Raw genomic sequence first — 230,686 nt, 5'->3', positions numbered from 1 at the left:
ACATTTATGAATAAAGTATTTCAAAAATCAGGTGTAGATTTTGTTTTGTGGAATCAAAATGAGAACTACGCTTCAAATGGTTTTGTACTTGGGTTTATTAGCAATTTAGATACAACAGTTATGGAAAAACCAAAAAATTATTCTAAAGAAAATATGCTTCAAATAGCAAACGATATAAAAAAACAATATAGTGGAAATATAGGGAATCAAAAGAAAAAAGAGAAACCGAATATTATTTTTGTAATGAGTGAATCGTTTTGGGATCCGACGAAAGTAACCAACCTTTCTTTTAGTGAAGATCCTGTACCAAATTTGCATCATTATATAGAAAACTTTCCTGGGGGACAAACTATTTCTCCTACATTTGGGGGAAATACAGCGAACGTTGAATTTGAAGCATTAACAAGTTATTCAATGAGTTTGTTAAAGCCAGGTTCTATACCATATCAGCAGGTTATTACAAATAAGAAAGAAGTTCCATCAATCCCTACGGCGTTGAAAAAAGAAGGTTATTATACAAGTGCAATTCATTCATTTGGTCGCACATTCTTTAAACGTGACGATGTATATAAGGTGTTAGGATTTGATAAGTTTAATGCAGAGGACACGATGGAAAATGTAGATATTGATGGAGATTATATTAGTGATTTAGCGATGAGTAAAGAGATAATTGCTGAGTTAGAGGAACAAAAACAGCCAACATTTATTCATGCAGTTACGATGCAAAATCATTTTCCATTTACAGAAGGCCGATTTGGTGAAAACCTAATAGAAATTAGCGGTCTAGAAAATGAAGAATCAAAAGGAGAATTAGAGACGTATACAGAAGGATTAAGACGTTCAGATGAGGCACTTCAATATTTAATAGAGCAACTAGATAATTTAGATAGACCTACATTATTAGTATTCTTTGGAGATCATCTTCCATCATTAGGAACAAATAAATCTTTTTATAAAGAAAACGGGTATATAACGAATGAAAAAATACCGAGTGAACGTTTAGCGATGGCGCAAACGCCGCTATTAATGTATGCAAACTTTGATATGCCAAATGATAATATAGGTTTAGTAAGCCCAATTCATTTTTCTAATCTTATTTTTGATTATGCAGGATTAAATAAATCCTTATTTTATCAATTTTTATCGGAACTTTACAAGGAAATACCAGTGCTTAGAGATGAATTAAAAGTTGATAAAAATGGAGAAGTAATCAATGATTTAACAAAGAAACAAAACGAAATGTTAGAGCAATATAAAATGCTTCAATATGATTTACTCGTTGGAAATCAATATAGTAAAGATATCCTCTTTAAATAAAAGAAACAAAAAGAACTTGTATAACGATACAAGTTCTTTTTTCATAGTATTTAACGGGGTAACCAGACAAGCTGGGTTTAGGGAGTATTACTTGTACATTTAGTATATATGAAAATGTAATCGTTTTATTCGTGTATTTGTGAGAAATGTGTGAATTTTATGTTTTATAAAAACGATTATGTTAACTTTCATTCTTATATTGCAGTTGTTATGTTTGTAAAAATTTTATCAGTTCTTTATTTAATTCATCCGCTTGATCGATTGGTGAACCATGACCACTATTTGTAAGAGCATGTAACTGAGAATTTTTAATTCGTTGTTGTGTAAGTTCAGCACTTTTGTAAGGAATTAGTTGGTCGTGAACGCCGTGGAAGATTTTTGTTGGGACGTTAATTTTATTTAAATCTTTCGTTACATCTTCATTTGCAGCTGCTTGTAAAATTTTGATAAGGGCATAAGAAGCGGACTGCATACCGAGATAAGAAAACCATTCAAGGGTTGCAGCCCCTAAGTTTCTATTGAAAAAGGATAAAGATACGTCATTTAAAAATTTTGGTAAATTAGCATACATTTGATTAATGAGAGCATCTGCTTGTTCTTTCGGTACACCGTAAGGGGACTCTTGATTTTTAACGAAAGAGGGGGAGACAGCGTCAATTAATGCGAGCTTAGAAATGCGGCGCCCATTATAGCGAGACATATAGCGAATAGAAAGAGCACCACCAACTGAGAAACCGACTAATGTAGCGTTCTCTACTTGAAGTGCTTCCAGAACAATTGCGATATCATCGGCTAATCGATCATACGTGTAACCAGTCCATGGCTTATCAGATTGCCCATTCCCTCGTATATCCATGGCAATACAGCGAAAGCCATGCTCTGGTAAAACATTGAGTTGATATTGATACATTTGATGATTTAAAGGCCATCCGTGAACGAAGAAAACAGTCTTACTACCTGGACCAGGATTAACGTCTTGCACAAAAATATGCACATCTTTCTCGACAGTAACAAACATAAATGTCCCCCTATTCTATGAATATGTTCTATCCCAAAAGCGTTGTTTTGTTATAGCTTTAATAAATTCATTTGCTAGTCGCGTAGGGTCTTATTCTATTAAAAAACCAGGTTTTCCTTCGATATTTAAAGATTGAATAATAGAAGAGCAGTTTTGGAAGGAGCCAATCGGCTTAAAGCGATTATATGATTCTACGAAAAATGAACTTGCTTTGTTAAGAGAATGATCCTCCATCTTTCCGCCGATAAGAAGTAATCCATCATAAAGGAGTGGTGAGCCTGTTAAGAAAGTATCATTTCCCTGCACTATGCCTAATCGTTCGGAAACGATCACTGGCAGTTAAAGAGTTTTCATCTCTTTTCCTTCATTTTCACGCATGAAAGATTGGAGTTGTTCGGTCTTTTTATTTTTTTGCCATCCATAAAAAACACCTCCCATAATATACGTATTATTGTTTACATTTTTTATGCTTGTATATAGCATGAAGGTATTGCATCGTTGGGATGATTTTCCTCAAATGTTCGATTTATCTTTGTTTGTCTATGAAAATCATTTATTATAATAAATGGTATTCTTTGAGATGTTATTTTGAAGGGGTGTTGAAGTGAAAGAAAGTTTTCTATCATATAAAGAAGAAGAAAGGAATGCAAAAATCCTTTTATGGGTGTTATATGTCATTGTTATTGTATATCAAATTTTCTATGCAATCGTATTAGAAGATAAATCAATAATGGATAAGGGATACAACATAATATGGCAAGTTATTTGCGGAGTAGCAATACTATGCGTGAATATATATTTACTGAAAAAAGAGAAGGCAAACCTTGTTAAATATGCATGGATATTTGCATACATAGGGATAGAAATCGCTAATATAGTTTCGTATATTTTTTATAATAAGGCGGCGTTTGATGCGACAAATATAATAGAAATTATTCTCATTTTCTTTGTACCCATATTTTTAAATAAAAAATTTTATGTGTTTTTGCTTTCCTCTATTTTAGGAAAATATTTAATTTATTTATTTGTATTAGAGGAAATAAAAGCATTTATGTTCCTTATTATGTGTACGCTTATGTTAATAGCTGCATATATCATTTTAAATCGATTTTTACAATATCTTTCAGCTGTAAAGGAAAGTATTGCGATTGCTAGTGAATCACAAAAATTAGCAGTAATCGGAAAAATGGCAGCGACTGTTGGACATGAAATTAAAAATCCACTGGCTTCATTAAAAGGATTTACGCAATTACAACGAGAGAAGCATGAAGAGGATCCTATTTATAAACGTATGATTTTTGAAATAGAAAATATGAATAATATGATAAGTGAGTTGATGGAAGTTGCTACATGCAAACCTTCTATTTATAAGAAACATGATGTAGGAAAAATTGTATTACAAGTAATAACAAGTCTTCGCGGAAAAATGAATGAATTAAACGTGCAGTTTATTTCTAATGTGGAAGAAAAAACAATAGAAGTTGAATGTGATGAACGAAAAATAAGAGGAGTCTTTTTATATACGATAAAAAATGCTTTAGAGGCAATGGAACAAGGTGGCATATTACATTTACAATTAGAGAATAAAGGGAAAGAATATGTAATAATCAGCGTAATCGATAATGGTCATGGTATTAAGCAAGAAAACTTAACCCGTGTTACAGAAGCCTTTTATACAACGAAACAAGATAAAATTGGTCTGGGACTTACGGTAGCGAATCGAATTGTCGCCGAGCACCTTGGTGAGCTGCATATTTCAAGTGAAAGAGATACTGGAACGAGAATAGACATCATTCTCCCAAGGAAGTGTGGAAATACTGAAATCCAAGTGGAAGAAAAGCTAGGAGTTACCATATGAATAAAGGCTATATATTTAAAAATGAAGAAATAAAGGCATTGAAAGTATTTTTAAGTTTATTTTTTATTATATTTTTTGTGTATGATCTTGCCTATGAATTTATCGTACCTTTAATCGCGGGAGAGCAAGAAGGCGTAGGAAAGTTTGAAGATGGTTTAGGTTTATGGCTTTACCTTTTGACGGTAGTATTGTTTTGCATTGGAATATACTTTATGAAATGGAAGAATGTTTTTGTGGTAAAGTATATTATTCTAATTGGCTATAATGTATTAGATTGTATCCATAACATTATGATTTATTATGGTAGCGATGCGGAATTTGACGGTGGAAATATAGTAGAAGTATTTTTTATTTTGTTCGCACCAATCTTTGTGAACAAAAGATATTTCTGGTTAGTTCCAGCGATACTTGTCGGGAAGTACGCTCTTACAGGAATCATTATTCAATCTTCTCTCGTTTTAATCCCAATGGCATTATATAGTGTATTTACTATTATATGTTGGATTATATTTTTGAGGGTTCAGTCTTACGTTCGTACGCTTGAGATGATGGACAAAGAAATAAAACAGACAGAAAAACTAGCAGCTGTTGGAAAAATGGCAACGGTTATTGGTTATAAGATTAGAAGACCTTTAGCAAACTTAAAAAAACTTGTGAATAAACAGGCAGACAAGCATCCAGAGGATAAAATTTATAGTGATATTATGAAACAAGAAGTAGATCGGATTCATATAATTGCTACAGAACTTAGTGGATTTGAGAAATCTAAATCACTAGAATCAGAAACTCATAACATACAAGAAATTATCTCTTATGTTATTCGAGTTATGGAAAAGCCTGCTTTAAAACAAGGAGTCCACATACAAGGTATTTACAGTAAAGACTTACCGTCCATTACATGTGATGAAAAACGATTAAAACAGGTCTTTTTTAATTTAATCAAAAATGCAATTGAAGCAATGTCAGTTGGGGGAACAATTACGATTAAAGTTACTGTAAAAGATGGAATCATCGTTCAAGTGAAAGATGAGGGATGTGGTATTCCGAAAGATAAAATTCCAAAGTTAAATGAAGCCTTTTATACAACGAAAGAAACAGGAACTGGTCTAGGTTTAGTAGTTACAGAAAAAATTATTAAAGACCACAATGGTAAAATGAGTTTTGAAAGTGAAGTTGGGGTTGGAACAACGGTTGAGGTTATGTTACCACTGCATTAAATAGAAAAAACATCACTTATTTGGAAGTAATGTTTTTGTGTTCTTCTTAGGTAGACGTTCTAAAAAAGAGGACTATAACGAAAAATAATATATTGATAGTGTAAAAAGAAAATAATGGATGTTTTACTATGAAAAATATATAATGGCTTTGTCTGTTATTTGTTGTAGTTCATTTATATTTCTATTTGTTGACCCGAATCTCGGGTCTTTTTTTATGAAATGAATTGCTATATGTCAGTGATTAGAAAAATAGAATATATATTCATGCTGTAATACTGGTAGCACCAGTAAACTCGGTGCTACCAGTAGGTTCGTTTTCCGGCACAACGAAAGCATTTACGTTGGTACAGGTGGTGCTTTCACATTTCTCTATTTTTCTGTGGGCGATTGTATTGTGTATATAAATTTAAAAAATGATAGCGTTAGAGCCACCATTTCTCCTGCGGAAGCAAAATAACATCCACATCAAAATTTTCTTTAAACCAATCATACATCAATGTCTCTTTCACTAAATATTCAGAGGCAGAGTGTGACACACCAATTAGAGACATATTCGTTTCTTTTACATAATCCATAATGAGCGAGTATTTATGTCGGCCGTAATCATTGTCGATATGGCAATGGATTTCTCCTGTAATATATGCTTCAGCACCTTTTTCTTCTGCTTCCTTCATTAAAGATACAACATCGCCACACCCAGCGATAATTGCGATTTTTTTAATGGAATCATGTCGTTTACCTTCGAAGTCTGTGTAAGGAATCTGGAAGAGTTGTTTTAGATGTTTTTGGAGTGCTTCTGTTGATGTTTCATCTATTTCACAAATAAGGCCAATTGGTTCTTGTTCTGGACCTCCATATGCAAAGTCGTCCACTACAGTAGCGTTTAATGCTTTTGCAATTGAAATACTCGTTCCATGCGTTTGATGAAAATCCATTGGTACGTGACATGTATATATAGAAAGTTGTTTTTCTTTTATTCCTTGCAAATATTTTTCAGGAATTGGTATGAAACCGCGACCTGATCTTCCAAGCGGATCACCACACTCCATTACAAGGGGATGGTGCATAAAGAGTAAATCACCAGATGTGGATTGTGAAATGAATGTTTCAAGAACGTCATCTGTAGGGAATACAGCTAAAAATACTTTGTTTACATTTTCAGATCCGTGCATCATAAGGCCGTTAAATAAATCTACAAAATTTGCGTCGAAAAATTGTTGCCAAGGAAATTTGATAGGATCATATACGGCTGGGATAAATCGACTAAAGGCACTATCTTTTCCGTATTTTTCAATTTGGAATAAGTGATTGAGTGATTGCTCTATTTTTTTTAAGGCTGGCATGTTTGATAATCCTCCTTAAGATGATTCTTGCTTTATGAGTTGTTTGTATTCTTCGTAGTAAAATAAGAAGCGGATAGGTAACAAATAAAACCTAGAATCCAGCCGATAGAATGAGAATAGGGAAGTACATGCTGTAACAGTATTCCGCTAGAAATGAAGAAACTACCCAATAGACCCTAATAACATAGGATATCGTTGTAGTTTGAACACGGATAGTAAACCTCCTTTCTTCTGCATGAACTATTCATAAAAGCTCGATTGCTGAAACTTTATCACATACATTTTATATTAGTCTTAATTTTCTGTATATAACTTTTAAGAAAAATGGTGATACAATATATGAATGATAAGAGAAGAGAGGATGAAGATTAACGTATGTACGTTACTGTAACAGAAGCAGCATATAAAAAGATTATGGATACGATTCCAAGTGAAGCGAAATATATAAAGTTATTTTACGATAATGAAGGTTGCGGTTGTGTTATGAGCGGAATTATCGATTTAGTAGCTGTAGCAGAGAAAGATGAGCGCGATGTGGATATTGAATCAAGCACAATGAACTTTATCGCTGATCGTACAAAGCTTGTATTTATGGATGATAAGTTAACTGTTGATTGGCATGAAGGTGGAGGAACTTTTCAGTTAAAGAGCCCAAGCCAGTTTTATAATCCAAATATGAAGTTACACGTTCGAATATAGTAAAGGAAAGGTGATTCCAAAATGTATTTTGGAATCACCTTTTTTATTTTATAAGTCGCTATTATTGTCGATTTTTGTCGATAAGTCGATATATTTGGGAAATCGCCGATATAAATGGAGTTGCGCTGATATATTCAGAAAATCGCCGATATAAATGGAGTTGCGCCGATATATTCAGAAAATCGTCGATATAATTTCATTTACCAAAACGTTTCATATAATAAAAAGATTTTTTCACATAATGAAATGTACATATGATTGAATTTTCTGTATAATCTTCTTTGCGGAGGGGATACGCATGAGAAGATGGGGAATTGAGTTGTTAATTTTGAGTGTTGTTATTATTTGGGGGATTAACTATACAATTGCGAAGTATGGACTTTTAGAATTTACAGCAATTGAGTTTACTGCACTTCGCATGATGGCGGCGGCACCGCTTCTGTTACTCCTTACCTTTTTTATTGAGAAGTCGGTTTATATGGAGCGAAAGGATATACCTAGATTAATTATCGTTAGCATTGTAGGTATTGTACTGTATCAAACGTTATTTATGGAAACTGTCAAATATACATCTGCTACAAATGCCTCTTTACTCATTTCTATTTCACCTATTTTTACAACTGCATTTGCGATTTTCTTGAAACAAGAAAAGTTTTCTTCTCGAAAGTTAATCGGTTCTATGACTGCCTTTGTTGGTGCAGCATTAGTTTTAGTAGCAGGACATTCGCTTACTAGTTCTTTTTATGGCAATGGAATTGGACTTATTACATCAATATGCTGGGGACTTTATCCTGTTTTAGCAGGACCATTAATTAAAAAATATTCAGCATTACGTGTTACAGCATGGTCTGCATTAGTCGGTGCGATTCCGCTATTATTGTTAAGTGGTCCACATGTGTTTGTCATGCCATTTCACATTACTCACGAAATGACACTATTTGCTTTACTATATTCTATTTTCTTTGTAACAGTATTTGGTCTAGTAATGTGGTATGTTGGTGTTCAAAAAATTGGGGCGTCACATACGATGGTATATATGTATATAACGCCGCTTGTAGCGGTTCTATTTGCAGCTGTCTGGGCAAATGAATATGTATCGTTTCAACAAATCATCGGTGGAATTATCATTTTTGTTGGTCTATGGTTTGTGAAATCGGAGAAAGTAAAAGTTCATTCTATTGCAGGGGAACCTATATCAAAATAGGAAAACAGATCACCTATGATCTGCTTTCCTATTTTTTTATTTTTGGTAAGAAGATGAGAAATAAGATAGCAGTAATAAGTGGAATTAAGTTTAAAAATGGAATACGGAAGAGTGTAATAAGAATAATACCTGGAAGAAGAACACCGAGGACAGCGTAAAAAATGCTATGGTTTTTCGTGTACCAATACAATGAAAGTCCAATAAGTGCAGGGATAATGATGTGAATGAGAGCCATTAAAAAATAAATCATTAGACGCCCCCTTTATTTGTGTGCTTATTACATCATATCCGTATGTTCATAGATTGATATCATTTTTTTCATAAATGGACGAAAAAAGTTTGAAAAACCGTCACAAAATATGAGGATATGATGTTTGAAATCTTGTATAATATTATTTCCTAAAAATATTTAAACAACATAAACATACTGTTTATGTTGTTTTTAATTTGAGTGAAATAGATGTAAGGAATATGAATTTGAAAGAAATTTTTTGTTGGATAGATAAGAACGAATGAAGAGAGGTACAGCATGATTAGTATGTCACTAAGATCATTTAAAATCCAATCGTATTATATACTAGGTATTTTGTTACTAGGATGGATGTTAACACCGTTTTCAGCACACTTTTTAGGTGCTGGAATTGGGCTTATTGTAAGTATGTATTGCGTTTGGCTTTTAGGGAGAAGAATTGAGAAGCTTGGAGATAGTATTGTAAAGAAGACGAAAGCACCGACACTCGGTATGTTTAACCGTTTTGCAGCTGCCATTTTGGGTGCTATTATTATGTACGAAATTGAGCACCACATGGTTATGTGGGCATTTGCAGTAGGGATTATGGGTGGTTATTTCTTAATCGTTGTTAATTTAGGATACTATAGCATGAAAGATGAGAAAGAACTAACAAAGAGCTAAAAAAGATAAAAGACTTCTTTTTAGATGGAATAGATGACCCAGCCACGGATAGAAGCGGACGGGGACTTTTTTGGCCCCATGTGGTGTGAAAACAGAGAGATGTAGCGAGTAGGGATATAATTTATATATCCGAATCCATAATTTGGCTATGTGAAAATCGGTTTATTCTGGGATAAGTGATGATATTACAACAGGAAGTGTAACTTTGCATAAAATGCAGGTTTCCGCTTCCATTAAGTTAACATGAAATTACGTATTAGTATGACTTTGAGGTTCTTTAAAAAAGTTGGATATAATACAACAAATTATTCCGGTAATTAGAATAATATATTTTATCGTTTCACTTGTATGTTGAAATAAATTAACGTTAAGCATCACAAGTCCCCAAAATAGTTGGATCGCTCCGTAACCGAATAAAACTTTTCCTGTACGAGAAAAATTTTTCATAAGTCTCACCCTTTCCTGTATATGTAAATTGTATCATAAAAAAAATGAAAACGAATGATTATAAAATGAATTTTCTGTAATTTATCGAGGTAAGTCATAGATAAAGAGAGAAGATATAGAAAGAAGCTTACGTTTTCACGTAAGCTTCTTTTTTATGTAAGTGTGTATAAACCGTTAAGCCGCATTGGGTTTTGTCGGTGAGTACGCGAAACTTTACGGTTACACGACACTTATTCATATGAGTAAAGGGTTATTTCAACAGAAAGTTTTAATTTAAGCGATTGGACCGCCTAAGTTAATAATGTCTTCAGATACGCTGTCGAACTTTTTGAAGTTAGCTTTGAATTCATTTGCAAGTTCGATTGCTTTTGCTTTGTAAGCAGCTTTATCAGCCCAAGTTTGTTCAGGCATTAACACTTCGTCAGGTACACCTGGTACGTGAAGTGGAACTTCAAGACCGAAGATGTCATGTTTAGCTGTTTCAGTTTTCGCAAGTTCACCGTTTAATGCAGCTTGAATCATTGCACGAGTGTAACCTAAGTTCATACGTTTACCAACGCCGTATTCGCCACCAGTCCAGCCAGTGTTTACTAAGAATACTTTCGCATCGTGTTTCTCAATTTTTTCACCAAGCATTTCAGCATAGCGAGATGCATCAAGTGGTAAGAATGGTGAACCGAAGCAAGTTGAGAATGTTGCTTGCGGAGATGTAACACCGCGCTCTGTTCCTGCTAGTTTACTAGTGTAACCACTTAAGAAATGATACATAGCTTGTTCTTTTGATAACTTACTGATTGGAGGCAATACGCCAGATGCATCAGCAGTTAAGAAAATGATTGTATTTGGGTGTCCAGCAACACTTGGCAGTACGATATTGTCGATCGCATGCATAGGGTATGCAGCACGAGTATTTTCTGTTAAAGTAGTATCGTTATAGTCTGCGATACGCGTTTGGTCATTAATGATAACGTTTTCTAAAACAGATCCAAATGTGATTGCATCGAAAATTTGTGGTTCTTTCTCGTGAGAAAGGTTTACACATTTCGCGTAGCAACCGCCTTCAATATTGAATACACCGTTATCAGACCAACCGTGCTCATCATCACCAATTAATTTACGGTTTGGATCAGCAGATAATGTTGTTTTACCTGTTCCAGATAAACCGAAGAATAATGCTACATCGCCTTCTTCACCTACGTTTGCAGAACAATGCATAGAAAGAATATCTTGTTCAGGTAATAAGAAGTTCATAATAGAGAAGATTGATTTTTTCATTTCTCCAGCGTATTCTGTACCACCAATTAATACGATGCGTTTTTCGAATGAAACCATAATGAATGCTTCGGAGTTTGTACCGTCAACAGCTGGATCAGCTTTGAAATTCGGTGCAGAAACAATTGTGAACTCTGATTCATGAGTCGTTAATTCTTCTTCAGTTGGACGAATGAATAATTGATGTACAAATAAATTGTGCCATGCATATTCGTTAATAACTTGAATTGGTAGGCGGTAATTGCGGTCAGCGCCTGCAAATCCTTTGAAGACGAATAACTCTTCTTTTTCTTTTAAGTATTCTAAAACTTTAGTATATAATTTATTAAAATGTTCTTCAGAAATCGGTTGGTTCACAGCCCCCCAAGCAATTTTGTCAGCAACCGATGCTTCTTTCACAATAAATTTATCTTTAGGAGAACGTCCTGTATATTTTCCTGTTGAAGCAGAAACGGCACCAGTAGAAGTTAATTTCCCTTCATTTCGCATTAATACTTTTTCCACTAATTGCGGAACACTTAGTTGAATCTGTGCATTGCTTCCGTTCAATAATTCGTGTAAACCAATTTGGACATTCACAGTACTCATATTTATATACCATCCTTTTCATTTAATGAAATATTTCTCGTAATCCCCAACAAGAGTATAACACAATTATATAAATAATGTATACTATTTATTTCTTTTTGTTTGTGTGAATGCATTATTTCCCTATTAATATTTCATTTCAGGCGTATTGAGAAAAACTTTCAGGAAAATGTGAATATTAATTGACAAATGAATATCATTTCTTTAGTATAGGTTGGGACGGATACTCTCTTATCCCGAGCTGGCGGAGGGACAGGCCCGATGAAGCCCAGCAACCTCACTTGTATTGATAAATGCAGGTGAATAGGTGCTAAAACCTGTGCGAGGCTACAGGTCTCGAACGATAAGAGCGAAGGGCAAAAAGCAGTATGCAAGTAGCAAATTAAACCTTTCCTCTATGTAAAGTAGGAAAGGTTTTTCTGTATGCTTGTGTGGGAGAATAAATGTATGTCGCAGTTTGTGGCAAATTAAGGATGAGTTCCGTACAATATATACAATTACTGTAGGGAGGTTTACCACATGACAAAAAAACGTCATCTGTTCACATCTGAGTCTGTAACTGAAGGACATCCAGATAAAATTTGTGACCAAATTTCTGATTCAATTTTAGATGCGATCTTATCAAAAGACGCAAATGCACGTGTAGCTTGTGAAACAACTGTAACAACTGGTTTAGTATTGGTAGCGGGGGAAATTACGACTTCTACTTACGTAGATATTCCGAAAATCGTTCGTGAAACAATTCAAGGCATTGGTTACACACGCGCAAAATACGGATTCGATGCAGAAACTTGTGCTGTTTTAACATCTATCGATGAGCAGTCCGCTGACATCGCTATGGGTGTTGACCAAGCGCTAGAAGCACGCGAAGGTCAAATGACTGACGCTGAGATTGAGGCGATTGGTGCAGGAGACCAAGGTTTAATGTTTGGTTTTGCATGTAATGAAACACAAGAATTAATGCCACTTCCAATCTCGCTTGCTCACAAATTAGCTCGCCGTTTAACTGAAGTACGTAAAGATGATACATTATCATACTTACGTCCAGATGGAAAAACGCAAGTTACAGTTGAGTATGATGAAAATGGTAAACCAGTACGTGTTGATACTATCGTAATTTCTACACAACATCACCCAGATGTTACATGGGAAGAAATCGATCGCGATTTAAAAGAGCACGTAATTAAAGCTGTAGTACCAGCAGAATTAATGGATGGAGAAACGAAATTCTTCATTAATCCAACTGGCCGCTTCGTAATTGGTGGACCACAAGGTGATGCTGGTTTAACAGGACGTAAAATCATCGTTGATACTTATGGTGGATACGCTCGCCACGGTGGCGGTGCATTCTCTGGTAAAGATGCAACGAAAGTTGACCGTTCTGCAGCATATGCAGCTCGTTATGTTGCGAAAAACATCGTAGCAGCTGGTCTTGCTGAAAAAGCAGAAGTACAACTTGCATACGCAATCGGTGTAGCACAACCAGTATCAATTTCAGTTGATACATTCGGCACTGGTAAAGTATCTGAAGACGTACTAGTAGAACTAGTTCGTAACAACTTCGATCTTCGCCCAGCTGGTATTATTAAAATGCTAGACTTACGTCGCCCAATTTACAAACAAACAGCAGCTTACGGCCACTTCGGACGTACTGATGTAGATCTATCATGGGAACGTACAGACAAAGCTGCAGCTTTAAAAGAGCAAGCTGGTCTATAATATATGAAAAAAAGCTTTGCGCGGTGAGCGCAAAGCTTTTTTTATTTATAATTACGTTGGAATAAAGCGAAGAGTTCAATGTCATGCCAAGTGCCGTTGCGGAATATAGCTTCTTTACAAGTTCCTTCATGTTGAAAACCAAGTGATTTATATAATTTAACTGCTCTATCGTTAAAAGAAAATACTCGTAAAGAAAGGCGATGTAAATTTAATTCTAAAAATGCATAATCCAATAATAGGGTTAAAGCTTCCTGCCCATAACCTTGCCCCCAGTAATCCTTTTTACCAATATCAATAATGCATTCAGCGTTTCGATTATACGAATCAATATGAATTAAAGAAGTAATACCAATTGGAAGATGCGTAGCTTTTTCTTCAATGATATAGCTCTTAGAGTTCGAAGAATGAATAAATTGCTGGCAAAGTTTTTCTGTGTCTTGAAAGGAATATTTATCAAGAGTGAGTGTAGTTGAACTCATAACGTCTACATCATTATGCCATTTATAATATGTTAGAATATCATCTTCGGAAAACTTTCGTAACTGGATACGGTTTGATTCAAACAATGTAAACACCCCTTTTGTATTTATTGGTTTTTGTTCATTATCTCAACACACGAACTACAATAAATTTGTCCTTCTAATTCAATATACTTTTTCATATTCGTCATGCCATTCGCCGGAATGGGCATATGAATCCACGCTTTTTCATACGTTTGTATTTCTGTTTTACATGATTTACAAAAGATTGATTTCTTTTTGAACATATGTAATCAACCTTTCATTTGACGTGCTTTACTTGCGCAAAAGGCACTACTTAGTAAAAATAGTGTCGCGAATATAATACTTACTAATGTAGCGTATGGAATTGCACCTTTTAAGGAAAAGCCGACAGTGATTGAAGCGATGAATAAGAGGATAAATGTTGTTGTTAATTTTTTATAAAGTTCCATACTATGTAGACCTCCAATTTATTTTTTAGTACAAGTTTTAAAATTGAATTCTATTATGTAGAAAATATAAAGAGTAGCTAAAGATGTGTAGTCTAGGAGTATAAGAAAGTGCACTTTCCTTTTTGTGGGTTAGCATACTTATATTGTATCATGGCGCATGATTGGTTTCATGCATAATTGTGTAAAGGTATGTATGATAAAATGAAGAAAAGTCTTTAAGAAAGGAAAGATAAAAAATGAGTGTAACTGAACATAAAAAACAAGCTCCAAAAGAAGTGCGTTGCAAGATTGTTACGATTTCCGATACACGTACGGAAGAAACAGATAAGAGCGGACAACTATTACATGAATTGTTAAAAGAAGCAGGACATAAAGTAACTTCTTATGAAATTGTAAAAGATGATAAAGAAAGTATTCAGCAAGCAGTGTTAGCTGGTTATCATAAGGAAGATGTAGATGTTGTATTAACAAATGGCGGTACTGGTATTACGAAACGCGATGTCACAATTGAAGCAGTATCAGCGTTATTAGATAAAGAAATTGTTGGATTTGGTGAGCTGTTCCGTATGATTAGTTATTTAGAAGATATCGGAAGCAGCGCAATGTTAAGTAGAGCGATTGGTGGTACAATTGGGCGCAAAGTAGTCTTCTCGATGCCAGGGTCTAGCGGAGCGGTTCGACTTGCGATGAATAAATTAATTTTACCGGAATTAGGCCATATTACATTTGAGCTGCATCGCCAATGAGTAAGTGTGCTGGGATTGTATTAGCGGGTGGTATGTCGAGTAGGTTTGGTGAGCCGAAAGCGTTAGCAATTTGGAAGGGAACTACTTTTGTTGAGCATATTGTGAAAGTGATGGGAAATACTTTGCAAGACATTGTAGTAATTAGCCGTACTGATATAAAAGAGCGAGTAGAGCAATTCGTACAAGTTCCTGTTATAGAGGATATCCCGCACTATAAAGGGAATGGACCGCTGGCCGGCATTGTATCAGGTATGGAATACATAGAAGCAGATTGGTACGCTATTATGCCTTGCGATGCGCCAAATGTTTCGCATGAATGGTTTACCATTTTATTAGAGCAAACGAGCAATGAATATGATGCGGTTGTACCTATTATTAATGGAAGAAAACAACCGTTACTTGCAGCGTATCACAACCGCGTGAAAGAAAAGATTTATGCTTTACTTCAGGAAGAAAAAAGAAGTGTGGGCCAGCTTTTATCACAATGTAATGTGAAATATGTTTCTGGAGAAGATGTACAAGCGAATGCGGATTGGTTTATAAATGTAAATACGAAAGAAGAATATGTGCAGGCTCAAAAAGACCTTTCAAATGAATGAAAGGTTTTTTGATATACAGAATTGGGGAACAATTGCTGTATAAAGGTATGTGAGTAAGTTGATTTTAAAGGGAATTTTTAAAATCATTATACAGTTAAAATACTGTATAACCATATATTAATTTTTATGGGTTTTTATTACAAGTCTGTTTAGTTATGTTTATTTTTGGTATAATTAATATAGAAATAAAACAATGCTTAACCTTATGTATCATTTATTAAACTAAAATTTATGACCATGTAATAAACTCCCTTCGTTTTTTGAAGGGAGTTTTTCTATTTAAGCAAGCAACTCTGATGCGTTATGCTGAAGGACTTCTTCATATTGGTTAAGCAAGCCACGAAAGATCTCATCCCAGCTCTTTGATTTCGCAAAAGATGAAGCTGCTATTCCCATCTGCTCAAGTTTTTCTGCATTTTGTAATAAAAAATAAATGGATGATAGAAATGCATCTTCATTTTTAGGCGGACAAAGAACTCCCGTTTTTCCATCTGTAATAATATTTTTAACCCCGCCACTATTTGCACCAATGACAGGTGTACCGCATGCGAGTGATTCAAGTACGACATTTCCGAATGTTTCAGTAGCTGATGGAAACACCATTATGTTAGAACAAGCATATGCTTCAGCTAAATCTGCACTTTGTAAATAGCCAGTAAAAGTGATATTTGTTTTCGGAACAGCTTCACGTAAACTTGTTGCTAGAGGACCATCTCCTGCAATGAGCCAATGAATATCGTTTCGAGTATGTGCTGTTTTAACGATAAGGTGTTGCAGCGTATCAATATCTTTTTCAGGAGCAATTCGTCCAACATAGGAAAGGACATACTTCGCTGTAATATTATATTTTTTTCGGAATAGGTCTGTATTGTAAGCAGGATGAAAGAGTGTGCAATCTACACCACGTCCCCATATAGAGAGGGTCTGAAAGCCTTTGTTTTTTAATTGATGTAATGTTTCAAAGGAAGGTACAAAATTTTTTTGCATATGACTATGAAACCATTTTAAATAGTTCCACAGCATATTGGAGAGGAATTCGATTTTGTAATAACGTAAATAGGCATCGAAATCAGTATGATAAGAACCGACAACTGGGATGTTTAACTTTTTTGCATAATACAATCCACAAAGTCCCATGTTGAAAGGTGTGGCAATGTGAATAATGTCAGGTTTAAAGGAAAGTAGTTCCCGTTTAATGCGCGGAGTAGGAAAAGAAAAACGACATTCTGGATATAATATTGTTAACGGGATACTTCTCATCTTATTCACATTCGCTACAAAATTATCTTCAGCTGTATGCTGAGGGGCGAAAACAGAATAGGCGATCTGTTCTTTCTGAAAATATTGTGTTAATCGCTCTAACGTTTTCGCAACCCCGTTAACTTGTGGCGTAAAAGTATCGGTAAAAATGGCGACTCTCATCATATCACTCCTTTATGTGAAAAGTGGGATGAATTGATAAAAAGAGATGATGCCAGAGCAAGTGCCAAGGCACATACCGACGAATACATCTGACGGATAGTGAAGTCCTAAATAAATACGTGAAATACCGACGCATAATGCTAACGGTAATAGGAAAGCAAGTAAGCTTGGATTATAGCAAATAAATGGAATGAAGACAGAGAAAACGGCTGTTGTATGACCAGACGGGAAAGAGTGGTCTTTTAATGGATGGACTGGATATTTTGCATCCTGAATTGTTAAATAAGGACGTTTTCGCGGATACCACCTTTTTAATATTTGCACAGGAATATGGCTAATTGCTAACGAAATAGCAGTTGCAATTGCAGCTTGATGCAAAGTTCCCTTTGCGAAAATTAAAAAGAAAAGTGTGAGTGCGATGGAGAAAGTCGCGCCACCGATATGAGTAATATTGCTGAAAAAGATATTTAATGTTTTTTGATCAAAGTAGCGGTTAATTCCTCTGAAAATGTAACATTCTATTTTATATAATCCACTGACCTTCATGAAAATTCTCCTCCCTCATCTACATATATATGGAGATATTAGCTTTTATTTTAATAAGATTTTGTTGAGGGAGTAATAATGTTTTGTAAAGAAAAAGTTAGATTTTATATAAAAAAAGCTGCCAATCTTATGGCAGCGGAAATTTACTTCTGTAATGATTTATAATATTGACCTTTTTCAACGTATTGCGTGCGAATACGCTCCATATCTTTACGGTCTTCTTCTGTTAATTCACGAATGACTTTCGCGGGACGACCGAAAGCTAACGTGTTTGGTGGAATTTTCTTTCCTTGTGAAACGAGGCTTCCAGCGCCGATAAAAGCTCCTTCGCCAATTTCAGCACCATCTAATATAATAGATCCCATTCCAATTAAAGCATCTTTCTTAATATGGCAACTATGTAAAATGACTTGATGCCCAATTGTTACGTCGTCTTCTAAAATAAGAGGATACTGCGGGCTTTGGTGAAGTGTACATTGGTCTTGTACATTTACTCGGTCTCCAATGATTGTCGGTGATACATCACCACGGATGACTGTATTAAACCAAATACTTGATTCCTCGCCAACGGAAACATCGCCTGTAATCGTAACATAGTCAGCGATAAAAGCACTACTCGCAATTTTCGGATTTTTTTCTTTGTAAGGATATATCATGTAAAGTCTTCCTTTCCTAGAGACTAGTTTTAGTGTATCAAATTATGAGAAAGAGTGAAATGGAGGAGAGCCGTATGTGGAATTATGAAGCGGAGGAAGCAAAGGCTGTCATTGTTATTGTGCACGGCGCAATGGAATATCACGGACGTTACGAAGCCGTTGCGGAAATGTGGAATCATATCGGCTACCACGTCGTGATGGGGGATCTTCCGTCACATGGAACGACTTCAAGAAATAGAGGACATATTGATTCATTTGATGAATACATAGAGGAAGTTAAATTATGGGTGAAAGAAGCAAGAAAGTATAGGTTACCTATTTTTCTATTCGGTCATAGTATGGGTGGTCTTATTGTCATTCGTATGATGCAAGAAACGAAGAGAGAAGATGTAGAGGGTATTATTTTGAGTTCGCCTTGTTTAGGGGTAGTGACTGGACCCTCTGCTCCGCTTCAATTTGCTTCAAAAATATTAAATGTTGTGGCTCCAAAATTGCAATTTGCAACGAATCTTACGGTGGAAATGTCAACACGTAACCATGAAGTGAGAGATGCAATGGAGAATGATTCTTTGTTCTTGCGCAAAGTATCAGTACGTTGGTATAGTGAATTGATTAAGTCTATCGAAATTGCTCATAAAAAAATAGATGATTTTCCAGATGTTCCGCTCTTGCTAATGCAAGCTTGTGAGGATAAACTTGTAGATAAAACACGTGTCCGCACTTGGTTTGATAATGTTAAAATAAGTGATAAGGCTTTTAAAGAATGGCCGAATTGTTATCACGAGCTATTAAATGAGTATGAGCGTGATGAAATTTTGAGTTATATTCAGTCATTTACTGAAATGCATGTCAATAATATAGTAAAAACAAACAAATAAATCATTATTTGTACATTTAATAGAGGAGATGAAGGAAGAAGTGAACGTACCGAGTAATCCCATAACGCTCATGGCGAAAGTATACCGTGATGTGTTTCCGGTTGTACACCATGAGCTAGCGATGTGGAAAGAGCGTGCCTACCATATTCCGAACGATGAGCTTCATAGTCAGGCAATCGCAAGTATTGAGCATAAAACGTTTCATTGTGAGGGCGGTGGCATTTTAGCTCTGCTAGCAAATGAACACCGAGAAGAATGTATTCGTTTTATCGTAGCGTATCAAACGATCAGCGACTATTTAGATAATTTATGTGATCGCAGTACATCACTTGATCCAAATGATTTTGCCGCACTGCATGAATCGATGTTAATGGCATTATCACCTGAAGTAGAAGGCGGCGGTAATTATTATCGTTATCGTGATGATCAAGATGATGGTGGTTATTTAGATGAACTTGTTGAAACATGCCAAGATGTTTTAAAGAAAACGAAGCACTATGACAAAATTGCTCCTGTTCTTCATGAACTTGCTTGTTATTATTGTGATTTGCAAATTCATAAACACGTGAAATTAGAAGAAAGAGAGCCGCGCCTGAAAAATTGGTTTGAAGCACATAAAGAAAACTTACCTGAGATGAGTTGGTTTGAATTTTCAGCATGTGCCGGTTCTACACTTGGGATTTTCTGTCTTGTCGCATATGCATTTCATGATGAATTACATGATGAAGATATTGCGAAAATTAGACAAGGATACTTCCCTTACGTACAAGGACTTCATATTTTGCTGGATTATTTCATTGATCAAGAAGAAGACCGTATAGGCGGAGATTTGAATTTCTGTAGTTATTACGAAAACGAGCAAGCGATATTAGATCGTATGAAACATTTTGTAGAAGAAGCAGAGAAGAGCATTGGTGATTTGCCTCATGCGAAGTTTCATCGTCTCATAAGCCGAGGGTTACTTGGTATTTATTTATCAGATCAAAAAGTATCAGCACAAAAGAATATGCACAAAATGGCACGGCGCATTGTAAAGTACGGAGGCCTCACTTCACGATTCTTCTATTGGAATGGGAAGATGTACCGAAAGAAAACAGCGCAGTGATGAAGAAAACCACTCTGTAGAGTGGTTTTTTTTCATTATGATCGTATTTTTAAAAATACATATATAAGAAGTTCAATCGCAAAAATCACTAATACAGATAGTCCGAATAAAGGCATGATAGCGCCTAGTATAACCATCATGATAAAGAAAACGATTATGCTCTTCTTATCTCTTTGTTTTGGAGGTGCTGCTAATTTTCCTTTCGGCTTTCTTGCTAACCACATTTTTACTCCGTAATAAATAAGAAGTAGTAGAGATAATGTCGTTAGTAAGCATAATATTTTATTTGGCCATCCAAATAAATGTCCTTCATGAAGCGGGATGCCGTAAGTGAACCATTGTGCAAGTAATCCATAATCACGATAGTCCGTTTTGGAAATAAGCTTTCCGCTATATTGGTCAAAGTAAGCTGTTATCTCTTCATTTGGTGCAACATGCATACCTGTAATACCAGAACCGCTCGATTTCGAAACAGTGAATACACCTTTCGGATCAGCTGGTAGTGAGATAACGTATGGCTTCTTTATTTCAATTCCTTTTTGTAATTCATCGACAGAAATTGTTTTTGGCTTACTCGAATTCGATTCAGGAGGAGCTTCTTTTCTTGTTGCCCATGGCAATTCTTTTACCTTTGATTCAGGCGGTGCCATATACAACTTTGGATATCCAATCGATTCATTCGACGATGCAATTTTATAAATTTGGTTACCCATAAATCCTGACCATGGCAATCCAGATGCGACTAACAAAACGAGTGGAATTGTAAATATAATACCGATAATAGAATGACGTCTTTTTGCTTTTTCTCGCTTATTGGATGATGGTGTGTTTTTGAACTGTCGTATACTCATGTACAATCCGGTTACGATTAAAAAGATTGTCCAGCATGCCGCGAGTTCTACAGTATAGTTGACGACAGTGCCACCGATTAAAAGAGAACTATGTAATTCCCTCATTATATTCGCAAACGTTTCACTTGCGTTTTGATCTCCGACAATTTGATTATTGCTATCTAAATATACATACTTTTGTTGCCCCGTATATTCATTTGCAATCGTAAGCCTCGTATTATAATCCCCATTAAACTCACTAATTTTCGCCACACTATAATGTGGATATTTTTTCTCGGTTAAGGAAATAGAATCAGACATCGAAATAGATTCTGTTTGGGCGCTCTTCCCAAAATATAAATCTTTATAGATGAAATCTTCAACCTCTTCCCGAAATAAATACCCAATTCCGCTCAGTGACAACGTAATAAGAAGCGGTGTAATAAAAAGTCCAGCATAAAAATGCCAACGCCAAAAAATGTAATGAAGCGAACGATTTACTTTCATACTTTCAGTTCCCCTAACCTTCCCTATATGAATAACTACGTATTTAATATAGCGAGATTAAGTGTGATTACTTTGAAAGAATTGTGAAGAAAGTTAAAAGTTTGTGGGATTTTTATTAAACAGAAAACACATTTTAGAAGGAGTGTTTTTTATGTTTATGAAGATCTCTTTATATTTGATAAGTACATCCTAACAACCGCTTTCGCAAGACATTGAGAAGAATCAACAAAATCCTCACTAGCCACAACATTCAAATCAGTACATGCGATAATTGCGTTATCTACTTCATCCTTCAATTGCACAACGAGTGCGCTCCATAATTTGTGAGCTTCTTCAACTTTTCCGCTTTTAATATACGTAATAATTTGATTAATCATCGTTTGCCATTTTTCATAATGAATGTATTCTATATTCCGCTTTGCAATCCCGTCTTGATAAATACCAGCTTGAACTGTCGCTTCCGTTGCAAGAAGAGCGACTCTTTTTGCAGTTTCAGGAATTGCTTTTAACGTTTCGTCAACTATATTTAAAATCGGGATAGAAAGAGAACGCTGTAATTCTTTAAAATAAAGATGTGCCGTATTGCACGGCATAGCGATAAAGCTTGCGCCAGTACTTTCAAGTTTTTGTGCTCCTTCAATAATCGCTTTTTTCATCGCTTCGTGATCAATAGGGCGATCTATGTAAAACGGTGTTGGGCACGAATAGATCATCATATGAGGAATGTCCATATCATGCTTTGCTCCGTATATTGTTTGGCATTCTGCTACAACTGTATCGACGAATGGTCCGGTTGATTTTGGCCCCATTCCTGCTAGTATTCCGATCATTGTCTCGTCTCCTTTAATATGTAATTAAAAACGTTTTTTGCGAACGATAAAAAGAAATAAGGTAAATAATAAAAATGAATATACGATAGCCCAAGCTGTGAGCCATAGTGTGTGAGTCAGTATATTATATTTGTATTGGCCAAGCATTAGAAAGCTTTCGACAGGTGGTAAAAACCATAATAACTCTTTTTTAAACCGGATAGATGCGATCGTTATAAGCAATATAAAGGTAAGGCTAAGCCAAGCAGTGCCTGCTTTTTGAATCATATTTCTAGTAAATAATGTTGCGATTGAAATTCCTAGTATAGAGAAAGACATGTGAGAGAGAAATCCGACTAGAAATAAAGAAACTGTCATTTTTTCATTAAACATTTGCAAAATAATTGGATAGATTACGGATATAAAAGATAATACAGTACAAATGAGAAGAGCCGTAATATATTTACCCACATATAGTGCGGAAATATTATTTGTGTGAGAAATAGTAATTTGTTCTTGTACAGGGTCTTCAGTATGAAAAATTGTGACCGTAATCCAGGCAGATAATAAATAAAGTGCGAGTGCTGTTTCTAAATATGTCGGTACAATAGGAGTCGGTTTATATGTATATACAAAAAGCAAGCTCACAAAGTACATCGCAATAGGAGGGATGTACTTATACGATTTTGTATAGTCGAGAAAATGGTAACGAATAAGCGCGAACATAATAAACCTTCTTTCGATTTAAAAGTTAGGTTGTAGCAGTGTGATAGATGCTTTTTTATGTAATAAAAACTGAAGCATTTCGTTTGTATATTCTTTTTCGATTTGTAATTGAATAAGATTTTGATTTGCATTGTGTGCAACGTGTATAAAACCGGATTGCTTTTGTAGTTCTATCGCTGAGAATGTTTCGTGAACGATTGCCTCAATATAGACTTGTTCTGCTCCTTTTTGTGCAGAGATATTTTCTGCAATTGTATGATTTGTTAACGTCACAATTCTATCGGCGAAGTTTTCTAATAGTTGTTTTTCATGACATGTGAAGAGTATAGATATACCTTGTTGTTTTAATGATAGTAAAATATGTTCTAGTTCTTGTTGAGAGTTCGGATCGAGCCCAGAAAGAGGTTCGTCTAAAATTAATAAATGTACGTCCGTAAGTAATGCTTGCATAATGCCTGTTTTTTGTTTCATGCCTTTTGAAAAGTTTCGTACAACGGAATGCCTTGCATGATGTAGGTGAAAAGATTGAAGAAGCAGCGGAATTTTATCTTTTACATATTTTGTTGATAAACCGTGAATGTGGCCGAGATGAAATAGATAATCCTCTAATGTAAAACGAATTCCTTCAGGAAAATGTTCAGGTACATAACCGATTTGTATATGTTCTTTCCTTTGAATTGTCCCTGCCGTAGGTGAAATAAAGCCTGCAATTATTTTGAGTAGAGTACTTTTTCCAGTCCCGTTCCCGCCAACAATAGCGAGTGCTTCTCCTTCTGGAATGGATAAATCAATGTTGTCTAGTATAAGCGATTTTCCATACTTCTTTTGAATTCCCCTTAGTTCTACTAGCAAAGTTCTATCCTTCTTTCTTTAAATAGTGTATATATCCATTATATAGGAGAATAACAAAAAGACGTGCAATGAGTGCACGTCTTTTTTTGTTATGTTTTGTCGAATCGTCGATATATCGAAAAAATCGTTGATATATTACCCCGCATTAACGGGCAGTAAAACTCCCACCTTAAAATTCAGTTGGAGCAAAGAAGTTAGGTGGGGGATAAACTGCCCATAAATGCCCGATTGGTTCAACTAATAATCAGTAGGGGATTCCCCCCATTGATTAAAGTTTCACTTTATCGTTTCTCAATCGCCACAATAAATGGCGGGTTATTTTGCTGGTTAATGAAGCCATATCGCAGTACGTGAGCTTGTTTTTGGTCTAGCTCTTCTGCAAATTTGAGAACAGCGTCGCGTTCTACTTGTCCTTCTGGGTGTCCGTGGTAAATGACGAGGACGATGATTCCTTCAGGTGCCATTACTTCTAGTAATTGTTCAATTGCCGAAATTGTTGAGTTCGGTTTTGTAACGATATGCTTGTCACCGCCAGGAAGGTAACCTAAGTTGAAGATAGCGCCTGTTACTTTTCCTTTTGCGTCTTCTGGTAGTACGGATAGAAGTGTATCGTGACTATCGTGAACTAAAACAGTACGTTCAAAAAGTTCTTTTTCTTTTAGACGAGTTGTTGAGCTTTCAATTGCTTCTTTTTGAATATCAAATCCAAATACTTTTCCGCTATCCCCAACAATTTCAGCTAGGAAGCAAGTGTCATGACCATTTCCAAGTGTTGCATCTACAGCGTAGTCGCCTTCTTTAACAGCCGTTTGCAGCAGTGTGCGAGCAAACGGTAATACACGTTCTAATTTCATTGTTGTTTCTCCTCATTTGCATATTTTCCTTGCCAGCTTCCGCGGCGTACAAATTCTGCATCGATGGAATTTAATACTTCCCATTTATTTAAGCTCCACATTGGACCAATCATTAAATCAGGTGGGCCGTCACCTGTGATACGGTGCACAATTACGTCTTCTGGAATAATTTCAAGTTGGTCAACAACGAGACTTACGTAATCCTCAAGAGAAAGGAATTCGAGTTGTCCTTTTTCATATTGCTTCACCATTGGCGTTCCTTTTAATAAGTGAAGTAAGTGGATTTTAATTCCTTGTACATCAAGTTTCGCTACTTCACGAGCTGTTTCCATCATCATGTCGTAATCTTCAAGTGGAAGACCGTTAATAATATGAGAGCAAACTTTAATGCCGTGCTTACGTAATTTATTTACGCCTTCCACGTAAGACGGATAATCGTGAGCGCGATTAATAAGGTTTGCAGTTCGTTCGTGAACAGTTTGTAAACCGAGTTCAACCCAAAGGTATGTGCGTTTATTTAAGTCCGCTAAATATTCAACAACATCATCTGGTAAACAATCTGGACGAGTTGCGATAGAAAGACCGACAACGTCTTTTTCTGCTAGAAGCGGTTCGAATTTTTCTTTTAACACTTCAAGTGGTGCATGTGTATTTGTGTACGCTTGGAAATAAGCGATACATTTTCCATCTTTCCACTTAGAGCGCATTTTTTCTTTCATTTCATGATATTGCGTTATAACATCATCGCGGCGATCACCGGCGAAGTCACCAGATCCAGCGGCACTGCAAAATGTACAACCGCCGTAAGCAACTGTACCGTCACGATTCGGACAATCGAAGCCAGCATCTAATGAGACTTTAAAGATTTTTTCACCAAATTCATTTCGTAAATGGTAATTCCATGTATGATAACGTTTATTGTCGTTTGTATATGGAAAAGGGTTTTGAACCTTCATTACTTTCCCTCCTAAGCCGAGTCAAAATGAAACAAAATCCATTATAACATACTCATAAGGTGGAGATGGAAGGGACACACTAAAGGGGAATTGAAGCAAGGAGGGACAATTATGGCAGAGCGTCAATCACTTGAATCGTATATTACACAAGCGGAACAAGCTGTGGAATATGCGAAAGAACAATTAGACCAAGGCATGAGACAAGAGCATTACAATACGATGGAGTATTCAGATGCGCAGTTACAATTAGAACAAGCATATAACGATTTACAAACGATGCAACAACATGCGAATGATGAGCAACGTGAGCAGCTAAATAGAGCACGCATGGCAATTCGCCAATTGCAACATCAAATGATTATTACACCGCACTAAGAAGGAGTGAATGTAATGGCGAAACGTTCAGATCAAAATAATCCAGAGCAAAAAACACAAAATGGACATAACGCTGAGTTTTCGAATGAACTTGATCCCATTGTTCAAGTAAAACAGCGTAATAGTAAAAAAGGACAACCTCAAAAATCAAAACAATCAGAGTAAACCAGGTCGAAATATGACCTGGTTTTATTTTGCTATATGACAATAATGTAAGATTTCTGTAAGGTTTGCCGATAGTTGTAATTGTCCTTTTCCAGTAGAGTAAGGGAGGATTAAATTTTGGACAAGGAGTTGCTTATGGGGAACAATATTACAAACAAACGAATTGATGAGTTAGATTACATTCGTAGCTTCGCATTACTGGGGATTATTTTAGTAAATATTCTAGCGCTACTTAATATTAAAACTCCAGATCCTAATACAGTAGATGCTAGCTATCAAAGGTTTCTATACTTATTTGTAGAAGGTCGTTTCTTCTCAATTTTCTCATTCTTATTTGGAGTGGGATTCTATATCTTCATTACAAGAGCGATTGCGAAAGGGAAAAATGGATATGTTCTAATTTTCCGCCGCGTAGTTGCATTATTTATTTTTGGTTTGATTCATTACATGTTTCAGCCTGGAGAAGCGTTAACGTTATATGCAATTTGCGGATTAATCGTTTTACCGTTTTATAAAGCGAAAAAACAAGCGAACTTAGTAATTGGTCTTATTTTGACAATAGCCTTTAGTATAATGGGTGTTAAAGAACTATTACCACTTGGTTTAATTTTATTAGGTCTTGCTGCAGGACAATATCGTGTATTTGAAAATCTTTCAAAAAACATAAAGCAAGTCGCTATTTTTACAGGCATTATGTTTGTTTTAAGTGTGGCAGCTGTATGGTATCAATATGGACACGTGCCTGCTGGCCCATTTGTAAATATGATATTGATGAATGAAGATGGAACAATGGATGCTGCAAGCCATTTTCTAAAAATTGGTATTACTGTTGGACCAATTATTTCAGCTTTCTATGTAGGAGCATTAATTTTATTACTTCAGTTAAAACCAGTTCAAACATTATTAGCACCATTGAAATACTACGGTCGTATGGCTTTAACAAATTATATCGGACAAACGGCAATGATTTTAATCGCTGGTAGTGTATTTAACTTTGCAGGTAACTTAACATACATGCAGACGCTATATGTATGTATCGCAATTTATGCAATTCAAATTGTGTTTAGTGTAATTTGGATGAAAATCTTTAAAATGGGTCCATTAGAATGGGTTTGGCGTGTTATTACGTACTGGACGGTAACACCTTTAAAGAAATAAAGTGAAACTTTAATCAGTGGGCTGTTCCTTTCGCGGAACAGCCTATTTTTATTGTCATCTTTTGTCGATAAGTCGATATATTTTGGTAATCGCTGATAAAAGTGTAAGAATCGCCGATATATTTGAAAAATCGCTGATAAAAGTGTAAGAACCGCTGATATATTTGAAAAATCGCCGATATAATTTCATTTACCGATTTACTATGCCGAAATGCGAACTAGTATGAAAAGCCAAACTTACACGCCCACCTTCTTTATATTACAAAAGTGTAAGGTAATTGTAATGTTAACAAATAGCAGTTCACCTCCAAAAGGCGCAAAATAGGTAATGGAAAAACAAGCGTAGGAGGATATATATGACGAAACCAGTTGTAGACGTGAAAAACGTTCAAAAAGTGTACGGTAAAAAAGGTGAGAACCAATCACACGCGTTAAAAGGTGTTTCATTCTCAATTCAAGAGGGTGAGTTTGTTGGGATTATGGGACCATCTGGTTCTGGTAAAACGACATTATTAAATGTAATTTCAACGCTTGATAAAGCAACGGGCGGCGTTGTTGAAATTGCGGGTACAGATATTACGAAAATGAAACAAGGTGAGCTTTCTGATTTCCGTTCACAAAAGTTAGGATTCATCTTCCAAGACTTTAACTTATTAGAGAACTTATCTATTTATGAAAACATTGCACTTCCACTTTCTCTTCAAGGTGTCGCATCACGTAATATTGGACCGAAAGTAGAAAAAGTAGCGGGTATGTTAGGGATTACAGAAATTCTTCAAAAGTATCCATCTGAAGTATCTGGTGGACAGAAACAACGTTCAGCAGCAGCGCGTGCACTTGTGCATGAGCCGGCAATTATTTTAGGGGACGAGCCAACAGGAGCGCTTGATTCTAAAAATGCAACGAGTTTACTTGATGCGATGACAAACTTAAATAAAGATCAAGGCGTATCGATTATGATGGTTACGCATGATCCATATAGTGCAAGTTACTGTCAGCGTATTTTATTCATTCAAGATGGTGAGCTATATAAAGAAATTCATCGCGGTGGTACGCGTGAAGAGTTCTACAAAGAAATTTTAGATGTACTTGCAGATTTAGGTACACAAAAGGCGTAAGAAAGGAGGTTCCAGTATGTTATTTAAACTTTCCATGTCGGGGCTGAAAAGTAAGCTGAAAGATTATATCGTCTTACTTGTCGGTCTTGTCATGTCGATTTCAATTTTTTACATGTTCCAAACGTTAGCACTGAATAAAGCATTTTTAGAATCTAATTCAGTGATTAAATCTATTGGATTCGTATTCCAAGCAGGATCATTTTTATTAGCAATTATAACGTTCTTCTACATTTTATATGCAAACTCTTTCTTATTATCTCTTCGTCAAAAAGAGTTCGGTATGTATATGATGTTAGGTGCGAAAAAACATAAAGTTACATTACTTATGTTTATTGAAACAATCGTATTAGGTGCTGCGTCTCTTGCAATCGGGATTGCAGTTGGAGTAGGACTTGCAGAAGGTATTGGACAGTTATTAATGAAACAGCTTGAATTTGCTGGTGAAGGGTATAAAGCATTTTATCTACCATCTATGACTGTTACTTGCATCTTCTTCTTTGCACTATTTGTATTATCAGCAATTATGAACAGTATTAAATTGTCACGTATTTCTGTATTGCAATTAGTACATGCAGATGCGCAAACAGAGCGTGTTGCAGTAAAAGGTAAAAAGACAGTTGTAGTGGCATTCCTTGCTGTTCTTTTATTAGGTATAGGTTATGCATCTATGATCTATATGGAAAAACTAAAAGAGATGGGAATCCTTATTGCATTAATTACGACAACAACTGGTACTTATATGCTATTTAGTTCACTTCTCCCGGTTATTATTAAAAAATTAAAGAGTAATAAAAAGCGTAGTGAAAAAGGACTTAACGCTTTTACATTTGCACAATTAAACTTCCGAATTAATAGTTTAACGAAAGTGCTTGCAACAGTGGCAATGTTAGTTGCGCTTGGAGCTGGTGCAATTTCGGGCGGTATGGCGTTTAAAAATAACGTTATAAAAATGGTAGATGGTTTAGTAATATATGATTCAGTAGTTCATAATCCAACAGCTGAAGAAAAGAAAGTTTTAGACGGTATTACATTTAAAGAGAAAAGCGAATATCGTTACAAAGTTGATGATAAATACGTTTACTATGTAAAAGAAGATTTAGAGAAAAATCGTCCTTTAGTAAAAGATATGGCAAAGATGAAGTCTATGAAGGATTTAGTAAATACGAAAAAAGTTTCAGAGGAACTACCGGTAGGTGCAGTTTCTAGAGAGATGAATCAAAAAGATGCGAACACTAAAGAACTTTCAGTGGAATGGATAGATGCTTTTAGTACAATCCATCCATATTATTTATACAATGATCATGCAATTAAAATTGTAGATCAAAAAATGTACGATGGGATAAATGGTAAAGATGGTATAGCATTTATCGGAAAAACAGATGATTTTTTAACATATAAAAAAGAATGGAAAAAACTTGACGAGTTGCAGCTAGATAAATATAAAAATGTAAAAGCTGAACAAATGGATAGTAAATATCAAGCTTATAGTGGGTTCTATGGCATTGCGAGTGGAACAGTATTTATGGGATTCTTCCTTGGAATTGCGTTCTTAGCAATGATGGCAAGCTGCCTTATGTTTAAAATTCTTTCTGGTGCATCAAAAGATATTACGCGTTATCAAATGCTTCGTAAAATCGGTGTGCGCCGTGAGTTATTAACGAAATCAATTTATAAAGAGTTATTCTTAGTATTCTTATTCCCAGCAATTGTGGGTATCGCTCACGTATTAGTTGGTATGAATATTTTCGGATTTATTTTAATCGATCCGTACTTCCGTATTTGGGTACCAATCGTAATTTTCGTAGTTATTTATGCGATTTATTACTTCATTACAGTTCAATTGTATAAAGGAATTGTTCTTCCGAAAGAAGATTAATAATAAAAACCGAGCAAAAACGCTCGGTTTTTATTATTTTCAGAAAAAACACTTTAATGTTACTGAAATGTATAATATAATGTAAATAAGTAACGTAATATAAAAGTAGGAGCAGCTGGATAAGGAAAGGAGGAATCCAATCTGTAGAAAAAAGCTGAACTTTTACCCCCACATTTTTTTACCGCAACGTATTTATACAATCGTAAGTTTCCACATTGAAAGTTTTCAGAACCACCTGAGTATATTGTGAAAATAATGGATAACACATGGAAATCTCATAGCATGATAAGGTAAAATGGACAACATAATGAGAAAATTACCGTTCATAAGATGAGGAGAATACATGTATGGAAGTTGTAGAGGCATTAAAAGATATAAGCCAAATTGAGGCTATGAAAAAATATTTAAAAGAGCACTCCCAGCGAGATTATCTTTTATTTGTTATTGGAATTAACACAGGATTAAAAATTACAGAATTACTTAGCATGAAATTTGAAGATGTATTAAATGAAGACGGGACTGTTAAAGAGTTTTATGCTCTTCCTGTGAAAGATGAAAAATTTAAACAAGATATTTATTTAAATACAAAAGTAAAAGAAGCGCTTTTAGATTACGTACAATCTATTGGCGTTAAAAGAGAAAATTACGTATTTCAATCTAATAAAACGCCAAATTCAATTACGCGCCAACAAGCGTATCGTGTAATTCATAATGCTGCAGAAGCAGTTGGAGTTGTTGGTAAAATCGGAACGAATTCAATGCGAAAAACGTTCGGATTTCATGCTTACAAAAGAGGGATAGCGATTGCGCTATTGCAAAAACATTTTCATCACGCGACTCCATCAGAGACACTAAAGTATTTAGGGATCTCAAAGGATGAGAGCTTTAAAACGGAGATTGATGTCGATTTATAAAAGCCGTAACTAAAAAATTAGGAGGCGGAAAATATGAATATTAGAGAGAGTGAACTGCCGGGTATTGGATGTAAGTTTGAAGTGATTACAAAAGGTAATGAAAAGATGGTTATCGTTATTCATGATGATGGCCGAAGAGAAATGTACCATTTTGATACTGATCATGAAGAGAGTATTTCAAGCGTCTCTCTTCGTGATTCTGAAGCGAGACAAATTGCAGCTATATTGGGCGGAATGGTATATAGACCACAAGCTTTAGATACGATTGAAATGGCTTTTGAGGGATTATCAATTGAGTGGTTTAAGGTGGAAAATAATGCACCAGTTGTACAAAAAACAATTGGTAGTTTACATGTTCGAAACACATATAACGTAACGATTATTGCCATTTTGAAAAAGAATATGAAGAAGTTCTTTAATCCAGGCCCAGATTCTATCATTGAAGCTGGCGATATGCTCGTATTATCAGGTGAAAGACATGAAGTGAAAAGAATTATTAATGAGTTGCTTTCAGTAGGAGGGGATTCATAATCGATGGATACTTTAATCTTTGAAGTTGGAACTGCGTTAGTATTAGTCGCTTTTGCAGCTATTCTTGCTGCAAAGTTAAAGTTCTCGATTATCCCGTTTCTTATTATACTCGGTATGCTAGTGGGGCCTCATGCCCCAGATTTAGGGCTTATCGATTTAAGATTTATTGAAAGTGGAGAAGTTATTTCCTTCCTCGGCCGTGTTGGCGTCATATTCCTCCTATTTTACTTAGGTTTAGAATTCTCAATTAAAAAATTAATTAAATCAGGAAAATCAATTGCTTTTGGGGGAACTGTTCATATATCGCTTAATTTTATATTAGGTTTACTTTACGGATATATAATGGGTTTCCCCTTATTAGAAACATTAATTATTGCTGGGATTATAACAATTTCATCGAGTGCAATTGTTGCGAAAGTAATTGTTGATTTAAGAAGATCTGGTAATAAAGAGACGGAGCTAATTTTAGGAATCATTATGTTTGATGATATCTTTTTAGCGGTATATTTATCAGTCGTTTCAGGATTAGTACTCGGAGGGGCAACGTCATTTGTAGGTGCTCTTACATCTATTTTAATCGCAGTAGGGTATATGCTACTATTCTTTGTAGTTGCTAGAAAAGCTACACGATTTTTAAATAAAATGTTAGATATTTCGTCCAATGAAATTTTTATTATCGTAATATTTGCTATTTTGTTCTTTGTAGCAGGATTTTCAGAAACGATTCATGTTGCGGAGGCGATTGGAGCATTATTATTGGGGCTCGTCTTTTCTGAAACAGAGCATAGTGATCGAATTGAACAGCTTGTTGTTCCGTTTCGTGATTTCTTTGGAGCTATATTCTTTTTCAGCTTCGGTTTAAGTATAGACCCATTTTCACTTGGCGGAGCAGTGTGGTTGGCATTAGGAGCAGTTTTCATTACTCTTATCGGTAATTTTACTGCTGGAATGGTTGCGGGGCGTAAAGCTGGGTTATCGCATAAGGCTTCTACGAATATCGGTTTAACGCTTGTATCACGCGGAGAATTTTCTATTATCGTCGCGAATATTGGAATTGCGGGTGGCTTAATGGCAGCGATTAAACCGTTCTCAGCTTTGTATGTTTTAATATTAGCATCGTTAGGACCTTTGTTAACGAAAGAATCTGGGAGAATATACTCGCTACTAGATAAGGTGTTTAAATGGAGTGCTAAAGAACGTGTGAAGCGAGAAAAGGAAGTTGGATAGTACAAATAAGGGTAGACTGCATGAAAATTTCATGCAGTCTACCCTTTTATATATTGTTACTGTTGTCGTTTTTTGTCGGTAAGTCGATATATTTTAATAATCGCTGATATATTTGTAGTTGCGCCGATATATTCTAATAATCGCTGATATAATCCAAGAAGCAACCAATATAAATTCATTTACCGACGAACTATTATCTGAATTTCATCAACTATTAATCAGTTGCCTTCCTATTTAAAAACGACTACAATTTTACTGTTATATATGAACGAAAAAAATAGAATAGGAGGGGAAGCTATGCCAAGGAAAGTATGGCTATTAGTAGCTGGGATGATTATTAATGTCACGGGTGCTTCTTTTTTATGGCCTTTTAATACAATTTATTTGCATGATCACCTAGGAAAATCTTTATCTGTGGCCGGAATGGTATTAATGATCAACTCGCTTACCGGTGTAATCGGAAACTTGCTCGGCGGTGTTTTATTTGATAAATGGGGCGGTTATAAATCAACTTTAGTAGGGATTGTGATTACACTTGTATCAATTTTAGGTCTTGTGTTCTTCCACGGTTGGCCGTTATACGTTGTGTGGCTAGCGTTAATCGGCTTCGGTTCTGGAATGGTCTTCCCATCGATGTATGCGATGGTCGGTACAGTTTGGCCAGAGGGCGGAAGACGAGCATTTAATGCGATGTATGTTGGACAAAACGTTGGTATTGCGATTGGAACAGCGTGTGGTGGATTAGTTGCTTCGTATCGTTTTGATTATATTTTCTTAGCGAACTTTATTTTATACTTTGTTTTCTTCTTAATTGCTTTTATTGGATTCCGTGGTATGGAGGACAAGAAGGAGCCAGGAGTACAAAAAGAAGTCGAAATGAAAAAAGGTTGGTCACTTACACCTGGATTTAAAGCACTTCTTATCGTGTGTGTAGCATATGCTTTATGCTGGGTTACATACGTACAGTGGCAAGGTGCAATTGCAACACATATGCAGGAATTAAACATTAGTCTTCGTCATTATAGTTTATTATGGACGATAAACGGAGCAATGATCGTTTGTGCGCAGCCACTTGTTAGTATGTTAATTCGCTGGATGAAGCGTTCCTTAAAACAGCAAATTATGATTGGAATTTTCATTTTTGCGGCGTCATTCATTGTGTTAAGTCAAGCGCAGCAATTTACGATGTTCCTCGTTGCGATGGTAACATTAACAATTGGTGAGTTATTTGTATGGCCTGCGGTTCCAACGATTGCAAATATACTTGCACCAAAAGATAAATTAGGATTTTATCAAGGGGTCGTAAATAGTGCGGCGACTGTAGGGAAAATGTTCGGACCGGTCGTTGGCGGAGCAATTGTTGATTTATACAATATGGAAGTATTGTTTATAGCAATCATGGTAATGCTTGTAGTAGCGCTTGTAGCAACAAGTATTTATGATAAACGAGTAAAAGTAGAAGAAACAGTTGAAGAAAAAATTGCAGTTTAGTTTGACGGAACATGTTCACATGTTTTAGAATATATTTAAATAAAACAACCTTTAGAACAAGGGAGATAGCTCGGCTGTCTTAAGATGAATTCGTTAGTTATGAAGAGTAACGATTAACCGAGAAGTCCTCGCTTTAGTAAGCTCTTAAGAGATACTAGGTGAAGGATAGTTCACGTAACTTATATGTGTAATAACAGTGAGAAGGAGTAGTAGTAATAGAAGCTGGTTTAGAGAGTTGACGGTCGGTGCAAGTCAATCCACGTTTCGTTATGAACTCGCCTTTGAGTTGCAGTTGTGAAATTAATAGTAGCAATTGCCGTTAATCCACGTTACGGATCTAAGCGAATGTACATTTGTACATTAATTTAGGGTGGTACCGCGGGAATCTACAACCTCTCGTCCCTTTCTAGGGATGAGAGGTTTTTTGTATTTTGGGCGGTGAAAATAAATATAATTTCAAGGAGGGTATCTCATGAGCTTTAATCATCAAGAAATTGAGAAGAAGTGGCAAGGGTACTGGGAAGAAAATAAAACATTCCGTACGCCAGATGAGACAGAAAAACCAAAATTTTATGCACTAGATATGTTCCCATATCCATCAGGTGCAGGCCTACACGTAGGACATCCAGAAGGTTATACAGCGACAGATATTTTATCTCGTATGAAGCGTATGCAAGGATATAACGTTCTTCATCCAATGGGATGGGATGCATTCGGTCTTCCAGCAGAGCAATATGCACTTGATACTGGAAACAGCCCAGCTGAATTTACAGAGCATAATATTAATACGTTCCGTAACCAAATTAAATCATTAGGTTTCTCTTACGATTGGGATCGTGAAGTAAATACAACAGATCCAAATTACTATAAGTGGACGCAATGGATCTTCCTAAAACTATTTGAAAAAGGCTTAGCTTACGTTGATGAAGTACCTGTAAACTGGTGCCCAGCACTTGGTACAGTACTTGCAAACGAAGAAATCATTGACGGTAAGAGTGAGCGTGGTGGACATCCAGTTGAGCGTCGTCCGATGAGACAGTGGATGTTAAAAATTACAGCTTACGGAGATCGTCTATTAGAAGATCTAGATGAGCTTGATTGGCCTGAAAGCTTAAAAGATATGCAACGTAACTGGATCGGTCGTTCTGAAGGTGCAGAAGTACACTTCAACATCGATGGTACAGACGAGAAATTCACAGTTTTCACAACACGCCCTGATACATTATTTGGTGCAACATACTGTGTACTAGCTCCAGAACATGCACTTGTTGCAGAAATCACAACAGCAGAACAAAAAGAAGCGGTAGAAGCTTACATTAACGCTGTAAAAATGAAGAGTGATCTAGAGCGTACAGAACTTGCGAAAGAAAAAACTGGTGTATTCACTGGTGCTTACGCAGTTAACCCAGTAAACGGTGAGAAATTACCAATCTGGATTGCTGACTATGTTCTTGCAACTTACGGAACAGGTGCTGTAATGGCAGTTCCAGCTCACGATGAGCGTGACTATGAATTCGCATCAGTATTTAATCTTCCAATGAAGGAAGTTGTAAAAGGCGGAGATATTACGAAAGAAGTGTACACAGGTGATGGTGCACACGTAAACTCAGCATTCCTTGATGGTTTAAATAAAGAAGAAGCAATCGCAAAAATGATTGAATGGCTTGAAGTAACGAGCGCAGGAAATCAAAAAGTAACGTACCGTCTACGTGACTGGTTATTCAGCCGTCAACGTTACTGGGGTGAGCCAATTCCAGTAATTCACTGGGAAGATGGTACAATGACAGCTGTGAAAGAAGAGGAATTACCATTAGTTCTTCCGAAAACAGAAAACATCCGTCCTTCAGGTACAGGTGAATCACCACTTGCCAACATTGACGAGTGGGTAAATGTTGTTGATCCTGAGACTGGTAAAAAAGGTCGTCGTGAAACAAATACAATGCCGCAATGGGCTGGTAGCTGTTGGTATTACCTACGTTACATCGATCCAAACAATAGCGAAGCACTTGTAGATCCTGAAAAAGTAAAACAATGGCTTCCAGTTGATATTTATATCGGCGGAGCGGAGCACGCTGTACTTCACTTACTATATGCTCGTTTCTGGCATAAAGTATTATACGATATCGGTGTAGTTCCAACGAAAGAACCGTTCCAACAATTATTCAACCAAGGTATGATTCTAGGTGAAAACAACGAGAAAATGAGTAAATCAAAAGGTAACGTTGTAAATCCTGATGATATCGTAGCAAGCCACGGTGCAGATACACTTCGTCTATACGAAATGTTCATGGGTCCATTAGATGCTTCAATTGCTTGGTCTGAAAATGGTCTTGACGGAGCTCGTCGTTTCCTAGACCGCGTATGGCGTCTATTCGTTCAAGATAACGGTGAATTAAGTGAGAAAATTACTGACGCACCAAATAAAGAGCTTGAAAAAGCTTACCACCAAACAGTGAAGAAAGTAACAGAAGACTATGCAGAGCTTCGCTTCAACACAGCGATTTCTCAAATGATGGTATTCATCAACGATGCATACAAAGCTGAAACACTTCCAAGAGAATATGTAGAAGGTTTCGTAAAAATGATTGCACCAGTTGCACCTCATATCGGGGAAGAGCTATGGAGCAAGCTTGGATACAATGAAACAATCACATATGCAAGCTGGCCAACATTTGATGAGTCTAAACTTGTAGAAGATGAAGTTGAAATCGTTGTTCAAGTTATGGGTAAAGTTCGCGCAAAACTAACAATGAGTAAAGACGCATCAAAAGAAGAAATGGAACAACTTGCACTTGAAGCAATTCAAGACCAAATTGAAGGGAAAACGGTTCGTAAAGTAATTGTTGTTCCTGGAAAACTTGTTAACGTTGTTGCAAACTAATTCATTCTAAATAAAAGCTCAGAGCGTTTATGCTCTGAGCTTTTTTGTATAGAAAATAATCTCAGGGTCACCTTCATCTAAGTTTTCAACTATTCCGCTATGTATAAAACCATTCGAGTTAAATACTTTCTGCATACTTTCATTCGATTCGTTCGTTGAAGAAAATATTTTTTGAGTAGGAGAATGACTTAACATATATGAGATTAACGAGCTTGCATAGCCTTGCCTTCTTTTAGTTGGTGAAACAATGATTAATGAGAGGAAAGTACAACCAAAGAAATTTGTATCGTATGTTAGAAAGCCAGAGATAGAATTTTCTTCTTTTACAATGATGCATCTGCCTTCACGGATAGTGTGCTTAATATAATTTCGTCTACTATCGTTTCCAATTACGTCAATATCTATATGGACGATTGAATCTAAATCATTGATAGAAGCCTTTGTTACATTCTTCAATATACATACCTCCTAGAAAAAATATTCAGTTAATTAATTTTATCATGAATGAAGAAAAAGAAGCGGAATTCTAGTGCAGACAAACACCTATTCTTCTATAGGAAATATGATAAAAAAGGTAGGCTAAATTGAGTAGAAGAGGTGAAAGGAATGAAAGGGATGGACAATAATGCACCACATGGTTTCGTCGGGGGTGGATCGGATAGTTATGAACAAATGATGTTAATGGGAGGAGGACAACAAGGATACGGTGGAATTCCGAGCTGGATGGGTGGAGGCGCGGGTGGATTTCCAACATCGGTAGCTGGCATGCAAACTGAAATGCCTACATCAATGGGAGGCTTTTCGACATCAGGGGCTGGAATGCCTACAATAACAGGTGGATTTCCAACATCAGTAGCTGGTGTACAGACAGGAATTCCAGTAGGAGCACCAACTACATTTCCTTCTTTCGTTGGAGGAGTGCAGACAGGATTTCCGGTACCAGGAATAGGTGTTGTAGCTGGAGGAATAGGTGCGTATCCGCAAGTTGTTCACGGTCATCATGGACATCACCACCATCAAGGTCAACATGGCCATCATGGACACCATCATCACCAAGGTCAACACGGCCATCATGGACATCACCACCACCAAGGTCAACACGGCCATCATGGACATCACCACCATCAAGGTCAACACGGCCATCATGGTCATCACCACCATCAAGGTCAACACGGCCATCATGGTCATCACCAACAACAAGTACATCACCATGGACACCACCACATTCATCCGCAAGCTGTTCTTTATCAAACGCACCAAGGTCATCATGGACATCATCACCACCAAGGCCAACAAGGTCATCATGGACATCATCACCATCAAGGCCAACAAGGTCACCACGGTCATCAAGGACAGCATAGTCAACAGCACCAACACCAACAATATCAGCAATATCAACAACAACAATCTTCTCCTTGGACAGGTGGAATTGGAGCGGGAGCAGCAGGAGCAGCGGCAGGAGCGGCTAGCATTAGTGGAGCAGCAGGGCACGCGGGACACGTGGGTCATTAACAAGCCAACAGAAAAAAGACATAATAAAAAACTGCTAGGAAATCCTAGCAGTTTTTTTCAGCTTCTTGGCGCTGACGTTCAATTTCAGCACGAAGTTGTGGTTCCGGTGCTTGCCAGCCTTCTGGCTTTAGAATCTTACCGTCGCCTTCACGGAATCGAGGCTTCCCATCAGGGAATAGTTTTGCCATGTTGGCGTTGTTTACAATTTCGAATCCTTTATCTGGACGTACGCCCATTTCTGCAAACGTTCCGAATGCAAAGTAAATAAGGTCAATCAGTGCATCGTATTGATCTTCAACAGTCGTTGCCTCAAGAAATTCTTCTAGTTCTTCCTGCATAAAACTTGCACGGATTTTTGCACGCTCTTCTGTTAATTTTGTTGGAGTATTTGTTACAGGATGTCCGAATACTTCATGCATTTTTGCAACAAGTTCATATCCTTTATCTAAACCTTTTTCGTTTGTCATGTTGTTTCATCCTTTCTTACGTTATGCCGAAGTTTATTGTAACATAAGGTGATTATGAAATGAAAAGAACATCTTATAGAAATAAGATGTTCGCTCGTTATTCTTCTTTCTTAATTAAAATAGATAAAATAAGATCAATACCGAATATACCAACGAGTAACATTGGTATAACGACAAGTAAATAACGTGTGAAGGAAACATTTTTTAAGTATGTATGAGCAAATAAAAAGACGGCGAGAAATAAAATACCATTTAAAATAGGCTTTACTAATTTTTTAGACATAAGCTCCCCCATAAATATCTTCTCTCTCTATCTAAAATAAAAACTCCTCTCTCCGTTGTATCATGCTGGAGAGAGGAGTTCAATCATTTCTCATTCAATTACACCAGAATTTGTAATGTCTACGGTATATTTTATAGTAACGGGAACATCTTTGTAAATTTGTTTCCACTCTTCTAATTTGAATGGGCGATAATGTTGCTTATATTTAGCTCCTAGCCCAAGAGGGTCGACATCTAGAGATTTAAAATGCTTAATTAATTTCTTACCTTGTGTCTCCAATTGTTTTTGAACGACCTTCTCAATCTTTTTTGTATTCTTAGCATTCTCTAAGTTAATCTGTTTCGATACTTCTTGAATACGAGCCTCAAGTTTAACATGAATGGAAAAGGAAGGCTTACCATTTTTTATTTTTATATCGTATGTTGGAATAGAACGAATATTATTAATCATTACGTACCCAGGATCTGCTTTAAATTCATGTGAATCTAACTTATGTTTTTCTAAAAGTCCTTTGAATATAAACATATCTTTTTCTGCAATTTTACCAACATATTTATCCTTTTTAAAAAGACCAATTCCCGTTATTTTTATTTTATCACCATGTTTCTTTAAAATTGGAATATAGTAGTCTTGCCCTTCTTGATAATAACGGAATGCTCCTATATGCAGATTATCTGTTGGTAAAGGACCGGTCTCCATATTATGTTCTAGCATTTTTTTTATATAAATTGCAACGTTGGATGAAGTCGTGTACTTTCCTTTTAAAAGTTCAGTACCATTACCTTCAAGTAAAGCAACATATAAGGCATTCCCGATGTTTACATCACGAATTAATGTATCGAAGGAAGCAACCATTCCTTTCTTAGCAATTCGGGTGGTAAATAGAGCAACCCGCATTTGCCCGCTAGCAAATGGTTGAGAAGACTCTAAAGATGTGTCAGCTTTTACTTGTTTTACCGCATTTGCTGTTCCTTCAAAAACTTGAACTTTGTTTCCTTTTTGCTGAATAGGACAAACAAATGTTACCTTTATTTTATTATCTTTTGCTACATCGAAGACAGTTCCTTGGATAAGGTGTACGTCATCGATAATATTTTTTTGTAAACATCCAGTTAGACTAAAGAGTGCTATACAAGAGATAAGTATTAATTTTCTTTTGATTTTTTCCATTTTCTTTTCACCCACACAATAATAAATAGAATTGGGATGTATACATAAATGAGCCAAAAGCTTCCTTTTGATGCATTACTAATAAAATTATTAATATCGTGTCTGTTTGTTAGAAGTTGTGAAACAATGAGGGTGATAAACATAAAAGCGATTAAAACACCTCTTTGTTTTACACGGAATATTTCGTGCGTTGCTCTCGTTGCCGCCCACAAAGGTAGAATAAAACTTGTAATGATAACGAGGGCATAAGCTGAAATTGCGATATATTCTAGCCTTTCTATGAATGGTAATTGAACAACTTGGGTCATAGAAAGTTGGGCCCATATCGTTTTTAACAATTGTTTTTCACTAAAAAACGAAAAGGCTAAAAGAGTGCTAAATAAATATAGAAGGTTTGAAAATAGTGCCCCATATTGAGCAAATTTATGAGATTGTTTAGGGTTTTTCACAAATGGATAAACCATGAGGTAAATCTCAAAACCAGTCATACTGTAGATTGACAGTTGAGCGGATTTTAAAATATCTGAAAAAGAATGTGTGAGAATGGGTAATAAATTTTCCCAATGTGAGTATTTCAAAACGAATAAGCTTAGAAATAAATACCCTAGTGTACCACCAACAGAGATGACGCAAATGCCTGTAATGACACGAAATCCAGAAGAAATGATGTAATAGCTAACTAGGCACAAAAAGAGTGTTAACATAAAGGTGGAGGCAGTTGGGAACATCCATACTTGAATAATTTCAACGTATGTTCGAATAACCGAAATACTGACGATTAAAAAATAAGTTGCAAAGATGATATTAAAGACGTTCCCTATCCACTTTCCAAAGGTTTGTCGTTGTAAATCAATTAAATTCCCGTTTGTTTCCCTTAATAAAAAATACATCATCCACATAAGAACATGGATAACGATGCCTGTGATTACAACGCCTATCCAGCCGTCGTATCCAGCGGCCTTTGCGGTGATTCGAGCAAATCCGAGAACGCCAGCTCCAAACTGTGCACCGTGAATTAAGAAGAAAACAAAGATAGGAGATATTTGATATTTTTCTTGAACTTTACTCATCAATGCACCTCATCTCTTAATCATCAAAGTCTGATCTATGTTTTGTTGAAATTCCTTTAGCAGCTTTTTTTACATGTTGTGGTCTTGCTTGTACATCTCTTGTATCGATCATTGTTAACGGGAAACGAATCCAAGAGTCTTTAACAGATTGTTGTCTTGTCGGATAAAACAAAGCGTACGGTTTACGTAAGGAAGTAAGTCTAAATAGATGGGTAAATAAAAAGATAAACCCAAGAGAGATACCGAAAAGCCCCCCTATTTCCGCGAATGCTAGAAACGGGAAACGTAGTAATCGAACAGCATTACCCATTTTATAAATAGGTGTAATAAAGGAAGCGAGTGCTGATAGTGCAACGATAATTAATAAAATATTACTCGTTAACCCAGCTTGTACAGATGCTTGTCCGATTACGATACCGCCTACAATACCGAGCGTTTGCCCAACTTTCATCGGTAACCTCGCCCCGGCTTCTCTTAATAAATCGATTGCGAGTTCTAGAAAGAGCGCTTCAATTAAAGGTGGGAATGGTACTTGTGCCCTTGATAAAATCAAAGTTTCAAGTAAATCACTTGGAATAAGTTCATAATGATAATTTAAAACTGCAACGTATAACGGTGTAGCGCAAATTGAAAATAGAACGGCAATTAATCTTAAAATCCTTGAAAATGTAGCGTACATCCAGGAGACATTATAGTCTTCTGGTGAAATGAAAAAATCAAAATAGGATACGGGTGTTAGTAAAACACTTGGAGAACCATCAACAAAAATAGCGATTTTTCCATCAATTAGTGCTTTTGTAACTCTATCAGTACGTTCTGTATTGATATAGAGAGGGAAAATCGATTTTTCACCCATTAATTCTTGTAAATAAGCACTATCATTAATTTGATCATATTCAAGAGCGCGTAATGACTCTTCTAGAAAATCTACATTATCTTTTTCAGCAAGGTTGTCTAAATACATCATGACAACTTTTGTTTTGGAAAACTCGCCGATAATCATTTCTTTTGTTTGTAAATCTAAAACAGGAAGACGTTTTCGAACTAAATTAATGTTTGTATCAATATCCTCTACGAAACCTTCTTGCGGACCAATAACAGTTGATTCGTTTAAAGGAGGGGTTGGTGCACGATAATTATCAATTGCAATGTTTGCAAGCATACATTTTTGATCTTGCTGATTCAATTGAATAATCGCATGCCCCTTTAAAACCATATCCTCAATTTTTTGCAAGTCGTTCGTAATTGTAATGCCGCTCATCGGGATATGTTCCTTCAGCTCTTCTAGTGATGCGTTAGGTCGTTCTAAAAGAGTGGGCATTAAATACTTTTGTAATTTTTCTCCATCAAGTGAAGGGCGATAGTAAGAAATCCAATAAGGCATCGTTTCATCGTCGGATGTATGATAATTTACAAAATCACTAGACTTTTTCAGCTTCTCTATTAAATTTTGTAAAGAATGAATACGATCTTTTTCTGGTTTTGTAAAGTCATAAATACTATTACCTCCAGAGCTTTGTTGCTTACTTTGAGAAGGTTCATCTTGCTTAGCGTTTTGTTGTTTATCTTGAGACGAATCACCTTGCTTAGCGTTTTGTTGTTTATCTTGAGACGAATCACCTTGTTTAGCACTTTGTTGTTTATCTTGAGACGAATCACCTTGTTTAGCACTTTGTTGTTTATCTTGAGAGGAATCATCTTGTTTAGCACTTTGTTGCCTATCTTGAGAGGGATCATCCTGTTTAGCGCTTTGTTGCTTATCTTGAGAGGAATCATCTTGTTTAGCACTTTGTTGCCTATCTTGAGAGGAATCATCCTGTTTAGCGCTTTGTTGCTTATCCTGAAACGAATCACCTTGTTTAGCACTTTGTTGCCTATCTTGAGAGGAATCATCCTGTTTAGCGTTTTGTTGCTTATCCTGAGAAGGGTCATTTTGTTTAGCACTTTGCTGCTTATCTTGAGAGGAATCATCCTGTTTAGCGTTTTGTTGCTTATCCTGAGAAGGGTCATCTTGTTTAGCACTTTGCTGCTTATCCTGAGAGGAATCCTCTTGTTTAGCGTTTTGTTGCTTATCCTGAGACGAATCACCTTGTTTAGCGTTTTGTTGCTTATCCTGAGAGGAATCCTCTTGTTTAGCGTTTTGTTGCTTATCCTGAGAGGAATCCTCTTGTTTAGCACTTTGTTGCTTATTCTGAGAAGAATCTTTTTGCTCGTTATTTTTACCTTTATTATGTTTCATACTTCTAGTCTGTTCTTTGTTATCATCCTCTTGATTGTTAGAATGCTGCTCCTGGTTATCTGTTTCGTTTAATTTTGATGTATTTGATTTTTTTTTCTTACGTAACCAATTCCAAATCATATGTACGCCCTCTTTAATCTTGTAATATAGTGCTATTTTGTGGCTAATTTTGTATATTATTCATTTATTTATGAAAAGAAGAAGGAGATTAGTTTGCATAGAAAAAAAACTTTAGTAAGCAGTTCATACTATAACGGGGAGAGGGAGAGTCTGTGCAAATTGTAAAAAAGGAGAAGTTTGTTTTAAAAGGGTTTACGTTTGAAAATGGCAGAGAAATTCCTGTTCAAATGGGATACGAGACATATGGCACTTTAAATAGAGAAAGGTCAAATGTGATTTTGGTTTGTCATTATTTTAGTGCAACAAGTCATGCGGCAGGAAAATATACAGTGCATGATGAGGAGTCTGGTTGGTGGAATGGGCTCATTGGACCTGGAAAAGCAATTGATACAAATAAGTATTTTGTTATATGTACGGATAATCTTTGTAATGTGCAGGTGAGGAATCCATATGTAATTACAACAGGACCGAAATCAATTAATCCAGAAACTGGAGAAGAATATGCTATGGATTTTCCGATTTTTACATTTCTTGATGTAGCTCGTGTACAATATGAGTTAATAAAAGGTATGGGAATTTCAAGGTTACACGCTGTAATCGGACCGTCGGCGGGGGGGATGATTGCACAACAATGGGCGGTTCACTATCCACATATGGTAGAGCGGATGATTGGCGTTATTACGAACCCACAAAACCCAATTATTACGTCAGTAAACGTAGCGCAAAATGCGATTGAGGCAATTCAACTCGATCCAAATTGGAAAGATGGAAAATATGGAGAAGAGCAGCCGATAAAGGGGCTTCATTTAGCAAATAGAATGATGTTTATGAACGCTTTTGATGAGTATTTTTATGAAAGAACATTTTCTCGTAACAGTATAGAGGTAGAACCTTATGAAAAGTTTGCTACACTAACATCATTTGAAAAAGAGATAAATAAAGCGACATATAGAAGTATAGAGCTAGTAGATGCAAATTCATGGATGTATACTGCGAAGGCAGTTTTATTGCATGATATTGCACATGGGTTTTCTTCACTAGAAGAATCTCTTTCTAACATAGAAGCGAATGTACTTATGATTCCGTGTAAACAAGATTTGCTTCAGCCGTCTCGTTATAATTATAAAATGGTAGATATTTTGCAAAAACAAGGGAAGTATGCGGAAGTATATGAGATAGAAAGTATAAATGGGCATATGGCAGGAGTATTGGATATTCATTTATTCGAAAAGAAAGTTTATGAATTTTTGAATCGGAAAGTATCTAGTTTTGTGTAGAAGGAAAATGATGGGGAAAAGGTGCAGTGTTTGAAGTAGGCACCTTTTTTCACATGATTTGTAGACGGAAAATATATGTAGCAATTGCTATACCGAAAAACGCTATGCTAAGCAATAGAAATAAGAATGACATTTCTTGTGGCGATTTTATCTTTTTATTATTTTTCATACTAAGTACAATAATTGCAGCGAGTAAGAACACAATGCCTATAATGAAAAGAAAAAGCGTCATTTTAATCGACTCCTTTCATAAAACAAGTATATTGAGGATACAATGTGCTAGTTATGTTTGTAAAGAATAAGTTTTACGAGAAAATTGAGAAATAGCTTTTCGATTCTTTGCGTTCTTTCTTTTGCATGCTAAAATTGGTAGAGAATGTTTGTGAAAAAGAAACTAAAGGTTTTATTGTATATAAGGAGGAACTACATATGACAGAAGTTAAAACAATCACTACAGAAGAGGTACAAGAGCGTTTAGAAAATGGAGAAACGTTATTTTTAGTAGATGTAAGAGAAGATGAAGAAGTAGCGGCAGGAAAGATTCCAGAAGCTGTACATATTAAAATGGGCGATATCCCACATAAAGTAGATTTCTTTAATAAAGAGAATGAATATATCTTTATTTGTCGTTCAGGAATGCGCAGTGAAAATGTATGTCATTATTTAAATGAACAAGGGTTTAAAACAGTGAACATGGTTGGCGGTATGCTTCAATATGAAGGTGAAACGAAATAGTTAATTGTAAAAAACTTGAAACGAGTCTGTTTCAAGTTTTTTTCTTTTGCATACAGTATAAAAAAGGAGGAGGGGTAAATGGGGATTAATTTGCGTAAAGTAAAAATTATTAATAATACAGGAGCTGTTAATGTCGGTGACTGTTATGATCTCTCACCTTTAGCTGTAGCAAAAGTATATGCAGGTGCTGGAGGATCGAGTGCGGCTATTTTTTTAAATGGAAAAAGGCAGCCAGAAGCGGTCATTAGAACATCAGTATTTCTTCCGCCTTTGGCAACGAGTACACGTACGTTAGGTTCATAGAGGAAAGGTAGAGTGTAATTATGCCTGCTCATATAAAAGAGTTTGTTATTGTGAATAACACTGGAAATATATTTACCGGTGATAATTTGAGCGACACTTCATTTACTGCTTCGAAATCATATAGTGGTTCAATGGGGTGTACTTGGATTGATGTTGTTACAGTAATAGGGACGGAGACGAAGCTTTGTTTACAGCCGGGAGATTCGGTGACGACGACGTATACAAGGGGCACTCCTGCTGGTACTGTAACAGGAGCAAATATGGGGCAAAATGTAAATACATCGAGTATAGCGCAAGCTGTCCCTAATACAGATAATATGGATTCAATTGCAGGACTCCCTTAAGAAATTAAGGGAGTTTTTATTATTTAAAATAAAAATAGTCTTGGAAATTATTTTTGTAAATAGATTAAGAAGAGGCTTATTTATTATGAAAAAGACGGTTTGTAGGCGGTGAAAGTGTGAAGAATCGTGATAATAATCGGAAGCAAAATTCGTTAAGCTCTAAATTTAGAATTCCACCCGAACTTATTGGTCCTACTTTCCCCCCTGTTCCAACTGGGTTTACAGGTATAGGGATTACTGGTCCAACCGGTCCACAAGGCCCAACAGGACCTCAAGGACCAAGAGGATTACAAGGTCCGATGGGGGAGATGGGCCCGACAGGACCTCAAGGTGTGCAAGGGATACAAGGATCAGTTGGGCCAATAGGTGCAACTGGACCAGAAGGACAGCAGGGCCCACAAGGATTGAGAGGACCACAAGGAGAAACTGGAGCGACAGGACCTCAAGGGGTGCAAGGGTTACAAGGTCCGATTGGTCCAACGGGAGCGACTGGGGCACAAGGTATACAAGGGATACAGGGATTACAGGGGCCAATTGGAGCGACGGGACCTGAGGGACCTCAAGGAATTCAAGGTGTCCAAGGGTTGCCGGGTGCAACTGGTCCACAAGGAATACAAGGAGCACAAGGGATACAAGGAACACAAGGACCGAGTGGAAATACAGGTGCAACCGGAGCAACTGGTCAGGGGATAACAGGCCCGACTGGAATAACAGGTCCAACTGGGATAACTGGACCATCTGGAGGACCTCCTGGTCCGACGGGGCCGACTGGTGCGACAGGTCCGGGCGGTGGACCGAGTGGAAGTACAGGTGCGACTGGAGCAACTGGGAATACTGGAGCTACAGGAAGTACAGGGGTAACAGGAGCAACGGGAAGTACAGGTCCGACTGGAAGCACGGGAGCACAGGGCTTGCAAGGAATCCAAGGGATTCAAGGGCCAATTGGGCCAACAGGTCCAGAAGGTCCACAGGGTATTCAAGGTATTCCTGGTCCGACGGGAGTAACTGGTGAACAAGGAATACAAGGAGAGATAGGTCCAACAGGTCCAGAAGGCCCAGAAGGACTTCAGGGCCCGCAAGGAATACAAGGTGTGCCAGGGCCAGTTGGAGCAACGGGTCCAGAGGGTCCTCAGGGGATACAAGGCATTCAAGGACCGGTAGGAGCAACAGGCCTACAAGGTCCACAAGGAATACAGGGAATACAAGGAGTGCAAGGGATAACGGGAGCAACTGGAGCACAAGGAGCAACAGGAATTCAAGGGATACAAGGGGAAATAGGAGCAACGGGTCCAGAGGGCCCCCAAGGAGTGCAAGGTATACAAGGGGCGATTGGTCCAACCGGTCCGATGGGCGCACAAGGAGTGCAAGGTATACAAGGGATTCAAGGAGCAACAGGTGCACAAGGAGTGCAAGGCCCACAAGGGATTCAAGGGATACAAGGTCCGACGGGAGCAACAGGAGATACGGGGGCAACCGGAGCGACGGGAGAAGGAACTACCGGTCCAACAGGAGTAACCGGTCCAACAGGGGTGACTGGCCCGTCAGGAGGACCAGCAGGACCGACCGGCCCAACGGGGCCATCAGGTCCGGCAGGAGTGACAGGTCCATCAGGTGGACCACCTGGTCCGACAGGAGCAACAGGTGCGACAGGAGTAACAGGAGATACCGGGGCGACAGGCTCAACTGGAGTGACAGGAGCGACAGGAGCAACGGGAGCAACCGGAGTGACGGGTTTACAGGGCCCGCAAGGAATCCAAGGTGTTCAAGGAGAGATAGGTCCAACCGGTCCACAGGGTATTCAAGGTCCACAAGGAATCCAAGGAGTAACGGGGGCAACCGGAGCACAAGGTCCACAAGGAATTCAAGGCCCACAAGGCGACATAGGTCCAACCGGCCCCCAAGGAATTCAAGGTCCACAAGGTCCACAAGGAATCCAAGGAGCGACAGGGGCAACCGGGGCACAAGGCCCACAGGGAATCCAAGGTCCGCAAGGTGATATAGGCCCGACTGGCCCACAAGGCCCCCAAGGAATTCAAGGTCCAACGGGAGCGACAGGAGCAACCGGAGCGACAGGTCCCCAAGGAATTCAAGGTCCACAAGGAATCCAAGGCCCGCAAGGAATTCAAGGTCCAACGGGAGTTACAGGAGCAACCGGAGCGACAGGTCCCCAAGGAATTCAAGGCCCGCAAGGAATCCAAGGTCCAACGGGGGCTACAGGAGCAACGGGTTCACAAGGTCCAACTGGAGATACAGGTCCAACCGGAGCTGGAGCCACTGGAGCGACCGGGGCGACTGGAGTTAGTACAACTGCAACGTATGCATTTGCGAATAATACATCAGGAACCGCTATTTCCGTTTTATTAGGTGGTACGAATGTACCATTACCGAACAATCAAAATATTGGTCCAGGAATTACTGTTAGTGGAGGAAATACTGTATTTACAGTTGCGAATGCAGGGAATTATTATATAGCTTATACAATTAATCTAACGGCAGGATTACTTGTAAGTTCTCGTATAACTGTAAATGGCAGTCCGCTTGCGGGAACGATAAATGCTCCGACAGTTGCTACTGGTTCATTTAGTGCAACAATAATTGCTAACTTGCCTGCTGGAGCTGCTGTTAGCTTACAGTTATTTGGAGTAGTTGCAATAGCTACATTATCTACAGCAACGCCAGGGGCTACCTTGACTATTATTAGATTAAGTTAATAAGCAGAGAACCTTGAAGCTTTTATGTTTCAAGGTTTTTTTATCTTTGTATTTGTAAGTAAACCTCGTTAACCAGGGGGAGTGGATCCCCTCTAATTATTTAAAGTTTCACTTTATTCACTTGAGCAAAAACATCGCAGTTCGAAAATATATTATAATAGAATGAAAAGAAAGAAATTTGGCAGAAAGGGAGGGTGGCGATGCAGGAGATGGTTAAAGATTTTTTTGGACGCCCACTTCAAGATTTACGTATATCTGTCATTGATCGTTGCAATTTTAGATGTACATATTGTATGCCAGCGGAAATATTTGGGCCAGAATATGCTTTTTTGAAAGACGAGTTTTTACTAACTTTTGATGAAATTGAGCGTTTGGCAAAATTATTTGTTAGAATCGGTGTACGGAAAATTAGACTTACTGGCGGTGAGCCACTGCTTCGTAAAGATTTAACAAAACTTATTGCACGTCTTGTGAAAATTGATGGGCTAATAGATATAGGGTTAACGACAAATGCTATTCATTTAACGAAACAAGCGAAGGCATTAAAAGAAGCTGGATTACATAGAGTGAATGTTAGTTTAGATGCGATAGATGATGACATATTTAAGAATATTAATGGTCGAAATATTAATACGAAACCGGTAATTAAGGGAATTATAGCAGCTAAAGAGGCGGGCTTGGAAGTAAAGGTAAATATGGTTGTGAAAAAAGGGATGAACGATCATCAAGTACTACCGATGGCTGCGTATTTTAAAGAGCAAGGAATCACCCTTCGGTTTATTGAGTTTATGGATGTTGGTAGTACAAATGGGTGGAATTTTGATCAAGTCGTTACAAAACGAGAATTGATTGAGATGATTCATAAGGTGTATCCGCTTGAGCCAGCTGAAGCCCATTACTTTGGTGAAGTTGCAAAGCGATATCGGTACGTTGGAACAAATGTTGAAGTTGGTTTTATTACATCTGTTTCTGAGTCATTTTGTGCCTCTTGTACGAGGGCGAGAATTTCGGCAGATGGAAAGTTTTATACGTGCTTATTTGCGACAGATGGTTTGGATGTAAGAGAACTTCTTAGAGGAAATCTTTCGGATGAGGAGTTATTAAGTGTTATACAAGATGTATGGATGAATAGAAAAGATAGGTATTCGGATGAACGAACAGAAGAAAGTGCAAAAAATCGTCCGAAAATCGAAATGTCTTATATAGGAGGATAAGAAAGGGGGGTATCGCATGCAGGAGCGATATTCAAGACAAATATTATTTTCTGGTGTTGGAGAAGAAGGACAGAGAAAAATAAGAGAGAAGCATGTGCTTATTATTGGTGCTGGTGCTCTCGGTGCGGCAAATGCAGAAGCGATTGTTAGAGCGGGTGTTGGAAAAGTAACGATTGCTGATCGTGATTATGTAGAATGGAGTAATTTACAAAGACAACAACTATATACAGAAGAAGATGCAAAGCAGTATAAACCGAAGGCGGTAGCGGCAGCAGAGCATTTAAGAGCGATTAATTCTGAGGTGGAAATAACTCCTGTTGTGACGGATGTAACGGTGCAAGAAATGGAAGAATTAGTGAATGATGTAGATTTAATATTAGATGCGACAGATAATTTTGAAACGCGTCTTCTCATTAATGATATTTCACAAAAGTATAATATTCCGTGGATATATGGTGGGTGCGTTGGAAGCTACGGAGTAACGTATACAATTTTACCAGGGAAAACACCGTGTTTTCGCTGTTTAATGGAGCATCCGGCGAGCGGAGCAACATGTGACACAGCTGGTATTATACAACCGGCAGTACAATTAGTAGTTGCGCATCAAACTACGGAAGCGCTGAAAATATTAGTAGAAGACTACGGAGCGCTTCGTGAAACGATGTTATCATTTGATCTTTGGAATAATCAACAGATGGCATTTAAAGTGAATAGGCAGAAAAAAGATACTTGTTTATCTTGCGGAAGGTTACGTACATATCCGAGTTTAACATTTGAAGCACAAACGAAAACAGAAGTGTTATGTGGGCGAAATACAGTGCAAATTCGTCCAGGTGTGCGGAAGAATTTTAATTTGGAAGAAATTAAAAAGCGCTTACAAAGAAGTGTAGAGATAAAGGCGACACCTTATTTATTATCGTTTCCGGTAGAAGAATATCGTTTTGTTTTATTTACAGATGGCAGAGCTTTCATTCATGGGACGAATGATATAAATGTAGCGAAAAGTTTATATGCAAGATATATAGGTTGAACCTAAAGGAAATCCTTTAGGTTCAACGGAGAAAGGATTATGAATTTCTCGTATAATCTCCACTTTTTCCACCTGTTTTTTCAAGTAAGTACGTTTCGCCGATAATCATACCTTTATCGACAGCTTTACACATATCATACACAGTAAGAGCGGTAGCCGAAGCAGCTGTTAAAGCTTCCATTTCAACACCGGTGCTACCTTCTGTTTTAACTTTTACTTCAATGAGTAAACGATATTGTTCTTCTGATTGTTTCCAATCGAAAGAAACGTCAACACCTTTTAATAGTAAAGGATGGCACATTGGGATAATATCAGAAGTTCGTTTCGCAGCCATAATGCCTGCGATTTGCGCAACTGCTAATACGTCACCTTTCCCAATTTCATTGTGAGAGATTTTATCGTAAATTTCTTTCGTAACGACAATGCTAGAGCACGCAATTGCTGTTCGAACGGTTGCTTTTTTGTCACTTATATCAACCATCTTCGCGCGTCCTTGGTCATTAAAGTGTGTAAATGAAGACATGGAATTCCTCCTTGAAGTAATTTCTATTGAATATATAAAGTTTAATCGAGATAAAAAAAATTGCAAATATGAGGTGAGAAACGATGGTAGAAAAACGAATTCCAATTCAAGTTGCTGAGGCAGTAGAACGGGTAATGAAATATGCAAAGCATGGTGAAGTAGAAGAAATTTCTATTACGGAAAGTTACGGGAGAATTCTCGGGGAAGATGTTGTCTCAGATCATGACGTTCCTCATTTTGATCGTTCCCCTTACGATGGTTTCGCCATTCGAGCAGAAGATACGAAAGAAGCAACTCAAGAGAATCCAGTTGAATTTGAAGTAATAGGAGAAATCGGGGCGGGTTCTGTTTTTACAGAAGAAGTAGGATCTTTTCAGGTGGTTCGTATTATGACAGGAGCAGCTATTCCAAAAGATTGCAATGCAGTCGTAATGCTAGAGCTGACAGAAGGGTTTGAGAAGAACGGGAAAACATATATGAAGTTAAAACGCCCTTTTAATAACGGTGACAATGTGTCGTTTAAAGGAGAAGATATAAAACAAAATCAAGTTCTCGTTCAGAAAGGCGTTGCAATTAATCCAGGTGTTGCCGCCTTATTAGCAACGTTTGGATATAGTACTGTGAAAGTTGTAAAACAGCCTGTTGTCGGTATTGTAACGACAGGAAGTGAATTATTAGAAGTACATGAGCCGTTAGAACCGGGGAAAATTAGAAATAGTAACTCTTATATGATTGCTGCTCAAATTATGAAAGCTGGAGGTAAAGTCCGATATTATGGTCAACTCGCGGATGAGTTAGATGCATGTTTTACAGCTGTTCAATCAGCGGTGGATGAGGTCGACATTTTAATTACAACAGGCGGTGTATCAGTAGGAGATTATGACTACTTACCAGCTATTTATGAAAGGTTACAGGCAAATGTACTCTTTAATAAGATAGCCATGAGGCCCGGAAGTGTAACGACAGTAGCTGAAGTTGATGGAAAGTTACTCTTTGGTTTATCAGGAAATCCGTCTGCTTGTTATGTAGGCTTTGAATTATTTGTGCATCCAATTATAAAAACGTATTTGTATGCGAAGGAACCTCACGTATATAGAGCGGATGCTATTTTACAAAAAGATTTTCCAAAGCCAAATCCATTTACTCGTTTCGTAAGAGCGAACGTAACAATTGTGGACGGGGCGTTACAAGCGATGCCAGTTGGTTTAGATAAATCGAGTGCGGTATCTTCACTTGCAGATGCGAATGCTTTTATCGTGTTACCTGGAGGAACGAGAGGATTTGAGACCGGAATGAAAGTATCCGTATTATTGTTAGAGCACTCTGAGGGATGTGATTGGCCATGGGCAAAGCCCCTTCAATCTTACAAATAGTAGGATATCAAAATAGCGGGAAAACAACACTTGTTGAGAAAGTGGTGCATGCATTAGCTGAACGAAAAATGAAAGTTGCTACAATTAAACATCACGGGCACGGAGGCTTTCCAGAAGTAGCGCAAAAAGATAGCGAAAGACACCGTAAAGCTGGTGCTGTCGTAAGTAGTGTAGAAGGTGCTGGATTGCTTTCACTTTCTTCACTAAAAAAGAAATGGTCCTTGCAAGAAATTATTCGCTTATATGAGTTTTTTGAAGTGGATACAATTTTAATAGAAGGCTATAAAAAAGAGAATTACTCGAAAGTAGTGTTACTTTGTTCTGCGGAAGACATTGAGCTTTTACATAAAGTAGAAAATATAGTGGCGGTTATTACGTGGTATGATGTTCCGGCAAATATACGAGAAGAATATAAAGTATTTCATATAACAGAAGAAGAGTTGTACATAGACTGGTTTTTACAAACGGTTAGGAGTGCGAAATGATAAATACATATTATGAAGTAATTGATACAGAAATCTCGATTGAAGAAGTAACGAAGAAAGTAATTCGACGTGAATGCGGTGCTGTTACAACATTTATTGGAACGGTTAGAGAGTTTACGAAAGGGCGTCGTACATTATACTTAGAGTATGTTGCTTATAAGACGATGGCAGAAAAGATGCTAGAGAAAATTGGCTTGGAAGTGAAAGAGAAATGGCCAGGTACATACGTTGCGATTACACATCGCATCGGTACGTTGCAAATTTCTGATATAGCGGTTGTTGTTGTTGTTTCAACACCACACCGTAAAGCGGCTTATGAAGCGAACGAATATATTATGGAACGCATAAAACAAATTGTGCCGATTTGGAAAAAGGAGTTTTGGGAAGATGGTGATTCATGGATTGGTGATCAATTAGAAAAAACAACATATCCGGCGGGAGAGCCTGGGAAGGAGCTATAAGTATGATTAGAGTATTGTTATTTGCGCACTTGCAAGAAGAAGCAGGGACAAGTGAATTACAAATAGAGAAAGAAAATATTACGGTTGCACAGTTAAAAGATGTTGTTGCGAACGAATATAATGTACCAGTTTCAGAGCCAATTATGGTTGCGATTAATGAAGAATACGCAAATGAAGATGACAGGGTCCAATCTGGTGATGTTGTTGCACTAATTCCACCAGTGAGCGGTGGTTAATATTGGATTTATTAAAACGACTTTCCTACATAGGGAAAGTCGTTTTTTTATGGCAGTTTTGAGAACACTAATCTATAGAACAAGGAGGGAACTATGAAAAAAATATGTGTAGTTATCACAATGCTCTGTGTGGCCTTTTTCTCTCCTCCAAGCGATTCTTTCGCGAAAGAATCAAGAGAACAGCTTTTAGAGAGTGCATTATCAAATAGGTACTATTCAGTTATTAGACAAGTGACAGAAGATCAATATGAATGTGCTTCAGTTATAGATATAAAGCGTCTTGGCAAGAAAGATGAATTTGTTCCTAGATACGAAGTGAAGCTACAATTTCTTACATTTCAAGGAGCGCATAATCCGCCGAACGATAAAGTTACGCTTACTTTGGAAGATCATTTAGATCACGTAAAGATAAAGAAAGTGGAGCGAGAAAAGAATGTTTCTGACGTTATTGCAGAAAAAGTTTGTGAGCGGGAAAAAGAAAAAATAAAAGCTCACTCTAACGACTTAGAGTGATAATCTATGGCATTTAGTAAAGAAAGGTAATGAGTGATGGATATATTTTTAGCGATTTTACCAGCTATATTTTGGGGAAGTATTGTGCTATTTAACGTAAAACTGGGCGGGGGCCCGTATAGTCAAACGCTCGGAACAACGTTTGGAGCACTTATTTTCTCAATTGTTGTTTATATTTTTATGAAGCCAGTATTAACACCTACCGTTATCGGAGTTGGAGTTGTGTCAGGTTTATTTTGGGCGCTTGGTCAGGCAAATCAATTGAAAAGTATTGATTTAATGGGTGTTTCGAGGACGATGCCAATTTCAACAGGACTTCAATTAGTCGCGACGACTTTATTTGGCGTTATCGTATTTCATGAATGGTCCACGACAATATCGGTCGTCCTTGGGATTTTAGCGCTCGTTTGTATTATTATCGGTGTTATTTTAACATCGCTTCAAAGTGAAGAAGAAAAGAATGCAGAGCAAGCAGCAAACTTTAAAAGAGGTATCGTAATTTTATTAATTTCAACAGTCGGTTATTTAGTTTACGTAGTAGTAATTAGGTTATTTAACGTAGATGGCTGGTCGGCTTTGTTGCCACAAGCAGTTGGTATGGTGTTAGGTGGGATTTTGCTTACCTTTAAACATCATCCATTTAATAAATATGCAATTCGAAATATTATTCCAGGATTAATTTGGGCAGCTGGAAATATGTTTTTATTCATTTCACAGCCGCGTGTTGGAGTCGCAACAAGTTTCTCGCTATCGCAAATGGGAATTATTATTTCCACGCTTGGTGGGATCCTTATATTAGGTGAAAAGAAAACGAAACGTCAATTAACGGGTATCGTTGTCGGTATCGTTTTTATTATCGCAGCCGGAATTATGTTAGGTATAGCCAAAAGTTAAAGGAGGTATGGAAATGTATAGTGATTTAGCAGGGAAAGTTGTCGTTATTACAGGATCAGCAACTGGTCTCGGAAGAGCGATGGGAGTAAGGTTTGCTAAGGAAAAAGCGAAAGTGGTTATTAATTATCGCTCACGAGAATCAGAAGCGAATGATGTGTTAGAAGAAATTAAAAAGGTAGGCGGCGAAGCGATTGCTGTAAAAGGTGATGTAACCGTCGAATCAGATGTTGTGAATCTTATTCAATCTGCTGTGAAAGAGTTTGGTACGCTTGACGTTATGATTAATAATGCAGGGATAGAAAACGCGGTACCGTCGCATGAAATGCCGCTTGAAGATTGGAATAGGGTAATTAATACAAATTTAACAGGTGCTTTTTTAGGAAGTCGTGAAGCAATTAAATATTTTGTAGAACATGATATTAAAGGGTCTGTCATTAATATGTCTAGTGTTCATGAGAAAATTCCGTGGCCACTATTTGTGCACTATGCAGCAAGTAAGGGTGGTATTAAACTGATGACAGAAACGTTAGCGCTAGAATATGCGCCAAAAGGTATTCGAGTAAATAATATTGGGCCAGGTGCAATTAATACGCCAATTAATGCCGAAAAGTTTGCTGATCCTAAAAAACGGGCTGACGTAGAAAGTATGATACCGATGGGCTACATTGGAAAACCTGAAGAAATCGCAGCAGTAGCAACTTGGCTTGCTTCATCAGAGGCGAGTTACGTAACTGGAATTACGTTATTTGCAGATGGTGGAATGACTTTATACCCATCGTTTCAAGCTGGGCGTGGGTAATATGAAAAGGACAAAGAGTTTTATCTCTTTGTCCTTTTTTACAAAAAAATAGCGTTCAGCTATTTTAAATTTAATGATTAATTGTATCTTGAAGAAATTCTGTTGCTTGATGTTCAGTAACATTTTGTACGAGCGCGACTTCGCTGATCATCATTTTTCGTGCATTATCTAGCATTTGTTTTTCGCTCGCATTTAATGTTCTCTCTTTATTACGGCGAAGTAAATCCCGAACCACTTCTGCGCTATCTTGTAAATTGCCATTTTTCATTTTTTCCATATTCATTGTATATCTTTGTTTCCATGAGAGTGATGGGTCTGACTCCCCGTTTTGAAATTCAAGAAGTATATCATCTAACGTACCTCGATCAACGATATAACGAATACCTGATTTTTTTAATTGTTCCATCGGAAGCATTACTTGCATATCTTTACTAATGATGCGTATCACACAATATTGACGTGAAGTACCTAATATTTCTTTCTCTTCAATTGCTTCGATGATTCCTGCACCGTGCATTGGATAAACGATTTTATCACCAATTTGAAACAAATCATCCACCTCCATATGTGGTAACCACTTTTAATGATAGCATACGTATGTAAAAATGTCAAATTTTATATAATAACATAATATTTATATTCGAGTCAATAAGATAAAGTGCTTTTTTTATGTTTTTTTTGAACTTATTTATCCCGCATTAACGGGCGATAAGACCCCCATCTCAAAATTTAGAGAAAGCAAAGAAGTTAGGTGGGGGTCGGGCTGATTAAAGTTTCACTTTATAGTGATTTTTTTAGAAAAATAGTACAGGTGAGAAAGAAGGCATATCCACTTATTTTTAAGCATAAAATGTAAAAGCGCTAATACAATATACCTAAATCCGTTCTTTGCAAAGGAGGGAGAGAAGGTGGGGCGCACAATAAAAATTGATATTACAAATAAAGTTGTAGCTAAATTTAGACCAAATTATTTGGAATTATATACGAGTAAATTTATGATAGGTAAGTTTTATGTCTATACTGAAGATAAAAAATATGTGTTAGAAGACGGATATATATATGAGAATGGAAAGTTTTATCGCATCATAGATACGCACCGTGGCAATAATCAAGCGGCGGAGGGCTGCGATCTAGGATGGTGTTAACATGATTCGTGTGAAAGTGTTTGATGAAAGTCACGAAAAAGACTTAGAAGACGCTGTGAATGTGTTTTTGAAAAAGATTGATGATAGCAACTTTGTAGATATTAAGTATCAAGTTGGTGTTTCCATTAATGACGATGAAAACCAAATTTATTGTTTTTCAGCAATGATCGTTTATAAAGCATAAAAAAGAGCTGGCTCACCCAGCTCTTTTTTATGTTTTATGTTGGGACAACATGTGTCGGTAATACGTTCATAATAGATTGGGGTGTGCCTAATTTCTTTGTCGTTAAAAGAGGCTCCCCTGTTTCATGATTTTGAGCATCTTTACACATACCAAGGTGATAACGATCACCTAAAAATGGATCAATATAAAAACCGTTTTTGAATACTTTATCATTCGGATGTTTTTCATGATGAATATCAGAGCAGTTAATGCAATAGAACATAGCTTTCATCCCCTTTTTATTTTTATTTGAAAAAAGTGAGTCGGTAGTCATTTCGCTCCTGAGAAAATGTTGAGGAGAAGAGAAATAACTACCTACTCAAATGGTGGGCATATTCCTTCTGATTTGTCATATCTCGCGTATTGTCCCTTGAGGGAAGGAGGAGAGACGAAGTACGCATGATATAAGTAAGGCGCTTCTCTCAAGATAAATGATGGAGTTTCATGTTGAGAGAAGTTTTTATTTTGTATTGCCTTTGTGAGTATATTATGAGGAAATGCTCAGAGGGTGTTTGTCCTGTTGAAAAAATGTTGAGAATTTCTCAACAGTAAAAGAATTGGCGTTGACATGAAACTAAAAGGTGTTATATTATCGAAGTATAACCAAAAGGTGTTATGTTATAACGCCGAGTAAAGGAGAATGAAAATGGAACAACAAAATACATTAAATGATATTAAACAAACAATCGTTTTTAACGCGTCTATTCAAAAGGTATGGAGTGTAGTATCAACTGCAGAAGGGATTGCGTCATGGTTTATGCCAAATGATTTTGTATTAGAGGTAGGACATGAATTTCATGTGCAATCACCATTTGGGCCATCACCATGTAAAGTGTTAGAAATTGATGAGCCAAACCATTTATCTTTCTCATGGGATACAGATGGCTGGGTTGTTTCATTTAATTTGAAAGACTTAGGAGATAACAAAACAGAATTTACGTTAATTCACGGCGGCTGGAAACATCCTGATGAAATTCTTCCGAAAGCAAATGCGAAGAGCTCTATTATTCGCGATAGAATGAGCGGTGGTTGGGTAGCGATTGTAAATGAAAAACTGAAAAAGGTTGTCGAAGGCTAAGTGTCCTCGTCAGCAGCGAAATATGATGTATTTCAAGCAATTGCTGATCCAACCCGCCGAGAAGTAATACGGTTATTAAGTGACAAAGAGTTACCGATTTCCAAAATAACGGATCATTTTCCGATGAGTCGTACTGCGGTTGTAAAGCACCTTCATATTCTTTCGGAAGCGAATTTAGTAAGTGGAAGAAAGAGCGGAAGAGAGAAGATATATCGTTTGCATCCAGAACCATTAGAAGAATTACAACAATGGCTCTCATATTATGAACGTTTTTGGGATAATAAATTATCCATGCTGAAACATATTGTGGAGAATGAAGAATAAAAAAAGGATGACCAAAATGGTCATCCTTTTTATTGTTGCTCACTTGTTTGTGTAGCTGGCTTTAATAAAAGCCAACCGATAATTAATGTACATACTGCTAATACGAAAGTGCTCATATAAATAACGTGTACACTTGCAGCTAATGCGGATTGTGATTCAGTGGCTACACTTGCTGTAGTCCCGCCGTGTCCACCAGATACAAGATCAAGGTTTTTAATGCCGCGTGCATGAATCATCGTATTAAAGATTGTTCCAAAGATTGCAGCACCTAACGTTTGACTGAATGTATTAATAAATGTGTTTAAACCAACAGCTGTTCCGCGTGTATGAGCTGGTACGGCTGCTTGAATTGTTACCATGTAAATCGGTGTCACAAGCCCCATTCCTAAGCCGAATAATCCGACTGCTACATAAATAAGGAACGATGGTGAATTTGTTGATAGTGTAAATAATAAGAACGTAGCGACTGATAAAATGCTAGCTCCAAGTAAAATGATTTGTTTCGTTTTTAATTTGCCTACTAAGTTACCAGAGAAAATAGCGCCAAATGTCCACATAACAGGGATTGGCATTAAAATAAGTCCAGCTTCTGTAGCATTTTTCCCTAATACACCTTGGCTCCAAATTGGAAGGTACATTGTAATACTAATAATCATTGCGCCAGCAATAAGAGTTAATATATTTATCGTAGATAATGTACGGTTAGAGAAAAGTGCTAGCGGAATTAATGGTTCTGGAGATTTTTTCTCGATGAATAAGAAAATAATAAATGAAATAGCGGCAAAGATTAATAGGCCGATAATTGTCATGTCTCCCCAGTTTTGCTTACTGCTACCTGTTAATAATGCATATAGTAGAGCGATTGTACTTAATGAGAAGACTGTTGCACCAAGATAATCGATATGATGCTTAGCAGGTTTAATAGATTCTTTGTAGTAAATTGCAATCATTAAGCAAGCGATAATTCCGAATGGAACGTTTAGGAAGAAAATATAACGCCAAGAAAGAGAATCAACTAAAAATCCACCTACTAACGGTCCGATAACACCGGATACACCCCAAACGGCACTCATCCAACCTTGTGCTTTCGCGCGGTCTTTCGCTTCGCTATATAAGTCTCCAATAATCGTCATTGTGATTGGCATAACAGCACCAGCACCGATACCTTGAAGCGCGCGGAAGAAGATTAATTGTTCCATCGATGTAACGACTCCGCAAAGTGCAGAACCGACTAAAAAGATTGTAGCTCCGATCAGTAAAACTTTTTTACGGCCAAATAAATCAGCGAGCTTTCCGTATATTGGAGTCGAAACAGCTGTTGCAAGCATATAAATTGCATATACCCAACTAACAAGTTCGACGCCTGACAAATCACTCGTTATACGAGGGATTGCTGTACTAACAATCGTTCCTTCTACCGCAGAAAGAAACGTCATTAACATTAAAGACATCATGACTTTTTTTCTCATTTGTTTTCCCCTTACCCTTTTTTAAATATTCAACAATATAAAATATAAAGGTACTAAGGTATATAAAGCAACAAAAAAGCAATGGGAAGTTAAGTGGAGCGTATATTTGTCGTTTCTTGTCGGCGAGTCGGTATATTTGGGAAATCGCTGATATAAGTTGTGGAATCGCTCATATAATTTCATGTACCTATAAAAAAAGAAACAGGAATCCCTGTTTCTTTTTTTAATACTGCATTTTCGCGTTTTCTCCAGCTGCCGTTCCGGCAATTCTACCAGTAACAAGGGCTGATGTAATATTATAGCCACCAGTATAACCATGAATATCAAGAACTTCTCCGCAGAAATATAAGCCGTTCGTAAATTTAGAAGACATTTCTTTCGGGTTAATTTCTTTCACGGATACACCGCCGCCAGTAACGAATGCTTTTTCAATTGACTGCGTACCATTTACATTCACAGTAAACTCTTTAAAGTCTTTCACAAGTGCACGAATCTTTTCGTGAGAAACTTGTCCAGCTTGTTCGCTACCGTCAATTTCATTTTTTTCTAATAAGAATAGGAAGTAACGTTCAGGGACATAACCTTTTAAAACGTTTTTAATTCCTTTTTTTGGATCTTCTTTCATTTGTTTCAGCATGCGCTGGAATAGTTGCTCACTATTTTCCTCTGGCAATGCATCAATACTCATTTGTATTGTATTCGTTTTAAACTTTTTCAGTGCTTTCACGACGAATTGACTACAGCGAAGAGCAGCAGGACCAGATAGGCCAAAATGAGTGAAGAGCATGTCCATTTTGTGAGAAATGATAACTTTTCCTTTCGGGTTTAATACGCTTAAGTTTATATCACGTAAAGCAAGACCTTGTAATGAGCGGTCACGTATAAACGGCTCGTTTGAAAGGATAGGTACTTCTGTTGGGAATAATTCTGTAATTGTATGACCCGCTTTTTCAGCCCAAGCATATCCGTCTCCAGTAGATCCGGTTTGAGGAACTGATTTTCCGCCAACAGCGATAACGACGTGATTTGTTTCTAACACTTCGCCTGTTTGCAGTATAACTGCTTTCGTTTGACCATTTTCATATTCAATCGTTTCAACAGGTGTATTTGTACGAATTTTTACACCTAAGTCTTTTAATCGTGTTAAAAGTGCGTCTACAACAGATTGTGCTTTGTTTGACACAGGGAACATGCGACCGTGGTCTTCTTCTTTCAATTTAACACCGAGATTTTCGAAGAATGTAATAATATCTTCATTATTAAAAATAGAAAAAGCGCTGTATAAGAAGCGACCGTTTCCTGGTATATGTTTAACAATTTCATCAAGTGGTAGACGGTTTGTTACGTTACAGCGTCCACCACCAGAAATTGCAAGTTTACGCCCAAGTTTATTTCCTTTATCAAGAAGTAAGACATTTGCGCCTTCTTCTGCAGCACCAATTGCAGCCATTAGCCCAGAAGGACCGCCGCCGATGACAATAACATCATAATGCATAATATATCGACCTCATTTTCTACATTTCCTGCCTAAAAGAATAGCATGTTTTCCCTTAAAAGAAAAATAGAGTGAAGTACTGCTTAATGAGAGAATTGTGGTACAATACAAAAGTTAGAGTTCAGCACTATCCTGCCATTTGTAGGCGATAAGACTAAGACCTCAAGATTTAGGAGAAGTAAATAGGGAGTCTGTTAGCCTGTAAATGCTCGAATGGTTCAACTAATAAGGAGTAGGAGAGAAGTCTCCAACTAATTATAGTTTCACTTTATGTAGATGTAGGAGGATTTTTGTATGTCCGATTCGAAATTTCTGCGCGGAACGCTTATTGTTACGCTAGGGACATTTTTAGTAAAGTTCTTAGGCATGATTTACGTCTTTCCGTTTCATGCATTAGTAGGAACAGAAGGCGGAACGCTCTATACATATGGATACATTCCATATACGATCTTTTTAAGTATCGCAACGGCAGGTGTGCCACTTGCTGTTTCAAAATTTGTTTCCAAATATAATGCGCTTGGCGATTATAAAACGAGCCGGAGAATGTTCCGCTCGGGAATGGTTATGATGATAGTAACAGGAGTTCTTTCGTTCCTAGTACTGTACATGACGGCGCCATTGTTTGCAGAAGCGATGCTTGGTAAACAAAGTATACACAATAATGTAGGAGAAGTTACGACGATTATTCGTCTTGTAAGTTTCGCACTTATTGTTGTACCAGCAGCGAGTTTAATTCGTGGTTATTTCCAAGGTCACCAGTCTATGGGACCAACTACCGTTTCACAAATTATTGAACAAATTATTCGTATCGTCTTTTTATTAGCAGGTAGTTTTATCGTTATTAAAGTACTTGGCGGTACAGTTGCAACAGCAGTTGGAGTAGCGACATTTGCTGCGTTCGTTTCAGCGGTTGGAGCACTCGGTGTGTTAATTTGGTACTGGTTAAAACGTAAAAAATATTTGGATCAATATCTAATTGAACAAACTGTACCAGAATCAACAGTAAGCACCGTTCAATTGTTTAAAGAGTTATTTGCATATGCGATTCCTTACGTTGTAATTGGGTTAACAATTCCTTTATATCAACAAATTGATACATTGACATTTAACTCAATTATGCAGGCGATTGGTCAAGGTGATATCGCAGAGCGAGCTCTCGGTATTTTCACAATGTGGACGCATAAGTTAATTATGATTCCTGTATCACTTGCAACAGCGTTTAGTTTAACGCTTGTACCAGCAATTACAAAATCATTTACTGAAAAACAATACCGTTATTTGAAATTACAAATTACACAAACATTCCAGGCGAATATGTTTTTAACATTGCCAGCAGTTGTCGGTATTTCTTCACTGGCATATCCAATTTATACTGCGTTTTACGATTCAGATCCACTAGGTGGACAAGTATTAATGTGGTATGCACCAGTTGCGTTGTTATTCGCTTTATTTACAGTAACAGCGGCAATCCTGCAAGGTATTAACCAGCAGAAGCATGCGATTATTGCGCTTATAATGGGCGTTATTTTGAAATTTGTATGTAACGTAATCTTTATTCGTTATTTCGGTACAGTAGGAGCAATTCTAGCAACAGCAGTTGGTTTCTTAGCTTCTGTTTGGTACACAAATCAACAAATTAAAAAATACGCACACTATTCATTCGGTGTTGTATATAAAAGAACATTCCAAATTGCAGTACTAACACTTATAATGGTCGTTGCTGTAAAACTATCACAATGGCTTCTATCCTTCATGATTTCGCCTGATGGCCGTATGGGTGCTCTTATAACAGTTGCAATTTGTGCAGGTATTGGCGGTCTTGTTTACGGATTGTTAGCAATTCGCACAGGAGTACTTGAAAGAGTATTTGGCGGAGAAGCATTAGATAAAATTCAACGTAAACTTGGTAGTAGATTTAAAATAAAGTTGAAATCAAGAGGGGCGTAATTACGTCCCCTTTTCTATGATAAATAAAGAAGGTGAAAAACGTGAGATTAGATAAATTATTAGCAAATATGGGATATGGAAGTAGAAAAGAAGTAAAGAAATTATTGAAAGACGGCGTTGTGAAAATTGATGGAACGCCAGTAAAAGATGCGAAAGTTCATGTAAATGTAGAAGAGCAAGAAGTTATGATTCACGGTGAAGTTGTGGAATACAAAGAATTTGTTTACTTAATGATGCATAAACCACAAGGTGTTATTTCAGCGACGGAAGATGATAATCATGAAACAGTAATAGATTTATTAGAATTAGAAGATGCAATCTTTGATCCGTTCCCAGTTGGACGACTTGATATCGATACGGAAGGTTTCTTATTGATAACAAATGATGGGAAGTTATCACATCAATTATTATCTCCGAAAAAGCATGTGCCGAAAAAATATTATGCACACGTTGCAGGAGTAGTAACAGAAGAGGATGTAAAAGAGTTTGCTAAAGGTGTTATTTTAGATGATGGCTATGAAACAAAGCCAGGTGCACTTACAATATTGAAAAGCGATGATATTTCTGAAATTGAGCTTGTGATTACGGAAGGGAAATTCCATCAAGTGAAGCGTATGTTTGAAGCGGTAGGGAAAAAAGTAGTCTACCTAAAGAGAACAGAGATGGGTCCGTTAGTATTAGATGAAGAACTAGAACTTGGACAATACCGAGAGCTAACAGATGAAGAAGTAGAAATGTTAAAAACATATCAAGTAGATACTGAAAAGTAGTACCTTTATAGGCGCAGAAAAGACCCCTTTCTAATTATTAGAAAGGGGTATGTATTTATTTACATACAATTATTTTTCATTATGAGGTCATTCTCACTTTCTTTCCTGTTGTTGTCCACTTACCGCGGCAAGGGCTATACACGAGTTCATTAAACTGCAACACATTTAGATCACGTTGTATCGTTCGCGGTGTGATCCCGAACTCATCTACAAGGTCTTTCGTCGTTACCGTTCCGTTTTCATTGATGTACATATAAATTGATTTAATGCGTGTTAGCATACGAGTAGTTGTAGGTTTCAAGAGAAAACCACTCCTCTACTAGTTTTTTTGACCCCATTCAGGAAAGAAGGTCGTTACTACCATTGTACTCTACATGATAAAATTCATGCTTTAATCTACTTAAATTTTACAGAAATTTAACAAATATTCATATAGAAAAATATTGGTAGTTGACATTGTATATATGGTCAGTCAACTAACACATAAAATTCTACGTAAAACGCCAAATTCCTGCAAATTTTTTTGAAAAAATAAAAGAAAAACTAATAAGAAATATCTGAAATATTACAATTGTTCGGTATTTAGTTTTCGTGTATGGCATAAGAGATTTCGGTTTGTTATGATGAAAGAAACAATATAGTGAAGGATGGATGCGTGATGTCAGCAATTAATTGGACAGAAGAAGTTGCGAAACGAAAAGATGATTTAATTCGTGATACACAACAATTTTTACAAATTAAAAGTGTATGGGAAGAAGAATCGGCGAAAGAGGGCGCACCATTCGGTGAAGGTGTAGAAAAAGCTTTATCTTTCATGTTACATAAAGGAGAAACTGAAGGTTTTGCTTCTAAAAATTTAGAAGGATATGCAGGTCATCTTGAAATGGGACAAGGAGAAGAGTTAGTAGGCATTCTTTGTCACGTTGACGTTGTACCAGAAGGAGATGGCTGGACGACTCCTGCATATAGTGCGGATATTCGCGATGGAAAGATTTTTGCACGTGGTGCAATTGACGATAAAGGCCCAACGATGGCAGCATATTATGCGATGAAAATTGTGAAGGAATTAGGCTTACCTCTTTCCAAACGTGTTCGTATGATTATAGGAACAGATGAGGAAAGCAATTGGAAATGTGTAGATCACTACTTTAAAAACGAAGAAATGCCAACAATCGGTTTTGCGCCAGACGCGGATTTTCCAATTATTAATGCAGAAAAAGGAATTTCTGATATACAAGTTGTGCAAAATGGTAGTGAAGAGAAAAAAGGTACATATGAACTTGTTTCATTTGATTCAGGGCGCCGTTTAAATATGGTTCCTGATTTTGCAGAAGCGGTTATTACAGGAGAAGATGTAAATGCACTTACAGTAGCATATGAAGAGTATTTACAAACTGCTAAAAAAATAGGGAAATCGACTATAGAAGGAAATACAGTGACGGTGCAAATAGAAGGAATTTCAGCGCACGGATCTACTCCTGAAAAAGGAGAAAATGCAGGTTTATTATTAGCAAACTTCTTAACTACAGTTTCACTTGATGGAAAAGCAACTGCATTTGCGACATTTGCAACAGAAACATTTACTGGTGATATTTTTGGTGAAAAAGCTACTATTGCTTATAAAGATGAAATTAGCGGTCCGTTAACAGTGAATGTCGGTCGCATTTCTTATACGAAAGAAAACGGTGGTAACTTAGGGCTAAACGTACGTTACCCAGTTACAACTAACTTTGAAGAAACAATTGTGAAGTTGAAAGAATATGTTGGTACACATGGTTTTGAAGTGGCTGACTATTCTAATTCTCGCCCACATCACGTCGATAAAGATCACGTATTAATCCGTACGTTACAACGTGTGTATGAAGAACAAACAGGTGAAAAAGCAGAACTATTAGCAATCGGCGGCGGTACTTATGCTCGTTCATTAAAAGCTGGTGTGGCATTTGGCCCGCTATTCCCTGGAAAAGAAGAACTTGCGCATCAAAAAGATGAGTATATCGAAATTGAAGACTTATTAAAAGCAACAGCAATTTACGCGCAAGCAATTCATGAATTAGCGAAGTAATGGATATATAAATAATGTCCGCTCTCTATTTTGGAGAGCGGCTTCTTTTTACCTGAATGAGATAAGAAAGAAAAGCAACAATAGAAAGAAGGAGAAGATGTACATGGAACTGCATTATTTTGTCGCAATTACGTTACCGAATCATATAAAAGAAATGCTGTCTAACTATAAAGAGGACATGCAAGAGGAATTACAATTTCGTTCATGGGTACATAAAGAAGACTATCATATTACCCTTTCATTTTTAGGGAGTGCAACGGAGGAACAGTTAGAGGGAATAAAGAATGGATTACAAACAATTGCAGAAACAAAAGAACTATCCTTCACGTTACAAGGTTTTTCAACGTTTGGTAGGGAAGATCAGCCTCGTATTTTTTGGGCGAAGGTAAGTGAGAATCACGATTTGTTTCAGTTGCAAAAGCAAATACATGCCATTTGTGAAGAAAATGGATTTTCTCTAGAAACACGCCCGTATCACCCGCATATTACCATTGCTCGTAAATGGATAGGAGAAGAAAAGTTTCGTTTAGAAAGTATAAAAGAAGTGCCTGAAATATCATTTCAAGTAGATACAATTACTTTATACGAATCCCACGTGAAAGAAACCCCGAAGTATAAATCGATTGCTGAAATAAAATTACAAAAATAGAATGTTGAAAACGTTTTTTATGCAGGTGAATATACTATAGAGAAGAATGGAGTTACTGTATAGAGTCTTGTTGATAAGAAAAGCCTTATCATTTGCAGCTCATTTTATCTCGCCTAATTGGTGAAGGCTAATAATAAGTGAGGATGGAAAAATTTTCTCGCTCATTAAAGTTTCACTTTATTTTAACTTTGAGAATGATGGTGATTTTTTTATGTTGAAAGTAAAACGTCCATTTGATGCCTATTTAGATGAAATGAATAAAATTACAATTTTGCTCCCACATGCGTATGGAACAAGTCGGACATTTCGTTTGCAAGAAGGAAGTAATGTGAAAGATTTACCGATTGCTCATACTATTGCGCTTCCAGATGCAACGAAGTATGAGTGCTTTATAGAAGAGCCGCTAGATGTGGGGAAGTATTATACAGTACGAGATGAACGGAATGAAGAAACTGATTTACAAATAGGTGCTGTTATTCGAACAAAAATTTTCGATGAAAAGTATTATTACGAAGGTACAGATTTAGGTGCTGTGTATCAAAAACAAGAAACGACATTTAAAGTATGGGCCCCAACTGCAAGGCTTGCGAAAGTAAGAATTTATAAGAGCGATAAAGAATATACCGATCATGAAATGTACAGGGGAGAAAACGGAGTTTGGATTCAAACATTACAAGGTGATTTAGACGGAGCACGCTATACATTTCTTGTTTGTATTAATTTAATATGGAACGAAGCGGTGGATCCTTACGCAAAGTCAGTGACTGTAAATGGAAAGTATGGCATTGTTATCGATTTAGAAAAGACGACTGTAACGAAACGAGAGCAATTACCACCATTACAAGCAATGACAGATGCCATATTGTATGAATTGCATATTCGTGATGCTACTATTCATCCGAACAGTGGAGTGAGTAAAAAAGGGACGTATAAAGGGCTAATGGAAGAAGGAACAACAGGACGAAATGGGACATTGACAGGTTTGTCTCATATAAAAGATTTAGGTGTTACGCATGTTGAATTATTGCCTTTATATTGTTTCGGTGGTGTGGATGAGGCGAATCCTTCTTCTGCCTATAATTGGGGGTACAATCCATTATATTACAATGCACCAACAGGATTTTATGCTACAAACCCCTCTGATCCGTATAACAGGATAGTTGAGTGCAAACAACTAATTGAAACATTTCATGAACAAGGTATTAGGGTGATTATAGATGTTGTATATAATCATGTTTATGAAAGAGAGCTATCATCATTTGAGAAGCTTGTTCCAGGATATTATTTTCGTCATGGTGAAGATGGTATGCCTTCTAATGGGACGGGAGTCGGAAATGATATAGCGTCTGAACGGAAAATGATGAGGAAATTCATTGTAGAGTCTATTTTATATTGGCTTACTGAATACAATGTCGATGGATTCCGATTCGACTTAATGGGAATTTTAGATGTTGATACAATGAATATGATAGAGAAAGAAGTGCGAAACATAAAACGAGATGCTTTGTTATTAGGAGAAGGATGGGATTTACAAACACCGCTTCCTCTTGAGGAAAAAGCAACGTTAAATAATGCGAAGAAAATGCCACATATCGCACAGTTTAATGATCAATTTCGTGATGGGATAAAAGGGAGTACATTTCATATAAATAAGCGTGGTTTTGCATTTGGTGGGCATGTAGACTGTAATCATTTGCAGTATATTGCAGCAGGAAGTCTTTTAAGTATGAAAGAAACAGGGCTGTTTCTAGAGCCAGCGCAAAGCATTAACTATGTAGAATGTCATGATAATATGACGATGTGGGATAAACTAGTGCGCAGTAATGAAGAATCAGAAACGATTTTGAAAAAACGTCACCTGTTAGCGAGCGCAATGGTTATTCTTTCACAAGGCATTCCTTTCTTACACGCAGGGCAAGAGTTTTATCGTACGAAGAAAGGAAATGAAAATAGTTATAATGCAAATGATGAGATCAATCAATTAGATTGGGATCAAAAAGAGAAAGAGATAGAGACCGTTAACTATATAAAAGGTTTAATCGCGATTCGTAAAGAGCATGGGGCATTCCGATTACAAAGTGCAGACCTTATAAAAAAACATATGACTTTTTTACAAACATCTACAGAAGTACTTGCATATCACCTAGAGCATGCAGAATCGTTTGGGCCGTGGAAAGAGATTATCGTCTTATTTAATAGCGGTTTAGAAGCTAAAACTGTGCAACTTCCGAAAGAAGCAACGTGGCATGTGTTAGTAAACGAAAACGAAGCGAAAATAGAGCCAATTTCTTCATTTAGAGGAAAGGAACTTAGGCTCGCTCCAATTAGCACGTATATATTGACGATAATGTGACAAATCGCTACTTGACGATGAGAATGTAATAAATGTAGAATTGACAAAGGTGACGATTTTGATAAGTTGTCATTCTATGACAGGTTTTGTAAAATAAAATAGAGGATTTTTGGCTTAGGCTAATTTTTCTTTTCATTTACAGTAAAATATATGAATCCACAACATGTGTAGAAATGTTGCGGTTTTTCTTTTCATAACTATAAAAGATAAGGATTTGTTAACGGGTAATGAATATGGAATGGTTGGAACAATTATTAGGAAAAGAGTGGAGTCTTGTACCGGCTGGTGGAGTAACGGGCGATGCATATATTGCGCAAAACGGACAACAGAAGTTATTTTTAAAGCGGAATACATCGCCCTTTTTAGCGGTATTGTCAGCAGAAGGAATTGTTCCAAAATTACTTTGGACAAGAAGGGTAACGAATGGTGATGTAATTTCTGCTCAAAAATGGCTTCCGGGACAGAAGCTAGAGCCAGAGGATATGAAACTAGAACGTGTTGCGAAACTTTTGAAGAAAATACACTCCTCTAAAGCGCTTGTACAGATGATTCAAAGACTTGGGAAGCAGCCGCTTCACGCACAAGAGTTATTACAACAACTGCAACTCGTTTTAAGAGGAGATATAAGGGATGATGAAACAATTCAGCAAGGCCTTCAATATTTAATGGATTCATTAAAAGCTATTGAATACAATGAATTCGTTGTATGCCATTGTGATGTAAACCATAACAACTGGCTATTGTCGGATGAAGATGAATTGTTTTTAATTGATTGGGATGGAGCTGTAATTGCTGACCCAGCTCTAGACCTCGGTATGTTATTATATTGGTACATTCCGCGCCAGGAGTGGAGTGAGTGGCTCGGTTATTATGATATTGAAATGGATGAATCGCTGCTTAGGCGTATGAGATGGTATGTGATAGCACAAACGATTTTGTCTATTCAATGGCATACAACAAAAAAACAGCAAGCAGAAGCTGAATATTGGCATCAATATTTACAGCAACTACTTGCTTCAGAATAATACTTAAGAAAAATTGTCCATTCCAGCAATCCACTGAGTAAGTTGTTCTTGATTATTGGAAATGTGGTTGTCCAAATTAGAGGAAGATTTACCCGATTGACTATAAGAATATACATCGTTTAGCATTGCTTTAGCGTCACTACTTACATTATCGTTTGCGAGTAACGATTGAATGAGACGCTCTAATTGCTCGCATTCAGAAACTGTCCCGCAACAATCACTTTGGTGATTGACTAAAATATCTTTCAGCACTTCTAATTGATGTTGTTGATTAATTGGCATGAACGGATCATCCTTTCGATTGTTTTTCTCTTTTTAGAAATGTAAGAGAAAAAGCTGTTTCGTCATGGAATGTTTAATGCTGTATGTAGTTTTTATCAAAATGGTACATCTTATACTTGAAAGAAACGGACCGAGTGCTCGTACGTACTTGGTTTTTTGTTTGGTAGATTGATTAAAAACAGAGAGAAGGAATTATTCCTTTAAAATAGCTATGTAAAGAGAGGGAGACATCTATGCGTTTAAGACATAAACCATATGCAATGGATCGAATTAATGAGTATTCACATATCGTAATTGGAAACCCAGAGGAGCGCGCTGGTAACTGGAAAGAAGTATTTGGAAATGAACAACCAATTCATATTGAAGTAGGTACAGGTCGTGGCCGCTTTATGTATGATATGGCAAAAGCAAATCCACATATTAATTATATTGGAATTGAAAAATTCACAAGTGTTGTTGTAGACGCACTTGATAAATTAATTGAAGAAGAATTACCGAACTTAAAGTTAATTAATAAAGATGCTGAAGATTTAACAGTTTTCTTTGCAAAAGGTGAGATTGATCGCGTTTATTTAAACTTCTCAGATCCATGGCCAAAGAAACGTCATACGAAGCGTCGTTTAACGTATAAAACGTTTTTACGTAATTATGAAGAAGTGTTAGTAGAAGGCGGAGAAATTCATTTCAAAACAGATAACCAAGGTTTATTTGAATATTCTCTTATGAGTATGGCTGAGTATGGTATGTTATTAACTTACCTTAGCCTAGATCTTCATAATAGTGATTATGAAGGAAACATTATGACTGAGTACGAAGAGAAATTCTCTAGTAAAGGTCATCGTATTTACCGAGTGGAAGCAAAATATCGTACAGAACCTATGCAGTAATGCATAGGTTTTTTTGTATCTAAAATAATCAGAATTTTATGTTAGTATTAAAAGAAAAGGGGGATGAAAAATGGAACAGTTACAAATTGGAGATATAAAAGTGACGTGGCTAAAAGGTGGGAACACACATTTAGACGGGGGAGCGATGTTTGGTGTCGTCCCGAAAGTACTTTGGTCACGTAAGTATAAACATAATGATACAAATCATATTTATTTACGAACAGATCCGTTACTTTTGCAAACGAAAGACGGAAATATGCTCATTGATTCCGGAATAGGAAACGGTAAATTGAATGAAAAGATGAAGCGAAATCAAGGTGTAACAGAAGAATCATCGGTTTATGAATCATTAGAAAAACTAGGATTAAAGCCAGAAGATATCGACTACGTCTTAATGACACATCTTCATTTTGATCATGCATCTGGTTTAACAAAATGGGAAGATGATCACCTTGTACCTGCGTTTCCAAATGCGAAAGTTTACGTAAGTGAAACAGAATGGAATGAAATGAGGAACCCAAATATTAGATCCCGTAATACATATTGGAAGGAAAATTGGGAGCCGATTGTAGATCAAGTTGTTACGTTCCAGCAAGAAATAGAAATTACAGATGAAATAAAAATGGTGCATACAGGTGGTCATAGTGATGGACATGCAGTTATTGCTTTAGAAAGCCATGGGGAAACGATGCTTCATTTAGCAGACCTATTACCGACGCACGCACATCAAAATGTATTATGGGTAATGGCATACGACGATTATCCGATGACCTCGATTGAAAATAAACAAAAGTGGATGAAGTATGGTGCTGAAAAAGAGGCATGGTTTACGTTTTACCATGACGCATATTATCGCGCTGTGAAGTGGAATGAGGAAGGGCATATCGTAGAAAAAGTAGAACGGAAAACGAGTATAGAAGCATAAAAATAGGAGGTTGTTCCATCATATTTATTGGAGCAGCCTCTTTTTTATTGTCGGGTTTTGTCGGTAAGTCGATATATTTAAACAAACGCTGATATAAATTGAGTTGCGCCGATATAATTGGGAAATCGCTGATATAATTTTAATCAATACCCGCAATTTCAAAAAAAATAAGAGGTTCACCTAATGGGAACCCTCCTTTTTATGCTGCTATAACCTCTAAAACAGTACCTGTTTTAGCATCAACTAAAAATTCAAATCGTTCTTGTATATCATTTAACATTGTTGTAAGACCGCCGCGATAAACTTCATATGCGACATCATATTTTTCAAATGTCTCTGGAACCATATGTACCCAAGAGCCAGTAATTTCACCTTTATGACTTAATGCTTGTTTCACCATTTTCAATGCTTTTTCTGAAGAAATATGGGATTGTTCTTGTACTTTGTTTGCAACGAGATAACCAGCTGCGAACCCAACGCCAAGACCTGCTACTAAACCTTTCCAGCTCATATATTCACCTCAATTCTATAAAATAAAAATAGTGTACCGATAATAATTATAAAGCAAATACAGCCAAAAAAGAAGAAACTAGAAACATTTCGAAAATTTCGTTACAATAAAAGAGGTATTCTACTAAGGTTTGAAAGAAGGGGACTTCGTGAATAAAGAGACATTACAATTATTTCGTACGTTAACAGAATTACAAGGTGCATCAGGTTTTGAACATGATGTACGCCGTTTTATGAAACAAGAATTAAGCAAATATGCGGATGAAATTGTACAAGACGGTTTAGGTAGCGTATTTGGTCTGAAAAAAGGGGACGAAACTGGCCCGCGTGTTCTTGTAGCAGGTCATATGGATGAAGTAGGTTTCATGATTACGCAAATTACGAAAAACGGAATGCTTCGTTTTCAAACGTTAGGCGGATGGTGGAGTCAAGTTTTATTAGCACAGCGTGTACAAGTTATGACGAAGAATGGTCCTGTTATTGGGGTTGTTGGTTCTATTCCTCCTCATTTATTAAGTGACGCGCAACGTGCAAAACCGATGGATATAAAAAATATGTTAATTGATATAGGTGCAGATAGTTATGAAGATGCGATTGAAATTGGTGTAAAACCAGGACAACAAATCGTGCCGATTTGCCCATTCACACCGATGGCAAATGAGAAGAAAATTATGGCGAAAGCTTGGGACAACCGTTACGGATGTGGTCTTGCAATCGAATTGTTAAAAGAATTAAAAGATGAAACATTACCAAATACATTATATTCTGGTGCTACTGTACAAGAAGAAGTAGGCCTCCGCGGAGCGCAAACAGCTGCAAATATGATTCAACCAGACATTTTTTATGCGCTTGATGCAAGTCCAGCAAACGATGCATCTGGTGACAAAACGCAGTTCGGTCAATTAGGAAAAGGTGCTCTTCTTCGTATTTATGATCGCACGATGGTAACACATAGAGGAATGCGCGAATTCATTTTAGATACAGCAGAAACAAACAACATTCCGTACCAATACTTTATTTCACAAGGTGGTACAGATGCGGGCCGTGTACATACAAGTAACTCTGGTATCCCATCAGCAGTAATTGGTGTTTGTGCACGCTACATTCATACACATGCTTCAATTTTACATGTTGATGATTATGCAGCGGCGAAAGAATTAATTACGAAGCTTGTAAGAACAACAGATAAAACGACGTTAGAGACAATTAAGAATAACGCGTAGAGAAGAAGGGCGAAAAACCCTTCTTTTTTTAGGTTGAATAGATGACCCAGCGATGAGTGGTGGCGGTTAGTGCCTAATGGGTGCTCGAATGATGTATTAAGACCGCGGGTAGGAAGAAAGAAGAAGCCTGTTTTTGTGTTTAGGACCAGTAATATTGTAGAAAGCGACCTTCTTTTATGGGGAGAAGGAATTCCCTGATGGTGTGTGGTAGTGGTTGGTACTTAATTTGTGCCGAAGCGGATATTAGAATAGAATGATGAATTTTTATAGAGGTGAACGAAATGAAAGTAGTGGTTGGATCAAAGAATAAAACGAAGGTTGGGGCTGTGGAGAAGGTTTGGAAAGATGCTGAAATTACATCTCTTTCTGTTCCGTCAGGAGTATCAGCTCAGCCTTTCTCAGATGAAGAGACGATGCAAGGAGCGATTAATAGAGCGAAGCGAGCGCTAGAGGAAGGAGAAGCTCCAATTGGTATTGGGCTAGAAGGCGGCGTAATGAAAACGGAGCACGGTTTATTTATGTGTAACTGGGGCGCGCTAGCAACAAGTGATGGGAAAGTATTTGTGGCCGGAGGAGCGCGTATTACGTTACCAGACGATTTTTTAGCACCTCTTGAAGATGGTAAGGAATTAAGCGAAGTGATGGAAGAGTTTGTGCAGCGAAAAGATATTCGTAGTCACGAAGGTGCGATCGGTATTTTTACAGATGATTATGTCGACCGTACGGAATTATTTGTACACGTTGTTAAGTTGTTAGTTGGGCAATATAAGTATGACAAAAAGCAAGCATAAACCTTGCACCGTGCGCGATGTATGGTAGTATAAAAGAAAGATTATAACATGAAAAATGCACTCGTTAGAGGAGGAAATATAGATGAAGTCATTAGAAAGCATGGAGCAATTCCAACAGTTAAAAAATGAAGAGAATGTAGTCTTTATGTTCTCAGCAGAATGGTGCCCAGACTGCCGCTTTGTAGACCCATTTATGCCAGAAGTAGAAGAGAAATATAGTGATTTCTCATTTTACTATGTAGATCGCGATGAGTTTATTGATCTATGTGTAAAATTAGACGTATTTGGCATTCCGAGCTTTGTAGCGTACAATAAAGGTGAAGAAACTGGTCGCTATGTAAACAAAGATCGTAAAACACAAGAACAAATCGAAGAGTTCATTGAAGGTTTAAAATAAGGCAATTTGCCAATTGAATTGTAAAACAACCTCTACCTTCGCGGGGGAGGTTGTTTTTTTGGAAGGGAGGAAAAAGAGATGAAGATGACAAGTAAAAAGATGAAAGATGAGTTAATAAAGAAATTATCTCGCCCAGAATGGGACTTTCAGTATGATAGTGAGAAAGAAGTTTTACGTATTGAACAAAAAGACTCCAAAAAAGGTATTAACGTATCGCTTCCAGGAGTTGTGGCAAAATGGGAAGTGAACAAAGAAAAGGCAATTGAAGAAGTTGCTTATTACGTACAAGAAGCGCTAATTGCGATGCATAAAGAAGAAAATAGCGGAGCGAAAATTTTACCTGTTATTCGCTCTACTTCTTTCCCGAAACAAGCAGAAGAAGGAAATCCGTTTATTATGACGGATCATACGGCGGAAACACGTATTTACTATGCGTTAGATTCGAATAAAACGTATCGACTAATTGACGAGCGTCTATTACAAAAATTAGAACTTACAGAACAGCAAGTGCGTGAAATGGCATTATTCAACGCACGCTCATTAGGTTATGAATTTAAACAAGACACAGTAGCGGGTAATACATTCTACTTTTTAAACACAAATGATGGGTATGACGCGACTCGTATTTTAAACGAATCGTTACTACAATCGATGCGTGAAAAGATTTCTGGTGACATGGTTGTTGCTGTTCCTCACCAAGATGTATTAATTATTGCTGATATCGTCAACGAAATCGGTTATGATATTATTGCACAAATGACAATGAAATTTTTTGCCGAAGGGCATGTTCCGATTACATCACTTTCATTCGTATATGAAGATGGAGAATTTGAACCAATCTTTATTTTAGCGAAAAATCGGAAGAAGACAGATGGAAAAGAGAAAGGATGAACGAAGTGAACGTTTTTTACAACCTTGAAGGAATTGGTGACACTTTAATTGTTGCCTTACAAGATATTACTTTAGAGAACCGTACTTTTGATCGCAAAGGAGATGTTGCACGCGTATACGATCGTGAAAGCAACGAGACAGCAGGATTCAACATCTTTAATGCATCTTCTTACTTAGAAGTAAAAGAAACAGGCAACCTTACATTAACGAAAGAGCTTGTAGAGAAAATCAACGAAATTTTAGCGAAGAATGGCTTTGAAGAAACAGTAGAAGCAGATCTTTCTCCAAAATTTGTTGTAGGCTATGTAGCTGAAAAAGAAAAGCATCCAAATGCTGATAAGCTAAACATCTGTAAAGTAGAAATCGGTACAGAAACACTACAAATCGTATGTGGTGCACCAAACGTTGATGCAGGACAAAAAGTTGTCGTTGCAAAAATTGGTGCTGTAATGCCAAGCGGTATGTTAATTAAACCAGCAGAACTTCGCGGTGTTCCTTCTTCTGGAATGATCTGCTCTGCACGTGAATTAGAGCTTCCAGACGCTCCACAAGAAAAAGGTATTCTTGTATTAGAAGATAGCTTTGAAGTTGGACAAGAGTTCAAATTTTAATTGATATAAGAAAAGAGAGGTTGTCCTTTTGGACAACCTCTCTTTTTTTGTCATTCTTTGTCGGTAAATCGAAATTTCGTGTTAAATCGTTGATATATTGAGAGTTGTGATAGATATATTCAAAAAATCGTTGATATATTGAGAATAGTGATAGATATATTTAAAAAATCGTTGATATATTGAGAGTAGTGATAGATATATTCAAAAAATTGTTAATATGATAAGGATGTCACCTTTTTTCTTAAAATCTATATTGTATTTTATAAACAAACTAGTTAAAATTTAGAAAAGTAGAAGGGGATAGACGTATGAAACAACAACCAAAAATCGCAGAACTTCTAAAACGAATTGAAACTTCAAAACAGCAAGATATTGAGCTAGGTACTTATGAAATATATGTGTTTAGTGAAAGTGAATTAGAAAAAGGACAAATCGGTTATCGATATGATAAACATAAAAATTCATTAATAAGTGAAGAAAATGGAAAGTGGCAAGAAGGATGGATTACAATTGGATATGAAACGGATATGGGCGATCCAGTTTTCGTAAATATAGATGATGACGCTTATCCGGTTTATACTGCAGAACGTGGTACAGAAAAATGGCAGCCAGTTTATATTGGAAATATGGATGAGATTATAGGGCAATTATAAGAAAAACTTTGAATCCGGTGCAAAGTGATGGGAGAGAAGTATGAAGTATATAAAAATAATGAGCATGATTGCATTCATTGGAATATATATGGCCGGTTGTTCACAAGAGCAGCCGAAAAAAGAAACTACATCTTCTATACAAGAGAAAAACAAAGATACCAAAGAAGATGCACCGGTAGAAAAGCAGCAAGAACAAGAAAAGAACGAAGAATCGCAAGCAATTCAAACGAATGAGCAAGTAGAACATAAGCAAGAGGAAGTATCATCTGATGAAAAGAAAGAAGAAACTACGCCAGTGCAGCCGACTGAGCAACCAGTGCAAAATAATGAACAAAAAGTAGAGAGTAATGAAAAACAAGAGAAGTTTCTCGTCGTTATTGATCCAGGGCATCAACAAAAAGCGAATTTAAATTTAGAGCCGATTGGACCAGGGGCAACAACGCAAAAATATAAAGTGACAGACGGTACAACAGGTGTTGTGACGAAAAAGAGAGAGGCTGTACTTGTATTAGAAATGGCTTTCGTATTAAAAGAAAAGTTAGAAGCAAAGGGAATACAAGTATTAATGACGAGAACATCACAAGACGTTGATATAAGTAATAAAGAAAGGGCGACATTCGCAAATAATCATAAGGCTAATTTATTTTTACGTCTTCATGCAGATGGTTCTGAAAATCCAAACCAAAGTGGATTCGCTGTATTGACGCCGGCAGAAGGAAGTCCATATACGAAAGAGATTTATGCGGAAAGTCTTCAAATCTCTCAAATGATTGTAAATAAAATGAGGGAGAACCAGCAAGTAAAAGTAAATGGAATTAAATTTCGGGATGATCTTTCTGGATTTAATTGGGCAAAGGTTCCTGGTGTGTTATTAGAACTTGGGTTTATGTCAAACCATGAAGAAGATAAAAAATTATCTGACCCGCAGTATGTAAATTCTTTATTGCAAAGTGTAACGGATAGCATAGATGCATATCAGAAGAGTAAAGCTTAAGCGCAGTCTTACATGAAAGACTGCGTTTTTTTTATATGAAAACACTCGTAAATTAGAATATTATGGATAAATATGACATGCTTAATTTTACCTGCACTTTTTGCCGAATGCTGATACAATAAAGGATGTTACTATTTAGTAGAAAGAGTGGTAAGCATGTTAGATTGGATGAAAAAGCTGTTTAACAAAGAGGAAGAACAAACAGCGATGAATAAAGAAGTACCAAAGCAAATTGAAAGTCAGCCGAAAATTCCTCGTGTAAACCACTACACTGAAGCAAGAGAAGCACAAATGGCAAGTAGGAATGCAGGTAAATGCCGTTTTCCTTTAGTACCGGATAATGGGTTCGATGAAGAGGATGAAAGCGAAGTAAATCGCTTCGAAGAACAACCTGTTCAAGGAGTAACATATGAAGAACCGACTGCCCAAAGAGGAATAAAGGTGGAAAGAAGCAGACGACCGTATGTGGAAAAGGTAGTTTCTACATATGAAGAGCCGGAAGTGCAATATGAACCGGTGCGGGAGTCTGTCGTTAAAAAGGCATCTGCACCTTCGCAAGAGAGTAACCGTAGACCATTTCGGCCAACAGAAATGATTTCGCCAATTTATGGATATAATCGTCCTTCAGTAGAGAAAAAGGAAGAAAAGCAGGAGGAAGTAAAGGAAAGAGAAGACCTTGAAATATCTGTAGAGGGTAAATCAGTCGTTGATGCATGGTTAGAGAAAAAAGGATATACATTATCTGATTTCTCAGAAGGACAAGCAACGTCTTCTGCTTCAGGTGAAGTAGTTGAACAGCAAGGTCAACAGAGCAAAAAAGAAGAAAAATCAGTTGTTGATCAATGGCTAGAGAAAAACGGTTATGAAATTGAACGCCAAGTGCCTTTAGTAGAAGAAAAAGAAGTGATTCAAGAAATGAGTACACCGCAGGAAGTTCCAGCGGATGAATTACTTCATAAAACAGTAGCTGAGCAGATGGAAAGTGCTAAGCTAGAAAAAGATGTAGTGGTGTTAAACGAAAACAATCTACAAGAAGAATTAGTAGCTTCTAAAGTAGAGCACGAGGATACAATATTATCAGAAGAAATTAAACGTAATACAGAAATAAAACAACCTACTATTGAAGTAGAAAAGCAAGCTCTAGAAGAATCAGTGATTGTCAAAGCAGAAGAAAAACTTGAAGAAACAATCATTGTGGAAATACCAGAAGAAGTGTCACAAGTAGAAGTGATTGCAGAAACGGAAGAGCTTGAAGAAGTAGTTATGGAAACAGAGGCACCTGAAGAAGTGGAAGTAATTGCGGAAGCAGAAGAGTCAGAAGAAGCTGAAGTAATTGCAGAAACGGAAGAGTCAAAAGAAGTGGAAGTAATTGCAGAAACGGAAGAGCTTGAAGAAGTAGTTATGGAAACAGAGGCACCTGAAGAAGTGGAAGTAATTGCGGAAGCAGAAGAGTCAGAAGAAGCTGAAGTAATTGCAGAAACGGAAGAGTCAAAAGAAGTGGAAGTAATTGCAGAAACGGAAGAGTTAGAAGAAGTGGAAGTAATTGCAGAAACGGAAGAGTCAGAAGAAGTGGAAGTAATTGCGGAAGCAGAAGAGTCAGAAGAAGTGGAAGTAATTGCGGAAGTAGAAGAGTCAGAAGAAGCTGAAGTAATTGCGGAAACGGAAGAGTCAGAAGAAGTAGAAGTGATTGCAGAAATAAACGCGCCTGTAGTAGAGACATTTGTAGCACTTGAGGACATTCAGCAAGAAGCTGAAGCAATTGAACAAAAGAGTGAATTCATACATGTTGCTGAGGCTGATGAACAAACGAAGAAAGATGTTCAAAGCTTTGCGGATGTTTTAATTGCAGAAGAACAACCAGTTGTAGAAGAAGCACCGATTGTAGAAGAACAATCAGTTGTCGAGGAAGCACCGGTCGCAGAAGAGCAACGAGTTGTAGAAGAAGCACCGGTCGTAGAAGAGCAATCAGTTGTAGAAGAAGCACCGGTCGTAGAAGAGCAATCAGTTGTAGAAGAAGCGCCAGTCGCAGAAGAGCAACGAGTTGTAGAAGAAGCACCGGTCGTAGAAGAGCAACGAGTTGTAGAAGAAGCGCCAGTCGCAGAAGAGCAACGAGTTGTAGAAGAAGCACCGGTCGTAGAAGAGCAACGAGTTGTAGAAGAAGCGCCGGTCGTAGAAGAACAACCAGTTGCCGAGGAAACACCAGTCGCAGAAGAACAACCAGTTGTACAAAAAGAAGAACCAAAACGTGAGAAAAAGCGTCATGTACCATTTAATGTTGTTATGTTGAAACAAGATAGAACACGATTAATGGAAAGACATGCAGCTAGAGCAAATGCAATGCAGCCTTCTGCTAATGTACGAGTAGAGAATAAGCCAGTGCAACAAGAGGTAGCAGAACCACAAGTGGAAGAGCACCCAGTGCAGCAAGTAGTAGCAGAACCACAAATGGAAGAGCACCTAGTGCAGCAAGTAGTAGCAGAACCACAAGTGGAAGAACGCCCAGTGCAGCAAGTAGTAGCAGAACCACAAGTGGAAGAGCACCCAGTGCAGCAAGTAGTAGCAGAGCCACAAGTGGAAGAACAACCAGTACAGCAAGTAGTGGTAGAGCAAGTACAAAAGCCAATTTCAAGTACGGAAGTACAAGAGAAAGCATATGTTGTAAATCAAAGAGAGAACGATATGCGAAATGTATTGCACACACCACCGACATACACTGTTCCGCCATTAGCGCTGTTGTCGATTCCACAGCAATCAGCGTTAGATAATACAGAATGGTTAGAGGAGCAGAAAGAATTATTAGATACAACGTTTAATAATTTTCACGTTGGAGCACATGTTATTAATGTATCGCAAGGTCCGGCAGTCACTCGTTTTGAGGTGCAGCCAGACCCAGGTGTGAAAGTAAATAAAATTACAAATTTAAGTGATGATATTAAGTTAAGTTTAGCTGCGAAAGATATTCGTATTGAAGCGCCAATTCCAGGGAAGAGTGCGATTGGAATTGAAGTTCCAAATAAAGAAAGTAAGCCAGTATTTCTTCGCGAAATTTTAAGAAGTCCTGTATTCACAAAGAGTGAATCACCGCTTACTGTTGCGCTGGGGCTTGATATTTCAGGGGATCCAATTGTAACGGATATTCGAAAAATGCCGCACGGACTTATTGCGGGTGCAACGGGTTCAGGTAAAAGTGTGTGTATTAACGCGATTTTAACGAGTATTTTATATAAAGCGAAACCACATGAAGTGAAGTTAATGTTAATCGATCCGAAGATGGTTGAGCTTGCACCATACAATTCTGTTCCACATCTTGTAGCACCTGTTATTACGGATGTAAAAGCAGCAACAGCTGCATTAAAATGGGCAGTTGAGGAAATGGAACGCCGTTATGAATTGTTTGCGCACGCAGGTGCTCGTGATTTAACTCGTTATAATACGATTGTAAGTGAGCGAGAAATTCCGGGAGAAACATTACCTTATATCGTTATTGTCATTGACGAGTTAGCCGACTTAATGATGGTAGCACCTGGTGATGTTGAGGAAGCGATTTGTCGTATTGCGCAAAAAGCACGTGCTTGTGGTATTCATTTATTAGTAGCGACGCAGCGTCCATCTGTAGATGTTATTACAGGTTTAATTAAGTCAAACATTCCAACGCGTATTGCGTTTACTGTATCATCTCAAGTTGATTCGCGTACGATTATCGATATTGGTGGCGCGGAGAAATTACTTGGCCGTGGTGATATGTTATTCTTAGGGAACGGTACATCTAAGCCTGTTCGTGTACAAGGTGTATATGTATCGGATGATGAGATTGAAAAAACAGTTGATCATGTGAAAAAGCAAATGAAGCCGAATTACTTATTTAAGCAAGAGGATTTATTAGCGAAAACAGAACAAGCTGAGTCGGAAGACGAATTGTTCTTCGAAGCATGTCAATTTGTTGTAGAACAAGGGGGAGCGTCCACATCTTCTGTACAGCGAAAATTCCGCATCGGTTATAATCGCGCAGCACGTCTCATTGAAGAGATGCAATCGCAAGGAATTATTTCTGAAGCAAGAGGAACGAAGCCAAGAGATGTCCTTATTTCTGAGGATGAATTCGCTGCTATGCAGGAAACAAATGTATAGTAAACGGTTATGCTGTATACTAAGAGAAAATGTTGGATAGTAAAGTAGGGAGTAAAGCGACATGAAAGAAATTGAATTAAAATTAAAAGGTGAAATAAATAGACTAACAAATAAAACATTTAAATTTGACGAACGTGTTGGAGAAGGGTGGTTCTCTGCCGTTTACTTTTTAAAGACTAGAGAAATCATCGAAGAATTTCGCCCGAAAAGTGTTGTAACGATGCAATTTTTCCAAAAGGAAAATGCAGTTCTTTGCGGAACGGATGAAGTAATTGCATTGCTACAAACATTCGCTAAAAATCCTGAGGAACTTGAGATTAACTCTTTAAAAGATGGCGATAAAATTAGTCCATTTGAAACAGTGTTAACAATTCATGGTCCTTATGAAAATTTCGGATTTTTAGAAGGTGTCATTGATGGGATTTTAGCTCGTCGTACATCGGTTGCGACAAACGTATATAACGTTGTCCAAGCTGCGCGTAGCGTAGATAAAGAAAAACCAGTTATTTTCATGGGAGATCGTGACGATCATTATACACAACAAGCTGGTGACGGTTATGCAGCATACATCGGAGGTATGAGCGCACAAGCGACGCATGCGATGAATGAATGGTGGGGCAAAAGTGGTATGGGGACGATGCCTCACGCATTAATTCAAATGTTTAATGGTGATGTTGTAGAAGCGGCAAAAGCATATCATAAGAAATTCCCAGAAGATGAATTAGTTGTATTAATTGATTACAACAATGATGTCATTACAGATGCACTTCGCGTAGCGCGTGAATTTGGATCAACATTAAAAGGTGTACGTGTAGATACGTCCCGCACGATGATTGATCAATACTTCATTCGCCACCCAGAAGTACTTGGAACATTCGATCCACGTGGTGTAAACCCATCGCTTGTATTCGCACTTCGTAAAGCACTTGATGAAGAAGGATTCCAGCATGTAGACATCGTTGTAACTGGTGGATTTGATGAGAAGCGTATTCGTGAATTTGAAGCTCAAAACGTACCTGTTGACATATACGGGGTAGGAAGTAGCTTATTAAAAATGAATATTGGCTTTACTGGTGATAATGTAGAATTAAATGGGAAACCAGAAGCAAAAGCTGGTCGTAAATATCGTCCAAACCCACGTTTAGAGCGTGTTCAATTAGAAAAAAGAGAAGAGATGTAAAAGAGAGAAAAACTGATAGGTGATTGACCCTATCAGTTTTTCTGTTATCATAGTATAGCGGCTTCTTTTTTGCTATAATGGACTTGTTATGGATATATAAAGAAGTACGTACGAGTTTATCCTGATAAGTGAAGGGAAGAATAACTTCACTACATCAAAAATGTATGATGATTACCAAAATAAGAAAAGATTCATATACTGTCTTATAGATAGGCCGTTGTATTAGTTCGAAATGTTGGAGGTTCTTTAAGATGACAGTTTACCATTTTGTAGGAATTAAAGGAACAGGAATGAGTTCATTAGCGCAAATTCTTCATGATATGAAGCATACTGTTCAAGGGTCTGATTATGAAAAGCGTTTCTTTACACAAACAGCGTTGGAAAAGCGTAGTATCTCGATCCTTCCTTTTGATAAGAATAATGTAGAAGAAGGACAAGTGATTATTGCAGGAAATGCATTTCCTGATACGCATGAAGAAATCGTAGCAGCAAAAGAATTAAACATCCCAGTCCATCGTTACCATCATTTCTTAGGTGACCTGATGAGCCAATACACAAGTGTTGCTGTAACTGGTGCACACGGAAAAACATCAACAACAGGTTTGTTAGCCCATGTAATGCAAGGTGCACACCCAACATCTTACCTTATTGGAGATGGAACAGGGCATGGGGTAGAAAATAGTAAGTATTTTGTATTTGAAGCTTGTGAGTATCGTCGTCATTTCTTGTCTTATAATCCAGACTATGCAATTATGACGAATATTGATTTTGATCATCCAGATTATTTTGCAGACATCAATGATGTATTCAGTGCATTCCAAGAGATGGCATTGCAAGTGAAAAAAGGCATTATTGCATGTGGAGATGATGAAGAACTTCAAAAAATTCAAGCGAAAGTACCTGTTATTTTCTATGGATTTGGAGAAGATAATGATTTCCAAGCACGCAACATCCAAAAGAGAACAGATGGTACTATTTTTGATGTATTCGTTCGTAATACGTACTATGACACGTTCAAAATTACAGGATACGGCAATCACAGCGTATTAAATGCGTTAGCAGTAATTGCACTTTGCCATTATGAAAACGTTGATGTAGAAGCAGTAAAGCATCAGCTAACAACTTTTGAAGGCGTAAAACGTCGCTTTAATGAAAAGCCGATGGGAGAGCAAGTGATTATCGATGACTACGCACACCATCCGACAGAAATTAATGCAACGATTGAAGCAGCTCGTCAAAAACATCCAGAGCGTGAAATTGTCGCTGTATTCCAGCCACACACATTCTCACGTACAGAAAAGTTCTTAGATGAGTTCGCAGAAAGCCTAAGCAAAGCTGATCAAGTATACTTATGTGATATTTTCGGATCAGCACGCGAAAACAAAGGTGAATTAACAATCGAAGATCTGCAAAAGCGTATTGACGGTGCAGAACTAATTACAGATACAACAACGGATGTATTAAAGAAACATAAAAACGGCGTTCTAATTTTCATGGGCGCAGGAGACATCCAAAAATTCGAAGCAGCTTACGTAAAAGAAGTTCAAGTTGCAGAGAAGTAATAGAAAAGACGCATAGCGATGGCTGTGCGTCTTTTTTGTGTGCTATGTTGGCATATATGATTCTTGAGGTTAGTCGATAAGTCGATAAGTCGATATATTAGCGTATATGTCTTTAGTTATAAATGTTAGAATAATAAGAAAAATAAAAAGGGGACTAAAAAACATGTTCACACTCCGAGTAGATGACGAAATCGAACTACAATTACTAGAAAAACATCATAAAGGGGAATTATATCAATTATTAGATCAAAACCGTAATCATTTACGAAAATGGCTCCCTTGGGTAGATGGGACGAAATCAGCTGATGCGTATGATGAGATTTTTCCGATGTGGTTAAAGAAATTTGCAGAGGGAGATGGTTTTGAAAGTGGCATACGTTACAAAGGAAAGCTCGTTGGGATGGTAGGTATTCATCCAGTGAGCTGGGGGAAGAAAGCGACGAGTCTTGGGTATTATCTTGCAGAAGATGCTGGCGGGAAAGGTATTATGACGCGTAGCGTAAAGGCTGTACTTCACTATGCATTTGAAAATTTAAAGTTGAATAAAATTGAAATTCGGTGCGGTGTTGGAAATGCGAAGAGCCGCGCAATTCCAGAACGTTTAGGATTTAAGTTAGATGGTATTTTAAGAGAGGAAGAATGGCTATATGATCATTTTCATGATATCGCTGTATATAGTTTACTAGCTTCAGAATGGAAAGATATTCGATGAACGAGAAGATTCGTATTGTTCCGTATGAAAGTACGTTTCAAGAGGAAGTAGTAGATCTTATCGTTCCTATTCAGCAAAAAGAGTATAATGTTTCAATTACGAAAGAAGAGCAACCTGATTTACTTGAAATAGAAACATTCTATCAAAAGGATTACGGAAACTTTTGGATAGCAATTTATGATGGGAAAGTAGTTGGAACAGTAGCTTTATTAGATATTGAGAATCATCAAGTAGCGTTAAGAAAAATGTTCGTGAAGAAAGAGTTTCGCGGAAAAGAATGGGGCGCATCACATATGTTGCTTCAAACAGCAATTTCATGGGCTGAGGATAAAAAATTGAAAGATATTTACTTAGGAACAACAGTAAAATTTTTAGCGGCACATCGTTTTTATGAAAAGAATGGTTTTGAAAGTGTGAGTATAGACGAGTTGCCGAAAAACTTTCCGGTGCTACAGGTAGATAAGAAATTTTATAGGTACATTGTGTAAAAGGTCATTTAGAAATGGCCTTTTTCTATGAAGCAAAATAGAAATAATGGTATAATTTAGGTTAGGGGGTGTAGGTATGAACTTTCCAATTCAAAGAAGTAAGTCAGTAGTCATTTTCGTTTGTCTTACGTTAGTTTTTATGTTTATATATCCAATTGTCATGCTTTTCACTAATAAAGCGCATTGGATGTCAGCGTTGATTGGGATGGGTTTATGCTTCATTGTAAATGTACCACTCGTTTGGGAAGTATTTATTAAAAAACATAAAGTAGAAAATGGCGTATTAAAGTACGGTATTTTAAATGATGATATTGTATTAAAAGATGTGAGAATTATACGTCAGGTCGGAAAGTTTCTTGAAATTACGACGAATGCATATAAAGTACATATGGTTGCGATGCCGCAAAATATGGATGAATTCTTAAGGCTTATAGAGAAAGAAAATCCACATGTGAAAATAGAAATGGTAGGGAAGAAATAAAAAACGCTCGGCGAAAATTCCGAGCGTTTTTATTATTATTTTAAGTTCTCTGGGTTTAAAGCTTCTAGTTCAGGTACAACGAAGCGTCCGTCTTTACGGATTAGTACGTCGTCGAAGTAAATTTCGCCGCCGCCGTATTCAGGGCGTTGGATGCATACTAAATCCCAGTGGATGTTCGAGTTGTTGCCGTTCCATGCATCGTCGTAAGCTTGTCCAGGAGTGAAGTGGAAGCTGCCATCGATTTTTTCATCGAATAGGATGTCTCCCATTGGATGTAAGATGTATGGGTTTACGCCAATTGCGAACTCACCAACGTAGCGTGCGCCTTCGTCTGTATCGAAGATTTTGTTAATGCGCTCTGTATCGTTTGCAGTTGCTTCAACGATTTGACCGTTCTCAAACTTAAGTTGTACATTTTCAAATGTATAACCGTTGTAAGGAGATGGTGTGTTGTAAGAAACTGTACCGTTAACAGAATCACGAACTGGTGCAGAGTATACTTCACCGTCTGGAATGTTTAAATGACCTGAGCATTTAATAGCTGGAATGTCTTTAATAGAGAATGTTAAGTCAGTTCCAGGACCAGTTAAACGAACTTTATCTGTTTTATTCATTAATGTAACAAGGCTATCCATTGCCTTATCCATTTTGCCGTAGTCTAAGTTACATACTTCGAAGTAGAAGTCTTCGAAAGCTTCTGTACTCATTTTAGCAAGCTGTGCCATAGAAGCATTTGGGTAGCGAAGAACAACCCAGCGTGTTTTTGGAACGCGAATGTCTCTATGAACTTTTTTACCAACTGTTTGGCCATGAACTTTCATACGCTCACTTGGAACGTCAGCTTGTTCATTAATATTATCGCCAGAGCGAAGACCGATATAAGCGTCCATGTCTTTCATTACGCTTGCTTCATATGCAGCGATTTGTTCGAAATGTTCTTCAGTAGCACCCATTAATAAAGAGCGATCTACTTGATGATCTTTTAAAGAGACGAATGGGAAACCACCAGCTGCATATGCTTCTTTTACAAGTGCAGTTACAAGTTCTTTTTGTAAGCCAAAGTTTTCAATTAATACTTTTTCACCTTTTTGTAAGCGGATAGAGTAGTTAATTAAATTGTATGCTAACTTTTCAATACGTGGATCTTTCATATGTAAAGCCTCCCTACTAATTATGTATCCTCTCCTATTGTAACCTACTTAGTGGAATTTGTTGAATGATTTATGTTACAGTTAACGAATAAGTATGAAAATTCTAATGATGAGATAGGGATTAGAATGAAACGGAAAATGATTGTATAATAGGGGAAAGTATGAAAAAGATAAAGGAAGTGATGAAATGCAAGTTCTTTTATATGTAAGTGCGGCTATTATCGCGGTTGCTTTCGCAGTATTAGTAGTGTATGTATGCAGAACGTTGTTATCGGTTCAGAAGACGTTGGAAAACGTTGCAAGCACGTTAGAAGGTTTAGAAAAGCAAATGCAAGGAATTAGCGTAGAGACAGAGCAATTATTACATAAAACGAATGCGTTAGCTGATGATATTCAACAGAAGTCACAGTCATTAAATAAAGTGGTAGCGGGTGTAGATGGGATTGGAACGACAATCCAATCTTTAAATACGAAGCTTCGTAATGTATCAGACTCTGTAACGGACGAAATTGAAAATAACGCTGATAAAGTAGCGCAAGTTGTACAGTGGAGCAGTGCGGCGATTGAAGTATACAATCATTACCGTGCGTCGAGACAAGAGAAGAAGGTTGAAAAAGAAGAGCGTAAATTAGAAAGAATTGAGAAAAAAGCTGAAAAGAAAGAGAAGCGCTCTAGATTTCGTATGAGAGGTGAATCGTGATGAATATGACAAAACTTGAAACAATTGAAGAGCTTGAAGTCTTAGTAGAAAAGAATGAGCCGTATGTTCTTTTTAAACATAGTACGACATGCCCGATTAGTCACGGTGCATACACAGAATTTCAAGCGTATTGCAGTGAAGAAAGAGAAGTGCCAGCGTATTACTTATACGTACAAGATGCGAGAGATGTGTCAAATCGTGTTGCAGAACAATACAGTATTAGACATGAATCACCGCAAGTGCTATACATAAAAGATGGGATGGTAGTATGGAATACATCTCATTGGAATATTAAAAAAGATGCTTTAGAAGAGAATATAAAGTAAAAAGAAGCAAGCTAAAGGTGCTTGCTTCTTTTTTTTTGTTTTTGTTGAAATATATTTAGTGGTACACTATTAATAGTTCAAACTAAATAACTAGATTGTTGAAAGTAGGTTTTAAGTAATGAAGAAAATGGCATTATCCTTCGCAGTCGTAAGTTTATTACTAGGAGCTTGTAGTAACAATAGTAATACGATTAGTAAGAAGGATGAAGTTATACAAAAAGATACAAAAGAAAAAAGTATGATTCCGAGAACTGCTGTTTCTAAAGATTATTATAGAACTGTTATTCCTTTAAAAGAACAAAAGGTTATTAATACAGCTAATATAAAAACAAATTCTAAATTAGATTTAGCAGAGTATGAAAATGGTTTAATAAATATTGCAACGCAGCAATTTGATACAGAGAGTCACGTACTGCAATTAAATCAGTATATTCCAGAGAAACTAGTTGATGAACTAGTTGCGAAAGTAGAAGCGCCAGTTTTGACAAATATTATAGAACAAGACTATTTCGGAAAACAGAATTCAAATGAATTAAGTTTATCTGGTGTTATGATAGGTTTAGCTATGTCTTCAAGTGTATCGAATGAAGAAGCTATGTCTAAAGGGACTGAAGTTGCTAAACAACTTATTGAAGCTATTAACAAAAATGATAAGTATAACAAATCTCCAATTACGTTTGCTATCTTTAAGCAAGAAAGTACTAGTTCTTTAAAAAATGGTACGTATATTGCTAGTGCTACTGTTCAAAAGAATGATACGAACCTTGGAAATTGGAGTACAATTGATGAAAAGTCGTATTCATATCCTTCTGATGAATTTACACAAGCACATGGAGAAGATAATACAAAAATAAATAACTTTGCTAAGGAAATAAAAGGTTTTTCTAATGGAGATTTTATTCCAGTCAACGCTAAAGTTTCTTATAAGAAAGATCAAATGGATACATTAAATATGAATATTGTTATTAAATATAACGGTAAAACAGAATTAATGGCTCTTACCCAATTGGCTGCTCAAGGCATGTTAGACAAATTGCCTAAAGATGCGAAAGTACAATTACAGATTAAGTCCGAGAGTAAAATTGAGGCCGTTATTATAAAAGAGAAAAACAGTGATAAACCGTTTGTTTCCTTCTTGTAAAAAAAGACAGTATGTAAACTGTCTTTTTTTTATTTTAAATGAAAATATACAATGTTTTTTGATAGTAATTCATTGCTGTATATCGTGTGACAATCGTATATGTATCAGCTATAATAAGTTATCTTAAAAAAGTAACATATAGGAATTTGAAAGAGGTGGCTTTCTTATGGCATCACAACAATTAGGTCGTTTACGTTCTGAAATTGATCAACTTAATTTACAAATATTAGAGTTACTAAACGAAAGAGGTCGTCTCGTACAAGAAGTTGGTAATTTAAAAGAAGTACAAGGTGTGAAACGTTTTGATCCTGTACGTGAAAGAAATATGCTGGATTTAATTGCAGAGAATAATAATGGTCCATTTGAAACTTCGACTTTACAACATATTTTCAAACAAATTTTTCAAGCTGGTTTAGAATTACAAGAAGATGATCATCGTAAAGCATTACTTGTTTCTCGTAAGAAAAAAACAGAAGATACGATTGTTGAAATTAATGGTGAAAAAATTGGTGACGGAAATCAGCATTTTATTATGGGACCGTGTGCAGTGGAAAGTTATGAACAAGTACGTCAAGTTGCTGAAGCAATGAAAGAGCAAGGTCTGAAATTAATGCGTGGTGGTGCGTTCAAACCACGTACTTCACCGTATGATTTTCAAGGTCTTGGATTAGAGGGATTACAAATTTTGCGCCAGGTAGCAGATGAATATGATTTGGCTGTTATTAGTGAAATTTTAAATCCGAATGATATTGAGATGTCATTAGATTACGTTGATGTTATTCAAATTGGTGCTCGCAATATGCAAAACTTTGATTTGCTAAGGGCAGCTGGTGCTGTAAATAAACCAGTATTATTAAAACGTGGTCTATCAGCAACGATTGAAGAATTCATTAATGCGGCAGAATATATTATGGCAAAGGGAAATGGGAACATTATTTTATGTGAACGAGGTATTCGCACGTATGAAAGAGCGACGCGTAATACGCTTGATATTTCCGCTGTGCCGATTTTAAAGAAAGAAACACATTTACCTGTCGTTGTCGATGTAACGCATTCTACAGGGCGACGTGACCTTCTCTTACCAACTGCAAAAGCAGCGATGGCAATTGGTGCAGATGCAATTATGGCTGAAGTACATCCAGATCCAGCTGTAGCTTTATCAGATGCGGCGCAGCAAATGAATATACCGCAGTTCAATGATTTTATGAATGAATTAAAATCATTTGGAAGTAAATTATAAAAACTTTTAATGAGCTGTTCCAAAAAGGCATTTTGGAACAGCTTTCTCCTATTGTATAGCGACTGTCATTGTCGATTTTTGTTGGTAAGTTGATATATTTAAAAAATCGCTGATATAATTAGAGTTGCGGTCGATATATTTGGAAAATCGCTGATATAATTAGAGTTACAGTCGATATATTCGAAAAATCGCCGATATAAATTTCATTTACTATCGTACTGCTTAAAATAAGATTTTTACTTAGGAAACATCTATTTTTTTACAAAAAATGCCCTTTTTTCATAAAAAATACGAAAATACGAGAAAAGAAGCGAATTTTTTCGAAACTTTTGCGGGAAAATATTGTATGAGCCTGCGTTTTTATCGTATCATTAGTAAAAGGAAGAACTCGGGACGATTGGTGGCATCTGCAAATAGAGTTGATGTCTTTTTTTCATTCAAGTAACCGATACATAAAAATAGATAACAAAAATAGAAGGAGTGTGCGATGAGATGAACGTAACAATCTATGATGTAGCGCGCGAAGCAAACGTTTCAATGGCTACCGTATCTCGTGTTGTGAACGGTAACCCAAATGTAAAGCCTACAACAAGAAAGAAAGTATTAGAAGCAATTGATCGTTTAGGATACCGCCCGAATGCGGTAGCACGTGGACTAGCAAGTAAGAAGACAACTACAGTAGGTGTTATTATTCCTGATATCTCAAATACGTTTTATGCAGAACTTGCACGTGGAATTGAAGATATCGCAACAATGTACAAATATAACATCATTTTAAGTAACTCTGATCAAAACAAAGAGAAAGAGTTCCATTTATTAAATACGATGCTTGGAAAACAAGTGGACGGAATTGTTTTCATGGGTGAAGATATTACAGACATTCACATTGAAGAATTTAAAAAATCTCCAGTACCAATTGTATTAGCAGCGTCATTTGATGAGCAAAATGAAACGCCATCAGTAAATATTGATTATACACAAGCAGCTTATGATGCAATGAAGCACTTTATCGAGCAAGGACATAAACGTATCGGTTTCGTCTCTGGTCCTTTCATTGATAAAGCGGGAAGCGCGAAGAAGTTACAAGGTTATAAAAAAGCTTTAGAAGAAGCAGGTATTTCATATGATGAAAATCTTGTAATCGATGGAGATTACACATATGACTCAGGTATTGAAGCATTCGAAAAGCTTTGGAGCAATGATGAAAAGCCAACAGCAATCTTCGTGTCTTCTGATGAAATGGCACTAGGTGTAATCCATGCAGCACAAGACGCTGGATTAAACGTACCAACTGACGTAGAAGTACTTGGTTTCGATAATACACGTCTTGCATTAATGGTTCGTCCGCAGCTTTCAACAGTTGTTCAACCGATGTATGATATCGGTGCAGTAGCAATGCGTTTATTAACAAAGTATATGAACAAAGAAAAAGTGGAAGATCACACTGTTATCTTACCTCACCGTATCCAATTTAGAGATTCAACGAAGTAAGTATAAAAAAGCTCACAGCATTTGCTGTGAGCTTTTATTCGGATTCAGGATAGTATTTTTGTACGACTGTATCCACCGCTTTATTTTTCTTAACGTGTAAAAATCTTGCGTACAATTCTTTTCCAGTTTCAAAGGGGGTATCGTCTAATTCAAACACATGCAACACTTTTCGGAACTTCCACGTTATTTGCTCACCGTACACATTATCGTACGTATCTTCAGATTGCATAGCAATTTTTTTACCAAGTTCGTGAGCATCCTCTAAACTGTTTGCTTTAACAAGAATAATGCTTTCTTCAAAAAGTGTATTGTGATTCTCTTCATAATGCCTTCGCTATAGATGGGGCTATTCCTTGTTATATGTCACATAAGTGCAAATTTAACTATTATAGGGCAATGTCATGTATAATAGAAAGAAAAGGCTTGTGAGGGGGGAAAAGAGATGATCGTTCTTTGGATAATTACGCTTTGTATGACTGCTATTTTTGCATATATGACGTTAAAACAAAATGGTTTAAAGCGATTTGTTCCAGGAAGTATTCTTGCAGGAATTGCCCTTATCACGTATGTAATTTCTATTTTTATTGAAAGTGTATCAGTAGATATGAGCACAAGTTTAATGTTTATTGGTATTACACTATTTGCAGGTAGCATTATGGTACTTGTGGTTGCTGGTATTATTTTATTTATTCATATGAATTCGGAAACGTTATAGCATATAGAAAAGGCATGTCCCGAGGGACATGCCTTTTTATCCGTTCAATTATGCTCTATCTTTAGAAGAGTTTTGCTGTTTTAGTAAGTCGCGAATTTCGCCAAGAAGTTCTTCTTCTTTTGTTGGTTCTGGAAGTTCTTCCTCTTTTTCTTCTTCTCTTTTAGATGTTAGTTTGTTGAAAACTTTAACAAACATAAAGATAGCAGCTGCAATAATTAAGAAATCAAAAATAGTTTGGATGAAGTTACCATACATAATAGATGATTTACCGAATGTAATTTTTAAATCTGTAAAGTCAACGCCACCTAATACCATACCAAGTAATGGTGTGATGATATCTTTTACTAAAGAACTAACGATTTTACCGAATGCAGCACCGATTACAACCCCGACAGCTAAATCGATTACATTCCCTTTGAAAGCGAACTTTTTAAACTCGTTCCACATGTGTTAATCCCATCCTTTCCACGATTCATTATGAAATTTATAATTCCTATCAACATATTCTATAGAAATTTATGAGAGAAATAAAGAGGGAATGGGAATGAAAGTAAATTCTGAAAAATGTATCCGTTTTAATTTTTATTTACATCATCTAGTAGAGATTGCAACAGTTGCTGCGTTTTTAATCCTTCTAATCCATCTACAACGGGCTTTGTATCGCCTTGTACACACTCAATAAAATGATGAACAGCATCTTCAAAACCACGTTGTTTTAACGTCGTATCCCATGATGGGGAACCACTTTGTGAAACTGAGTTTTCCTGTTCAATTTCAAATGTATTCATATTTTTTACGCGAATGATTTTTCCTATCGTTACAAGTTCAATTTGTTCTAAATTAGTACCGGCATGGCGATGCATTGCAGTAGAAAGTAATAGTCCACTTGGAGTTGTATATGTATGATGTCCGTAAAGAAGTTCATTCTTTTCATTGATTTGCATCATATTGTGAACGGCGTTAAGGTCATCATTAGCTAACCAGCGAGCAGTATCTACAATGTGTAAATAATCATCTAACATAGTGAAGTCGTACGTATATGGCCCGACTTTATTTGTACGATGCTTTTCAATTCGAATCCATGAAATATCATGAGCCTGTTCTTTGGCAGCGACATACATAGGAACGAATCTGCGATTAAATCCGACCATTAATTTTCGGTTATACTTCTCGCTTAACTCGACTAGTTGCTCAGCTTGTTCCACTGTAGCTGCTAGCGGTTTATCAACATAAACGTCGATCCCTTTTTTTAGAAGTTCAGAAACGATTTCATAATGCGATGCAGTTGAACTATGAACGAAGATTGCATCGCATTCCGAAGCTAACATTTCAATAGAATGAAAGTCTTGAATTCGGTATTGCTGGCAAACTTGTTTTCTTTTCTGTGCGTTAGGTGTAAACGCCCCTACAAAATTCCAATCAGTTTCTTTTGTAAGTGTTGGAAGATAGGCCTTTTGCGCAATACTTCCAAGTCCAATCATCCCAATTTTAGGTTTGTTCATTTTTATTCCCACCCTATTAATAGTAATGTAACGGCTTAAATGTAGCATAGGGTGGGGGAGGAAGGCAAAAATTAGCTTTTTACTTACGGCCTTCTAACAAAATCTTCTCTATCTCTTCAAAGTGATGAGTGCGAGCATGCTCTAACGGGGTAACACCATCATTGTCTGGAATATTTACATCTGCACCGTGCTCAATAAGAAGGCGAATGACTTGTTGCTGTGTTTCGTTTCCGTTACTTAGTACGATGGCTTCCATTAAAGCTGTCCATCCCAGGTTATTTACATGATTTACATCAATATTTGTTCGAGTGAGGAGTTCTTTTATAACGTCAATATAGCCATGTTCTGAGGCTGGGATAAGAGCTGTTCCGCCGTAACGATTTGTAATCGTAGGATCTGCACCAGCATCAATTGTTAGTTTTAAAATGTCTAAGTAACCTTCCGCACCGGCGTATAGAAAGGGATTGTTTTTCATGTCATCTTGGATATTTACGTCAGCACCAGCTTCGATAAGCGCCTTTGCGGTTTTTACATCATTTTTGTATGTAGCAATCATAAGCGGAGTGCGTCCTTGACTATCCGTCGCATTTATATTTGCACCTTGTTTTAGTAAAGATATAACAGTATTCGTTTCATTTTTTTCAGTGGCTGCTAGTAGTGCAGTCTCCATGTTTATCATCTCCTTTTTTATTTCTTGTTCTTGCGAGCATCCTTGTAAAAAAATTACGCAACATATCATACTGAATGTTTTTTTGAACATGGAATTTCAACCTCCTAATTTCAACTGTAAAATAGGAACATTAAATTTTTATAAACTGACGCTAAAATTACTATAAAATCGCTTGAGTAATTGAACATATCTTTTTATGCTTATAAATAATAAGGTTTGATAAAGTGAGGATTTAAGATATGTCTATTAAAACAAGGTTTTTATTTTCTTATATTGCTGTTATCCTCGTTTCCATTACGCTTATATTAGTCGCGGGATTTTTAATCGTTTTTTCGATAACAGGTGACTTGGAAGCAGTGAAAAATTTCTATAAAAGTTCTTACATTCAAAAGCCGCTTACACCAGAAGAAGAGAATACGTATATGGAATTGAAATTAGCGGCAAAGAAAAATCAATCACAACTATTAGATGAATTGTTCGTTTCATCACTTGAAAAAGAAGGTGTGAAAATAGTTGTAAGAAAGGGAGAAACCATTTCTTATGCTACAAAAATATTTGAAAGTATATCTTTAAAAGAAGCCCTTCCGAAATTTGAATCAGCAAATATTAATAGTCGTGGTACAACGGAACTAGGCGATACATTTTATCGATATGTAAAATTTGATTTTTATTTTCCCGGGGATGAAGAAGGAAGTATATTTGTACTAAAAAGACAAAGTTCATTTGTAGATCTTACACAAAAGTTATTTCCGATTTTGTTCGTATCACTTTTACTGTTAGCCATTTTGCTTATTGGATTATTAAGTTACCTCGTCTCAAGAAGTGTAATAAAGCCAATCTTCGTATTGAAAGATGCGACTGAGAAAATAAAAGAAGGGGATTTAAATTTTCAAATTCCAGTTACATCGCATGATGAAATCGGGCAATTAAATCAAGGATTTGAAGAAATGAGGAAGAAGTTAAAAGAATCGATTGAAGTGCAAACACAGTATGAAGAAAATCGAAAAGAGCTTATTTCAAACATCTCTCATGACTTAAAAACACCGATTACATCAATTATCGGATATGTAGAAGGAATAAAGGACGGGATAGCAAATACGCCAGAAAAAATGGATAAGTATTTATCAACTATCCATACGAAGGCAAAACATATGGACACACTCATTGATGAACTATTTTTATTTTCGAAGCTCGATTTGAATCGGGTTCCATTCCAGTTTGAAACAGTTGAATTGAATACGTTTATGCAAGAATTAATAGAAGAGATGCAGATGGATTTAAGTGAAGAAGGTATAGAAGTGCGCCTACAGTTACATTCATCACCACTATATGTAACGGCTGATTGCGAAAAGATCAATAGAGTTATATCAAATTTAATTCATAATAGTGTGAAATACATGGATAAAGAAGAGAAGAAAATTACTGTAACAGTATCGAGTGATAATAATAAAGTTATTGTGAAAGTGATGGACAACGGATCAGGTATAGAATCTGATACATTGCCGTATATCTTTGAACGTTTTTATCGTGCAGAGCAATCGCGGAATTCTAGCACAGGTGGAAGTGGACTTGGTTTAGCGATAGCGAAGCAAATTGTTGAAGAACATGGCGGGGGAATTTGGGCGGAAAGCGAGCTTGGTAAAGGCACAAGCATTTTCTTCTCATTGGAAAAAGTAGAGGAATGTGGTGAGTAAATTGAAAAGAATTTTATTAATAGAAGATGAAGTAAGTATTGCAGAATTACAGAGAGATTATTTAGAAATTAATGATTTCCAAGTTGATGTAGAGCATTCAGGAGAAATAGGTTTACAAACAGCTCTGCAAGAAGACTATGATTTAATTATTTTAGATATTATGCTTCCGAAAATGCACGGATTCGAAATTTGTAAACAAATACGTGCTGTAAAAGATATTCCGATTCTACTTGTTTCAGCAAAAAAAGAAGATATAGATAAAATTCGCGGACTCGGATTAGGAGCGGATGATTATATAACGAAACCGTTTAGCCCGAGTGAATTAGTCGCAAGAGTAAAAGCACATATTGCCCGTTATGAAAGATTATTAGGAAATGTAAGTAAGCAACGTGATACGTTATATATTCACGGAATTTCTATCGATCAACGAGCGAGAAAAGTTTTTATAAACAATGAAGAAGTTGCGTTTACAACGAAGGAATTTGATTTATTAACATTCTTTGTCACACATCCAAACCAAGTATTAAATAAAGAACAGTTATTTGAACGCATTTGGGGATTAGATTCCGCTGGGGATTTAGCCACTGTTGTCGTCCACATTAGAAAGCTACGTGAAAAAATTGAAAGAGATCCTGCTCACCCGCAATATATTGAAACAGTATGGGGAGCTGGTTATCGTTTTAACGTGTAATATACCTGCCGAGTAATTGGCAGGTTTTTTATGTTATTTGCAAAAAGGAAATAATAGGTAATTTGTGTTAAGATATAAAGAGAGATAAAACATAGTAGAGCATGAGAGGGTGTGCTACATTTTGGGAGATACATTACAAGATAATAAATCAAACAAGGTCTTAAGGATTGGAACTAATATTATAATTATTTTATTAATTATTGGTGCAATACAAATGTTTTATGATAAAGATTATACAAATGATCATTTCGGCTGGTTATTTTTAGTATTAGGTTGGATAGTTAGAAGCATTTTTAATATTACGATAGGTTTAAAAGAAGGAGATAAAAAGTCAGTGTTGTTTGATGTAGGTTTGGTGCTCTTTTCCTTTTATCTTTTATTTTTATATAGTACGAAATATTTCTTCTGAAAATTTAGCTCATAGTCTTATAGAGACTGTGAGCTTTCCTTAATAATAACGGTACTGGCGTAACGATTTATAAAATATTTGAGTAGTAGAAGTAAACAGGGTCGCTTCTTCTAAAAAAGGATAATGGTTGCTCTCCTCAAATGTCACAAAAGTAGAATCGCATATACCCTCATGTATCTCGATGGAATATTGAATAGGACACTGCACATCATATCTTCCGCATATAATAAGTGTCTTTGTTTGGATGAAAGGTAAATACTCTCTTAAATCAAATGAAGGATATTCATTGGCGAAAGCATTCATCCGGCTAATGGACATTGTTTTGTTGATTGGTTTACAAAAATAAGAGTTGTAGTTTTCTGGTTTAAACAATGATAATTTTGTTCTCTCAGTAGATAGTTCTTTTCGTTCTTCACTTGTAAGGTGAGGGCTTTTTAAGTTTTCGATGAGTTTTTGCATATAATGAAACTGTGGATGTGCTGGGTGATAAATGCAAAATGGTGTTTCGGTATAGTTACTTGCTGCAGCGCCTGCTATGACTAATGAGTGTAAGGAATTTGGATATGTAATCGCATATAAAAGTCCAAGCATACCACCTGCTGAATGACCGGCGAAATGCCATGTTGGAAGTTGTAATGCTTCTCGTATGGCTTCTAAGTCGTGGATTGTTTCAATCATGCTTAATTCGTTTTCTGACTGGGCGGTTACAGAGCGACCAGTATCTCGTAAATTAATGAGAAATACACGATGCGTAGCAGTAAAAACATCCGCAAAGTAATCACCAGTTTCATTAAATTGTGAATAGTGATGTGTAATACAAAGCGATTCGCCATTTCCTTTTGTAAAGAGTTCAAATGTACCGCGTTTCGTGTTGATTATTTGTTGTGTCCACATAATATCACGACCTTTTCTCATAAAAGTTGGGCCAGACTGTTATGAAATGAAAATATATCAGCGATTATTAGAATATATCGGCGCAACTCGGAATATATCAGCGATTATTAGAATATATCGGCGTAACTCGGAATATATCAGCGATTATTAACATATATCGACTTACCGACAGAAAACGACAATAATAGCAAACTTCAAATAAAAGGAGGCTATTCAAAAACGAGCCTCCTTTTCGTTAGTATAAAGATTTTGTCATATTATTCCGAATAATTTCAAGGGATTTCGCTACAGTTAATGCGTTTTTTTCTTCAATTTCTGGTTTACGGGGGATAGGTTTATACATGTTGTCTGGATCTTCCCATGTGAGGGGAAGTTCTGTTTCTGCTTGTCCTTTCCAAGCTGCAATCCATTCTGGAGGGAGATAACCTGAGATGTTTTGGATGTTGTTCATTTCGAGCCAAATGAGTGCCCAAGCTCTTGGAACGACGCGCCAGTGATCATAGCCACCGCCGCCGACAGCGATCCAGCGACCGTCGCAATATTCATTAGCAATTTCACGAGCGAGCTTCGGTATTTCGCGGTAAATATTCATTGTCGCACAAAGATGTGTAAGTGGGTCATAATAATGTGCGTCAGCACCATTTTGCGTTAAAATAATATCCGGTTTAAAGTACGCTGCAACTTCTTTTACAACAGTTCGATATGCTTCTAAGAACGATTCATCTTCTGTAAAAGCATCGAGTGGAACGTTAAAAGAATAACTATAACCATTACCTTGTCCACGTTCGTTTACAGCGCCAGTTCCAGGGAATAAATAGCGACCAGTTTCATGCAGTGAAATGGTGCATACGTTAGGGTCATCATAAAACGACCACTGTACGCCATCACCGTGATGAGCATCTGTATCAATATATAAGACGCGTAAACCGTATTTCTTTTGAATATATTTCATTGCGATAGAACTGTCGTTATAAATACAAAAGCCAGATGCTTTGCCGCGAAAGCCGTGATGTAAGCCGCCGCCCAAATTAAGTGCGTGTTTTACTTTTCCGGAAAGAACAGCATCGACAGCTGTTAACGTACCGCCAACGAGCAATGCGCTTGCTTCGTGCATATTTGGGAACATCGGTGTATCTTCTGTTCCGAGTCCATATGTCATCGCAATTGATTTTTCTAACTTTCCTTCTCCAGCACGTTTTACCGCATTTATGTACTCCTCTGTATGAACGTAGGCAATCTCTTCATCTGTAGCCATCCGTGGTGAGATGATTTGAGAGGGAGAGATGAAACCGCCCTTTTGTAATAAATCATACGTAAGTGTGACGCGCAGTTGGTTAAAAGGATGATCAGGGCTAAATGAATAGCCCCGAAAGTCATCCGAATAAATAAACGCGCTACTCATGCTTGCATCCCCATGATGTTTGGCCATAATACGCGGTAGCCTTCTGCTTCAAGTGCATCAATCACTTTTAGAGGATTCATCGTTTGAATGCGGAAAACGAGTACTTTATCATTCTCGTCTTTTGCTGGGTAGACGAGAACGCTCACGATATTTATTTGTAAATCACTAAAAATAGCAACGACTTTTCCAAGAATACCAGGTTCGTTTTTTACTTGAATTTCAATTTGCGAACTTGGTTGATGTGCTCCTGTTAATTTTACTAATGTGTGCAGTACTGTAGATTCAGAAATGATTCCAACTAACTTCCCGGCCTTTGTAACAGGAAGACAGCCAATTTTATTTTCAAAAAATAAAGTAGCAATTTCCTCAACAAAATCGAGAGGATGGCAAGTCATAACAGGATGTTTCATAATAAGCTCGAGCGGTTGCTGTAGCATATCGAGTGAAACTTGTTCATCTAGAATAGACGGACTTGCATCTCTTACATCCCGATCAGAAATAATGCCTACGACGTGATTATTTTGATCGACAATTGGAATGTGCCGAATGCCTTTCGTGCGTATCGTTCGGATTGCTGTTTCGATTGTATCGTTTGGATGTAATGTAACTACATTTTGATTCATAATTTCTTCTACAATCATTCCAGTTGCCCCCTTTATTAATACATAAAACGATTGTGAAAACGTAGACGATCAAAAGCTTGAATAGAATCCGTATCAACGCGTTTACCGATGCGGACCATTAAACAGTTGGCAGGATGTGAACAAATTTCAGGATCGTCTGTAGCCATCCATTGTAACCCGCCAGCATTCATCATCTTCTCCATTACTTTTCGGTATTCCCACACATTCAATCCTGTTTGTTTCAAATCCCAGTGCCAATAATATTCAGTCGTCAATATAATGTAATCTTCCATATAATCGTCCATCATAGAAACCTCTAGTAAGTTCTTTCCGACAGAACTCCCGCGGAAGGCTGGGACTACTTCAATTGCCCCAAGCTCAATTAAGTTTTCCATTTTTCCTTCTGACCATCGTTCAAGTGGATCAGGATACAAGTATGTAACATATCCAACAATTGTTTGGTCATGTCTAGCAATAATGAGACGAGCTTCTGGTAATTTAGAAATTTCGACAATTGCTTTATATTGTTGCTCGGCAGGACGAAACGCAATTAAGTCTGGATGAAACTCATACATTTCTAAGTTATGTGTAGAGACAGGACCTTCAATAATTAAAGTGCCTTTCGCTGTTTTTAAGTTTCTAGCATTATATATTTTTTTATGAATCAATGTATTGCTCACCACCTTGAGGGTTTGTGAATCTATTAATATCGTACTTTATAATATATGCGATGTGAATCGAAATTTGTCATTAAAAATTTGTCTAAAAATCAACAAATATACTGAAAATTTTAAATAATGTCATTATAATAGATAATAGAATACATAGGAGGGGGATGTAAAGTATGAAAGTAGAAACGCTTCCTGTCATTAAAGGAGAAAATAATTTGCCGAATTATGATGAGGCATACGCGAATTTTAACTGGGAAGAGGTTAATAAAAACTTTACTTGGAATGAAACAGGCCGAGTAAATATGGCGTATGAGGCAATTGATAAGCATGCGAAATCCGATCGAAAGAATAAAGTAGCTCTTTATTATCAAGATGGATCGCGAAAAGAGAAATATACATTTAAGGAAATGAAGGATTTTTCTAATAAAGCAGGAAACGTCCTTAAGAATTATGGCGATGTAGAAAAAGGCGATCGCGTTTTTATTTTTATGCCACGTTCTCCAGAGTTATATTTCGCACTTTTAGGTGCAGTGAAATTAGGAGCAATTGTTGGACCGCTATTTGAAGCATTTATGGAAGGCGCAGTTCGCGATCGCTTAGAAGATAGCGAAGCAAAGGTGTTAATTACAACGCCTGAATTGTTAGAGCGCGTACCATTAAATGATTTACCGGCTTTAAAAACAGTTTTCCTTGTTGGAGATAATGTAGAAGAAGGCGGTAAAACGGTAGCGTTCAATCCTTTATTTGAACAAGCTTCAAAAGAATTACATATTGAATGGTTAGGCCGTGAAGACGGCTTGATTCTACATTACACGTCTGGTTCTACTGGTAAGCCAAAAGGTGTGCTTCATGCGCAAAACGCAATGGTTCAGCACTATCAAACGGCGAAGTGGGTATTAGATTTAAAAGAAGACGATGTATATTGGTGTACTGCTGACCCGGGCTGGGTAACTGGAACAGCTTACGGTATTTTCGCACCGTGGTTAGTTGGAGCGTCAAACGTTATTTTAGGTGGACGCTTTAGTCCAGAAGCTTGGTATGAAGCACTGCAAGATTACGGTGTGACGGTTTGGTACAGCGCACCAACAGCATTCCGTATGTTAATGGGAGCTGGACAAGACGCAATTAAAAAATATGACTTATCACAAGTTCGTCACGTATTAAGCGTTGGTGAGCCGTTAAATCCAGAAGTAATTCGCTGGGGTATGAACGCATTTGGACTTCGTATTCATGATACGTGGTGGATGACAGAAACAGGTGGACAAGTTATTTGTAACTACCCTTGTATGGAAATCCGTCCAGGTTCAATGGGTAAACCAATTCCAGGTGTGAAAGCAGCGATTGTTGATAATGAAGGAAATGAAGTGCCTCCTTACACAATGGGTAACTTAGCAATTGCGAAAGGTTGGCCATCTATGATGCGTGGGATCTGGAATAACCAGCAAAAATATGAATCTTATTTCATGCCGGGAGATTGGTACGTATCAGGCGACTCTGCCTATATGGATGAAGATGGATACTTCTGGTTCCAAGGACGTATTGACGATGTAATTATGACGTCAGGTGAGCGCGTTGGTCCGTTTGAAGTAGAAAGTAAATTAATCGAGCATGCTGCTGTTGCAGAAGCTGGTGTAATTGGTATTCCTGATCCGGTGCGCGGCGAAATTATTAAAGCATTTATCGCACTTCGAGCAGGATACGAACCATCTGATGAATTAAAAGAAGAAATTCGTCAATTTGTAAAGAAAGGCCTAGCAGCTCATGCAGCGCCGAGACAAATTGAATTTAGAGATAAATTACCGAAAACGAGAAGTGGTAAAATTATGCGCCGCGTATTAAAAGCGTGGGAGTTAAACTTACCAACAGGTGACTTATCAACGATGGAAGATTAAGAGAGAAAGGTCTGAACGAAAAATGTTCAGGCCTTTCTTTTTTATGATATCATGAACTTATATATATAAGTTAAAGGGGGTAGTATGATGAAACCAGAAAAGGAAAAGATGATACTAGGAGAAATGTACATACCGGCTGATCCAGTTTTAGTACAAGAAAGAGAGCAAGCACGTATATTAACGAGAAAATTAAATGATACGCCAGAAGAGCAATTGAAAGAGCGTAGCGAAATCGTAAAAGAATTATTCGGAACGACAGGAGATAATATTCATCTTGAATCTTCTTTTAGATGTGATTACGGCTATAACATTCATGTCGGTGAAAATTTTTACGCGAACTTTGACTGTACGATTTTAGACGTATGCCCGGTAACAATCGGAGTGAACTGTATGTTAGCTCCAGGTGTCCACATTTATACAGCAACGCACCCACTTGATCCAATTGAGCGTATAAGCGGATCAGAATACGGAAAACCAGTTACAATTGGCGATAACGTATGGATTGGCGGAAGAGCAATTATTAATCCAGGTGTAACAATTGGAGACAATGCAGTGATCGCATCTGGTGCTGTCGTAACGAAAGATGTACCTAATAATGTAGTAGTTGGCGGGAATCCTGCAAAGATTATAAAAAAACTAAAATAATATTTGAACGAAGTGCCTTCCTCGTCTGTATACATTTATGAAAGAATAGATGAGGGAGGTTTTTTTATATCTAATAAATTACTCTTTGCGACGTTGTAAAGGATTGGAGAGAAGTGAAATTCCACCTCTATTTGACACGCCTATATAAATGATGGTATAAAGAAAAGTATATGAATAATTGAGCGTGGAAAGGGAGAAGTAGTGATCATTTCCCTGTTTTAGAGAGCTGATGGCCGGTGAAAATCAGCACATAGATGATCGCGAATTACGCCCCTAGAGCATCTTTTTTCGATTGAATTATATTCAAAAGGGAAAAGACGGTGCTAAGCCGTTATGTAAATAAGGTGGTAGGCTTTTTTTGCCTGCAACTAGGGTGGTAACGCGATAATCAAAATCGTCCCTTATTTGAAGGGGCGATTTTTTTATGTTTTCAACTTTCACGCCAGTAATGAACTTAAAGGAGAGTATGTAGGATATGGGTATTTTACAAGATCTTGAATTTCGCGGTCTAATTAATCAGCAAACAGATGCTGAGGGCCTTGAGCAATTATTAGAAAAAGAAAGCGTTAAATTATACTGTGGTTTCGACCCGACAGCAGATAGCTTACACATTGGTCATATGTTACCAGTATTAATGTTACGTCGTTTCCAATTAGCTGGTCACCAACCAATCGCACTTGTTGGCGGTGGTACTGGTATGATCGGTGATCCAAGTGGTAAAAAAGCAGAGCGTACATTAAATACGAAAGATACAGTTGCTTACTACACAGAAAGCATTAAAAACCAACTTTCAAACTTCTTAGAGTTTGAAAACGTGGACAACCCAGCAACGATGGCTAACAACTACGACTGGCTTGGTAACTTAGATGTAATTTCATTCTTACGCGATATCGGTAAAAACTTCGGTTTAAACTATATGTTAGCAAAAGATACAGTAGCATCTCGTTTAGAAACTGGTATTTCATTCACTGAGTTCAGTTACATGATTTTACAATCATACGACTTCTTAAACTTATACCAACAACATAATTGCCGTCTGCAAATCGGTGGTAGTGACCAATGGGGTAACATTACAGCTGGTCTTGAATTAATCCGTAAATCAGAAGAAGATGCGAAAGCATTCGGTTTAACAATTCCACTTGTTACAAAATCTGACGGTACGAAGTTTGGTAAAACAGAAGGCGGCGCAATTTGGTTAGACCCAGAGAAAACAACTCCTTACGAGTTCTACCAATTCTGGATCAACACAGATGACCGCGACGTTGTTAAATACTTAAAATACTTCACATTCTTATCTCACGAAGAAATTCTTGAGCTTGAAAAGCAAGTAGCTGAAGCGCCAGAAAAACGTGCAGCACAAAAAGCATTAGGTTCTGAAATGACAAAACTTGTTCATGGTGAAGAAGCATTAGAGCAAGCGATTAAAATTTCAGCTGCATTATTCAGCGGTTCTGTAGCAGAACTGACTGCAAGCGAAATCGAGCAAGGATTCAAAGACGTACCATCTGTAGAACGTACTGCAGAAGATACAGTATTAATTGACTTACTTGTAGAAAGCAAAATCTCTCCATCAAAACGTCAAGCACGTGAAGATGTAACGAACGGCGCAATCTACGTAAATGGTGAGCGTACACAAGCATTAGACTACGTTGTAACAGAAAACGACCGCATCGAAGGTAAATTCACAATCATTCGCCGCGGTAAAAAGAAATATTTCTTAATTCGTTACTAATAAATAAAAAGCTTTGAGGAATTTCCTCAAAGCTTTTTTGTTTTAATCTCCTTTTCGAGTTCATACGGAAATCACATGTAAGCGGTATGATAAACGTATAACAATTAGAAAGGAGTGGTAAAACGAAATGTCACTAGAAGCGTTGATTATTTTTTCTTTGCTAAACGCGGGTCAACTTGCAGAGAATTCGAAGGTTGATATACATAAAGAGCAGAAAGATGCTTATGTATATGTTCAAAAAGAGGAAAATAAATAACTTTAATATATATAAATAAAAGCTACTCGAAGTAACTGTTTTGGTGTCTTCGGTAGCTTTTTGAATTATGAATAAATAGGAATTAATTCTCGCTTGAAATCTTCGTACATTTCAAAGGCGATTTTCATGATTTCTTTGAGTTCATCGTAACTGTGGAAGCATGGACGAAGTATTTTTTCTGTATCATTTGATAATATTGCTACAAACATAGCCCATGGATCTCCAGCTCTTATTGCACCATTATGTCGTGCAGACCAAATAAACTCAACAAGGCCATGTTTTAAACTAATATTAAATCTAAAAGTATAGATGTTTTTATTCTTGACCTCACCAACAATAAAAAAGTTTTCTTTTTTCATAAAACGAGCTTTATAGCCAAGAGACTCAAATACTGCAATTACTTTTTCGTTTTCATAGTTTTCAAATGTGTTTTCTCTATCTGGAAATTGTTTTGATAATGCTTTATATCTCTGAATAAAATCAATTTTTGTAAGGCTGGCTTGTATTTCAGGTTTTAATGAATACGCCAAAAATTACTCCTCCCTAATTTTTTATATTAGATCAAATAAAGCAGTATACATTTTAGATACATGAAGAAATCCGCCTTTTGTAAGTCGGATTTTTCTTAGTTTAATTCTATTAAAATATTATGATTGTTAATTGAAATGTAGTTATTTTTAGCAAGATTTTGCAGTTAGCTATTTAAAAGTGTAAGTATATCTCCTTTAAATATAGCAGCTATTTCCGCTTCCTCTAATGAATCTCCCCATCTAAAAACTATATCATCTTTTGGGCAGAGATGAATGGAAAGGTTAAAATAATCTATTTCATCTTTCCATTTGTTATATTCATTAAATGCTTTTTTGAAGATTTTTCTAACATTTTCTTCCGCAATTATATCATTATTTTTACTTGCAATGATTGTAAATCTTTTAGGATTACTAGAAACTATTTCAATGGCATCTGGAAGTTTCTCAAGACAAAACTCTGCAATACTTGAGTAGAAAGTTGTTCCTCCAACTTTCATTTCAACTTCTGGCCCCTTATTAAATCCCTCAAGTTTCCATTTGGTTTGAAGAGCTTTCCATACCTTTTGGTATTTTTCAATTTTAGAGTTTTTGTCTTTGATTTCAATAGCTGCAAGCAAGTAGAATTTGTAGACATTAGTCAAATCATGTTTCATAAATACTTGCTTGATTTCAGTGCCACATACTTCTTTGAATTGTTTTTTTTCATCTGAGCTAAATAACATGGAGCCATTAACACTGAATAAACTTAAATTTGGTAAATTACCGACTCTTTTGATTGCTTCATCCTTACTAAACCATTTGTAGTATGAGAATGCATCTTCTTCTACTTCATTCCAACACTTCATTTTACCACCTCAATTTTAATAGTCATAATGATTCCCATGTACATCATTGAAATGTGATCCTCTATTTTGAGATGGATCATCTGGATAAGTATGACCGTCTGAATGCTCTCTTATAATCTTACCATCTTTGAAATGATAGTCTCTTCCAGGAATAGGGTTCCCTCTTTTATCTACAGCTGGTGTCACCTTAGTTGGCTGTTCATTAACAGGAATACCGCTTGCTCTCTTAGCTCCTTTAGGAGTAAAATTTGGCGGTCTTTGTCCTTTTTCTGTTTTTACATAGTCTTTGTAGTATCCTAGTTATAATATTTTCACCAGTAAAATCAAATATTCCTTTTCCATGGTATTTGATTCGAAACAAAGGAAAAGCTAGCGTAAACGTTAGTTTAAATATTAATCAGGTGTTCTTCTTTGTGTGATTTTTATCTCCATCGCCATGCAATCGTGGTATCTTCAATGTGGATTGCTGGAATGTCGATTCCTAAATATTTCCCTTCGTTCTCATCGAAAACGGACCAATTTTCATCGTCTAGAAATTCAGGATCAATAGTTTCAAAGTCAAAAGTACTGTCTTCGTCTACCATTTCACGAAAATATTCTTGATAGGGTTTACTATTATCATTTAAATGTATTGTTCCATACATCCATGGTGTTTCTACAAAAATGTCTCTGATTTCACCTATTTCAGTATCTTTAAAGTATAATTTCATATTTGCACCTTCTTATTCATGAATTTTGAAATAGTCTTTTTGTATTTCGTCTTTTATCAAATACTTATTATCTCTTTTTGTCCACTTTAGAGCAAGTTTTTTCCAATGAGGTGTTGTGTTAGTCTATCTTGCGCAATTAAACGTTAGAAATCGAATAGAACGGTATAAATTTTAGTTAAATGAAGAAATCCGGCTCTTGTGAGTCGGATTTTCTTTTTTTATATTTAAAATAATATTGTTTTTCTTTAATATAAAATTATGAATAGATAGGAATTAATTCTTGTGGCTCCACTTTTACTATTCATGTTAAAAGTCTAAATCTTTTTCATTACCATCATAATCTACTAGTAATGATCCTTCGTCTAAGGTATCCATTAACCATTCCACCAAAACATTCCATGATCTAGAAACGCTGTGAGTCTCCCTATCCCATTGTATTACCGTTGCATCGTATCCATTGCTTGATTCTAAGTCTATACATATCGAGTCACCATAGTTTAAATCTGCGATGATTAAATACGTGTCTGGCATCTTTGTCGGTCTTCGTTCTTTTTTAAACGAATCATTTAGATAAGAGCCACCACGCTGTTTTGGGCCCTGAGCAGCTGTATAAATTTCTGACAGGACTGTTCCAGGTATAAATAATTCTCCGCCATTACACACTTGGAGAAAATCTTTATATATATCAGGAATTTGAATGTTAAGTTCATTTTGAAGGCTTGTTATATCTTCTAAGTTAATTCCATTGTTTAGGGTGTGAATGCCATCTACATATTTATTAACTTCCTCAAAAAATGGTTGTAAATGATTGTTTTTTGAATAATATTTTCTTAGCATAAAACCATCTCCCTTTATTCATGTTTCCAAGGCACAACATCTCAAATCTAGATACATAAAGAAATCCGGCTCTTGTGAGTCGGATTTTCTTTTTATATATATAAGATAAGATTGCCTTTCTTATATATAAAATTATGAATAGATAGGAATTAATTCTTGTTTAAAATCTTCATACATACCTAAAGCAATTTTTAAAATTTTTTCTAAGCTGTCATAATCGCTAAATAGTACGGGCTTAATTCTAGTATCTGGAGAAATTAAAAGTCTTGAATATAGACTCCATGGACTACCTAATCTTAGTTCATCATTATGATAAACTACCCAAGTAAAATCCAGAACGTTTACTTTAATACCAATATTAAAATAAAATAAATTTTCTTTTTTATCACCTAGTTCTCCAACTTTTAAAAAGTTTTCTTTTTTATCATAAACTGATTTATAACCTAGATTTTCAAGTATTTGTTGAATTTCTTCAATATTGGGATTAGGAATGATTTCTTCGGCATCATAATTTTCTCTCGAAAAAGAAGAAAGTTCTGTGTATCTATTAACAAAGTCAATTTTTTTTAGTGCTGTTTCTATTTCAGGTTTTAATTTTAAGTTCATAATTAATTCTCCTAAAACCTTAAGTCTGTCCTTGTTTTTTAGTCATTACTTCATGTATTTTTAAGGTGAAATTATGAATAAATAGGAATTAATTCTCGCTTGAAATCTTCGTACATTTCAAAGGCAATTTTCATGATTTCTTTGAGTTCATCGTAACTGTGGAAGCATACTGCCGGCAATCTTTCAGAACCATTGGATAATACTTTTACAAACATATCCCATGAATTCCCAACTCTAACTTCACCATTATACCTTGCAGACCAAATGAACTCAACAAGCCCATATTTTAAGCTGATATTGAATCTGAAAGTATAGAAATCCTTGTTCTTTACTTCACCAACAATAAAAAAGTTTTCCTTTTTCATAAAACGAGCTTTATAACCAAGGGATTCAAATATTTCAATAGCTTTTTCGTTTTCATAGTTTTCAAACGAACTTTCACTATTTGATGAAAAATTTTCAGATAGCTCTCTATATCTCGTTAAAAAATCAATTTTCTCAAATACTTCTTGTATTTCAGGTTTCAATGCATATGCCATTTTTTATTCCTCCCTAAATCTAATATTAATGTCATATTTGTTTTTCGCCAATTTTATATATTCATCTATTTTTTTGAAATTTTTATTAGATGCTGGAATCTCTAATATTTGTTTTCCTTGTAGTTCAGTGCCGTCTATTTCGTCGTATTTATTTGAACGAATTTTAGTGCCAACTGCATACTTAGTTTTCATTTCTTTCAAATGTTTTTCAAAAGTTTTAATATCGATATCCTCTAAATCTGTTGCTTTTCTAGAAATTATTTCTCTTTCAAATGGGTCATATGAATCTAATCTTTTACCATTACTTAAATGGACCTCATTATTTGGATACCATCTATTTTTTTCTGCAGTTTTATTAAACTTATTTCCTCTTGCCATAGGTGAATCTTTTGTCCAATAATCACTTGCTTCTTTCCAGTTCAATCTATCTTTAGGTATTTTACCGTCTTTTGCTTTTCTAACGCAATATTCCGCATATTTTAATTCTAAATCAGATTCGACAAACTTACCATCTTTTAAAAGATTTTTAGAGGAACCTCCAGAAGAAGACTGAAACCTTTGCAAAGTATCAATACTATTTTGAACGGTATTATACCATACAAATGTACCATGTGTAGCAACACCTGCTCCAGCGGTTGTAAGAGCTAAATCAGCTGGGATAACAATTGGTGATGCTGCCCCGAAAGTTACTCCTTCTAACAATACGGTTCCAACATTTGATCCTGTTACAATAGCTATACCGCCCAAAATTTCAAAAATAGATCCTACCCCTGATACAAAATTACCCACAAGATTTCCGGCTTGAAAGGTTGTTTTGTTTTCTAATTCATTGCCCATTGGTAATTCCACGCCTGTAAAGTTTTCAGCAGCTGAATTACAAATTCCTTGGAAGAGTTCCCAAGCGCCAATAGCTGTTTTTTGGTACCACGGTCTATTAGCTTCTTGTTCCTGCAAAGCCATTTTTTCTTCAATTTCTTTTTTTATTTCGGCTTCTTGAACTCTTTCCTCTGCAATTTTTTGAATAGAGGTTATCCATTCCATATTCAACCCTTGTGTACTAAATGTACCACTGACGGGACTAAAACCTTTTCCGCTTTGTACTTCCGCCAAACCTGTCGCAATGCTAGCGGCTAGTTGGAGTGCAGTATCATAATTATTACTAGAAGTATAATTAAATTCATATAGATGTTCTAATTTTTCTTGCAGTTTTTGCCTCATGACAGTAAAAAGATTTACCATAGCGTCCATACCTGGGATCGACATAGTTTGGTTGAGCGCTTCTGTACTTGCTATCATTCGATCGATTTCTCGAATTTGTTCTATTATCTCCTGTTCGATAACATCTGTAGAAGCTACCTGTGATTGAAAGTCTCTTGGAAAGGCATCATTTTGAAGGATTAATTCTTCGCATAAGTAAATGATTCCTTGTGCTAACGGACGAAAGGTTTGTAAGAAATATGCTTTTGCACTGCTATATGTTTGCCCTTGTAGAACAGTATCCAATGCAAAAGCGTCAATAGAATGAATAATTTGTTCCATACCTTGAATAGTAGCGTTACATAAAGAGTTCATACTTTCTGTTTGAGCTTGTACTTCACCGAGATACATATTTAAAGACATGAACTTTCCCTCCCCTTACAAGAAAATAATACCAATTTAAGGAAGGGGTTGTAAATCGAATATTCTAATAATTTGACAGTTAAAGAGATACTTGTTCATTAAGTTTTTTTAATCTTATTCAGATGCTCGGGTGATGAAGAGGTTTTTAAGTTGAATGTGAATAGAAAAAGGGAAGGTATAGATTATGTACAAATAAATACGTTGTAAAAATAATGTTAACAAAAGGAGAGTACAGCAAAGAAAAATGAATTATGGGGTAGGTTTTTATTAATGTGGATAAAAATGGATGAAATTTTAGAGAGAGGGCTAAGTTTTATTTTGTTACATTGTTCCGTTTTTATACATATACAGGCTATATTTAATAAAAAAAGCCCAGGCCCCTTGATAAACAAGGTTCCTAAGGCTTTTAATACGACTCTTTGCAGAGTACCGAGATTAACGAGAGTAGAACTCTACGATTAATGCTTCGTTGATTTCAGCTGGTAACTCAGAACGCTCAGCGTGACGAGTGTAAGTAGCTTCTAATTTGTCAGCATCGAAAGTTAAGTATTCTGGTACGAAGTTGTTAACTTCGATCGCTTCTTTAACAACAACAAGGCTGTTAGATTTTTCGCGAACGCTGATAGTTTGACCAGGTTTTACACGGTAAGATGGGATATCTACGCGAGCGCCATCAACCATGATGTGACCGTGGTTTACTAATTGGCGAGCTGCACGACGAGTGCGAGCTAAGCCCATACGGTAAACTAAGTTGTCAAGACGAGCTTCAAGAAGGATCATGAAGTTTTCGCCGTGCTTACCAGGCATTTTACCTGCTTGGTCAAATGTGCGACGGAATTGACGCTCAGTCATGCCGTACATGTGACGAAGTTTTTGTTTCTCTTGTAATTGTAAACCGTATTCTGAAAGTTTCTTACGTTGGTTAGGACCGTGAGGACCTGGTGCGTAAGGGCGTTTTTCTAATTCTTTTCCTGTGCCGCTTAGAGAGATTCCAAGACGACGAGACAGTTTCCAAGCTGGACCTGTATAACGAGCCATAGTTGACTCCTCCTTTAAAAATGTTTTTATTTACGTAAAATAAAAACAGACGTAATCGATATTTACGGGCATTTTGTTTTCATGTACCTTCGCTCCAGCAGCAGGGAGTTACGAGATACACCTCCGTAGAGGAACAAAATACAAACGATAAACTCACATTACAAGGCTGCCTTTTTATTTTACACAAACGCTATTATATCTTTTACCCAGAGTTTCGTCAAGCGAGTACGTTTTTGTTTTATGCATAAAAATTTTGGAAATTAATATAAGAAGGAATTTAAAACAATATAGAAGAAGAGATAGAAACACAAATAAAACGCTTACATAAAATGAAGGAAAACGTTCATCAAATTTTTATGGATGAATATGCGGCAATAAAAACATAAGGGGGATGTTTTTATGAAAAAGAAGCATATGGAGACAGCGTTAATTCACCACGGTTATACACCTGAGGAACATAAAGGAAGTTTAACACCACCTTTATTTCAAACTTCTACATTTACATTTGAGACTGCGCAGCAAGGAGAGGCGAGTTTTGCGGGAGTGGATCCATCTTATATTTACTCACGGCTTGGAAATCCAACTGTGAAATTATTTGAAGAACGTATGGCGTTGTTAGAAGGAGGAGAAGAAGCACTTGCCTTCGGATCTGGTATGGCAGCTATTTCAGCAACGTTAATCGGTTTTCTAAAAGCTGGAGATCATATTATTTGTTCAAATGGATTATATGGATGCACGTACGGTTTTTTAGAAGTGTTAGAAGAAAAATTTATGATTACGCATTCGTTTTGTGATATGGAGACAGAGGTTGATATTGAAAATAAAATTCGCCCAAATACAAAGCTTATTTTCGTTGAAACACCGATTAATCCGACAATGAAATTAATTGATTTAAAACAAGTGATTCGGGTTGCAAAGCGAAATGGCTTACTTGTTATTGTTGATAATACATTTTGTTCACCTTATTTACAAAGACCGCTTGAGCTTGGCTGTGACGCTGTTGTGCATAGTGCGACAAAATATATTGGTGGTCACGGTGACGTTGTAGCGGGCGTAACAATTTGTAAAACGAAAGCATTAGCTGAAAAGATTCGCCCGATGCGAAAGGATATCGGCGGTATTATGGCACCGTTTGATGCGTGGTTATTATTACGCGGGTTAAAGACGTTAGCAGTAAGAATGGATCGTCATTGTGATAATGCAGAAAAAATTGTATCGTTCTTAAGAAAACATGATGCGGTAGAAGGTGTTTGGTATCCAGAAGGGGAGTTAGCATCTCGTCAAATGAAACGCGGGGGCGGTGTTATTTCTTTTTCAGTAAAAGGCGGAAAAGAAGAGACGCAAGCGTTTATTAATGATCTTCACTTTATTACAATTGCGGTGAGTTTAGGAGATACAGAAACGTTAATTCAGCATCCAGCAACGATGACGCACGCTGCGATTCCAGCTGAACTAAGAAAAGAAATGGGCATTTTCGATAATTTAATACGCTTATCAGTCGGTTTAGAATCGTGGGAGGATATCGTTTCTGATTTAGAGCAGGCATTAAAGAAAATATCTACTGTTAATCAATAAAAAAGAGTGAGCTATCGGTTTTGTACAGGACGTACTAAATCGATAACTCGCTCTTTTCTTTTTACATATGTTTTAGGAGTGTTTCCACAAACTTTTCTAAATAGCGCTGATCTACTTCATCGAAACGATTCTTTTCAGGACTATCAATGTCAAGTACACCAATGACAGCTCCTTCTTTCACAATCGGTACAACGATTTCTGAATTAGAAGCACTATCGCAAGCGATGTGACCTGGGAATTGGTGAACGTCTGCTACAAGCTGCGTTGTTTTCGTTTCAGCTGCAACGCCGCAAACGCCTCGTCCAAATGGAATGCGCACGCAAGCAGGCATTCCTTGGAATGGTCCAAGAACAAGCTGAGTTCCTTCTGTTACGTAAAAGCCAACCCAATTAACGCGATCTAAAAATTGGTTTAATAATGCGGACGCATTTGATAAGTTTGCGACTACGTTTGATTCGCCAGTTAATAACGCATCCAGTTGTTTAATTACTGTCTCATATTGCTGCACGCGAGATCCTGCATAACTTTCTTTAGTAAACATGGAAACAGCTCCTTTTTTATCGAGATGTGTAAAATATTAGCAAAATACGATGTATTTCACATGACTTTGTCGATAGAAAATTAAAGGAATTTGTCTTAAAAGTCAAGAAATTTAAACTATAGCTGTTCAGTGAAGGGAAGTGAGCGCATGAAGCAGACGAAACAAAAAGTAATTGATGCGGCAATATCGTTGTTTAATACGAAAGGTTATGATGGAACGTCAGTGCGAGACATTGCAAAGCGAGCGGATGTGAATGTAGCGAATATTTCATATTATTTTGCTGGGAAGCAAGGTTTATTAGAACAGCTTATTACTGATTTTTTAGAAGGATATATTCATGTGATTGAAATGTCGTTTGAACAGAGAGAGTATTTGTCGGCTAAAGATGTAATGGTGCAAATGGTGCGCGGGATTTTACGATATCAATTTGAAAATAGAGAACTAACACGTTTCTTCTACCGAGAGCTTTCGCTTGATACGACATTAATTCGTGAAGTGATGACCGTTTATTTTTCTAAAGAAAGATATTATATAGAACAAATGATTAGACAAGGACAAATGAAACAAGAATTTCAGAAAGTATCATTTACAATGTTTATGACGCAATTAAAAGGTATGATAAGTATGCCGTTTTTATATCCACAATATATATCAGAAGTACTCCATTCTTTCCCGTCTGAGACATTTTTCATAGAAATGTATACGAAAGAGATTGAGCAATGGATGGAACAAGCATTATGTAAAGCGAATATGTACCATGAATGGCCAAGAGCTGTTCATATGTGAAGAATCCCCACCTAACGAACTGAGGTGGGGATTTTTATGTTTACTTTTCTTTGCCATAAATTGTTACATAATAGCGCGATAATTGTTAATGCAGCTCCAGCGATTTCAATTTTATCCACTGTATAACCTCGAAAGATAGAACCGATTAGTGCAAGGATAGGAACTAAATTCATAAATAATATGCCGTTAATAGATGAAATATAGCGATTTCCCATATTCCAGCAAAATACAGCGATAACGCCTGCGATAATCGACATATAAAAGAGCTCAAAACGAACGCTCACAACTGTACGCAGTGACGGTATAGTAACTATATTTGTGTACGTTAAGAAAGTAACAATAACGATGAGTGAAATGGAGCCAAATAAACAAGTTAATGTCGTGTACCTAAGTGGTGACCAAGATTGAAAACGAGCACCCCCGTTTGTATAAATGACCCAGCAAGTAACGCCGCATAGCATCAATATATTTGTCGATAAGTGGCTTGCAGCTCCAAATAATAATTCAATATTTCCTTTTGAAATGACAAGCATAACACCAAGTAATGCAACGAACATACAAAGGAATGTATAGTTTTGTGGGCGGCGATTTTTCGTTATCCATTGCAGTGATAAGGCAATCAGTGGCATAAGGGATTGAATCATAGCTGCATGGATTGCTCCGGAAGGTCCAGCAAGTTGTTGTCCGTAGAAAACGAGAAAACCATACCCCGCGAAACCGACTGTCCCGTAAAAGAATAGAGAAAGTGTTCTTTTTTCTAAGCGGAGTGAAGTCTTTCCTTCAGTAATTAATAGCAAAATAAGAAAAATAATAGCTGCTGATCCATAGCGAAGCGTTGTGAAGAAGAATGGATCGATAAATTGCAGAGCATTTGCCATTACAGGAAACATAAATCCCCAGGCAGTGACGGCGAGTAAGCATAGAAAGGATCCGAGTAGCATTTGTTTTTTGTTCAAGAGTATCTTTCCCCTTTACATTTCGTTATAGTAAGTTGATGAAATAAGTATAAAGAGTAATTGTTTATAGGAGGAAATATCGATTTCTTATAACGGTTATAACTTTTTGTTAGAGGTGTGTACAATGGATTTGGAGGCAGTACGATCGTTTATTGAAGTGAAGCATACGCGAAGTTTATCAAAGGCAAGTAAGATTTTACATATATCTCAACCAGCGCTTAGTAAACAAATTCAAAAGTTAGAAGCGGATTTAGAGGTTACTTTACTTAAACGTTCTGCGCAAGGAGTAGAGTTAACGGAGGCAGGAGAGTTATTTATAAAAAGAATGTTACCAATTTTGGAGCAAATAAATGAAGTGAAAACAGAAATGAGGGGGTATCAAGAGAACCGGAAGTTTTCAATTGGTATACTACCGAGTTTAGCGGAGTATTACATATCAGAATGTAAAGATATATTAGGTGATGAGTTCGAAGTGGAATGGCAAATCGGACATACGGAAGTATTAAGAGAGTTATTTAAAGCGCGGGAGATTGACGCGATGTTCATCGATTCAGTAGTAGAAGGTGCTACGTATATAAAAGAAGTGCAACAAGAGAAAATTGTTTGTGCCGTTTCAAATAATCATCCGTACAAAGAGAAGATAGTCATTCAAATAGAAGAGCTGCACAATGAAAAATTAATTGTATATCCAGAAATATGTGATGTAAGGAAAATGATTATGAACATGTTTCATGAAATAGGTGTAAAACCAACTATAGCTGTGGAAACATCTTACGCAGAACCGATGCTTGCAATGGTAAAAGCTGGCCTTGGTATCACGTTACTTCCAGAAAGGGCAGTAGAGCAGTCTGTAAGGCAAGGAAATGTACATGTAATTTCTGTTGAACCACCACTCATGCGGAAAATTTATTTCGTATCCCATACGAAAGATTGTTTGTTATTACAATCATTTGAGGATAGGTAGTGACGTAGGCGGAATATTGAGAAAGATTACAATCACATTGAAAGGAACATGAAATTTTTAAAAAAACTAGGTCAAAAACAAACCATTACATGGTATGATTAGTACATTGTTAGTTGTTAAATATAGGGGAATTCCCTTTTTATACATAATGCCTTCCATTTCATAAACGGAACGGACAAAAAAAGAGATATAACTAGGAGGCTTTTTTGCATGGATTCTATCCTGACGATCGTTATCATTGTAGTAAGCTCTATTCTAGTGCTGCTCATGATAGAGCTTGTGATAAGAAATCGTTCATATAAAGATATTGAAGCACTGGAGCAGTGGAAACAAGAGATAAAAGATAAACCTGTGGCAGATGAACTAAAACGGGTAAAAGATTTAAACATGACGGGTCAAACAGAAGAACTGTTTGGTAAATGGCGTGAAGAATGGGATGAAATTGTATCAACAACCCTTCCGAAAGCTGACAAAGATTTAGCGCAAGCGCGAAAATTCGCCTCGCAATTCTCCTTCCGAAAAGCAAAGCATGCGATGAACGAATCCATAAGTGGTTTAGATGACGCTGATAATCGTATTACGGACATTTTAAATGAATTACAGCAATTGTTAGAAAGCCATGAGAAAAATAGCTCGGAAATTGAAGGGTTACGTGATACATATCGTAGTATGAAAAAGAGTGTTCTTGCTCATAGACATATGTATGGAGCAGCAGAGCAGAAAATCGAAGAGATGCTAGACGCTGAATCTGAGAAATTTAAAACCTTTGAAGAAGCGACAAACAATGGCGACTATTTAAAAGCGAGAGAAATTGTTATTAGTTTGGAAGAAGGTTTAGCAGATTTAGAAATCATTATTCACCAAATTCCAGATTTATTGGTAGAGTGTCAAGCGACGTTACCAGTTCAGCTGGAAGATTTATTACACGGACACAATGATATGGTAAGACAAGGTTATGTATTAGATTATTTGGAAGTCCCTAAAGAAGTTCGTGATATGACGAAACAACTACAAACATGTTTAATGGATATACAGGAGCTTCATATAACAGAAGCGGCTGAAAAAGTAGAAAACTTAAAAACACGTTTAGATGGCTTCTACGATCAACTGGAACAAGAAGTACATGCGAGACATTATGTGGAGCAAAAAACACTTTCTGTTTATGATGATTTAGAAGAAATGCGCATCGAAACGATTGAAACGAAAACAGAAACACAACTTGTGAAACAAAGCTATCAGTTACAAGATAAAGACATTGAGTCTCAAAAAGTAATTGAAAAGCAAATGCACATTTTAACGAAACGTTTTGAAATGCTACAATTACGCGTTGCAGAACAAGATATTGCCTTCTCTATTATTCGCGAGGAACTAGAAGAGGTTTATGAGCAATGTGAAACGTTAAAAGTACTTCATGCAGAATATAAAGAAATGCTGCAAACGATGCGCAAAGAAGAATTTGAAGCACGTGAGAAGTTACAAGAAATGCGAAATACTATTTTCGAAACGAAACGCTTTATGCAAAAGTCGAATTTGCCAGGTCTTCCAGAGAGTATTATGGAAGATTTAAAAAGAGGGCAAATGGCAATGCAAGCTGTATATGAACAATTAGAAGTGAAGCCGTTAAATATGAACGCTGTAAATAGCAGTTTAGAAGAAGCATACACAACTGTGAACGGTGTGGCTGAAATGACAGAAGAGTTAATTGGACAAGCGTATTTAGTGGAAAAATTAATTCAGTACGGTAACCGTTACCGTAGTCATGATGAAAACCTAGCAGAAAGTTTAAATTATGCTGAGAAATTATTCCGTGAATACCAATACGATGCAGCTTTAGAACAAGCGGCTTCAGTGTTAGAGCAACTTGAACCTGGCGTTGTTCAAAAAATAGCTGAATATGTAGACAACGAACAAACCCTTTCATAAAAGGGTTTGTTTTTTTATGTAATTTTGCAGGCGATGTTGCTATAATGAATAGCGGAATACAGCAAGGTTATTCGTTTCAAAATAAAGTGAAACTGTAATCGGTGGGAGGATTCATCCCCACTGATTACTAGCCTTCACCAATCGGACATTTACGGGCAGTTAATCTCCCATCTAACTTCTTTGCTCTAACTGGATTTTGAGGTGAGAGTCTTATTGCCCGTTAACGCGGGATAAAGTGAAACTGTAATGGGAGGGCATCCTCGCCAATTATTAGCCTTCACCAATCGAGATAAAACGGAACCTTTGCGTAGTCTTAGCGTAATGACACGTATTTATGATATGATTATACGATGTGATAGCGCTGAAAGGGGAAGAACGATGATCTATTTTGATAATAGTGCGACGACGAAGCCATATCCAGAAGCTCTTCAATCGTACGTGACGGTTGCTGGGAAATATTTTGGTAATCCTTCTTCTATTCATTCGCTTGGAGGAGAGGCAGAGCGTCTATTAACACAATCAAGAACGATTGCAGCGCAGCTTCTTCGTGTTAAACCTTCTGAAATTATTTTTACATCAGGTGGAACGGAAGGAAATAACCTTGCGATTAAAGGGATAGCGATGAGGAATCGTTCGCGTGGCAAACATATCATTACAACAAATATTGAACACGCGTCTGTGTTTGAAGCATATAAGCAATTAGAAGAACTCGGGTTTGATGTAACATATTTACCGGTTAACGAGCATGGTGTTGTATCGGTAGAAGATGTGAAACGAGCGCTTCGTGAAGATACGATTCTTGTGTCAATTATTCATGTGAACAACGAAACCGGAGCAATTCAACCCGTTGCTGAAATTGGAACGTTATTATCGAATCATCCGAAAATAAGATTCCATGTAGATCATGTACAAGGGATAGGAAAAGTACCGCTTGATTTATATGCTTCTCATATTGATCTTTGCTCAATATCTGGACATAAATTCCACAGTGTAAAAGGAACAGGTCTTCTTTATGTACGCGATGGCGTAAGATTAGATCCGATTTTATCAGGTGGTCAACAAGAGCTTAAGTATCGCTCTGGTACAGAGAATTTACCTGGCATTGTAGCGATGGTGAAAGCACTTCGCATGACAATGGAACAAGTGAAAGAAAAGGTAGCTCATTTGCAAAGTTTACAAGCAGAGCTTGTTCGTTTCTTTAAAGAGATGGAAGATGTAACGATTAACACGTCGCTTGCATATGCAGCACCGCACATTTTAAATGTATCATTTGTTGGTTTAAAACCAGAAGTAGTCGTTCATGCTTTAGAAGAACACGGTGTATATGTGTCAACGAAATCTGCTTGTTCTTCAAAAGCAAATGAAGTGAGCAGAGTGTTAGTGTCAATGGGAGTGCCGCATGCAGCAGCTGCAAGCGCTATTCGTATTAGTTTGGCACCAGAAAACACAATGGAAGAAGTAAAACAATTTGAAGGTATTGTAAAAGAGACGATGCCAAAATTATATGAAGTGATGAGGTAAAGAAATTATGTTGAAATATGAATATATTTTAGTGCGTTATGGAGAAATGACGACAAAAGGTAAGAACCGTTCTAAATTTGTAAGCACATTAAAAGATAACGTGAAGTTCAAACTGAAAAAATTCCCAAATATTAAAATCGATGCAACACATGACCGTATGTACATCCAGTTAAATGGCGAAGATCATGAAGCGGTATCTGAAAGATTGAAAGATGTATTTGGCATTCATAAATTTAACTTAGCGATGAAAGTACCATCAGAATTAGAAGACATTAAAGAAGGTGCATTAGCAGCTTTCTTACAAGTAAAAGGCGATGTGAAAACATTTAAAATTACTGTACACCGTTCTTATAAGCATTTCCCAATGAGAACGATGGAATTATTACCTGAGATTGGTGGACACATTCTAGAAAATACAGAAGATATTACTGTAGATGTTCATAATCCAGATGTAAATGTACGTGTAGAAATTCGCAGTGGTTATAGCTACATTATGTGTGATGAGCGTATGGGAGCTGGCGGTTTACCAGTTGGTGTTGGCGGAAAAGTAATGGTACTTCTTTCTGGTGGTATTGATAGCCCAGTAGCAGCTTACTTAACGATGAAACGCGGCGTATCTGTGGAAGCAGTTCACTTCCATAGTCCACCTTTCACAAGTGAGCGTGCAAAACAAAAAGTAATCGATTTAGCGCAAGAGTTAACGAAGTATTGTAAACGAGTAACGCTTCACCTTGTTCCGTTTACAGAAGTGCAAAAAACGATTAATAAAGAAATCCCATCTAGCTATTCAATGACGGTTATGCGCCGTATGATGATGCGTATTACAGAACGTATTGCTGAGGAGCGTAACGCACTTGCAATTACGACTGGTGAAAGTCTTGGGCAAGTAGCAAGCCAAACGTTAGATAGTATGCATACGATTAACGAAGTAACAAACTACCCAGTTATTCGTCCGCTTATTACGATGGATAAATTAGAGATTATTAAAATCGCTGAAGAAATCGGCACGTATGATATTTCAATTCGTCCATATGAAGATTGCTGTACTGTATTTACACCAGCAAGCCCAGCGACGAAGCCGAAACGTGAAAAAGCAAATCGTTTTGAAGCGAAATACGATTTCACACCATTAATCGATGAAGCTGTAGCGAGCAAAGAAACAATGGTATTACAAACGATAGAAGTAGTGGCGGAAGAAGAAAAATTTGAAGAACTTTTCTAAACCATAAATTACCATATCTAAAACGTGTATGAAGTCATGTTATTTATCACACTCTATACTCACAAGGAGGTGATATAACATGTCACGTAGCACAAATAAATTAGCGGTTCCTGGTGCTGAATCAGCATTAGACCAAATGAAATACGAAATCGCTCAAGAGTTTGGTGTTCAACTTGGAGCTGATGCAACAGCTCGCGCTAACGGTTCTGTTGGTGGTGAAATCACTAAACGTCTAGTTTCACTAGCTGAGCAACAATTAGGCGGTTACCAAAAATAATCCCATATGATGGCTTAGAAAGAGCGGGTTCTCCCGCTCTTTCTTTTTTGTGTTGCTATTTGTCGGTAAGTTGATGTAATTTCATTTAGTAATTCGACAGAACTGAAAAATTTGTCAAAAGAAGAGGGTTCAAAATTAACAGAAAATTCTTTATTATATAAAGGAGGCATAAAGAAAAGGGAGGATATTTTATGAAGCGAGAAGAATTGTTGGCGCCACCGTCTTATAATTTAGTTTCTGAAATAGAGAAATATACGGGTGATAAAGGGAAATTAGCTTTAATTTGGCAAGATGATAAAGGGAATCGAAGGGAAGTTACATACGCTGAATTAATGCAAGGTGCGAATAAAATTGGAAACGCTTTTATAAAAAGTGGTTTGCAAAAAGGGGACAAGCTTCTTATTATGATGCCGCGTTTAATTGAAGCGTACATGACGTATATTGCTGCTATTAAAGCAGGATTTGTCGTAATTCCAAGCTCGGAAATGTTACGTAAAAAAGATATAGAATATCGAATTGGACATGGAGAAGTAAAAGCGATAGTAAGCTATGAGCCGTATATTAGGCAGTTTGATGATATAGAAGCGATGGAATCTCTTCGAAAATTTGTCCTGAGCGAGCAGTCAGTAGATGGATGGATTAATTTAAAAACAGCGTTAGAAACAGAGAGTGACAGGTTAGAAATGGCGAAGACAGATAAAGAAGATATGGTCTTTTTATCTTACACGTCAGGAACGACAGGAAATCCAAAAGGTGTCGTTCATACACATGCGTGGGCATACGCTCATTTACGTACGAGCGCTCCAAATTGGCTCGGAATTGAAGAGAATGATATTGTATGGGCAACAGCTAGTCCAGGCTGGCAAAAGTGGATTTGGAGCCCGTTTTTAGCAACGCTAGGATCAGGGGCAACAGGGTTTGTATATCACGGTAAGTTTGAACCGAAAACGTACCTGAACTTATTAGACGATAATAAGGTGAATGTACTTTGTTGTACACCGACTGAGTATAGATTAATGGCAAAGGTAGAAGATTTAAGCCAGTACAATTTAGAGGCATTACATAGCGCTGTATCAGCAGGTGAGCCGTTAAATAGAGAAGTCATTGGAACGTTCCAAAAGCACTTTCATATTACAGTGAGAGACGGCTATGGGCAAACGGAAAATACATTACTTGTTGGTGTAATGAAAGGGATGGATATTAGACCAGGTTCAATGGGGAAACCAACGCCAGGTAACCACGTCGATATCATAAATGAGGAAGGTACTCCAGTTAAAGTAGGCGAAGTTGGTGATATTGCAGTTCACATTGAAACGCCGGCCCTCTTTAAACAATATTACAAAGACGATGAACGTACAGCGATGCAATTCCGCGGTGATTATTATATTACAGGTGATAAAGCGAAGAAAGATGAAGACGGCTACTTCTGGTTTGAAGGGCGCGGTGATGATATCATTATTAGCTCTGGTTATACAATCGGGCCGTTTGAAGTAGAGGATGCACTTGTAAAACATCCTTACGTAAGAGAATGTGCAGTTGTCGCAAGTCCTGATGAAATTCGTGGAAGTGTCGTGAAGGCATTTATCGTATTAAGAGAGAATATAGAAAAGAACGAAGAAACATTAATTCCAACACTCCAACAACACGTCAAAGAACTCACTGCACCATATAAATACCCTCGCAAAATTGAATTTGTAGATGAACTACCAAAAACGATTTCTGGAAAAATTCGCCGTATTGAACTTAGAAAACAAGAGATGGAGATTCCGTCAAAATAATTTTGAAAACAGTGAAGTAAATAGTTGAATGAAATGCAAAACAATGATAATATAAAAACGAACACAAGTTCGATTTTATAAACTTAAAAAAGAGGTGTCCGTATGATTTTAGGGATTAATCCGTACTTAGTTTTAGATGGTAGTGGGCAAGAAGCTGTACAGTTTTATAAAGAGGCTTTAGATGCAAAAGTAGAAGTCATGCAAACTTTTGGTGACATGCCTGAAAATCCAGAATACCCGATTCCAGCTGAAGCGAAAGAGCGCGTTTTACACGCTACTTTAAAAGTTGGTAATACGGATCTTATGATTTCTGATACATTCCCAGGTCAAGGACATGCAATCGGATCTCAAGTAACAATCGCAATTCAAATTAGTAATGCAGAAAAAGCAAAAGAAGTATTCGATAAGTTACAAGAAGGTGGAGAAGTTATCATGCCACTTCAAGAAACATTCTGGAGCCCAGCATACGGACAAGTAAAAGATAAATTTAATATTGAATGGCAAGTTACAACGTCTACTACTGAACAAAAGTAATTTTTAGAAAAGCACCATGTTTTGTGATATGATCCCCTTATAGTAGACAGAAAAAAGAAAGCACATTAATCTGTTTACTATGGAGGGGATTTTTCTATGGGTAAAATTCGAGTAACTTATGATATGGAATTCAAGAAGAAAGCAGTAGATTTATATATAAAAGAAGGAATGGGCTATAAAACTGTTGCCAAGGAATTAGGAATTGATCACTCGGTCGTAAGGCGTTGGGTGAAACACTTTGAAGCCGAAGGAATCAAAGGGCTAGAAGAAAAACGTGGTAAAGCGAAAGGATCCGGTTTAGGCAGACCAAGAACGAAGCCAGAAGATCCAGAAGCAAAGATAAAACGATTAGAAGCGGAAAATGAAATGCTAAAAAAGCTCTTAAAGATGTAAAAGGAGGAATGGAAGCTGTATCCAAAACGAAAAAATTTGAAGTTATCCATGAGATGATAAACACAGGGCACACGGTTACCATGTTATGCGAGATTGCTGGTGTAACCAGAGGTGGATATTACAAATGGGTAAAGCGGTATTCAGCACCTTCTGAAAAACAATTGGAGGATGCTGAAATCAAGAAAAAGATTGTAACGTGCTATAAAAAACTGAAAGGAATTTATGGCTACAGAAGAATACAAGTTTGGTTGAAAATCACCTATAATCTTCATATTAATCATAAACGAGTACAGAGACTTATGAAGGAATTAGGTATCAGATCCGTTATTAGGAGAAAACGTCCTTATTACGGAAAGAAAGAAGCCTATGTGATTTCAGATAACCATCTAAACAGAGATTTTCAAGCTTCCAAACCGAATGAGAAATGGGTAACAGACATTACTTACTTAATTTTCAATGGACAGAGACTATATTTATCCGCGATTAAAGATCTATACAATCATGAAATTGTCGCCTATGAAATCAGCCGTAGAAACGACTTGAAGCTTGTGTTAGATACCCTGAAAAAGGCAAGAAAAAAACGAAATGTAAAAGGAATTCTTTTACACAGTGATCAAGGGTTTCAATATACATCTCGACAATATAACCAATTACTAAAAAAATATCAAATGAAGGCAAGCATGTCACGAAAGGGAAATTGTTGGGACAATGCTTGTATAGAAAACTTCTTTAGTCATTTCAAGTCAGAGTGTTTCCATTTATACTCTTTCCGTAAGGCTGATGAGGTGAAAGTTGCCGTGCGCAAATATATGTACTTTTATAATTATCAAAGATTTCAAAAGAAATTAAATAACCTGAGTCCATATAAATATAGAACTCAGGTTGCTTAATTGTGCTTTTTAAAGACTGTCTACTTGACAGGGGTCACTTCATTGAAATGGTGCTTTTTTTTATACAATAAAAAATAAAGGAGATGGGATATATGGGAGAAATTTGGTATGGCGGCACCATTTACACAATGAGAGAAGAAAATGAAAAAGTGGACGCTGTTTACGTTGAAAACGGCATAATTGTTGATGCTGGTAATAAGGGAGAATTAGAAAGCAGATATTCAAACGTAAAGTTACATGACCTAAAAGGAAAAACAATGATCCCAGGTCTCGTTGATAGCCATATGCATCTTATTGGGCATGGAGAGAGATTACTCCGTCTAGATTTATCAAATTGTACATCTTATAGCGAAGTACTGGCTCTTGTTCAGAAGCGAGTGGAAGAAGCTCCAAAGGGCTCTTGGATTATTGGAGAAGGATGGAATGAAAATAACTTTACAGATACGAAAGATGTTCACGCGCGTGATTTAGATGAAATTTCGAAAGACCATCCTATTTTATTAAAGAGAGTTTGTCGTCACGTTACATGGGTGAATTCATACATACTGCAAGAAGTGAATATAACAGAAGCGACAGAAGATCCAAAAGGCGGGAAAATTGGCAGGGATTCATCAAATAAGTTAACAGGACTTTTATATGAACAAGGGCAAGAATTAATTAAACATGTTCAGCCAGAAATTGATGAAGCTTATTTACAAAGAGCTCTGCAAACAGCGATTAAAGATTGCTGGAAATACGGACTTGTTGGCGGGCATACGGAAGATTTAAATTATTATGGTGGTTTTAGAAAAACGCATAATGCGTTTTCTCATGTGATAAAAGAAATGCCATTTAAAGCCCATTTGCTCGTTCACCATGAAGTAGCACATGAACGAAAAGAATATGAAAATGAACATTATATTGAATTTGGGGCAATGAAAATTTTTTCTGACGGTTCTTTTGGCGGAAGAACAGCATTATTAAGTGAACCGTATGAAGATGCTAAGGAAACGAATGGGGTTGCGATTTTCTCACGTGAAGAACTTGCAGAATTAGTGAAGAAAGCACGAGATTTACATATGCCAGTTGCGATTCATACTATCGGTGATTTATCGCTTGAATATGTCATTGATGCACTCGAATTATATCCACCAGCAAAAGGGTTACGTGACCGCATTATTCATTGTCAGCTTGCTCGTGAGGAGTTAATTGAAAGAATGAAAAACTTGCAAGTCATTATAGATATACAGCCAGTCTTTCTTTCATCAGATTTTCCGTCAGTCATTGAAAAACTAGGAGAGCGCCGTCTTCGTTATGCGTATGCTTGGAAGACATTACTGGAAGCAGGGCTACATTGTAATGGTGGCTCAGATGCCCCCATTGAACAAGTAAATCCGTTTCTAGGTATATATAGCGCTGTTACACGTAGAAGTTTTATTGACGGTGTATGCTATATGCCTGAGGAAAGATTAACGGTATATGAGGCTGTTTCTTTATTTACAACAGGAAGTGCCTATGCAATTGGAAAAGAAGCGAAGCGAGGGCAAATTACAAAAGGATATGAAGCAGACTTTACAATATTAGACCGCAATATGTTTGAAATTGAGGCAGAAGAAATAAAAGAAGTACAAGCAGAAATGACCGTAATAGATGGCCAAGTTGTCTATAGAAAAGATGCGTAAAAATATATGAGCGATTATCGGAATATATCGACTTACCGACAAAAACTGACAAGAATAACGGCCGGATAGTAAGAGATTATTGTCCGCGCCAATCGGGGTAAATAAATAACCGCAGAATTATGGAATTCCATAATTCTGCGGTTATTTTAATCCTATAAAAACGTTCTCTGTACTTTTTCCCAGAAAGAGTTGTTTTTTAATTTAACTGTTTTAATTTGTTTATCGCTTAAGCGTACAACAGCTTTTTCCACTTGTTTAATACTAAGCGCTTCGTTATCCATGCCGATAACAGGATAATCGTTACCGTCTGGTCTTAGTTTTAAAGTTAATGTACGTTCGTGATTTAAAATGAAAGGTGAACCGAGCGTACGGTAAGTGTTGTTGTTTAAAGATGCTAGTTCGCTTACTTGGAAACATGGGATAAGCGGGTCAACAACTGCACCATGCAATGATTTATTGTAAGCAGTACTTCCTGTTGGGGTAGAAACTACTAAACCGTCCCCTCTAAAAGTTTCGAAATATAAATCATCAACGTGAACATCTACAACGAATGTTTTAATAATGCTAGAACGTAATGAGAACTCATTTAAACAATGGAAAGATGTACTGCCATCTACATCTACCTGAATTGTTGGATATTTACGCACTTCAATTTCATTTTTTGTAATTTCTTGAAGGGCTGTATCAACGTGATCAATATGGAAATCGCAGTAGAAAGAAATTTCATCTTTCGTAGAAATCCCTGCGTATAAACAATCTTCTCTAAAACCAGTTTTACGAACGGCTTGTAAGAAGGTTGCATCATCTCCAACACTGACGATAGCGTTTGCATTTTTTGGATGATCTAATATGGTAAATCCATTCTCTTCTAAAATACGATAGATTGGTTTCATTTTTTCAACGAGCGTTGCTTTGTCATCACCATAAAAGAAAAATAAATTGCGACGATCTGCCATTATGTATCCCTCCACTGCAGTTAAATTTTCTGTTTTTCGTGCTACATATCATTAGAGTCCGTTCCCTGATGATATGTTCAAATAATATATTTCGATATAAATTGTCAAAATACCTTTTTATTTTTAGAAAAATTTTTATATTCAATCTTATAGAACCCTGTTTAATGATGAATAAAGTTGTCGATAATGGGTACGGAGTGAAAGGATGATACGTATGAAGTGGTTCGTAATTGGAATAATAATTCTTCTTCTTTTTATTTTGTTTATACTATTGTCGAAAATAAAGCTTAAGGTGACATTTTTATATTCAGAAATGGAAAAGCAATGTTTGCTTCAAGTGAAAATATGGATGATTCGATATACATTTGATGTGTTGGAAAGAATTGAAAAACAGCAGAAAAAGACAGGACAGAAAATCGAAAAAGCTGAAGAGGACGGCGGACTCGATAATAAAATTATGGCGCAACTTGACAGCATTGGTGAACTGATAAAAAAGCTTCAAGAAGTTCATACTATTGTTAAAGATTTTCTCAAACGAGTGAAAATCAATGGTTGGAAATGGCATACACAAATTGGAGCAGGCGACGCAGCTAGTACTGGAATTGTCACTGGATATGCATGGGGGACAAAAGGTATGGCTGCTGGAGTTGTCGGACAATATATGCATATTGTCGATGTACCAGAATTTGAAATTACTCCTGTTTTTCAAGGGAAAGGATTTGCGTCAAGATGTGAGTTAACAGCATCTTTTCGGATATTCCGCACTATAAAAACAGCGGTGAAATTGCTCATATTTATGAGGAAGCAAAGATCTGGTATGACAGAAAAATCTGTTCAAGCATAGGGGGGATATAGAATGGACCATCCAATTCAAGGTTTAATGACAACCGCAATGCAGCATTTAAAACAAATGACTGATGTAAATACCATTGTTGGTGACCCAATTAAAGCGGCAGATGGAAGTGTAATTCTTACTGTTTCGAAAGTAAGTTTTGGATTTGCTGCTGGTGGAAGTGAATTTGGTAAAGTAGAACATTCAGGCCGCCATCCATTTGGCGGGGGAAGTGGTGGAGGAGTTTCTATTAATCCTGTTGCCTTTCTTGTTATAAATGGAGATGGTGTGAAAGTATTGCACTTAGATAAACAAACACACGTCATCGATAAAATAATTGAATTAGCTCCACAAGCTGTTGATAAAGTGAAAGAAATGATGGATAAACGAAAAGAAGATGATCCTGAATTTCAAATTTAACGAATAAAGAAGCTAATCAATAGGTTAGCTTCTTTAATTTTTTTGTAAATAAAGCGATTTTATTTGCATTATCGATAGGGACAAACTATCATTTACATTGTACATATTTTGTTTAAATAAGGGAGGATTTTCAAGTGGCAAACGTAACTTTTAAAGGTAATCCAATGACTTTAGTTGGAACAGAAGTTAAAGTTGGCGATCAAGCGCCAAACTTCCAAGTATTAGCAAACGACTTATCTCCAGTAAGTTTAGAAACATACAAAGGTGAAGTGAAATTAATTAGTGTTGTACCTTCAATCGACACAGGTGTTTGTGATGCACAAACACGTCGTTTTAACCAAGATGCAGCAGGTATTGAAAACGCGAAAGTATTAACAATTAGCGCTGATTTACCATTCGCTCAAAAACGCTGGTGTGCAGCAAACGGTTTAGAAAATGTTGTAACACTTTCTGACCACCGTGACCTTTCATTCGGTGAAGCTTACGGCTTAGTAATGAAAGAGCTTCGTTTACTTGCTCGTGCAGTATTCGTAGTAGATAGCAACGACAAAGTAGTTTACGCAGAGTACGTAAGCGAAGGTACAAGCCATCCAAACTATGAAGCAGCATTAGAAGCAGCTAAATCTGCGAAGTAATGTGAAGGAAATGACCTCTTATAAAGAGGTCATTTTTTCTCATATATTGCTCTGTAACGGCATCGATATATGAGAAAAAACGTTATATCATATATAACTTAAAAGGGAGCTCTTTACAGGAGGTCGCTTTTTCTTTTTGGAAAAAAACACTTTGTGGTATGATATAAGTTATGTGTAAAAGAGAGAAGGAGGAATGTACGTGAGTCAGACAGTAGAAACATTATTTTCTATTTTTGATTCTTCTGCGGTAGTTTTACGTAAAGAATTAGATGTAACATATTTAGAGGCGCTTGTAGAGACAGGTGATAACTTGTTTGAGGGAGCGATTTTACAAGAAGAATTATCCGAATCAGCAATTGAAAGGCTGAATCGTGAATATAGTACGTTTAATGAAGAAACATATAAAGGTGAAGAAATTCGTAAAGCATTTCAGTTAGCCATCTTAAAAGGAATGAAAGAAGGCGTACAAGCGAATCATGAAATGACACCTGATGCAGTTGGTATGTTTATGAGTTATTTATTCCATAAATTTATGCAAGGGCAAAATGAAATTACAGTTTTAGATCCTGCAATTGGAACAGGTAACTTAATGACTACAGTGTTTAATAGCGCCAAAGAAGGACTAACAATGAGTGGATTTGGTGTAGAAGTGGATGAAGTGCTAATTAAACTTGCTTTAGTAAATGCAAATTTACAAAAGCATGCAATCGAATTCTTCCATCAAGATGGACTAGCACCACTTTATATCGATCCAGTTGATGCAGTCGTTTCAGACTTGCCAGTTGGTTATTATCCAAACGAAATCGGTGCAAGTGAATATAAATTAAAAGCAGATGAAGGAATGTCATATGCCCATCACTTATTTATTGAACAAAGTGTGAAACATACGAAAGAGGGCGGGTACTTATTCTTCTTAGTACCAAACTTCATTTTTGAAAGTGACCAGGCACCAAAATTACATGCATTTATTAAAGAAACATGCTTTATTCAAGGGTTATTACAGCTTCCTGTTTCCATGTTTAAAAACGAGAAAAATGCAAAAAGTATATTTGTTCTCCAAAAGAAAGGCGCTAATGTAACAATGCCAAAACAGGCGTTATTAGTGGAGTTGCCTAAATTCTCTAACATGAAGGCGATGGAAGACATTATGGATCAATTAAATACTTGGTTTGCAACACATAAATAAAGCTAGGTATATGTAACAGCATTAGTGATTCATGTAGTACAGTTTTATATAATATGTCATATTTTTAAATATATACAAGATTTAACTGAATTTTTTTGAAATCTGTAATATATATTTTTTCTTGGTGTTACAATTTTTTCACTTGAAATATATGTCGGACGATGTTTAAATTAAAATCGTGAGTATAAAATTTGCTAATGATGAAACGTTTTCATATTTAGTGAATTTGATCAGATAAAATCGAGCGGTTTGTGGAAACATCCACACAACTACCAAGAGAAAAAGGGGCGAAAGACTAGATGTCAAAAATCATCGCGATTAACGCAGGAAGCTCTTCCTTAAAATTCCAATTATTTGAAATGCCAAGTGAAACAGTATTAACAAAAGGTTTAGTAGAACGTATCGGTTTAGAAGATAGTATCTTCACTATTACTGTAGATGGCGAAAAACAAAAAGAAATTACAAACATTCCAGATCACGCAGTAGCAGTTAATATGCTTCTAAAAAAATTAACTGAAAACGGAATCGTTAAATCTCTAGATGAGATTGGCGGTATCGGTCACCGTGTTGTTCACGGCGGCGAAAAATTTGCTGACTCTGTTTTAATTACTGATGAAGTATTAGCTGATATCGAAGAATTAAGCGATTTAGCACCACTTCATAACCCAGCAAACGTTGTTGGTATTAAAGCATTCCAAGAAGTATTACCAAACGTACCAGCAGTAGCAGTATTCGATACAGCATTCCACCAAACAATGCCGGAATCTGCATTCCTATACAGCCTACCATATGAGTACTATGAAAAATTCGGCATCCGTAAATACGGTTTCCACGGAACTTCTCATAAATATGTAACTGAGCGTGCGGCTGAATTATTAGGTCGTCCAATTGAAAGCTTAAGCTTACTTTCTTGTCACTTAGGTAACGGTGCAAGTATCGCAGCAGTAGAAGGCGGTAAATCTATCGATACTTCTATGGGCTTCACTCCACTTGCTGGTGTAACAATGGGTACACGTTCTGGTAACCTTGACCCTGCGTTAATTCCATACATCATGGAAAAAACAGGCCAAACAGTAGAAGAAGTAGTTAACGTATTAAACAAGAAGAGTGGTATGTTAGGTCTTACTGGTTACTCTAGTGACCTACGTGACATCATTGCGAAAGAAGAAGAAGGCGACCACCGTGCGAAAGTAGCACTTGATGTATTCGTAAGCCGTATCCACAAATACATCGGTTCTTACACTGCTCGTATGAAAGGTGTAGACGCAATCATCTTCACAGCTGGTGTAGGTGAAAACAGTGCGATTATTCGTGAGCGCGTATTAGAAGGCCTTGAGTACATGGGCGTATACTTTGATGCAAAACGTAATAACGTATTCGGTGAAGAAGCATTCATCAGCTTCCCACACTCTCCAGTAAAAATTATCGTAATTCCAACTGACGAAGAAGTTATGATTGCTCGTGATGTACTACGTCTTGGAGATATTGGTTAATATATGAAAAGAAAGACGAGATCCTATAGGATTTCGTCTTTTTTCTTTTGGATGTATTTTAAAACTCCATCCGGATATAATATTTTTTCTTTCTGAATGAATGCCGTAATAGGAATCCATTTCGCATACGCTACTGTTTCCTCATCTTGTATATTTAATATTTTCATTTCATATAGTGACGTGTCTAATAAACGCAAAGAATATAGTTGAATGATTTCATGACCAATGTCTCCATCTAGATGAAAGACATTTTCTAAACAACCTAAATAATTGGTGATTTCCACTTCTGTATGAAGCTCTTCCCTAAATTCACGAATAACGGTATGTGCTGATTGTTCACCAAGTTCAATTGAACCACCAAGAGGTCGGTAAAATGTTTCATCGGCTGAATGATATTCTTGTACGAGAAGACGCCCGTGATGTATAGCAATGCCAAAAGCCTTTGCACGTGGATACATATACAATCACTCCTTATTTTTTTGTATAAGGAAGATTATAATGTGTTTTGTAGTAAAGGTGTCATGTATTTAAGAATATGGTCTAATCATAATTCCATCAAATAAGTTTTTCCAAAATGCTTCATTGTATTGGTATACATCCATAATAGGACATTTCATAACGCAAACACGTTGTAATCCCCAATCTTCTTGGGTGATAGTTGGTATATCGGCAGGAATTAGTAACAAGACAGAGAATGTATGTGTAACGATTTGAGATAAAATTTGTTCTAGGGAACATGCTTCTTCATATGTTCCTCCAGTTCGAATAAATAATATGGATTCTGCCGTTTCAATTGTAGCTAGAAAACGATTAATACGATGTTCATAGTTTAACTTAATTTCTGTATAAGAAGGCCAAGAAGTTGGTGTGTTTACATCTGTTTTAAAGTCATGACAGGAGTCAATTTCATAAAGGTTGTCCCTTAATCTTAATTTTGCATCATCATCCCAAAATGAGATGAAGGATAAATTTTCGAAATTTAAAAAGCGGTCAAATCGATTTTGTAATAATACATTCACTTTTTCTAATGAGGGGCTTAGCATAAAATCAATAACGCCAAAAAATGGTGATAATTCTAATTGATATAATGCCCAAGCAGGCCAGCAGTTTTGTCCTAAGCTGAATACCGCATTATATTCTTTTTTTATATCGGATAGATTCATGTGATTTATCTCATCCTTTTTGTTAATATTTTATGCCATTCAAAAATGGTATGTGAATAAAGATAGACAAGCATATTTGCAAAGAATAAGCAGAAATATGTTACAATAGAAAAAAATCGAACGAGGTGGTTGTTACGATGCGATCGAAGCGAGAACAAGCCATTTTAGACAATATAAAAGAATGGGAAGCGCAATTAGTTGAGCAAGAAGCGACCGATTTTCAAAAAGTGTTTGATAAATGGTTACATACTACAGTTGCGAAATTACCTGAGAAAAAGCGAAAAGAATTCTTCACGAAAGCAGATGGATGGCTCTTTCATTTGCATGCATTTATTCAAAGTTCACAAGCACAGTTAGATGCACGTAATCGGATTTTAGGAACATCAAGATTATTTGATGAATCGATTGAACAGCTTGAAGATTTGAAAGCATTATCTATTGATCAATTAACATACATAGCAGAGCAGCAAACAGCACGTCATCGTCTATATTCATTTGTACAAGGCGGGGCAACAGGTGCTGGAGGTTTATTATTATTAACGGCGGATTTTCCGGTTATGATCGCGTTAAATGTGAAGGCAGTCCAACTTATTGCAACATCATTTGGACATGATGTGAACAAGCCGTATGAAATGATGCTTGCGTTAAAGGTGTTTCATGCGTCATTACTACCAGGAAGACTTCAGCAATATGCATGGTACAATTTATTGCAAGAGCTGGAGCAGGAAGATTCGTTCTTTTACGAAGGAGACGAAGCAGTGCTACAAACAGCTTCTACTGAGGTTGTGTTAAAACAAATTTTGAAGACATTTTCGATTTATGCTCTTCGTCGTAAATTATTCCAAGGTATACCGGTAATTGGAATGGCAATTGGATCTACAGTGAATTATCGTTTAACAAGAAACGTTACTGAATTTGCAAATAGATTTTATCAAGTGCGCCATATAGTCGAGAAAGAAAAAAGAGCATAAAAAAAGCGAGAGGCCGAAGCCTTTCGCTTTTTTTAATTTGTTGCATGTTTTTTGGACATTGGAACAGATACTGGTTGTTTTTCTGCTGTTTTTTCTGTTTTTGGATAATAAATTAAATCCAATGTTTTTGCCTGTACGGCAATCGAAAGAATAGTAAAAGCAATTTCTGTCCAATTTAAATAATATAATGAAAGCGCAAGAACAATCGCGTCAAAGACGAAGAAAATTTGCCCAATTGTAAAACGAGTTCGTTTACTTAATACAATTGTTAAAATATCGTCTCCACCGGTTGCACCGCCAAATCGCAATATAAAACCGAGTCCAATACCAGCTAACGCACCGCCAACTACTGCAGCTATAAATAAGTTATTTGATAAATCTACCGTAAATGGAGAATAATTTTCCATAAAGGAATAAAATACTCCGAATGAAATTGAACCTAGGAATGAATAACCAACCATTTTTCTACCTAAAAATGAAGCGCACAGTAAAATAATTGGGATATCCATTAATACAGTTGAAATAGATGGTGAAATATCATAAAAGTTTTGAATGAATAGTGCAATTCCTACAAAGCCACCTTCTGTTAAGTGGTTTTGGAAGTGAATGTGATATAGCGCTGCTGCTAAAATAAATGAACCGATTAAAACCATAAAAATTTCTTTAATAATTTGCCGACTTTGGATGTTCCTCATCGTTATTCCTTCTTTCCGTAGTTAGTAGTCCTTTTTGTGTTGTAAACTAACTACGAGCTCACATGTAGCTTTCAGTTAGTTTACGAAAAAACTAACTACGCTATATGTCGCTGAAGAAATAACGAATAATCCTCTCGTCCATCAATTCTCCCTACCTTCGTTTTAGTTTAAGTCTTAAAACGACTAAACAAAACGTGGAGTAGGATTCGTCATTTAGCAATCCTGCTCTTCTTTGTTTTGTTTAGTTAGTAACAATTAAGTCCTAAACAAAACGCTATGTGTAAGAAGAGTCTTTTTTTTGCCAAATTATCCTTCGGGCAATCATAATTTCCCCACTCTCGTATTTTTTTCGCTAGACTAAAGTATCTGAGCTGAAAAATACGCTACGTGTATGATTCGTCAATACGATGCCACATGCTCCTTCGAGCGATCATGATATCAAAATCCCTTCCTTCAAGATTTATACTATTATATCATACTTTTAAAAAATGTATGCGGATGGAAACCGACAATAAACGGAGGGAATCTACAAAAAATGTTATGTTTAAATATTTTTGTAGAAAAGCCTAAGTTATTTCGGAGGATTGGACAGTTTGTAACGGTTTGTCCAATAAGTAAGAAAAAAAGGGTTTTATTCCGTTGTATTCTTTTCATCACTTTTATCTTTAAAAAACGCATCCCAACTAATCACACTTAAAAAAGTTAAAGCGATAATAACGAAAGCACGCATAAGCTGTAGACCTCCTTTTGTACATAGTATATGAATCATTCGATTCGGAATGTGTCATTTTTTTACAAGTCTTAACTATTATGAGAGTATATTAATATAGATAGATGAAGGGGAGAGTGAAGGTATGCTAAAAGGAATGTTCAAAAGAAAAGAATTAATATGTATTTCATGTCAGAAAAAAATTCAATATGAAGAAGAGCTTGTTGCTTTTGTAAAGTTGCCGAAAGAAAGAAGTATATTAGTTGGCCCTTTTGATGTGTGTTTGGCAAAAACAGCACAAGAGATATATTGTAAATCATGTTACGACAAAAAAAGCATGACCCAAAGTAATTGAGGGGCATGCTTTTTTCATTGGTGTGCTTTCCCCTCAGATACATTTTGAGTGAGTCGATACCAAAGCCAAAGGTCATTAATGATGGAAGCAAGATCGGCAATTTCTGAATTTAGTTTACAAGAAACTTCGAAGTCTTCTTCGTTATTTAAATAATGTTGTTTTGTATTAATATAGTGCTCAAGTTCTTTTATACGATCAGGAATTTTCCCGCGAACTTGTTCCCATTTTAGTAAAATAGCATGTTGCATTTTTTCGGGGATTTCTTCCCAGTCTTCTTGTAAATGCGGAATTTCAATTCCTAGATGTTCATCGTATAAGAAATACTTTTCCATAAGTTCACCCCCGTTTTCCTGCTTATATTGTACAGAAAAACAGAAAGAAGTTCGACGAAATTGTTTGAAAAAATTTGAAAATGACTCTTGATACATTTTGTGAAAGGTGGTAAAGTGTGAATTATTATAAAAGAAAATGAATATTTATTCTTTAGGGGGATGCAAAATGGAGAAGAAAAAAGTTGTATTAGCATATTCTGGAGGTCTTGATACTTCCGTTGCAATTAAATGGTTACAAGAGAAAAATTATGATATTATCGCGCTTTGTTTAGATTTAGGGGAAGGTAAAGACTTAGGGTTTGTAAAAGAAAAGGCACTTTCAGTAGGTGCAATTAAATCATATATGATTGATGTTCAAGAAGAATTCGCGAATGAATATGCATTGATGGCGATGCAAGCACACACTTTATACGAAGGGAAATACCCTCTTGTCTCTGCATTATCTCGTCCGCTTATTGCAAAGAAATTAGTAGAAATCGCAGAACAAGAAGGTGCAACTGCAGTTGCACACGGATGTACAGGAAAAGGAAATGACCAAGTTCGTTTTGAAGTTTCTATCCAAGCATTAAATCCTTACTTAGAAGTGATTGCGCCTGTACGTGAATGGAAATGGTCACGTGAAGAAGAAATTGCATATGCAAAAGAAAACGATGTACCAATTCCGATTAATTTAGATAGCCCGTTTTCAATCGATCAAAACTTATGGGGACGCAGCAACGAATGTGGAATTTTAGAAGATCCATGGGCAGCGCCGCCAGAAGATGCATATGAGATGACATTGGCGTTAGAAGATACACCGAATAAACCAGAGTTTGTAGAAATCGGATTTGAAGCAGGCGTACCGACTACTTTAAATGGCACTGCATATTCACTTGCAGAATTAATTAAAACGTTAAATGCGCTCGCTGGAAAACACGGCGTTGGACGTATTGATCACGTAGAAAATCGTCTTGTCGGTATTAAATCTCGTGAAGTATACGAATGCCCAGCAGCAATGACGTTAATCACTGCGCATAAAGAGTTGGAAGATTTAACACACGTAAAAGAAGTAGCACATTTTAAACCAGTGATTGAACAGAAAATAACAGAACTTATTTATAACGGTTTATGGTTCTCGCCTTTAAAACAAGCGCTTCATGCATTTTTACAAGAAACGCAAAAGAATGTAACAGGTACAGTGCGTGTGAAATTATTTAAAGGTCATGCGATTGTAGAAGGACGTAAATCTGAGTACTCTTTATACGATGAAAAATTAGCAACATATACTGCCCAGGACGAATTTAATCATGATGCAGCAGTTGGATTCATTTCATTATTTGGTTTACCGACGAAAGTATACAGCCAAGTGAATCAAAAGAAGGTGGAAGCGTGAGCAAACTTTGGGGCGGACGTTTTACAGAAGAAGCGGAAGCATGGGTTGAAGAATTTGGAGCATCCATCTCCTTCGATCAACAATTAGTAAATCAAGATATAAACGGGAGTATTGCACACGTCACGATGCTAGCAAAGCAGAGCATCGTGACGAAAGAAGAAGCAGAGAAAATAAAGGTAGGTCTTCAATATTTATTGAAAGAAGCAAAAGAGAATAAGCTACAATTTTCAGTAGAAGCAGAAGATATTCATTTAAATATCGAAAAGATGTTAATTGAACAAATTGGCGAAGTAGGAGGGAAACTTCATACAGGCCGAAGCCGTAACGATCAAGTGGCAACGGATATGCATTTGTATTTAAAAGAAAAGGTAGAACATATTATAAAAGCTACAAAGCAATTGCAAACTGTTCTTGTTCATCAAGCAGAAAATAATATTGAAACGATTATGCCTGGCTATACGCATTTGCAACGTGCCCAGCCGATTTCATTTGCTCATCATATTCTCGCTTACTTTTGGATGTTAGAGCGTGATGTAAATCGTTATGAAGATTCGTTAAAGCGTATTAATATCTCCCCATTAGGAGCAGGAGCGCTAGCTGGGACGACATTCCCGATTGACCGAGAATATAGTGCGGAGCTTCTTGGATTTAATGGAATATATGAAAATAGTTTAGATGCAGTAAGCGATCGTGATTTCATACTGGAGTTCCTAAGTAACTCATCTATGCTTATGATGCACTTATCGCGCTTTTGTGAAGAACTTATTTTATGGAGTAGCCAAGAGTTTCAATTTATTGAAATGAGCGATCAATACGCAACTGGAAGCAGCATTATGCCGCAAAAGAAAAACCCGGATATGGCGGAACTAATCCGTGGTAAAACAGGCAGAGTATACGGTAATTTATTCAGTTTACTTACAGTAATGAAAGGATTACCGCTCGCTTACAATAAAGACTTGCAAGAAGATAAAGAAGGAATGTTTGATACAGTAAAAACAGTAGAAGGATGCCTTCATATTATGGGGGGCATGCTTGAAACGATGACTGTAAACAAAGAAAAAATGGGGCAAGCTGTGACGCAAGATTTCTCCAACGCAACAGAAATTGCCGACTATTTAGCAAACAAAGGACTACCATTCCGTCAAGCTCATGAAATTGTTGGGAAGTTAGTGCTACATTGCACACAAAAAGGAATTTATTTATTAGATGTCCCGCTTGAAACATATCAAGAAATGAGCTCTTTATTTGAAGAAGATTTGTATGAAGTTCTTTCACCATATGCGGCTGTAAAGCGTCGTAATAGTGCTGGTGGGACAGGGTTTGAACAAATCAAAAACGCTTTGGAGAAGGCGAAGGGGTTAACGAAAGAATTTATTAAGAATTGAGTTGGGAAGTACGCCAGTCTAGTAAAGTCTGGCGTACTTTGTTTTTTAATAATATTTAAGTTACAATATAGTGAAAAATAACAATTTAGGGGAAGTCTATGAAAAAAATAGTGTTTATCATTGTACTGGTAATTAGTTTAATTGCAAATGCTAAAGTGTTTCTTTTGGACAAATATATGTATGTTGGTGAAAAAGAAAAGCGAGAAGAAGCGATTATCGCAACGATGTGGCATTTGCAAGATAAAGGATATAAAGAAAGTGATATTTTATATATAAAACCGGCCTTTTATAGCAAAATGGATTCGTATGGAATGAATGTGCAGTTTAAAGATGAACCAAATGAATCATATACATATAGAGTTTTAAAAGATACGAAAACAAATAAACTAACTGTACACCAAGATAGCAATGAGCAAGGTGGTATGGGCGGGAAGCATCAAGAGCTTAAATAAAGAAAGAAAACGACTGATGGCATTCGCCTGCAGTCGTTTTTCTTTTAATCATACTTATGTCGATCTTCCGTAATTCGAATATACTCAATATCCATCAAATCTCTAAGTAATGCACCGTTACTTAGTTCAACGCCATGTTTCTCTTTAAAATGAGTACGAATCGTATCTAGCATTTCGAGTTCTTTCCCATTCACATCTAAAATAATACGTTCAGAATCATCCATGTTGCATCCTCCTTTTTTACACATATATATTTTGTCCGTCTATTTCTAAAAAATGTATGTTAACGTAATGTTAGGAAATAAGAAAGGGATGAAAAATGAGACGTATTTATTTTATAGGGTTAATTTTGTACACGCTAATTGTATTACACGTTGCATTCCCAAATATGTTTTCATTTGAGGATGTAGAAACAGTACACGTCGGGATATTTATCTTTATTCTATTTGTAGTAGACTGCTGTATTTCAATATGGTTTTCGAAAAGAAAATATGTACAAGATAAAAAAGAAATGGAACAAAAAAAGAGAAAACGTTCATTTTGGATGATGACGTACTGTTTGTCTTTAGTGCTTACTGCTGCTTTTTTTAGTGAACATATTCCATTAGAAAGATTAAATATTGGATTTGGAGCGTTCGTATTCGCATACTATTTTTTTATGCACTTTCTTCCTTATATGAAAGAAAAGCGAGGAGAAGAGGAAGACCCGCTTGTAGAAGAAGCGAGAGAACAAGAGCATAAGAGAATAGAAGGGGATATAAAGAAACTTGGAGAACAAAAATGGTATTTAAAATCAAAAATCATATATGTTCTTTGCTTCATTACGCCGCCAATTGGCTATTTGTACGTCTTCTTACTTCGTAAAAAAATGACAGCAGATGCAAAGCAAACGTACTTAACGATCGCGACAATCATGATGGCGTTATGGTCTTTGAAGTTTCTTCCGCCTTATGTGTTGGCAATTACCGTTGTTGTCGTAGCATGTCTTGTGTTTATAGTGAAGTTTATAAAATGAAAAACACCAAGCCTATGTGGACTTGGTGTTTTATCTATAAATTAAAGCTCACCTTGTTCCTCATCACCACGAACAACAAGGACATCGCATTTCGCATAGCGAATAATATGTTCAGAGACGCTACCAATTAGGAAACGCTCAACAGCATTTAAACCAGTCGCACCACACATAATTAAATCTACTTTATGGTTTGGAGCGATTTCTTTTGAAATTTTTGATTTAGGATTACCGAATTCTAATACAGTTTCAATTTTTTCAAGACCAGCTTCAAGCGCAGTTTTTTTGTAGTCTTCTAATAAGTCTTCTGCAAATAGATTTGCACGTTCCGCAATTGCACGGCTATAAGCTTCTACTGCTGAGTATGCTTTTACATCAACGATATGAGCAATTGTTAATGTTGCATTGTTGCGCTTTGCGACTTGAATTGCTTTTTTAAAGGCTTTTTCTGCTTCTTTAGAACCATCCACCGCGATTAAAATATTTGTATATGTATTATTCATAGTAAATTCCTCCCAATCTGTTTTATAACTGTTTACAACTTAATTATAAAACAAATTTTGGTAACGTGCTTGCCAGAAACGTTACAGAATTTTGAAAACTCTGTTTCAATTCATTTTAGTTGTAATTGGAGCGAGAACTTGTTACATATGAAGTATAGCAATTTAAAAGGGGGCAGTTTTGTGAGACATGCGCTCATTACAGCCGGTACGAAAGGTTTAGGAAAGCAAGTAACAGAAAAATTATTGGCTAAAGGCTATTCAGTAACAGTAACGTACCATAGCGATATCACGGCTATGGAAACGATGAAAGAAACATATAAAGATGTGGAAGAGCGTCTACAATTCGTGCAAGCGGATGTCACGAAAAAGGAAGATTTACATAAAATAGTAGAAAAAGCGATGAGCCGTTTTGGCAAAATTGACTTTTTAATTAATAATGCTGGTCCATATGTATTTGAACGAAAAAAGTTAGTTGATTATGAAGAAGATGAATGGAATGAAATGATTCAGGGAAATTTAACAGCGGTATTTCATTTATTAAAACTTGTCGTTCCGGTCATGAGAAAACAGAACTTTGGCCGTATTATTAATTACGGATTTCAAGGGGCGGATAGTGCACCGGGATGGATTTATCGTTCAGCTTTTGCCGCAGCGAAAGTAGGACTTGTTTCATTAACGAAAACAGTTGCTTATGAAGAAGCGGAGTATGGTATTACTGCGAACATGGTATGTCCTGGTGATATTATAGGCGAGATGAAAGAGGCAACTATTCAAGAAGCACGTCAGCTGAAAGAGCATAACACACCGATTGGTAGATCTGGAACAGGTGAAGATATTGCAAGAACCATTTCGTTTTTATGTGAGGACGATTCCGATATGATTACCGGTACAATTATTGAAGTGACTGGTGCAGTGGATGTTATTCATAGACATCGATAGAATAAAATAAGATGAAGTTTCGAATAATTGGACAGTTTATCCATTGTGCTGAGAGGTGCGGATAATACTGTCCTTTAATATAAAATTAAATCTATCGGAAAACTCGTGTTATTTTTTTGTCAAATATTGAGATATTATGTTAAAATATAAGAGCGTAGAAAGCGCTTTAAAAAAATGATTCAGGGGTCATTTCATAACTCAAGGGGGAACTAATCATGCGTATCGGTATTCCAACAGAAATTAAAAACAATGAAAACCGTGTGGCAATGACGCCAGCGGGAGCAGTACATTTAGTACAAAATGGTCATGAAGTTTTTGTTCAAAAAGGAGCAGGTTTAGGATCTGGCTTTACGGATGAAGAATACGTACAAGCTGGTGCGAAACTTGTAGAAACTGCTGAAGAAGCATGGAATCAAGATATGGTTATGAAGGTAAAAGAGCCAGTAGCAAGTGAATACGGCTATTTCCGTGAAGGTTTAATTTTATTCACATACTTACACTTAGCTCCAGAACCAGAATTAACGAAAGCACTAATCGATAACAAAGTTGCATCAATCGCATATGAAACAGTACAATTAGACAATCGTTCTTTACCATTACTTGCACCTATGAGTGAAGTAGCTGGTCGTATGTCTGCACAAATCGGTGCACAATTCCTTGAGAAAAACAAAGGTGGTAAAGGTATTTTACTTGCAGGCGTTCCAGGGGTAAAACGCGGCAAAGTAACAATCATCGGCGGTGGTCAAGCTGGTACAAACGCAGCTAAGATTGCAGTAGGTTTAGGTGCAGATGTAACAATCATTGACTTAAGTGCAGAACGTCTTCGTCAATTAGATGATATTTTCGGTAACCAAGTAAAAACATTAATGTCTAATCCATATAACATTGCAGAAGCTGTTAAAGAATCTGACCTTGTTATTGGTGCAGTATTAATTCCAGGTGCAAAAGCGCCAAAACTTGTAACTGAAGAAATGATTCAATCAATGGAACCAGGTTCTGTCGTTGTAGATATCGCGATTGACCAAGGTGGTATTTTCGAAACAACTGATCGTATTACAACTCATGATAACCCAACTTACGAAAAACATGGCGTTGTTCATTATGCAGTTGCTAATATGCCAGGTGCAGTTCCACGTACGTCAACTCTTGCATTAACAAACGTAACAGTACCATATGCAGTACAAATTGCGAACAAAGGTTACAAAGATGCTTGCTTAGGCAACACTGCATTACTAAAAGGTATTAACACATTAGATGGCTATGTAACATTCGAAGCAGTTGCAGAAGCGCACGGCTTACAATACGCTGATGCGAAAGAGCTTCTTGAAAAAGCTCCTGCTTTATCATAATAGAAATACATTCGAGACCTTCCTTTATGAGGAGGGTCTTTTTTATAAGGTGAAAAATTGTTTTTTATTACTGTTAACAAGTGGTAATTGTGATAATTTAGAATTATATAAATTTAAGGGAAGGGGGATTGAATTGGGAAGAAAAAGTAAGCGGGGGAAGCGTAAAAAACAAAGAGGAGTAATAAGGAGTAAACATGAGTTAGTAGTTACGAAAAAGAGACCTAGGTCGAAATTTGAAAGTGGTTTAATAGATGCGGCGAATGTTATGTATTTTATTGTAATGAGTATTATTTTCATTAACTTAATTAAGTTACAAATTTCAAATTTATCTTTACATGTATTTGTACTTATTATTTTTCTTATGGTAGCTATTTCGGTACATGTTTTAGTTTTTGGAACATTACTATCAACTAATAAGAATGGTGGAAAAAAAGTACAAAAAAAGAAAAGAAATTCGTCTTATTATGCAAGCTCATCAAGTGGATTCGGTGACTACAGTAGCAATGATTGTAGCAGCTCAAGTGATGGCGGAGGAGATTGCGGAGGTGGTGGAGACTAAGTTAGTTTTTCAGAAGAACGACTAATGAAAGGGTGAGACGGAATATGGAGACTGTGAACTTAATAGAATTAACAAAGGACATTCAAGACCAACATAAAAACTTCGTCGTTTCAAATGTAAATAGTCATTGCTTACGAATCGCTGTATTTACTGGCGAATATGATTGGCATTATCATTCTAATTCGGATGAATTATTTATTGTGCTAGAGGGAGAATTGCTTATCGATTTTGAAGATGGAGAAACAGCAGTTTTAAAGCCGAATGATTCTATTTTAATTCCAGCGTGTACGATTCATAGAACGAGAGCATTAAAGAGAACAGTAAATCTTTGTTTCGAAAATATAGAAGCTGATACGATTAAAGTGGAGCAGTTATGAAAAAATTATCTGTAGCCGAGTATAGAAAAATCATTCCGATTTTGGAAAGTAATACAAGAACGACGACATTTGCTTATGCGGTATGTGACCAAATGATAGATGGTGAGATTTTTGCCAACGAGAAGTTAACAGCAGGATTAATTCGTACAGTTAACGGTATCTATTATTTATTTGGTCATACGGATGATCAAAATTATAATGAAGATTTATTGATGTATTTAAAAATGGCTATTGAAAAAACAGAGAAGAGATTTACACTATTCGCTTCAAGTGAAGAGTGGGAAATGATGATTGAAGGGCGTTTTAGTAATGTACTTCGGAATATGCCACGAATGAAATTCCAAAGAGAAATCTTTGAAGAGCGAACACAAGATGCAAATAAAAATACATATGCAGTGAAGCGTATTGATAAAAGTGATATAGAACGAAGCAGTGAATTTACAGAGAAGTATTATAAAGAATATTGGGGATCAAAAGAACTATTTTTGAACGGTGGTTTCGGATTTTGTATAGAACAAGGTGGGATGATTATAGCTGAATGCGTCTCAATATTTAGAGGGAATAGTTTTGCTGAAATCGATATTGCTACGCATAAAGCATATCAAGGGAAAGGATTAGCTCAAGCTGTTGCGACACGGTTCATTGAACATTGCATGCAAAATGATATTATACCGAGCTGGGATTGTTATGTAGACAATATTCCTTCGCGAAAATTAGCTAGTAAATTAAGTTTTCATAATCCGATAGAATATAGATTGTTTGTACGTAAGAAAACGGGGGAATAAAAATGAATGTGGAATTAACGAGATTCAAAGTGAAACAAGGTAAAAGTCATCGTGTAGATGAATGGATGCAGCTTCTTAATGACAATATGAAAGAAGTCCTTTTGACATTAAACGACGAAAAGATGTATGTTGAGACAATTTTCCGGGAAATAAGAGATGGAGAAGAATACTTATATTGGTATTCTGTGCAAGGAGAAGGCGGGGCTCTTGTCGAAAATTCTCATTATGAAATTGATAAAAAGCACTTGGAATTTTGGCATGAATGTATTGATGAAGAAGCACCATCTGTTGATATGAAAACGGAAGTTGTTATGATTCAAGATGTTGTGAGGGAAGCGATGGAATAATAGAGTAATATTTTGTGAACAAAAAACAGTCTTATTTTTTTGCTGAAATATATATTATTGGAGATGCTATAGGATGAGAATTAGTAATAAATATATCACTCTCGATGAAATAGAGATAATAAGAGAATCCTTAAATAAATTGCATGAATATCATAATAATAAATCAAAATATTTTTCTGGCGATTACCCAAGAATGACATTTGAGGAACGTATTGAAAATTATAAAAAGAACTCAAAGTACGGAGAATATAGAATTGAATTATTGATTGAGTCAGAAACAGATAATATATTAGGATTTTGTATAGCGTATAGTAAAAGCGTAAGCGGAAAGATTGAAGTTTTATTTGTTGATGAAAAATACCGAAGAAACGGATTTGGTTTGAAATTAATGAATAGTGCAGTGGAATGGTTTAAAGTGAAAAAGATAGATGAAATTGAATTAACAGTAGTGTATGGAAATGAAGCTGTATCATTTTATGAAAAGCTGGGATTTTATCCTCGTTCAATTATTATGGCAACTAAGTCATAACGATAGTATGGGGAGAGATGAGTGGGAGTTTTTGTTTCAAAAAATGATTCATATTTTACTAAATTATATGTGAAGAGCACATCAAAATAAATGTGCTTTTTATTATGGAAAAATTTATAAAAGCTGTATTTGGATATCTTTAAGTGAAAATAAAGAGGGATATCGAGAATATTTTAGGATAAACTATAAAGTGAAACTTTAATCAGTGGTGAGGGCATCCCCCACTGATTATCAGCCCTCACCAATCGGGCTTTTACGAGCAGTCCGCCCCCCACCTAACTTCTTTACTTCCGCTGAATTTTGATGTGGGGTCTTACTGCCTGTTAATGCGGGATAAAGAAATAAAAAACACCGAACCAAAAGACTTACAAATATACGGTGTAGTTGTAACAGGCAAAATAGAGGATTTACAAAGTTTACAAGGAGCACCATATATTAAGGCTGCTGTTAGAGGTGTAACAGTTGAGAAATATTAATTACAGTCTATTAATGTGAATAATCAGAAAACTTATGTTATACTATGGGAAAAGGAGGTTTATATGAGGCAAATACATGGAGCAATTTATATTTACATAACTATGTTTTTCGTGGCGATATCCTATGGATTAGGGCACGTGTATTCGCATCCTATACTAACTTTTTTAAGCGGAGCATGTATGGCGTTTGCGCTTCTTGTCCACCTTTTCTCAGTTTGGATCGTGAAATTTCAATTAAATATTAGTGAAATAGAAGAAGGCACTTTTTGAGTGGCCTTCTTTTTTTAATAATATTTAAAGGAAGAAATAGACAATAAATAAGTGCTTTTGAATGGAGGGGGGCATTATGAAGAGAGCATTATTCTTTTTCATTAGTATTTTCTTTTTAGGAAGCTGTTCCATTTCGTATGTTACTTTTTCTAGCGAGAGCAAAAGTTGGACGGGACAATATAAAGGCCATATTAAGGATGATAGTGAAGATGGAATGTTTACATTTCAGTATAAGGGCGGAGATGGGAATACAGAATTTAAGAATTTAGAGATTGCTATTAATGGAGCCTTTAGTACAATGACACAAACGTCAGAAGTTCATAGAGGAGCAAAGGTTGAAATGAAGTCTTCTTGTGTAAGTTGCGCGCCTATCTCTAAAGATGAACCAATAGAGATTGTGATGAAATGGGATGATAAGTATGAGGAGAAGATGGTGCTAAATTTGAAATAGCCTAGAGTAAGGGGTTAAAAATGAATAGGCATATGAAAATTGTTATGTTTTTAAGTGTATTTCTAGTCGTATTATCAGCGTGTGATACAAAACAAGTAGAGCAAGTAACGGTAAAAGAAGGGTATATTATATTAAGAAATGACACGGTGTTTTTTGCCGATGATAAAACGTTTAAAACAAAAGTAGAGTTGCAACATTATATAGAACAACAAATGAATAAAGATCATCCAGCACATATAGTCTTGAGCTTTAAGGACAAAGACGCATATAAACAGTTAAAAACAGGGGATAAAATAAAAGTATGGTCTTCTCAAACACTTGAAAGCTATCCAGCAAAAATGATTGTAGAGAAATTTGAAATAGTAGAGAAATAAAAAAGGCAGCAATCAAGCTGCCTTTTTTATTATTTTACAAATTGTAATTCTTTCGGGAATTTCGTTAAAATTTCTGATCCGTCTTTTGTGATGTAAATATCATCTTCAATACGAACGCCACCTACGTTTGGTACATAAATACCAGGTTCGATTGTGAAGACCATACCTTCTTTTAATGGAGACTCGTTACCAGCTTTTACATCTGGATATTCGTGTACGCTAATTCCAAGTCCATGACCAAGTCGGTGCGGGAAGAAGTCTCCGTAACCTGCATCTGCGATAACAGAACGAGCAGCGTTATCGATTGCGCCAAGTGTAACACCTGGTTTACATGCTTCAACTGCTTGTAGTTGTCCAGCAAGTACAGTGTTGTAAATGCGAGTTTGCTCTTCAGAAATCTCACCGAATGCTACTGTACGTGTAATATCAGAGCAATAACCATCAATGATTACGCCTAAATCAAATAGTACGAAATCGCCGCGTTTCATTTTGTTTGCGCCAGGAATACCGTGTGGAAGAGCAGAGTTCGCACCTGCTAATACCATCGTATCAAATGACATTTTATGTATGCCTTTTGTTTTTAATTCGTGTTCAATAATTGCTAATACTTCTAGCTCGCTGCGGTTTTCTTTAATTGCATTTACACCAACTTCAACAGCATAGTCCGCCATTTTAGCTGCTTCGCGTAAAATAGAAAGTTCTTTTTCATCTTTAATTAAACGAAGTTCGCGAACTTTCTCCTCAGCTGATTTGAAAGCTGCATTTGGGAATAATTTCGTTAATTCTTCGTAGCGCTCTACGTTTAAATGTTCTTTTTCAATTGCAACTGCATTTGCATTGATGCCGCGGTCTTTAATTGCTTTTGCAATCATATCCCATGGTCTGTCAGTATCAGTAAATCCGATAATTTCATGTGCCCAGCCAGCGTTACGTGCTTGGCCTTCTTCCATTTTAGGGCAAATTAAAATAGGTTCTTTTTCTTGGAATACAAACATACCAAGAAGTCTTTCGTGTGGTTCACAGTGGAAGTTTGTCATGTAGAAGACGTTCGGTGTAGAAGTTAAGAACGCAGCTTCTACGTTTTTTTCTTTTAGCCATTGCATTAAATTTTCTAATCTAGCATTCATCGATTGGCACCCCCGAGATATTTAATTACAAATATAACTTTAACTCGGAAGAAAGCGTTATGACAAGTAAATAGATGTTAGAAAAGACAGGGGATTGAAAAATCATGTAGAATAAAAAGTGAGAATGTGAATAGGGGAGGAATGTAATAATGAAAGTATCTTATCATGGACATTCAGTTGTGAAAATTGAGGCGAATGGAAAAGTTATTTTAATTGACCCGTTTTTAACAGGTAATCCGAAAACAGATTTAAAAGCTGAAGATGTAAAAGTGGATGCAATCCTTTTATCGCATGGACACGGTGATCATGTTGGAGATACAGTAGAACTTGCGAAGAAAAATAATGCAGTTGTTGTAGCACCATTTGAACTAGCAACATTTTTAAGTTGGCAAGGTGTAAATACACACCCGATGCATATTGGTGGTTCACATGAATTTGACTTCGGAAAAGTGAAGTTTACACAAGCATTCCACGGCTCTAGTTATATTGATGAAGCAAATAAGACGATTACATATACAGGTATGCCAGCAGGTATTTTATTTACAGCAGAAGAGAAAACTGTATACCACGCAGGAGATACTGCACTATTCTCTGATATGAAGTTAATTGGGGAATTAAATAAAGTTGATCTAGCATTTTTACCAATTGGTGATAATTTCACAATGGGACCAGAAGATGCTGTACTAGCGGCAAAATGGATTAATGCGAAAACTGTTGTACCGATGCATTATAATACGTTCCCAGTTATTGAACAAGATCCATATCAATTTGTAGAAAAGCTACAAAATTGTACAGGGAAAGTATTAGAAGCTGGAGAAAGTATTACACTATAGAAAAGAAACCCTTCATTTGAAAAAGAAAAGTGAAGGGTTTTTTATGTGTGTAGGACAGCTTTTAATGCTTGTATTTGTTTTGGTGATTCTTTTCTTTTGGTACGTGGTTGTTCAGGTGTTTCATTCAATTCCATTGCAACTTTTTTCCCATCTACGAAAGCTAAAAATACAGCACCTACAACCTCTAAAAATTTTTTCATCATGTGTTCGCTCCTTTGTTTTATTTCTTGTCTTAATTGTATAAGTAATTAAGTGTACGAACTATCGAATGAGATGACAATAGCATTACATTGTTGTAATAGAATGAATGGTGGAATGCAAGAGACATTTTGTTATAAAAAAAATAGTACAGGTATGCAAAGAGAGAGTGTAACAGTTTTGAAAATATAGTATACTAAAAGTACAACACATGAAGAATTTAGGGAAAAGAAAGTATGGTGAAACCATTTGGCTACCAAGCATAACCAAATTTTAGAACATATTAATAGCCTGCCAGTAGGCCATAAAATTTCTGTAAGACAAATCGCGAAAGATTTGAGTGTAAGTGAAGGGACAGCTTACCGTGCAATTAAAGATGCAGAAAATAAAGGATATGTTAGTACAATTGAACGTGTCGGAACAATTCGAATTGAACAGAAGAAGAAAGAGAATATCGAAAAACTGACATATGCAGAAGTCGTTAACATTGTCGATGGTCAAGTACTTGGGGGCAGAGAAGGACTACATAAAACATTAAATAAATTCGTAATCGGAGCTATGAAATTAGAAGCGATGATGCGCTATACAGAAGCTGGGAATTTACTCATTATTGGTAACCGTACGAACGCACATCAATTAGCGTTAGAAACTGGAGCCGCTGTATTAATTACGGGCGGATTTGATACGGAAGATCATGTGAAGAAATTAGCAGATGAATTAAAACTGCCGATTATTTCAAGTAGTTACGATACCTTTACAGTTGCAACGTTAATTAACCGTGCGATTTACGATCAGCTTATTAAGAAAGAAATTGTACTCGTTGAAGATATTTTAACGCCAATTGAAGAAACGTTATATTTAAAGCCGAGTGATACAGTGCAGCAATGGCATGCCTATAATGAAGAGACGATGCACGGAAGATATCCGATTGTTGATGAAAGTAACAAAGTGCTAGGAATCGTAACTTCAAAAGATATGATCGGAGTAGCGAAAGAAACACCAATTGATAAAGTAATGACAAAGCACCCAATTACAGTGAACGGTAAAATGTCTGTCGCAGCTGCGGCACGTATGATGGTGTGGGAAGGAATTGAATTACTTCCTGTCGTTGAGGAAGGAAATAAACTGCAAGGTATTATTAGCCGTCAAGATGTACTTCAGGCACTGCAAATGATTCAACGTCAGCCGCAAGTTGGAGAAACCATTGATGATATTGTAACGAATCAATTTATGACGCCAAAAGAAGCGAAGAATGAGCATCTATATCAATTTTCGGTGACGCCGCAAATGACGAACTCAATCGGAACGTTATCGTACGGTGTATTTGCAACAATTGTGACAGAAGCGACAAATCGCGTCATTCGTGCGCAAAAGAAAAGCGATTTAATTGTTGAAAACTTAACGATTTATTTCGTAAAGCCGGTTCAAATTGATAATGTTGTATCTGTTCATCCGAAAGTATTAGAAATTGGACGTAAATTTGGTAAGGTCGATGTAGAGGTGCATCATGAAGGTAATGTTGTTGGAAAAGCATTACTTATGGTTCAGTTAATCGATAAATAAAAAGATGGAACAAATCGTTTTGATTTGTTCCATCTTTTTTGTTGTTTTAAATTTGAAAGGCATGATTTTAGATGGGAGTTTTAGTGAAATATGTATGGGATGGAGTGGAAAAGTAACGTGAGAAAAGACAGAATAATAATTCAATTCAGTTGTATATTGTGTTATGATTATATTGTAAGAAAATGGAATTATGAAAGGTGGTATGCATTATGTCGTCAGCCGTACTTTTTTTTGGTAGTATCGCATTATTTTACTTTCTTGTAATGATACCTATTCAATATTTATATTTACAAGGTTTACATGAAAAAAAGGAAAAGACAGGATTATCTCAGCGAGAGCTATATGAAAAAATGTCTTTTGAAGAAGAACAATTACATTTTCATGTACAAGGTAACCCATTTAATATACCATCTGCGTTTGTTGCATATATGATTTTGAAAGTGAAGCAACATAAAAAAGCATCACAATATTGATGCTTTTTTATGTTGCTTCATAGACTTCGGCTTCTTTAACTGCTAATGGCAAGAAATGTTTGTATTGGCGAAACCCGTTAAATACACTTGCACTACCAAATAGAACGAATAAAACACCAACGATAATACGAGCGGTTGAAAGTTCTAAAAAGAATTGGTTTATCCCGAAAAATAAAACGAATGAACCGAGTGCCATTGCGGATTTTCCTGAGAGCCAACCTTTCTCCATTGGGCGGTTTGTACGAAAGTATTTTGTTTTGTAAAAGAGGTACAACATAAATGAGACGATAATACAGAAGACTAATACTGGCATAATGAACACTCCCATCGCTTTATGAAAAATAATAGAAAAGAAAAAGAAATATCTAAACTTTCTAACTTTTATTATAAAGCAATTGTTCGCATGTATGAAATACTTTCCGTTATAATGGAGGATAAAGTGAAGAAGTTGATTAAAAAGGAGATTATACATATGCATGAGCAAATTTTAGAAGCAATTAAAGAGTTTGATACAATTATTATTCATCGCCACGTGCGTCCGGATCCAGATGCGTTAGGTTCACAGGGGGGTCTTGGTACAATTCTACAAGAATCGTTTCCAGAGAAAAATATTTATACGGTTGGGTACAATGAACCGTCACTAGCATACTTACGAGTAATGGATGATATTGAAGATAGTGTATACGAAAATGCGCTTGTTATTGTTTGTGATACTGCGAATCAAGAACGTGTTGACGATCAACGCTATACAAAAGGGAAGATGTTAATTAAAATTGATCATCATCCAAATGAAGATCCATATGGAGATATTACGTGGGTAGATACGACAGCGAGTTCTACAAGTGAACTGATTTATGAGTTTTATAACTATGGAAAAGATAAAGGATTAAAAATAACAAAAGAAGCAGCTCGCCTTATTTTAGCAGGAATTGTTGGAGATACAGGTCGTTTCTTATTCCCAAATACGACAGCCAAAACACTTCGTTACGTAAGTGAGCTTGTTGATATGGGTGTGAAATTCACAGATTTATACAATGAAATGTATAAGACAAAAGAAAAAATTGCTCGTTTAAACGGTTATATTTTACAAAACTTTACGATGGTAGAAGAAGGAGCAGCTTACATTAAATTAACGAAAGAAGTATTAGAAGAGTTTGATGTACTTCCTTCTGAAGCATCTGGTGTTGTTGGAGCGCTTGGCAATATTGATGGATTAAAGGCCTGGGTTCTATTTTTAGAGGAAGACGACGTAATTCGTGTTCGTCTTCGTTCAAAAGGACCAGTTATAAACAAATTAGCAATGCAATATAACGGCGGGGGGCATCCGATGGCTTCTGGTGCGAAGGCATCTTCTTGGGAAGAAGCGGATCGTCTTTTTGCTGATTTACGTGAGATTTGTAAATAAGAGACTATATGTTAGAACGAAAAGAAGGAGCGGTGCTAAAGCCCTCCTTCTTTATTTTTCTTTCTCTATAGTAATGCTAATTTCAAGCACTGTATCAAAAGATATTGTATCGACTTTAAAACGGTATAGCCGATCGTAATGTTTGTACGTTTTATTTTCGATTACCTTTTTAAGTAGGTCTTTATTTTTTGCGATACTTTGAATGTTTTTCGTTAAAAGATGTTGGAGATCATTATGGATAGATGTAGTCATATTTTCGAGTGTGAGATTGTCTAAATCGTATTTTTCTCGATTGATAAGTTTTATTTTAATCTCTTGAATGGTTAAGAGCCGTTTATTTTCAGTATTCAATTTTTCTTGATCTTCGAGAAGGACGTGGAGCTTTGCTTCTTGTTTTTCTATAATTTCTCTTTGTTCTGCTATTTTACTAGCTTGTTCTTCTTGAAAAACACCGTATATGTACAAAAAAATAAACCAGCTCAAAACGCCTCCAACAGCAGCCCCAGCTAATACTAAGTACCATCTTTTTGCTGTATTAGCACTTGGTACTCTCATACATGTTCCTGCGTTAGCCATTTAATAATAATGAGACCTGTTTGCATACCACCAGTTGCGAAAAAAATAAGGAGAATTTGTTTTACGATATCTTTCATATCTCCGCCAAAGAAACTTCTTTCGAAGCTATAAAAGGTATCGAATGTTCCGCCGATTGCTGCAACGAGTGCCCAAATTCTTAAATTTTGGGCGAATTGATTAATGTAAGTTAGAGCTGGTTTTCCAATAAGAAACGCACCAAATCCACCAATTAATGAACCGCCAAGTATAACCCCAAAGGCAATAAAATAACTAATAATAAGCAGAGAGAAAAAAGTATGTTCTCTTACATCCATCGTCATTCCCCTTTCTTCTTCATATATATGGACAAAGTATAAGAAGTATGTTTTGATTTCCGCTTTCCTCATCACCTATAATAAAAGTAGTCAAATAGGTAAAGAGAGGGTACAACAGTGAAGTTTGTGCATTTACAATGTCAAACCGTTTTTAGTTTATTAAAAAGTGCTTGTAAAATTGATGAGCTTGTAGTCAGGGCGAAAGAACTTGGTTTTTCATCGCTGGCTATTACGGATGAAAATGTTATGTATGGTGTTATTCCGTTTTATAAAGCATGTAAGAAACATGGTATACAGCCTGTTATTGGATTAACCGCTTCTATTTTTAGTGAAGAAGAAGAAAGGTCTTATCCGCTTGTATTACTTGCTGAGAATGAAATAGGCTACCAAAATTTATTAAAGATTTCTAGCAGTATTATGACAAAGTCCAAAGAAGGTATTCCTAAGAAGTGGCTTGCGCATTATGCGAAAGGATTAATTGCTATTTCACCAGGTAAAGATGGCGAAATTGAGCAATTATTACTAGAAGACAATGAGAGTCAGGCTGAAGAAGTAGCTCGCACGTATCAAAATATGTTCGGCCATTTTTATATGAGTTTGCAGCATCATGCGATTCAAGATGAGTTGCTTTTACAAGAGAAACTACCTGAATTTATTAGTAGGGTTAATATTCCAGTCGTTGCAACAAATGATGTGCGCTATATCAATCAAAGTGACGCGCTTGTTCACGAATGTTTACTATCTGTTGAAAGTGGAACGAAAATGACTGATCCAGATAGGCCGAGGCTGAAAACAGATCAGTATTATTTAAAGTCATCGGATGAAATGGAAGCACTATTTTCCCATGCGCCGGAAGCAATCCAAAATACAATAAAAATTGCAGAGCGTTGCCAAGTAGAAATACTGTTCCATGTAAATCAACTTCCGAAGTTTCCTGTTCCGTCTAATGAAACGAGTGATATATACTTGCGTCGTGTTTGTGAAGAAGGTTTGCGGAAACGATATGGTGAACCGAAAGAAGTGCATATAAAGCGTTTGGATCATGAATTAAATGTTATTTCTCGTATGGGATTTAGTGATTATTTCCTCATCGTATGGGATTTTATGAAGTATGCACATGAAAATTATATTCTAACAGGACCAGGTCGTGGATCGGCAGCTGGTTCACTCGTTTCATACGTATTAGAAATTACAGATATTGATCCAATTGAATACGATCTATTATTTGAAAGGTTTTTAAATCCTGAACGTGTGACGCTTCCCGATATTGATATTGATTTTCCAGACGTAAGACGTGATGAGATGATTCGCTATGTGAAAGATAAATACGGTCAGCTCCGTGTTGCGCAAATTGTAACGTTTGGTACGCTTGCAGCAAAAGCGGCAATTAGAGACATTGCTCGCGTAATGGGGCTTCCGCCGCGAGATATTGATATATTTTCAAAACTTATCCCATCAAAGCTTGGTATAACATTAAAAGATGCATATGAAGAATCACAATCACTTCGTGAGTTTATACAAGGGAATCTTTTGCATGAGCGTGTGTTTGAAATCGCAAAACGTGTAGAAGGTTTACCACGTCATACGTCTATTCATGCGGCTGGTGTTATTATGAGTCAAGAACCGCTAACAGGCAGTGTAGCAATTCAAGAAGGACATAACGATGTTTATGTTACGCAATATCCAGCCGATGCGCTAGAAGAACTTGGGTTGCTTAAGATGGACTTTTTAGGATTACGTAATTTAACGTTACTTGAAAATATTATAAAATTTATCGCGAACAAAACAGGGAAAGAAATCGATATAAGAAACTTACCTCTTCAAGATGAAAAGACGTTCCAATTATTAGGAAGAGGAGATACAACAGGTGTATTCCAGCTTGAGTCAGGCGGTATGCGAAATGTACTTCGCGGGTTAAAACCGAATGAGTTTGAAGATATCGTAGCTGTTAACTCGTTATACAGACCAGGACCGATGGAACAGATACCGACTTTTATTGAATCGAAACATGGAAAAAGAAAAATCGAATATTTACATCCGGATTTAAAGCCAATTTTAGAAAGAACATACGGCGTCATTGTATACCAAGAACAAATTATGCAAATTGCATCGAAGTTAGCAGGGTTTTCGCTTGGAGAAGCAGATTTACTGCGCCGTGCGGTGAGTAAAAAAAATCGTGATATTTTAGATCAGGAACGTAAGCATTTCGTCCAAGGATGTTTGGGAAATGGATACAATGAGACATCCGCAGAGAAAATTTATGATTTAATTGTAAGATTTGCGAATTACGGTTTTAACCGAAGTCACGCTGTAGCTTACAGTATGATTGGATATCAGCTTGCCTATTTGAAAGCGAACTATACGCTGGAATTTATGACGGCATTATTATCAAGCGCAATTGGAAATGAAGATAAGATTGTACAGTATATACGAGAAACGAAGCGGAAAGGTTTTCACGTTTTGCCGCCGTCTCTTCAGAGAAGTGGTTATAACTTCCAAATAGAAGGGAATGCGATACGTTACAGTTTACTTTCGATCCGAAATATTGGAATGGCTACAGTGACGGCATTATTAGAAGAACGAGAGAAAAAAATGTTCGAAGATTTATTTGAATTTTGTCTCCGTATGCCGTCAAAGTTCGTAACGGAGCGTAATTTAGAAGCTTTCGTCTGGTCGGGATGTTTTGATGATTTTGGTGTTTCGAGAACGAATTTATGGAAAAGTATTAAAGGGGCGTTAGAGTACGCGAATCTCGCACGTGATTTAGGAGATGCTGTTCCAAAATCAAAATATGTACAAGGAGAAGAGCTATCTTTTATTGAACAACTAAATAAAGAGAAGGAAGCACTTGGCTTTTATTTATCAAGTTATCCGACAGCGCAGTATGTGAAGTTAGCAAAAGAATTAGAAATTCCATCTCTCGCTCAGGCGATGCGACACAAGAAAAAAGTACAAAGAGCGATTGTGTATATAACAAGTGTTAGAGTGATTCGTACGAAAAAGTTTCAAAAGATGGCATTTATTACATTCTGTGATCAAAATGATGAAATGGAAGCGGTCCTCTTCCCGGAAACGTATATACATTTCTCGGATAAGTTGCAAGAAGGAGCAATTGTTTTAGTTGACGGTACGATTGAGCTAAGAAATCATAAGCTTCAATGGATTGTAAATGGACTATATCCGCTAGAGGAAATGGATGTTTATGAAGAAAAGAAAGACGCATCTGTTTACGTGAAATTGCCATCTCAGTATGAGAAAAAGCTTTTAAATCGGGTTACGAAAATATTGTTCGACTATTCAGGTTTTGCGAAAGTACTAATTTATTATGAAAAGGAACATAAAATGGTACAATTATCTCGGAGTTTATCGATTCATCCAAGTGAAGAATGTTTAGGAGCACTTCGTGAAATTGTCGGGGAAGAAAATGTAGTTGTGAAAATATAATGGACAATTTCCCTACACTTCGATTATTATAGTAGTAGTGTTCGTGGTCAGACCACTTGGAGAAATTGATATCAGCAAGAATAATTTGAGGAGAGTGGATAGTTTGTCAACACTTCGTGAAGAAGCACTTCACATGCATAAAGTGCATCAAGGAAAATTAGAAACTGTATCAAAAGTAAAAGTAGAAAATGCAAAAGATTTAAGTCTTGCATATTCTCCAGGGGTTGCAGAACCTTGTAAAGAAATTTATGACGATAAAAGTAAGGTATATGAATATACGATGAAGGGAAATATGGTAGCAGTTGTGACAGATGGAACAGCTGTACTTGGTCTTGGTAACATTGGACCTGAAGCATCTCTTCCAGTAATGGAAGGTAAAGCTGTATTATTCAAGAGCTTTGCTGGTGTAGATGCATTCCCAATTGCCTTAAATACAAACGATGTAGATAAAATTGTTGAAACTGTAAAATTAATGGAGCCAACTTTTGGCGGCGTTAACTTAGAAGATATCGCAGCACCAAACTGCTTCATTATTGAAGAGCGTTTGAAAAAAGAAACAAATATTCCTATCTTCCATGATGATCAACACGGAACAGCTATTGTAACAGTAGCAGGTCTTGTAAATGCACTGAAATTAGTTGGAAAGAAAATGTCTGACATTAAAGTTGTCGCAAATGGCGCAGGTGCAGCAGGTATTGCAATTATTAAACTTTTATATCGCTATGGTGTACGCGACATTATTATGTGTGACCGTAAAGGCGCAATCTATGATGGTCGTCCTACAGGTATGAATCCGGTGAAGGATGAAGTTGCAAAATATACAAATAAGAATCGTATAGAAGGTTCTTTAGCTGATGTTGTACAAGGTGCGGACGTATTCATTGGTGTATCTGCAGAAGGTGCATTAACAGAAGAGATGGTTCGTACAATGAATGACGATGCGATTATTTTTGCAATGGCGAATCCAGTTCCAGAAATTATGCCAGAATTGGCAAAAGCAGCGGGCGCAGCTGTTGTTGGAACAGGTCGTTCTGACTTCCCGAACCAAGTAAATAATGTACTGGCGTTCCCTGGTATTTTCCGCGGTGCACTTGACGTACATGCGACACAAATTAACGAAGAAATGAAGATGGCAGCTGTACAGGCTATTGCTGAGCTTGTAGCAGAAGATGAGTTAAATGCAGACTATATCATTCCGGCACCATTTGACGCGCGTGTAGCGCCTCAAGTAGCGGCTTACGTTGCAAAAGCAGCAATGGAGACAGGAGTAGCTCGCCGTCAAGTAGATCCAAATGAGATCGCTGAAAAAACAAAACAATTAGCGCTGATTGGTAAAGAATAAGCGAGGAATTTCCATTGACATCATCAAATACAAAAGTATATCTCGAAATTGTAAAAAAAATCCGTTCCATTATGGAAGAGGATGGATTGGTGGCGGGGGATCGTTTGCCGTCTGAGCGTGAGTTAAGTTCACGCTTAAACGTAGGACGTTCCTCTGTAAGAGAAGCATTGCGTGCTTTAGAACTGGTAGGATTGATTGAAACGAGACGTGGTGAAGGGACGTTTATTCGAAACTTTTATGATAACGGTCTTGTACAATTAATTGCTCCGTTCTTATTGCAAGATGAGAAAACAATTCGTGATTTATTACAAACGAAACGGTTACTCGAGAAAGATATGATTCGAATTGTATGTAATTTACCGAAAGAAACGTTTTCTAAAGTGCTAAGTAAATTACATCAAGTGCTCGAAGGAAACGAAAACTCAATTCCAATGCTTCATCAAACGTTCTTTAAAACACTTATTGAACAAGTCGATAATTATTTACTATATCGCATTTGGATGATCGTAAATGATTACGTATCAACGCTTTCTTGTAAAGTTTCAAGAGATTCTATCGATATGTATAGAAAGCTTTACGCTACTTTGGAAGAAAAACAAGAAAATGATGCACTAAAAATTTACGATGAATTAGTAGAGAATATACAGTTTCACTCGTAATGTATAAAATTTGTCGAAATGACCATGACACGTTATGACAAACATTCTACCGCGTAGCGGTTAAAGTTAAACGTAAAGAGTGAGGTTATTAGACAGATTGAGAAGATAAGGCTAACATCAAACTTTGGTGTTAGCCCCATTTTCTTCTTACGCTAACCTTAGCTCTCAACGAAGGGGGTCAAATTGTGCTAAGAGATTTATTCGTGAAAAAGAAAAAGTACGCTGCAATACCTTCAGAACAAGTACGAAAAGATGTACCAGATGGCGTTATGACAAAATGTCCGGAATGTAAAAAAATCATGTATACGAAAGAACTTCTAAAAAATTTAAAAGTATGTGTGAATTGTGGATATCATCATCCTATGAATGCATGGGAACGTCTTGATAGTATATTGGACGAAGGGTCATTCCGTGAGTATGACAAAGAAATGGTTTCATTAAATCCACTCGAGTTTCCAGGTTATGAAGAGAAACTAGAGAGCGATCGTAAGAAGACTGAATTGAACGAAGCGGTTGTAACTGGTGAAGGAACAATTGATGACATGCTTGTTGTTGTTGCAGTAATGGATTCTCGTTTTCGAATGGGGAGCATGGGCTCTGTAGTAGGAGAAAAAATCGCCCGTGCGGTTGAAAAGGCGTACGACTTACAAGTTCCATTTATTATCTTTACTGCTTCGGGTGGTGCCCGTATGCAAGAAGGGATATTAAGTTTAATGCAAATGGCAAAAACAAGCGTAGCTTTGAAAAAGCATAGTAATGCAGGAGGATTATTTATTTCTGTTATGACTCACCCAACGACGGGCGGGGTTTCAGCGAGTTTCGCTTCACTTGGTGATTATAATCTTGCAGAACCAGGTGCACTTATCGGATTTGCTGGTAGACGTGTAATTGAACAAACGGTGCGTGAGAAACTACCGGAAGATTTCCAAACGGCAGAATTCTTACTAGATCATGGTCAATTAGATGCGGTGGTGCATCGTGATGATATGAGAGAATCGCTTCGCAAGATTTTAGAAGTTCATCAAGGAGGGGAAATGGCTGTATGGCAGAGCTAGAATTTGAAAAACCAGTTGTTGAGCTAAGAAATAAGATTCGTGAACTGAAAGACTATACGAAAAACAGCCAGATGGACTTCAGTGAGGAGATTCGTATTTTGGAAGAAAAGCTAGAAAATTTAGAGGAAGATATATACGGCAATCTAAAAGTATGGGACCGTGTTCAAATTGCTCGTCATGCAGAACGACCGACAACGCTCGATTATATTGAGCACTTATTTACTGATTTTTTCGAATGTCATGGAGATCGTCTATTTGGCGATGATGCAGCGATTGTCGGCGGCATTGCGAAATATAAAGGGATGCCTGTAACTGTAATTGGGCATCAGCGCGGAAAAGATACGAAAGAAAATATTCGCCGTAACTTTGGAATGCCTCATCCAGAAGGATATCGAAAAGCACTGCGTCTCATGAAACAAGCGGAAAAGTTTAATCGTCCTATTATTTGTTTCATCGATACGAAGGGAGCTTATCCTGGTAAAGCAGCTGAAGAACGTGGACAAAGTGAAGCTATTGCCCGCAACCTATTTGAGATGGCAGGTTTAACGGTACCAGTTATTTGTATCGTTATTGGTGAAGGCGGTAGTGGTGGTGCGCTAGGTCTTGGAGTAGGAGATTACATTCATATGCTAGAAAATTCCACTTATTCTGTTATTACACCAGAGGGTGCAGCGGCAATTCTTTGGAAAGATGCAGGAAAAGCAAAGGAAGCTGCAGAGGCAATGAAAATTACAGCAGCAGATTTGAAAGAATTAGGTGTAATTGACGAAATTATTCCAGAAGCAAGAGGCGGAGCTCACCGTAATATTTTGAAACAGTCAGAAAATATAGATTTAATGATTCGAAAAACTTTTGAACAATTAAACGGAATTTCGAAAGATGAATTAATCGAAAAACGTTATGAAAAATATATGAAAATTGGGCAAGTTTCGTTTTCAAACGCTTCCATTTGGATAAAATAAGAAAAGCGTGCGTTCCACTTCGCGAATGCACGTTTTTATTATGAAAAGACACATCTTCTCCATTGTATTTTTATATTTTTTCGTGTTATTTTATTATAAGGCAAATAATCTTTATGAGGTGAGTACAAATGAAACGTATTGGTGTATTAACAAGTGGTGGAGATTCACCTGGTATGAATGCTGCCATTCGTGCAGTTGTTCGTAAAGCGATTTTCCATGATATTGAAGTATATGGTATTTACCATGGATACGCTGGATTAATTTCTGGTCACATTGAAAAATTAGAACTTGGTTCTGTTGGCGATATTATCCACCGCGGTGGTACAAAATTATATACAGCAAGATGTCCTGAGTTTAAAGATCCAGAAGTACGACTAAAAGGTATCGAGCAATTAAAGAAACACGGTATCGAAGGACTTGTTGTTATTGGTGGAGATGGTTCTTACCAAGGCGCTAAAAAATTAACTGAACAAGGATTCCCATGTGTTGGTGTACCAGGTACAATCGACAATGATATCCCTGGAACAGACTTCACAATTGGTTTCGATACAGCTTTAAACACTGTTATTGATGCAATTGATAAAATTCGTGACACAGCTACATCTCATGAACGTACATATGTTATCGAAGTAATGGGACGTCACGCTGGTGATATCGCATTATGGGCTGGTTTAGCTGATGGTGCGGAAACAATCTTAATTCCAGAAGAAGAGTATGACATGGATGATGTTATCGCTCGTCTGAAGCGTGGTAGTGAACGTGGTAAAAAACACAGTATTATCGTTGTAGCTGAAGGTGTTGGAAGTGCAATTGACATCGGTAAGCACATTGAAGAAGCAACAAACTTTGATACTCGTGTAACTGTATTAGGTCACGTACAACGTGGTGGATCACCAAGTGCACAAGACCGTGTATTAGCAAGTCGTCTTGGCGCAAGAGCAGTTGAATTGTTAATTGCTGGTAAAGGTGGACGTTGTGTAGGTATTCAAGATAACAAACTTGTTGATCATGATATTATCGAAGCGTTAGCTCAAAAGCATACAATCGATAAAGATATGTATCAATTATCTAAAGAATTATCCATCTAATCGGCGTAATGTCAGATATTTGGGAACGGTTTCATAATTTTCGGAGGTGCAATATGCGTAAAACTAAAATTGTATGTACTATAGGTCCTGCTAGTGAAAGTATTGAAAAATTAGAGCAATTAATCGAAGCAGGTATGAACGTTGCTCGTTTAAACTTCTCTCATGGTAGCCATGAAGAGCACGGAGCTCGTATTAAAAACATTCGTGAAGCTTCAAAGAAAACTGGTAAAACAGTTGGTATCTTACTTGATACAAAAGGTCCAGAAATCCGTACTCACGACTTCGTAGACGGACAAGCTGAGCTTGTAACAGGTGCAGAAGTAGTTCTTTCTACTGAGCAAGTATTAGGTACTGCAGAGAAGTTCTCTGTATCTTATGCTGGTCTTTATGACGATGTAGACCCAGGTTCTCGTATTCTAATCGATGACGGTCTTATCGAACTAGAAGTAATCGAAAAAGCTGACGGAAACATCCGTACAAAAGTTCTTAACAGCGGAACTGTAAAAAATAAAAAAGGTGTTAACGTACCAAACGTAAGCATTAAGCTTCCTGGTATCACTGAAAAAGACGTAAAAGATATCATCTTCGGTATCGAGCAAAAAGTTGATTTCATTGCAGCTTCATTCGTACGTAAAGCGTCTGACGTATTAGAAATCCGTGAATTATTAGAAGAGCATAACGCTCAATACATCCAAATCGTACCAAAAATCGAAAACCAAGAAGGTATCGACAACATCGATTCAATCTTAGAAGTTTCTGACGGTTTAATGGTAGCTCGTGGTGACATGGGTGTAGAAATTCCACCAGAAGAAGTACCGTTAGTACAAAAACGTCTAATTAAAAAATGTAACGTGTTAGGTAAACCAGTTATTACTGCAACACAAATGTTAGATTCTATGCAACGTAACCCACGTCCAACTCGTGCGGAAGCAAGTGACGTAGCTAACGCAATCTTCGATGGTACAGATGCAATCATGCTTTCAGGTGAAACAGCTGCTGGACAATACCCAGTAGAAGCGGTAACAATGATGGCTAACATTGCGGTACGTGTTGAAAAATCATTACAATATGAAGATATGTTCAAAAAACGTATTAAAGAGTTCACTCCAACAATTACAGATGCAATTAGCCAATCTGTTGCGCATACAGCACTTGCTCTTGATGTAGCTGCAATCGTAGCTCCAACAGAAAGTGGATATACTGCGAAAATGATCTCTAAATACCGTCCAAAATCTCCAATCGTAGCTGTAACATCTGACGAGCAAGTAGGACGTCGTCTTGCACTTGTTTGGGGTGTACAAGCATTTATGGCTGAGAAGCGCGCAGCTTCAACTGACGAAATGTTAGATACAGCAATTCAAACAGGTATGGATGCAGGTCTAATCGGACTTGGAGATACTGTAGTGATTACTGCGGGTGTTCCAGTTGCTGAAACTGGTACAACAAACTTAATGAAAATCCACGTTGTTGGTGAAGAAATTGCTAAAGGACAAGGAATCGGTCGTAAAGCTGCAAAAGGTAAAGTAGTTGTAGCAAAAACAGCTGCTGAAGCTGTAGCGAACGTAAACGAAGGTGATATCCTTGTTACAACAAGCACTGATAAAGATATGATTCCTGCAATCGAAAAAGCTGCGGCTTTAGTTGTAGAAGAAGGTGGCTTAACGAGCCATGCAGCTGTTGTAGGCGTATCAATCGGTATTCCTGTTATCGTTGGTGTAAACGGCGTAACAGCAACTTTAAAAAATGGCCAAGAAGTAACAGTTGATGCAGCACGCGGAATTGTTTATAATGGACATGCGGAAGTGCTATAAGTAATACGGAGAGAAGGATCGGAGTCCTTCTCTTTTTTTTTTACACAAAAACGAGATAGAATTAGCTTAAAGCGCCTAGAATTGCTTTTAAAAGCTGTTTGTTATGGGTTTTAATATGAAAGGATATCTATATTTCATATGATGTATATAGGCGTTGTGAGGGCATTAAAAGTGAGATGTGAGAGAGGTGTAGAACTATGAAATGGTTACTATTCTTGTTTATTTTAATACCAGCGATTGAGATTACGGTCTTAATTGGATCAAGTCATGTAATAGGTTTATGGTCTACGTTCGCTATGATTGTATTTACAGGTGTTGTAGGTGTGTATTTGGCGAAAAGACAAGGGTTTAAAGTGCTTGGAGAGATTCAATCTAAGTTGAATAGAGGGGAAATGCCAGGTGAGGCGGTACTAGATGGTATTTTTGTATTTGTAGGAGGTATTCTCTTAGTGCTTCCTGGGTATGTGACAGATGTGCTAGGGTTTATCTGCGTGATCCCTATTACGAGAGCTTTATTGAAGCCGCTTGTTATGAAGTGGATGGAATGGAAATTTAGAAAGAACTCTACTATTATTATTCAGAAATAGCACTTAGATTGTAGAAATCTAAGTGCTATTTTTTGTCTTGTAAGAGGAGAGGAACTTTCTAATTGAAGCTTTGTTTTACCACGCTATTTGTGGGGTGGAATTTCTATCTCGAAATTGGGCTGCTCGTAAGTGTCTGATGTGGGGCGAATGATGAGTGGGGATGAACAAAACGTCTGCTCATTATATTTGCTATATAATTTTCATTTGAACTCTTGTTGTGCTTCGATTAAACTTGTGATTTTTTAGTGCTATTAATTTAGATGAATAAGATGGAGGGAAACGCTGCTAAATTAAAGTTTTGCTTTCTTATATAAAGGAACGATTGGTGTAAAAAATTCATATAAAAAGGCGGAGATTGTTAGTTGAAGTCTTATTTTATGCTATTTTGTATAATTATTCATTTACATAAAAAGTAATAAATGTAAATAATAATTATAAAATAAATAGAATAAATATGTAAAAGCACCACGAAATATGCGTTTTTTATGCAAAAAAACAAGAGAATTATCTTTTTTGAGTGCAATTCTCTTGTTTTATGTAATGAGTATGAAAAATAAGTACAAGGAATAATCAGTGGGAATTTCCCACTGATTACATGTAAGTTTTTTGTTGTGTATGAATTAGAAACTATTATTTTGAAGGTGAACCTTTAATATATTTCCACAAGTCATGGAAGACATTAGCTTTGTGTAATGTATTAAGTAGTACTAAGGTGACTGGGCCGATGATTAATCCTAAAAAGCCAAAAAGTTTAAAGCCGACAAATAGAGCGACGAGTGTTGCTAATGGATCGAGACCGATGTTAGATGAAAGTACTTTCGGCTCCATAATTTGTCTTTGGACAATCACGACGATGTATAAAATGAGAAGACCAATGGCGAATGCGGTATCGCCAGTGAAAAATACGTATATAACCCATGGAACAAAGACTGCACCTGTTCCTAAATATGGTAGTAAATCTACAACTCCTGTAATAATCGCAATAGTAATGGCGTATGGTACGCGTAATATTAAAAGCCCGATTAGTACAATGACGGTTGTCATAGATACGAGTGTAAGTTGTGCTTTCACAAAACCAAACAAAGCTTTTCTTAAGTCGACAAAAATAGTTTTTCCATAGCCATGTACACGATTCGGTAGCAATTTTCTTGCTTTCTGAGCAAGACGGTGCCAATCGTAACTGATGAAGAAAGTGGCTAATAAAATGAATACAAGGACAGTTAAAGTTGTTGGCAGTGCACTAATGAAATTCGTTAACCCGCTTATAATGGCGGTTAAAAGTTCTTTCATTTGTGTTGTTGCTTCTGTTCCTAAGTTTTGAATGTTTTGTGTAATTGTATAGCGCTGTGGTTCTCCAAGATGATTAAATTTAGAGATTAAATCATCGTAGAGAGGCATAATATGATTAAGTGCAAATTGCTGAGCGAATGTAACGATATCTGGAAACTTTACTGTAACAAGTTGTAGTAAGTATGTTGTGGCAGATATTGCTTCAGTCACAAGATATGTAACAAGTCCAACGATAGCTCCAAATACGAGAATTAAGCTAACGAGTACTGCTAGTGCGCGAGGAAATTGTAGTTTTTGATTAAGGAAATTGACGACAGGATTAATCAAATAAGCAAATGCAAAAGCGATAATAAAAGGATAGATAAGCCCTGACATGTATAGTAATACATAGAACCCAGCTACCGTTGCTACAATGACAAATATGAGTCTCAATATCATATATAGTAAGTTTCGGTTCAAAGATGTATACCTCCCATTCCAATTTGGATTATCCTAATTCGTTCAACTTATAACGAGTGTGCTCCACTGATTAAAGTTTCACTTTACCCCGCATTAACGGGCAGTAAATCTCCTACCCGAAGTGCGGCTGGATCAAAGGAGTTAGCTGGAGATAAACTGCCCGTAAAAGCCCGATTGGTTCAACTAATAATCAGTGGAAAATGCCCCACTGATTAAAGTTTCACTTTATGTTATAGTGGAATGATGGATTTTTCCTGCTTTTTCAGTATGTGAGTGACTGTGAAAGCTTGGTGTTGATGCTTCTACTATATGGTAAAAACTTCATTTTCTCTTCTTTTTATTTTACCTGTTTCTAATTAGAAAAGAAAGAAGAGACGCCCGTTTTTTAAAATGTATACATGCTTAAATTTTGATGGTGAAAGTCTCAGTTTGTCATTTTAAAATACATAAAAAATGAAGTGATTCATGTTGAATAGGCATCGATATAGCATGTATAACGATAGGTTTAAAGGTATTTTTGTTTGGAAATGAGTTCATTATTTTCAGAAAGGAAGTGCAAACATGATTAGTCAGTCAACGTTATTTTTATTCATACTACTTATTATAGGACTTATTGCTAAAAACCAATCGCTTACTGTAGCTATTGGTGTGTTATTTTTATTGAAGTTTACGTTTTTAGGAGATAAGGTCTTTCCTTATTTACAAACGAAAGGAATTAACCTAGGTGTAACGGTCATTACAATAGCGGTGCTCGTACCGATTGCGACAGGGGAAATAGGTTTTAAACAACTTGGAGAAGCGGCGAAATCTTATTATGCGTGGATTGCTTTAGCTTCAGGTGTAGCGGTCGCTTTGTTAGCGAAAGGCGGCGTACAATTGTTGACGACGGATCCTCACATTACAACTGCGCTTGTTTTTGGGACAATTATAGCGGTTGCGCTATTTAATGGGGTTGCTGTTGGTCCGTTAATTGGGGCTGGAATTGCCTATGCGGTTATGAGTATTATACAGATGTTTAAATAAGGAATTTTATAGTAATATAAAATTTTTGAATTCTTTCTGTTCACAAAAGTCAGATAATTGTTTATAATAGGATTAGAAACTTTGAAAAGTTACATAACAGCAGAGACTTTACACCAGATAAAATAAAAACAACATAAAACAATTTTATAATGATATTGTTTTATGTTGTTTTTATCATAAAACTCTTCGGAATGTATTTTCCTCACTAACTTGTTGTTTTGAGCGTGAGGATTCGGGGAGACATTCACGCTCATGCTTTCCATGTAAACAATGGACAATAAGAGGGGAACATCGCAACAAATTTGCATGATCGTGCATTTTGCTTGCCTAAAGAGTGAACGGGCGTTCATAATTCAAAAGGGAAGCAAATAGATATAAGGAGCAAGGTTGGGAGAATTTTCAGGAAAAGGAGAGAATGTCATGACTGTTATTCGAGGTTTAGAAGGGGTAGTAGCAACAACATCATCTGTGAGCTCTATTATTGATGATACATTAACTTATGTTGGGTATAATATTGATGATTTAGCGGAGAATGCTACATTTGAAGAAGTAGTATACTTATTATGGCATCGTAAGCTTCCTAACGAACAAGAACTAGAGAAATTTAAAGGGACTATATCGGAATACTATAAAGTGCCAGATGAGATTTTAACATATTTGAAACAAGTAGATTTAAAAATCGCACATCCGATGTCGGTTTTACGAACTGCAATTTCCATGCTATCATTATACGATGAGAGCGCTGAAATTATGGATGAAAAGTCCAATTATTTGAAAGCGGTTAAATTACAGGCGCAAGTCGGAACTTTAGTTGCTGCTTACGCGAGAATCCGTAAAGGTTTAGATATTGTTGAGCCAAGAAAGGATTTATCATTAGCTGCAAACTTCTTGTACATGTTAAATGATCGCGAGCCAAATGAAGTTGAAATTGAAGCTTTTGATAAGGCGCTTGTACTTCATGCAGATCATGAGTTAAACGCTTCTACATTTACTGCACGTGTTTGCGTAGCTACACTTTCAGATGTATATTCTGGTATTACAGCAGCAATCGGTGCATTAAAAGGTCCTCTTCACGGTGGGGCAAATGAAAATGTAATGAAGATGTTAACTGAGATTGGTGAAGAAGAAAATGTAGAGTCATATATTCATAATGCTCTTCAAAATAAAGTGAAAATCATGGGCTTTGGCCACCGTGTGTATGAGCAGGGTGATCCACGTGCAAAACACTTACGTGAAATGTCTAAGAGATTATGCGTGCTTTTAGGAGAAGAGAAATGGTATAATATGTCTATCAAAATTGAAGACATTGTAACAAAAGAAAAAGGTCTTCCACCAAATGTTGATTTCTATTCAGCTTCTGTATACCATTGTTTAGGAATTGACCATGACTTATTTACACCTATTTTTGCAATTAGCCGTATGTCAGGCTGGTTAGCTCATATTCTAGAACAATATGAAAACAACCGTTTAATTCGTCCGCGTGCTGATTATAATGGACCAACGCATCAAGTGTATGTTCCAATTGCACAACGATAAGCGAATAACACTATTTTGATAGTGAAAATACGCTTTCAAAAGTCTGATTTTTTCGGAAAGATGTAATGATTAGAATATTTTAATTTGACTAACGGTTTGAACTGAGGGGTTATTCCCTCAGTTTCATACATATGAAATTTCAAACATGGGGGTTATCACATTGACGACAGGTGAAAAAATTACTGTAACTAATGGTGTTATGAATGTACCAAACAATCCGATTATTCCATTTATCGAGGGAGATGGAATTGGTCCTGATATTTGGGCAGCTGCATCTCGCGTACTAGAAGCAGCAGTTGAAAAAGCTTATGATGGTGAGAAGAAAATCGTTTGGAAAGAAGTGCTTGCAGGGGAAAAAGCATTCAACCAAACAGGCGAGTGGTTACCTGAAGAAACTTTAAACTTAATTCGTGAATATTTAATCGCGATTAAAGGTCCACTTACAACTCCAGTTGGCGGTGGTATTCGTTCTCTAAACGTAGCACTTCGTCAAGAATTAGATTTATATGTATGTCTACGTCCAGTTCGTTATTTTGAAGGTGTTCCTTCACCTGTAAAACGTCCGGAAGATACTGATATGGTTATTTTCCGTGAAAATACTGAAGACATTTATGCTGGAATTGAATATGCACAAGGGTCTCCAGAAGCAGAAAAAGTTCTTGCTTTCTTAAAAGAAGCAATGGGTGTTAATAAAATCCGCTTCCCAGAAACATCTGGTATTGGTATTAAGCCGATCTCAGAAGAAGGGACAAAGCGTCTTGTTCGTGCTGCAATTCAATATGCAATTAACGAAAAACGCTCTTCTGTTACATTAGTTCATAAAGGAAACATTATGAAATTTACAGAAGGTGCTTTCAAAAACTGGGGTTATGAAGTAGCGGAACAAGAATTCGGCGACAAAGTATTTACTTGGGCTGAATACGATCGTATTGTTGAAAAAGATGGTAAAGATGCAGCGAATAAAGCGATGGCAGACGCTGAAGTGGCTGGAAAAATCATCGTAAAAGATTCTATTGCAGACATCTTCTTACAACAAATTTTAACTCGTCCACGTGAGTTCGATGTTGTTGCAACAATGAACTTAAATGGTGACTATATCTCTGATGCACTTGCTGCACAAGTAGGTGGAATTGGTATTGCACCTGGTGCAAACATTAACTATGTGACTGGACATGCTATCTTTGAAGCTACACACGGTACAGCTCCAAAATATGCAGGTTTAGATAAAGTAAACCCATCTTCTGTTCTTCTTTCAGGTGTATTATTATTAGAACACTTAGGATGGAACGAAGCTGCGAAATTAGTAACTGCTTCTGTTGAGAAAACAATTGCTTCAAAAGTAGTAACTTATGATTTCGCACGCTTAATGGAAGGTGCAACAGAAGTGAAATGTTCTGAGTTCGCTAATGAACTTATTAAAAACATGGATGTAGCGATAATCAAAAACGCATAATTAAAGCGGGGGGTAAATTATGACAATCAAACGCAAGAAGGTTTCAGTCATCGGTGCAGGATTTACAGGAGCAACAACGGCATTCTTATTAGCACAAAAAGAACTTGCAGATGTTGTATTAGTGGACATTCCACAACTGGAAAATCCAACAAAAGGGAAAGCGTTAGATATGTTAGAAGCGAGCCCAGTACAAGGTTTTGATGCTAACATTATTGGAACATCTGATTACGCAGATACTGCTGATTCTGACGTTGTCGTTATTACAGCAGGTATTGCACGTAAGCCTGGTATGAGCCGTGATGACTTAGTAGCAACAAACTCTAAAATTATGAAAAGTATTACGCGCGACATTGCAAAACATTCACCAAATGCAATTATTGTTGTGTTAACAAATCCAGTTGATGCAATGACATATTCTGTATTTAAAGAAGCAGGATTCCCGAAAGAGCGTGTTATCGGTCAATCGGGTGTATTAGATACAGCTCGTTTCCGTACATTCATCGCACAAGAATTAAATCTTTCTGTAAAAGATATTACAGGATTTGTTCTTGGTGGACACGGTGACGACATGGTACCTCTTGTGCGTTATTCTTATGCAGGCGGTATTCCGTTAGAAACGTTAATTCCGAAAGAGCGTTTAGAAGCAATCGTAGAACGTACACGTAAAGGTGGCGGTGAGATTGTAGGCTTATTAGGAAACGGTAGTGCATATTACGCACCAGCAGCTTCTTTAGTTGAAATGACAGAAGCAATCTTAAAAGATCAACGCCGTGTATTACCGGCTATTGCGTACCTTGAAGGTGAGTATGGTTATAGTGACCTTTACTTAGGGGTACCAGTAATTCTAGGTGGTAACGGAATTGAAAAAATTATTGAATTAGAACTTCTTGCAGATGAAAAAGAAGCGTTAGATCGCTCTGTAGAATCTGTACGTAACGTAATGAAAGTTCTTGTTTAATAATTGAATAGTAGTGAAAAAGATTCGGGATTCCGAATCTTTTTCTACTATTTACCGAATTGTTTTTTTGAAATAATATGAAAACGCTATCATTTGTAATATCCTATAATGAAACTGTAGATTTATACTATATATTGCCCTCATCATAGTAAATTTCGGATAAGGTATCGCTTTTAGTAGGATAATAAGGTGAAAAAATCGGAGGGGGTTGTAACATGTTAAAGAAAAAAGTTCAAATTGGTCGTAAAATGGATGAAATTACAGTAGGAGAGAAATTATCTATCACTGAAAAAATTGAGGATAAAGATTTGTTATTGTACTTAGGGTTAACGAATGATGCCAATCCATTATATATTCAGCATGATTACGCATCCCAAACTCCGTATGAAAAGCCGATTGTACCAAGCATTATGCTAACGGGAATGATTACAACGGCAGTTACGAAATATTTACCGGGTCCAGGAAGTCATATTACGAGAAAGGACCTTACATTCGTGAAACATGTTCACCATTATGAAACGTTACAAATCCACTTTGAAGTTGTGGCTGTTTCTGAGGAGGAACATACAATTGATATGCTTGTATCTGCTCATGATGAAAAAGGAGAAACTGTTGTAAAGGGTTCATTAACAGTAACGCCACCTTATAAATCTGTTTCCATTATGGAAAAAGCATTAGATAACTTTTAAAAGATGAAAATAAAAATAGCGCTAGCATACCTTTAATAGGGATGCTAGCGCTATTTTTAGTTGAAAAACCCTTCTTTGAACCCTTCAGCAAATTCTGAGCAACCCGTTTTAATCGTATCCCAGCTAGGAGCGTTAAAAGCAAGGATACATGTGACTGCTAAAGATAGAATGGATAGTATTAGTCGCATAATAGACCTCCAAATATTATTAATTTATATATTAAGATTAATAATATTATTATCGGTAATTGAAGTCAATTAAAGGAGTGGTTTTTTAGGTGAGGTGGAAAAGAGAAGAGTGATCTTTGAAACGGTAAGAGAAGCTGAAGTGTGGGCAGACGGGTTTGTGAATGAAATGTACGGGAGAGTATTTGATGGATATGAAACACCAGATTATAAAATAGCGTATGCTCTTTCGTTGTTCTTAGCGCAAAATCAAGATTTTATCCCGCATTAACGGGCAGTAAGATCCCACCTCAAAATTCAGCGAAAGCAAAGAAGTTAGGTGGGGAATCAACTGCCCGTAAAAGCCCGATTGATTCAACTAATAATCAGTGGGGAATGAACACCCCCCCACTGATTAAAGTTTCACTTTATAGTTCATACGGAAGTGAGCTTTAACGAAGAGAGAGCAATCTATAAAATTTGGCAAAATCCTGTGTAGTTGCAGGTGAAGCGTAATTAAGTCTATTTTCTCAATTCTACACAAACGATCTCCATGAATAGACAATTATATTGAGAGGGACCTTGTTTTCTAGTATGATGAGAATAACGGGGAAAATACTAGGATGAAGAAGGTTTCAAGTCTATAACTTGGAGGAAAAGAATGAACAATCGTATTTTAGTAGTTGATGATGAGGAATTTATCTTAACTTTAATCGAATTTAATTTACAACAAGCTGGGTTTGAAGTTATAACAGCGATGGATGGAGAAATGGCGCTTCAAAAAGCGACAACAGAACGCCCAGATTTAATTATATTAGATTTAATGCTTCCGAAAATGGATGGTATGGAAGTGTGTAAAGAATTACGATTGCAGCGCGTTATGACGCCGATTTTAATGTTAACGGCAAAAGATGATGAGTTTGATAAGGTGCTAGGCCTTGAACTTGGGGCAGATGATTATATGACGAAACCATTTAGTCCAAGAGAAGTTGTTGCTCGTGTGAAGGCAATTTTGCGCCGCACGAAATTACAACAAGAAGAACAAGTTGCAGAAGCGCCAGATGAAGATAGCATTACAATTGCAGAACTTAAAATTTTACCGGAGTTTTATGAGGCTTATTTCCAAGGAAGAAAGCTTGAATTAACACCAAAAGAATTTGAACTACTTGTGTATCTTGCGAAAAATAAAAGTCGCGTGTTGACACGTGATCAATTATTAAGTGCTGTATGGAATTATGATTTTGCTGGTGATACACGAATTGTTGATGTTCATATTAGCCATTTGCGCGATAAAATTGAACAAAATACGAAAAAACCGACGTACATTAAAACGATACGTGGTTTAGGATATAAATTAGAGGAGCCAAAAGGGAATGAATAAATTTCGTTCCAGGCTTCTTTTTACATTTGTTTCTCTTATTGTATTTATTTTAGTTGGACTAGGTTTATTACTAGAAACTGTGTTTGAAAACTACTATATAGATCATGCTAAAGAGAGAATGGTAAAAGAGACGGAGTATGTTGCGACGTTAGCAGAAGAGCAAGGTTTTAATAATGTCTTAAAAAATCCATACGTATTTGAAAAGTTAGAAGAAAAAATACCAGCTTCTATCGTATTTTTGGATGAAAAAAAGAAAGTTCAATATAGAAAAGGACAAGAATTGGCATTTAGTCCAGAGACGATTAAAGAACTTTCTTCGGAAGTGGCAAAACAACGAAGTAAAGTAATTACGAAAGAAACGGATCGAAAGAATGAATTTTATCATGCGGTGTTCGTTCAAGATGTAGAAGGAAAACAAGGATACATTTTGGTGAAAAGTATAATTGATCCTTTAAGAGACGTACATCAAAAAACGTGGGGATTATTAATTATCGGATTTGTCATTGCTTGTCTCGTAGTTGTATTTTTAGGTATGAAAATTACAGGGCAATATATTAGGCCAATTGAATCGGTTACGAAAGTTGCAATTGAATTGGCAAAGGGTAATTATAAAGCACGTGCATACGAAAGTCATTCGGATGAAACAGGAATGCTGAGTAAAGCGATTAATATTTTAGCACGAAATTTACAAGAGATGACACTTGAACAAGAAATGCAGCAAGATCGTCTGCATACGTTAATTGAAAATATGGGAAGCGGAATGATTTTAATTGATAGCCGAGGATATATAAACCTTGTAAACCGCTCTTATAAGGAAACTTTCCACGTAACAGATGAAGAATATTTAGATCGCTTATATTATGAATCGTTTCATCATACAGAAATTATTGAGCTTGTAGAAGAAATCTTTATGACAGAAGTGAAAGTGCGTAAACAAATGTTATTACCACTTGGAATTGAACGGAAGCATTTCGAAGTATATGGAGCGCCTATTATCGGGACAAACCATGAATGGAAAGGGATTGTTCTCGTATTCCATGACATAACAGAGTTAAAGAAATTAGAACAAATGAGAAAAGACTTTTTAGCGAATGTTTCTCATGAATTAAAGACACCGATTACTTCTATTAAAGGTTTTTCAGAAACACTCTTAGACGGAGCGATGGATAATAAAAAATTCTGCGAACATTTCTTGCACATTATTTTAAAAGAAAGTGAGCGCATGCAAGGATTAATTGAAGATTTATTAGATTTGTCGAAGATCGAACAACAAGGATTTAAATTAAATATGGGAACCGTTGACATGAAGGGGCTGCTTGAAGATATTCATATGGTGCTTGATAATAAAGCAGGAGAAAAAGAAATCTCTTTACAAGTGAATGTATTAAAACGTGCCTCTGTTATTGGAGATCCAAGTCGTTTGAAACAAATCTTTATTAATTTAATTAATAACGCAATCGTATATACACCGGCTGGAGGCGTTGTTTCAGTAGAGTTAGCGGAAGATAAATATAATGCTTATATAAAAGTATCGGATACTGGAATTGGTATTAGTAAAGAGGAAATTCCGCGTATTTTTGAACGTTTCTACCGGGTGGATAAAGCAAGAAGTAGAAATACTGGTGGTACCGGCCTTGGATTGTCGATCGTAAAGCATTTAGTTGAGGCGCATCAAGGTACGATTACAGTAGATAGTGAAGTTGGAGAAGGGACAACGTTTACAGTTGTTTTACCGAAATCAGCAACTGAAAAATAGGATGAAGGATGTTTACAATATATTAACAATGGCTTAATTAAATATTAATAAAGCTCTGTTAATATAATACATGAAAACCCCTTCATCCAAGGAGTAATTTTGGACGAGAATAGTTAAGCTGTTCTCGTCACTTCCCTTTATGCCAATATAAGTCTGTTTTATATATGAAAGAAAATAGCCGTTATTTTTCTTCTCTCTATTAGTCATGTTAATATAGAGAGAGGAAAGGAACGGTTTTTTTCTGTGAAAAAAATCATTTCAAATTTGTATGGGGAGGTTTTAATTTTGGAAAAAAAGGTCGTATTAGTAGATGGTAATAATATCGCGTATCGTGCTTTCTTTGCACTACCGCTTTTAAATAACGACAAAGGTATACATACGAACGCAATTTACGGTTTTACAATGATGTTAATGAGAATATTAGAGGAAGAAAAGCCAACTCATATGTTAGTGGCGTTTGATGCAGGCAAAACAACGTTCCGTCATAAAACGTATAGTGAGTATAAAGGAGGGCGTCAAAAGACTCCACCTGAATTATCAGAGCAGTTCCCGTTTATTCGGGAGATGCTGGATGCGTTCAATGTACCGCGTTATGAATTAGAAAATTATGAAGCGGATGACATCATGGGAACGTTAGCGAAAGAAGCGAGTGAGCAAGGGGCAAGTGTAAAAGTTATTTCAGGAGATAAAGATTTACTTCAACTTGTTTCTGATAACACGCTTGTATGTATTCCGCGAAAAGGGATTACAGAAGTGGATGAATATACGAAAGAAGCTTTATTTGAAAAATACAGCTTATCACCAAAGCAAATTATCGATATGAAAGGTTTAATGGGAGACCAGTCAGATAATATACCGGGTGTACCAGGAGTTGGTGAAAAAACGGCAATTAAATTGTTAACACAGTTTGGAACGGTTGAAGCGGTGTATGAAAATATAGATCAAGTAAGTGGGAAGAAATTAAAAGAAAAACTGGAAGAAAATAAAGAACAAGCTCTTATGAGTAAGGATCTTGCAACTATTATTACAGATGCGCCGATTACAGTTCATGTGGATGATATGGCGTATAAAGGATATGAAGCAAGTGATGTCATTCCAATGTTCGAGAGTTTAGGATTTACATCTCTTTTAAATAAATTAGGCGTTACGCCAGAAGAAACTGCTCCAGCTGAATTAGATGATATTACATTTGATATTGTGGAAGAAGTTACAGAAGAAATGCTTCAGCAAGATAGTGCGCTTATCGTTGAAGTACAAGAAGATAACTATCATAAAGCAGACATTCAAGGTTTCGGTATTCAAAATGAAAATGGATGTTACTTTATTCAGACAGACATTGCTCTTAAGTCAGATGCTTTTAAAGAGTGGCTTGCAGATGGAGAAATGAGAAAGCATACATTTGATGCGAAGCGTGCAATCGTTGCACTGAAATGGAATGGGATAGATATGCAAGGGATTGACTTTGATCTATTAATCGCTGCTTATTTACTTGATCCAGCTGATACGGATAAAGACTTCCGTACTGTAGCGAAAATGAAAGAAACGCATGCTGTGAAATCTGATGAAGAAGTTTACGGAAAAGGTGCGAAGCGTGCTGTTCCAAAGTTAGAGGTAGTAGCGGAGCATGTGGCTCGTAAAGTGCATGTATTATATGATGTAAAGCAAACATTCGTTGAAGAGTTAAAGAAGAATGAGCAATATGAACTGTTTACAGAGTTAGAATTGCCGCTTGCACGTGTATTAGCTGATATGGAAGTAAAGGGTGTAAAAGTTGATACAGAGCGTCTTCGTAATATGGGAGAAGAACTTGCGGGTAGATTAAAGGAAATGGAACAGGAAATTTATAAGCTTGCGGGAACAGAATTTAATATTAATTCACCGAAGCAGCTTGGTGTTATTCTGTTTGAGAACTTAAACTTGCCGGTTATTAAAAAGACGAAAACAGGTTATTCTACGTCAGCTGATGTACTAGATAAGCTTATGAATCACCATGAAATTATTCCAAATATTTTACATTATCGTCAATTAGGAAAACTAAATTCAACTTACATTGAAGGTTTACTGAAAGTTGTACATGAAGATTCATCTAAAATTCATACTCGCTTTAATCAAGTGTTAACGCAAACAGGTCGATTAAGTTCAACGGATCCGAACTTGCAAAATATCCCGATTCGATTAGAAGAAGGAAGAAAGATTCGTCAGGCATTTGTTCCGTCAGAAGAAGGATGGATTATGTATGCGGCTGATTATTCACAAATCGAACTGCGTGTATTAGCTCATATTGCAAATGATAAAGGGCTAGTTGAAGCATTCCAACATGATATGGATATTCATACGAAAACAGCTATGGATGTATTTGGCGTTGAAAAAGATGAAGTAACTTCAAATATGAGACGACAAGCGAAAGCTGTTAACTTCGGAATTGTATATGGTATTAGTGATTATGGTCTTTCACAAAACTTAGGAATTACAAGAAAAGCAGCAGCGGAATTTATTGAAAAGTATTTAGAAAGTTTCCCTGGTGTACAAGAATACATGGAGGACATCGTAAAAGATGCGAAACAAAAAGGATATGTGGCTACATTATTAAATCGTCGCCGTTATATTCCAGAAATTACGAGTCGTAATTTCAATTTACGTAGCTTCGCTGAGCGTACAGCGATGAATACACCAATTCAAGGTACTGCCGCAGATATTATTAAAAAAGCGATGATTATTATGGCGGATCGTTTAGAAGAAGAAGGATTACAAGCACGTCTTCTTCTGCAAGTACACGATGAATTGATATTTGAAGCGCCAAAAGAAGAAATTGAAAAATTAGAGAAGCTTGTACCTGAAGTAATGGAGCATGCAATTGAACTCGCAGTTCCGCTGAAAGTTGATTATTCTTACGGTCCAACTTGGTACGACGCAAAATAAGGAAGTGATGAAATGCCTGAATTACCAGAGGTTGAAAATGTCAGACGGACACTTGAAAATCTTGTAACAGGAAAAACGATTGAAGATGTTATTGTTACTTATCCAAAAATAGTGAAACGACCAGATGATGCAGAAATTTTTAAAGAAATGCTAAAAGGCGAGAAGATTGAAAATATAAAGCGAAGGGGTAAGTTTTTGCTTCTATATGTAACAAATTATGTTATTGTTTCACATTTGCGTATGGAAGGTAAGTTTTTACTACATCAAGAGGATGAGCTGATTGATAAACATACGCACGTCCGTTTCTTATTTACAGATGGAACGGAATTACATTATAAAGATGTGAGAAAATTTGGTACGATGCATCTCTTTAAGAAAGGTGAAGAAATGAACCAAATGCCTCTTGCTGACTTAGGTCCGGAGCCATTTGATGCGGAATTGACAACGCAGTATTTACAAGAAAGATTGAAAAAGACGAATCGTAAAATAAAAGTTGTGCTATTGGACCAGCGTCTTTTAGTAGGGCTTGGAAATATATATGTAGATGAAGTTTTATTCCGTTCTCAAATTCATCCTGAACGAGAAGCGTCGTCTTTAACAGTAGAAGAAATTGAGCGAATTTATGAGGCTACCGTTACAACGCTAAGCGAAGCGGTGAAGCGTGGCGGAAGTACAATTCGAACGTATATCAACTCACAAGGGCAAATTGGTTCGTTCCAAGAACTCCTAAATGTATACGGAAAAAAAGGAGAACCGTGTGTAACTTGCGGTACGATATTAGAAAAAACAGTTGTTGGCGGGCGAGGAACGCATTACTGCCCAATTTGTCAGCCTAGAATATAGAAAAGAGATAACATCGGATAGGCATTTGTCATATACATACAGCAGAGCTATGTATAAGGGAGGAGCTTACCGATGTACCTTTATTTATCTCTTATTTTATTAGCTTTTACATTAAGCTTGGATAGCTGTAGTGTAGGGCTAACATATGGTTTAAGAAGCGTAAGAATTCCACTAAGATCAATTATAATTATCGGAATGTGTTCAGCGGCTGTTATGCTTGTTTCAATGGGAATTGGACATATGATCGCGAAAGTATTTTCACCTGTTATCGCAACGCGTATCGGTGGGCTCGTTCTTATTGGAATAGGGATTTGGGTATTATATCAATTTTTTCGAAGTGAGAAAAAAGAAGAACCGAAGCAAGAGGAGAAGGTCTGGAAATTAGAGATTGCCTCGCTAGGGCTAGTGATTCAAATTTTACGGAAACCGACTGTAGCAGATTTTGATAAATCAGGCACCATTTCTGCAGGAGAAGCATTGCTTCTTGGTATCGCTCTTTCTGTAGACTCATTTGGTGCCGGAATTGGTGCATCTTTATTAGGGTATACACCCGCTATGATGGCGATATTAGTTGCAATTATGAGTTCTTTGTTTTTATTTATTGGAATGAAACTTGGAACGGTTTTATCGAATATGAAGTGGTTACAAAAATTCACATTCCTGCCTGGAGTATTACTCATTATTATTGGAATTTGGAAAATGTAAGTATGGGCGTGGAACATTAGTTTCGCGCCTTTTATTATGAGGAGGATTATGATGACAGTAGTAATTGGATTAACAGGAGGCATTGCAAGCGGAAAAAGTACAGTATCTCAAATGTTTCGTGAACTGAGTATACCAGTAATTGATGCAGATATTATTGCACGAGAAGTTGTAGAGCGAGGAAAACCAGCATATAACAAAATAGTAGAAGTATTTGGAACGGAAGTGTTACAAGAAGATGGAGAACTAGATCGTCCAAAACTAGGAAGTGTCGTTTTCTATAATGAAGAAAAACGATTGCAGTTAAATAAAATTGTTCATCCTGCAGTACGTGAGGAAATGAATAGGCAAAAGGAAATGTACATAAAAGAAGGTATGCAAGCGGTTGTGTTAGATATTCCTCTCTTATTTGAAAGCAAATTAACAAGTCTCGTTGACCGCATTTTAGTTGTAGCGGTTAAGCCGCATACGCAATTAGAACGTTTGATGAAACGAAATAACTTTTCAGAAGAAGAAGCAACAGCTCGTATTCAATCTCAAATGCCGTTAGAAGAAAAAGTGAAAAATGCAGATGAAGTGATAAATAATGATGGCACAATTATGGGAACGAAAACACAATTGCAGGTAATTTTAAGGAAGTGGAACATTATTGACTAAAAAATTGTGAAATTAATGAAAATGCTTAGTGACATATCTCCTTTTTGTGTTATACTATTATTGGGATTGGAGATAAATAGTATAACGCATTCAAGGGGGATAACATATTATGACTCGTGTGGCAATTAATGGATTTGGACGTATTGGGAGAATGGTATTTCGTCAAGCAATAAAAGAAAGCGCATTCGAAATTGTAGCAATCAATGCAAGCTATCCATCTGAAACGTTAGCACACTTAATTAAATATGATACAGTTCATGGCAAGTTTGACGGAACAGTAGAAGCATTTGAAGATCACTTATTAGTTGATGGAAAAATGATTCGCCTTTTAAACAACCGCGATCCAAAGGAATTGCCTTGGACAGATTTAGGTGTTGAAGTTGTAATTGAAGCAACTGGTAAATTTAATTCAAAAGAAAAAGCAATTCTTCACGTTGAAGCTGGAGCGAAAAAAGTTATTTTAACAGCGCCTGGTAAAAATGAAGATGTAACAATTGTAGTTGGTGTGAACGAAGACCAATTAGATATTACAAAACATACTGTTATTTCAAATGCATCTTGTACAACAAATTGTTTAGCGCCTGTTGTGAAGGTGTTAGATGAGCAGTTTGGAATTGAGAACGGTTTAATGACGACGGTTCACGCTTATACAAATGACCAAAAAAATATTGATAACCCACATAAAGATTTAAGAAGAGCACGTGCTTGCGGACAATCAATCATTCCGACAACGACAGGTGCTGCGAAAGCGCTAGCAAAAGTTCTTCCACATTTAAACGGAAAACTTCATGGTATGGCACTTCGTGTACCAACACCAAACGTGTCTCTTGTTGACTTGGTAGTAGATGTAAAACGCGATGTGACAGTAGAAGCTATTAACGATGCATTCAAAACTGTTGCAAACGGTGCTTTAAAAGGTATTGTAGAATTCAGCGAAGAGCCTTTAGTATCTATCGACTTTAATACAAATACACATTCAGCTATTATCGATGGTTTATCTACAATGGTAATGGGTGATCGTAAAGTGAAAGTACTTGCTTGGTATGATAACGAGTGGGGCTATTCTCGTCGTGTTGTAGATCTTGTAACGTTAGTTGTTGAAGAGTTAGCGAAACAAGAAAATGTGCAACACATTTAAGTGAATAAGGGAGGAGAGGGCAAGGCAATATTTGCCCTCTTTTTTTAATTTTTTCTGAAAAGGAAAAAATTATATAAGTATATTTTAAAAAGTGGACATACCACGAAACGTTGTGATTACTGCATTTGTGAATCGTTTATTTTTTTTAGGGAAAAGTAAAGAGGAAAATATGACAGAAAATCGAAAAAACTGTTGTTGCAAAATGAAAATAAACAAAGTATACTAACACTCGTAAACTTAAGAGCTGAGGTACGTAGTCACTACTTAAAGGGTTAGGACCTCTCTGGACTAACTTTCCCCCGTGGTAGTGGAGCAAGCCAAATTGCAAATTAGTTTTCAATTCGAACAGTTAGAATAAATTTACAAGGGGGAACTGTAGAATGGATACTATGGATACGATGGGTCGTCACGTGATCGCTGAACTTTGGGATTGCGATTTCGACAAGCTTAATGACATGCCGTATATTGAACAATTATTTGTGGATGCAGCACTAAGAGCTGGTGCTGAAGTGCGTGAGGTTGCTTTCCATAAATTTGCACCACAAGGTGTAAGTGGAGTAGTAATTATCTCAGAATCACATTTAACAATTCATAGCTTTCCGGAGCACGGTTACGCGAGTATTGATGTTTATACTTGTGGGGATCGTATTGATCCAAATGTTGCTGCAGAATATATTGCAGAAGGTTTAAACGCGAAAACGCGTGAGAGCATCGAGCTTCCTCGAGGCACTGGTAGCTTCGAAATTAAGCAGAGAGAAACAAAAGCTCTTTAAAAAAGAACATAATTGATTTAAAATGTAAAGAGGTGTATAATGCACCTCTTTTTTAGTTTATAAAAAAGGAAAAATATAACGTACTCGTTAGTTGAATAAATTGGATTCTTGCAAATGAGGTAGTGCTCTATATACCATCTTATTTTTAAGGATGAGATGATAAAGTGATGCGCTGAAACTTAAAGTGGTAAGAGAGTTAGAATGAGTTATATAATATTGTATATATATTTTAGGTGAAGTGAGTAGAGAAAAATAAAGAGTATAGTGTAAAGGAGTGAATGTATTGCGTTGTCCATCCTGTTCTCATAATGGTACAAGAGTGTTAGATTCGCGTCCGGTAGACGAGGGGCGCTCTATTCGAAGAAGGAGAGAGTGTGAAAGCTGCTTAAGTCGCTTTACGACCTTTGAAAGGGTAGAAGAGTCACCTCTTATCGTTGTAAAAAAAGAAGGCACACGAGAAGAGTTTAATAAAGAAAAGATTTTACGTGGTTTAATTAAAGCGTGTGAAAAAAGACCAGTATCTTTAAGACAATTAGAAGAAGTAACACAAAGCGTGGAACGTGAACTGCGTAATTTAGGTATATCAGAAGTGAAAAGTGATATGATTGGTGAAATTGTCATGGAAGAACTTCGCGATATTGATGATGTTGCTTACGTACGTTTTGCTTCTGTATATCGTCAATTTAAAGATTTAAATGTATTTATTGAAGAATTAAAAGATATACTGCAAAAAGAAAGAGAGTAGAAGTTGTATTTTATTCTCTTTACATACCGTAAGTAATAGGATAAGAGAGCTAGAAGCGCAAGCTAATAGCTCTTTTTCACTAAGAATTTATATAATGAAGATAGAACGAATGAAGTAGAGGATAGATTGGATGAGAGAAAGGAAAAGCAAGAATGGAAAAACAGTCATGGATGGAGCTATTGCCGATTGATCGTTATAAAGTAAGTGCGAAAGGGCTACTGCACAATTACGACCGAAAAGTGTTAACGATGTTGTATCAGCCGTTAATAGGTAGTAGAGCTTTTAGCTTATACATGACACTATGGGGAGAGCTAGAGCAAGATCGTGTATTTGGAAAAGAGAATACGCATCATTTCCTTATGGTGACTATGCAAATGCAACTTCCTGAAATATATGAAGAACGAGTAAAGTTAGAGGCAATTGGGCTATTGAAGGTATATATTAAGAAAGAAAAAGATATTCGAATGTTCATATATGAGTTGCAACCACCTTTATCTCCGAAGCAGTTTTTTGATGATATTGTTTTAAGTATCTTTTTATACAATCGATTGAGCCGGACAAAATATAATCAAGTAAAGCAATATTTCTTAGAAGAAGAATTGGATTTTGCTTCTTATGAAAATGTTACGCGTTCTTTCAATGATGTGTTTGGTTCGTTTAATCCAGGACAGCTTGAGCATGCGCAAGAAGATCTTCGTATTCCAAAAACGACAACTATGCCAAGTAACGAGAAGGGAGACGCTCCGAAAGTTTGGAATGATTTCTTTGATTTCTCTTTATTTGTAGATGGATTGTCCGCTCTTGTTCCTAAAAAGGCGATTACAGATCAAGTGAGAGACTGCGTTATAACACTTGCTTACGTGTATGGTGTAGATGTGTTATCGATGCAAAATATCGTTCTTGGTGCAGTGACAGAGATGCAAACAATTGATACGGAAAGGCTTAGAAAAGGAGCGCGCGATTGGTATCAATTTGAAAATGGTCAAGCATTACCGGTATTAAGTGAAAGAGTACAGCCTCATGCTGCACGTACGATGAAAGAGAAAGAGCCTTCATCGCAAGAGGAGATGCTAATAAAGCAGCTAGAGGAAATCTCGCCAAAACAACTATTGAAAGAGATTTCTGGTGGTGCAGAGGCAACGAAAGCGGACTTGCAGATCGTTGAAGATGTCATGATTAATCAAAAATTGACACCAGGAGTTGTGAATGTACTTATTTATTACGTTATGCTACGCTCAGATATGAAACTTGCGAAAACGTATGTCGAGAAGATTGCTGGGCATTGGGCACGTAAAAAGGTCGGTACAGTAGCGGACGCGATGGCGTTAGCGAAAGAAGAGAACCGTCAATATCAAGAGTGGGCTGAGACGAAGAAAAAAGGCCGTACGGCGAAGAAAACGGTGCGGAAAGAAATGGTGCCAGATTGGCTTAAGGAAGAAGAGTCGAAAGAACAAGAGAAAGAAACAGAGAAGAAAGATATAAGTGTAGAAAAAAATGCAAGTACGCTAGAAGATGAAAGAAAACGACTAGAAGAAGTGTTAAAAAAATATAAGCGTGATTAATAGAAGAGAATGAACGCTCTTTGAGGTGAGAAAATGGAGCATATTCAAAATTCATTTGCAAAATTAATGGAAAATGAAAACTTTAAAAATAGATATGAAGTATTAAAGGCAGAAGTAATGGCGCATCCGCGTGTGAAAGAATTTATAGACGAACATAAGGGTGAAGTAACGACTTCTATGATTGAGCGCAGTCTTGTGAAGTTATATGAATATATTGGACAAAGTGTAGGTTGCGTGGATTGTCCGGATTTAGGTTCATGTAAAAATATGCTGCAAGGTTATGAGCCAAAGCTTGTTATTCAAGGGAAGATGATTGATATTCAATACGATCGCTGCGTTAGAAAAGTAGCGCATGACGAGAGAAAGAAATATGAAAAACTCGTTCAAAGTGTATATATGCCAACGGATATTTTGCAGGCAACTATGGAAAACTTAGACCCTTCTGATTTAAATGCACGTATCGATGCAATTGGTGCAGCGAATGAATTTTTAAGTACATATGAACCAGGTAAAAAAGCACAAGGTTTATATTTGTACGGTAAATTTGGTGTAGGAAAAACGTACCTTTTAGGAGCAATAGCGAACGAGCTTGCTCGAAAGAAAATAAGTTCGATGCTCGTATACTTCCCGGAATTTTTACGTGAAATTAAAAGTTCAATTCAAGATAATTCGATTGGTGAAAAGATTGATGCGGTTAAACGCGTACAAGTTTTAATGTTAGACGATATCGGGGCAGAAGCGATGTCAAGCTTTGTGCGTGACGATGTGCTTGGTGCAATCTTGCAATTCCGTATGTTAGAAAACTTACCGACGTTCTTTACGTCTAATTTTGATTTTAAACAACTGGAACACCATTTAACGTATACGCAGCGTGGTGAGGCTGAAGAAATGAAGGCAGCACGTATTATGGAACGAATTAAATATTTAGCGAAACCAATTCCAATTGGTGGGAAAAACCGTCGTCATAAGTAAAAGAGCAAGCTGAGAAGCTTGCTCTTTTGTATTATAGTGATATTTTCTTTTCAAATATGAGGTCGAAATATTCAGGTTGTCCAGAACTGCCAATCGTAGGGGCAACAATCTGTACGAACCTCCAGCCATCTCTAGCATGTTCTTGAATAATTTCTTGGTAGTCTTCAGCTGGTTTTGAGCGAGTGAACCCCCAATGTAATTCGACTTTTACGAATTTATATTCAAACATTCAGATACCCCCTTTTATTGATAAGTAAAGTATACAATAAAAATTCATAGTAGCTTGTATCATTTTTTTCTCCCTCCCTTAATATATATAAAATTAGCAAGCCATATTGAGTGGATTTTCTAACGATAGGAAATGTGATTCTACTAAGAGTGAACTTCACGCGGGACGGACTCTTATAGGATTTGTAACGTATAGATACAGTCCTTTAGAGCGGGGATAAAAGGGGGGACAAAAGTGATTGAAATTTGCTTCGAAGAAAAAAATGATGCTATGCACGTATATAGACAATTGCTGAAAAGAGCGGAAGTGTTATATAAGGAAACGAGTGTGTATTTACAGGAACAAAAAGTGGTGATTCACATACCAGTACGTGAATCGAATTATATTGAAAAAATCTTATTGCCAGTAATGGTGTATTTCATTGTGAATGTGAAACAAAATGAGTGGATTTATACGATTTTAAAAGAAAAGTTTTTTTATGAAGAACAAGAAGAGTGTCATCAAATATTGCACATGGCACATGAGATTTTAAAGGGAAGAAGAAAAGGTGTAGCTCAGGATTTAACGCGTAACGCATTTGAGTCATATATTAAGTCTTCTTTAAATAATTGGCTTTGTGATCCGCTCTCATTCTCGTTTTCATCATATATCCGTTTTCGTCTTCGTACATATAGGGAAATGGTGGCTAAACTTGCGGAAGTGGCAATTGATGAATATAAGATGGAGCAAGAATACCAAATGTTCATTGAGACGCTTCGGCAACAAGTAAGTAGCCGTAAATCACGTTTGTCTTGCGTGCATCTTATTTTTGATGAAAGCTTTATCTTTTATGATGATAAAGGTAGACGTTTAAAACAGGAGAAGTTGGTCCAATATATAGATGAGGAATTATTAAAGCAAAATGATGTATATATTGATACGAAAGTAATTGCGCCGCTTCTTTCTATTTCGCCTAAAAAGATTTATTTATATACGAAAGAACAAGACCATAATATGATTATTACTTTGCGAAATGTGTTCCAAGAACGGGTCCAATTACATGGATTACATGATTTTGAGCGCAATGTGAAAAATTTAAAAAATAAAGGTAACGCCCTTGATTTTCTAAGTTTTTGAGCATATAATTACCTACATAAATGAAATATATTGAAATGTCATGATGAGGACATGAGTAGTTTTCTACGATTTTCAGAGAGGGAAGCCTTAGGGTGTGAGCTTCCTAGTACGGGATTATTACTTACCACCTCTAAACTTTAGCAGTGAACGGTTTTTCTAGTAATTGCTAACGGACAACACCGTTATGTTGAACTTGAGCAATTAACAATTATGTTAATTGGAACAAGGGTGGAACCACGAATTCAACACTCGTCCCTTTTTACGGGGTGAGTGTTTTTTATTTTGAGAAAAAGAGGAGTGACCAGTGATGGCAGATGTAGTTAAAATTACTTTCCCTGATGGAGCTGTGAAGGAGTTTCCAAAAGGCGTAACAACTGAAGAAATCGCAGCTTCTATTAGCCCAGGCTTAAAGAAAAAAGCTGTAGCTGGAAAATTAAACGATGAGATGATCGATCTTGTTACACCAATCGAAGAAGATGGTGCAGTTTCTATCATTACATTAGATTCTGAAGATGGCCTATATATTTTACGCCATTCAACAGCCCACCTTTTAGCACAAGCGTTAAAACGTTTATATAAAGATGTTAAGGTTGAGCTTGGCATTGGTCCAGTAATTGAAAATGGCTTCTACTACGATATTGATATGGAAGAAGCAATTACAGTTGAAGACTTCAAGAAAATCGAAAAAGAAATGCAAAAAATCGTGAACGAGAACTTAGAAATCGTTCGTCATGAAGTACCACGTGCAGAAGCAATTCGTCGCTTTGAAGAAATCGGCGATGAGTTAAAATTAGATTTAATTAACGATCTTCCAGAAGATGCAGTTATTTCAATCTATGAGCAAGGCGAATTCTTCGACCTTTGTCGTGGTGTTCACCTTCCATCTACAGGGAAAATTAAAGTGTTTAAATTATTAAGCGTTGCAGGTGCTTACTGGCGCGGTGATAGCAATAATAAAATGCTACAACGTATTTACGGTACTGCATTCGTTAAGAAAGCAGAATTAGATGAGCACTTACGTATGCTTGAAGAAGCGAAAGAGCGCGATCACCGTAAATTAGGTAAAGAATTAAAACTATTTACTAATAGCCAAAAAGTAGGACAAGGTTTACCACTTTGGTTACCAAAAGGTGCAACAATCCGCCGCATTATCGAGCGTTACATCGTTGATAAAGAAGCAAGCTTAGGCTATGATCACGTATATACTCCAGTACTAGGAAGCAGAGAGCTTTATGAAACTTCTGGTCACTGGAACCACTACCGTGATGGCATGTTCCCATCAATGGAAATGGATAACGAAGAATTAGTTCTTCGTCCAATGAACTGTCCTCATCATATGATGGTTTATAAAAATGATATTCACAGCTACCGTGAATTACCAATCCGTATTGCAGAACTTGGAACAATGCACCGTTATGAAATGTCAGGTGCGTTATCTGGATTACAACGTGTACGCGGAATGACTTTAAACGATGCGCACATTTTCGTTCGTCCAGATCAAATTAAAGAAGAGTTAAAACGTGTTGTAAACTTAACTCTAGAAGTGTACAAAGATTTCGGTTTAGAGAACTACTCATTCCGTCTATCTTACCGCGACCCAGCAGATACTAAAAAGTATTATGCGGATGATGAGATGTGGGAAAAAGCACAAGGTATGTTAAAAGAAGCTATGGATGAAATGGGTCTTGATTACTATGAAGCTGAAGGTGAAGCGGCATTCTACGGTCCAAAACTTGATGTTCAAGTTCGTACTGCTCTTGGAAAAGACGAAACACTTTCAACTGTACAATTAGACTTCTTACTTCCAGAACGCTTTGAATTATCATACGTTGGTGAAGACGGTAAACAACATCGTCCAGTTGTAATTCACCGTGGTGTTGTATCAACTATGGAACGTTTTGTAGCCTTCTTAATTGAAGAATACAAAGGTGCATTCCCAACATGGTTAGCTCCAGTTCAAGTACAAGTAATTCCAGTTTCTCCGCAAGTACATTTAGACTATGCGAAAAAAGTACAAGACGAATTGCGTCGTGCTGGTATCCGTGTTGAATTAGACACTCGTGAAGAGAAGATCGGTTACAAAATCCGTGAAGCACAAATGCAAAAAATTCCGTACATGCTTGTAGTAGGTGACAATGAAGTAACTGAAAACGGCGTAAACGTACGTAAATATGGTGAACAAAAATCAGAAACAATCGCATTAGATGCTTTTGTTGACATGATTAAAGTAGAAGGAAAACGATAAGAAAAAGCCGCGGTATACCGCGGCTTTTTTATGTAATATATTCGAGAGAAATTAGAAAAAATAACCATGTGACACTTATCATAAAAAAGTATTGCAAGTATGTTAGTTGTTTGTTACAATATTTCTTGTTGTTAGTAAAACACATCGCGTCTTATTGACAGACGTCATGTCCTATGATAAACTCATCAAGGATAATAGAATATTGTTTTGTGGAACAAGTAGAAGCACCCGCTTCTCACCTGATGGACGCATTCGCAGTTAACAGGTAAATGTATTTCTTACTTAAGATTTTACAAGTGTGGGTGTCGTATGCCCGCACTTTTTTTGTTCGGGTTCTATGACTACAAAATATGTTCTGAGAAAACCTTGGAGGTGGCTTACTATTAGCAAGGATATGATGATTAACGAGCAAATTCGTGCACGTGAAGTACGTTTAGTTGGCGCAAATGGCGATCAACTTGGAATCAAGTCTCGTAATGACGCTTTAGACTTAGCTGCAAATCTTAATCTTGATTTAGTATTAGTTGCTCCAAATGCGAAACCGCCAGTATGCCGCATTATGGACTACGGTAAATTCCGCTTTGAGCAACAGAAGAAAGAAAAAGAGCAGCGCAAAAATCAAAAAGTAATTAGCATGAAAGAAGTTCGTTTAAGTCCAACAATTGATGAACACGACTTTAACACAAAACTTCGTAATGCTATCAAGTTTTTAGAGAAAGGCGACAAGGTTAAAGCGTCAATTCGCTTTAAAGGACGTGCCATTACTCATAAAGAAATCGGTCAACGTGTTTTAGATCGCTTCTCAGAAGCTTGTGCTGAAGTTAGTACAGTTGAATCTAAGCCTAAAATGGAAGGACGCAGTATGTTCTTAGTTTTAGCACCGAAAAACGATAAGTAATAGATAGAGGAGGAAATACCTATGCCTAAACAAAAAACTCATCGCGGCGCTGCAAAGCGTTTCAAAAAGACTGGATCAGGTAAACTGAAACGTTCTCACGCTTACACAAGCCATTTATTCGCTAACAAATCTACAAAAGCTAAACGTAAACTACGTAAAGCTGGTGTAGTAAGCGCTGGTGACTTCAAACGCATTCGTCAAATGCTTGACAACTTAAAATAAGTTCGGCTGATATATAGAACAATTAGGAGGTAATATTATGCCAAGAGTAAAAGGTGGTACAGTTACTCGTCAACGTCGTAAAAAAGTAATTAAATTAGCAAAAGGTTACTACGGTTCAAAAAATACATTATTCAAGGTTGCTAACCAACAGGTTATGAAATCTCTAATGTATGCATTCCGTGACCGCCGTCAAAAGAAACGTGACTTCCGTAAATTATGGATTACACGTATCAACGCAGCAGCTCGTATGAATGGTCTTTCTTACAGCCGCTTAATGCACGGTCTTAAAAATGCTGGCATCGAAGTTAACCGCAAGATGCTTGCTGACTTAGCTGTTCATGACGAAAAAGCTTTCGCTGAATTAGCAACAGTTGCAAAAAACAACATTAACTAATTAATTAGTTGAAACCTTAGAAGAATTTTCTTCTAAGGTTTTTTTATTTGTATTCAAATAGAAGTTAGAAGTGAAAGAAATTCTAAAGATTAACGACTATGTCGTTATCAATATGACAAAATCAATATAAAAGTTATAGCAGTATAGAAGAATATACATATGAAGTCAGGAGAATACTCCTGGCTTTTTTCAATTCTGCTCGTTTGGAAAGAAGAGTATCTTTCCTAGCCGAAACGACACTGCTATAATGGAAAGGTAATATGGAACTTTCATCAGATGAACAATTTAAGAGCGATGACTGAAACGTATTTGTAAATTAAGGACAAGCTATTTTATAAAGAGTTAGATAGCTGACTTATTCATAAGAACTGAAACATAATAATGAACTTTGAGATGAAACAACATTGTTGCGTAAAATGCGATGTTGGAGGAGGACAATAGAATGGACTTACTACAACTATTTAAATTACAAAAAGAATTAGATGACCGTATTGCAAAAGAACATGACTTACAACCGAAAAAATTGTTAAAAGAAAAAATGTTAGCTCTTCTTGTAGAAATTGGAGAACTTGCAAATGAAACACGTTGTTTTAAATATTGGAGCAACAAGCCAGCTTCGGAACGTGAAGTAATATTAGAAGAATACGTAGATGGTTTGCATTTTATTTTATCAATCGGAATTGATTTAGGTATTGATAAAAACTTCCTATTCTATAAATGTGCACAAACGAATAAAACACAAGTGGAAATTTTCTTAGACACATATGCGAAAGTAATTCGTTTTACAGATCAACCATCTATTACAAACTATATTGAATTATTTACGAGCTATCTTCGACTTGGACAAGCACTTGAATTTGAGCAAGAAGAGATTGAAAAAGCATATTTAGATAAAAATGAAGTAAATCATCAGCGTCAAACACAAGGATACTAATTTAATTTTTGAATATTTCAATTTAATTATTGTATAATGAATTGACTGAAGAAAAAGGAGGGTGTTGGCAATGACAAAATTAGACGCGACATTGACAATGCTAAAAGAATTAACGGACGCACGTGGTATTGCTGGTAACGAACGTGAACCACGTGAAGTAATGAAGAAATATATCGAGCCGTTTGCGGACGAACTTTCTACTGATAATTTAGGGAGTTTAGTTGCAAAAAAAGTAGGGGAAGAAAACGGCCCAAAAATTATGGTTGCAGGTCATTTGGATGAAGTTGGATTTATGATTACACAAATCGATGACAAAGGTTTCCTTCGCTTCCAAACGGTTGGTGGCTGGTGGTCACAAGTTATGCTTGCGCAACGCGTGACGATTGTAACGCGTAAAGGAGATGTAACAGGTGTAATTGGTTCAAAACCACCGCACATTTTACCTCCAGAAGCTCGTAAAAAGCCAGTTGAAATTAAAGACATGTTCATCGATATCGGTGCTTCTAGCCAAGAAGAAGCAATGGAGTGGGGCGTACGACCAGGAGATCAAGTTGTACCTTACTTTGAATTCCAAGTGATGAAGAATGAAAAAATGTTACTTGCAAAAGCATGGGATAACCGAATTGGTTGTGCAATTGCAATTGACGTATTAAAACAATTAAAAGATGAAAAGCATCCAAACGTTGTATACGGCGTTGGAACTGTACAAGAAGAAGTTGGTCTTCGTGGCGCAAAAACATCTGCGAATTATATTAAACCAGATATCGCGTTCGCAGTAGATGTTGGTATCGCTGGAGATACACCGGGTGTAACGTCAAAAGAAGCGCAAAGTAAAATGGGCGATGGACCACAAATCATTTTATATGATGCTTCTGTTATTGGACATACAGGTTTACGTGATTTCGTAGTTGATGTTGCTGATGAATTACAAATCCCGTATCAATATGATTCAGTAGCGGGCGGAGGAACGGATGCGGGTGCGATTCACATTGCTGTAAATGGTATTCCTTCTATGGCAATTACAATTGCAACGCGCTATATCCATTCTCATGCGGCAATGTTACACCGTGATGATTATGAAAATGCAGTGAAGTTAATTGTAGAAGTTATTAAACGTCTTGATAAAGAGGCTGTACATAACATTACATTTAATTAATAGAAAAAGCGAAGGAGATTCTCCTTCGCTTTTTTATGTTTTAAAAAGGCCGTTCTAATCCTGCTGCAGTATGAGCGCCTAAAATAATTAAACGAGTTAATTGCATCGCCATAAAATGCGGAGTATATATCATTCCTCTTTTTAACCATGACATAATCATTCCGATGTGAGCCCCTGTAACATAACTAATCAAAATATCACGAGGAACCATAAGATCTTCATCATCTGGTTGTGAAATAGACAAGCTTAATGTTAAATGCACTTGTATTGTTTTCATCATTTTATAAGAGTAGTTTCCGGCAGCTTTATCCCCAAGCATAACGTTATAAAAGTTTACATTTTCTGCGATATGTTCGAATAAAGCCAAAAATGTAGGGTGAGGTGAATCAAATGTAAGTTGAAAATCTTCTTTATTTCTATTTTTCGGTTTAATTACTTCTGCTAGCTTCTCTAACATTTCTTCAATACTTTTGTCTAATAGGTCATATTTATCATGGTAATGGCTATAAAATGTAGCGCGATTTACAGGAGCGCGTTCTGCGATATGTTGCACAGTTACATTTTCAAAGCCTTTTTCGCCTACTAAAGCGACAAAAGCATCCTGAATGAGTTGTCTCGTTCGCTTTACACGTGGATCATTTGTATTTTTAATAGACATTTTTCTTCTCCTCGTTTAATTTTCTATACTTAAACAACATATTGGTATTATATTGTTGTTTAAGCGACATTTCATACGTAAATTGTCGGTTGTAGATTCAAAATAATTATTTATAATTATAAACGATAGTCCTTCAGAAATCAGCACCGCTCGCAGGTAGATAAATTTCGATTTACGCTGCAGATGGTGTGATTTTTTTGTTAAAAGGTTAATATAATTAACAATTAAACAATCTAAACAATAAGGACATAAATAGTTTAGAAAAAAATTATATGCGATATAAGGAGAGGAATGCAATGAATCAGTTTCGAAGAATGGTAATTATCAACATTATCACATTAATTGTACTAGTTGGCGGCGGTATTGGCGGTTATTACTATTACAACCAAACGGAAAATTACTTAAAAACAGACAATGCAAAGATTGATGGGAAGGTAATTCCGGTTGCTTCACCAGTAGCAGGTAAACTAACTGACTGGAAAGCTGAAGTAGGAAAAAATTATAATGAGAACGATAAACTAGGCACTGTTACTGTAGCGGCAGCTAATGGAGAACAAACAGTAGATGTAACCATTCCACAAAATGCAACGGTTGTACAATCAAACGCAACAACAAATGCTTTCGTTGGAGCTGGTAGCCCGATTGCTTACGCATTCGATATGAACAATTTATGGGTAACAGCAAACATTGAAGAAACAGATGTTGATGATGTTCAAAAAGGTCAAGATGTAGATGTGTATGTAGATGCATACCCAGATACAACGTTAACAGGAAAAGTAGAACAAGTTGGCTTAACAACAGCGAATACATTCTCTATGTTGCCATCAAGCAACGCAACAGCGAACTATACGAAAGTAACACAAGTAGTACCAGTTAAAATTTCTTTAGATCATAGCAAATCAGTAAATATTGTTCCTGGCATGAATGTGACAGTTCGTATTCATAAGTAAGGGGGAGATGAGATGTCCTCAATTGTAATTGCAGGATATGCACTATTTTGTATAATCGTCTTCTTCCTTGTAAATCGTCTTTTACGAAAGAAAAAAACGAAAATGGGAGAAGAACAAGTCCCAGCCGTAAGTAAAATAGAAATAAGTAAAGTTGAAACAGAAGAGAAAGAAATTGAACGAAAGCAAGAATCGGAAATTTCTAATGTAGTTGAGTTAGAAACAGGAAAGCAAGAAGAAGTAAAACAAGAAAAAGAAGTGCCGAAAAAACAAATGTCTACGCCTGTAGAGAATGTGAACGTAAAAGCAGTTGTAGCTGTATTAATTCTCGGCATGTTCGTTTCTATTTTAAACCAAACAATTATTAACGTTGCATTACCTCCGTTAATGAATGAATTTAACGTATCAACTTCAACAGCACAATGGTTAATTACAGGCTTCATGCTTGTAAATGGTATTTTAGTACCGATTAGTGCATTTTTAGTTTCACGATTTACGTATCGTAAATTATTCGTAGCAGCAATGTTATTCTTTACGGTAGGATCTATCATTTGTGCTACTTCAGGAAACTTTACAATGATGATGACAGGTCGCGTAATTCAAGCAGTTGGTGCGGGTATTTTAATGCCGGTTGGTATGAATATCTTCATGACGTTATTCCCGCCTCATAAACGCGGAGCGGCGATGGGATTACTAGGTGTAGCGATGATTTTAGCACCAGCTATCGGACCGACTGTAACAGGTTGGGTGATTGAAAACTATAGCTGGAACTTAATGTTCTATGCGATGTTTATTATCGGTTTAATTATTACGTTCCTATCTTTAAAATTCTTTACACTAGCTCAGCCAGTGTCTAAAACGAAATTAGATATATTCGGTGTGGTTAGTTCAAGTATTGGACTAGGAAGCTTATTGTACGGATTTAGTGAAGCTGGAAATAATAGTTGGACTAGTGCAGAAGTTGTTATTTCACTTATCATTGGTGTAATTGGTTTAGCGTTATTTATTTGGAGAGAGCTAACAACGGACAATAAAATGCTTGATTTACAAGTATTTAAATATCCAGTATTTACTTTCACTTTAGTAATTAACGCAATCGTTACGATGGCATTATTCGGAGGTATGTTATTGCTTCCAGTATATCTGCAAAACATTCGTGGCTTTACGCCAATTGAATCTGGTTTACTACTTCTTCCAGGATCATTAATTATGGGGATTATGGGACCAGTAGCGGGTAAATTATTCGATAAATATGGCATTCGTCCATTAGCGATAATTGGATTGGCAATTACGACGTATGCGACATATGAATTTACAAAATTATCGATGGATACACCGTATAGCGTTATTATGACGGATTATATTATACGTTCAATTGGTATGTCATTCATTATGATGCCAATTATGACGGCTGGTATGAACGCGCTGCCGATGAAATTAATTTCTCACGGTACAGCAACGCAAAATACGTCAAGACAAGTAGCGGGTTCAATCGGAACAGCGATTTTAATTACACTTATGACGCAACAAACGACTGCTCACGTAGCAGATTACGGCAACATGTTAACAACATCAAACCCAATTTTAGTTGATAAAATACACGGCATGGGGCAAAGTTTAGCGGCCTTAGCTGGATCAGCTCAAGCAGGAGACGCGATGAGTACACAACTATTATATGGACAAATTTCAAAGCTATCTGCAATTAACGGTATTAACGATGCCTTCTTAATCGCAACGATACTAGCAGGTATCGCTTGGGTGTTATCGTTCTTCTTACCATCAGGCAATAAACCAAATAGAAAAGCAGGGAATTAAATTCCCTGCTTTTTTGTGTTCTTTATGCAGTTAAATATAAAAGCTGGTAACCAGCTACGGAGCACAGCCCTGTTATAAACAAAATTGTTCCCATAGCACGAATACTTGATATTTGTCTGCCGCTTATAATAGCTAATAGTCCAGCTAAAGAGAAGAGACCCCAATATAAAGTTCCTGAAATTGGAATCATCCCCTCTAAGTCTATTCCATAACCTATACAAATGATAGGAACAACGATAAGAGATATGCTAATTAAACCAGCTATAATAGTAAATGATTTACGACATTTCATACCAGCAATAATTAAAAAAATGCCGACGATGAATTCGCATAACATTAAAGTAAAAGCTAAAATCATCCAAATTAATATTCCGAACATTTCTGTATTACCTCCGATTTGTGGGTTTCGAAAAAAGTTATATATAGAATCAAACACCTACAGACATGAGTACCCAGAAGATAACCCCTAATATTCCAATGGTAAAAATAATGAATCCCATATTACGTATACTTTTAATTTTTGCTTGGAATCCACTTATCCCTGCTAATAATCCAGTTAAAGAAAATAGGGTCCAGTAAAGAGCAGTTGGAATGGGGAAGATTGTATCCATATTAATTCCTATACTTAAAAAAACAAAAGGTAGTGTGACAAAGGATAGGCTAAGTAGCCCCATTAAACCAACGAGTAATTTCCGATATTTAATTCCTGTTACTATTAAAAAAATACCACCAGCAATCCCGCATAGTAAGAGAAGTGGCGTGAAAAGCATCCAAATAACACTGAACATATGTAAACTCCTTTATATGAATTAAGTTATATTTTACTACATGAAGTTTATTTTGGATATTATTAATAAATATGTATAAATTGATAGAGATGAGAAGTGATCATACGAATTAATAAAAGAGGTATCGTGAGGATACCTCTTTCTAATTCAAGAATGCCAACAAATTATTCATAATATGAAATAACATAGCTGGAATAATGGATTTTGTTTTTTTACATAAAATAGCCATTAATAATCCCATGAAGAAAGTAATGACCATTACGCCAAGTGAGTATGTATGAGCGATACCGAAGAAGAAGCTTGTTATAATCGCTGCAATCCAAAATGGAAAGCGTTCTGAGAAAAAGCGAAGTATAAAGCCACGGAAAATAAGCTCTTCAAAAATTGGTGTGAGTATTGCAAAGCCGAGAAGTAATAATATTTGATACTGCTTAAAGACATCTAAGTTTAGTGCGGAAGATTGCTGCTTTGTTGCGTCTTGGAACACATAATTTAACAAGATGTAATTGAGTAAAATGTTTATAGCGAAGAAAAGAAGTAAGTATACGTATGTACGCCATTCTCTCAGTGCTTTAAAGTTAAATGATTGTAGTAGTAATTTTTTTGCGGGTTCGAATTTAAAAATGAAGAATAACAACACGGCTAGCTGTAATACAATACTTGCAGTATTTACGATAGATTCATACAGGGCAATTTGTTTTTTATCTGTAAGACCGGCTGTATAAATTGTTAAGGGCATTGCGAGGAACACAGTAATAAGTCCGGTTCCGAAAAAAGCGAATACAACGGAGCTAATAAATTGTCCCCATGACATAGAGTATTTCTGTTCATTAGAAAGTTGTGTAGCGGGTTGCATATGTAGAATCACCTCTTTATATTTGTATATTTAATTATAAGGCATTTTGTTTTCAGGCGTAATATTTAAATATTACATATAAAGGTGTATTTTCCATAAAATAATAAAAGAGGTATCACCCTGTAGTGATGCCTCTTTCTCATTGATAACTATGTTCTATCTTGTTATTCAATTTTGCTTGCTCTATTTGCAATTCACGCTCTACCAATCGATCTAATTGCTGAATTGCTTTAAGTGCTTTTTCATAAGAAATTGTTCGATAATGATGCGCTCCGCCCGGTTCTTCATCTGCTTCGTCTGCCCATTTAATAATATTTTGAAGAGATGTTCTTTCAATTTCTTGTTCCACTAAGAAAGAATCTGTATGAAGAAGAATTGCAATAGAAATTTCTTTTGCTAGTTTTGGATGTTCTCCTAATCTAATAAGTAATTTATGTGCTCTTTCAGCACCTTTAATTGCGTGTATATCATTCTTTTTATATAAGTCATAATCCCATTCACCGCCTGTGTACCACGTATGATGTCCGATATCATGAAGGAAGCCAGCTTTTGTGGCAGCATCGACTGAGGCGTGATGCTTTTTGGCTAGGTGAAACGCATGGTAAGCGACAGCGATCGCGTGGACCATTCCAGAACGGTTTACGTATTTTTGTGTAATGTGGTGTTTAAAAATTTGTTCAAGCGTAATACGATGCATAAAACATTCACTCCTTTTATCTTATGGTGTATATGAAGAAAAATCGATCGGTTTAAATGTATTTTGAACATTGTACTCCATCATAGTTCGTTAGTAAAGTAGAAATGTTTAGGAGAAGAAAAAATTTTTCTGCAAAAAAAATCACCTTAGCTTATGCAAAGGTGATTTTCAAATTGCTTATTTTTTTAATCCTTGCTCTAGTGTTTCTAACATTTCGTGCTTTTCATTTTCATCAGCGTTTTTCCAAATGACTTCAAATAAAACGCCAAGACCTGGAAGCATTTTTTCTTCACCGCTTTGAATTGCATCGACGATTGTTTCTTGTAATTGATCTTGTGAATTTCCAGATACATTCGCTAATACGGCACCGCGTAAATTAAAACTCATTGCTTTCACCTCTTCTTCAGAATTGAAACTGACGTTAGTTTTTGTTCTTTTTTATGTAAATATGTATGAAAAATAGGCTATAATGATAAGACAAGAAGAGAGGGAAATACATATTATGAAAAACATTGATTCAGTACAAAATCCGCGTGTAAAGCAGTGGAAAAAGCTGCAAACGAAAAAAGAACGCGATAAAAAAGGTTTATTTTTTGTAGAAGGATTCCACTTAGTCGAGGAAGCTTTGAAGGCAGGAATTGTAACAGAACTTATCGTTTCAGATCAGACAGACCTTCCGAAAGATTGGACAGTTAATGATGTGGAAATGTATATCGTACCTGAGGCGATTGTCAAAATACTTCGTGAAACAGAAACGACACAAGGTGTATTTGCTGTTTGTGAGAAGCATGAGAAAGAAGTAGCTCTTACTGATGGGAAATTCCTTTTATTAGATGGCCTGCAAGACCCAGGTAATTTAGGAACAATTATTCGTACAGCTGATGCAGCTGGTATTCACGCCGTTGTGCTTGGAGAAGGTTGTGTTGATGTTTACAATAGTAAAGTACTCCGCTCTACACAAGGCTCTATTTTCCACTTACCAATTGTAAAAGGGAACTTAGAAGAATGGGTAGACAAGTTAAAAGAAAACAACGTTCCTGTATATGGAACAGCTCTTGAAAATGGAGTTCCGTATGGTGAAGTAACGCCGGCTGGCAGTTTTGCATTAATTGTAGGAAATGAAGGAAATGGCGTACGCCAAGAAATTCTTGCAAAAACGGATCAAAACTTGTATATTCCGATTTACGGCGGGGCAGAATCATTAAATGTTGCGGTTGCAGCAGGGATTTTAACGTATTATTTGCAAAGCCCGGTTGCGAACAAATAAAAAACTTCTTATAATAAGTTGAAGTACATTATATTAAAAGTTAAATAACGAAAAACGTTGATAGAGAAGAGTAACTTACAAAATCGCCATATAGGGAGAGAGTGCCGTAGACTGAAAGCATTCTTATGGTAGACGGAAGTGAATTCACCTCTGGAGTTGACGCCAGGACCATGTATATGTAAAGGCGTTCCGGTCAGAATTGATCGTTATAACTAATGAGTGGGCAGACTTGTTCTGTCAATTTAGGGTGGTACCGCGAATTTACCTCGTCCCTTTTTGGGAGCGAGGTTTTTTTATTTTTAAAATTAGGAGGGTTCCAAAATGGAAGCACGTTTAAAAGAGCTAAAGCAAAAAGCGTTAGAGCTTATTGAAGAAGCGAAAGAGCTAAAGGGCTTAAACGACGTACGCGTAGCGTATTTAGGAAAAAAAGGCCCAATTACAGAAGTATTACGCGGCATGGGAAAATTGTCAGCAGAAGAGCGTCCACGTATGGGAGCATTAGTAAATGAAGTGCGTGAAGCGATTCAAACGCGTTTAGATGACAAAATTAGTAACTTAGAAAAAGCAGTAATCGAAGCGAAATTAGCTACTGAAACAATCGATGTTACACTGCCAGGTCGTCCTGTTGAAACAGGTTGTCACCATCCGTTAACAGCTGTTGTTGAGCAAATTGAAGATGTATTCATCGGTATGGGTTATGAAGTAGCTGAAGGAACAGAAGTAGAAAAAGACTACTACAACTTCGAAGCACTAAACTTACCGAAAGATCACCCAGCGCGTGATATGCAAGATACATTCTACATTACAGAAGAAACGTTACTACGTACACATACATCTTCTGTGCAAGCACGTACGATGGAAAATAATAAAGAAAAAGGCCCAATCAAAATTATTTGTCCTGGTAAAGTGTATCGCCGTGATGACGACGATGCGACGCATTCACATCAGTTCATGCAAATTGAAGGTCTTGTAATTGATAAAAACATTCGTATGAGTGACTTAAAAGGTACACTGCAAGTATTCGTGAAAAAGATGTTCGGTGAAGATCGTGAAATCCGTCTTCGTCCAAGTTTCTTCCCATTCACAGAGCCATCTGTAGAGATGGATATTTCTTGTATGATGTGTCATGGCAAAGGTTGCGGCACTTGTAAAGGAACTGGCTGGATTGAAATTCTAGGCGCAGGTATGGTTCACCCGAACGTACTTGAAATGGCTGGTTATGATTCAAAAGAATATCAAGGTTTCGCATTCGGTATGGGCGCAGAGCGTATCGCAATGTTGAAATACGGAGTAGATGACATTCGTCATTTCTATACAAATGATGTACGTTTCTTACAACAATTCAAACGAGCGTAAGGGAAGGAGAGGATAAATATGTTCGTATCATATCGTTGGTTACAAGAGTATGTAGATATTAAAGATGTAACAGCACAAGAACTAGCAGACAAAATCACGAAAAGTGGTATTGAAGTAGAAGGCGTTGAAGTATTAAATAAAGGTGTAAAAGGTGTTGTAGTTGGTCACGTATTAGAATGTGAAAAACACCCAGAAGCTGATAAATTAAGCAAATGCTTAATCGATATCGGTGAAGAAGAGCCAGTTCAAATTATTTGTGGAGCTGCTAACATTGCAAAAGGTTTAAAAGTACCAGTTGCAAAAGTTGGAGCTGTACTTCCTGGTAACTTCAAAATCAAAAAAGCAAAACTACGCGGTGAAGCTTCTCACGGTATGGTTTGTGCTCTTCAAGAGCTTGGTATTGATGGAAAGTTAGTTTCAAAAGAATACGCAGATGGTATCTTCATCTTCCCAAGTGACGCTGAAGTTGGTGCAGATGCACTTGAAATTTTAAACTTACACGATGAAGTACTTGAGCTTGGCTTAACACCAAACCGTGCAGATTGCTTAAACATGTTAGGTGTTGCTTACGAAGTAGCTGCTATTTATGGCCGCGAAGTAAAACTTCCAGCTATCGACTTACAAGAAACAGCAGAAAAAACTTCTGATTATATTTCTGTAAGCGTAGAAGCGAAAGAAGAAAACCCATTATACATTGCAAAAATGGTTAAAAACGTAAAGATTGGTCCGTCACCAATGTGGATGCAAACTCGTCTTATGGCAGCTGGCATTCGTCCAATTAGCAACGTAGTTGATATTACAAACTACATTTTAATGGAATACGGTCAACCGTTACATGCATTCGATTACGATAAATTAGGTTCAAAAGAAATCGTTGTTCGTCTTGCAAAAGAAGGCGAAAAAATTGAAACGTTAGATGATCAAGAGCGTACATTACAAAGCCACCATCTTGTAATTACAAACGGCACGAAAGCTTTAGCTGTTGCTGGTGTAATGGGCGGGGCGGATTCTGAAGTTACAAATGAGACAGTAAACGTTCTAATTGAGTCTGCATACTTTGCAGGTCAAACAGTACGTCGTACATCAAAAGACTTAGGTCTTCGTAGTGAATCAAGTGCACGTTTCGAAAAAGGAATCGATCCAACACGTACATTTGAAGCAATTCAACACGCAGCTGCTTTAATGGCGAAATATGCTGGCGGTGAAGCACTTGAAGGTGTAGTAGAAGCTGACAACTTACAAGTACAAGAGCGTACAGTATCTGTTACTGCTGAAAAAGTAAACCGTGTATTAGGTACAAATATTTCTGCGAGTGAAATGGGTACAATGTTCACAAACTTGAAATTCCCATTTACAGAAGTAGAAGGAACATTCCATGTAAATGTACCAGCACGTCGTCCTGATATTACAATTTCAGAAGACTTAGTAGAAGAAGTGGGCCGTCTATACGGTTATGACCACATTCCAGTTACATTACCTTCTGGAACGATGACTCGTGGTAAATTAACATCAGCACAAACGAAACGTCGTAAAGTACGCCGCTTCTTAGAGGGTGCTGGTTTATATGAAGCAATTACGTATTCATTAACAAGCGCTGACAAAGCGAAACAATATATGGTTGAGCCAAACGAAAAGGCGCCTGTAGGTCTTGCACTTCCAATGAGTGAAGAACGTAGCCAACTTCGTTTAAGCTTAGTACCGCAATTACTAGAAGCAGTTTCATACAATGTCGCTCGTAAAAACGACAGCGTTGCTTTATACGAAGTAGGTTCTATCTTCTTACCGACAGAAGAAGGAGAACTTCCGAAAGAAGAACAACATCTTGCAGGTGTTATGACAGGTCTTGCTCTTCACCATGCATGGCAAGGTGAGAAGAAAGTAGTAGACTTCTTCGTTGTGAAAGGTGTACTAGAAGGACTATTCGACGTGCTTGGCGTTTCAAATCAAATCACATATGCACCAGCAAAACGTGAAGGTATGCACCCAGGCCGTACAGCTGACATCGTATTAGATGGCGAAGTAATTGGTTTCATCGGTCAATTGCACCCAGAAGCAGAAAAACAATTAGATGTGAAAAATACATTCGTATTTGAATTATCTCTTGTAAAAGTATTCGGTGCAGACGCTGAGGAAACTTACTACTCAGCAATTCCACGTTTCCCATCTATGACACGTGACATGGCTGTTGTAGTAACAAAAGAAACAAAAGCTGGTGAAATGAAGCAAGTCATTGCTGAAGCTGGCGGAGAACTTCTGAAAGACGTAACACTATTCGACTTATACGAAGGTGAAAAAATGGAAGAAGGCAAGAAATCACTTGCATTCTCTATGACTTACTTCGATGCAGAACGTACATTAACAGACGAAGAAGTAACAGAAGCACATAACCGTGTATTAACAACGGTAGAAGAGAAATTCGGTGCGGAGTTACGTAAGTAATTAGAAAATTGCCGGATTCATTCCGGCAATTTTTTTATTGGATTGGTTGTCGGACGCTGTCGGTAAGTCGATATATTACAAAAATCGCTCATATATTTTCCGACACCTTGCATCTTTCTCTCGAATGTAGTACATTAATTTTAGTTTAACAAAATGAAAGACGATGATAAGGAAAAGTAGTATATACTATAATCCAAAGCGAGTCAGGGACGGTGAGAGCCTGATGAGGCGGTATATGTGAAGAACACCTTGGAGTTGCTAACCGAAATTGAATTTTGTATTCAAGAGTAGACTTAGACGGGAATCCGGCCTGTTACAAACCGGGAAGTATGTATTACATACGAGTTAAAGTTGGTCTTTATGACAAATTGGGTGGTACCGCGAAGTTTAACCTTTCGTCCCTTTATGGATGAAAGGTTTTTTTGTATTTAAATATATGAGCAAAGGAGAATTTCACTATGGAAAACACATTAGTAAAAAGTCTGTATAGAGATACAGAAAAGTATGCAGATCAAACAGTACAAGTATCAGGGTGGATTCGTAACTTACGTGATTCAAAAGCATTTGGTTTCATCGAATTAAACGACGGTAGCTTCTTTAAAAGCGTTCAAATCGTTTTCGATACAGAATTAGAGAACTTCAAAGAAATTGCAAAACTTCCACTTAGCTCTTCAGTTAAAGTAGAAGGTAAAGTAATTGCAACGCCGGGAGCGAAGCAACCATTTGAAATTAAAGCAGAAAAAATTGATATCGAGGGCTTATCAGATTCTGATTACCCACTTCAAAAGAAGCGTCATACGTTTGAATACTTACGTACAATCGCTCACTTACGTCCAAGAACAAATGCATTCTCTGCAACGTTTCGCGTACGTTCTATCGCAGCATTTGCGATTCACCAATTCTTCCAAGAGCGTGGATTCGTACATGTCCACACACCAATCATCACTGGTAGTGATACAGAAGGTGCTGGCGAAATGTTCCGCGTAACAACGCAAGATTTAAATAACCTACCAAAAGGTGAAGACGGAAAAGTTGATGAGTCAAAAGACTTCTTCGGTAAAGAAACAAACTTAACAGTAAGTGGACAGCTGAACGCTGAAGCTTATGCATTAGCATTCCGTGATGTATACACATTCGGACCTACATTTCGTGCAGAAAACTCAAACACAACTCGTCACGCTGCTGAGTTCTGGATGGTTGAGCCTGAGATTGCATTCGCTGAACTAGGTGACGTAATGAACCTTACAGAAGATATGCTGAAATATGCAATGAAATACGTATTAGAGCATGCTCCAGAAGAAATGGAATTCTTCAACAGCTTCGTTGATAAAACAGTTCTAGAGCGCATGAACAACGTAATCAACTCTGACTTCGGTCGCATCACATATACAGAAGCAATTAAAGTGCTTCAAGAATCAGGTGCTGACTTCAAATACCCAGTAGAATGGGGAATTGACTTACAAACAGAGCACGAAAGATACTTATCAGAAGAAATCTTCAAACGCCCTGTATTCGTAACTGACTATCCGAAAGACATTAAAGCATTCTACATGCGTTTAAATGAAGACGGTAAAACAGTAGCTGCTACTGACCTTCTAGTTCCTGGCATCGGCGAATTAATCGGCGGAAGCCAACGTGAAGAAAGAATGGACGTTTTAGTAGACAGAATTAAAGAATTAGGTATGAACGAAGAGGACTACTGGTGGTACTTAGAACTTAGAAAATACGGCGGTACAAAACACGCTGGATTCGGTCTAGGTTTCGAGCGCTTCCTAATGTACATCACTGGTATGGCTAACATCCGTGACGTAATTCCATTCCCAAGAACTCCAGGTTCTTCTGAATTCTAAAATATGAAAAAAAGCGAGAGGATTTCCTCTCGCTTTTTATTTTACATATTGTATAGTTTATTCCCTCGTAGCAAAAAGTAACGCGAAGGGGTGAATATAAATGAGTAAAAAAGTGAAAAAAGATCATTCAAGATCGGGCCTAGGTTCTCCAGAAGTTGAAGGACAAGGAACGACGACACATGAAACAGGTTCTCATAAAGTATCTTCATCAAATAAGAAGCAGAAACGAAGCTAACATAACAAAGGAGAGTCTTAAGGGCTCTCCTTTGTTATGTGTTACATCTTATTATCGTTAATTTCTTTTGTAATCTTATTTATGTCTTTGTCTAATCGATCTAAATAGAAAAACCACAGTAAACTTATGAACACGTAATAGATGGCCATCACGCCAAGATTATCAGATATATTTTCGAATGTGGATTTAGTAGTGAAAAAAGCTCCCCAAATGATAGAAATAGTGAGGTAAGAAAGTGGGCCTACGAGGTGTACGAAAGCATATAGTACCTTTTTAACTTTTACAGCGTTCATATGAAAAACCTCCTTTTTCTAATCATACATTCAAGTTCTTCACAGAAGTGTTGTAGTTTTGCTGGATTATGTATTAACAAGCGTGCATCGTGTTTCCCAATAAATCTTCGAATCCGAAAGTTTAATAAGAAAGATCGACCATAACGCTCTATTAAATCGTTGAACGCTGGTTGTTCACTTAGTAGCTGAATGTTTTCTCTAATTTCGAACTGTCTTTCGTGTGGATCGCCTAGTAAAATATTTAGAATCATTTGTAGAAGTAGCAATGTAGATCTCCTCCTATGTTAGAATAATCTGTATATTATAATTATAACAAAACTATAAGGACAATAGTAGGATGAAACAAAAAACAGGAGTTTGTAGGCTCCTGTTTTTGTCGATACTATTTTAATAAGCGAAGCGCCTTCTCCGTATTAGCGAAATGCAGTTTCACAAACTCGGGTAATCGTTCTTTACCAAGCTTTTGAATTAATTTAGCAGCAGCGATATCAACTTGTTTACCAGCACCTTTCGGAAGTGGCATACCAGCTTTTTTACTTAGTTCGTCAAACTGTTTTACGAATGAGTAGCGAGCTAAAATAGAAGCAGCGGCTACTGCTAAATGGACGCTTTCACCTTTCGTAGCGAAATAAACATTTTCACGCTGTACCTGTTTTTGTTTTGCTAAATATTTATAGTATGTATCAGGTTGTGTGAATTGATCGATTAAGACGCCTTCAGGTTTTGTAGGTGCCATTTTCGCTAATAAGTTTGTAATAGCTTTATTATGTAGCAAGGCTTTTAACTTACCTTGGTTGTTTCCTTTATCAAATAGCTCGTTATATTTTTCATTATGAAGGACAAGAGAGCTGTAAGGAACAACGTGTAGAAGTTGTTTCGCAATGGCAGTAATTTGATCGTCATTTAAGTTTTTAGAGTCTTTTACACCAAGTTCTTTTAGTAGTGGAATTTGCTTCGCATCCACATATACAGCAACGACTGTCATCGGTCCAAAGAAATCTCCCGTACCAACTTCATCAGACCCTACAATAGACATTGTACTGATGGAAGTAGGCGGCGCATAACGATGGGAATCGACAGATTTTTTTACAGCTGTTTTTGGCGCGTGAGAGACAGTTTGCCAACGAGAAGCTTCTGCTTCAGCGCGGCCTCCTTGGAACATTACTTTTCCAGATTTATACGCTGTAATCGTGCAAGATGGCACCTTAGCCATAAAGATACCGCCTTGCGGAATTTTCGGGGTAAGCGAATGTTTATATTGTTGTTTCATGTCTTCAATTACTGTAGAATTTGTTTGAATTACGATAGAATTTGACATAATGGTCGCCCCTTTTTTTATATTGTTATTTTTATCATATCGGATTGTTCTTTCTGTTTCCATATTATGAAGGTTCATGGTATGATAAACTTTAGGATTCTGTACGTGATTGGAGGCCGGTGAGTTGTCACAACAAAAGGGAAAGAAAAGTCGAATTAATGTAGAAATCTATGGTCAGCAATATTCAGTTGTTGGCGATGAAAGTACAAGTCATATCCGCATGGTAGCAGCGATTGTGGATGATAAAATGCGCGAACTCAATGCCAAGAATCCTTCGCTTGACACGAGTAGACTAGCGGTATTGACGGCGGTAAACGTCATACACGATTACATAAAATTAAAAGAAGAACATGAGAAATTGAAAGAAAGTATGACAAAAAAAGGAATGGAATAACATGATTGATATTATTATCATTTTACTGCTTGTTATGGGATTTTTCCTCGGCTTACGCAGAGGGTTTATTCTGCAACTTGTGAAGTTAACAAGCTTTATTATCGCATACCTTGTTGCATACTGGTACTGTAAAGATTTAGCGCCAGCACTTGCGAAATTTATTCCGTATCCATTTGATAAAAACGTATCTGTTCCAGAATGGATTGATGCAAATAATATTGAGACAGTATTTTATCAAGCGCTTGCGTTTATCATATTGTTTATTATTACAAAAATAGCACTTTCATTACTTGGTAATTTGTTAAATATGTTTGCAGAAATACCGGTTTTAAAGCAAGTAAATGCGTTTGCGGGGGCAATCCTCGGATTTTTAGAAGTATATATTGTTTTGTTTGTCTTAATTATCATTGGAAACATTCTTCCGATTGAACAAGTACAAACACCATTACAAAAATCATCAATTAGCAAAATAATTGTAGACGATACACCGATTCTATCTGAAAAGGTGAAGGAACTATGGCAGACAGGTAGCAGAGTATAACTTCTCTTTTTTCGGAAAGAGAAGTTTTTTTCTATGAAAGAAAGGCGGGGTAATGATGAAAGTAAATAAAAAACAAGTTATCAAATTATTAGAGACAATCGGGCTTTTTATGGAACTAAAGGGTGCGAATCCATTTAAAATATCTGCATTTCGTAAAGCGGCAGCAGCATTAGAAAGTGACGATCGTAGTCTTTCTGAGATTGAAGACTTCACAAAGATTCCGGGCATCGGAAAAGGAACAGCAGCCGTTATTCAAGAATATATAGAATCGGGAACATCTGAAGTATTACAAGAACTTGAAAAAGAAGTACCGAGTAGCTTATTGCCGTTATTAAAACTACCAGGTCTTGGTGGTAAAAAGGTGGCTAAGTTATATAAAGAGCTAGGCGTTATTGATATGGAGACGTTAAAAGCTGCTTGTGAGGAAAATAAAGTACAAGCTTTAGCTGGTTTCGGTAAGAAGACAGAAGAGAAAATATTAGAAGCAATCGATCAAGTAGGCTCTCGTCCAGAGCGTTTACCAATTGCGATGGTATTGCCTATTGCCGGGGAAATAGAGGAGAAATTGTCGAATATTGCTGAAGTAATTCGTTTCTCTCGCGCTGGTAGTTTGCGCCGTGTTCGTGAAACAGTGAAAGATTTAGATTTTATCATTGCAACGACAGAACCAGCAGCGGTACGTGAGCATTTACTACAATTCGATAATATGATTGAGGTAATCGCAAGTGGGGATACGAAAGTTTCTGTTCGTCTTCAATATGAATATGATATTTCAATCGATTTCCGCTTAGTAAAACCAGAAGAGTTTATTACAACACTTCACCATTTCACAGGATCAAAAGACCATAACGTGAAAATGCGTCAAATCGCAAAAGATAAAGGCGAGAAAATTAGTGAGTACGGTGTAGAGAACTTAGAAACAGGTGAAGTGAAAACATTTGAGACTGAAGAAGACTTCTTTGCTCATTTCGGTCTACCATTTATTCCGCCAGAAGTGCGTGAAGATGGAAAAGAAATTGAATTAATTAAAGAGTATCCGAACTTAATTCAGTTTTCCGATATACAAGGTGATTTACATATGCATACAACTTGGAGTGACGGTGCTTTTTCTATTGAAGAAATGGTACAAGCGTGCCGTGCTCGTGGATATAAGTTTATGGCGATTACTGATCACTCGCAATACTTAAAAGTAGCGAATGGTTTAACGAAAGAGCGTCTTCGTGAGCAAGCGAAAGAAATTGAACGTATGAATGAAAAGTATCCAGACATTACAATTTTACGCGGAATTGAAATGGACATTTTACCAGATGCCTCGCTTGATTTTGATGATGAAGTATTAGAAGAATTAGACTATGTCATTGGAGCGATTCACTCTAGCTTCTCACAAGACCGTGAAACGATCATGAAGCGTCTGCGTACTGCACTTGAGAATAAACATGTCACAATGATTGCTCATCCGACAGGACGTCTTCTCGGGCGCCGTGAGGGTTATGATGTAGATACAGATTTATTAATTGAACTCGCAAAAGAGACAAATACAGTTTTAGAATTAAATGCGAATCCGAACCGTCTAGATTTAAGCGCAAAATTATTAAAACAAGCACAAGATGCTGGTGTAAAAGTAGCGATTAATACAGATGCTCATACACTTGAAATGTTAGAAGATATGGAAACAGGTGTAGCAGCAGCACGTAAAGGTTGGATTCAAAAAGATAACGTGATTAACACATGGGATATTGAACGTTTATTAGACTATATTAAACGTAATAAGTAACACAAGGGGGACCTGCAACATGTTAGAAAGAACGTTGCGTGTATTAGAATACAATAAAGTAAAAGAACAATTACTTGAACATACAGCCTCTTCACTTGGCCGTGACAAAGTGAAGCATTTAGTGCCGAGCACTGATTTTGAAGAAATTGTAGAAATGCAAGATACAACGGATGAAGCAGCGAAAGTTATTCGTTTAAAAGGTAGTGCACCATTAGGTGGTATTACGGATATTCGCTCAAATGTGAAGCGTGCAAAAATTGGGAGTATGTTAAGTCCAAATGAATTACTTGATATTGCGAATACGATGTATGGTAGTCGTAATATGAAACGTTTCATTGAAGATATGGCTGATAACGGTGTCGAGCTTCCGATTTTAGAAACTCACGTCGCTCAAATTGTATCTTTATATGATTTAGAAAAGAAAATTACAAATTGTATCGGTGACGGCGGTGAAGTAGTGGATAGCGCAAGTGATAAACTGCGTGGGATTCGTACTCAAATTCGTACTGCGGAAAGCCGTATTCGTGAAAAGTTAGAAAATATGACGCGCTCTTCAAACGCGCAAAAGATGCTGTCTGACTCGATTGTAACGATTCGTAACGAACGTTACGTAATCCCAGTAAAACAAGAATACCGCGGCGTATATGGTGGTATTGTTCACGATCAATCAGCTTCTGGACAAACGTTATTTATTGAACCGCAAGTCATTGTAGAATTAAATAACGCACTGCAAGAAGCTCGTGTGAAAGAGAAACAAGAAGTCGAACGCATCTTATTGATGCTAACAGAAGAAGTGGCAGTAGAAGCTGATATCGTTTTATCAAACGTAGAAGTAGTTGCGAATCTTGATTTCATTTTTGCGAAAGCTTTTTATGCGAAGCGAATTAAAGCAACGAAACCAATCGTAAATAACGAGCGTTATATGGATTTAAGACAAGCTCGCCATCCGCTAATCGATCCAGAAATTATTGTGCCAAATAACATTATGTTAGGTAAAGATTTCACGACAATTGTTATTACAGGACCGAATACAGGTGGTAAAACAGTTACGCTGAAAACAGTTGGTATTTGTGTTTTAATGGCGCAATCTGGTCTTCACATTCCAGTAATGGATGAGTCAGAGATTTGTGTGTTTAAAAATATATTTGCTGATATCGGTGATGAGCAATCGATTGAACAAAGTTTAAGTACGTTCTCCTCACATATGGTGAACATCGTTGATATTTTAGAAAAAGCTGATTTTGAAAGCTTAGTTTTATTCGATGAATTAGGTGCTGGAACAGACCCACAAGAAGGTGCTGCACTAGCAATTTCGATTTTAGATGAAGTATGTAATCGCGGTGCTCGCGTTGTTGCAACGACGCATTATCCAGAATTAAAAGCATACGGATATAACCGTGAGCAAGTTATTAATGCGAGTGTTGAGTTTGATGTAAATACATTAAGTCCAACTTATAAATTATTAATCGGTGTACCAGGCCGTAGTAATGCCTTTGAAATTTCGAAACGTCTTGGATTATCTGATCGCGTTATTGACCAAGCACGCAACCACATTAGTACAGATACGAATAAAATTGAAAATATGATTGCGAAGTTAGAAGAAAGCCAGAAGAACGCAGAGCGTGACTGGAACGAAGCAGAAGCACTTCGCAAACAATCTGAAAAACTTCATCGTGAATTACAACGTCAAATCATTGAATTTAACGAAGATCGCGATGAACGATTATTAAAAGCGCAAAAAGAAGGGGAAGAAAAAGTCGAAGCCGCAAAGAAAGAAGCAGAAGGCATTATTCAAGAACTTCGTCAATTGCGTAAAGCACAGCTTGCAAACGTGAAAGATCACGAGTTAATTGAAGCGAAGAGCCGTCTAGAAGGCGCAGCACCAGAGCTTGTTAAGAAACAAAAAGTAAACGTGAAAAACACTGCGCCGAAGCAACAGTTACGTGCAGGTGATGAAGTAAAAGTATTAACGTTCGGTCAAAAAGGTCAATTACTTGAAAAAGTAAGCGATACTGAGTGGAGCGTACAAATCGGTATTCTGAAGATGAAAGTAAAAGAATCTAACATGGAATACATTAACACACCGAAGCAAATAGAGAAAAAAGCAGTTGCAACGGTAAAAGGTAGAGACTATCACGTTTCATTAGAACTTGACCTTCGTGGTGAACGATTTGAAAATGCAATGGCGCGCGTTGAGAAATACTTAGACGATGCCCAGCTTGCAAGCTATCCTCGCGTATCAATTATTCACGGTAAGGGGACAGGAGCACTTCGCCAAGGTGTACAAGATTATTTGAAGAAGCATCGTGGTGTAAAAACCTTCCGTTACGGTGACATGGGCGAGGGAGGCCTAGGCGTAACAGTTGTCGAATTAAAATAGAAAACAACGAAACAAAGGGGAAACCATTATATGTTTATGGACAAACTTGCAAAAGTATTGTTAGCTTGTTGCGGAATATTTTTGGTGATTGGGGTTATTTATTTAGTTGTTTTTGCGAAGTGAAAAAGCGTCAATCGTGGCAGAATGATATTGCCATAGATTGACGCTTTTAATATATGTGAAAAGGAATAGAACATGAAAATCAACCAATACATAAGCGAAGCAAAATCATGCTCCAGACGTGAAACAGATCGCCTCATTAAAGCTGGACGCGTGGCTATTAATGGTGAAATATGTACGCACGGTGCACTTGTGAGCGATGGTGATGTTGTAACGATTGATGGGCAAGTTATTGTAAAAGAAGAGAAAGAAAAGGTGTACATAGCCTTTCATAAACCAGTCGGAATTACTTGTACAGCAGCTGATCATATTGAAGATAATATTATTGATTATATCAATTATCCAGAGCGAATCTTTCCAGTTGGACGATTAGATAAAGCATCGGAAGGACTTATCTTATTAACGAATGACGGCGGCATTGCGAATCGAATTTTACATGGTGATCATGAGCACGAGAAGGAATATGTTGTCACAGTCGATAAACCTTTTACGGACTGGTTTATTGATGAGATGTCCAGCGGTGTAAAGATTAAAGATGGAATGACGAAGCCGTGCAAAGTGACAAGAGTCGATCAATCAACATTTCGTATTGTTTTAACGCAAGGAATGAACAGGCAAATTCGTAGAATGAGTCGAGCTTTCGGGTTTACTGTAATAAAGCTAAAGCGAGTACGCATTATGAATATAGAGCTAAATGAGCTTGAAGTTGGAAAGTGGCGGAGCGTTACGGCTGAAGAGTTAGAAATTTTAATAGGGCAGTTATAGGGAGGGAAAATTTTCTCCCTATATTTTTTTTGTCAGAAAAAATAAAACTATTGATTTTTTAAAAAATAGCCCATATAATAAAAAGCAACAAGTTTCGACAAGATATTTTATAAAAGTAATGATGAGGACATGAGTTGTATTTTACGATTCTCAGAGAGGGAAGCCTTAGGCTGTGAGCTTCCTAATACGAAAAGACAAGCTTACCACCTCTAAACTTCAAGAGTGAACTGCATACATGATGCATTGTAATTCTTGGCGGATAAAACCGTTATCAATTTACACGAGCTATAAAATGAGCGTATTTCGTTATAAATTCATTTTATTAGAATAAGGGTGGAACCACGATTTCAACACTCGTCCCTTTGTTAGGGACGGGTGTTTTTTGCGTTCTTTTACGGGGAAGTATGCTTGAAAGAGGATATGTAACGGATTTCAATTCAGAATATTTTGTTAATTTATCATTTTAGGAGGTTAGTAGAAATGAAATCATCTTTAAAGTTTTCAGAGATGTTTGCAATAAGTTTAATGTTATTTGCACTGTTTTTTGGTGCAGGTAATATGATTTTTCCACCAGCGTTAGGGCAAGGTGCTGGAACGGACGTATGGATCGCGCTGTTTGGTTTTATCGTAACAGGCGTTGGACTACCTTTATTAGGAGTAATTGTTATAGCTTTAAAGGGAGATATTAATGAGCTAGCAGGACGTGTACATCCTATATTCGCACTTGTTTTTATCACTGCAATTTATTTATGTTTAGGCGTATTCGTAAGTGTGCCGCGTACAGGAACAGTAGCTTATGAGATGAGTGTTGCACCGTTTTTACCAAGTGAGATAGCTGGTCAGTCATATCCACTTGTTATCTTTACACTTATTTTCTTTGCAGTCACTTTCTATTTAGCTTTAAATCCTTCGAAATTAGTGGGTCGTATTGGTAAGGTGCTAACTCCAATATTATTAGCTGTTATTGCAATTATCGTAGGTAAAGCACTTATTACACCAATTGGAGAATTTGGTGCACCGACAGAAGCGTATAGTGCTCCTCTCTTCAAAGGATTTATTGATGGATATTTAACTTTAGATGGACTTGCAGCACTGGTATTCGGAAATGTTGTAATTCATGCGTTAAAAGAAAAAGGCATTACAAATAAAAACAGTATTGCAAAAGTAACAATCTTTGCAGGATTTATTGCAGCGCTTGGTCTACTACTTGTGTATTTAGCACTTGCTTATCTTGGAGCTTCTAGTGTGTCACTTGGAATGGGTGCAAACGGAGGAATTATTTTAACAAATGTCGTGAATCATTTATTTGGTAGCTACGGAACTTTATTATTAGGGATCGCAATTACAGCAGCATGTTTGACAACTTCTGTAGGTATTGTTGCAGCTTGTGGTGATTACTTCTCTTCCTTATTACCAAAGCTTTCTTATCAAAAAGTCGTTTTCATTTTCTGTGTATTAGCATTTATGGTAGCAAACCTTGGGTTAACTCAGTTAAATGCATTAGCATTACCAATCTTAATCGCAATTTATCCAATTGGAATCGTACTTATCGTATTATCACTTGTTGAAAACTACGTTCGTCTTCCATTAGCGATGTATGTGGGCGGGATTGTAGGAGCATTTGCAATAAGTTTCTTTGATGGATTACACAATGCAAACCTTCAAATTGCAGCGCTAGCACCTATTTTAGATAAGATTCCATTATATAGTGTAGGAATTGGTTGGTTAGTTCCAGGGATAATCGGTATAGGATTTGGTTATATAGTTTCTAAGTTTCAAAAGCAGGAAATTGCTGTAGAGAAATAGAGAAAAGAGACTTTCTATAACAGAAAGTCTCTTTTTTTGTAAAAAAAGCAGCATATAGAGAAATTCAGATATTAAAAATTTTATACGTAATATAGTTGACAAAAAATTTATGAGTAGGCTAAGATTGACTTAGTTGTGGAAATATTGGAAGGGAAGTGAGGGAAAAGGGGTTTCTATAACTATAGTGTTGTTATGGGAAGAGGTGAAAGAAGAGGAGAAGAGATAGTTTATTTTTTTTGATTTGCATTGAGAATGATAATCAATAAATACGTTTTATCATTTTTTCTCAGTTTCTATGCCTTCGTATAAGGAATAGGGTGAGATATTATTTTTAACATTAAATGAGAATGATAATCAATAATACTTATGTTACATAAAAGAATGCTAATTAAATAATAGGTAGAAGAGATTATTTTTTTTCTTATAAATTGAGAATAATTATCATTTTCAAGAAGTGAAATAAAAGATAACCAAGGAGGAAACAAGAAAAATGAAAAAGGTTTCTGTATTACCCGCTTTTATTATAACGTTCGTATGTATGCTAGCTTTTCTTGTAATGCCATACGGGAATGCTTTAGCAAAACTAGCTGATGGTACTTACGATATTAATTACGTAATTCAAAAAGCGGAAAATGATTCAGCTTCAATGGCAAATGACTATTTTGAAAAGCCGGCAAAATTAATAGTGAAAAACGGTGAGATGAGAGTACAAGTTCCGATGAATCATAGTGCTTGGATTACAGAATTTAAAGCACCAGAGAATGGGAATTTTGTTGATGCGAAAGTTGTTAGTAAAGATGAATCGGCAGATAAAAGAACAGTAGAGTTTAAAGTAGATGATTTATCCAAACCGGCAGCTGTAAAAATTCATGTTGTTGTACCAAATGCAAACTATGACCACCACTACACAATTCGTTTTGCATTTGATGCAAATGTAAAAGCTGTAGGTGGCGATAACGGCGTAGCTGCTACAAAAAAAAATAATGATCAAGCGAAAACAGATACACAAGTAAAAGAAGAGAAAACAAAAGTAGAGAGTAAGGAAACAGCTAAAGAAGTGAACAAAGAAACAAAAAATGAAAATGGAAAAGCTGAAAAAACAGATAACCCAAAAACAGGCGATGAAGCACGTATTGGATTGTTTGCAGCGTTAATTCTTATTTCAGGTGCTTTCTTAATTCGTAAAGTGAAGTTGAGTAAATAAATCTTTTGAAGGGTGATGAATATATGTTTAAACAATTTAAAATGATTATTGCCGTATTTGCTGTTTTATTTACGTTTATCGCAACACTAGGTTTACAAGATGCAAAGGCTGCTACAAAACTAGCTGATGGAAAATATAATATTGCTTTTACTGTATGGAAAGGCGATAAAGATGAATCGTCTAGAATGAATAGTTATTTTGAAAGCCCAGCAACATTAACAGTTAAAAATGGAAAACAATACGTTTCATTTAAAGTGAAAGATAGTGCTTCTATTAAAAGTTTCCAAGTAGAAAAAGATGGTCAATTTGTAGAAACAACCGTGTTAAGTGAAAACAAAAAAGATAATACTAGAGTAGTAGAATTTGAAGTTGCTGACTTGTCAAAAAAACTAAATGGAAAGGTGAAAATTAATATTCCAATTATTAATTATAATGCTTCGTATGATATTCGCTTTGTATTTGATGGGAGCAGTATTAAATAATTTTCAAAAGGGAGAGTCGTTCCATTGAACAGGTATACAAAAATTATTGTTGCTATGTTTTTAATGATATTTACATTCGTATCAACATTACAACCACTTGCAGTTCAAGCAGCTACCAAGTTGGCTGACGGTGAATATTCAATTGGGTTCAAAGTTTTAAAAGATACATCAGATGAAGAATCGATGATGAATCAATATTCAGTAAGCCCAGGGACTTTAAAAGTGAAGGATGGGAAAAAGAAAGTATCCTTTACATTAACGAATAGTTCATGGATTACGAAGTTTGAAACAGAAAAAGCAGGTAAGCTAGTTGCGACAAATATAATTAGTGAAGATAAAGAAAAAGATACAAGAGTAGTAGAATTTGATGTAGAAGATGTAGAGAAGGTATTAAATGCAAAAGTAAAAGTAGATATTGATTTTTTAAATTATCATCATGAGTACGACGTTCGTATTGCATTTGATCAAAATAGTATTACACCAATTCATGTGGAACAACCAAATGAAAAAGAGGACCCAGCTAATAAGCCAGATCCAAATGAAAAACCGGATCCAAGTCAGAAGCCCGACCAAAAGCCTGACCCAGATCAACAACCAAATTCTAACACAATTAAAGATGGTGCGTACAGCATTCCATTTAAAGTGTTAAAAGATCAAACAGATGAAGAATCTAAGATGAATACTTACATGGTAAATCCAGGAGTATTAAAAGTAGAAAACGGTAAGAAAAAAGCAATTGTAACATTAAAAAGTAGCTCATTAATTAAAAATTTTCAAACGGAAAAAGATGGCACATTTGTTGATGCAAAAGTAGTAAGTGAGGATACGGAAAAAGATACAAGAGTAGTAGAGTTTGAAGTAAACGATTTATCTAAAAAACTAAATACAAAAGTATTTATCGAAATGGCATCAAGAAATTATAAGCAAACGCATGATGTACAACTTTTATTTGAACAAGATAAACTTGAACAAATTAAAAATGAAGAGAAACAACCAGAAGTAGAAAAACCAGATGAAAATAAAAAATCAGATGCTGAAACAATTAAAGATGGTGAATACAGCATCAATTTCAAAGCATTAAAAGATCAAACAGACGAAATTTCAATGATGAACACATATACAAAAAGTCCAGGTGTGCTAAAAGTAAAAGATGGTAAGAAGTATGTATCATTTACGTTAACGAACAGTTCTTGGATTACAAAATTTGAATTTGAGAAAAATGGTTCGTTTGTTGATGCACATGTAATAAGTGAAGATAAAAAAGCTGATACACGCGTAGTGGAAGTAGAAGTACCAGATTTATCAAAAAAGTTAAATGCAAAAGTAAAAGTAGATATCGATTCAATGAATTATCACCATTTTTACGATATTCAATTTGCATTTGATAAAGGTAGCATTAAGCCGTTAGATAGCCAAGGCGGAAACAACAACCAAGGCGGAAACGACAACCAAGGCGGAAACAACAACCAAGGCGGAAACGACAACCAAGGCGGAAACGACAACCAAGGCGGAAACGACAACCAAGGCGGAAACGACAACCAAGGTGGAAACAACAACCAAGATGAAAATAATAAACCGAGAGTAATAGTTGATTCGAAAAATTTAGTAGATGGCCAATATGATATTACATTTAAAGTATTAAAAGATAAAACAGATGAGATTTCAAAGATGCATGACTATGTTGTAAATCCAGCGAAATTAATCGTAAAAGATGGTAAAAAATATATTGAGATGACGCTGAAAAATAGTGCGTGGATTACGAAATTCCAAGCGGAAAACAATGAACTATTCGCTGATGCGAAAGTAGTAAGCGAAGATAAAAATGCAAATACGCGAGTAGTACAGTTTGAAGTAGAAGATCTATTTAAAAAATTAAACGCAAAAGTAAAGGTAGACATCGATGAGATGAACTACCATCATTTCTACGATGTACAAATTCAATTTGATACAAATAATATCGGCGCGTTAGGAACTCTTAAAGAGGAACTGAAAAATGAACCGAAAAATCCAGTGACTACACCGAAAGTAGATAATGTAAAAACAGTAGGTACTCCTGATTTTAATCGAAATGCAGATGGTCACAAGAAAAAAGAAGATACAAAAAATGATTCGAAAAAAGAGAAAAACTCAAAAACTGCAGATACAGCACAACTTGGTTTATACATGGTGTTACTGCTAGGTTCACTTGCTTTACTAGTTCGTAAATATAGAGCAGGTAGATTGTAATTTTTGGAGTCTTGATGCATGTTCGCATGCATCAAGACTTGTTTCATATTGTATGGAAAGGAGTGGTGATTGAGAGTGAAGAAAATTGCAAGTGTACTAATGGCTATCATTTTGTTAATGAGTATAGCCGGGTGCTCATCACCAAAAAAAGAATCAGCAAAGCAGGTAAAGAGTGAAAGTAAAGAGCGCGTCGTTGCAACAACAGTGGCTGTTACTGAAATTATGGATGCGTTAGAAGTAGATTTAGTCGGCGTTCCAACAAGTTCTAAAACTTTACCGAAGCGATATAAAGGTTTACCTGAAGTTGGGAATCCAATGAGTCCAGATATGGAAAAGGTAAAGTCATTAAAGCCTTCAGAAGTGTTATCTGTGACAACACTTGAATATGAATTAAAGCCAGTTTTTGATGGTGTGGGTATGAAAGCAAACTTTTTAGATTTAACGAGCTTGAAAAATATGCAAAGTTCTATTAGCGATTTAGGTAAGAAATATGGGCGTGAAAAACAGGCCGAAGCAGTAGTAACTAAATTAGATAAAAAGGTTGCTAGCATTCAAAAAGAAGTAAAAGGAAAGAAAGAACCGACAGTGCTTATTTTATTAGGTGTGCCGGGAAGTTATTTAGTAGCAACAGAGCATTCTTATATTGGAGATTTAGTGAAACAACTAGGTGGTAAAAATATTGTGCAAGGTGAACAAGTAGAATATTTAGCTTCTAATACAGAGTATTTAAAGAAAGCTGATCCAGATATTATTTTACGAGCAGCTCATGGTATGCCTGATGAAGTTGTAAAAATGTTTGATAAAGAATTTAAAACAAATGATATTTGGAAACACTTTGCTGCGGTTAAAAATAACCGTGTTTACGATTTAGAAGAGCGTTTATTTGGAACGACAGGCAATTTAGCAGCAATTGAAGCATTAGATGAATTGAAAAAAATGATGTATCCGTGATGCATTTTAATATAAAGGAAGAGTAGAATGAATAAAAAAACTTGGAGTTTCCTCATTGTTACTGCATTGCTTATTGTTATGACATCATTGTCAGCGATGAAAGGTAGTTTAGAAGTAGGTATTGTTGAACTTGTACAAGGGATATTTACAGGTGGAAATGAAGATGTTGAAGTCATTAAAGATTTACGTTTTCCGCGTATTATTATTGCGTTGTTCACTGGAGCGGCTCTCGCTGTTTCAGGTGTGCTTTTTCAAGCTGTTATGAAAAATCCACTCGCTGATGCTGGGGTAATCGGTATATCTTCAGGAGCAAGTTTTATGACACTTGTTATTATTACGTTGTTCCCGCAATTCTTTTTCTGGACACCCGTATTCGCCTTTTTAGGTGGTGCGCTTGCATGTTATCTCGTTTATTCGTTTTCATGGAAATCAGGATTAAGCCCGCTTCGCATTATTTTAATTGGTATTGCCATTAATGCAATGTTTACTGGATTAAATGAATCATTCGTTACGATTTGTGGATATTTTATTAAGAGTATTAAGCAAACGACGACTTCTAACATAACAATGAAGACGTGGGGCGATGTAGAAATAATGGTGACTTATGGAACGATTGGTCTTATTCTTGCTCTGTTCGTAGGAGCTTGGTGTAACTTATTATCGCTACAAGATAAGACTGCGAAAAACTTAGGCTTGCACGTGACGAGAGTTCGTCTTATTATTTCTGCCATTGCAGTACTCTTAGCGGCAGTATCAACAGCGATTGCAGGTGTTATTGCTTTTGTAGGATTACTAGTTCCGCATATTTCAAGACAATTAGTCGGTTCAGACCATAAAGTATTAATTCCATTTTCTGCTCTTGCAGGGGCGTTATTAATTTTGACGGCAGATACGATTGGAAGGTTAATTGTGCCACCTAACGAAATTCCAGCAGCAACAATTATGGCGGTTATTGGTGGTCCATTCTTAATATTCTTGCTTAGAAAGAGTGATAAAGTTCATGGAAATTAAAAATGTAACCTTTTCATACGATAACGTAACAAATCGATTAAAGTCTGTTAGTAGTGAAATAGAAATTGGGAAAATTACAACAATCATTGGACCGAATGGATGTGGGAAATCAACATTACTTAGTGTCATGTCTAGAAACCACGCTCCTAGCAGTGGAGAAGTAATACTTGATGGGAAAGCGATTAGTGAATATAAACCGAAAGAGTTTGCTAGAAAACTAGCGGTTGTCCATCAACAAAATGAGGCTCCAGCAGATATTACAGTGGAAAAGCTAATAAGCTTCGGGCGTATGCCATATAAAAATATATTCTCTCCGCAAACAGATGAAGATAGAGAAGCGATTGAGCGTGCGCTAGTATGTACGAATTTACAAAGTAAGCGTGATAAGCCAATTTATGCTTTATCTGGTGGAGAGAGGCAGCGAGTTTGGATCGCAATGACATTAGCTCAAAATACACCAATGCTCTTCTTAGATGAGCCGACCACATATTTAGATATTTACTATCAGCTAGAAATATTAGAGTTAGTGAAAGAGTTAAATGAAGTGCATGGACTAACGATTGTAATGGTATTACATGATATTAATCAAGCCATTCGTTATAGCGACCATATTATCGTTATGAAAGATGGAGAAATCATTACGAAAGGTAATCCTAATGATGTAATAACAGAAGAAATGGTTAAAGCAATATATGGTGTAGATGTCATTGTAAAGCAGGATGAAGATACCGGATTGTACATGGTACCTATGGGAATCTAAAGGCTGAGCATAATCCGTTTTGAGGTGATAATTTGAATAGTAAGAAAGGACGGAAAAAGAATTCTTTTTTTCAACGCATACTTACAATTGTGTTTTTAGGAATCTTTTTCTATTCAATGTATGAGTTGGGCGGGATTTTCATGGATTATTATGAAAATCGTAAAGTAATGGCTGAGGCACAACATATTTATAAAAGAAGTCCAATGGAAGAAAAATCAGAAGATGGAGAGGTACGTAAACAGTTTCAGGATCTCCAGAAAATTAATCCAGAGATAGTCGGATGGATTACGATGGATGATACACAAATTAATTATCCAATCGTTCAAGCAAAAGATAATGATTACTATTTATTTCGTAATTATAAAGGTGAAGATATGAGAGCGGGAAGCATTTTTATGGACCATCGTAATGATGTGAAATCTCAAAATCGAAATACGATTTTATATGGCCATCGTATGAAAGACGGTTCTATGTTTGGTAGTTTAAAAAAGATGTTGGATGAAGACTTTTTTATGTCTCATCGTAAATTATATTACGATACATTATTTGAAGGATACGACGTGGAAGTTTTTTCAGTATACACGACAACAACGGACTTTTATTACATTGAAACGGATTTTGAAAATGATGCAGCATATACATCGTTCTTAAAGGAAATTCAAGAAAAATCACTGTACAAAACGGATACGGAATTGACGGCTAATGATGAAATCGTAACACTTTCTACTTGTGACTATGCGCTTGATCCAGAGGCTGGAAGGCTAGTTGTACACGCAAAATTAATAAAAAGAAATTAAAGAAAAAAGTATAGAATATGAGAAGTGATAGATAACGCTTCTCATATTCTATACTTTAAAAAAGGACTGTTTTTACTGTGCTGCAGCCATTGGCATACGTACAACTTTTACATCATAGTAAGCAATTTTATTATCAAGAATATATTCTGGCATTCCGCCTTGATGTGAGTGAGCATCTTTAAATGCAGCGCTCTTTGTCCAACCTTGGAAATCTTCTTTTGCATTCCAGCGAGTGCTAATTGTTACTTCATCATAATCAACTGTATTTTGCGTTAAAAGAACTTCTAGACCTAAAAAGCCTGGCATCGTTTCAACTTTACCTACTTTATTAAAACGCTCAATTAATTTATGTCCATTTCCCTTTGTAATTTTAGCTGTATTTGTAACAATAATCATGTTTATTCCTCCTATTAAATATAGCCTTTATTTTCGAGAACTCATATACATTAAATGATAATGAAAATCATTATCATTGTCAATGCTAAATGTGAAATATAAAAGTTTTTTATATTATATTGGACAGTAAGATTTCCAGTTCAAAATGTAGTAAATATGTGGCAGTTAAGCGAGAGAATGAGCGAGTTGTACTAGCAAAGCAATAATATGGTATAGTGAAACGAGGCTGTTTTTTCAGTCTCGTTTTTTAAATGCTTCCTGTAGAGAAAGCATGCAAATGGAAAGGAAGTTATTATATGCGATCAGAAGTAACTGTAAAAATAAAACCGAAATTTATAAAAGAAATTAAAAGTGGATATCCGCTTATTTTAAAAGATGCGATTCAAAATTTAAATGATGTTCAGGAAGAAGGAACAATCATTAAAGTAGTAGATGAGAAGAACCAATTTATCGGAAAAGGCTATTATGGAAAACAAAATAAAGGATACGGCTGGATTTTAACGAGAAAAGAGAGTGAACAAATTAATCAGTCTTTCTTTGAAAGTAAAATAAAATCTGCCTTACATAAACGAAAGCAATTTTACAAATCAAGTGATACGACAGCATTCCGCGCCCTAAACGGTGAAGGTGATGGTCTTGGAGGACTAATTATCGATTATTATGATGGCTACTACGTAGTAAGTTGGTATAGTGAAGGGATTTATACTTTCAGAGATGAGATTATAGCCGCTCTTCAAAAAGTAGCAAACTTTAAAGGTATTTATGAGAAAAAGCGTTTTGATACGAAAGGGAAATATATTGAGGGTGATGATTTCGTAGCAGGAGAGCGTGGTGAGTTCCCGCTTATCGTAAAAGAAAATGGTGTGAACTTTGCTGTTTATTTAAATGACGGAGCGATGGTTGGTGTATTTTTAGATCAGCGTAACGTTCGAAAACAAATTCGTGATAAGTATGCAAAGGGAAGAACCGTGTTAAATATGTTCTCTTATACAGGTGCTTTTTCTGTATTTGCAGCGCTTGGCGGAGCGAGCAAAACGACGAGTGTCGACCTTGCAAATCGTAGTTTAAGTAAAACGATTGAGCAGTTTAGTGTAAATGAAGTTGATTATGAAGCGCAAGATATTATTGTAGAAGATGTATTTCTTTACTTCAAATATGCAGCGAAGAAAAAAATGAAATTTGATATGGTCGTACTTGATCCTCCAAGCTTTGCACGCTCAAAAAAATATACATTTAGTGCAGCAAAAGATTATAAAAATTTATTAAAAGAAACAATTGCTATTACAGAAAATAACGGTATTATCGTTGCTTCTACAAATTGTAGCGCATTCGATATGAAAAAGTTTAAAGGCTTTATCGATACAGCCTTTAAAGAAATGAATGGCAAATATAAAATATTAGAAGAACATTCTTTACCAGAAGATTTCCGTACCATTGATCAATTTAAAGAAGGAGACTATTTAAAAGTAGTTTTCATCGAGAAAATTAAAGGTTAATAAAGAAAAGGAGCTCGAGTTTACTTGAGCTCCTTTTCTTATTGAACGATATTTTGTACTCTACCGACTTGCCCGTCCTGCAATCGCACTTTAATGCCATGCGGATGGGAAGGGGAGTTTGTTAAAATATCTTTTACAATTCCACGTGTTAATTTGCCTGTTCGTTGATCTTGTTTTAATACAATATCAACTTCAAGACCGGGTGCTATATTAGAACGTTTTTGTCCGTTCATTTACACACCTGTACGTCTACGTTGGTTGTTTGTTTTCTTTGTTTGTTGGTTTTGTAATTTTTTTGTTTCTTGGCTTTGATTTTTGGCATTTTGACCATTACCGTTACCTTGCTTTTTCTTTGCAAGTTGTTCACGCATTAAATCAGCTAAGCTTACTTTTTTGTTTTCTGACATGATAAGTCTCCTTTATATAAAGTTAATTATGAACTATCGTAGTAAATTTCATCATATCATTGTTAGGGAAGGAAGGGAAGTTGGTTTGAAAATTCATATAATTCTTCACAGTATTCATTCGTTACGATACAATTAAAATGCTAATGTTTGTAAAAAAGGGGATAGACATATGTCACATCATATTTTATTAGTTGAAGATGATATCTCAATTCAAGAGATGGTGGAAAAGTATTTAATAAAAGAGGGCTTTCAAGTAACAATTGCGTCTGATGGAGAAGAAGGCGTGAACACATATTTAAAAGGTTCATTTGATTTGATTATCCTTGATATTATGATGCCAAAGCTAGATGGCTTAGAGGTTGTACGAATCATTCGAGAAAAAAGTGCAGTTCCGATTTTAATGATGTCGGCAAAAGATACAGATGTTGATAAAGCTGTTGGATTAGGACTTGGAGCAGATGATTACATTTGTAAGCCATTTTCTATGATTGAATTAGCTGCACGTGTAAAGGCAGGTATTCGGAGGTCTACGAAATATTCGGCTACAGAATCAACAGAAGAAAAAATGATTCAAATTGGTGATTTAACAATCGATCCAATTAATTTTACGGTTGAAAAAAACGGGAAACCTCTCAAACTTACTTTAAAAGAATTTGAGATCTTAAAACTGTTCGTAAAAAATCAAAATCGTGTATTTACGAAAGCACAAATATACACGTTAGTTTGGAACGAAGAGTATTACGGTGACGATAACGTCATTAATGTTCATATGAGAAGATTGCGTGAGAAAATCGAAAGTGATCCATCTAATCCAGAATATATTAAAACGTTATGGGGCATCGGCTATAAGCTGGAAGTGATGTAATATGATCAATTTGTTAATAGGTATTATTTTTATATTGTTATGTGTTATTTATATGCAATATAAAATGAGAAAAAATAGTAGTAAAAATTTACGATACACATATGAAAAGTTAGAAAGTATTGTAAATGAAAAAACAGGCGAGACGTTACTCGTTATGACAGATGATCTAGAATTGCAAAAATTATTAGTGGCAATTAATCAATTATTAGATGCAAAACAGAAAACGAATGCAGATCATGCAAAAGTAGAAATTTCGATGAGAAAAATGCTTTCAAATATTTCGCATGACTTGAAAACACCACTAACAGTTATTCTTGGATATACAGAAATGTTAAATAAGGATAAAACGATGAATAAAGAAGAACAACAAATATTACTTGAGAAAGTGCATACGAAAACACTAGAAGTGATGGAGCTAATTCATAAGTTTTTTGATTTAGCGAAATTAGAATCTGGTGACAAAGCAATTGAAATGACAAAAGTAAATATGAATGAAGTTTGTCGCGAGAAGATTTTATCATTTTATGATTTAGTGACGACGAAAGGTTTTCAGGTTCATATTGATATACCAGAAAGAAATATATACGCACTTGGAAATGTGGAAGTATTAGGTAGGGTATTGAATAATTTAATATCAAATGCGATTACATATGGAGACGATGGAAAGGCACTCGGTATGACGTTAAGAGATGATGACACGAGCGTGTATATAGATATATGGGATACAGGAAAAGGAATTGATGAATCTCATATTGATAAAGTGTTTGAGCGTATGTACACACTTGAAGATTCAAGAAATAGATTGTACCAAGGAAGCGGTCTCGGATTAACGATTACG

General features: G+C 36.5%; 244 protein-coding genes, 3 pseudogenes, 1 riboswitch and 7 other annotated features (2 of these 255 only partly in view). Of the genes and pseudogenes, 167 read left to right on the top strand and 80 right to left on the bottom strand.

Features of this window, described 5'->3' with window-relative positions:
- Positions 1-1,317: the 3' portion of an LTA synthase family protein gene (locus tag MHB52_RS24685; protein ID WP_061664567.1), read on the top strand. It extends 753 nt beyond the left edge of the window; 1,317 of the gene's 2,070 nt are visible here — the last part of the coding sequence; its start codon lies beyond the left edge, outside the window; it ends in the stop codon at positions 1,315-1,317.
- A 208-nt stretch (positions 1,318-1,525) separates the two neighbouring features.
- Here MHB52_RS24685 and MHB52_RS24680 read toward each other — a convergent pair whose 3' ends face one another.
- The gene (locus MHB52_RS24680) at positions 1,526-2,335 is read right to left on the bottom strand and encodes an alpha/beta fold hydrolase (protein WP_000498279.1); all 810 of its coding nucleotides are present in this window, start codon (positions 2,333-2,335) and stop codon (positions 1,526-1,528) included.
- A 15-nt stretch (positions 2,336-2,350) separates the two neighbouring features.
- Positions 2,351-2,671: pseudogene (locus MHB52_RS24675) on the bottom strand (catalase); the annotation flags it as partial.
- Positions 2,672-2,939: 268 nt separating this feature from the next.
- Between MHB52_RS24675 and MHB52_RS24670 the strand changes: the two are divergent.
- Together MHB52_RS24670 and MHB52_RS24665 are read left to right on the top strand one after the other, a co-directional pair.
- Entirely contained in the window at positions 2,940-4,193 is a 1,254-nt protein-coding gene (locus tag MHB52_RS24670; protein WP_000664886.1) for an ATP-binding protein, read from the top strand.
- Positions 4,190-5,410, top strand: a complete 1,221-nt coding sequence (locus MHB52_RS24665; protein WP_001032638.1) for an ATP-binding protein — start codon at positions 4,190-4,192, stop codon at positions 5,408-5,410. Before MHB52_RS24670 ends, MHB52_RS24665 begins: the two co-directional genes overlap by 4 nt.
- Positions 5,411-5,832: 422 nt before the next feature.
- On the opposite strand, the gene MHB52_RS24660 is transcribed toward MHB52_RS24665, so the two are convergent.
- Positions 5,833-6,753, bottom strand: coding sequence for a Nif3-like dinuclear metal center hexameric protein (locus MHB52_RS24660; RefSeq protein WP_001111131.1), 921 nt, complete (start codon positions 6,751-6,753; stop codon positions 5,833-5,835).
- A gap of 375 nt (positions 6,754-7,128) precedes the next feature.
- Here MHB52_RS24660 and MHB52_RS24655 point away from each other — a divergent pair, with 375 nt between their 5' ends.
- Both MHB52_RS24655 and MHB52_RS24650 read left to right on the top strand, forming a co-directional pair.
- Positions 7,129-7,452: an iron-sulfur cluster biosynthesis family protein gene (locus MHB52_RS24655; protein ID WP_000289569.1), complete on the top strand. Its 324-nt coding sequence runs from the start codon at positions 7,129-7,131 to the stop codon at positions 7,450-7,452.
- A gap of 298 nt (positions 7,453-7,750) precedes the next feature.
- Positions 7,751-8,656, top strand: coding sequence for a DMT family transporter (locus MHB52_RS24650; protein ID WP_001255413.1), 906 nt, complete (start codon positions 7,751-7,753; stop codon positions 8,654-8,656).
- Positions 8,657-8,684: 28 nt separating this feature from the next.
- Here MHB52_RS24650 and MHB52_RS24645 read toward each other — a convergent pair whose 3' ends face one another.
- On the bottom strand, positions 8,685-8,906 hold the full coding sequence (locus MHB52_RS24645) for a hypothetical protein (RefSeq protein WP_000639041.1): 222 nt from the start codon (positions 8,904-8,906) through the stop codon (positions 8,685-8,687).
- A 279-nt stretch (positions 8,907-9,185) separates the two neighbouring features.
- Here MHB52_RS24645 and MHB52_RS24640 point away from each other — a divergent pair, with 279 nt between their 5' ends.
- Positions 9,186-9,569: an ATP synthase subunit I gene (locus tag MHB52_RS24640; protein ID WP_000624926.1), complete on the top strand. Its 384-nt coding sequence runs from the start codon at positions 9,186-9,188 to the stop codon at positions 9,567-9,569.
- A 249-nt stretch (positions 9,570-9,818) separates the two neighbouring features.
- Here the strand turns inward: MHB52_RS24640 and MHB52_RS24635 are convergent, their stop codons facing one another.
- The gene (locus tag MHB52_RS24635; RefSeq protein ID WP_000788126.1) at positions 9,819-10,016 is read right to left on the bottom strand and encodes a hypothetical protein; all 198 of its coding nucleotides are present in this window, start codon (positions 10,014-10,016) and stop codon (positions 9,819-9,821) included.
- A 273-nt stretch (positions 10,017-10,289) separates the two neighbouring features.
- Positions 10,290-11,876 carry a phosphoenolpyruvate carboxykinase (ATP) gene (gene pckA, locus MHB52_RS24630; RefSeq protein ID WP_000108802.1) on the bottom strand — a complete coding sequence of 529 codons (1,587 nt, stop codon included), beginning with the start codon at positions 11,874-11,876 and terminating at the stop codon, positions 10,290-10,292.
- 228 nt (positions 11,877-12,104) lie between these two features.
- A riboswitch (SAM riboswitch) is annotated at positions 12,105-12,226 on the top strand.
- A 169-nt stretch (positions 12,227-12,395) separates the two neighbouring features.
- Between pckA and metK the strand changes: the two genes are divergently transcribed.
- Entirely contained in the window at positions 12,396-13,595 is a 1,200-nt protein-coding gene (gene metK / locus MHB52_RS24625) for a methionine adenosyltransferase (RefSeq protein WP_000163123.1), read from the top strand.
- Between the two features lie 41 nt (positions 13,596-13,636).
- On the opposite strand, the gene MHB52_RS24620 is transcribed toward metK, so the two are convergent.
- Genes MHB52_RS24620 through MHB52_RS24610 form a run of 3 tightly spaced genes read right to left on the bottom strand, consistent with a single transcriptional unit; the run spans position 13,637 to position 14,547 of the window.
- The gene (locus MHB52_RS24620) at positions 13,637-14,161 is read right to left on the bottom strand and encodes a GNAT family N-acetyltransferase (RefSeq protein WP_000464130.1); all 525 of its coding nucleotides are present in this window, start codon (positions 14,159-14,161) and stop codon (positions 13,637-13,639) included.
- 20 nt (positions 14,162-14,181) lie between these two features.
- Positions 14,182-14,361: a hypothetical protein gene (locus MHB52_RS24615; RefSeq protein ID WP_000473618.1), complete on the bottom strand. Its 180-nt coding sequence runs from the start codon at positions 14,359-14,361 to the stop codon at positions 14,182-14,184.
- A gap of 6 nt (positions 14,362-14,367) precedes the next feature.
- Positions 14,368-14,547 carry a hypothetical protein gene (locus tag MHB52_RS24610; protein WP_000424800.1) on the bottom strand — a complete coding sequence of 60 codons (180 nt, stop codon included), beginning with the start codon at positions 14,545-14,547 and terminating at the stop codon, positions 14,368-14,370.
- Positions 14,548-14,783: 236 nt separating this feature from the next.
- Here MHB52_RS24610 and MHB52_RS24605 point away from each other — a divergent pair, with 236 nt between their 5' ends.
- Both MHB52_RS24605 and MHB52_RS24600 read left to right on the top strand, forming a co-directional pair.
- Entirely contained in the window at positions 14,784-15,293 is a 510-nt protein-coding gene (locus MHB52_RS24605; RefSeq protein WP_000117124.1) for a MogA/MoaB family molybdenum cofactor biosynthesis protein, read from the top strand.
- Positions 15,290-15,892: a molybdenum cofactor guanylyltransferase gene (locus MHB52_RS24600; RefSeq protein ID WP_000030832.1), complete on the top strand. Its 603-nt coding sequence runs from the start codon at positions 15,290-15,292 to the stop codon at positions 15,890-15,892. Before MHB52_RS24605 ends, MHB52_RS24600 begins: the two co-directional genes overlap by 4 nt.
- A 279-nt stretch (positions 15,893-16,171) precedes the next feature.
- On the opposite strand, the gene MHB52_RS24595 is transcribed toward MHB52_RS24600, so the two are convergent.
- The 3 genes from MHB52_RS24595 to MHB52_RS24585 all read right to left on the bottom strand — a co-directional run bounded on the left by MHB52_RS24595 (position 16,172) and on the right by MHB52_RS24585 (position 18,516).
- Positions 16,172-17,314 (bottom strand): glycosyltransferase family 4 protein, encoded by a 1,143-nt coding sequence (locus tag MHB52_RS24595; RefSeq protein ID WP_001261603.1) that lies wholly within the window; start codon positions 17,312-17,314, stop codon positions 16,172-16,174.
- 12 nt (positions 17,315-17,326) lie between these two features.
- On the bottom strand, positions 17,327-17,860 hold the full coding sequence (locus MHB52_RS24590) for a phosphatase PAP2 family protein (RefSeq protein ID WP_000868592.1): 534 nt from the start codon (positions 17,858-17,860) through the stop codon (positions 17,327-17,329).
- 143 nt (positions 17,861-18,003) lie between these two features.
- Positions 18,004-18,516 (bottom strand): gamma carbonic anhydrase, encoded by a 513-nt coding sequence (locus MHB52_RS24585; RefSeq protein ID WP_000640206.1) that lies wholly within the window; start codon positions 18,514-18,516, stop codon positions 18,004-18,006.
- A 74-nt stretch (positions 18,517-18,590) separates the two neighbouring features.
- Here MHB52_RS24585 and MHB52_RS24580 point away from each other — a divergent pair, with 74 nt between their 5' ends.
- Positions 18,591-19,394: an alpha/beta hydrolase gene (locus MHB52_RS24580; protein ID WP_000267421.1), complete on the top strand. Its 804-nt coding sequence runs from the start codon at positions 18,591-18,593 to the stop codon at positions 19,392-19,394.
- 40 nt (positions 19,395-19,434) lie between these two features.
- Positions 19,435-20,499 (top strand): tetraprenyl-beta-curcumene synthase family protein, encoded by a 1,065-nt coding sequence (locus tag MHB52_RS24575; RefSeq protein WP_001102461.1) that lies wholly within the window; start codon positions 19,435-19,437, stop codon positions 20,497-20,499.
- 35 nt (positions 20,500-20,534) lie between these two features.
- Here MHB52_RS24575 and MHB52_RS24570 read toward each other — a convergent pair whose 3' ends face one another.
- From MHB52_RS24570 to MHB52_RS24545, 6 genes are all read right to left on the bottom strand, one after another.
- The gene (locus MHB52_RS24570) at positions 20,535-21,836 is read right to left on the bottom strand and encodes a PepSY-associated TM helix domain-containing protein (protein WP_044796428.1); all 1,302 of its coding nucleotides are present in this window, start codon (positions 21,834-21,836) and stop codon (positions 20,535-20,537) included.
- Positions 21,837-21,991: 155 nt separating this feature from the next.
- On the bottom strand, positions 21,992-22,666 hold the full coding sequence (locus MHB52_RS24565) for an aspartate/glutamate racemase family protein (RefSeq protein WP_061664569.1): 675 nt from the start codon (positions 22,664-22,666) through the stop codon (positions 21,992-21,994).
- A gap of 24 nt (positions 22,667-22,690) precedes the next feature.
- Positions 22,691-23,371, bottom strand: a complete 681-nt coding sequence (locus MHB52_RS24560; protein ID WP_000457744.1) for a hypothetical protein — start codon at positions 23,369-23,371, stop codon at positions 22,691-22,693.
- Positions 23,372-23,389: 18 nt separating this feature from the next.
- Positions 23,390-24,223 (bottom strand): ABC transporter ATP-binding protein, encoded by an 834-nt coding sequence (locus tag MHB52_RS24555; RefSeq protein ID WP_000959736.1) that lies wholly within the window; start codon positions 24,221-24,223, stop codon positions 23,390-23,392.
- Between the two features lie 281 nt (positions 24,224-24,504).
- Positions 24,505-25,077: a class I SAM-dependent methyltransferase gene (locus tag MHB52_RS24550; RefSeq protein WP_000764497.1), complete on the bottom strand. Its 573-nt coding sequence runs from the start codon at positions 25,075-25,077 to the stop codon at positions 24,505-24,507.
- Positions 25,074-26,033 carry a TIGR01212 family radical SAM protein gene (locus MHB52_RS24545; protein ID WP_000868030.1) on the bottom strand — a complete coding sequence of 320 codons (960 nt, stop codon included), beginning with the start codon at positions 26,031-26,033 and terminating at the stop codon, positions 25,074-25,076. Before MHB52_RS24545 ends, MHB52_RS24550 begins: the two co-directional genes overlap by 4 nt.
- Before the next feature lie 111 nt (positions 26,034-26,144).
- Here MHB52_RS24545 and MHB52_RS24540 point away from each other — a divergent pair, with 111 nt between their 5' ends.
- From MHB52_RS24540 to leuS, 10 genes are all read left to right on the top strand, one after another.
- Complete coding sequence (locus MHB52_RS24540; protein ID WP_000840869.1) at positions 26,145-26,408, top strand: YtzC family protein; 264 nt, start codon at positions 26,145-26,147, stop codon at positions 26,406-26,408.
- A 15-nt stretch (positions 26,409-26,423) separates the two neighbouring features.
- A complete protein-coding gene (locus MHB52_RS24535; RefSeq protein WP_001129340.1) occupies positions 26,424-26,573 on the top strand; it encodes a hypothetical protein in 150 nt (49 codons plus the stop codon).
- A gap of 135 nt (positions 26,574-26,708) precedes the next feature.
- Entirely contained in the window at positions 26,709-27,731 is a 1,023-nt protein-coding gene (locus MHB52_RS24530; RefSeq protein WP_061664596.1) for a DUF418 domain-containing protein, read from the top strand.
- Positions 27,732-28,086: 355 nt separating this feature from the next.
- Entirely contained in the window at positions 28,087-28,848 is a 762-nt protein-coding gene (locus MHB52_RS24525) for an ABC transporter ATP-binding protein (RefSeq protein WP_000165838.1), read from the top strand.
- Positions 28,849-28,864: 16 nt separating this feature from the next.
- Entirely contained in the window at positions 28,865-30,724 is a 1,860-nt protein-coding gene (locus tag MHB52_RS24520; RefSeq protein ID WP_061664571.1) for an FtsX-like permease family protein, read from the top strand.
- A gap of 347 nt (positions 30,725-31,071) precedes the next feature.
- Positions 31,072-31,638, top strand: a complete 567-nt coding sequence (locus MHB52_RS24515; RefSeq protein ID WP_000454205.1) for a tyrosine-type recombinase/integrase — start codon at positions 31,072-31,074, stop codon at positions 31,636-31,638.
- Between the two features lie 33 nt (positions 31,639-31,671).
- Positions 31,672-32,169 (top strand): cation:proton antiporter regulatory subunit, encoded by a 498-nt coding sequence (locus tag MHB52_RS24510; protein ID WP_001026056.1) that lies wholly within the window; start codon positions 31,672-31,674, stop codon positions 32,167-32,169.
- Between the two features lie 3 nt (positions 32,170-32,172).
- Positions 32,173-33,396: a cation:proton antiporter gene (locus MHB52_RS24505; protein ID WP_000380174.1), complete on the top strand. Its 1,224-nt coding sequence runs from the start codon at positions 32,173-32,175 to the stop codon at positions 33,394-33,396.
- A 297-nt stretch (positions 33,397-33,693) separates the two neighbouring features.
- Positions 33,694-34,887, top strand: a complete 1,194-nt coding sequence (locus tag MHB52_RS24500; protein WP_001137555.1) for an MDR family MFS transporter — start codon at positions 33,694-33,696, stop codon at positions 34,885-34,887.
- A gap of 187 nt (positions 34,888-35,074) precedes the next feature.
- Positions 35,075-35,294 (top strand) — a binding site (T-box leader).
- 65 nt (positions 35,295-35,359) lie between these two features.
- Positions 35,360-37,768, top strand: coding sequence for a leucine--tRNA ligase (leuS, locus tag MHB52_RS24495; RefSeq protein ID WP_000009466.1), 2,409 nt, complete (start codon positions 35,360-35,362; stop codon positions 37,766-37,768).
- Positions 37,769-37,795: 27 nt separating this feature from the next.
- Here the strand turns inward: leuS and MHB52_RS24490 are convergent, their stop codons facing one another.
- Positions 37,796-38,224, bottom strand: coding sequence for a GNAT family N-acetyltransferase (locus MHB52_RS24490; protein ID WP_000800324.1), 429 nt, complete (start codon positions 38,222-38,224; stop codon positions 37,796-37,798).
- A gap of 150 nt (positions 38,225-38,374) precedes the next feature.
- On the opposite strand from MHB52_RS24490, the gene MHB52_RS24485 reads away from it, so the two are divergent.
- Positions 38,375-39,280 carry a hypothetical protein gene (locus MHB52_RS24485; protein ID WP_061664573.1) on the top strand — a complete coding sequence of 302 codons (906 nt, stop codon included), beginning with the start codon at positions 38,375-38,377 and terminating at the stop codon, positions 39,278-39,280.
- Positions 39,281-39,324: 44 nt separating this feature from the next.
- Here MHB52_RS24485 and MHB52_RS24480 read toward each other — a convergent pair whose 3' ends face one another.
- The 5 genes from MHB52_RS24480 to MHB52_RS24460 form a co-directional block, all read right to left on the bottom strand.
- Positions 39,325-39,747 (bottom strand): hypothetical protein, encoded by a 423-nt coding sequence (locus MHB52_RS24480; RefSeq protein ID WP_000180554.1) that lies wholly within the window; start codon positions 39,745-39,747, stop codon positions 39,325-39,327.
- A gap of 97 nt (positions 39,748-39,844) precedes the next feature.
- Entirely contained in the window at positions 39,845-40,030 is a 186-nt protein-coding gene (locus MHB52_RS24475; protein ID WP_000038775.1) for a hypothetical protein, read from the bottom strand.
- A gap of 90 nt (positions 40,031-40,120) precedes the next feature.
- Entirely contained in the window at positions 40,121-41,200 is a 1,080-nt protein-coding gene (locus MHB52_RS24470; protein WP_061664575.1) for a Ger(x)C family spore germination protein, read from the bottom strand.
- Entirely contained in the window at positions 41,176-42,270 is a 1,095-nt protein-coding gene (locus MHB52_RS24465; RefSeq protein ID WP_061664577.1) for a spore germination protein, read from the bottom strand. Before MHB52_RS24465 ends, MHB52_RS24470 begins: the two co-directional genes overlap by 25 nt.
- A gap of 16 nt (positions 42,271-42,286) precedes the next feature.
- Positions 42,287-44,629: a spore germination protein gene (locus tag MHB52_RS24460; RefSeq protein ID WP_080451716.1), complete on the bottom strand. Its 2,343-nt coding sequence runs from the start codon at positions 44,627-44,629 to the stop codon at positions 42,287-42,289.
- 152 nt (positions 44,630-44,781) lie between these two features.
- Here MHB52_RS24460 and MHB52_RS24455 point away from each other — a divergent pair, with 152 nt between their 5' ends.
- Positions 44,782-45,906, top strand: a complete 1,125-nt coding sequence (locus MHB52_RS24455) for an alpha/beta fold hydrolase (protein WP_061664578.1) — start codon at positions 44,782-44,784, stop codon at positions 45,904-45,906.
- A gap of 49 nt (positions 45,907-45,955) precedes the next feature.
- On the opposite strand, the gene MHB52_RS24450 is transcribed toward MHB52_RS24455, so the two are convergent.
- On the bottom strand, positions 45,956-46,138 hold the full coding sequence (locus MHB52_RS24450; protein ID WP_000171881.1) for a hypothetical protein: 183 nt from the start codon (positions 46,136-46,138) through the stop codon (positions 45,956-45,958).
- A gap of 197 nt (positions 46,139-46,335) precedes the next feature.
- Between MHB52_RS24450 and MHB52_RS24445 the strand changes: the two genes are divergently transcribed.
- From MHB52_RS24445 to MHB52_RS24420, 6 genes are all read left to right on the top strand, one after another.
- The gene (locus MHB52_RS24445; protein ID WP_000141207.1) at positions 46,336-46,641 is read left to right on the top strand and encodes a rhodanese-like domain-containing protein; all 306 of its coding nucleotides are present in this window, start codon (positions 46,336-46,338) and stop codon (positions 46,639-46,641) included.
- A gap of 78 nt (positions 46,642-46,719) precedes the next feature.
- Positions 46,720-46,944 (top strand): spore germination protein, encoded by a 225-nt coding sequence (locus tag MHB52_RS24440; RefSeq protein ID WP_000512465.1) that lies wholly within the window; start codon positions 46,720-46,722, stop codon positions 46,942-46,944.
- 20 nt (positions 46,945-46,964) lie between these two features.
- Positions 46,965-47,288, top strand: a complete 324-nt coding sequence (locus MHB52_RS24435) for a hypothetical protein (protein ID WP_001110848.1) — start codon at positions 46,965-46,967, stop codon at positions 47,286-47,288.
- Positions 47,289-47,404: 116 nt separating this feature from the next.
- On the top strand, positions 47,405-49,999 hold the full coding sequence (locus MHB52_RS24430) for a BclA-related collagen-like exosporium protein (RefSeq protein WP_061664580.1): 2,595 nt from the start codon (positions 47,405-47,407) through the stop codon (positions 49,997-49,999).
- 200 nt (positions 50,000-50,199) lie between these two features.
- Entirely contained in the window at positions 50,200-51,213 is a 1,014-nt protein-coding gene (moaA, locus tag MHB52_RS24425; protein ID WP_061664582.1) for a GTP 3',8-cyclase MoaA, read from the top strand.
- 16 nt (positions 51,214-51,229) lie between these two features.
- Entirely contained in the window at positions 51,230-52,243 is a 1,014-nt protein-coding gene (locus MHB52_RS24420; RefSeq protein ID WP_001158106.1) for a molybdopterin-synthase adenylyltransferase MoeB, read from the top strand.
- A gap of 37 nt (positions 52,244-52,280) precedes the next feature.
- Here the strand turns inward: MHB52_RS24420 and moaC are convergent, their stop codons facing one another.
- On the bottom strand, positions 52,281-52,766 hold the full coding sequence (gene moaC, locus MHB52_RS24415) for a cyclic pyranopterin monophosphate synthase MoaC (protein WP_000094146.1): 486 nt from the start codon (positions 52,764-52,766) through the stop codon (positions 52,281-52,283).
- 83 nt (positions 52,767-52,849) lie between these two features.
- Between moaC and moeA the strand changes: the two genes are divergently transcribed.
- The 7 genes from moeA to MHB52_RS24380 all read left to right on the top strand — a co-directional run bounded on the left by moeA (position 52,850) and on the right by MHB52_RS24380 (position 57,527).
- Positions 52,850-54,139 carry a molybdopterin molybdotransferase MoeA gene (gene moeA, locus MHB52_RS24410; protein WP_000229696.1) on the top strand — a complete coding sequence of 430 codons (1,290 nt, stop codon included), beginning with the start codon at positions 52,850-52,852 and terminating at the stop codon, positions 54,137-54,139.
- Positions 54,109-54,624 carry a molybdopterin-guanine dinucleotide biosynthesis protein B gene (gene mobB, locus MHB52_RS24405; protein ID WP_061664584.1) on the top strand — a complete coding sequence of 172 codons (516 nt, stop codon included), beginning with the start codon at positions 54,109-54,111 and terminating at the stop codon, positions 54,622-54,624. Before moeA ends, mobB begins: the two co-directional genes overlap by 31 nt.
- A complete protein-coding gene (gene moaE / locus MHB52_RS24400; protein ID WP_061664586.1) occupies positions 54,621-55,085 on the top strand; it encodes a molybdopterin synthase catalytic subunit MoaE in 465 nt (154 codons plus the stop codon). Before mobB ends, moaE begins: the two co-directional genes overlap by 4 nt.
- A gap of 2 nt (positions 55,086-55,087) precedes the next feature.
- Positions 55,088-55,321, top strand: a complete 234-nt coding sequence (moaD, locus tag MHB52_RS24395) for a molybdopterin converting factor subunit 1 (RefSeq protein WP_000621778.1) — start codon at positions 55,088-55,090, stop codon at positions 55,319-55,321.
- 93 nt (positions 55,322-55,414) lie between these two features.
- Positions 55,415-55,834 carry a DUF3888 domain-containing protein gene (locus MHB52_RS24390; RefSeq protein WP_061664588.1) on the top strand — a complete coding sequence of 140 codons (420 nt, stop codon included), beginning with the start codon at positions 55,415-55,417 and terminating at the stop codon, positions 55,832-55,834.
- Positions 55,835-55,870: 36 nt separating this feature from the next.
- Positions 55,871-56,728, top strand: coding sequence for a glucose uptake protein GlcU (gene glcU, locus MHB52_RS24385; protein WP_000350861.1), 858 nt, complete (start codon positions 55,871-55,873; stop codon positions 56,726-56,728).
- A gap of 13 nt (positions 56,729-56,741) precedes the next feature.
- Positions 56,742-57,527 (top strand): glucose 1-dehydrogenase, encoded by a 786-nt coding sequence (locus MHB52_RS24380; RefSeq protein WP_000286673.1) that lies wholly within the window; start codon positions 56,742-56,744, stop codon positions 57,525-57,527.
- 70 nt (positions 57,528-57,597) lie between these two features.
- Here the strand turns inward: MHB52_RS24380 and MHB52_RS24375 are convergent, their stop codons facing one another.
- Positions 57,598-58,092, bottom strand: a complete 495-nt coding sequence (locus MHB52_RS24375; protein ID WP_000451446.1) for a CarD family transcriptional regulator — start codon at positions 58,090-58,092, stop codon at positions 57,598-57,600.
- A 343-nt stretch (positions 58,093-58,435) separates the two neighbouring features.
- On the opposite strand from MHB52_RS24375, the gene MHB52_RS24370 reads away from it, so the two are divergent.
- The gene (locus MHB52_RS24370; RefSeq protein WP_000533804.1) at positions 58,436-58,672 is read left to right on the top strand and encodes a DUF2553 family protein; all 237 of its coding nucleotides are present in this window, start codon (positions 58,436-58,438) and stop codon (positions 58,670-58,672) included.
- A gap of 1 nt (position 58,673) precedes the next feature.
- Positions 58,674-58,856 (top strand): sporulation protein Cse60, encoded by a 183-nt coding sequence (locus MHB52_RS24365; RefSeq protein ID WP_000621751.1) that lies wholly within the window; start codon positions 58,674-58,676, stop codon positions 58,854-58,856.
- Positions 58,857-58,890: 34 nt separating this feature from the next.
- On the opposite strand, the gene MHB52_RS24360 is transcribed toward MHB52_RS24365, so the two are convergent.
- On the bottom strand, positions 58,891-59,118 hold the full coding sequence (locus tag MHB52_RS24360) for a DUF3973 domain-containing protein (RefSeq protein ID WP_000498988.1): 228 nt from the start codon (positions 59,116-59,118) through the stop codon (positions 58,891-58,893).
- 423 nt (positions 59,119-59,541) lie between these two features.
- On the opposite strand from MHB52_RS24360, the gene MHB52_RS24355 reads away from it, so the two are divergent.
- Positions 59,542-59,973: an SRPBCC family protein gene (locus MHB52_RS24355; protein WP_000437769.1), complete on the top strand. Its 432-nt coding sequence runs from the start codon at positions 59,542-59,544 to the stop codon at positions 59,971-59,973.
- Positions 59,974-60,297 carry an ArsR/SmtB family transcription factor gene (locus tag MHB52_RS24350; protein WP_000098837.1) on the top strand — a complete coding sequence of 108 codons (324 nt, stop codon included), beginning with the start codon at positions 59,974-59,976 and terminating at the stop codon, positions 60,295-60,297.
- 29 nt (positions 60,298-60,326) lie between these two features.
- On the opposite strand, the gene MHB52_RS24345 is transcribed toward MHB52_RS24350, so the two are convergent.
- Positions 60,327-61,766 carry an MDR family MFS transporter gene (locus MHB52_RS24345; RefSeq protein WP_001228022.1) on the bottom strand — a complete coding sequence of 480 codons (1,440 nt, stop codon included), beginning with the start codon at positions 61,764-61,766 and terminating at the stop codon, positions 60,327-60,329.
- A gap of 223 nt (positions 61,767-61,989) precedes the next feature.
- Positions 61,990-63,261 (bottom strand): BaiN/RdsA family NAD(P)/FAD-dependent oxidoreductase, encoded by a 1,272-nt coding sequence (locus MHB52_RS24340; protein ID WP_061664590.1) that lies wholly within the window; start codon positions 63,259-63,261, stop codon positions 61,990-61,992.
- Positions 63,262-63,555: 294 nt separating this feature from the next.
- Between MHB52_RS24340 and MHB52_RS24335 the strand changes: the two genes are divergently transcribed.
- Both MHB52_RS24335 and MHB52_RS24330 read left to right on the top strand, forming a co-directional pair.
- Entirely contained in the window at positions 63,556-65,208 is a 1,653-nt protein-coding gene (locus tag MHB52_RS24335) for a putative polysaccharide biosynthesis protein (protein ID WP_001284030.1), read from the top strand.
- Between the two features lie 41 nt (positions 65,209-65,249).
- On the top strand, positions 65,250-65,978 hold the full coding sequence (locus MHB52_RS24330; RefSeq protein ID WP_001234947.1) for a pseudouridine synthase: 729 nt from the start codon (positions 65,250-65,252) through the stop codon (positions 65,976-65,978).
- 79 nt (positions 65,979-66,057) lie between these two features.
- On the opposite strand, the gene MHB52_RS24325 is transcribed toward MHB52_RS24330, so the two are convergent.
- Positions 66,058-66,279: a DeoR family transcriptional regulator gene (locus tag MHB52_RS24325; RefSeq protein WP_000805512.1), complete on the bottom strand. Its 222-nt coding sequence runs from the start codon at positions 66,277-66,279 to the stop codon at positions 66,058-66,060.
- Between the two features lie 357 nt (positions 66,280-66,636).
- On the opposite strand from MHB52_RS24325, the gene pepV reads away from it, so the two are divergent.
- From pepV to MHB52_RS24305, 4 genes are all read left to right on the top strand, one after another.
- Positions 66,637-68,043 carry a dipeptidase PepV gene (pepV, locus tag MHB52_RS24320; protein ID WP_016118748.1) on the top strand — a complete coding sequence of 469 codons (1,407 nt, stop codon included), beginning with the start codon at positions 66,637-66,639 and terminating at the stop codon, positions 68,041-68,043.
- Between the two features lie 103 nt (positions 68,044-68,146).
- Complete coding sequence (gene thpR / locus MHB52_RS24315; RefSeq protein ID WP_016118747.1) at positions 68,147-68,692, top strand: RNA 2',3'-cyclic phosphodiesterase; 546 nt, start codon at positions 68,147-68,149, stop codon at positions 68,690-68,692.
- A gap of 211 nt (positions 68,693-68,903) precedes the next feature.
- Positions 68,904-71,045: a type I pullulanase gene (pulA, locus tag MHB52_RS24310; RefSeq protein ID WP_061664592.1), complete on the top strand. Its 2,142-nt coding sequence runs from the start codon at positions 68,904-68,906 to the stop codon at positions 71,043-71,045.
- A 227-nt stretch (positions 71,046-71,272) separates the two neighbouring features.
- Positions 71,273-72,070 (top strand): phosphotransferase family protein, encoded by a 798-nt coding sequence (locus MHB52_RS24305; protein ID WP_001986674.1) that lies wholly within the window; start codon positions 71,273-71,275, stop codon positions 72,068-72,070.
- Positions 72,071-72,073: 3 nt separating this feature from the next.
- On the opposite strand, the gene MHB52_RS24300 is transcribed toward MHB52_RS24305, so the two are convergent.
- Positions 72,074-72,352, bottom strand: coding sequence for a YtzH-like family protein (locus MHB52_RS24300; protein WP_016118745.1), 279 nt, complete (start codon positions 72,350-72,352; stop codon positions 72,074-72,076).
- 233 nt (positions 72,353-72,585) lie between these two features.
- On the opposite strand from MHB52_RS24300, the gene trmB reads away from it, so the two are divergent.
- On the top strand, positions 72,586-73,239 hold the full coding sequence (trmB, locus tag MHB52_RS24295; protein ID WP_001239381.1) for a tRNA (guanosine(46)-N7)-methyltransferase TrmB: 654 nt from the start codon (positions 72,586-72,588) through the stop codon (positions 73,237-73,239).
- 70 nt (positions 73,240-73,309) lie between these two features.
- The gene (locus MHB52_RS24290) at positions 73,310-74,164 is read left to right on the top strand and encodes a YtnP family quorum-quenching lactonase (protein WP_061664594.1); all 855 of its coding nucleotides are present in this window, start codon (positions 73,310-73,312) and stop codon (positions 74,162-74,164) included.
- Positions 74,165-74,363: 199 nt separating this feature from the next.
- On the opposite strand, the gene MHB52_RS24285 is transcribed toward MHB52_RS24290, so the two are convergent.
- Positions 74,364-74,675 carry a PepSY domain-containing protein gene (locus tag MHB52_RS24285; RefSeq protein ID WP_000118543.1) on the bottom strand — a complete coding sequence of 104 codons (312 nt, stop codon included), beginning with the start codon at positions 74,673-74,675 and terminating at the stop codon, positions 74,364-74,366.
- A gap of 148 nt (positions 74,676-74,823) precedes the next feature.
- On the opposite strand from MHB52_RS24285, the gene MHB52_RS24280 reads away from it, so the two are divergent.
- The 13 genes from MHB52_RS24280 (at position 74,824) to MHB52_RS24220 (ending at position 88,785) form a co-directional block, all read left to right on the top strand.
- Positions 74,824-75,897 (top strand): M42 family metallopeptidase, encoded by a 1,074-nt coding sequence (locus MHB52_RS24280; RefSeq protein ID WP_001031508.1) that lies wholly within the window; start codon positions 74,824-74,826, stop codon positions 75,895-75,897.
- 281 nt (positions 75,898-76,178) lie between these two features.
- Positions 76,179-76,688 (top strand): DUF84 family protein, encoded by a 510-nt coding sequence (locus MHB52_RS24275; protein WP_000869941.1) that lies wholly within the window; start codon positions 76,179-76,181, stop codon positions 76,686-76,688.
- Positions 76,689-76,770: 82 nt separating this feature from the next.
- The gene (locus MHB52_RS24270) at positions 76,771-77,085 is read left to right on the top strand and encodes a thioredoxin family protein (protein WP_000838193.1); all 315 of its coding nucleotides are present in this window, start codon (positions 76,771-76,773) and stop codon (positions 77,083-77,085) included.
- A 78-nt stretch (positions 77,086-77,163) separates the two neighbouring features.
- Positions 77,164-77,976, top strand: a complete 813-nt coding sequence (locus MHB52_RS24265) for a DUF1444 domain-containing protein (protein ID WP_000784588.1) — start codon at positions 77,164-77,166, stop codon at positions 77,974-77,976.
- Complete coding sequence (ytpR, locus tag MHB52_RS24260; RefSeq protein ID WP_001006761.1) at positions 77,973-78,587, top strand: YtpR family tRNA-binding protein; 615 nt, start codon at positions 77,973-77,975, stop codon at positions 78,585-78,587. The genes MHB52_RS24265 and ytpR overlap by 4 nt, the downstream gene beginning before the upstream one ends.
- 308 nt (positions 78,588-78,895) lie before the next feature.
- On the top strand, positions 78,896-79,240 hold the full coding sequence (locus tag MHB52_RS24255; RefSeq protein ID WP_047386990.1) for a hypothetical protein: 345 nt from the start codon (positions 78,896-78,898) through the stop codon (positions 79,238-79,240).
- Positions 79,241-79,280: 40 nt separating this feature from the next.
- Positions 79,281-80,234 (top strand): N-acetylmuramoyl-L-alanine amidase, encoded by a 954-nt coding sequence (locus MHB52_RS24250; RefSeq protein WP_000874044.1) that lies wholly within the window; start codon positions 79,281-79,283, stop codon positions 80,232-80,234.
- Between the two features lie 156 nt (positions 80,235-80,390).
- Positions 80,391-84,362 (top strand): DNA translocase FtsK, encoded by a 3,972-nt coding sequence (locus MHB52_RS24245; RefSeq protein ID WP_340767870.1) that lies wholly within the window; start codon positions 80,391-80,393, stop codon positions 84,360-84,362.
- A 61-nt stretch (positions 84,363-84,423) separates the two neighbouring features.
- On the top strand, positions 84,424-85,542 hold the full coding sequence (locus MHB52_RS24240) for a nicotinate phosphoribosyltransferase (protein ID WP_000658370.1): 1,119 nt from the start codon (positions 84,424-84,426) through the stop codon (positions 85,540-85,542).
- Positions 85,543-85,793: 251 nt separating this feature from the next.
- Positions 85,794-87,104 (top strand): UDP-N-acetylmuramate--L-alanine ligase, encoded by a 1,311-nt coding sequence (gene murC, locus MHB52_RS24235; protein ID WP_000219468.1) that lies wholly within the window; start codon positions 85,794-85,796, stop codon positions 87,102-87,104.
- Positions 87,105-87,267: 163 nt separating this feature from the next.
- Entirely contained in the window at positions 87,268-87,816 is a 549-nt protein-coding gene (locus MHB52_RS24230) for a GNAT family N-acetyltransferase (protein WP_061663949.1), read from the top strand.
- Positions 87,813-88,304 carry a GNAT family N-acetyltransferase gene (locus tag MHB52_RS24225; protein WP_061663950.1) on the top strand — a complete coding sequence of 164 codons (492 nt, stop codon included), beginning with the start codon at positions 87,813-87,815 and terminating at the stop codon, positions 88,302-88,304. Before MHB52_RS24230 ends, MHB52_RS24225 begins: the two co-directional genes overlap by 4 nt.
- A gap of 76 nt (positions 88,305-88,380) precedes the next feature.
- A complete protein-coding gene (locus MHB52_RS24220) occupies positions 88,381-88,785 on the top strand; it encodes a PH domain-containing protein (protein ID WP_016118736.1) in 405 nt (134 codons plus the stop codon).
- A 35-nt stretch (positions 88,786-88,820) separates the two neighbouring features.
- On the opposite strand, the gene MHB52_RS24215 is transcribed toward MHB52_RS24220, so the two are convergent.
- Entirely contained in the window at positions 88,821-89,936 is a 1,116-nt protein-coding gene (locus tag MHB52_RS24215; protein WP_000654731.1) for an aminopeptidase, read from the bottom strand.
- Between the two features lie 187 nt (positions 89,937-90,123).
- On the opposite strand from MHB52_RS24215, the gene MHB52_RS24210 reads away from it, so the two are divergent.
- The 5 genes from MHB52_RS24210 (at position 90,124) to ccpA (ending at position 94,834) form a co-directional block, all read left to right on the top strand.
- On the top strand, positions 90,124-90,636 hold the full coding sequence (locus MHB52_RS24210; RefSeq protein WP_001197720.1) for a DUF948 domain-containing protein: 513 nt from the start codon (positions 90,124-90,126) through the stop codon (positions 90,634-90,636).
- Entirely contained in the window at positions 90,636-90,962 is a 327-nt protein-coding gene (gene ytxJ / locus MHB52_RS24205; RefSeq protein WP_001057469.1) for a bacillithiol system redox-active protein YtxJ, read from the top strand. The genes MHB52_RS24210 and ytxJ overlap by 1 nt, the downstream gene beginning before the upstream one ends.
- Positions 90,963-91,080: 118 nt before the next feature.
- Complete coding sequence (locus tag MHB52_RS24200; RefSeq protein ID WP_000738031.1) at positions 91,081-92,103, top strand: CamS family sex pheromone protein; 1,023 nt, start codon at positions 91,081-91,083, stop codon at positions 92,101-92,103.
- A 166-nt stretch (positions 92,104-92,269) separates the two neighbouring features.
- Entirely contained in the window at positions 92,270-93,343 is a 1,074-nt protein-coding gene (locus tag MHB52_RS24195) for a bifunctional 3-deoxy-7-phosphoheptulonate synthase/chorismate mutase (RefSeq protein ID WP_000168204.1), read from the top strand.
- A gap of 492 nt (positions 93,344-93,835) precedes the next feature.
- The gene (gene ccpA / locus MHB52_RS24190; RefSeq protein WP_001103297.1) at positions 93,836-94,834 is read left to right on the top strand and encodes a catabolite control protein A; all 999 of its coding nucleotides are present in this window, start codon (positions 93,836-93,838) and stop codon (positions 94,832-94,834) included.
- Between the two features lie 34 nt (positions 94,835-94,868).
- Here ccpA and MHB52_RS24185 read toward each other — a convergent pair.
- Positions 94,869-95,162: pseudogene (locus MHB52_RS24185) on the bottom strand (DUF4288 domain-containing protein); the annotation flags it as partial.
- 114 nt (positions 95,163-95,276) lie between these two features.
- Here MHB52_RS24185 and MHB52_RS24180 point away from each other — a divergent pair.
- Positions 95,277-95,549 (top strand): DUF3917 domain-containing protein, encoded by a 273-nt coding sequence (locus MHB52_RS24180; RefSeq protein WP_000636590.1) that lies wholly within the window; start codon positions 95,277-95,279, stop codon positions 95,547-95,549.
- A 48-nt stretch (positions 95,550-95,597) separates the two neighbouring features.
- On the opposite strand, the gene mscL is transcribed toward MHB52_RS24180, so the two are convergent.
- The 3 genes from mscL to MHB52_RS24165 all read right to left on the bottom strand — a co-directional run bounded on the left by mscL (position 95,598) and on the right by MHB52_RS24165 (position 97,811).
- On the bottom strand, positions 95,598-95,996 hold the full coding sequence (gene mscL, locus MHB52_RS24175; RefSeq protein ID WP_000267003.1) for a large-conductance mechanosensitive channel protein MscL: 399 nt from the start codon (positions 95,994-95,996) through the stop codon (positions 95,598-95,600).
- Between the two features lie 128 nt (positions 95,997-96,124).
- Positions 96,125-97,051 (bottom strand): Gfo/Idh/MocA family protein, encoded by a 927-nt coding sequence (locus MHB52_RS24170; protein WP_061663952.1) that lies wholly within the window; start codon positions 97,049-97,051, stop codon positions 96,125-96,127.
- A 79-nt stretch (positions 97,052-97,130) separates the two neighbouring features.
- A complete protein-coding gene (locus tag MHB52_RS24165) occupies positions 97,131-97,811 on the bottom strand; it encodes an ankyrin repeat domain-containing protein (protein ID WP_061663953.1) in 681 nt (226 codons plus the stop codon).
- A gap of 149 nt (positions 97,812-97,960) precedes the next feature.
- Between MHB52_RS24165 and MHB52_RS24160 the strand changes: the two genes are divergently transcribed.
- The 3 genes from MHB52_RS24160 (at position 97,961) to MHB52_RS24150 (ending at position 100,515) form a co-directional block, all read left to right on the top strand.
- Positions 97,961-99,415, top strand: coding sequence for a sensor histidine kinase (locus tag MHB52_RS24160; RefSeq protein ID WP_061663954.1), 1,455 nt, complete (start codon positions 97,961-97,963; stop codon positions 99,413-99,415).
- A gap of 1 nt (position 99,416) precedes the next feature.
- Positions 99,417-100,106 (top strand): response regulator transcription factor, encoded by a 690-nt coding sequence (locus MHB52_RS24155; protein ID WP_061663960.1) that lies wholly within the window; start codon positions 99,417-99,419, stop codon positions 100,104-100,106.
- A 121-nt stretch (positions 100,107-100,227) separates the two neighbouring features.
- A complete protein-coding gene (locus MHB52_RS24150; RefSeq protein ID WP_000502934.1) occupies positions 100,228-100,515 on the top strand; it encodes a hypothetical protein in 288 nt (95 codons plus the stop codon).
- A 39-nt stretch (positions 100,516-100,554) separates the two neighbouring features.
- On the opposite strand, the gene MHB52_RS24145 is transcribed toward MHB52_RS24150, so the two are convergent.
- The 4 genes from MHB52_RS24145 to acuA all read right to left on the bottom strand — a co-directional run bounded on the left by MHB52_RS24145 (position 100,555) and on the right by acuA (position 104,102).
- On the bottom strand, positions 100,555-101,430 hold the full coding sequence (locus tag MHB52_RS24145) for an alpha/beta fold hydrolase (RefSeq protein ID WP_137025961.1): 876 nt from the start codon (positions 101,428-101,430) through the stop codon (positions 100,555-100,557).
- A 214-nt stretch (positions 101,431-101,644) separates the two neighbouring features.
- Positions 101,645-102,811, bottom strand: coding sequence for an acetoin utilization protein AcuC (gene acuC, locus MHB52_RS24140; protein ID WP_080119306.1), 1,167 nt, complete (start codon positions 102,809-102,811; stop codon positions 101,645-101,647).
- Positions 102,808-103,452 carry an acetoin utilization AcuB family protein gene (locus MHB52_RS24135; RefSeq protein ID WP_000634583.1) on the bottom strand — a complete coding sequence of 215 codons (645 nt, stop codon included), beginning with the start codon at positions 103,450-103,452 and terminating at the stop codon, positions 102,808-102,810. The genes acuC and MHB52_RS24135 overlap by 4 nt, the downstream gene beginning before the upstream one ends.
- 17 nt (positions 103,453-103,469) lie before the next feature.
- Positions 103,470-104,102 carry an acetoin utilization protein acetyltransferase AcuA gene (gene acuA, locus MHB52_RS24130; RefSeq protein ID WP_000581388.1) on the bottom strand — a complete coding sequence of 211 codons (633 nt, stop codon included), beginning with the start codon at positions 104,100-104,102 and terminating at the stop codon, positions 103,470-103,472.
- A 176-nt stretch (positions 104,103-104,278) separates the two neighbouring features.
- Between acuA and acsA the strand changes: the two genes are divergently transcribed.
- From acsA to MHB52_RS24110, 4 genes are all read left to right on the top strand, one after another.
- On the top strand, positions 104,279-105,997 hold the full coding sequence (gene acsA, locus MHB52_RS24125; RefSeq protein WP_000862049.1) for an acetate--CoA ligase: 1,719 nt from the start codon (positions 104,279-104,281) through the stop codon (positions 105,995-105,997).
- A gap of 84 nt (positions 105,998-106,081) precedes the next feature.
- Positions 106,082-106,642 carry a maltose acetyltransferase domain-containing protein gene (locus tag MHB52_RS24120; RefSeq protein ID WP_080451640.1) on the top strand — a complete coding sequence of 187 codons (561 nt, stop codon included), beginning with the start codon at positions 106,082-106,084 and terminating at the stop codon, positions 106,640-106,642.
- A 176-nt stretch (positions 106,643-106,818) separates the two neighbouring features.
- Positions 106,819-107,047, top strand: a binding site (T-box leader).
- 70 nt (positions 107,048-107,117) lie between these two features.
- The gene (gene tyrS / locus MHB52_RS24115) at positions 107,118-108,374 is read left to right on the top strand and encodes a tyrosine--tRNA ligase (protein ID WP_000512083.1); all 1,257 of its coding nucleotides are present in this window, start codon (positions 107,118-107,120) and stop codon (positions 108,372-108,374) included.
- Positions 108,375-108,501: 127 nt separating this feature from the next.
- Entirely contained in the window at positions 108,502-108,630 is a 129-nt protein-coding gene (locus MHB52_RS24110; RefSeq protein WP_000050940.1) for a hypothetical protein, read from the top strand.
- Between the two features lie 65 nt (positions 108,631-108,695).
- Here the strand turns inward: MHB52_RS24110 and MHB52_RS24105 are convergent, their stop codons facing one another.
- From MHB52_RS24105 to rpsD, 9 genes are all read right to left on the bottom strand, one after another.
- Positions 108,696-109,160, bottom strand: coding sequence for a hypothetical protein (locus tag MHB52_RS24105; protein ID WP_016118728.1), 465 nt, complete (start codon positions 109,158-109,160; stop codon positions 108,696-108,698).
- A gap of 164 nt (positions 109,161-109,324) precedes the next feature.
- The gene (locus MHB52_RS24100) at positions 109,325-110,005 is read right to left on the bottom strand and encodes a hypothetical protein (RefSeq protein ID WP_016118727.1); all 681 of its coding nucleotides are present in this window, start codon (positions 110,003-110,005) and stop codon (positions 109,325-109,327) included.
- 15 nt (positions 110,006-110,020) lie between these two features.
- Positions 110,021-110,191, bottom strand: coding sequence for an HNH/endonuclease VII fold putative polymorphic toxin (locus MHB52_RS24095; protein ID WP_227593279.1), 171 nt, complete (start codon positions 110,189-110,191; stop codon positions 110,021-110,023).
- 236 nt (positions 110,192-110,427) lie between these two features.
- A complete protein-coding gene (locus MHB52_RS24090; RefSeq protein ID WP_016118726.1) occupies positions 110,428-110,715 on the bottom strand; it encodes a hypothetical protein in 288 nt (95 codons plus the stop codon).
- Positions 110,716-111,021: 306 nt separating this feature from the next.
- The gene (locus tag MHB52_RS24085; protein WP_061663957.1) at positions 111,022-111,552 is read right to left on the bottom strand and encodes an SMI1/KNR4 family protein; all 531 of its coding nucleotides are present in this window, start codon (positions 111,550-111,552) and stop codon (positions 111,022-111,024) included.
- 132 nt (positions 111,553-111,684) lie between these two features.
- Entirely contained in the window at positions 111,685-112,158 is a 474-nt protein-coding gene (locus MHB52_RS24080; protein WP_016118724.1) for a hypothetical protein, read from the bottom strand.
- A 71-nt stretch (positions 112,159-112,229) separates the two neighbouring features.
- Complete coding sequence (locus MHB52_RS24075; RefSeq protein WP_000312675.1) at positions 112,230-112,697, bottom strand: hypothetical protein; 468 nt, start codon at positions 112,695-112,697, stop codon at positions 112,230-112,232.
- Positions 112,698-112,700: 3 nt separating this feature from the next.
- Entirely contained in the window at positions 112,701-114,317 is a 1,617-nt protein-coding gene (locus MHB52_RS36850) for a T7SS effector LXG polymorphic toxin (protein ID WP_061663958.1), read from the bottom strand.
- 435 nt (positions 114,318-114,752) lie between these two features.
- Entirely contained in the window at positions 114,753-115,355 is a 603-nt protein-coding gene (gene rpsD, locus MHB52_RS24065) for a 30S ribosomal protein S4 (RefSeq protein WP_000135317.1), read from the bottom strand.
- 399 nt (positions 115,356-115,754) lie between these two features.
- Here rpsD and megL point away from each other — a divergent pair, with 399 nt between their 5' ends.
- Positions 115,755-116,930, top strand: coding sequence for a methionine gamma-lyase (gene megL / locus MHB52_RS24060; RefSeq protein ID WP_000726564.1), 1,176 nt, complete (start codon positions 115,755-115,757; stop codon positions 116,928-116,930).
- A 61-nt stretch (positions 116,931-116,991) separates the two neighbouring features.
- Here megL and MHB52_RS24055 read toward each other — a convergent pair whose 3' ends face one another.
- Entirely contained in the window at positions 116,992-117,471 is a 480-nt protein-coding gene (locus MHB52_RS24055; RefSeq protein WP_000494342.1) for a GAF domain-containing protein, read from the bottom strand.
- 147 nt (positions 117,472-117,618) lie between these two features.
- Here MHB52_RS24055 and refZ point away from each other — a divergent pair, with 147 nt between their 5' ends.
- A complete protein-coding gene (refZ, locus tag MHB52_RS24050) occupies positions 117,619-118,257 on the top strand; it encodes a forespore capture DNA-binding protein RefZ (RefSeq protein ID WP_000814923.1) in 639 nt (212 codons plus the stop codon).
- 11 nt (positions 118,258-118,268) lie between these two features.
- Here refZ and MHB52_RS24045 read toward each other — a convergent pair whose 3' ends face one another.
- Complete coding sequence (locus MHB52_RS24045) at positions 118,269-119,213, bottom strand: DMT family transporter (protein WP_001986680.1); 945 nt, start codon at positions 119,211-119,213, stop codon at positions 118,269-118,271.
- Between the two features lie 124 nt (positions 119,214-119,337).
- Between MHB52_RS24045 and MHB52_RS24040 the strand changes: the two genes are divergently transcribed.
- The 10 genes from MHB52_RS24040 (at position 119,338) to MHB52_RS23995 (ending at position 130,376) form a co-directional block, all read left to right on the top strand.
- Entirely contained in the window at positions 119,338-120,177 is an 840-nt protein-coding gene (locus tag MHB52_RS24040) for a LysR family transcriptional regulator (protein WP_000362536.1), read from the top strand.
- A gap of 210 nt (positions 120,178-120,387) precedes the next feature.
- A complete protein-coding gene (gene ezrA, locus MHB52_RS24035; RefSeq protein WP_000377305.1) occupies positions 120,388-122,100 on the top strand; it encodes a septation ring formation regulator EzrA in 1,713 nt (570 codons plus the stop codon).
- 378 nt (positions 122,101-122,478) lie between these two features.
- A complete protein-coding gene (locus MHB52_RS24030) occupies positions 122,479-123,621 on the top strand; it encodes a cysteine desulfurase family protein (protein ID WP_000638992.1) in 1,143 nt (380 codons plus the stop codon).
- A gap of 7 nt (positions 123,622-123,628) precedes the next feature.
- Positions 123,629-124,843, top strand: a complete 1,215-nt coding sequence (gene thiI, locus MHB52_RS24025) for a tRNA uracil 4-sulfurtransferase ThiI (RefSeq protein ID WP_061663959.1) — start codon at positions 123,629-123,631, stop codon at positions 124,841-124,843.
- A 79-nt stretch (positions 124,844-124,922) separates the two neighbouring features.
- Positions 124,923-125,120 carry an alpha/beta-type small acid-soluble spore protein gene (locus tag MHB52_RS24020; protein WP_000091640.1) on the top strand — a complete coding sequence of 66 codons (198 nt, stop codon included), beginning with the start codon at positions 124,923-124,925 and terminating at the stop codon, positions 125,118-125,120.
- A 191-nt stretch (positions 125,121-125,311) separates the two neighbouring features.
- The gene (gene mbcS, locus MHB52_RS24015) at positions 125,312-126,898 is read left to right on the top strand and encodes an acyl-CoA synthetase MbcS (protein WP_044796462.1); all 1,587 of its coding nucleotides are present in this window, start codon (positions 125,312-125,314) and stop codon (positions 126,896-126,898) included.
- Positions 126,899-127,000: 102 nt separating this feature from the next.
- Positions 127,001-127,432, top strand: coding sequence for a VOC family protein (locus MHB52_RS24010; protein WP_000600350.1), 432 nt, complete (start codon positions 127,001-127,003; stop codon positions 127,430-127,432).
- Positions 127,433-127,528: 96 nt separating this feature from the next.
- Positions 127,529-127,825, top strand: a complete 297-nt coding sequence (locus tag MHB52_RS24005) for a transposase (protein ID WP_046955285.1) — start codon at positions 127,529-127,531, stop codon at positions 127,823-127,825.
- Between the two features lie 8 nt (positions 127,826-127,833).
- Positions 127,834-128,715 (top strand): IS3 family transposase, encoded by an 882-nt coding sequence (locus MHB52_RS24000; RefSeq protein ID WP_061663695.1) that lies wholly within the window; start codon positions 127,834-127,836, stop codon positions 128,713-128,715.
- 92 nt (positions 128,716-128,807) lie between these two features.
- On the top strand, positions 128,808-130,376 hold the full coding sequence (locus MHB52_RS23995) for an amidohydrolase (protein WP_016118719.1): 1,569 nt from the start codon (positions 128,808-128,810) through the stop codon (positions 130,374-130,376).
- Positions 130,377-130,528: 152 nt separating this feature from the next.
- Here MHB52_RS23995 and MHB52_RS23990 read toward each other — a convergent pair whose 3' ends face one another.
- The gene (locus MHB52_RS23990) at positions 130,529-131,332 is read right to left on the bottom strand and encodes an NAD kinase (protein WP_000785177.1); all 804 of its coding nucleotides are present in this window, start codon (positions 131,330-131,332) and stop codon (positions 130,529-130,531) included.
- A 205-nt stretch (positions 131,333-131,537) separates the two neighbouring features.
- Here MHB52_RS23990 and MHB52_RS23985 point away from each other — a divergent pair, with 205 nt between their 5' ends.
- The 5 genes from MHB52_RS23985 to ackA all read left to right on the top strand — a co-directional run bounded on the left by MHB52_RS23985 (position 131,538) and on the right by ackA (position 135,898).
- Positions 131,538-132,176 carry a DUF2953 domain-containing protein gene (locus tag MHB52_RS23985; protein ID WP_002098024.1) on the top strand — a complete coding sequence of 213 codons (639 nt, stop codon included), beginning with the start codon at positions 131,538-131,540 and terminating at the stop codon, positions 132,174-132,176.
- A gap of 12 nt (positions 132,177-132,188) precedes the next feature.
- Positions 132,189-132,584, top strand: a complete 396-nt coding sequence (gene ytfJ / locus MHB52_RS23980) for a GerW family sporulation protein (RefSeq protein WP_000350003.1) — start codon at positions 132,189-132,191, stop codon at positions 132,582-132,584.
- 134 nt (positions 132,585-132,718) lie between these two features.
- Complete coding sequence (gene tpx, locus MHB52_RS23975) at positions 132,719-133,219, top strand: thiol peroxidase (protein WP_000024525.1); 501 nt, start codon at positions 132,719-132,721, stop codon at positions 133,217-133,219.
- Positions 133,220-133,418: 199 nt separating this feature from the next.
- The gene (locus MHB52_RS23970) at positions 133,419-134,405 is read left to right on the top strand and encodes a class I SAM-dependent methyltransferase (RefSeq protein ID WP_000084367.1); all 987 of its coding nucleotides are present in this window, start codon (positions 133,419-133,421) and stop codon (positions 134,403-134,405) included.
- 299 nt (positions 134,406-134,704) lie between these two features.
- Entirely contained in the window at positions 134,705-135,898 is a 1,194-nt protein-coding gene (gene ackA / locus MHB52_RS23965; RefSeq protein WP_000034575.1) for an acetate kinase, read from the top strand.
- A 23-nt stretch (positions 135,899-135,921) separates the two neighbouring features.
- Here ackA and MHB52_RS23960 read toward each other — a convergent pair whose 3' ends face one another.
- Positions 135,922-136,356, bottom strand: a complete 435-nt coding sequence (locus tag MHB52_RS23960) for an NUDIX hydrolase (RefSeq protein WP_000283468.1) — start codon at positions 136,354-136,356, stop codon at positions 135,922-135,924.
- Positions 136,357-136,425: 69 nt separating this feature from the next.
- Complete coding sequence (locus tag MHB52_RS23955) at positions 136,426-137,061, bottom strand: DUF1796 family putative cysteine peptidase (protein ID WP_016118718.1); 636 nt, start codon at positions 137,059-137,061, stop codon at positions 136,426-136,428.
- Positions 137,062-137,198: 137 nt separating this feature from the next.
- On the opposite strand from MHB52_RS23955, the gene MHB52_RS23950 reads away from it, so the two are divergent.
- On the top strand, positions 137,199-138,032 hold the full coding sequence (locus MHB52_RS23950) for an EcsC family protein (RefSeq protein ID WP_001256853.1): 834 nt from the start codon (positions 137,199-137,201) through the stop codon (positions 138,030-138,032).
- 32 nt (positions 138,033-138,064) lie between these two features.
- Here the strand turns inward: MHB52_RS23950 and MHB52_RS23945 are convergent, their stop codons facing one another.
- Positions 138,065-138,727, bottom strand: a complete 663-nt coding sequence (locus tag MHB52_RS23945) for a YitT family protein (protein ID WP_001244515.1) — start codon at positions 138,725-138,727, stop codon at positions 138,065-138,067.
- Between the two features lie 854 nt (positions 138,728-139,581).
- On the opposite strand from MHB52_RS23945, the gene MHB52_RS23940 reads away from it, so the two are divergent.
- On the top strand, positions 139,582-139,791 hold the full coding sequence (locus MHB52_RS23940; protein ID WP_000911986.1) for a hypothetical protein: 210 nt from the start codon (positions 139,582-139,584) through the stop codon (positions 139,789-139,791).
- A gap of 14 nt (positions 139,792-139,805) precedes the next feature.
- Here the strand turns inward: MHB52_RS23940 and MHB52_RS23935 are convergent, their stop codons facing one another.
- Complete coding sequence (locus MHB52_RS23935) at positions 139,806-140,123, bottom strand: hypothetical protein (protein WP_000417218.1); 318 nt, start codon at positions 140,121-140,123, stop codon at positions 139,806-139,808.
- Positions 140,124-140,289: 166 nt separating this feature from the next.
- On the opposite strand from MHB52_RS23935, the gene MHB52_RS23930 reads away from it, so the two are divergent.
- From MHB52_RS23930 to MHB52_RS23920, 3 genes are all read left to right on the top strand, one after another.
- Positions 140,290-141,495, top strand: coding sequence for an argininosuccinate synthase (locus tag MHB52_RS23930; protein ID WP_016118716.1), 1,206 nt, complete (start codon positions 140,290-140,292; stop codon positions 141,493-141,495).
- Complete coding sequence (gene argH, locus MHB52_RS23925; RefSeq protein WP_000041290.1) at positions 141,492-142,880, top strand: argininosuccinate lyase; 1,389 nt, start codon at positions 141,492-141,494, stop codon at positions 142,878-142,880. Before MHB52_RS23930 ends, argH begins: the two co-directional genes overlap by 4 nt.
- A gap of 98 nt (positions 142,881-142,978) precedes the next feature.
- Positions 142,979-143,332: a DUF3139 domain-containing protein gene (locus MHB52_RS23920; protein ID WP_000724675.1), complete on the top strand. Its 354-nt coding sequence runs from the start codon at positions 142,979-142,981 to the stop codon at positions 143,330-143,332.
- A gap of 44 nt (positions 143,333-143,376) precedes the next feature.
- Here MHB52_RS23920 and MHB52_RS23915 read toward each other — a convergent pair whose 3' ends face one another.
- On the bottom strand, positions 143,377-143,556 hold the full coding sequence (locus MHB52_RS23915; protein WP_000342765.1) for a hypothetical protein: 180 nt from the start codon (positions 143,554-143,556) through the stop codon (positions 143,377-143,379).
- Positions 143,557-143,651: 95 nt separating this feature from the next.
- Here MHB52_RS23915 and MHB52_RS23910 point away from each other — a divergent pair, with 95 nt between their 5' ends.
- Positions 143,652-144,347, top strand: a complete 696-nt coding sequence (locus MHB52_RS23910) for a hypothetical protein (RefSeq protein ID WP_016118715.1) — start codon at positions 143,652-143,654, stop codon at positions 144,345-144,347.
- 41 nt (positions 144,348-144,388) lie between these two features.
- Here MHB52_RS23910 and MHB52_RS23905 read toward each other — a convergent pair whose 3' ends face one another.
- The gene (locus MHB52_RS23905) at positions 144,389-144,847 is read right to left on the bottom strand and encodes a universal stress protein (RefSeq protein WP_001066673.1); all 459 of its coding nucleotides are present in this window, start codon (positions 144,845-144,847) and stop codon (positions 144,389-144,391) included.
- Positions 144,848-144,994: 147 nt separating this feature from the next.
- Between MHB52_RS23905 and MHB52_RS23900 the strand changes: the two genes are divergently transcribed.
- From MHB52_RS23900 to MHB52_RS23850, 11 genes and pseudogenes are all read left to right on the top strand, one after another.
- Positions 144,995-145,786, top strand: coding sequence for an SDR family oxidoreductase (locus tag MHB52_RS23900; RefSeq protein ID WP_002005829.1), 792 nt, complete (start codon positions 144,995-144,997; stop codon positions 145,784-145,786).
- Positions 145,787-146,001: 215 nt separating this feature from the next.
- A complete protein-coding gene (gene ald, locus MHB52_RS23895) occupies positions 146,002-147,135 on the top strand; it encodes an alanine dehydrogenase (RefSeq protein WP_001219402.1) in 1,134 nt (377 codons plus the stop codon).
- Positions 147,136-147,268: 133 nt separating this feature from the next.
- Positions 147,269-147,694 carry a hypothetical protein gene (locus MHB52_RS23890; RefSeq protein WP_016118714.1) on the top strand — a complete coding sequence of 142 codons (426 nt, stop codon included), beginning with the start codon at positions 147,269-147,271 and terminating at the stop codon, positions 147,692-147,694.
- 44 nt (positions 147,695-147,738) lie between these two features.
- Positions 147,739-148,071, top strand: coding sequence for a cupin domain-containing protein (locus tag MHB52_RS23885; RefSeq protein ID WP_000450941.1), 333 nt, complete (start codon positions 147,739-147,741; stop codon positions 148,069-148,071).
- Complete coding sequence (locus tag MHB52_RS23880) at positions 148,068-148,856, top strand: GNAT family N-acetyltransferase (RefSeq protein WP_061663243.1); 789 nt, start codon at positions 148,068-148,070, stop codon at positions 148,854-148,856. The genes MHB52_RS23885 and MHB52_RS23880 overlap by 4 nt, the downstream gene beginning before the upstream one ends.
- 2 nt (positions 148,857-148,858) lie before the next feature.
- Positions 148,859-149,203: a DUF6176 family protein gene (locus tag MHB52_RS23875; RefSeq protein ID WP_001100230.1), complete on the top strand. Its 345-nt coding sequence runs from the start codon at positions 148,859-148,861 to the stop codon at positions 149,201-149,203.
- Positions 149,204-149,276: 73 nt separating this feature from the next.
- Positions 149,277-149,732, top strand: coding sequence for a GNAT family N-acetyltransferase (locus MHB52_RS23870; protein WP_001222923.1), 456 nt, complete (start codon positions 149,277-149,279; stop codon positions 149,730-149,732).
- A 335-nt stretch (positions 149,733-150,067) separates the two neighbouring features.
- Positions 150,068-150,208, top strand: a pseudogene (locus MHB52_RS23865) (anti sigma factor C-terminal domain-containing protein); the annotation flags it as partial.
- A 63-nt stretch (positions 150,209-150,271) separates the two neighbouring features.
- Entirely contained in the window at positions 150,272-150,478 is a 207-nt protein-coding gene (locus MHB52_RS23860) for a hypothetical protein (protein ID WP_001248905.1), read from the top strand.
- Between the two features lie 76 nt (positions 150,479-150,554).
- Positions 150,555-150,929 (top strand): hypothetical protein, encoded by a 375-nt coding sequence (locus MHB52_RS23855; RefSeq protein ID WP_000816710.1) that lies wholly within the window; start codon positions 150,555-150,557, stop codon positions 150,927-150,929.
- A gap of 20 nt (positions 150,930-150,949) precedes the next feature.
- Entirely contained in the window at positions 150,950-151,303 is a 354-nt protein-coding gene (locus MHB52_RS23850) for a DUF3221 domain-containing protein (RefSeq protein ID WP_001079375.1), read from the top strand.
- Positions 151,304-151,332: 29 nt separating this feature from the next.
- On the opposite strand, the gene pepQ is transcribed toward MHB52_RS23850, so the two are convergent.
- Positions 151,333-152,430 carry a Xaa-Pro dipeptidase gene (gene pepQ, locus MHB52_RS23845; RefSeq protein WP_000994032.1) on the bottom strand — a complete coding sequence of 366 codons (1,098 nt, stop codon included), beginning with the start codon at positions 152,428-152,430 and terminating at the stop codon, positions 151,333-151,335.
- Between the two features lie 149 nt (positions 152,431-152,579).
- Here pepQ and MHB52_RS23840 point away from each other — a divergent pair, with 149 nt between their 5' ends.
- Positions 152,580-153,263, top strand: a complete 684-nt coding sequence (locus MHB52_RS23840; RefSeq protein WP_000868922.1) for a metal-dependent hydrolase — start codon at positions 152,580-152,582, stop codon at positions 153,261-153,263.
- 41 nt (positions 153,264-153,304) lie between these two features.
- Here MHB52_RS23840 and MHB52_RS23835 read toward each other — a convergent pair whose 3' ends face one another.
- Positions 153,305-153,466 (bottom strand): hypothetical protein, encoded by a 162-nt coding sequence (locus MHB52_RS23835; RefSeq protein WP_000976017.1) that lies wholly within the window; start codon positions 153,464-153,466, stop codon positions 153,305-153,307.
- Between the two features lie 244 nt (positions 153,467-153,710).
- Here MHB52_RS23835 and MHB52_RS23830 point away from each other — a divergent pair, with 244 nt between their 5' ends.
- On the top strand, positions 153,711-155,024 hold the full coding sequence (locus tag MHB52_RS23830; protein WP_000201580.1) for a CBS domain-containing protein: 1,314 nt from the start codon (positions 153,711-153,713) through the stop codon (positions 155,022-155,024).
- A 209-nt stretch (positions 155,025-155,233) separates the two neighbouring features.
- Positions 155,234-155,497: a DUF3949 domain-containing protein gene (locus tag MHB52_RS23825; protein ID WP_000093044.1), complete on the top strand. Its 264-nt coding sequence runs from the start codon at positions 155,234-155,236 to the stop codon at positions 155,495-155,497.
- Between the two features lie 7 nt (positions 155,498-155,504).
- On the opposite strand, the gene MHB52_RS23820 is transcribed toward MHB52_RS23825, so the two are convergent.
- A complete protein-coding gene (locus tag MHB52_RS23820; RefSeq protein ID WP_001144776.1) occupies positions 155,505-155,810 on the bottom strand; it encodes a YtpI family protein in 306 nt (101 codons plus the stop codon).
- 159 nt (positions 155,811-155,969) lie between these two features.
- Here MHB52_RS23820 and MHB52_RS23815 point away from each other — a divergent pair, with 159 nt between their 5' ends.
- Positions 155,970-156,902, top strand: coding sequence for a DHH family phosphoesterase (locus MHB52_RS23815; protein WP_016118710.1), 933 nt, complete (start codon positions 155,970-155,972; stop codon positions 156,900-156,902).
- Positions 156,903-156,953: 51 nt separating this feature from the next.
- Here the strand turns inward: MHB52_RS23815 and ytrI are convergent, their stop codons facing one another.
- Positions 156,954-157,457, bottom strand: a complete 504-nt coding sequence (gene ytrI, locus MHB52_RS23810) for a sporulation membrane protein YtrI (RefSeq protein ID WP_001265736.1) — start codon at positions 157,455-157,457, stop codon at positions 156,954-156,956.
- On the bottom strand, positions 157,454-157,867 hold the full coding sequence (locus MHB52_RS23805; protein WP_002005839.1) for a YtrH family sporulation protein: 414 nt from the start codon (positions 157,865-157,867) through the stop codon (positions 157,454-157,456). The genes ytrI and MHB52_RS23805 overlap by 4 nt, the downstream gene beginning before the upstream one ends.
- A gap of 42 nt (positions 157,868-157,909) precedes the next feature.
- Here MHB52_RS23805 and dnaE point away from each other — a divergent pair, with 42 nt between their 5' ends.
- From dnaE to MHB52_RS23765, 8 genes are all read left to right on the top strand, one after another.
- A complete protein-coding gene (gene dnaE / locus MHB52_RS23800; RefSeq protein ID WP_061663242.1) occupies positions 157,910-161,236 on the top strand; it encodes a DNA polymerase III subunit alpha in 3,327 nt (1,108 codons plus the stop codon).
- A 133-nt stretch (positions 161,237-161,369) separates the two neighbouring features.
- Positions 161,370-162,578 carry an NAD(P)-dependent malic enzyme gene (locus tag MHB52_RS23795; protein WP_161508111.1) on the top strand — a complete coding sequence of 403 codons (1,209 nt, stop codon included), beginning with the start codon at positions 161,370-161,372 and terminating at the stop codon, positions 162,576-162,578.
- Positions 162,579-162,592: 14 nt separating this feature from the next.
- Positions 162,593-163,237 (top strand): FadR/GntR family transcriptional regulator, encoded by a 645-nt coding sequence (locus tag MHB52_RS23790; protein ID WP_000204439.1) that lies wholly within the window; start codon positions 162,593-162,595, stop codon positions 163,235-163,237.
- Between the two features lie 185 nt (positions 163,238-163,422).
- Positions 163,423-164,292: an acetyl-CoA carboxylase, carboxyltransferase subunit beta gene (gene accD, locus MHB52_RS23785; protein ID WP_000942856.1), complete on the top strand. Its 870-nt coding sequence runs from the start codon at positions 163,423-163,425 to the stop codon at positions 164,290-164,292.
- Positions 164,280-165,254 carry an acetyl-CoA carboxylase carboxyl transferase subunit alpha gene (gene accA, locus MHB52_RS23780; RefSeq protein WP_000818804.1) on the top strand — a complete coding sequence of 325 codons (975 nt, stop codon included), beginning with the start codon at positions 164,280-164,282 and terminating at the stop codon, positions 165,252-165,254. The genes accD and accA overlap by 13 nt, the downstream gene beginning before the upstream one ends.
- A 128-nt stretch (positions 165,255-165,382) precedes the next feature.
- Positions 165,383-166,342, top strand: coding sequence for a 6-phosphofructokinase (gene pfkA, locus MHB52_RS23775; protein ID WP_000821157.1), 960 nt, complete (start codon positions 165,383-165,385; stop codon positions 166,340-166,342).
- 53 nt (positions 166,343-166,395) lie between these two features.
- Positions 166,396-168,153: a pyruvate kinase gene (gene pyk / locus MHB52_RS23770; protein ID WP_001232673.1), complete on the top strand. Its 1,758-nt coding sequence runs from the start codon at positions 166,396-166,398 to the stop codon at positions 168,151-168,153.
- Positions 168,154-168,350: 197 nt separating this feature from the next.
- Positions 168,351-168,740 (top strand): FxsA family protein, encoded by a 390-nt coding sequence (locus MHB52_RS23765; protein ID WP_000871631.1) that lies wholly within the window; start codon positions 168,351-168,353, stop codon positions 168,738-168,740.
- 630 nt (positions 168,741-169,370) lie between these two features.
- Here the strand turns inward: MHB52_RS23765 and ytvI are convergent.
- The gene (gene ytvI / locus MHB52_RS23760; RefSeq protein WP_001081388.1) at positions 169,371-170,489 is read right to left on the bottom strand and encodes a sporulation integral membrane protein YtvI; all 1,119 of its coding nucleotides are present in this window, start codon (positions 170,487-170,489) and stop codon (positions 169,371-169,373) included.
- A 561-nt stretch (positions 170,490-171,050) separates the two neighbouring features.
- On the opposite strand from ytvI, the gene MHB52_RS23755 reads away from it, so the two are divergent.
- The 5 genes from MHB52_RS23755 (at position 171,051) to MHB52_RS23735 (ending at position 176,148) form a co-directional block, all read left to right on the top strand.
- The gene (locus tag MHB52_RS23755; protein WP_000625507.1) at positions 171,051-171,512 is read left to right on the top strand and encodes a DUF441 domain-containing protein; all 462 of its coding nucleotides are present in this window, start codon (positions 171,051-171,053) and stop codon (positions 171,510-171,512) included.
- A 387-nt stretch (positions 171,513-171,899) separates the two neighbouring features.
- The gene (gene citZ, locus MHB52_RS23750; RefSeq protein ID WP_136986137.1) at positions 171,900-173,048 is read left to right on the top strand and encodes a citrate synthase; all 1,149 of its coding nucleotides are present in this window, start codon (positions 171,900-171,902) and stop codon (positions 173,046-173,048) included.
- Positions 173,049-173,208: 160 nt separating this feature from the next.
- Positions 173,209-174,501: an NADP-dependent isocitrate dehydrogenase gene (gene icd / locus MHB52_RS23745; protein ID WP_000206898.1), complete on the top strand. Its 1,293-nt coding sequence runs from the start codon at positions 173,209-173,211 to the stop codon at positions 174,499-174,501.
- A 19-nt stretch (positions 174,502-174,520) separates the two neighbouring features.
- A complete protein-coding gene (mdh, locus tag MHB52_RS23740) occupies positions 174,521-175,459 on the top strand; it encodes a malate dehydrogenase (RefSeq protein WP_000153232.1) in 939 nt (312 codons plus the stop codon).
- A 215-nt stretch (positions 175,460-175,674) separates the two neighbouring features.
- Entirely contained in the window at positions 175,675-176,148 is a 474-nt protein-coding gene (locus tag MHB52_RS23735) for a MaoC family dehydratase (RefSeq protein WP_000914181.1), read from the top strand.
- Positions 176,149-176,204: 56 nt separating this feature from the next.
- Here MHB52_RS23735 and MHB52_RS23730 read toward each other — a convergent pair whose 3' ends face one another.
- The gene (locus MHB52_RS23730) at positions 176,205-176,336 is read right to left on the bottom strand and encodes a hypothetical protein (protein ID WP_001237022.1); all 132 of its coding nucleotides are present in this window, start codon (positions 176,334-176,336) and stop codon (positions 176,205-176,207) included.
- A gap of 109 nt (positions 176,337-176,445) precedes the next feature.
- Between MHB52_RS23730 and MHB52_RS23725 the strand changes: the two genes are divergently transcribed.
- From MHB52_RS23725 to dnaI, 12 genes are all read left to right on the top strand, one after another.
- Positions 176,446-176,604 (top strand): hypothetical protein, encoded by a 159-nt coding sequence (locus MHB52_RS23725; RefSeq protein ID WP_016118707.1) that lies wholly within the window; start codon positions 176,446-176,448, stop codon positions 176,602-176,604.
- A gap of 369 nt (positions 176,605-176,973) precedes the next feature.
- The gene (gene phoP / locus MHB52_RS23720; RefSeq protein ID WP_001065220.1) at positions 176,974-177,693 is read left to right on the top strand and encodes a two-component system response regulator PhoP; all 720 of its coding nucleotides are present in this window, start codon (positions 176,974-176,976) and stop codon (positions 177,691-177,693) included.
- Positions 177,686-179,449: a sensory box histidine kinase PhoR gene (phoR, locus tag MHB52_RS23715; RefSeq protein WP_001032108.1), complete on the top strand. Its 1,764-nt coding sequence runs from the start codon at positions 177,686-177,688 to the stop codon at positions 179,447-179,449. The genes phoP and phoR overlap by 8 nt, the downstream gene beginning before the upstream one ends.
- 285 nt (positions 179,450-179,734) lie before the next feature.
- Positions 179,735-182,368, top strand: coding sequence for a DNA polymerase I (polA, locus tag MHB52_RS23710; RefSeq protein ID WP_000412803.1), 2,634 nt, complete (start codon positions 179,735-179,737; stop codon positions 182,366-182,368).
- Between the two features lie 12 nt (positions 182,369-182,380).
- The gene (gene mutM, locus MHB52_RS23705) at positions 182,381-183,211 is read left to right on the top strand and encodes a DNA-formamidopyrimidine glycosylase (protein WP_016118706.1); all 831 of its coding nucleotides are present in this window, start codon (positions 182,381-182,383) and stop codon (positions 183,209-183,211) included.
- 72 nt (positions 183,212-183,283) lie between these two features.
- Entirely contained in the window at positions 183,284-183,916 is a 633-nt protein-coding gene (gene ytaF, locus MHB52_RS23700) for a sporulation membrane protein YtaF (protein ID WP_016118705.1), read from the top strand.
- A 51-nt stretch (positions 183,917-183,967) separates the two neighbouring features.
- Positions 183,968-184,570 (top strand): dephospho-CoA kinase, encoded by a 603-nt coding sequence (gene coaE, locus MHB52_RS23695; RefSeq protein WP_000219316.1) that lies wholly within the window; start codon positions 183,968-183,970, stop codon positions 184,568-184,570.
- Between the two features lie 109 nt (positions 184,571-184,679).
- Positions 184,680-185,708: a glyceraldehyde-3-phosphate dehydrogenase gene (locus MHB52_RS23690; protein ID WP_000198974.1), complete on the top strand. Its 1,029-nt coding sequence runs from the start codon at positions 184,680-184,682 to the stop codon at positions 185,706-185,708.
- A 389-nt stretch (positions 185,709-186,097) separates the two neighbouring features.
- Positions 186,098-186,481, top strand: coding sequence for an adenosylmethionine decarboxylase (gene speD, locus MHB52_RS23685; RefSeq protein ID WP_002003660.1), 384 nt, complete (start codon positions 186,098-186,100; stop codon positions 186,479-186,481).
- A gap of 283 nt (positions 186,482-186,764) precedes the next feature.
- Positions 186,765-187,226, top strand: a complete 462-nt coding sequence (gene nrdR, locus MHB52_RS23680) for a transcriptional regulator NrdR (RefSeq protein ID WP_001203687.1) — start codon at positions 186,765-186,767, stop codon at positions 187,224-187,226.
- A gap of 152 nt (positions 187,227-187,378) precedes the next feature.
- The gene (locus tag MHB52_RS23675) at positions 187,379-188,788 is read left to right on the top strand and encodes a replication initiation and membrane attachment family protein (protein ID WP_061663241.1); all 1,410 of its coding nucleotides are present in this window, start codon (positions 187,379-187,381) and stop codon (positions 188,786-188,788) included.
- Positions 188,789-188,821: 33 nt separating this feature from the next.
- Entirely contained in the window at positions 188,822-189,760 is a 939-nt protein-coding gene (gene dnaI, locus MHB52_RS23670) for a primosomal protein DnaI (protein ID WP_000400104.1), read from the top strand.
- A 31-nt stretch (positions 189,761-189,791) separates the two neighbouring features.
- On the opposite strand, the gene MHB52_RS23665 is transcribed toward dnaI, so the two are convergent.
- Positions 189,792-189,989: a DUF4177 domain-containing protein gene (locus tag MHB52_RS23665; RefSeq protein ID WP_000464457.1), complete on the bottom strand. Its 198-nt coding sequence runs from the start codon at positions 189,987-189,989 to the stop codon at positions 189,792-189,794.
- Between the two features lie 234 nt (positions 189,990-190,223).
- Between MHB52_RS23665 and ytxC the strand changes: the two genes are divergently transcribed.
- The 7 genes from ytxC (at position 190,224) to MHB52_RS23630 (ending at position 196,954) form a co-directional block, all read left to right on the top strand.
- Entirely contained in the window at positions 190,224-191,105 is an 882-nt protein-coding gene (gene ytxC / locus MHB52_RS23660; RefSeq protein ID WP_000569629.1) for a putative sporulation protein YtxC, read from the top strand.
- A gap of 31 nt (positions 191,106-191,136) precedes the next feature.
- Positions 191,137-191,365: a binding site (T-box leader), on the top strand.
- Positions 191,366-191,412: 47 nt separating this feature from the next.
- On the top strand, positions 191,413-193,350 hold the full coding sequence (gene thrS, locus MHB52_RS23655) for a threonine--tRNA ligase (protein WP_000786083.1): 1,938 nt from the start codon (positions 191,413-191,415) through the stop codon (positions 193,348-193,350).
- A 210-nt stretch (positions 193,351-193,560) separates the two neighbouring features.
- Positions 193,561-193,681, top strand: a sequence feature (ribosomal protein L20 leader region).
- A gap of 63 nt (positions 193,682-193,744) precedes the next feature.
- Entirely contained in the window at positions 193,745-194,248 is a 504-nt protein-coding gene (gene infC / locus MHB52_RS23650; protein ID WP_000973215.1) for a translation initiation factor IF-3, read from the top strand.
- A gap of 21 nt (positions 194,249-194,269) precedes the next feature.
- Positions 194,270-194,470, top strand: coding sequence for a 50S ribosomal protein L35 (gene rpmI, locus MHB52_RS23645; RefSeq protein ID WP_001125945.1), 201 nt, complete (start codon positions 194,270-194,272; stop codon positions 194,468-194,470).
- A gap of 37 nt (positions 194,471-194,507) precedes the next feature.
- Complete coding sequence (gene rplT / locus MHB52_RS23640; protein ID WP_001138362.1) at positions 194,508-194,864, top strand: 50S ribosomal protein L20; 357 nt, start codon at positions 194,508-194,510, stop codon at positions 194,862-194,864.
- Between the two features lie 442 nt (positions 194,865-195,306).
- A complete protein-coding gene (locus tag MHB52_RS23635; protein WP_000365050.1) occupies positions 195,307-195,798 on the top strand; it encodes a dUTP diphosphatase in 492 nt (163 codons plus the stop codon).
- A 70-nt stretch (positions 195,799-195,868) separates the two neighbouring features.
- Positions 195,869-196,954, top strand: coding sequence for a M42 family metallopeptidase (locus tag MHB52_RS23630; RefSeq protein WP_000163555.1), 1,086 nt, complete (start codon positions 195,869-195,871; stop codon positions 196,952-196,954).
- Positions 196,955-196,994: 40 nt separating this feature from the next.
- On the opposite strand, the gene MHB52_RS23625 is transcribed toward MHB52_RS23630, so the two are convergent.
- On the bottom strand, positions 196,995-197,612 hold the full coding sequence (locus tag MHB52_RS23625; protein WP_000023661.1) for a TetR/AcrR family transcriptional regulator: 618 nt from the start codon (positions 197,610-197,612) through the stop codon (positions 196,995-196,997).
- Between the two features lie 296 nt (positions 197,613-197,908).
- Here MHB52_RS23625 and MHB52_RS23620 point away from each other — a divergent pair, with 296 nt between their 5' ends.
- Positions 197,909-198,562, top strand: a complete 654-nt coding sequence (locus MHB52_RS23620; protein ID WP_001071419.1) for an HlyD family secretion protein — start codon at positions 197,909-197,911, stop codon at positions 198,560-198,562.
- A gap of 12 nt (positions 198,563-198,574) precedes the next feature.
- Positions 198,575-200,374, top strand: a complete 1,800-nt coding sequence (locus MHB52_RS23615) for a DHA2 family efflux MFS transporter permease subunit (protein WP_000095271.1) — start codon at positions 198,575-198,577, stop codon at positions 200,372-200,374.
- Between the two features lie 22 nt (positions 200,375-200,396).
- On the opposite strand, the gene MHB52_RS23610 is transcribed toward MHB52_RS23615, so the two are convergent.
- The 5 genes from MHB52_RS23610 to sspI form a co-directional block, all read right to left on the bottom strand.
- Complete coding sequence (locus tag MHB52_RS23610; protein WP_016118703.1) at positions 200,397-200,753, bottom strand: hypothetical protein; 357 nt, start codon at positions 200,751-200,753, stop codon at positions 200,397-200,399.
- Positions 200,754-200,802: 49 nt separating this feature from the next.
- Entirely contained in the window at positions 200,803-201,162 is a 360-nt protein-coding gene (locus MHB52_RS23605) for a hypothetical protein (RefSeq protein WP_016118702.1), read from the bottom strand.
- A gap of 142 nt (positions 201,163-201,304) precedes the next feature.
- Positions 201,305-202,018 (bottom strand): CPBP family intramembrane glutamic endopeptidase, encoded by a 714-nt coding sequence (locus MHB52_RS23600; RefSeq protein WP_001182122.1) that lies wholly within the window; start codon positions 202,016-202,018, stop codon positions 201,305-201,307.
- A 139-nt stretch (positions 202,019-202,157) separates the two neighbouring features.
- On the bottom strand, positions 202,158-202,715 hold the full coding sequence (locus MHB52_RS23595; protein WP_016118701.1) for an HD domain-containing protein: 558 nt from the start codon (positions 202,713-202,715) through the stop codon (positions 202,158-202,160).
- A gap of 177 nt (positions 202,716-202,892) precedes the next feature.
- Positions 202,893-203,102 (bottom strand): small acid-soluble spore protein SspI, encoded by a 210-nt coding sequence (gene sspI / locus MHB52_RS23590; protein ID WP_000009509.1) that lies wholly within the window; start codon positions 203,100-203,102, stop codon positions 202,893-202,895.
- Between the two features lie 82 nt (positions 203,103-203,184).
- Between sspI and MHB52_RS23585 the strand changes: the two genes are divergently transcribed.
- The 5 genes from MHB52_RS23585 to MHB52_RS23565 all read left to right on the top strand — a co-directional run bounded on the left by MHB52_RS23585 (position 203,185) and on the right by MHB52_RS23565 (position 209,862).
- Positions 203,185-203,982 (top strand): TrmH family RNA methyltransferase, encoded by a 798-nt coding sequence (locus MHB52_RS23585; protein ID WP_001986644.1) that lies wholly within the window; start codon positions 203,185-203,187, stop codon positions 203,980-203,982.
- A 48-nt stretch (positions 203,983-204,030) separates the two neighbouring features.
- Positions 204,031-204,259: a binding site (T-box leader), on the top strand.
- Positions 204,260-204,303: 44 nt separating this feature from the next.
- Positions 204,304-205,338: a phenylalanine--tRNA ligase subunit alpha gene (pheS, locus tag MHB52_RS23580; protein ID WP_000388219.1), complete on the top strand. Its 1,035-nt coding sequence runs from the start codon at positions 204,304-204,306 to the stop codon at positions 205,336-205,338.
- Positions 205,339-205,356: 18 nt separating this feature from the next.
- A complete protein-coding gene (gene pheT, locus MHB52_RS23575) occupies positions 205,357-207,777 on the top strand; it encodes a phenylalanine--tRNA ligase subunit beta (RefSeq protein WP_000498191.1) in 2,421 nt (806 codons plus the stop codon).
- 154 nt (positions 207,778-207,931) lie between these two features.
- Positions 207,932-208,183 (top strand) — a binding site (T-box leader).
- A 52-nt stretch (positions 208,184-208,235) separates the two neighbouring features.
- Positions 208,236-209,627 carry an asparagine--tRNA ligase gene (gene asnS / locus MHB52_RS23570; RefSeq protein WP_000432177.1) on the top strand — a complete coding sequence of 464 codons (1,392 nt, stop codon included), beginning with the start codon at positions 208,236-208,238 and terminating at the stop codon, positions 209,625-209,627.
- A 100-nt stretch (positions 209,628-209,727) separates the two neighbouring features.
- On the top strand, positions 209,728-209,862 hold the full coding sequence (locus tag MHB52_RS23565; protein ID WP_000039590.1) for a YuzL family protein: 135 nt from the start codon (positions 209,728-209,730) through the stop codon (positions 209,860-209,862).
- Positions 209,863-209,903: 41 nt separating this feature from the next.
- Here MHB52_RS23565 and MHB52_RS23560 read toward each other — a convergent pair whose 3' ends face one another.
- The 3 genes from MHB52_RS23560 to rnhC all read right to left on the bottom strand — a co-directional run bounded on the left by MHB52_RS23560 (position 209,904) and on the right by rnhC (position 211,473).
- Positions 209,904-210,155, bottom strand: coding sequence for a hypothetical protein (locus MHB52_RS23560; RefSeq protein ID WP_000994758.1), 252 nt, complete (start codon positions 210,153-210,155; stop codon positions 209,904-209,906).
- The gene (locus MHB52_RS23555; protein ID WP_000925537.1) at positions 210,152-210,421 is read right to left on the bottom strand and encodes a hypothetical protein; all 270 of its coding nucleotides are present in this window, start codon (positions 210,419-210,421) and stop codon (positions 210,152-210,154) included. The genes MHB52_RS23560 and MHB52_RS23555 overlap by 4 nt, the downstream gene beginning before the upstream one ends.
- A 116-nt stretch (positions 210,422-210,537) precedes the next feature.
- Positions 210,538-211,473 carry a ribonuclease HIII gene (gene rnhC / locus MHB52_RS23550; protein ID WP_016118699.1) on the bottom strand — a complete coding sequence of 312 codons (936 nt, stop codon included), beginning with the start codon at positions 211,471-211,473 and terminating at the stop codon, positions 210,538-210,540.
- A gap of 124 nt (positions 211,474-211,597) precedes the next feature.
- On the opposite strand from rnhC, the gene zapA reads away from it, so the two are divergent.
- The 13 genes from zapA to srtB all read left to right on the top strand — a co-directional run bounded on the left by zapA (position 211,598) and on the right by srtB (position 226,684).
- Complete coding sequence (gene zapA / locus MHB52_RS23545) at positions 211,598-211,867, top strand: cell division protein ZapA (protein ID WP_000082701.1); 270 nt, start codon at positions 211,598-211,600, stop codon at positions 211,865-211,867.
- A 1-nt stretch (position 211,868) separates the two neighbouring features.
- A complete protein-coding gene (locus MHB52_RS23540) occupies positions 211,869-212,408 on the top strand; it encodes a CvpA family protein (RefSeq protein WP_000565412.1) in 540 nt (179 codons plus the stop codon).
- Between the two features lie 55 nt (positions 212,409-212,463).
- Positions 212,464-214,182: a DNA polymerase/3'-5' exonuclease PolX gene (polX, locus tag MHB52_RS23535; protein ID WP_000867517.1), complete on the top strand. Its 1,719-nt coding sequence runs from the start codon at positions 212,464-212,466 to the stop codon at positions 214,180-214,182.
- Between the two features lie 19 nt (positions 214,183-214,201).
- Positions 214,202-216,562 carry an endonuclease MutS2 gene (locus MHB52_RS23530; protein WP_061663240.1) on the top strand — a complete coding sequence of 787 codons (2,361 nt, stop codon included), beginning with the start codon at positions 214,202-214,204 and terminating at the stop codon, positions 216,560-216,562.
- A gap of 195 nt (positions 216,563-216,757) precedes the next feature.
- Positions 216,758-217,447, top strand: coding sequence for a 23S rRNA pseudouridine(2604) synthase RluF (locus MHB52_RS23525; protein WP_061663239.1), 690 nt, complete (start codon positions 216,758-216,760; stop codon positions 217,445-217,447).
- 109 nt (positions 217,448-217,556) lie between these two features.
- Positions 217,557-217,812: a binding site (T-box leader), on the top strand.
- A gap of 115 nt (positions 217,813-217,927) precedes the next feature.
- A complete protein-coding gene (gene brnQ6, locus MHB52_RS23520) occupies positions 217,928-219,253 on the top strand; it encodes a branched-chain amino acid transport system II carrier protein BrnQ6 (protein ID WP_000842650.1) in 1,326 nt (441 codons plus the stop codon).
- Positions 219,254-219,743: 490 nt separating this feature from the next.
- Positions 219,744-220,457 (top strand): heme uptake protein IsdC, encoded by a 714-nt coding sequence (gene isdC / locus MHB52_RS23515; protein ID WP_061663238.1) that lies wholly within the window; start codon positions 219,744-219,746, stop codon positions 220,455-220,457.
- A gap of 23 nt (positions 220,458-220,480) precedes the next feature.
- On the top strand, positions 220,481-220,939 hold the full coding sequence (locus MHB52_RS23510) for an NEAT domain-containing protein (protein ID WP_000476165.1): 459 nt from the start codon (positions 220,481-220,483) through the stop codon (positions 220,937-220,939).
- A gap of 24 nt (positions 220,940-220,963) precedes the next feature.
- Positions 220,964-223,165, top strand: coding sequence for an NEAT domain-containing protein (locus MHB52_RS23505; protein WP_340767843.1), 2,202 nt, complete (start codon positions 220,964-220,966; stop codon positions 223,163-223,165).
- Between the two features lie 69 nt (positions 223,166-223,234).
- The gene (isdE, locus tag MHB52_RS23500; protein ID WP_002098036.1) at positions 223,235-224,116 is read left to right on the top strand and encodes a heme ABC transporter substrate-binding protein IsdE; all 882 of its coding nucleotides are present in this window, start codon (positions 223,235-223,237) and stop codon (positions 224,114-224,116) included.
- A 27-nt stretch (positions 224,117-224,143) separates the two neighbouring features.
- Positions 224,144-225,127 (top strand): FecCD family ABC transporter permease, encoded by a 984-nt coding sequence (locus MHB52_RS23495; RefSeq protein WP_001036848.1) that lies wholly within the window; start codon positions 224,144-224,146, stop codon positions 225,125-225,127.
- Positions 225,117-225,887, top strand: a complete 771-nt coding sequence (locus MHB52_RS23490; protein WP_000403761.1) for an ABC transporter ATP-binding protein — start codon at positions 225,117-225,119, stop codon at positions 225,885-225,887. The genes MHB52_RS23495 and MHB52_RS23490 overlap by 11 nt, the downstream gene beginning before the upstream one ends.
- Positions 225,888-225,919: 32 nt before the next feature.
- The gene (srtB, locus tag MHB52_RS23485; protein WP_001086121.1) at positions 225,920-226,684 is read left to right on the top strand and encodes a class B sortase; all 765 of its coding nucleotides are present in this window, start codon (positions 225,920-225,922) and stop codon (positions 226,682-226,684) included.
- 72 nt (positions 226,685-226,756) lie between these two features.
- Here srtB and isdG read toward each other — a convergent pair whose 3' ends face one another.
- Entirely contained in the window at positions 226,757-227,080 is a 324-nt protein-coding gene (isdG, locus tag MHB52_RS23480; RefSeq protein ID WP_000587818.1) for a heme oxygenase, read from the bottom strand.
- A 296-nt stretch (positions 227,081-227,376) separates the two neighbouring features.
- On the opposite strand from isdG, the gene MHB52_RS23475 reads away from it, so the two are divergent.
- Complete coding sequence (locus MHB52_RS23475; protein ID WP_016118693.1) at positions 227,377-228,576, top strand: class I SAM-dependent rRNA methyltransferase; 1,200 nt, start codon at positions 227,377-227,379, stop codon at positions 228,574-228,576.
- A 38-nt stretch (positions 228,577-228,614) separates the two neighbouring features.
- On the opposite strand, the gene MHB52_RS23470 is transcribed toward MHB52_RS23475, so the two are convergent.
- Together MHB52_RS23470 and MHB52_RS23465 are read right to left on the bottom strand one after the other, a co-directional pair.
- Positions 228,615-228,809: a YwbE family protein gene (locus MHB52_RS23470; protein WP_001014310.1), complete on the bottom strand. Its 195-nt coding sequence runs from the start codon at positions 228,807-228,809 to the stop codon at positions 228,615-228,617.
- A complete protein-coding gene (locus tag MHB52_RS23465; protein WP_001293578.1) occupies positions 228,810-228,983 on the bottom strand; it encodes a hypothetical protein in 174 nt (57 codons plus the stop codon).
- 169 nt (positions 228,984-229,152) lie between these two features.
- Here MHB52_RS23465 and MHB52_RS23460 point away from each other — a divergent pair, with 169 nt between their 5' ends.
- Entirely contained in the window at positions 229,153-229,848 is a 696-nt protein-coding gene (locus MHB52_RS23460) for a response regulator transcription factor (RefSeq protein WP_016118692.1), read from the top strand.
- A 1-nt stretch (position 229,849) separates the two neighbouring features.
- Positions 229,850-230,686: the 5' portion of a HAMP domain-containing histidine kinase gene (locus MHB52_RS23455; protein WP_044796492.1), read on the top strand. The gene runs 99 nt beyond the window's last position; the window shows 837 of its 936 coding nt (coding positions 1-837); its start codon is at positions 229,850-229,852; its stop codon lies beyond the right edge, outside the window.

The sequence above is a fragment of the Bacillus sp. FSL K6-0073 genome, from assembly GCF_038006085.1.
Taxonomy (GTDB): Bacteria; Bacillota; Bacilli; order Bacillales; family Bacillaceae_G; genus Bacillus_A; species Bacillus_A cereus.
Note: the sequence above shows the minus strand (reverse complement) of the source record. Positions and strands in the feature narration are given on the sequence as shown.

Coding starts and splice junctions, on each gene's coding strand:
- MHB52_RS23935 (WP_000417218.1), bottom strand. CDS start 140,123: ATGGAAAAGTATTTCTTATACGATGAACATCTAGGAATTGAAATTCCG.
- MHB52_RS24195 (WP_000168204.1), top strand. CDS start 92,270: ATGGCATCACAACAATTAGGTCGTTTACGTTCTGAAATTGATCAACTT.
- phoP (WP_001065220.1), top strand. CDS start 176,974: ATGAACAATCGTATTTTAGTAGTTGATGATGAGGAATTTATCTTAACT.
- MHB52_RS24545 (WP_000868030.1), bottom strand. CDS start 26,033: ATGAAGGTTCAAAACCCTTTTCCATATACAAACGACAATAAACGTTAT.
- ccpA (WP_001103297.1), top strand. CDS start 93,836: ATGAACGTAACAATCTATGATGTAGCGCGCGAAGCAAACGTTTCAATG.
- MHB52_RS23820 (WP_001144776.1), bottom strand. CDS start 155,810: ATGCCAGTATTAGTCTTCTGTATTATCGTCTCATTTATGTTGTACCTC.
- MHB52_RS24360 (WP_000498988.1), bottom strand. CDS start 59,118: ATGTTCTATTGCATTAACTGCTCTGATATTCATCATGAAAAACATCCG.
- MHB52_RS23540 (WP_000565412.1), top strand. CDS start 211,869: ATGATTGATATTATTATCATTTTACTGCTTGTTATGGGATTTTTCCTC.
- MHB52_RS36850 (WP_061663958.1), bottom strand. CDS start 114,317: ATGTCTTTAAATATGTATCTCGGTGAAGTACAAGCTCAAACAGAAAGT.
- MHB52_RS23875 (WP_001100230.1), top strand. CDS start 148,859: ATGAATGTGGAATTAACGAGATTCAAAGTGAAACAAGGTAAAAGTCAT.
- mdh (WP_000153232.1), top strand. CDS start 174,521: ATGACAATCAAACGCAAGAAGGTTTCAGTCATCGGTGCAGGATTTACA.
- MHB52_RS24605 (WP_000117124.1), top strand. CDS start 14,784: ATGAGTGTAACTGAACATAAAAAACAAGCTCCAAAAGAAGTGCGTTGC.
- MHB52_RS23835 (WP_000976017.1), bottom strand. CDS start 153,466: ATGATGAAAAAATTTTTAGAGGTTGTAGGTGCTGTATTTTTAGCTTTC.
- asnS (WP_000432177.1), top strand. CDS start 208,236: ATGGAAAACACATTAGTAAAAAGTCTGTATAGAGATACAGAAAAGTAT.
- MHB52_RS23665 (WP_000464457.1), bottom strand. CDS start 189,989: ATGTTTGAATATAAATTCGTAAAAGTCGAATTACATTGGGGGTTCACT.
- glcU (WP_000350861.1), top strand. CDS start 55,871: ATGGATATATTTTTAGCGATTTTACCAGCTATATTTTGGGGAAGTATT.
- MHB52_RS24570 (WP_044796428.1), bottom strand. CDS start 21,836: ATGAAAGTAAATCGTTCGCTTCATTACATTTTTTGGCGTTGGCATTTT.
- MHB52_RS23840 (WP_000868922.1), top strand. CDS start 152,580: ATGAAAGTATCTTATCATGGACATTCAGTTGTGAAAATTGAGGCGAAT.
- pepQ (WP_000994032.1), bottom strand. CDS start 152,430: ATGAATGCTAGATTAGAAAATTTAATGCAATGGCTAAAAGAAAAAAAC.
- MHB52_RS23795 (WP_161508111.1), top strand. CDS start 161,370: ATGCATAAAGTGCATCAAGGAAAATTAGAAACTGTATCAAAAGTAAAA.
- MHB52_RS24500 (WP_001137555.1), top strand. CDS start 33,694: ATGCCAAGGAAAGTATGGCTATTAGTAGCTGGGATGATTATTAATGTC.
- MHB52_RS24485 (WP_061664573.1), top strand. CDS start 38,375: ATGAAAGGGATGGACAATAATGCACCACATGGTTTCGTCGGGGGTGGA.
- MHB52_RS23560 (WP_000994758.1), bottom strand. CDS start 210,155: ATGAACGCTGTAAAAGTTAAAAAGGTACTATATGCTTTCGTACACCTC.
- pulA (WP_061664592.1), top strand. CDS start 68,904: ATGTTGAAAGTAAAACGTCCATTTGATGCCTATTTAGATGAAATGAAT.
- MHB52_RS23825 (WP_000093044.1), top strand. CDS start 155,234: ATGTCGTCAGCCGTACTTTTTTTTGGTAGTATCGCATTATTTTACTTT.
- MHB52_RS24340 (WP_061664590.1), bottom strand. CDS start 63,261: ATGCATTATGATGTTATTGTCATCGGCGGCGGTCCTTCTGGGCTAATG.
- MHB52_RS24290 (WP_061664594.1), top strand. CDS start 73,310: ATGGAACAGTTACAAATTGGAGATATAAAAGTGACGTGGCTAAAAGGT.
- MHB52_RS23850 (WP_001079375.1), top strand. CDS start 150,950: ATGAATAGGCATATGAAAATTGTTATGTTTTTAAGTGTATTTCTAGTC.
- MHB52_RS24540 (WP_000840869.1), top strand. CDS start 26,145: ATGGCAGAGCGTCAATCACTTGAATCGTATATTACACAAGCGGAACAA.
- MHB52_RS24335 (WP_001284030.1), top strand. CDS start 63,556: ATGTCCGATTCGAAATTTCTGCGCGGAACGCTTATTGTTACGCTAGGG.
- MHB52_RS23495 (WP_001036848.1), top strand. CDS start 224,144: ATGAATAAAAAAACTTGGAGTTTCCTCATTGTTACTGCATTGCTTATT.
- MHB52_RS24645 (WP_000639041.1), bottom strand. CDS start 8,906: ATGATTTATTTTTTAATGGCTCTCATTCACATCATTATCCCTGCACTT.
- MHB52_RS24080 (WP_016118724.1), bottom strand. CDS start 112,158: ATGAACTTAAAATTAAAACCTGAAATAGAAACAGCACTAAAAAAAATT.
- MHB52_RS24530 (WP_061664596.1), top strand. CDS start 26,709: ATGGGGAACAATATTACAAACAAACGAATTGATGAGTTAGATTACATT.
- MHB52_RS23735 (WP_000914181.1), top strand. CDS start 175,675: ATGTTAAAGAAAAAAGTTCAAATTGGTCGTAAAATGGATGAAATTACA.
- infC (WP_000973215.1), top strand. CDS start 193,745: ATGATGATTAACGAGCAAATTCGTGCACGTGAAGTACGTTTAGTTGGC.
- MHB52_RS24165 (WP_061663953.1), bottom strand. CDS start 97,811: ATGTTCAAAAAAACATTCAGTATGATATGTTGCGTAATTTTTTTACAA.
- MHB52_RS24005 (WP_046955285.1), top strand. CDS start 127,529: ATGGGTAAAATTCGAGTAACTTATGATATGGAATTCAAGAAGAAAGCA.
- MHB52_RS24640 (WP_000624926.1), top strand. CDS start 9,186: ATGATTAGTATGTCACTAAGATCATTTAAAATCCAATCGTATTATATA.
- pepV (WP_016118748.1), top strand. CDS start 66,637: ATGTCAGCAATTAATTGGACAGAAGAAGTTGCGAAACGAAAAGATGAT.
- MHB52_RS23470 (WP_001014310.1), bottom strand. CDS start 228,809: ATGAACGGACAAAAACGTTCTAATATAGCACCCGGTCTTGAAGTTGAT.
- moaC (WP_000094146.1), bottom strand. CDS start 52,766: ATGTCTTCATTTACACACTTTAATGACCAAGGACGCGCGAAGATGGTT.
- moaD (WP_000621778.1), top strand. CDS start 55,088: ATGATTAGAGTATTGTTATTTGCGCACTTGCAAGAAGAAGCAGGGACA.
- MHB52_RS24265 (WP_000784588.1), top strand. CDS start 77,164: ATGAAGATGACAAGTAAAAAGATGAAAGATGAGTTAATAAAGAAATTA.
- MHB52_RS24200 (WP_000738031.1), top strand. CDS start 91,081: ATGAAGAAAATGGCATTATCCTTCGCAGTCGTAAGTTTATTACTAGGA.
- MHB52_RS24100 (WP_016118727.1), bottom strand. CDS start 110,005: ATGAAGTGTTGGAATGAAGTAGAAGAAGATGCATTCTCATACTACAAA.
- MHB52_RS24110 (WP_000050940.1), top strand. CDS start 108,502: ATGTCACTAGAAGCGTTGATTATTTTTTCTTTGCTAAACGCGGGTCAA.
- polX (WP_000867517.1), top strand. CDS start 212,464: ATGAAAGTAAATAAAAAACAAGTTATCAAATTATTAGAGACAATCGGG.
- MHB52_RS23605 (WP_016118702.1), bottom strand. CDS start 201,162: ATGTTCAGTGTTATTTGGATGCTTTTCACGCCACTTCTCTTACTATGC.
- moeA (WP_000229696.1), top strand. CDS start 52,850: ATGGTAGAAAAACGAATTCCAATTCAAGTTGCTGAGGCAGTAGAACGG.
- acuC (WP_080119306.1), bottom strand. CDS start 102,811: ATGAGTAGCGCGTTTATTTATTCGGATGACTTTCGGGGCTATTCATTT.
- MHB52_RS24520 (WP_061664571.1), top strand. CDS start 28,865: ATGTTATTTAAACTTTCCATGTCGGGGCTGAAAAGTAAGCTGAAAGAT.
- MHB52_RS24270 (WP_000838193.1), top strand. CDS start 76,771: ATGAAGTCATTAGAAAGCATGGAGCAATTCCAACAGTTAAAAAATGAA.
- MHB52_RS24590 (WP_000868592.1), bottom strand. CDS start 17,860: ATGAAGGTCAGTGGATTATATAAAATAGAATGTTACATTTTCAGAGGA.
- MHB52_RS24665 (WP_001032638.1), top strand. CDS start 4,190: ATGAATAAAGGCTATATATTTAAAAATGAAGAAATAAAGGCATTGAAA.
- mscL (WP_000267003.1), bottom strand. CDS start 95,996: ATGTGGAACGAGTTTAAAAAGTTCGCTTTCAAAGGGAATGTAATCGAT.
- MHB52_RS23585 (WP_001986644.1), top strand. CDS start 203,185: ATGATAAGACAAGAAGAGAGGGAAATACATATTATGAAAAACATTGAT.
- moaA (WP_061664582.1), top strand. CDS start 50,200: ATGCAGGAGATGGTTAAAGATTTTTTTGGACGCCCACTTCAAGATTTA.
- MHB52_RS24055 (WP_000494342.1), bottom strand. CDS start 117,471: ATGTTTACTAAAGAAAGTTATGCAGGATCTCGCGTGCAGCAATATGAG.
- MHB52_RS24505 (WP_000380174.1), top strand. CDS start 32,173: ATGGATACTTTAATCTTTGAAGTTGGAACTGCGTTAGTATTAGTCGCT.
- isdG (WP_000587818.1), bottom strand. CDS start 227,080: ATGATTATTGTTACAAATACAGCTAAAATTACAAAGGGAAATGGACAT.
- pfkA (WP_000821157.1), top strand. CDS start 165,383: ATGAAACGTATTGGTGTATTAACAAGTGGTGGAGATTCACCTGGTATG.
- MHB52_RS23905 (WP_001066673.1), bottom strand. CDS start 144,847: ATGAATAATACATATACAAATATTTTAATCGCGGTGGATGGTTCTAAA.
- MHB52_RS23490 (WP_000403761.1), top strand. CDS start 225,117: ATGGAAATTAAAAATGTAACCTTTTCATACGATAACGTAACAAATCGA.
- mbcS (WP_044796462.1), top strand. CDS start 125,312: ATGAAGCGAGAAGAATTGTTGGCGCCACCGTCTTATAATTTAGTTTCT.
- MHB52_RS23990 (WP_000785177.1), bottom strand. CDS start 131,332: ATGGCAGATCGTCGCAATTTATTTTTCTTTTATGGTGATGACAAAGCA.
- MHB52_RS23755 (WP_000625507.1), top strand. CDS start 171,051: ATGATTAGTCAGTCAACGTTATTTTTATTCATACTACTTATTATAGGA.
- MHB52_RS24225 (WP_061663950.1), top strand. CDS start 87,813: ATGAACGAGAAGATTCGTATTGTTCCGTATGAAAGTACGTTTCAAGAG.
- coaE (WP_000219316.1), top strand. CDS start 183,968: ATGACAGTAGTAATTGGATTAACAGGAGGCATTGCAAGCGGAAAAAGT.
- MHB52_RS23475 (WP_016118693.1), top strand. CDS start 227,377: ATGCGATCAGAAGTAACTGTAAAAATAAAACCGAAATTTATAAAAGAA.
- MHB52_RS24285 (WP_000118543.1), bottom strand. CDS start 74,675: ATGAGCTGGAAAGGTTTAGTAGCAGGTCTTGGCGTTGGGTTCGCAGCT.
- pheS (WP_000388219.1), top strand. CDS start 204,304: ATGGAAGCACGTTTAAAAGAGCTAAAGCAAAAAGCGTTAGAGCTTATT.
- MHB52_RS24230 (WP_061663949.1), top strand. CDS start 87,268: ATGTTCACACTCCGAGTAGATGACGAAATCGAACTACAATTACTAGAA.
- MHB52_RS24090 (WP_016118726.1), bottom strand. CDS start 110,715: ATGAAATTATACTTTAAAGATACTGAAATAGGTGAAATCAGAGACATT.
- MHB52_RS24560 (WP_000457744.1), bottom strand. CDS start 23,371: ATGTTCGCGCTTATTCGTTACCATTTTCTCGACTATACAAAATCGTAT.
- MHB52_RS24660 (WP_001111131.1), bottom strand. CDS start 6,753: ATGCCAGCCTTAAAAAAAATAGAGCAATCACTCAATCACTTATTCCAA.
- MHB52_RS23615 (WP_000095271.1), top strand. CDS start 198,575: ATGTCCTCAATTGTAATTGCAGGATATGCACTATTTTGTATAATCGTC.
- MHB52_RS24135 (WP_000634583.1), bottom strand. CDS start 103,452: ATGATTGTAGAAGAAATTATGAATCAAAATGTAGTTACATTACATCCA.
- thrS (WP_000786083.1), top strand. CDS start 191,413: ATGGCAGATGTAGTTAAAATTACTTTCCCTGATGGAGCTGTGAAGGAG.
- MHB52_RS24170 (WP_061663952.1), bottom strand. CDS start 97,051: ATGAACAAACCTAAAATTGGGATGATTGGACTTGGAAGTATTGCGCAA.
- MHB52_RS24635 (WP_000788126.1), bottom strand. CDS start 10,016: ATGAAAAATTTTTCTCGTACAGGAAAAGTTTTATTCGGTTACGGAGCG.
- trmB (WP_001239381.1), top strand. CDS start 72,586: ATGCGTTTAAGACATAAACCATATGCAATGGATCGAATTAATGAGTAT.
- MHB52_RS23510 (WP_000476165.1), top strand. CDS start 220,481: ATGTTTAAACAATTTAAAATGATTATTGCCGTATTTGCTGTTTTATTT.
- dnaI (WP_000400104.1), top strand. CDS start 188,822: ATGGAGCATATTCAAAATTCATTTGCAAAATTAATGGAAAATGAAAAC.
- MHB52_RS23985 (WP_002098024.1), top strand. CDS start 131,538: ATGATACGTATGAAGTGGTTCGTAATTGGAATAATAATTCTTCTTCTT.
- ytfJ (WP_000350003.1), top strand. CDS start 132,189: ATGGACCATCCAATTCAAGGTTTAATGACAACCGCAATGCAGCATTTA.
- MHB52_RS23765 (WP_000871631.1), top strand. CDS start 168,351: ATGAAATGGTTACTATTCTTGTTTATTTTAATACCAGCGATTGAGATT.
- MHB52_RS23910 (WP_016118715.1), top strand. CDS start 143,652: ATGAGACGTATTTATTTTATAGGGTTAATTTTGTACACGCTAATTGTA.
- thpR (WP_016118747.1), top strand. CDS start 68,147: ATGGAACTGCATTATTTTGTCGCAATTACGTTACCGAATCATATAAAA.
- speD (WP_002003660.1), top strand. CDS start 186,098: ATGGATACGATGGGTCGTCACGTGATCGCTGAACTTTGGGATTGCGAT.
- MHB52_RS24345 (WP_001228022.1), bottom strand. CDS start 61,766: ATGAGAAAAAAAGTCATGATGTCTTTAATGTTAATGACGTTTCTTTCT.
- moaE (WP_061664586.1), top strand. CDS start 54,621: ATGATAAATACATATTATGAAGTAATTGATACAGAAATCTCGATTGAA.
- MHB52_RS24145 (WP_137025961.1), bottom strand. CDS start 101,430: ATGAGAAAAGGTCGTGATATTATGTGGACACAACAAATAATCAACACG.
- rpsD (WP_000135317.1), bottom strand. CDS start 115,355: ATGGCTCGTTATACAGGTCCAGCTTGGAAACTGTCTCGTCGTCTTGGA.
- MHB52_RS24085 (WP_061663957.1), bottom strand. CDS start 111,552: ATGCTAAGAAAATATTATTCAAAAAACAATCATTTACAACCATTTTTT.
- ezrA (WP_000377305.1), top strand. CDS start 120,388: ATGGATTCTATCCTGACGATCGTTATCATTGTAGTAAGCTCTATTCTA.
- MHB52_RS24515 (WP_000454205.1), top strand. CDS start 31,072: ATGGAAGTTGTAGAGGCATTAAAAGATATAAGCCAAATTGAGGCTATG.
- MHB52_RS24595 (WP_001261603.1), bottom strand. CDS start 17,314: ATGAGAGTCGCCATTTTTACCGATACTTTTACGCCACAAGTTAACGGG.
- MHB52_RS23730 (WP_001237022.1), bottom strand. CDS start 176,336: ATGCGACTAATACTATCCATTCTATCTTTAGCAGTCACATGTATCCTT.
- MHB52_RS23900 (WP_002005829.1), top strand. CDS start 144,995: ATGAAGTATAGCAATTTAAAAGGGGGCAGTTTTGTGAGACATGCGCTC.
- MHB52_RS23885 (WP_000450941.1), top strand. CDS start 147,739: ATGGAGACTGTGAACTTAATAGAATTAACAAAGGACATTCAAGACCAA.
- MHB52_RS24030 (WP_000638992.1), top strand. CDS start 122,479: ATGATCTATTTTGATAATAGTGCGACGACGAAGCCATATCCAGAAGCT.
- MHB52_RS23920 (WP_000724675.1), top strand. CDS start 142,979: ATGAAAAAAATAGTGTTTATCATTGTACTGGTAATTAGTTTAATTGCA.
- brnQ6 (WP_000842650.1), top strand. CDS start 217,928: ATGAAATCATCTTTAAAGTTTTCAGAGATGTTTGCAATAAGTTTAATG.
- mutM (WP_016118706.1), top strand. CDS start 182,381: ATGCCTGAATTACCAGAGGTTGAAAATGTCAGACGGACACTTGAAAAT.
- MHB52_RS24420 (WP_001158106.1), top strand. CDS start 51,230: ATGCAGGAGCGATATTCAAGACAAATATTATTTTCTGGTGTTGGAGAA.
- MHB52_RS24120 (WP_080451640.1), top strand. CDS start 106,082: ATGATGAAACCAGAAAAGGAAAAGATGATACTAGGAGAAATGTACATA.
- pheT (WP_000498191.1), top strand. CDS start 205,357: ATGTTCGTATCATATCGTTGGTTACAAGAGTATGTAGATATTAAAGAT.
- rnhC (WP_016118699.1), bottom strand. CDS start 211,473: ATGTCAAATTCTATCGTAATTCAAACAAATTCTACAGTAATTGAAGAC.
- MHB52_RS23940 (WP_000911986.1), top strand. CDS start 139,582: ATGCTAAAAGGAATGTTCAAAAGAAAAGAATTAATATGTATTTCATGT.
- MHB52_RS24585 (WP_000640206.1), bottom strand. CDS start 18,516: ATGATATATCCTTACAAAGAAAAAAATCCGAAAATTGCGAGTAGTGCT.
- MHB52_RS24305 (WP_001986674.1), top strand. CDS start 71,273: ATGAATATGGAATGGTTGGAACAATTATTAGGAAAAGAGTGGAGTCTT.
- MHB52_RS23595 (WP_016118701.1), bottom strand. CDS start 202,715: ATGCATCGTATTACGCTTGAACAAATTTTTAAACACCACATTACACAA.
- murC (WP_000219468.1), top strand. CDS start 85,794: ATGACAGTTTACCATTTTGTAGGAATTAAAGGAACAGGAATGAGTTCA.
- MHB52_RS23915 (WP_000342765.1), bottom strand. CDS start 143,556: ATGGATGATTCTGAACGTATTATTTTAGATGTGAATGGGAAAGAACTC.
- MHB52_RS24210 (WP_001197720.1), top strand. CDS start 90,124: ATGCAAGTTCTTTTATATGTAAGTGCGGCTATTATCGCGGTTGCTTTC.
- MHB52_RS24300 (WP_016118745.1), bottom strand. CDS start 72,352: ATGCCAATTAATCAACAACATCAATTAGAAGTGCTGAAAGATATTTTA.
- MHB52_RS24600 (WP_000030832.1), top strand. CDS start 15,290: ATGAGTAAGTGTGCTGGGATTGTATTAGCGGGTGGTATGTCGAGTAGG.
- MHB52_RS23525 (WP_061663239.1), top strand. CDS start 216,758: ATGAAAATCAACCAATACATAAGCGAAGCAAAATCATGCTCCAGACGT.
- ytaF (WP_016118705.1), top strand. CDS start 183,284: ATGTACCTTTATTTATCTCTTATTTTATTAGCTTTTACATTAAGCTTG.
- MHB52_RS24460 (WP_080451716.1), bottom strand. CDS start 44,629: ATGATTTGGAATTGGTTACGTAAGAAAAAAAAATCAAATACATCAAAA.
- MHB52_RS23625 (WP_000023661.1), bottom strand. CDS start 197,612: ATGTCTATTAAAAATACAAATGATCCACGTGTAAAGCGAACGAGACAA.
- MHB52_RS24020 (WP_000091640.1), top strand. CDS start 124,923: ATGTCACGTAGCACAAATAAATTAGCGGTTCCTGGTGCTGAATCAGCA.
- MHB52_RS24365 (WP_000621751.1), top strand. CDS start 58,674: ATGATTCGTGTGAAAGTGTTTGATGAAAGTCACGAAAAAGACTTAGAA.
- megL (WP_000726564.1), top strand. CDS start 115,755: ATGAAAAAGAAGCATATGGAGACAGCGTTAATTCACCACGGTTATACA.
- thiI (WP_061663959.1), top strand. CDS start 123,629: ATGTTGAAATATGAATATATTTTAGTGCGTTATGGAGAAATGACGACA.
- MHB52_RS24220 (WP_016118736.1), top strand. CDS start 88,381: ATGAACTTTCCAATTCAAAGAAGTAAGTCAGTAGTCATTTTCGTTTGT.
- MHB52_RS24510 (WP_001026056.1), top strand. CDS start 31,672: ATGAATATTAGAGAGAGTGAACTGCCGGGTATTGGATGTAAGTTTGAA.
- MHB52_RS23465 (WP_001293578.1), bottom strand. CDS start 228,983: ATGTCAGAAAACAAAAAAGTAAGCTTAGCTGATTTAATGCGTGAACAA.
- MHB52_RS23880 (WP_061663243.1), top strand. CDS start 148,068: ATGAAAAAATTATCTGTAGCCGAGTATAGAAAAATCATTCCGATTTTG.
- sspI (WP_000009509.1), bottom strand. CDS start 203,102: ATGAGTTTTAATTTACGCGGTGCCGTATTAGCGAATGTATCTGGAAAT.
- MHB52_RS24075 (WP_000312675.1), bottom strand. CDS start 112,697: ATGGCATATGCATTGAAACCTGAAATACAAGAAGTATTTGAGAAAATT.
- MHB52_RS24390 (WP_061664588.1), top strand. CDS start 55,415: ATGAAAAAAATATGTGTAGTTATCACAATGCTCTGTGTGGCCTTTTTC.
- MHB52_RS24615 (WP_000473618.1), bottom strand. CDS start 14,361: ATGTTCAAAAAGAAATCAATCTTTTGTAAATCATGTAAAACAGAAATA.
- MHB52_RS24250 (WP_000874044.1), top strand. CDS start 79,281: ATGAAGTATATAAAAATAATGAGCATGATTGCATTCATTGGAATATAT.
- MHB52_RS23675 (WP_061663241.1), top strand. CDS start 187,379: ATGGAAAAACAGTCATGGATGGAGCTATTGCCGATTGATCGTTATAAA.
- rpmI (WP_001125945.1), top strand. CDS start 194,270: ATGCCTAAACAAAAAACTCATCGCGGCGCTGCAAAGCGTTTCAAAAAG.
- MHB52_RS24480 (WP_000180554.1), bottom strand. CDS start 39,747: ATGACAAACGAAAAAGGTTTAGATAAAGGATATGAACTTGTTGCAAAA.
- MHB52_RS23945 (WP_001244515.1), bottom strand. CDS start 138,727: ATGAGGAACATCCAAAGTCGGCAAATTATTAAAGAAATTTTTATGGTT.
- MHB52_RS24655 (WP_000289569.1), top strand. CDS start 7,129: ATGTACGTTACTGTAACAGAAGCAGCATATAAAAAGATTATGGATACG.
- MHB52_RS24215 (WP_000654731.1), bottom strand. CDS start 89,936: ATGAAAGATCCACGTATTGAAAAGTTAGCATACAATTTAATTAACTAC.
- MHB52_RS23930 (WP_016118716.1), top strand. CDS start 140,290: ATGGAGAAGAAAAAAGTTGTATTAGCATATTCTGGAGGTCTTGATACT.
- acsA (WP_000862049.1), top strand. CDS start 104,279: ATGAAAGTAGAAACGCTTCCTGTCATTAAAGGAGAAAATAATTTGCCG.
- MHB52_RS24245 (WP_340767870.1), top strand. CDS start 80,391: ATGTTAGATTGGATGAAAAAGCTGTTTAACAAAGAGGAAGAACAAACA.
- MHB52_RS23815 (WP_016118710.1), top strand. CDS start 155,970: ATGCATGAGCAAATTTTAGAAGCAATTAAAGAGTTTGATACAATTATT.
- isdC (WP_061663238.1), top strand. CDS start 219,744: ATGAAAAAGGTTTCTGTATTACCCGCTTTTATTATAACGTTCGTATGT.
- MHB52_RS23855 (WP_000816710.1), top strand. CDS start 150,555: ATGAAGAGAGCATTATTCTTTTTCATTAGTATTTTCTTTTTAGGAAGC.
- MHB52_RS24160 (WP_061663954.1), top strand. CDS start 97,961: ATGTCTATTAAAACAAGGTTTTTATTTTCTTATATTGCTGTTATCCTC.
- MHB52_RS24380 (WP_000286673.1), top strand. CDS start 56,742: ATGTATAGTGATTTAGCAGGGAAAGTTGTCGTTATTACAGGATCAGCA.
- MHB52_RS23860 (WP_001248905.1), top strand. CDS start 150,272: ATGAGGCAAATACATGGAGCAATTTATATTTACATAACTATGTTTTTC.
- MHB52_RS24240 (WP_000658370.1), top strand. CDS start 84,424: ATGAAAGAAATTGAATTAAAATTAAAAGGTGAAATAAATAGACTAACA.
- rplT (WP_001138362.1), top strand. CDS start 194,508: ATGCCAAGAGTAAAAGGTGGTACAGTTACTCGTCAACGTCGTAAAAAA.
- MHB52_RS24535 (WP_001129340.1), top strand. CDS start 26,424: ATGGCGAAACGTTCAGATCAAAATAATCCAGAGCAAAAAACACAAAAT.
- MHB52_RS23630 (WP_000163555.1), top strand. CDS start 195,869: ATGACAAAATTAGACGCGACATTGACAATGCTAAAAGAATTAACGGAC.
- accA (WP_000818804.1), top strand. CDS start 164,280: ATGGCAGAGCTAGAATTTGAAAAACCAGTTGTTGAGCTAAGAAATAAG.
- pckA (WP_000108802.1), bottom strand. CDS start 11,876: ATGAGTACTGTGAATGTCCAAATTGGTTTACACGAATTATTGAACGGA.
- mobB (WP_061664584.1), top strand. CDS start 54,109: ATGGGCAAAGCCCCTTCAATCTTACAAATAGTAGGATATCAAAATAGC.
- MHB52_RS24580 (WP_000267421.1), top strand. CDS start 18,591: ATGTGGAATTATGAAGCGGAGGAAGCAAAGGCTGTCATTGTTATTGTG.
- MHB52_RS24010 (WP_000600350.1), top strand. CDS start 127,001: ATGATTTTAGGGATTAATCCGTACTTAGTTTTAGATGGTAGTGGGCAA.
- MHB52_RS23690 (WP_000198974.1), top strand. CDS start 184,680: ATGACTCGTGTGGCAATTAATGGATTTGGACGTATTGGGAGAATGGTA.
- MHB52_RS24355 (WP_000437769.1), top strand. CDS start 59,542: ATGGAACAACAAAATACATTAAATGATATTAAACAAACAATCGTTTTT.
- MHB52_RS24040 (WP_000362536.1), top strand. CDS start 119,338: ATGGATTTGGAGGCAGTACGATCGTTTATTGAAGTGAAGCATACGCGA.
- MHB52_RS24470 (WP_061664575.1), bottom strand. CDS start 41,200: ATGGAAAAAATCAAAAGAAAATTAATACTTATCTCTTGTATAGCACTC.
- MHB52_RS23950 (WP_001256853.1), top strand. CDS start 137,199: ATGCGATCGAAGCGAGAACAAGCCATTTTAGACAATATAAAAGAATGG.
- MHB52_RS24525 (WP_000165838.1), top strand. CDS start 28,087: ATGACGAAACCAGTTGTAGACGTGAAAAACGTTCAAAAAGTGTACGGT.
- MHB52_RS24680 (WP_000498279.1), bottom strand. CDS start 2,335: ATGTTTGTTACTGTCGAGAAAGATGTGCATATTTTTGTGCAAGACGTT.
- MHB52_RS23995 (WP_016118719.1), top strand. CDS start 128,808: ATGGGAGAAATTTGGTATGGCGGCACCATTTACACAATGAGAGAAGAA.
- MHB52_RS23530 (WP_061663240.1), top strand. CDS start 214,202: ATGTTAGAAAGAACGTTGCGTGTATTAGAATACAATAAAGTAAAAGAA.
- metK (WP_000163123.1), top strand. CDS start 12,396: ATGACAAAAAAACGTCATCTGTTCACATCTGAGTCTGTAACTGAAGGA.
- MHB52_RS23955 (WP_016118718.1), bottom strand. CDS start 137,061: ATGAATCTATCCGATATAAAAAAAGAATATAATGCGGTATTCAGCTTA.
- MHB52_RS24550 (WP_000764497.1), bottom strand. CDS start 25,077: ATGAAATTAGAACGTGTATTACCGTTTGCTCGCACACTGCTGCAAACG.
- MHB52_RS23600 (WP_001182122.1), bottom strand. CDS start 202,018: ATGCAACCCGCTACACAACTTTCTAATGAACAGAAATACTCTATGTCA.
- MHB52_RS24255 (WP_047386990.1), top strand. CDS start 78,896: ATGAAACAACAACCAAAAATCGCAGAACTTCTAAAACGAATTGAAACT.
- MHB52_RS23870 (WP_001222923.1), top strand. CDS start 149,277: ATGAGAATTAGTAATAAATATATCACTCTCGATGAAATAGAGATAATA.
- leuS (WP_000009466.1), top strand. CDS start 35,360: ATGAGCTTTAATCATCAAGAAATTGAGAAGAAGTGGCAAGGGTACTGG.
- MHB52_RS24475 (WP_000038775.1), bottom strand. CDS start 40,030: ATGTCTAAAAAATTAGTAAAGCCTATTTTAAATGGTATTTTATTTCTC.
- ytxJ (WP_001057469.1), top strand. CDS start 90,636: ATGAATATGACAAAACTTGAAACAATTGAAGAGCTTGAAGTCTTAGTA.
- MHB52_RS24445 (WP_000141207.1), top strand. CDS start 46,336: ATGACAGAAGTTAAAACAATCACTACAGAAGAGGTACAAGAGCGTTTA.
- pyk (WP_001232673.1), top strand. CDS start 166,396: ATGCGTAAAACTAAAATTGTATGTACTATAGGTCCTGCTAGTGAAAGT.
- MHB52_RS23460 (WP_016118692.1), top strand. CDS start 229,153: ATGTCACATCATATTTTATTAGTTGAAGATGATATCTCAATTCAAGAG.
- MHB52_RS24435 (WP_001110848.1), top strand. CDS start 46,965: ATGCCTGCTCATATAAAAGAGTTTGTTATTGTGAATAACACTGGAAAT.
- ald (WP_001219402.1), top strand. CDS start 146,002: ATGCGTATCGGTATTCCAACAGAAATTAAAAACAATGAAAACCGTGTG.
- MHB52_RS24650 (WP_001255413.1), top strand. CDS start 7,751: ATGAGAAGATGGGGAATTGAGTTGTTAATTTTGAGTGTTGTTATTATT.
- MHB52_RS24450 (WP_000171881.1), bottom strand. CDS start 46,138: ATGACGCTTTTTCTTTTCATTATAGGCATTGTGTTCTTACTCGCTGCA.
- ytpR (WP_001006761.1), top strand. CDS start 77,973: ATGAACGAAGTGAACGTTTTTTACAACCTTGAAGGAATTGGTGACACT.
- MHB52_RS23565 (WP_000039590.1), top strand. CDS start 209,728: ATGAGTAAAAAAGTGAAAAAAGATCATTCAAGATCGGGCCTAGGTTCT.
- MHB52_RS24180 (WP_000636590.1), top strand. CDS start 95,277: ATGATCGTTCTTTGGATAATTACGCTTTGTATGACTGCTATTTTTGCA.
- MHB52_RS24275 (WP_000869941.1), top strand. CDS start 76,179: ATGAAAGTAGTGGTTGGATCAAAGAATAAAACGAAGGTTGGGGCTGTG.
- MHB52_RS24565 (WP_061664569.1), bottom strand. CDS start 22,666: ATGATCGGAATACTAGCAGGAATGGGGCCAAAATCAACCGGACCATTC.
- ackA (WP_000034575.1), top strand. CDS start 134,705: ATGTCAAAAATCATCGCGATTAACGCAGGAAGCTCTTCCTTAAAATTC.
- MHB52_RS24000 (WP_061663695.1), top strand. CDS start 127,834: ATGGAAGCTGTATCCAAAACGAAAAAATTTGAAGTTATCCATGAGATG.
- MHB52_RS23610 (WP_016118703.1), bottom strand. CDS start 200,753: ATGTTCGGAATATTAATTTGGATGATTTTAGCTTTTACTTTAATGTTA.
- phoR (WP_001032108.1), top strand. CDS start 177,686: ATGAATAAATTTCGTTCCAGGCTTCTTTTTACATTTGTTTCTCTTATT.
- MHB52_RS24440 (WP_000512465.1), top strand. CDS start 46,720: ATGGGGATTAATTTGCGTAAAGTAAAAATTATTAATAATACAGGAGCT.
- tyrS (WP_000512083.1), top strand. CDS start 107,118: ATGGGTATTTTACAAGATCTTGAATTTCGCGGTCTAATTAATCAGCAA.
- MHB52_RS24465 (WP_061664577.1), bottom strand. CDS start 42,270: ATGAGTAAAGTTCAAGAAAAATATCAAATATCTCCTATCTTTGTTTTC.
- MHB52_RS23635 (WP_000365050.1), top strand. CDS start 195,307: ATGGACTTACTACAACTATTTAAATTACAAAAAGAATTAGATGACCGT.
- refZ (WP_000814923.1), top strand. CDS start 117,619: ATGAAGCAGACGAAACAAAAAGTAATTGATGCGGCAATATCGTTGTTT.
- MHB52_RS24610 (WP_000424800.1), bottom strand. CDS start 14,547: ATGGAACTTTATAAAAAATTAACAACAACATTTATCCTCTTATTCATC.
- MHB52_RS23620 (WP_001071419.1), top strand. CDS start 197,909: ATGAATCAGTTTCGAAGAATGGTAATTATCAACATTATCACATTAATT.
- MHB52_RS23960 (WP_000283468.1), bottom strand. CDS start 136,356: ATGTATCCACGTGCAAAGGCTTTTGGCATTGCTATACATCACGGGCGT.
- MHB52_RS24375 (WP_000451446.1), bottom strand. CDS start 58,092: ATGGAGGTGGATGATTTGTTTCAAATTGGTGATAAAATCGTTTATCCA.
- ytrI (WP_001265736.1), bottom strand. CDS start 157,457: ATGAGAGTACCAAGTGCTAATACAGCAAAAAGATGGTACTTAGTATTA.